We start from the raw sequence: 222,921 nt of genomic DNA, 5'->3' as shown, positions 1-222,921 counted from the left end.
GACCTGCCGCCGCCGCGCTGCCCGCGCTGTGCTGCACAGCTCGATGCCGGGCAGCCGGCGGAGCCGTCGCAGCAGGCGCATGACATGCGCGGCCCCGACGCCGCCGCGATCGACGCCGCGCGCAGCGGCGTGGCCGCGGCGATCGAGGATGCCTTCGGACCCGCGCGCGACGCGCACGCCGCCCTGCTCGCGCAGCCCGCGGTTTCGGTGGCCTCGTTGCTGCGCACCGGCAGCGATGTCGCAGCCGAGGGCGACGCGCCGCCACCTGACGCGGCAGCTCCGATAGCCGCCGACGCCGCGCCCCACCCCGCGGCCTCGTCCGAGGCCGCGGTCGCATCCGCAGCCGCGGACGCGCCCGCACGCTCCGATGCCGTGGAGTCACCGGCCGACCCGCCGCCACCGTCGCGCCGCGGCGGCAAGCCCGCGCCGAGCTTCGCGCGCGCCCGCCGCATCGCCGCCGATGCGCCAGCCGGACGCCGCTGGGTGATGCCGGCGGCCATCGTCGGCCTGGCCGTGCTGCTGGGCGTGCAGTGGCTTCTCGCCGATCGCGCACGCCTGGCCGCCGACCCGGCGTGGCGCCCGGTCGTGGCGCGCACCTGCGCGCTGCTGCGCTGTTCGCTGCCGCCGTGGCGCGAGCCCGCCGCCTTCGCGCTGCTGGAACGTGACGTGCGCCCGCATCCGCAGCGCGCCGACACGCTGCGCATCACCGCCAGTTTCCGCAACAACGCCACGTGGCCGCAGGCGTGGCCGGAGGTGGTGCTGACGCTGTCCGACGTCGATGGCCGGCCACTCGGCACGCGCGCGTTCGCACCCGCCGAATACCTCGGACAGGCGCCGGAGAACGCGCTGGTCGACAGCGGTGCCGGCGCGGTGATCCGCATGGACGTGCGCGAGCCGGGCCGCGGCGCGGTCGCCTTCATGTTCGACTTCCGCTGACGGCACGCCATTTGGCGTGCCCGCCGGGCGCGCGCTAGACTCGACGACGATCCGCGCCACCAGGGCGTGGTGCTTCCGGGGCCCTCTTGAACGCTGCCGACCATTCCGAGCCGCATGCGCGCGGCACGCCGCGTCCGCCGCTGCGCGAGCACGTCGCGAACGCGGTGCGCCGCTACATCCGCGACCTCGACGGCCGCGACGCCAAGAATCTCTACGAGATCGCCTTGCGCGAGCTCGAGATCCCGCTGTTCGTCGAGGTCCTGAACCACTGCGAGGGCAACCAGAGCCGCGCCGCGGCGATCCTCGGCATCCATCGCGCCACCCTGCGCCGCAAGCTGCGCGACTACGGCATCGTCTGACGCGGCTGCGAGGGCCGGTGCTTCGGGCCCGGCCGTATAATCGGCGTTTTCCCGCTGCGGTACGCACCCCATGACCATCGACCGCCTGCCCCTGCGCCGGGCCCTGTTGTCCGTGTCCGACAAGACCGGGCTGCTGGACCTCGCGCGCGCGCTCGCCGCACGCGGTGTCGAACTCCTTTCCACCGGCGGTACCGCGCGCACGCTGCGCGACGCCGGCCTGGCGGTGCGTGACGTCGCCGACGCCACCGGCTTCCCGGAAATGATGGATGGCCGCGTCAAGACCCTGCACCCGGTGGTGCACGGTGGCCTGCTCGGGCGCGCCGGCGTGGACGACGCGGTGATGGCCGAACACGGGATCGCCGCGATCGACCTGCTGGTGCTGAACCTGTACCCGTTCGAGCGGGTGTCGGCGGATCCGGCGAGCAGCCTGGATGACATCGTCGAGAACATCGACATCGGCGGCCCGGCGATGCTGCGCTCCGCGGCGAAGAACTTCGCGCGCGTCGCCGTGGCCACAGATCCCGCGCAGTACGCGGGCGTGCTCGCCGAACTCGACGCCCATGACGGCACGCTGTCGGCGAAGACGCGCTTCGCGCTGTCGGTGGCGGCGTTCAACCGCGTGGCGCAGTACGACGCCTGCATCAGCGACTACCTGTCCTCGATCGGCGACGACGGCGCGCGCAGCGCGTTTCCCGCGCAGGCCAACGGCAGCTTCGTGAAGGTGATGGACCTGCGCTATGGCGAGAACCCGCACCAGCGTGGCGCGTTCTACCGCGACCTGCATCCGGTGCCGGGCACGCTGGCGACATTCACGCAGCTGCAGGGCAAGGAGCTCAGCTACAACAACCTCGCCGATGCCGACGCCGCCTGGGAATGCGTGCGCCAGTTCGATGCGCCGGCCTGCGTGATCGTCAAGCACGCCAATCCCTGCGGCGTGGCCACCGGCGCCGGCTGCGGTGATGCCTACGAGCTCGCCTACGCCACCGACCCGACCTCGGCCTTCGGCGGCATCATCGCCTTCAACGGCACGCTCGACGCCGCGACGGCCAAGGCGATCCTCGACCGCCAGTTCGTCGAAGTGCTGATCGCACCGGACTACGACGCGGGCGCGCTGGATGTCGCGCGCCGCAAGGCCAACGTGCGCGTGCTGCGCATCGCGCACGGTGCGGGCCGCAACATGATGGACGTCAAGCGCGTCGGCTCGGGCCTGCTCATGCAGGACGCCGACAATCGCGAGGTCGCGCGCGAGGAGCTGCGCGTGGTCACGGCGCGCGCGCCGGACACCGCCGAGCTCGACAGCCTGCTGTTCGCCTGGCGCGTTGCGAAGTTCGTGAAGTCGAACGCGATCGTCTATGCCAGCGGCCAGTACACCGTCGGCATCGGCGCGGGGCAGATGAGCCGCGTGGTGAGCGCGAAGATCGCCAGCCTGAAAGCCGAAGAGGCCGGGCTGGTGGTGCCGGGTTCGGTCATGGCGTCGGACGCGTTCTTCCCGTTCCGCGACGGCATCGACGCCGCGGCCGCGGCCGGCATCCGCGCGGTGATCCAGCCGGGTGGGTCGATGCGCGACGCCGAGGTGATCGCCGCCGCCGACGAGCACGGCCTCGCCATGGTGTTCACCGGCGTGCGCCACTTCAGGCATTGATACCCCCATTCGCGCCTGCGGCGCGAATCGCCCCCTGACTCAGGGGGCTATGCTCAACCCAGTTGAACGGCGAGGTCGACACATGAAAGTCCTGGTCATCGGTTCCGGCGGCCGCGAGCACGCGCTGGCCTGGAAGCTCGCGCAGTCGCCGGACGTGCACGACGTCCTGGTCGCGCCCGGCAACGCCGGCACCGCCATCGAGGGCAAGTGCCGCAACGTCGCCATCGCCGTCAGCGAGCTGGACGCGCTGCTGCAGCTGGCGCAGGACGAAGCCGTCGCCTTCACCCTGGTCGGCCCCGAGGTGCCGCTGGTCGCCGGCATCGTCGACCGGTTCCGCGCCGCCGGGCTGCGCATCTTCGGGCCCACCGCGGCGGCCGCGCAGCTGGAAGGCAGCAAGGCGTTTGCCAAGGCGTTCCTCGAACGCCACGGCATTCCCACCGCGCACTACGCGGTGTTCACCGATGCGGGCGAGGCGGTCGCCCACGTGCGCGCGCATGGCGCGCCGATCGTGGTCAAGGCCGATGGCCTGGCCGCCGGCAAGGGCGTGATCGTGGCGATGACGCTGGCCGAGGCGGAAGCGGCGATCGACGACATGCTCGCCGGCGACGCCTTCGGCGACGCCGGCGCGCGCGTGGTGGTGGAGGAATTCCTCGAAGGCGAGGAAGCCAGCTTCATCGCCATCGTCGACGGCACCACCGCGCTGCCGATGGCCACCAGCCAGGACCACAAGCGCGTCGGCGACGGCGACACCGGGCCCAACACCGGCGGCATGGGCGCGTATTCGCCGGCACCCGTGGTCACGCCCGCGGTGCACGCGCGGGTGATGCGCGAGGTGATCGAACCGACCGTGCGCGGCATGGCCGCCGACGGCATCCCGTTCACCGGATTCCTTTACGCGGGGCTGATGATCGACGGCGACGGCATGCCGAAGGTCATCGAATTCAACGTGCGCTTCGGCGATCCCGAAACCCAGCCGGTGATGATGCGGCTGCAGTCGGACCTCGCGGCATTGATCCAGGCCGCCATCGACGGCCGCCTGGCCGGGATGGAGGCGCGCTGGGATCCGCGGCCCGCGCTCGGCGTGGTGATGGCGGCCGAAGGCTATCCGGGCACGCCGCGCACGGGGGACGTCATCAACGCCTGGGACGTTCCGGACCTCGACGACACCCGTGTGTTCCACGCCGGCACCCGCCTCGAGGACGGGCAGGCCGTCACCGCCGGTGGCCGCGTGCTGTGCGTGTGCGCGCTGGGCGACAGCGTCGCCGACGCGCAGCGGCGCGCCTATGCGGAGCTTGCCGGCATCTCCTGGCACGGCGAGTTCCACCGCCACGACATCGGCTGGCGCGCGATCGCGCGCGAACGCGGCTGACGCCGGGAGCGCGACGCGGTGGACTGGAACGAGGTGGTCCGCGCGCTCAGCGCCGCGCTCGGCATCGGCCTGCTGATCGGTGCGGTGCGCGAGCGTGCGCACGTCGACGGTTCGAGCGTCGCCGGCGTCCGTACCCATGCGCTGCTGGCGCTGCTGGGCGCGATCGCCTACGGCTTCGGCACCGCCGCGTATGTCGCAGTGCTGCTGGCGGTCGCCCTGCTGGCGCATGCCGCCTACGTGCGCACGCGTGACCAGGATCCGGGCCTCACCGGCGAGGTGGCGATGCTGCTCACCGTGGCGCTCGCCGGGCTGACGCGGGAATCGCCGTCACTCGCCGCCGGCCTCGGCGTGGTGGTGGCGGTGCTGCTCTGGGCCAAGGATCCGCTGCGGCGCCTGAGCCGCGAACTGATCAGCGAACGCGAGATGAAGGACGGCCTGCTGCTGGCGGCCGCCGCGCTGGTGGTGTTGCCGCTGCTTCCCGACGTACCACTCGATCCCTGGGGCGTGCTGCAGCCGGCGATGCTGTGGCGGATCGTGGTGCTGGTGCTGGCGGTGGGCATGGTCGGGCACGTCGCACTGCGCGCGGTCGGCGCACGCCGCGGACTGCCTGTTGCCGGTTTCTTCTCCGGATTCGCCTCCTCCACCGCGGCCGTTGCCAGCTACGGCCGCCTGGCGCGTGACCAGCCGCGCCTGGCGACGGAGGCCGCCGCCGCCGCGCTGCTCTCCAACCTGGCCTCGGTGCTGCTGCTGGCCGCGGTGATCGGCGCCGTGTCGCCGGGCTTCCTGCGCACGGCGGCGTGGCCGCTCGGTGGTGCCGCGATCGGCCTGCTGCTGGTCGCCGCCACCGGCCTGCATCGGACGCGCGGCGACTCGCCTGCCGCCGAGGCGCCACAGGCGCGGGCCTTCCGCCTCAGCCACGCGATCGGCATCGCGCTGCCGATTGCCGCGGTCATGCTCGCCGCCGAGGCCCTGCGGCGCAGCTTCGGCGATGCCGGCGCGCTGATCGGCGCGACGGTCGCCGCGCTGGCCGAACTGCAGGCCGCGGGGGCCACCATCGCGCGGTTGGCCGAGATCGGCGGACTGCCGCATGCGCAGGCGCGCTGGGGCGTGGCCGGCCTGCTCGCGGCGTCGGCGCTGACCAAGCTGGTGCTGGCCTTCGCCAGCGGCGGGGCGCGCTATGGCCGCATCACGGGCGGTGGGCTGGTGCTGATGGTGGTGCTGGCCGCCGCCGGCGCATGGCTGGCGCCCGCCTGACCGTGCGGCGCGATGTCGCGCCGGGCGTGGCTCACAGCAGCCGCGGGAGATCGGGCAGTTCGTTCTCGTCGATGTCCCCGGCCACGCGCGGGAAGTGTCGTGCGAGGAGGCCGGAGACCGCGCCGACGCCGGCGAGCGCGGCGGCTTCGTGTTCGCCGGCGCGGAGGCGTTCCTCCATCCGCGCGCATGCCTCGCGCCATTGGCCATCGGTGACCAGCCCGTCGAGGCCGCGATCGGCGACGATCTCGATCCGGTGGTCGGCCAGCAGCAGGTAGACCAGTACGCCGTTGTTGGCCTGCGTGTCCCACACGCGCAGCTCGGCGAAAACCTCGCTCGCGCGCGCGCGCGCGGTGACGCCTTGGACCACGCGCAACGCCGGCAGTGCAGGCTCCACCGCGAAACACACTTCGCCGCGATGGCGCCGTTCGCCCTCCGCCACGGCCTCCGCGATCCGTTGCAGGCTGTCGGCGGGAAACACGCCGTGGGCGGTCGGCGCGAACAGGTGCCGCAGCAGGCGCATCACGGTCGCCATCTCACCAGCTCCCCGAGGCACCACCGCCCCCGCTCATGCCGCCACCGCCGGACCAGCCACCGCCACCTCCACCGCCGAATCCGCCACCGCCGCCACCGAAACCGCCGCCACCCCAGCCACCGCCGCCAAACCCGCCCCAGCCGCCGTGGCGTACGTAACGGCCAGCGGACGCCTTCGACAGGCCGAACAGGAAGCCGATCACCGCCGCCACGCCACCCAGCCCCAGCGCGGCCGAAAGCAGCCAGGCCGCGGTGCCGGCGGCACCGCCGGTGAACAGGCCGCGCAGGACGGCCGGTGCGCGCCCGAACACGCCGCGCACGATGGTCGCGACCACGAACGCGGCGAACAGCGCGCCGAGCCAGCTGCCGCTGCCGCCACCACCACCGCCTTCGCGGTGGCTGGCGATCGGTTCCGGCAACGGCTCGCCATCGATCAGGCGCACCAGCACCGCGGTGGCATCGATGATCCCGCCGCCGTAATCGCCGGCGCGGAACCTGGGTGCCATGTATTCCTGGATGATCCGCCCGGCGGTGATATCGGGTATCGCACCCTCCAGGCCGTAGCCGGGCTGGATGCGTACGCGGCGATCATCCTTCGCCACCACCACCAGCACCGCGTCGTCGACGCCCTTGCGTCCCGGCCGCCATTGGTCGAACACGCGCTGCGTGTACTGCTCGATCGATTCCGGCTGCGTGCTGGCGACCACCAGCACCTGCAGCTGGCTGCCCTTGCGCTGCTGCAGCTCCAGCGCCTGGCGTTCCAGCTGCGCGCGCTGCGCGGCATCGAGGGTGCCGGTGGCGTCGACCACCGGCGAGTCCAGCGCCGGCACCGCGGCCAGTTCCTGCGCGCGCGCCTGCGGCAACGGCAGCCACGCCAGCGCGCAGGCCAGCACCAGCGCCGGCCACCACCGGCCCGTCAGCACGGCGCGCATGCGCATCCTGGCGCCCGGCGTCCGCTCAGGCCGCCAGCTGCAACATGGGCTGCGGCGCGCGGTCCGCCGCCGCGCCGAAGTCGACCGCCGGCGCGTCCTGGAGCTCGCGTTCGTTCTCGACCTCGAAGTTGGGGCGGACCTTGTGGCCGAACATCTTGGCGACCAGGTTCTGCGGGAACGAGCGGATGTAGGTGTTGTAGTCCTGCACCAGCTGGATGTAGCGGCCGCGGGCCACGGTGATCCGGTTCTCCGTGCCCTCCAGCTGCGTCTGCAGGTTGAGGAACCCCTGGTCGGCCTTGAGGTTGGGATAGTTCTCCACCACCACCATCAGCCGCGACAGTGCGCTCGACAGCTCACCCTGTGCCTGCTGGAACTGCTGCAGCGAAGCAGGATCGTCGGCATTGACGTTGACCTCGCCGACCTTGGCGCGCGCCTCGGTCACCGCGGTCAATACCTGCTGCTCGTGCGCGGCGTAGCCTTTCACCGTGGATACCAGGTTGGGCACCAGGTCCGCGCGCCGCTTGTACTGGTTGAGCACCTCCGACCAGCCGGCGTCGACCGCCTCGTCCTTCTGCTGGATCTGGTTGTAGCCGCAGCCGCTCAACATGACGGCCAGCACCATCAACAGGATGTAGCGCATTGCCCCGCTCCCATGGGTCTGTGGCGCGCATTCCAGCACCGGGCAGGGAAAGGCCCGATGAAGGCCGCCGCGATCGCCACCGCGGGATACCGGCGACATACCCTGGCCATACCGTCCCCATACCCCTTGCGTGGATATTTCCGGGTTTGTCGCTAAACTCGCGAATCCCCCGAACAAGGTATTGCCGGTGTCCAACCTCGCGTCGACCCTGAAGTCCGAAATCTCGCGCCTTGCCCGCAAGGAAATGAAGGCGCAGACCGATGCCCTGCGCAAGGCCAGCAGCGGCTACCGCCGCGACATCGCCGAACTCAAGCGCCAGGTGGCCGTGCTGTCGCGGCAGGTGAAAAAGGCGGGCGGCAGGCAGGCCGCGGATACCTCCGCTGGCGAGGATGACACCACCGCGTCGCGCTTCTCCGCCAAGGGCCTGAAGTCGCTGCGCGCGCGCCTGGACCTCTCCGCCGCGGACTTCGGCAAGCTGGCCGGCGCCAGTGCGCAGTCCGTCTACAACTGGGAAAACGGCAAGACCATTCCCCGCGCCACCCAGGTCGCGGGCATCGTGCCGCTGCGTTCGCTCGGCAAGCGCGAAGCGCAGGCGCGACTCGAGGCGCTGTCCACCGCGCCCAAGGCGAAGGCCAAGCCGCGCGCGAAGAAGGCCGCGAACGCCTGACATACCGGACGGCAGGTATCGCTGCCTGTCGTCCGCAGCCCGCAACCGGTCTGCTAGTCTCGCGGCCACTCGATCGGGGGCCGCATGCGCCACAGCCAGTTCGCACTGCTCACCCAGCGCCGCTTCCTGCCCTACTTCGGCGTGCAGGCGCTCGGCGCCTTCAACGACAACGTGTACCGGCAGGCGATCATCGGCCTGCTGTTCCATCTCGGCGTGGACAGCGACCAGCGCACGCTCTACACCAACCTCGCGCCGGCGCTGTTCATCGCGCCCTATTTCCTGTTTTCGGCGATCGCCGGGCAGTTCGCCGAGAAACTCGAAAAGCAGCGCCTGATCCGCATCACCACGGCGATGGAGATCGTGATCATGTCGCTGGCCGGCGTGGGCTTCCTGATGGGCAGCATGCCGCTGCTGCTGGTGGCGCTGTTCGCGACCGGCATGCAGTCGACGCTGTTCGGACCGGTGAAGTATTCGATCCTGCCGGCGGTGCTGAAACCCGAGGAACTCACCGGCGGCAACGGCCTGGTGGAGATGGGCACGTCGCTGTCGATCCTCGCCGGCATGATCTATGGCGGGCTGGTCTTCCAGGTGGCGGGCAGCTGGGGGCCGGAGGCCGCGGCCGCCTCGGTGGTCGCGCTGGCGGTCATCGGCAACCTGGTGGCGCGCATGATCCCGCGTGTCGACGCCGGCGCGCCTGACCTCCAGGTCAACTGGAACCCGGTGCCGGAATCGGTGCGCATCTGGAAGCTCACCCGGCGCACGCCGGCGGTGCGCAACGCGATCCTGGGCGTGTCCTGGTTCTGGTTCGTGGGCACGGTCCTGACCGCACAATTGCCCAACTATGCCGAACTGCACCTCGGCGCAGCCGAGCGCTCGACCAGCCTCTACATCTTCGGCCTGGCGCTGTTCTCGATCGGCGTCGGCACCGGCTCGCTGCTGTGCGAGAAGCTCTCCGCGCGCACCGTCGAGATCGGCCTGGTGCCGCTCGGTGCGCTGGGCATCAGTGCCTTCATGCTGGACCTGTACTTCGCGCGCAGCGGGCTGGCGCCGCAGGCCGGACTCGACATCGCCGGCTTCCTCGCCGGCGACAACGGCTGGCGCATCGCGTTCGACCTGACCGGCATCGGCTTCTCCTGCGGCCTGTTCATCGTGCCGCTGTTCGCGCTGGTGCAGAGCCGCACGCCCAATCACGAGATGGCACGCGTGTTCGCCGGGCTCAACATCCAGAACTCGGCCTTCATCGTCGCCGCGGCAGTCATTGGCCTGGCGCTGCAGCAGGTGCTCGGCTGGAGCATTCCGCAGGTGTTCCTGGCGCTGGCGATCGCCAACCTGGTGGTCGCCACGTGGATCTTCACCATCGTGCCCGAGTTCGCGATGCGCTTCGTCAGCTGGCTGCTGGTGCGCACGCTGTATCGGCTGGAGCTGCACGGCATCGAACGCCACGTGCCCGACGAGGGCCCGGCGCTGCTGGTGTGCAACCACGTCAGCTACATGGATGCGCTGATCCTGGCGGCGAGCATCCCGCGCCCGGTGCGGTTCGTCATGTACTACCGGATCTTCCAGATCCCTGTGATGCGCTGGATCTTCCGCGCCGCCGGCGCGATCCCGATCGCCAGCCCGCGCGAGGACCTGGCGATGATGGAACGCGCCTTCGACGCCATCGATGCGGCGCTGGCCGACGGCGAACTGGTGCTGATCTTCCCCGAGGGCCGCCTGACGCGGGATGGCGCCATCGCGCCGTTCAAGTCGGGCGTCGAGCGCATCCTGGCGCGGCGACCGGTGCCGGTGGTGCCGATGGCGCTGCGCGGCATGTGGGCCAGCATGTGGAGCCGCCGCGGCGCCGCGGCCGAGGGCGGCCTGCTGGACCGCATGCGCGTGCCGCGCCGCTTCCGCGCCCATGTCGCGGTGATGGCCCAGGCGCCGGTCGCGGGCCAGGACGCCACGGCGGCCTCGCTCGAGGCGCAGGTGCGCACGCTGCGCGGCGAAGCCGCCTAGTTCACCCAGCCGGCGACCACGAACAGCGCCAGCAGCGCCAGCCACGCGAGCAGGATGCGCCACACCAGCGACATCGCGTCGCGCAGCGCCTGTGGCAGCGCGGCGTCCTGCATGCCGTCTTCCTCCAGCTCGTGGCGCACGCTGGCGCGCCCCACGGCGGCGAGGAACCCGGCGTCCAGCGTGAACCGGGCACCGCCACCCGCCTTCCACGCGCCGACCACCACGTCGAAATTGCCGACCAGCGCCAGCGACAGCGCCATCAGCTGCGCCGCCGGCCAGTCCAGCAGCGCCAGCAGGCGGCGCGCGCCGTCGACGAAGCCGGCGGGCAGGTAGAGCGCGGGTTCGCCTTCGGCGGCGATCGCCGCCAGGCGGTACAGCAGCGCGCCTGCCGGCCCGAGCAGCAGGAACCAGAACAGCACCCCGAACCAGCGCCGCAGCGCGGCGGAGAACACCCGGCCCACCGGGTCGCCGGCATCGGCGGCGCCGGCCGCCGCCGGTGGCCGCAACAGCGCGAGCGCCGCGGAGCGGGCCGTGGGATCGGGGGCGTCGATGATCACGTCGACATCGCGATCCAGATCGCGCGGCCCCCAGGCGTAGAACAGCAGCGCCACGCCGAACAGCAGGGAGGGCAGCCCGAACACCACGTCGCGCAGCAGCAGCTGCAGCAACGCGACCACCAGCAGCGGCGGCAGCAGCGCGAGCAGCACGCCACCGGGGCCACGCCAGAAGCTGTCGCCCGGGAAACGGCCGTCCAGCCAGCGCAGCCACGCCTGGTACCAGCCGTCGTCACGCATGGCGGCGGCGAATGCGGGTGCTCCGTGGCCGATCGCCAGTGCGATCACGACGGCAAAGAGGGTGGAGAACATGCGCCGATTCTAGCTGCAGCCATGGCGGGCGCGCGTGGCCCGTCGCGTGGCTCAGCCGGTGCCGGCGTACCAGTCCTCGATCAGCCAGCGCGAGATCGAGATCGACGGCGACAGCAGCAGGCCGTCATCACCGGACTCGCCGCGCAGCGCGGCGCCGACCTCGTCGCGCCCGAACCAGCGGGCGTCCTCGAGCTCGTCGTTGCAGCGCGGAACGTCCGGCCCTGCGTCGGCCGCGAAGCCGAGCATCAGCGACGACGGGAACGGCCACGGCTGCGAGCCCAGGTAGCGGCAGGCGCGCACGCGCACCGCGCTCTCCTCGAAGACTTCGCGCACCACGGTCTGCTCCAGTGATTCGCCCGGCTCCACGAAGCCCGCCAGCACCGAATAGCGGCGCGGTGGCCAGCCCGGGCTGCGCCCGAGCAGCAGCCGCGCGCCATTGCTGACCGCCACGATCACTGCCGGATCGGTGCGCGGGTAATGTTCCAGCGCGCAGCCCGGGCAGCGGCCCAGCCAGCCGGCGCGGGCGAAGGCGAGCGTCGTGCCACAGGCGCCGCAATGGCGGTGGCGCGCGCGCCAGTGCAGCACCGCGCGCGCCTGCGCGAATGCGGTGGCTTCGAAGCCGGGCCACTGGCCGGCCGCGGTGCGCAGGTCGACGCCCGGCGGCTCGCCGGATTCCACCGCCGAGGTGGCCGGAAGGGCAAACCAGCCTTCCTCGCCACGCAGGCCGAGGAACAGCGCATCGGTAGGCATCGCGCCGAGGCTTGCGCACGGCGGCGCCAGCAGCTGCCCCTGGTCGTCCGACCAGGCGCGGCCCTCGGCGTCCACCACCAGCACGCGGCCATCCGCCCACAGGCGCGCGAGGGCGGCGGGATCGTCACGGAGGTGTTCGGCGCGGTCGAGCGGTGCGTCGATGAAGGCGAACGGCGCCCGGCGCCGCTCGGTCATGTCGTGAAGCTGCTGCCGCAGCCGCAGGTCGACTTGGCATTCGGATTGCGGATGGTGAACTGCGCGCCATGCAGGCTTTCGCTGTAATCCACCGCCGCGCCCATCAGGTACTGCAGGCTGAGCGGGTCGACCAGCAGGGTGACGCCGTCGGTGTCCACCGCCAGGTCGTCCTCGCCACGGGTCTCGTCGAACTCGAAGCCGTACTGGAAGCCGGAGCAGCCGCCGCCCTGGATATACACGCGCAGCTTCAGCGCCGGGTTGCCTTCTTCGCTGATCAGCTCGCGGACCTTGGCGGCAGCGGCGGGCGTGAAATCGAGCGGACGGTCCAGCCCCAGGTAATCGGGGGCGGCCAGATCGATGATGGTATCCATGCGGACAGGATGGGGGGCACGGCCCCCCGCTTCAAGCGTCGGGGCTGGAACGCGGTGCCACGTCGCCCGCCGCGTCCGCCCACGGGAAGGACCCGTCGACCGCCGGCGCCCCGACCGGCGCGAGGCGCACGTGCACGCGCAGCGGGGTGAACCCCTCGGGCAACAGGATGTCGCCCTCCAGCTGCTGGAAGTACTTGAATGAATACTCCGCGCCCATCGCATCGTCCTGCGGGCGCAGGTCGCTCCACTCGAGCCGCTCCAGGCTGCCGTTGCGCGAGCCTTCCACCGCGAGCGTCAGCCGCCCGCGGCTGACCGCGGCGCGGTTGAGGGTCTGGGTGAGGGTGGCGGTGAAGTGCCAGGCCCCCTCTCCCTGCGGCTGCAGGCGCAGGCCATGCACGGTCAGGCCGCGGCGCTGGCTGGTGGAACCGACCAGGCGCTCGTAGAAGGCGACGTCGGCGCGCAGCGCGGAGACCTCCTCGTCGCGCTCTGCGAGGGTGCCCTGCAGGTCCTGGTTGGCCTCGCGGCTGACCTGGTCGGAACGCGCCAGGGTGGCGACCTGCTGGCGCAGGCCATCGAGTTCCGAGCCGACCGTCGCCGCCTCGCCGCCGCGCGCGCCCACCACCGTCCACACGCCCCACAGGCCGAACAGCAGCGCCGCGGCCAGCAGGGCCAGCAGCGCGAGATGCGCGCGCGGGTGCGGATGTTCCGGGAGCTGCGAATCGGGCATCGGCGCATGGTAGCGCGGGTCCTCGGCCATGGCGCAAGGCCCCTATACTCCGCGGCGTACCACCCTCGGGGAGATGCGCGATGTCCGAAGCCCAGCTGTTCGCAATCGGCGTGCTGCTGGCCTGGCTTGCCGGCATCCGCGTGTACATGACGGTGTTCGGCGTGGGCGTGGCCGGCGCGCTCGGCTGGCTCGACCTGCCGCAGGCGCTCGAGGTCACCACCTCGCCGTGGGTGATGGGCATCTCCGGCGTGCTGGCGCTGGTCGAGTTCTTCGCCGACAAGATCCCCGGGGTGGACTCCGCATGGGACCTGCTGCAGACCCTCGCCCGCGTGCCGGCAGGCGCCTTCCTGGCGGCCGCCGCGCTGTCGCCTGACGGCGACCTGTCCACCGGCATGCTCGCCACCGGGGCCGGGGTCGCGCTTGGCAGCCACGTGCTGAAGGCCGGCAGCCGCGCACTGATCAATACATCGCCGGAACCGCTCAGCAACTGGGGCGCATCGGCCGCGGAGGACGTGGCGGTGGTCGGGCTGATGGGCCTTGCCCTCGCCTACCCGTGGCTGGCCCTGGGACTGGCGGGCCTGATCAGCGCGCTGCTGGCGCTGGCGCTGTGGTGGGTCTGGCGGCGCCTGTTCCGCCGCCGGCCACCGCACGCCACCCCGCCCGGCGCGTGACTGCGACGGCCCGCAGCGATCCGGGCACGCGTTCGTTGTAGGCTTGACGGCCGGGGGGCGCGAGGCGTCGACCCCGTTTGGGGGACCGAGCAACGTGGCGAACGCAGCACCCGGCATCGACAACAGCACGGCGCGCGACCTGGCGGCCCTGCCGCGCGCGCATGCGGCGGGGGTGCGCGCGGAGTTTCCGCCCGCGCAGTACTGGCGCCGCTGGTGTGGCGATGCCGGCGCGCCGCTCGCCGCCGCCGTCGACGCCCCGGCCGTCGAGCCGCTGCCCGCACCGCAGCCGAAAGTAGGCGCGGACGGCAGCGTCGAGGCGCCCTACCGCGTGCTCGTGGTCGAGGACGACATCAGCCAGGGCCTGTTCGCCGAGAGCGTGCTCGGCGGTGCCGGCATGGAGGCCACGGTGGTCTCGGTGGCCAGCGAGGTCATGGCGTCGCTGGAGAGCTTCCGCCCCGACCTGGTGCTGATGGACCTGCACATGCCCGGCATGGACGGCGTGGAACTCACCAACCTGATCCGCGGCCATGACGTGCACGGCCACGTGCCGATCGTGTTCCTCACCGGCGATCCCGACCCCGAACGCCAGTTCGAGGTGCTCGAGGTCGGTGCCGACGACTTCCTGACCAAGCCGGTGCGTCCGCGCCACCTGATCGCCGCGGTGCAGAGCCGGGTGCGGCGCGCGCGCATGCTGGCGCAGCAGCGCAACGGCGGTGCGCGCCACCCGGTGACCGGGCTGTTCACCCGCTCGCACATGTTGCAACTGCTGAATTCCGCGATCCCCGGTGATGGCCAGGGCGCGATCTTCATGCTCGAGGTCGCCGGCATCGGCGCGCTGCGCGACCGCTACGGGTACGCGGGCCTGGAACAGCTGCTGACCGATGCCGGCGGGCGCATCGCCCAGGCCACCAGCGGCAACGCCGTGTCGCGCCTCAGCGACAGCATCTACCTGATCCACGCCGCGGTCCTCCCCGCCGGGCAGCTGCCCGAGACCGCACGCATCCTGCGCGATGTGCTGGGTCGCCACCTGTTCCCGGTCGGCGAGGAAACGGTCCGGCTGCAGGCCTTCGTCGGCTACACCACGCTCTCGCACGCCTATGGCGACGCCAGCAGCGCGCTGGCCGCCGCCGAACGCGCGCTGCGCGAGGCCCGCGCACTGCCCGCCGCGATCGCCGGGTTCCAGCCGCCGCCGCAGCGGAACCACGACCAGGCCGTGGTGGAGTCGGTGCGCCAGGCCCTGCTCGACAACCGTTTCGAGCTGGCGTTCCAGCCGGTGGTCGCGGTGGCCGGCGGTGACGCTGCGCAGTACCAGACCCTGCTGCGCATGCGCGACGCCGATGGCCGGCTGCACGCCGCGGCGGAGTTCCTGCCCGCCGCCGACGCCGCCGACCTGATGCACGAGGTCGACCGCCGCGTGCTGGAGCTGGCCGTGGAGGTGCTGCACACGCGCAGCGCGATGAGCCGGCCGGTGCGACTGTTCGTCTCGCAATCGGCGCGCACGCTGGCGCGCGAACGCTATGCCGACCACGTCATCGAAAACCTGGCCGCGCACGGCGGCGGCGGCGGCAGCCTGGTGATCGACGTCCGCCAGGACGAGGCGCTGATCCACACCCTGGCGCTCAAGGAATTCTGCGCCGCCATGGTGCCGGCCGGCATCCAGCTCTGCCTGAGCCAGTACCACGCCAGCCGCGAGGCCGATGCGCTGCTCACCCAGCTGCCGCTGGGCTTCGTGCGCCTGGCGGCACGCTACTCGAGCCGCCTCGACGACACCGCCGTGCGCGACGAGATGCGCAACGCCATCGAACGCGCGCATCGCCTCGGTCTGCAGGTCATCGGCCCGCAGGTCGAGGACCCGCAGGCGGCCGCGACCCTGTGGATGAGCGGCGTGGACTACATCCAGGGCAACCTGGTGCAGCAGGCCGCGGACGGGATGGACTTCGACTTCCACCATTCGGTGCTCTGACATGATCCAACGCACGCGTCCTTCCGCCCTGATGATGCGCTGGCTCGCCCTGGGCGCCGCCGCGGGCGCGGCGTTGACGCTGGTGCTGGACATCATCGGCCTGGCCGGCCCGTGGCAGCACGCGGCGCTGGTGCTGGCCCTGCTGGCGGTGTTCGCGGTGATCGCCACCATCATCGTGCTGCGCAAACGCGACCAGGAGATCGAAGAGGTCGAGGAGCGTGCGCGGCGTGACGAGACCCTGCTCGCACAGCTGCAGGCCGAAGTCGAGCGCCACACGCAGCTCGAGCAGCAGCTGCGCCAGGCCAAGCAGGCGGCGGAATCGGCGGTGATGGCCAAGGGCGAGTTCCTGGCCACGATGAGCCACGAGATCCGCACCCCGCTCAACGGCATCGTGCCCATGCTCGACCTGCTGATGCACGCACAACTCGCGGCCGACCACGGCGAACTGGTGCGCACCGCCTACACCTCGTCGCAGCAGATGCTGCGCATCGTCGACGACATCCTCGACTACTCCAAGCTCGAGGCGGACAAGCTCGAGCTGGAGAGCACCGCCTTCAACCTGCGCGAACTGCTGGAAAGCGTCATGCAGCTGATGGAGCGCCCGGCGCTCGGCAAGGCGCTGCGCATGACGCTGCACATCGAGCCGGCGGTGCGCCTGGCGGTGCGCGGTGACCCGGTGCGCCTGCGCCAGGTACTGGGCAACCTGGTCAGCAACGCGGTGAAGTTCACCGAGCGCGGCTCGGTGTCGGTCACGGTGCGCCGCATCGGCGAGAGCGCCGCGCAACACCAGTTGCGTTTCGAAGTCCGCGACACCGGCATCGGCATCGCATCCGCCGCGCAGTCGCGGCTGTTCCAGGCATTCAACCAGGCCGACGCATCCACCACCCGCCTGTACGGCGGCACCGGCCTGGGGCTGGCGATCTCCAAGCGCATCGTCGACCTGATGGGCGGGCGCATAGGCGTCGAGTCCGAGACCGGCCAGGGCGCCACGTTCTGGTTCGAGATCCCGCTGCTCAAGGCGCAGGGCGACATGCCGTCGCTGGCGGAGGACACCTCCTCCGGCGGCCGCCTGCTGCTGCTCAGCGCCGACCCGCGCCTGCGCCTGCGCCTGTCCATGCTGCTGCCCAACTGGGGCCTGCGGGTGAGCTCGGTGGAAAACACCCAGGAAGCACTGGAACGGCTGCGCACCGCCGCCACGCAGGGTGCGCCCTGGGCGTACTCGCTGGTGCTGGCCGATCTCGCCGGCATGCGCAGCACCGCGGTGGCCCTGTACCGCAATCTCGGCCGCCAGGCGGTCTACGGCGACCTCAAGCTGGTGTGCCTGTACGGCGACGATGCCGTGCCCGACGAGCTGCAGCGCAGCGTCACCCTCCTCAGCCGGCAGGCCCCCGATGCCGATCTCCGCGCCGCCCTCATCGGCAGCCCGGTCACGCAGACATCGGTCATCGCCAGAGAGCCTGCCATGGACACCCGCGCCAGCCTGCAAACGCCCTCATTGCCCGTCCGCGCGGCACGCGTGCTGCTGGTCGAGGACAACCCGGTCAACCTGATGGTCGGCCAGCGCCTGCTGTCCGTGCTCGGCATCACCTGCGACACCGCCAGCAACGGCGAGGCGGCGCTGATGCGCATGTCGGCATCGCGCTACGACATCGTGCTGATGGACTGCCAGATGCCGGTGATGGACGGCTACACCGCCACGCGCCGCTGGCGCGAAGGCGAGGACGCCGTGAACGACGGGCGCCGCGTGCCGATCATCGCCATGACCGCCAACGCCATGGCCGGCGACCGGCAGAAGTGCCTGGACGCCGGCATGGACGACTACCTGGCCAAGCCGGTCACGCGCAGCGAGCTGGAGCGTGCGCTGCACCGCTGGTGGTCGCCGGAACAGGCGGCCGCGGCCGCGCCGCAGATGGCGTTCTACCAGGTGGACCCGCTGAGCGGCGAAGCCATCGGGCCGGCACCGGCCGCGGCGGCGGATCCTCCCGTCGAAGAGCTCGCGGTGGCGCCCGCCGCGCCCGCTGGGGGTGTTGCGGTGCCCCCGGCCGTGCCGCATGCCACGCCGCAACCGCCGGTCATCGACAACGAGATCCTCGAAGAGCTGCGCGCCATGCTGGGCAGCGAGGTGGAGCGCCTCATCGAGGTGTTCCTCGATGACACGCCCAGGCTGGTCGCCGCCATGGAAAACGCCGCCATCGGTCCCGACTATGACGGCCTGCGCGACGCCGCGCATTCCCTCAAGTCGTCCAGCGCCAACCTCGGCGCGATGTCGCTGTCGGCGGCCGCCAAGCGCGTGGAACTGGGTGCCCGCGAGCGCTCGCTGCAACGCCCGGCCGTAGCCGTGGCGCTGGTGGCCAACGAGTTCACGCGCGCGCGCATTGCGCTCAAGGCCTGGGCGCCGGCACAGGCCTGACGGCGTCGGATCCGATGGGCAGGCTCAGCCGCCCATCTTCGACTGCAGGTAGTTCTGCTCGCCGATGCGCTTGATCAGGTCGAGCTGGGTCTCGATCCAGTCGACATGCTCTTCCTCGGAATCGAGGATGTCCTTGAACAGGCGTCCGCTGGTGTAGTCCTTGATGCTCTCGCAGTACTCGATCGCGGTGCGCAGCAGCGGCAGGCCGTCGAGTTCGAGCGCGAGGTCGCATTCGAGGATCTCGCGCGGGTTCTCGCCGATGCGCAGCTTGCCTAGCGCCTGGAAATTGGGCAGGCCTTCGAGGAACAGGATGCGGTCCGCGAGGCGATCGGCGTGCTTCATCTCGTCGATCGATTCCTCGTACTCGTGCTTGGCGAGCTCCTGGATGCCCCAGTTCTTGAGCATCTTGGCGTGCAGGAAATACTGGTTGATCGCGGTCAGCTCGTTGAAGAGCGCCTCGTTCAGGTACTTGATGACCTGTGCGTCGCCTTGCATGGGATGTCTCCGGGAGTAATGAGTCACCGGGACTGTAGCGCCATCATCGCGTGCGTGGCGGAACGCGAATCGTGCTCATCCCGCCCGCAGGCGGGACGTATCAGGCGGCGTGGGCGAACGGCAGCGCGCGCGTGGCGTCGCGGGCGCGGGCTTCCTGATCGAGGAGACCGATCGCGGTGTCGACGCACGACCCGCAGCTCGCGCCGCAACCGGTGCGCATGGTGAGTTCGGTCATGCCGCTGCAGCCGGAAGCGGCCGCCTGGCGGATATCGTGGTCGGTCACGCCATTGCAGACACAGACGTACACGGCGGGCTCACTGGCAGATGGGACTGGTTCCCATTGTCTTTGCACATGAGAATGATTGTCAACACCGCTGGTCGCCGTGGCGCCAACGGGTTCAGCGAACGCCGCCGTCCGGTTCCTTCATGCCGTCCGCAGCCAGCCGCGCGGGGCCCGGTCGCGTGCGCTGCGGCCGCTGCCGCGCCCGGCTGCGCGTCGCCTCCAGACTGACGCTCGGTACCGCCTGCATGCCCGCGATCTGCCGTGCGAACGGTGCCAGGTGCTGCAGCGCGCGTTCGTAGACCCCGCGCTTGAAGTTGACCACGTGCTCCAGCGGGTACCAGAAATCGACCCAGCACCAGTGGTCGAACTCCGGCTTTTCGGTCAGGTCCAGTCGCAGGTCGGCCTCGCTGCCGGTGAAACGCAGCAGGTACCAGACCTGTTTCTGGCCGATGCACACCATACGGTCGTTGCGGCGGATCGCCCGCGGCGGCAGGCGATAGCGCAGCCAGCCCGGGGTCACGCCGGCCACGTCGACGTGGTCGGGCAAGAGCCCGGTTTCCTCGCGCAGCTCGCGGTACATGGCCTCGAGCGGCGTCTCGTCGGTGTTCATCCCGCCCTGCGGGAACTGCCAGCCGTCACGGCGCACGCGCCGCGCCCAGAACACGCGCCCGTCGGGGTGCATCAGGATGATGCCGACATTGGGCCGATAACCGTCCGGATCGATCACGATGCGGACTCCTGAAGGGGTCGACGCGAACCTGCGTCACTGCGACCGACTCTGCCACGGGTGGCCCGGAGGGACAAGCGCAGCGCCGGAAGATTTGACGGCGGACCGCCGGCCATGGACAATTCCCGGCTCGCCGCGCCCCGTGCGCGTGCCGAATGGCTATGTAGCTCAGCTGGTTAGAGCACAGCACTCATAATGCTGGGGTCGGTGGTTCGAGTCCACCCATAGCCACCACTGCAAGGCCCCGCCACCGCGGGGCCTTTTGCGTTCCGCTCAGCGCTCCCGCTTGCCCGCCGGAATGGTCAGCAGGATCGAGACGATGGCCACGGCGACCATCAGCAGGTTGAAGCCCAGCGCCACCATCGCGGCCTCGCGGATGGCGAGGTTGTCCTGGCGGCCCGCGAAGGTGATCACGCCCACCAGCCAGCGCACGCCGGCGTCGGTTGCGCCCAGCGCGGCGAAGATCGCGCCCGAGATCGCCACGCCCAGCGCGGCGCCCAGCGACGACGCCATCTTGTAGATACCCGACCCGGACCCGGACTGGTCCATGGGCAGGCTCGACAGCGCCGCGTCGGTCGACGGCGTGGCGTAGAACGCGAGCCCGAGGCCAAACAGCGTGTAGCCGACGATCGCGACGATGCGGTACTGGTCGAGCATGATCTGCGTGGGCATCAGGCAGGCGATCGCCACGCCGGTAATCAGGCAGCCCCAGACCATCGGCTTGCGCGGACCGAACCGCTGCAGCAGCTTCTCGCCGACGCGGATGAAACCGATGATCGCGATCGCGTAGCCCAGGGTCAGCATGCCCGCCTGCTGCGCGCTCATGCCGCCACCCATCTGCACCAGCTGCAGCGACACCAGCTGCATGCCCACCGTGGCGTTGATCAGGAAGTTGGAGATGGTGGCGCCGGTGTAGGTGCGGTTGCCGAACAGGCGGAAATCGACGAAGGCATGGTCGCTGCCGGACTCGATGCGGAAAAACGCGATGCCGGCGATGACCGTGACGGCGATGAGGCCCAGCACCAGCGGGCTGCCCCACCCCAGGGTGCTGCCCTGGGTCACCGCCACCTGCAGCGCGAGCATGGCCACGGCGAAGACCAGGATGCCGGCGAAATCGAAGCGGTACGCGCCGCCGCCAGCCGCCTTGCTCTCCGGCGTACCGCGCACCAGCCACAGCCCCAGCAGGGCGACGGCCACCGAGAAGAAGAAGATCCAGCGCCAGCCCAGCGTCTGTGCCATCAGGCCACCGAACAGCGAGCCCAGGCCCGCGCCGCCCCAGGAGCCGATCGACCACATGCTCACCGCGCGCTGGCGCTCGGCGCCATCCCAGTACGCCTTCACCAGGGCGAGGCTTGCCGGCATGATGCAGGCCGCCGACATGCCCTGCACGGCGCGCCCGCCCAGCAGCATCGGCGCGGCCAACGCCCCCGTCGGCGCCAGCCCGACCAGCAGCGAGCCGGCGATGCTGAGCACGAAGCCGACGCGCAGGATGCGCATGCGGCCGAGGCGGTCGGCCAGACCGCCCATCACCACGATCAGGATGCCGGAGAACAGCGCGGCCATCGCCACCGCGCCGTTCATGGTGCCCGCGGAGATACCGAGGTCGCGCTGCATGTCCGGCGCGATGTTGAGCGTGGACTGGGCGAACAGCCAGAAGGTCACGACGCCGAGGATCATTCCGAACAGCAGGCGGTCGTTGCCGCGGAACCCGGTTTCCGGGACGTGGACATTCCCCATGACGGCGCTCATGCGGTATCTCCCTTCGTGCTGGCCGTTGGACACAGCCACGCCGATGCCGCGCTCAGCATCGCCTGCAGCCCCGTCTCCAGGGTGGGGTCGAGCACCGGTGCGAACCGTGGCGAATGGTTGCTTGGAATCCTGTTGAGCGTGCCTTCCGCCTTCGCCTTCGCATGCACCTCTGGATCGGTGCCGCCGACGAACCAGAACACATACGGCACCCCCCAGGTGCGGCCGAACACGCTGAAGTCCTCGCTGGCGGCCATGCGCTTGCTCTGGAGCACCGCGTCGCCGAACTGCGCGCGGAACGCGTCGACGATGCGCGCCGTCGCGGCGTGGTCGTTGTCGGTCAGGGGATAGCTGCTGAGTGTCGTGAACTCCGGCGGCCGTGGCGCGTTGGAGGCATCGCACTCGGCGCAGCAGATGCGCCTGACCGCCTGCAACATGTGCTCGCGCACGCCTTCGTCGTAGGTGCGGATGTTGAGCTTGATGGTGGCGTCGTCAGGGATGATGTTTTCCTTTGTGCCGGCCTGCAGCGAGCCGATGGTCAGCACCGCGCTCTCCTGTGGCCCGATCTCGCGCGAGACGATGGTCTGCAGGCGCATCACGGTGGCGGCGGCCATCACCACCGGATCGATCGACGTCTGCGGTTGCGAGCCGTGCGAGCCGCGCCCGAACAGTTGCACCTTGAGGCTGTCGCCGGCGGACAGGATCACGCCTTCGCGCCAACTCACCGTGCCCGCCGCGCCCACCATCACGTGCTGGCCCAGCACCACGTCCGCGCGCGGCAACCCGGCAGCGTCCCAGTCCGCGATCATCGCGTTGGCACCTTCCGCGGTTTCCTCGCCGGGCTGGAACACGATCAACACGGTCCCTTGCCAGGCATCGCGATGCTCCGCCAGCACGCGCGCCGCGCCCAGCATCCAGGCCACGTGCAGGTCATGGCCGCAGGAATGCGCCACGCCCACGCTGCGACCCTCGGTGTCAGTCGCGGTGACGGTGCTCGCGTACGGCAGGCCGGTGTCCTCGGCTATCGGCAGCGCGTCCATGTCGGCGCGCAGCATCACGGTGGGCCCTTCGCCGTTGCGCAGCACGCCGACCACGCCGGTGACGCCGACGCCGCGGGTGACCGCGTAGCCAAGCTTGCCGATGTAGTCGGCGGCAATTCCCGCGGTGCGATGCTCCTGCATCGACAGCTCGGGGTTCCGGTGCAGGTCCTTGTAGATCTCCAGGAGTTCAGGCGCGATCTGCGCGTAGACGCGATCCAGCGCCGCCGTCAGGGAGTTCATGTCTGCCCTCCATCCTGGTTGTGCGCCGAGCGTACACCCGCCATGCGCGCCGCACACCTGCCCGGACAAGGGTCAGGGCGGGTCCGCAGCCCGCCCCGCCGCCGCCCGCCGCTCATCCGAAACCACCTGCCCATCGACCAGGGTGACCGTACGGTCGCAGGTCTCCGACAGGCGCGGATCGTGGGTCACCACCAGCACAGCGCAGCCGTACTGCGCGTTGAAGCGGCGCAGCAGCGTGAACACCTCGGCGGCGGTCTTCGTGTCGAGGTTGCCCGTTGGTTCGTCGGCGAGCAGCAATGCCGGGCGCGTCACCAGCGCGCGGGCGATCGCGACGCGCTGCTGCTGTCCGCCGGAGAGCTGGTCGGGATGGCGATCGGCGAACTTCTCCAGCCCCACGTCGGCCAGCAGGCAGCGGGCCATGTCGACCGTTTCCGGGCCGGGCTTGCCGTGGGCGACCATCCACGGCATCAGCACGTTGTCCAGCGCGGTGAACGCGCCGATCAGGTGGTGGAACTGGAACACGAAGCCGATGTGCCGGCCACGCTGCGCGGTGCGCGCCTCGTCGTCCATGGCGCGCGTGGCTTCCCCGCGCAGGTAGAGCTCGCCGGCGGTCGGCGAGTCGAGCAGGCCGATGAGGTTGAGCAGCGTGCTCTTGCCGGAGCCCGACGGCCCGACCAGCGCGGCAAAGTCGGCGCTGTCCAGGCGCAGGTCGATGCCGTGCAACACCTCGACTTCATTGGGCTTGCCGATGTTGTACGACTTGCGCAGTCCTTCCAGGCGCAGCACTTCGCGGGTGTCAGCCACGGATGGCCTCCACCGGGTCGAGCCGCGAGGCGCGCGAGGCCGGCACCAGGGCCGCGCCCACGCCGGCGATGGTCGCCAGCGCCATCGCCGCCGGCACCAGCACGGCCGGCATCGGGATGGTGAAGAGTTTCGGGCCGAAGGTGTTGAACGCAGCCACCAGGCCCCAGCCGGCGAGCGCGCCGAGTGCCGAGCCGACCAGCCCGAGCACCGCGCCCTGCACCAGGAACACCAGCAGCATCTGCCGCCGGCGCGTGCCCATCGCGCGCAGGATGCCGATCTCGCGCGTGCGCTGGGCCACGCTCACCGCCAGCACGCTGGCGATGCCGAGCGCCACCGACATCGCCACGAAGAAGCTGATCATGCGCGTCGACAGGCTCTGCGAGCTGAGCGCGTTCATCAGCTGCGCATTGGATTCCATCCAGCTCTCCGCCTGCAGCCCGGTCAGGCCGCGCACGCGCGCCGCCACCCGGTCGGCGCCGAACAGGTCGTCGACGGTCACGTCGATCACGGTCACGCCACCGGGCAGCGCCAGCAGCGACTGCGCCTGCTTCAGGTCGAGGTAGACATAGCGCGCGTCGAGCTCGCGCACCCCGAGCTCGAAGATGCCGGCCACGTTGACGATCGCCTCGCGGCCACCGCCGGCGTCGAGCCGGAGCTTGCCGCCCAGGCGCAGGCCAAGGTCTTCGGCGAGCTGGCGGCCGACCACGGCATTGCCGGAACCGACGTCGAGGCGCCCTTCCACCATGTTGTCGTCGAGCGGGATCACGCGCAGGTAGCGCGCCGGGTCGATGCCCACCAGCGCGACCGACTCCACCGCCTCGCCGCGACGCCCGAACGCAGGCCCCGACACCACCGGCGACACCGCCGCCACGCCGTCAAGGCCGTCGAGCACGTCGCGTGCCTCGAGCCAGTTGTCGATCGGACGCAGCGCCTGCGGGCGCGGATCCTCCAGCACCAGCTGCAGCGTGCCGGCCGGCGCCGGCGCGATGCGGTTGGCCTCGCGCGGCGCCTCCACGCGGATATGCGCCTGCGTGCCGAGCGTGCGCGCGACGATGTTGTCCTGCAGGCCGGCGATGAGTGCGGTCACGAACACGATCACCGCCACGCCCACCGCGATGCCAACCAGGATCAGCAGCGTCTGCGCCCTGCCCTGGCGCATGAAGCGGACGGCGATGGTGGATTCGATCCACATCGCTTCAGTCGAACTTCACCGGCAGCTCGCCGCGCGTGGCGTGTCCGCTGTCGGGCGGCGGCTGGCGGGCGACACGCACGCGGCTGCCATCGCCGGGCAGGTCCGCGGCATCGAGCGCAGCGGCGGCCAGCACGTGGTCGCCGGCGCGCAGCCCCTCGGTGACTTCGCTCATCGCCAACCCCCGCAGGCCGATGCGCACCGTGGTGCGCTGCACGCGGCCGTCGCGCACCAGCAGCACGCTGGCACGGTTCGAGCCGGCATCCGCGTCGAGCAGCGCGTCGTTGGGCACCGCCAACGCGTCCTCGCGGCTGCCGGTGCGGATGGTCGCGGTGACGGTCATGTCCTGGCGCACGAAGTCCGCGGCCGGGTCGATGCGCAGGCGCACGTCGACCGTGCCGCGCGAGGGGTCGATGCCCGGCGCCACGTGATGCACGGTGGCCGCGAACGGACGGTCGGGGAACGCATCGGCGATGCAGGTGGCGGGTTGTCCCAGCGCCAGGCGCGCGAGGTTTTTTTCATCAAGCGGCAGCAGGATCTCGCCGGGCCCGTCGCGGGCGATCTCGAGCAGCACATCGCCCGGGTTGACGGTGTCGCCGGCTTCCACGTCGCGCGTGAGCACGGTGCCGGACACGGTGGCCCGAATTACCGCGCGCGCCAGATCGGCGTCGGCCGCGCCAAGGCGCTCGCGCGCCTGCGCCTCGCGCGCGCCGCCGCTCAGCGCCGCGACCGCCACGCGCGCCTGCTCGACCGCCTCGCGTGCGCCGATCGCCGCCTGCGCGGCCTGCTCCACGCTCTCACGGGCGACCAACTGGCGCTCGCCGAGCTCGCGGCGACGCGCGAGTTCGCGCTCGGCCTGGGCAAGTCCGGCGCGCGCCTCGCGCAGGCGCGCCTCGGCATCGGGCCGGTCCGCCTGGCGCAGGGTGTCGAGGGAGGCGCTTGCTTCGGCGCGCCGCGCTTCAAGGTCACGCGCACGCAGCACCACCAGCACGTCACCGGGGGCGACGCGATCGCCTTCGATCACCCGGCGCTCGAGCACCAGGCCGGCGATCTCCGCACCGACCTGCACGCGCGACGGCGCCGCGACCCGCCCGGTGGCGACCACGCTCTGCACCAGCGGGCCGGTGACGACCTCGTAACCGGGCAGCTCCGGGCCACGCAGGCGCCCGAGGCCCCACAGGAGCACCAGCACGACGACCACGGCCGCGGCGACGAACAGCCATTTGTGCCGCGCACTGGTTCCGGTCATGGGCATCCCCGTGGGAAAACGTGATCTTCACCCGGGCCACACTGCAGGCGCCAGCAGCGGCCAGCGTGCAGCTCCGGCGACACGACTGCCCGGCACCGCGCCGGGGCCCGCCGCTCACGCGCGGTCGTGCTTGCTCCCGCCCCTGCATGCGGGCGAATCCGGTGCCGCGCCCTGCCGCGCCCACTCGCCCGGCGTGTAGGTGTGCAGCGCCAGCGCGTGGATCTCCGTCATCAGGCCACCCAGCGCCGCATACACTGCCTGGTGGCGGCGCACCGCGGCCAGGCCGGAAAACGCGTCGCTGGCCACGATCGCCTTGTAGTGCGTCTCCAGGCCGCGGCTGTGCATGTGGCTCTCGTCCAGCACCTCGAGATGCGTGGGCGACAGGGCGCCGAGCGCGGCGCGGATGCGGTCTGCCTTGGTGCTCATGCCACCATTATCGCGGAAAGCGCCTGCCGTGCCGCGTTTCACGTGGATTACCGGCACCCGCGATCATCCTGAATCCCATTGCAATGAACTGCCGGAGCACGCGTGCTGTCCATCATCATTCCCGCGCACGACGAGGCTCCGGTCATTGGCGCCACGCTCGACGCTGTCGCGGTTGCCACCCGCGCACTCGGCGCCAGGGTGGACGTGATCGTGGTGGATGATGCCTCGACCGACGCCACCGCGGCGATCGCGCGCGCTCGCGGGGCACGCGTGGTGCAGGTGGACGTGCGCCACATCGCAGCCGCGCGCAATGCCGGTGCAGCCGCCGCCCGTGGCGACCGGATGCTGTTCGTCGATGCCGACACCCTGGTGAACCGGCAGGCCATCGAGGCAGCGATGCAGTCGCTAGATGCCGGCGCCGTGGGCGGCGGCACCGCCGTGCGCTTCATGCGCCCGCTGCCGCTCTACATCCGCCTGCTCGAATCCGCGTCGATCGTGCTGTTCCGCATGTTCGGCGTCACTCCGGGCTGCTTCATCTTCTGCACCCGCGCCGCGTTCGAGGCCGCGGGTGGCTTCGACGAACGCCTGTTCGTGGCCGAGGACGTCGCGTTCGGGCGTGCGCTGGCCACGCAGGGGCGGGTGGCCATCCTGCGCGCTGCGGTGACCACCTCGGCGCGCAAGATGCACACGTACTCGATGGGCGAGAAGGTCCGCTTCACGCTGCGGTTCCTCGCATCGCCCAAGCGCGTCTCGCGCACACGGGATGCCCTGCATTTCTGGTACGGCCCGCGGCGGCACGCGCCGGCCGGCCAGCCACCAGAAACGAAACCGGACGCCTGAAAGCCGATCAGGACACTTTTTCCAGAATGATCCAGATGGCGGCCGCGAACGTCATCAGCGCAAACAGCACGCCGCCCCAGCCATTTATTGCCGAAGCCTCTTTCCGCAGCCCGAACCGCAGGAACCCCACCACGAGCGACGGCACCAGCAGCACGATCGCCACCAGCAACCAGCTGTATTCCGGCACGGCATCCTCCTTTCACCGGGCCGGAGCCGGCCCGTGCACCCAGCCTCTCCCATAGACGCGGAGTGGGCCTTGATCCAGGGCAAGACGCCGGGCGGCGATACAATGGCCGTTTCCCGTGAACTGCGCGCCGCCATGACCAACAGCCAGCACCGCAAGCCCCTCCCCGGCACCGATCTCGACTGGTTCGACGCGCGCGAAGCGGTGGACGCCATGCAGGCCGGCGCCTGGGATCGGCTGTCGTACACCGCGCGCGTGCATGCCGAGAACATCGTGCGCCGCGCCGATCCCGGGCGCGTCGACGACTACCTGCGCCAGCTGGTCGAGCACCGCCGCGACCTCGATTTCCCCTGGTTCCCGGCGCGCGTGGTCTGCCACGACATCCTCGGCCAGACCGCGCTGGTCGACCTGGCCGGATTGCGCGACGCCATCGCCGATGCCGGCGGCGATCCCGCGCAGGTCAATCCGGTGGTGCCGGTGCAGCTGATCGTCGACCACTCGCTGGCGGTGGAGTGCGGTGGCTTCGACCCGGATGCGTTCACCCGCAACCGCGAGATCGAGGACCGTCGCAACGCCGACCGCTTCCACTTCATCGACTGGACCAAGAAGGCGTTCAGGAACGTCGACGTGATCCCGCCGGGCAACGGGATCATGCACCAGATCAACCTGGAGAAGATGTCGCCGGTCGTGTACGTGCAGGACGGCGTGGCGTTCCCGGATACCTGCGTCGGCACCGACAGCCACACGCCACACGTCGACGCGCTGGGCGTGATCGCGGTGGGCGTGGGCGGGCTGGAAGCGGAGAACGTGATGCTGGGCCGCGCGTCGTGGATGCGCACGCCGGAGATCATCGCCGTGGAGCTGGTCGGCAGGCCCGCGCCCGGCATCACCGCCACCGACGTGGTGCTGGCGCTGACCGAGTTCCTGCGCCAGCAGAAGGTGGTGGGTGCATACCTCGAATTCCGCGGCGAAGGCGCCGCGGCGCTGACCATCGGCGACCGCGCCACGATCTCCAACATGGCGCCCGAGTACGGCGCCACCGCGGCGATGTTCTTCATCGACGACAACACGCTGGACTACCTGCGCCTCACCGGCCGCGAGGACGCGCAGGTGGCGCTGGTCGAAACCTACGCCAAGACCGCAGGCCTGTGGGTGTCGGATCTCGCCAATGCGCAGTACGAACGCACGCTGCATTTCGACCTGTCGACCGTCGTGCGCAACATGGCCGGCCCGTCCAATCCGCACCGCCGCCTGCCGGTCAGCGATCTCGCCGAGCGCGGCATCGCCGGCAACCTCGCCGGTGCGCACGCGCAGGAAGCCGAAGGCCTGTTGCCCGACGGCGCGGTGATCATCGCCGCCATCACCAGCTGCACCAACACCTCCAACCCGCGCAACGTGATCGCCGCCGCACTGCTGGCGCGCAACGCCAACGCGCGCGGGCTGGTGCGCAAGCCGTGGGTGAAGAGTTCGCTGGCGCCGGGCTCGCGCGCGGTGCAGCTGTACCTGGAAGAGGCGAACCTCCTCACCGAACTCGAGCAGCTCGGCTTCGGCATCGTCGGCTTCGCCTGCACCACCTGCAACGGCATGTCCGGCGCACTCGATCCGGTGATCCAGCAGGAAGTCATCGACCGCGACCTGTACGCGGTGGCGGTGCTGTCGGGCAACCGCAACTTCGACGGCCGCATCCATCCGTATGCCAAGCAGGCGTTCCTCGCCTCGCCGCCGCTGGTCATCGCCTATGCGATCGCCGGCACCATCCGCTTCGACATCGAGAAGGACGTGCTCGGCGTGGATGCCGACGGCCAGCCGGTGACGCTGAAGGACATCTGGCCCAGCGACGAGGAGATCGACGCGGTGGTCAAGGCCAGCGTCAAGCCCGAGCAGTTCCGCCGCGTGTACGAGCCGATGTTCCGCCTGGTGGTGGACGACGGCACGCGCGTGGATCCGCTGTACGACTGGCGCCCGATGAGCACCTACATCCGCCGCCCACCGTACTGGGAGGGCGCGCTGGCCGGCGCGCGCGCGATGACCGGCATGCGCCCGCTCGCGGTGCTCGGCGACAACATCACCACCGACCACCTGTCGCCGTCGAACGCGATCATGGCCTCGAGCGCCGCCGGCGAGTACCTGGCGAAGATGGGCGTGCCGGAAGAGGACTTCAATTCCTATGCCACCCACCGCGGCGACCATCTCACCGCGCAGCGCGCGACGTTCGCCAACCCCAAGCTCCTCAACGAAATGGTGCGCAACGAGGACGGCAGCGTGCGCCAGGGGTCACTGGCGCGCATCGAGCCCGAGGGCGAGGTGACGCGCATGTGGGAGGCGATCGAAACCTACATGCAGCGCAAGCAGCCGCTGGTCATCATCGCGGGTGCCGACTACGGCCAGGGCTCGAGCCGCGACTGGGCCGCGAAGGGTGTGCGCCTGGCTGGCGTGGAAGTGATCGTCGCCGAGGGCTTCGAACGCATCCACCGCACCAACCTGGTCGGCATGGGCGTGCTGCCGCTGCAGTTCCTGCCGGGCACGAACCGCAACACGCTGGCCATCGACGGCAGCGAGACCTTCGACGTCATCGGCGTGCCCACGCCGGGCGCGACGCTTACCCTGGTCATCCGCCGCCGCGGCGGCGAGGTGCTCGAGGTGCCGGTGACCTGCCGCATCGACTCCGACGAGGAGGCCTCGGTGTACGAGGCCGGTGGCGTGCTGCAGCGCTTCGCGCAGGATTTCCTCGCCTCCTCCAGGGTGGCCTGACATGTCGCACGCTCCCCAGGTCCGCATCCCCGCCACCTACATGCGCGGTGGCACCTCCAAGGGCGTGTTCTTCCGCCTCGAGGACCTCCCCGAAGCCGCGCGCGTGCCGGGCGACGCGCGCGACGCGCTGCTGCTGCGCGTGATCGGCTCGCCCGATCCCTACGGCAAGCACACCGACGGCATGGGCGGCGCGACCTCGTCGACCAGCAAGTGCGTGATCATCGGCCCAGCCACCCAGCCCGGCCACGACGTCGACTATCTCTACGGCCAGGTGTCCATCGACAGCGCCTTCGTCGACTGGTCCGGCAACTGCGGCAACCTCAGCACCGCGGTCGGTCCGTTCGCGATCGCCAACGGTTTCATCGACCGCGCGCGGCTGCCGGACAACGGCACGGTCGCGGTGCGCGTGTGGCAGGCCAACATCGGCAAGACCATCGTGGTGCACGTGCCGGTGGCCAATGGCGAGGTGCAGGAAACCGGCGACTTCGAGCTCGACGGCGTGACCTTCCCGGCTGCGGAAATCGTGCTCGAGTTCATCGACCCCTCCGACGACGGTGATGCGGGCGCGCAGCTCCAGAACGGGATGTTCCCCACCGGCAACCTGGTCGACGACCTGGACGTGCCCGGCGTGGGCACGCTCAAGGCCACGATGATCAACGTCGGCATCCCGACCGTCTTCGTCAATGCCGCCGACATCGGCTACACGGGCACGGAGCTCCAGGACGCGATCAACGGCGACGCGAAGGCGCTGGCCATGTTCGAGACCATCCGCGCGCACGCCGCCGTGCGCATGGGGCTGATCGACGACATCGCCGGCGCCGCCACGCGCCAGCACACGCCCAAGGTCGCCTTCGTGGCGCCGGCGGCGGACTACGTGGCGTCCAGCGGCAAGGCCATCACCGCGGGCGACATCGACCTCAACGTGCGCGCGCTGTCGATGGGCAAGCTGCACCACGCGATGATGGGCACCTGCGCCGTGGCCATCGGCACGGCCGCGGCCATTCCCGGCACGCTGGTGAACCTCGCTGCCGGTGGCGGCGCGCGCAGCGCGGTGCGCTTCGGCCACCCCTCGGGCACGCTGCGCGTGGGCGCCGAGGCGCGCGAGGTGGACGGCCGCTGGACGGTGACCAAGGCCGTCATGAGCCGCAGCGCGCGCGTGCTGATGGACGGCGCGGTGCGGGTGCCCGGGTAGAATCCGCGCCATGGACATCTTCAAGGTCTTCACCATCGAAGCCGCGCACCGGCTTCCCAATGTGCCCGAAGGCCACCAGTGCGCGCGCCTGCACGGGCACTCGTTCCGCATCGAGCTTTGTGTCAGCGGCGAGCCCGGCGACGACAGCGGCTGGATCATGGATTTCGCCGACATCAAGGCGGCCTTCAAGCCGATCCACGCGCAGCTCGACCACTACTACCTCAACGACATCCCAGGGCTGGAAAACCCCACCAGCGAGCGGCTCGCGGCGTGGATCTGGGACCGCCTGAAGCCGGCGCTGCCGCTGCTGAGCGAGGTGGTGGTGCACGAGACCTGCACCTCGGGATGCCGCTATCGTGGCCCCGCAAGTGATTGATATCCATAAGAACTGAACGAGAACCCACCGTTCGTCGGCGTAATGTTGCATCGCAACATAAGCTGGTCTATTGTGCACTGCACAAACCGGCAATCCCTGCCGGACATCAGCAGGAAACCCGCCATGTACCAGAACATCAACGAACAGTTCACCACCGCTGCCCGCCAGTTCGCCGACAGCACCTCGAAGATCAGCCGCCTGGCCCTCGAGAACACCCAGAAGGCGTTCGGCCTGCAGCTGGCCACCTTCGAGCAGAACGCCACCGCCGCGTTCTCGTTCTGGGGCGAGCTGGCCGAGGTGCGTGACGCCGATGGCCTGAAGGCCGCGTGGCCGAAGGGCGCGCAGATTGCCCGCGAGAGCATCGAGCGCTCGGTCAGCGCCAGCCAGGAAGTGTTCGGCCAGACCGTCGCCACCAATGAGGCGATCGCCCAGCTGGCCAAGGGCCAGGTCGAGGCCGCCGCCGCCAAGGCGCAGGAAACCGTGGAAGGCGCCGCCAAGGCCGCGTCGGGCAAGACCCGCAAGTAAGACGCCGACGGCCCCGGCGACAGGGCCAGGCACCGCGCGGCATTTCTCCCGCGTGCGACAGACCCGGCAGTGCGAACTGCCGGGTCTTTTTGTGCCCGCTCCCGCGGGGGCCGGCTCACTCCGCAGCGCGCGGATCCCCGGCGGCGCCTGCCGCGCGCAACAGCGGCAGCACGCGCTCCAGCGGCAGCGCCGGCACCGTGCCGCGATGTCCGCTCATCGTGTCCGCGCGGAACAGCGAGTTGATGATGGCCTCCTCGGTCGCCTCGGCCACGGCGTCGAACAGCGGGGTCATCAAGCCGTTGTCCAGCACCACCACGCGGTGGCGTTCCGTATCTTGCGTCCTGCGCGCCTCCAGCGCGGTGGAGAAGGCGATCACGTAGTCCCCGGAGCCGTTGCTCATCGACGATCCGGTGCGACCGACGCCCAGCAGCGCGCGCGTCGCCAGCCGCCGCAGCAGACGGGCATCCAGGGGCGCATCGGTGGCGACCACGATCATGATGCTGCCGTCGCCGGTGGCCGGCGGTGCATCACGTGTCTCCGGCGCCGGGGACGCGCCCGGCCGCAGCGCATCGAGCGCGACGCCACCAATGGTCAGGCGACCGCCGTAGTTGCTCTGCACGAGGACGCCGACTGTATGGCCGCCCGCCGCCTGCGGAAGCTTGCGCGAGCTGGTGCCGATGCCGCCCTTCCAGCCGAAGGCGACGGTTCCGGTTCCGGCACCGATCGCGCCTTCGTCGACGTTGTCCATGGAGGCCGCGTCCAGCGCGGCGTGCACGTGTCCGGGGCGGAGCGCGCGCAAGCGGATGTCGTTGAGGAAGCCGTCGTTGGTCTCGCCCACGACAGGGTTCAACGAGCGCACCTCCTCCATGCCCGGCTGCGCGAGCTGCCAGGCCACCAGGGCGTCCGCCGCGCGCCAGACGCCCAGCGTTCCGGTCAACAGGATCGGTGTTTCCAGCTCACCCAGCTCCTCGACCTGGGTGGCGCCAACCAGTTTGCCGTAGCCGTTGCCGACCACGATCGCGGCCGGTACGCGGTCGCGGTAGAGGTCACCGGCGTGCGGCAGGATGGCGCTGACGCCGGTGCGGATGCCGTCACCCTCGATGACCGTGGCATGTCCGACGGCCACGCCGTCGACGTCGACGATGGCGTTGCGGGGGCCTGTCGGCAGCAGCCCGATCACGACCCCCGCATCGCGTGCGCGCGGCCGCTCGGCGGCAGCAACCCCTGCGTCGCGCGGATGCGCCACGCCCGCCACCAGCACCAGCATCGCCGCGAACCCCGCCAGCCGCCGCGACCGCCCTCCCTCGATCATCGAAACACTCCTGGTTCGGCCCGTGGCCATTGTCGTGGGACGGAGTGCACCGCGCGAAGCCGCCGGACTCAGTCGAAGATGTTGATGAAGGTGGTGATGATCAGCGCGTTGCTGAAATCGATGAAGAACGCGCCGACCAGCGGCGCCACCAGGAAGGCGCGCGGCGCCGCGCCGTAGCGCTCCACCAGGGTGCGCATCACCGCCATGGCATTGGCGGTGGTGCCGAGCATGAAGCCGATGAAGCCGCCGCCCATGACCGCCGCGTCGTAGTCACGGCCCATCACCCGGAACACCACGCTGCAGAACGCGACCACCATCGCCAGCTGCAGCCCCAGGTTCACCAGCAGTGGCAGCGCCAGGCCCGCCAGCTCCCACAGCTTGAGGTTCATCAGCGCCACCGCCAGGAACAGCGACAGCGAGACGTTGCCGATGAGGTCGGTGGTCGGCACCGACAGGCCGATCCATCCGGTCGCATCGTCGAGGTTGCGGATCAGGGCGCCGACCAGCATCGCGCCGACGTAGGCGGGCAAGGTGATGCCGGTGGCCGAGATCCAGCCGCTGACCCATGCGCCGAGCCACATCGCCACCAGGATCACCACGATGCTCTTCAGCGCGCCGAACTCGCGCTGGGCTTCGGTCTGCGCCGGGCCGCTGGCTTCGTCAACCGGCGCGGCATGGTCGTGGGGCCGGCTGGACACGAGGCCGAAGCGGCGGATCAGCACGGTGATCACCGGGCCGCCAGCCAGACCGCCGAGCACGATGCCGCCCATCGCCGAGGCCACGGCGATGGATTCGGCACCCTGCACCCCGGCCTCCTCGAACAGCGGCGCGAATGCCAGGCCCGTGGCGGGGCCGCCGGTCAGCGTGGTCGAGCCGGCCAGCACGCCAAACAGCGGATCCAGGTCGAAGCCGACCGCCACCGCCATGCCCAGCAGGTTCTGCGCGACGGCGAACAGCGACGCCAGCAGCAGGAACACCACCACCTGCCGGCCGCTGATCTTGAGCAGGCGCAGGCTGGCATTGACGCCGACCGTGGTGAAGAACGCGATCATCAGCGGCGCCTGCAGCCCGGTGTCGAGTACGAACAGCGCTTCACCGCGGCCATGCGCGATCCAGGCGGCGATGGCGAACACCAGCCCGCCGATCACCGGCGGCGGCAGGTTGTAGCGCCCGAGCACGGGGATCCCGCGGCACAGCCCGTAGCCGAGGAACAGGGCGAGCCCGGCAAAGGCCAGGGTCTGGACGGCGTCGAGCTGCAGCATGGTGGCTCCTGGTCAGTGCGTTGCCGCGGGTCGGCGGGCAGCCAGCGGACGTCCGCCACCCCACAGCTGCGGCGATGCCGGCTGCAGCATGCCGTCGCGCATCGCCACCCCTCCGGCATGATCCTCGCGCAGCCACAGCGGTCCGTCGAGGTCGACGAACTCCGCGTGGCGTGCGACATGCCAGGCCGGAGCGATTGCCAGCGAGGAACTGATCATGCAGCCGACCATGATGCCGAAGCCGCCGGCCTGGGCGGCCTGCAGCAGGTCCAGTGCCGCGGTGAGTCCGCCGGTCTTGTCGAGCTTGATGTTGACGACCTGGTAGCGCGCGCGCAGGCGCGGCAGGTCGGCCGCGACGTGGCAGCTCTCGTCCGCGCACAGCCGCGAGACCGACGCGAAGCCCTGCAGTGCATCGTCGGCGGCGGCCGGCAACGGCTGTTCGACCAGGTCGACCCTGGCTTCGGCGAGCACCGGCTGCATCGCGCGCAGCAGCTCGATGTCCCAGCTCTCGTTGGGGTCCACGATCAGCCGCGCCGCGGGCAGCTCGGCGCGGACCGCGCGCACCAGGGCGGCGGGATCGTTGGCGTCCACCTTTACCTTGACCAGGTCCAGGTGGCGCAACCCGGCCGCCGCGCGCGCCATGTTCGCCGGCGTGTCCAGGCTGACGGTCTGCGCGCTGCACAGCGCCGGCAGGGCGTCCGGCTGGCCGAGCATCGCCGCCACCGACATGCCGCGGCGCCGTGCCTCGAGGTCCCAGAGCGCGCAGTCCAGCGCATTTCGCGCCGCACCCGGACCCAGCAGCGCGCACAGCCTGCGGCGGTCCATGCCCGCGGCGATCTCGGTGCGCAACGGTGCGGCCTGCGCGGCCACCGATGCCACGGTCTCGTCGTAGCGTGCATACGGCAGCGATTCGCCGCGGCCCACGTGACGGCCGTCGCTGGCGGTTGCAACAAGGACCTCGGTGGACGTGCGCACCCCGCGCGAGATGCGGAACGGCGCGGAAAGCGGATGGACGGCGGGTTCGAGCGTCAGTCCGGGAAGCATGCCTGCAGCCTGTCGATGATCCGACCGACACCATGGCGCACCGGGTCCTGCGCCGGAAGCCCGAGCTCGTCCTCGACGCGCCGGCAGATGCGCACGGCTTCGTCGTCGTCGAGCCTGGCCGTGTTCAGCGCCACGCCGACCGCCAGCACCGCGGGGTTGGTGAGCCGGGCATGGGCCAGGTTGGCGTCGAGCGTGTCGCGCAGCGACGGCATCGCGAAGTGCGGCAGGCCGCGCATGTGCGGGCGCCCGGGTTCGTCGCACAGCACCAGCGCGTCGGGCTGTGCGCCGTGCAGCAGGCCCATCGAGACGCCGGCGAACGAGGGGTGGAACAACGACCCCTGGCCTTCGATCAGGTCCCAGCCGTTGTCGTCGCGCGCGGGCGACAGCCACTCGATGCCACCGGAGATGAAGTCCGCGACCACCGCGTCGATCGGGATGCCACGGCCGGAAACAAAGATGCCGGTCTGGCCGGTGGCGCGGAAGTCGGCGGTGATGCCGCGCGCGCGCATTTCGGCTTCCAGCACCAGCGTGGTGTACATCTTGCCGCTCGAGCAGTCGGTGCCGACGGTCAGCAGTCGCCGGCCGGCCCGCTTGCGGCCGTTGCCGACCGGGGTCGGGGGTGGCGTGCGTGCGTCGAACACGTGGCGGCCATTGCGACGGGCGGCCTCGACGATCGGCGGATACGCGGCCAGCTTGTCATGCAGCCCGGAGGCGACGTTCATCCCGGCCTCCAGCGCCGCCACGACATGCTGGACCGCGGCGGGATCGAGGCTGCCGCCTGCGTTGGCCACGCCGACGATCATGGTGTTGGCGCCGGCGGCGCGGGCTTCCTCGAAGCCCATCACCGGCAGGTCGATGGTGGCCTTGCAGTCGGGTCCGCGGAACTGGCCCACGCACCACTGCGGGCGGAACTGCGCGAGGCCACGCGCGGTCTTGCCGGAGAGTTCGTCCGGGGCATTGCCCACGTACAGCAGATAAGGCGGCGGCCAGCCGGCGGCTTCGGGGGAAACGTCGGGCGCTGTGGTCGGCATGGTGTTGGGCCTGCGGGCGATGCCCTGCGGTGGGGTTGCCACCATGTTCGGTGCTGGCCGCGGGCGGCGCCACGGAAAACCCGACATGCACGCATAACCCGCGGTTATGGCGCCGGCAGCGCCGCACGCGATCGGCCATCATGGCGATCGCCACACGGGATCGGACCATGCGTTTCCGCCAGATCGAGGTCTTCCACGCCGTCTACACCACGGGCTCGATCAGCGCCGCGGCCAGGCTCCTGCACGTTTCGCAGCCCTCGGTCAGCAAGGTGCTGAACCACACCCAGCAGCAGCTGGGCCTGGAGCTGTTCCGCCTCGTGCGCGGCCGGCTGGTGGCCACCGACCAGGCGCATGCGCTGTTCGTCGAAGCGTCGGAGGTCTTCCAGCGCCTGACGTCGCTGCAGAAGGCGGTCGGCAACCTGAAGAATGTGTACGGTGGACGCATCCGCCTGGCAGTGGTGCCCTCGCTCGGCCTGCACCTCGCGCCCCTGGCCATCACGCGCTTCCGCAAGACGCACCCCGACGTGCTCTTCGACGTGCAGGCGCTGCACCACGACGAGCTGTTCGAGGCGCTCTACGAGCGCAGCTGCGACATCGCGATCGCCTACGACCCGCCCATGCACCCGCGCATGAAGCGTCGCGACATCGACACCGCGGAGCTGATGCTGCTGTTCGAGAAGGCCAGCCTGCCCGACGTCGGCGACAGTGTGCCGCTGCAACTGCTTGAAGGCCGGGACATGGTGGGCCTGACCATCGGCGGGCCGCTTGGCGAGCTGTTCAATCGCGAACTGCGCCGACTCGATGTCAACGTGCGCGAAGTGGTCTCCAACCAGTCGTTCTATATCGCCGCCGCGTTGACGCGCTGTGGCGCCGGCATGGCGGTGGTCGACGAATTCACCGCGCGCGCCAGCCGCGACGGGACCACCGGCTTCCGGCCGTTCTCGCCCTCGCTGCGGTTCAAGGTGCAGTCCGTGCACCTCGAGGACCGCCCCCCGTCGAAAGCGGCGGAACAGTTCCTCACGCTGTTCGCCAGGGTGCTGCGCGAGGCGCGCGCCTCCGGCTGAAGCCGGTGGCGTCAGCCTACTGCTGCTGCCGTTGTCCGAGCCCCGGCAGTGGCTCGTCCATCTTGTCGCCGAGCACGCGGCGCACGCTGACGAAGAACACCGGGATCAGCAGCAGCCCGAGGAAGGTCGCGAACAGCATGCCGCCGATGACGCCGGTGCCCAGCGCATGGCGCGCGTTGGCACCGGCACCGCTCGACAGCGCCAGCGGCGTCACGCCCATGATGAAGGCGAACGAGGTCATCAGGATCGGGCGGAAGCGCAGGCGCGCGGCTTCGACCACCGCATCGCGCAGCGTCTTGCCGGCGGCGCGCTCCAGCACCGCGAACTCGATGATCAGGATCGCGTTCTTCGCCGCCAGCCCGATCACCGTGACCATGCCGATCTTGAAGAAGATGTCGTTCGACAGCCCCGGGCGCAGCATGGTGAACACCACCGCGCCGAGGATGCCGAGCGGCACCACCAGCAGCACCGCCACCGGGATCGACCAGCTCTCGTAGAGTGCCGCCAGGCACAGGAACACCACCACCACCGACAGCACGAGCAGCAGGGTCGCGGTGTTGCCGGCGATGATCTCCTGGTAGGACATGCCCGCCCAGTCGTAGCCGAAGCCGGCAGGGAGCTCGGTGTCCACGAGGCCTTCCATGGTCGCCATCGCTTCGCCGGAGCTGTGGCCGGGCGCCTGCGAGCCGACGATGTTCACCGCCGAGTAGCCGTTGTAGCGGGTCAGCGACGGCGTGTTGGTGCCCCAGCTGGCGTCCACCACGTTGGACAGCGGGATCATCGTGCGCGTGCCGTCCGCCGTGGCGGGGCCGGGCGTGTAGAAGCGCGCGAGCGACGCGGGATCCTTTCGGTACTCGGCATCGGCACGCATGTTGACGCGCTTGATGCGGCCTTCGGAGAAGAAGTCGTTGACGTACACCGGCGCCAGCATCAGCTGGATCGCGCCGTAGATGTCGTTCACCGACAGGCCCATCGCCTGCGCCTGCACGCGGTCGACCGCAAGCTTCAGCTGCGGCGCGTCCTCGAGCGTGTTGGGGCGCACACCGACCAGCGCCGGGTTCTGCGCGGCAGCGCCAAGCAGCTGGTTGCGCGCCTGGGTGAGTGCCTCGCGCCCCATGCCGGCACGGTCCTGCAGGTACATGTCGAAGCCGCCGAACTGCCCGAGGCCCTGCACGGTAGGCAGGTTGACCACGAAGATGCCGGCATCGCGCACGCCGTACAGCGCGCCGTTGGCCGCCTGGATGAAATCCTGCACCGTGCCGTCGCGCTCGTCCCAGTCCTTGAGCTTGATGAAGGCCATGCCGACGTTCTCGCCCTGGCCGACGAAGCTGAAACCGGCGACCTGCATCATCGACTGGTAGCCATCCACCTGCTCCAGCGTGGTGCGCACCTGTTCGAACACCGCCTGCGTGCGCTGCAGCGTGGAACCGGGCGGCAGCTGCACGATGGCCAGCGCATAGCCCTGGTCCTCCTCGGGGAGGAAGCTGCCCGGAAGGCGCGTGAGCAGCAGGCCGCAGAGCACGGTCAAGGCCACGAACACGATCATCCAGCGCGGCGCATGGCGCACCGCGCCGCCGATGTGGCGCACGTAGGTGCCGCTGATGCGGTCGTAGTACTTGTTGAAGGTGCGGTACACGACGTTCTGGCGCTTGGGCGCGTCCGCGTCGTGCTGCTTGAGGAAGCTGGCGCATAGCGCCGGCGTGAAGCCCAGCGCCAGGAACGCCGAGAAGCCCATCGCCACCGCGATGGTGATCGCGAACTGCTTGTAGATCTCGCCCGACGCGCCGCCCTGCAGCGCGCTGGGGATGAACACCGCCGCCAGCACCACGGTGATCGCCACCACCGCGCCGGTGATCTGGTCCATGGCCTTGATGGTCGCCTCGCGCGGCGGCAGGTGCTCCTCGGCCATGATGCGTTCGACGTTCTCGATCACCACGATCGCGTCGTCCACCACGATGCCGATCGCCAGCACCATCGCGAACAGCGTCAGCTGGTTGATGGTGAAGCCGATCAGGCTCAGGCCCAGGAACGTGCCCAGCAGCGCCACCGGGATCACCAGCGTGGGGATGATGGTCGCGCGCAGGTTCTGCAGGAAGATCAGCATCACCAGGAACACCAGCACCATCGCCTCCATGAGGCTCTTCACCACTTCCTTGATGGAGATGGTGACGAAGGTGGTGCTGTCGAACGGGCTGAACCATTCCACGCCCTGCGGGAAGCTGGGCGCCAGCTGGTCCATGCGCGCGGTCACGGCTTCGGCCACGGTCAGCGCGTTGGCGCCGGGCAGCAGCTGGATCGCGAACGCGCCGGTCGGCTGGCCGTTGAAGCGGGTGTCGAAGCCGAAGCCGGCCGCACCGACCTCGATGCGCGCCACGTCCTTGAGGCGGACCGTGCCGCCGCCGGCGTCCGCGCGCAGGATGATGTCGCCGAACTGCTCGGGCGAACTGAAACGGCCTTCGGCCGACACCGTCGCGGTGAAGCCCTGGCCCGCGGGAGCGGGGTCGGAGCCGATCGAGCCTGCCGCGAACTGCACGTTCTGGCCGCGCACCGCCGCCAGCACCTGGCTGGCCGACAGTCCGTAGCCCTGCAGCTTGTCCGGATTGAGCCAGATGTTCATGGCGTACTCGGAGCCGAACTGCTGGGTGCTGCCGACGCCGGGCACGCGCGCGATCTGCTCCAGCACGCGCGAGCCGATCAGGTCGTTGAGCGCGTTGCGGTCGATCGACGGCGTCTGCGAGCGCAGGCCCACCACCATCAGGAACCCGGCATTCGCCTTGGCCACCACCACGCCCTGCTGGGTGACTTCGGTGGGCAGGCGCGGCGTGGCCAGCGACACCTTGTTCTGCACCTGCACCTGGGCGATGTCGGCGTCGGTGCCGGTCTGGAAGGTCAGCGTGACGCTGGCGCGGCCGGACGAACTCGAGCTCGAGCTGAAATACAGCAGGTTGTCGATGCCGGTCAGCTGCTGCTCGATCACCTGGGTGACCGCGCGCTCGGTGGTCTGCGCATCGGCACCGGGATAGCTGGCCGAGACGGTGACCTGCGGCGGCGCCACGTTCGGGTACGACTCGACGCCCATGTTGAGCAGCGCGATCACGCCGGACAGCGAGATCAGGATCGAGATGACCCAGGCGAAGACCGGATGGTCGATGAAGAAACGGGGCATCGGAGGTCAGCCTTCGTCGGCCGGGGGGGCCGCAGCGGCCGGCTCCGCGGGATCCGCGGCATCGCCGGCATCCGCGGGCGCGGCCGCATCGGCAGGCGCGGCGGCGGGTACTGCTCCCGGCGCTGCAGCCGGCGCTGCACCCGGCGCGGCGGCCGGCTGCCACGGCGTGGCCTTGGCCGGCTTGCCGGGGATCGCACGCTGCAGGCCCGACACCACCACGCGGTCACCCGCGGCCAGGCCGCTGCTGATGATCCAGCGGCCGGCATCGGCGCGGTCGGTCACGACTTCCTTGCGCGCCACCATGTCATCGGCACCCACGACCAGCACATAGGCGCCGGCGGCATCGCGCTGCACCGCGGCCTGCGGCACCGCGTACACGCTCTGCTGCACGCCCAGCGTCGCCACCAGGGTCACGTAGGAACCCGGCAGCAGGCGGCGGTCGGGATTGGGCAGCGTGGCACGCAGCGACACCGCGCCGGTCTGCGGATCGACCACGTCGCCGGAGAAATCGAGCTGGCCGGGATGGTCGTAGACCACGCCGTCGGCGAGCAGCACCTGCACCGACACCGGGCCGCTGCGGTCGAGCTGCATGCGGCGGACCTCGTCGAGCTCCGCCACGCCCATGGTGAAGTTGACGTACAGCGGGTCGACCTGGTCGACGGTGGTGAGCAGCGTGGCCGCGCCCTGCCCGACCAGCGCGCCTTCGGTGACCTGCTGCTTGCCGGCGCGGCCGGAGATCGGCGCGCGCACGGTGGCATAGCCGAGGTTGATGTTGGCGCTGTCCACCGCCGACTGCGCGGCCTGCACGGCGGCATTCGCGCTGCGCTCGGCGGCCTGCGCGTTGTCGAGGTCGGACTGCGAGATGAAGCGTTCCGGTGCCAGCCGGCGCGCGCGTGCGGCGGTGGCGCGCGCATTGGCCTGGCTGGCACGCGCCTGCGCCAGCGCGGCCTGTGCCTCGCCGGCCGCCGCACGCAGCGGCGCGGGGTCGATGACGAACAGCACGTCGCCTTCCGCCACGTCGCTGCCTTCTTCGTACACGCGCCGCTGCACCACGCCGGGCACGCGGGCACGCACGTCGGCACTGCGGAACGCGGCCAGGCGTCCGACCAGCTCCTTGCGCAGCGGCAGGTCTTCCGGCTGCACGGTCACCACGCCGAGCTCGGGCGGCGGCGGTGCCTGCTGCTGCTCCTCCCCTCCGCATGCCACCAATGCCGCGAGAAGGACCGGGATCAGGGCGATGCGACGCATGGGAGGTCCTTGGGCACGGGGGATTCTTGAACTGGCAAGTATGGCATCGGCGGTCCCGGCCAAAAACCGTGCCTGAAGTCAGGCCGGCCAGCCCCGATGCTGGCATGCGCAGGTGCAGGTGCAGGTACATGTCATGGCCGGGCGCCGGCGACGGCGACCGCCGCGGCGTGCAGGCTGCCCGCGAGCACGCCGGCATCCGGCATCGCGCCGGCATGCGGCAGCACGCCAAGGCAGGGGGCCGGCAGGGTGCCGCGCAGCAGCTCGAGATACTCGTCGCGGCGCGTGAACCGGTCGTCCAGCGCGCTGCCCACCCAGCCCAGCAGATCGCAGCCGTCGCCGATGATCGCGCGCGCACTGAGCCGGGCGTGGCTGAGGCAGCCCAGGCGCAGGCCGACCACCAGCAGCACCGGCAGCTGCAGCGCGCGCGCCAGGTCGGCATGTTCGATGCCGTCCGCCAGCGGCGAAAGCCAGCCGCCCGCGCCCTCCACCACCATCGCATCGGCCTCCGCGGCCAGCCGCGCGTAGGCCGCCACGACCGGCGGCAGTGCCACCACGATCCCGGCCGCGCGCGCGGCCAGCTGTGGCGCGGTCGGCTCGGGCAGTGCCCACGGGTTCACGTCGACGTAGTCGGCTGGCGGATCGCTGGCCGCCTGCAGCGCCAGCGCGTCCTCGTTGCGCAGGCCCAGCGACGTCGCATCGCAGCCGGCAGCCACCGGCTTCATGCCGCGCGCGCGCAGCCCGCGGGCGCGCAGCGCGTGCAGCAGTGCGACGCTGGCAACACTCTTTCCCACGCCGGTGTCGGTGCCGGTCACCAGCACCCCGCGCGCTACACTTGCGGTCATGTTCACCTCGCAGATTCTAAGCGGCGACAAGCCCGAGCAGTACGCGCAGCTGGTCGCCCAGGCACGCGCGCTGCTGGCCGGCGAACCGGACCGCATCGCCAACGCCGCCAACCTGTCGGCGCTGGTCTACCACGCGCTGCCGGACCTCAACTGGGTCGGGTTCTATTTCTTCGACGGCACCGAACTGGTGGTCGGCCCGTTCCAGGGGCAGCCGGCCTGCGTGCGCATCCCGCTCGACCGCGGCGTGTGCGGCGCGGCGGCGCGCACCGCGCAGACCCAGCGCGTCGACGACGTGGAGGCGTTCCCCGGCCACATCGCCTGCGACGCCGCATCGCGCTCGGAACTGGTGGTGCCGTTGTTCCACGCAGGCGCCCTGGTCGGCGTGTTCGACCTCGACAGTCCGGTTCCCGGTCGCTTCGACGTTGTTGACCAGACGGGACTCGAGGAGATCGCGGGCGTGTATCTGGAATCTTTAGGCCAATGAGCGCGCCACCGCCGCTCAAGATGCGCAACATCGGCCCCAAGTCGGCCGCGTGGCTGCGCCAGGTCGGGCTGCGCACCCCCGAGGACCTCATGGCCGCAGGGCCACTCGACGCCTTCATGCGCATCAAGCGCGCCGGCTTCAAGCCGAGCCTCAACCTGCTGTATTCGCTCGAGGGCGCGCTGTGCGACTGCCACTGGCAGGACGTGCCGGATGCGCGCCGCGTGGAACTGGTGGCGGCCGCCGAGGAGGCCATCGCCGGGTTGCCGCCGCCGCGCAACCGTCCGCCGGCAGGGCCGGTGACCACCACGATGATGCAGGACGACGACGGCGCGATGCCGTAGACTGCGCGCACTTTCTGGTGACCCGCGGGGCTTCCCCCAACGGTTGAAACGGGAAGCCGGTGACCTTCCGCCCGCCCTTGCGGCGAGCGAAGCACTCCGGCGCTGCCCCCGCAACGGTAAGCGTGGAACACCCCGGCAAACCGCCACTGTGCATCGCACGGGAAGGCGCCGGGGCTGGAGCGGCTGCATCGCTCCGCCCGCGAGCCCGGAGACCGGCCCGAAAGACGACTGGTTGTGACGCGGAGGGCGTTGCGGCGGCAGTGCGCCGTGTCTCCCCACGTCTCCTTCCGTCCCCGCTCCCTGCCCGCAACCTCCACGACACTGTCGCGCGGGCGTGCGCGACGCATGGAGACACGCATGAAGCCGCACCACCGGATCCTCACCCTTGCCGTTGCCCTGGCCCTGTCACCCGCGGCGTTCGCCGCCGGCGCCATCCAGTCCACCGACCTCGACACCATCGTGGTCACCGCCACCCGCACCGCGATCAACGCCGAGGACAGCAACGTCCCGGTGCAGGTGCTGGACCGCGCCGCCATCGAGCGCAGCCAGGCGACCTCGCTTCAGGAGCTGCTGCGCGGCCGCGCCGGCATCAACCTCGCCAACCAGGGTGGCCCCGGGAAGCTGTCGTCGCTGTTCCTGCGCGGCACCGAGTCCGACCACGTGCTGGTGCTGGTGGACGGCGTGCGCATCGGCTCGGCCTCCGCCGGCATGGCCTCGTTCCAGGACCTGCCGCTCGACCAGATCGACCGCGTCGAGATCGTGCGCGGCCCGCGCTCGAGCCTGTACGGCTCCGAGGCCATCGGCGGGGTGATCCAGGTGTTCACGCGGCGTGCCGGCGCGGGCACGCGCAGCAACCTCAGCCTCGGCATCGGCAGCCATCACCTGCGCCAGGCCAGCGCCGGCATCGGCCACACCGGCGAGCGCGGCTGGTTCCAGGCGCAGGGCGCCTGGCAGCGCACCGACGGCATCGACTCCTGCCGCGGCACCGCCGCCGGCTGGGGCGCGGGCTGCTACGCCGACGAGCCCGACCGCGACGGCTACCGCAATGCGTCGCTGAGCCTGCGTGGCGGCACCAGCTTCGGCGAAACCGTGGAGCTGGAAGGCCACGCGCTGGTCGCCGACGCCTTCAACGAATACGACGGCACCCTGTTCGGCGGCAACGAGGCCGACAACCGCCAGCAGGTGTTCGGCGCCCGCCTCGGCTGGCGCCCGGACGCGCGCACCGACGTCAACGTGCGCATCGGCCGCGCCGACGACCAGGCCGAGAGCCACTTCTTCGACCACGCCAGCGATAAGCGCAGCTTCGCCAGCACCTTCGACACCCGCCGCGACACCGCGTCGGTGCAGGGCGACTTCAGCCTGGCCGAAACGCACCTCCTCAGCGCCGGCGTCGACTGGATGCGCGACCGGGTGACCGGCAGCACCGGGTTCACCGTCGACAGCCGCGACAACGCCGGGCTGTTCCTGGCGTACCAGGGCGGCAGCGGCGCGCACAGCTACGAAGCCAGCCTGCGCCACGACGACAACCAGCAGTTCGGCGGCCACGCCACCGGCAGCGTCGGCTACGGCCTGAAGTTCGGCAACGGCATGCGCTTCACCGCCAGCGCCGGCACCGGCTTCAAGGTGCCGACCTTCAACGACCTCTACTACCCCGGCGGCTGGGGCAACCCGGACCTCGAGCCGGAGGAGTCGCAGACGGTGAACCTCGGGCTCGCGCAGTTCGGCACCGGCTGGAACTGGACCGCCAACGCGTTCCAGACCGACATCGACGAGCTCATCGGCTACGACATCGCGTTCGCACTGGTGAACGTGGACGAGGCCCGCATCCGCGGTGCCGAGCTGACCGGCTTCATGTCGCTGGCAGGCTGGGACCTCAACGCCGAGCTCAGCCACATCGACCCGCGCAACCGCAGCGCCGGCAGCAACCACGGCAACGTGCTGCCGCGGCGCTCGCGCAACACCGCGCGCGTCGACATCGACCGGGCGCTGGGCGCGTTCCGCATCGGCATGAGCGGCTTTGGCAACGGCGCGCGCCATGACGATGCGGCCAATACCGTGCGCCTCGCCGGCTACGGCACGCTCGACCTGCGCGTGGAGTACGCGATCGGCAGCGAGTGGACGCTGCAGGCGCGGGTGGCCAACGTGTTCGACCGTGAATACGAAACCATCGCCTGGTTCAACCAGCCGGGGCGCGAGTACGGGCTGACGTTGCGCTACCAGCAGCGGCTCTGACCGCGGGGTTGCGCGGGGTTGCCGTCAGCCGCGAAGCGCGAGCAACCCCTCCAGCCCGTCCAGCACCGCCACCGCGCCCGCGCGCTCCAGGTTGAAATCGCGCGGGTAGCCGTGGCGCAGCAGCACCAGGTCCATGCCGGCGGCGTGCGCGGCGCCGGCATCGGCCTCGGAGTCGCCGACCATCAGGCATTCGTCCACGCGCCGGCCGTGCTGCGCCGCCAGGTGCAGCAGCGGCATCGCATGCGGCTTGCGCTCGGGCAGCGTGTCGCCGCCGACGACGCCGTCGAAGCGGTGGGCGATGCCCATCGCCTCGAGCAGCGGGCGCACGTAGCGCTCGGGCTTGTTGGTGCAGATCGCCATCGCCACGCCATCGGCGTGCAGGGCATCCAGGGTCTCCACGGTGCGCGGATACAGGCGCGCCTGCAGCAGCAGGCAATCGCCGTAATGGCGCATCAGCCGCGGCAGCGCGGCGTCCACCGGCATGTCGCTGCCGACGTGCTGCAGCGCGCTGTCCATCAGCACGCGCGTGCCCAGGCCTATCCAGCTGCGCACCAGTGCTTCCGGTTGGCGCGGATGGCCCAGCTCATCGAGCGTGCGGTTCACCGCTTCGGCGATGTCGGCGGCGCTGTCGACCAGGGTGCCATCGAGGTCGAACAGCACCAGTGGCCAGGCGAATGGCATGTCGGGCACCTCGCCGGTTGGGGGGCCGACGCAGCACCGAAGCCTACACCGCGCCGGACGGGACCCGCGACGCGCCCAGGTCCAGGCGCGCGGTCGTGCCCTCGCCCGGGCGCGACTCGATCACCAGCCCCCAGCCCAGGTGCGCGCACAACCGGGTGATCAGGTCGAGGCCGATGCCGCCGCCATCGCGCCCGCCGCCGCGCGCGGCGCGCGCATAGACAGCGCTGATTTCCTCCGGCGACATGCCTTGCCCGGGATCGGCGATCTCGACCACCGCGCCCGGCAGCAGCCGCACGTGGATCACGCCGTCGCCGCTGTTCTCCACCGCGTTGCGCAGCAGGTTGCCGATCGCCGCCTGCACCACCGGCGCCGGCGCCAGCAGCTCGCATGGCCGTCCGACCGCGAGATCCAGCTGCAGCCCTTTGGCCCCGGCCATCGGCCGGTGATCCTCCACGATCTCCGGCATCAGCTCGCCAAGCGCGATGTGGTCGTTGGCGTGGGCCAGCCGCGCCGGCTCCTTGGCCAGCACCAGCAGCAGCGACACCAGCTGCTCCATGTCGCGCGTGGTGCGGTGGATGCGCTGCAGCTTTTCCAGCGCCTTGGCCGGCACGCCCGGCTGCGCCAACGCGAGTTCGGCCGCACCGCCGATCACCGAGATCGGCGTGCGCAGCTCGTGGCTGGCACTGTCGATGAACGCACGCTCGCGTTCGACGAACTCGGCGTTGCGGGCGAGGTAGCCGTTGACCGCCTCGGCGATCACCTCGATCTCGCTGGTCGCCGCATCCGGCACCGTGACGCGTGACTCGGCACGACCCGGGCGCAGCCGCGCGATCTGCCCGGCAACGTCCGCCAGCGGACCCACCAGCCGCCCCGCGCCCCAGGCCGCGAACAACCCGAGCAGCAGCGCCACCAGCAGCGCGGACGCCAGCATGCTCATGCCCAGCTCGCGTTCGCGTCGCTCCAGGTCGGTGATGTCCAGCGCCAGTGCCAGCCGCCGCCCGGCGAGGTCACGCACCATCAGCACGTGCTTGCCGCCTGCCAGGTCCACTTCGTCGTGCACGCCTGGCCCGAGCGCCGCCAGCTCTGGCGGCAGCGGCCTGGCCGGGGCTTCGTACAGCGCCAGCGTGTCGGTGTCGATCCAGCGGTAGCCCGGGTCCGCGCTGCGCGCCAGGAAATGGTCGAACTCGGCTTCCAGCAGGGATTTCCACACCAGCGCTTCGGCGTGTTCGTTGACCACCAGGCCATGCACCATGACCGCCAGCGACAGCAGCAGGCCGTAGGCGACCAGTGACCACGTCAGGCGACTGCGCAGGCTGCGGCGCACCGTCATCCCTCGCCACCCTCGGGGGCGAGCTCGGCGATGCGGTAGCCGACGCGCGGCAGGGTATGGATCAGCTTGCGCGCGAACGGTTCGTCGACGCTGCGCCGCAGCTCGTAGACATGCGAGCGCAGCATGTCGCCATCGGGCGGATCATCGCCCCAGAGCACATGTGCCAGGCGGTCGCGGGTCACCGCCGCGGGGCTGGCGCGCATCAGCTCTTCCAGCAGTTTGCGGCAGGCCGGATACAGGTGCAGCACGCGTCCGCCGCGGGTGGCCTCCAGCGTGGACAGGTCGAGCCTGAGGTCGGCGACCTCGAGCACGCGCTTGCGCCCGCGGCCGGTGGCGCGCGTCACCAGCGCCTCCAGGCGCACCTCGAGTTCGGGCAACGCGAACGGCTTGGTCAGGTAGTCATCGGCACCGGCGCGGAAGCCGATGATCTTGTCGGGCAGCTCGTCGCGCGCGGTCAGCATCAGCACCGGCACATCGCTGCCCGCCTCGCGCAGGCGGCGCAGCACCTCCGGGCCGTCCAGGCGCGGCAGCATCCAGTCCAGGACGATGGCGTCGTAGGCGTGGTGGCCGGCCAGGTGCAGCCCGGTGGGGCCGTCGGGCGCCGCGTCGAGCACGTGGCCGCGCGCTTCGAAATAATCGAAGAGGTTGGCGACCAGGGCGCGGTTGTCCTCCACGACCAGCAGGTGCATGCGGAGCTCCGGAAATCACGCGAGGCTGCGCGCCGCGACGTCGGAACGACGTCGGAACGCCGGGATTCCGACGATTCTCCCACGTGTCGGCGGTAGCATCCGCGCCATGCCGCCATTCCCTCCCGTCCCGAGTTCCACGCGCACCTGGCCGCTGGCGCTGCTGTTGTTGTTCGCGCTGGCCGCGGGTCTGGGCCTGCGTGACCCGTCGCCACCGGACGAGCCGAGGTTCGTGCTGGCGGCACGCGCCATGGTGGACAGCGGCGACTGGCTGGTGCCGCGCCGCGGCCGCGAGGCCTACGCCGAGAAGCCGCCGGTGTTCATGTGGATGCAGGCCGCGAGCTGGACGCTTGTGCGCGACTGGCGGGTGGCGTTCCTGCTGCCATCGTTGCTTGCGGCGCTGGCGACGCTGGTTCTGGTGCGCGACGCCGCCGCACGGCTGTGGTCGCGGCGGCAAGCGCCGTGGGCGGTGGGCGCGCTGTTCGTGTGCCTGCAGTTCGGCCTGCAGGCAAAGCGTGCGCAGATCGACATGGTGCTGGTGGCGCTGACCACGCTGTCGCTGTGCGCCCTGCTGCGCCACCTGCTGTACGGGCGCGAACGGCGCTGGCTCGCCGCAGGCATGTTCGCCGCGGGCCTGGGCACCGTGACCAAGGGCGTGGGCTTCCTGCCGCTGCTGGTGCTGCTGCCGTGGCTGTGGGTCCGGCGTGGCCAGCCTCGCCTGCCCGCCGCGCGCGTCGCGGGCGATTCCGCGCTCGCGGTCGCGGCCTTCGTGGCCGGCGTGGCGGTCTGGCTTGCGCCGCTCGGCCTGGCGTTGCTGCGCCACCCGGATCCGGCATTGCAGGCCTACGCGCACGAACTGCTCTTCCGCCAGACCGGCGAGCGCTACGTCAACGCCTGGCACCACGTGCAGCCGCCCTGGTACTACGCGCAGACCATCGCCACGCTGTGGCTGCCCGGCGCGCTGCTCCTGCCGTGGCTGCTGCCGGCGTGGTGGCGGCGGCTGCGCCGCGGCGATCCGCGCTACGTGCTGCTGCTGGGCTGGGCGGCGCTGGTGCTGCTGTTCTTCTCGCTCAGCCCCGGCAAGCGCGAGGTGTACGTGTTCCCGGCACTGCCGGCCCTGTGCCTGGCCGCGGCCCCGCTGCTGCCGGCGCTGCTGCGCCGCACCGGCGTGCGCCGGCTGCTGCGTGGCTGGCTGCTGCTGGTCGCGGCACTGTGCCTTGGCGCGGCGGCGAGCGGCCTGGCGGATGCCACGTGGGCCGCGCGCGTCGCCACGACGCGCGGCATCGCGGCGCCGGACATGCGCACGCTGCTGTGGGCGCTGGGGGTGCTCGGTGCCGGCGCCCTGCTGCTCGCCGCGGTGTTCCGCGGGCGCCGCATCGCGCTGGCACTCGTGCTGTTCACGGCGCTGCTGTGGACGACCTACGGACTGGTGCTGGCGCCGGCGCTGGATGCCTCGAGTTCCGGGCGCGCGCTGATGCGGCGGGTGGACGCGCACCTCGGCGCGGACGGCGAGCTCGGCGCAGTGGCGTGGCGCGAACAGCACCTGCTGCAGGCCGTGCGCCCCGTCGCCGAATTCGGCTATCGCCAGCCCTGGCACCTGCAGTGGCGCGAGGCCGCCGCGTGGATCGCCGGAGCGCCGGAGCGGCGCTGGCTGTGGCTGCCCGCCGATGCGCTCGGCCCCTGCGTGGACCGCAGCCGCGCCCTGCCGATGGGCCGCGCCAGCCGCCAGGACTGGTGGCTGGTGCCCGGCACCGCGATCACACCGCACTGCCAGGTGCCGCCGTTCTTCCGCGACGGCAATTAACAAAGCGCGAACACTGCTCCCACGCCTCTCCGACAAGCGCGCCACGATCATCGCCGCACCTCCACCCGGTCTCCGCGATGCGTCCCGAACTCTCCACCCTGTCCTTGCCGGCCGCCGGCGCGCGTGGCGCCTTCCGCGCATACAGCGGCTGGGCGCTCCTGCCGTGGGCGCTGCTGCCGGCGGTGCTTGCGATCGCCGCGCGGCAGACCGCGCTGGATACCGTGCTCGCCGATGCGCTGTTCGCGTGGGAGGGCCAGCGCTGGGCGCTGCGTGACGATGCCATCGCGCGCGGGCTGCTGCACGATGGCGGCGCGCTGGCGTGCAGGCTCGCGTGGGTGGCCGTGGTCGTGGCGTGGCTGGCGACGTACGCCGTGGCCGCGCTGCGGCCGCATCGCCAGCGCCTGGGGAGGCTCGCCTTGTCGGTGCTGGCAGCCGCGACGCTGCTGGCCACGCTGAAGCAGGTTACCGCCGTCCATTGTCCGTGGGACCTCGTGCGCTACGGCGGCGGCGCCCTCCCCGGCGACGGCGGCGGCGCCTGCTTCCCTGCCGGCCATGCCGGCGCCGGATACGCATGGCTCGCACTGGCGTTTTCGGCAACGACCCCGGCCGGCCGTCGCGCAGGGCTCGCCATCGGCGCGGTGGTCGGCCTGGTCTTCGGCGTCGACCAGCAGCTGCGCGGCGCGCACTTCCTGTCGCACGACCTGTGGGCGGCGGCGCTGTGCTGGGCGGTCGCCGTGGCGGTGGCCGCGTTGTGGCCCACGCCGGCGGAGCGCGCGGCGTGAGCGTTGCCGCACTGCCGCGTCGACACCCCATCGATCTGATTGGTCGGCTGGGCGCCTGGCGGCCGGCGATGACGGTGGAAACCCTGGCGCTGTGGGCCAGCCTGTACTTCGTGCTGGCCTGCAACGGGCCGTTCTGGCATGCGGTGTTCGCGACCGGGGCGCTGGCGGGCGCGTCCGGGGCGCTCGCGGCGGCCTGCCTGCTGGTGCTGGTGTTCGCGCTGCAGGCGTTCCTGTTCTGCGTGCTGCTGCATGGCCCTCTGGCGAAGCCGGTGCTGGCCCTGCTGCTCGTGGCGGGCGCCGCGGCCAACCACTACGCGCGCAACTACGGCACGTATTTCGACACCGACATGGTGCGCAACGTGCTGCAGACCGACGCGCGCGAGGCCGGCGAACTGCTGTCCTGGGGCCTGCTGCCTTCGCTGGTACTGCATGCCGGGCTGCCCATGCTGGTGCTGTCCCGCATCCGCCTGCGGCGGCGCACGCTGGCGCGCGCGGGCGTGGCCCGCCTGGGCTGGCTGCTGGCGCTGGCGGTGCTCGCCGCGGGCGCCGCCCTCGGCGGGTTCCAGGACCTGTCGGCACTGATGCGCAACAACCGCGAACTGCGGCACCTGATCACGCCCGGCAACCTGGTGGTCGCGGCGGCCACCATCGCCGGCGGCGATGGCGCCATGCACAGCCCGCGTCGCGTGCTTGGCGGCGATGCGACGCTCGCGGTGCGCCCGCCCGACGCGCGGTCACGCCTGCTGGTGCTGGTCATCGGCGAGACCGTGCGTGCACAGAACTGGGGATTGAACGGCTATGCGCGGCAGACCACGCCGAGGCTGGCTGCGTCCGACGCGATCAACTTCATCGACGTGACCGCCTGCGGCACCAGCACGGAGGTGTCTCTGCCATGCATGTTCTCGCCGGACGGCCGCGAGGGCTACGACAAGGCACGGCTGGCGAATTCCGAATCCCTGCTGCACGTGCTCGAGCACGCCGGCGTGCACACCATCTGGCGCGACAACCAGTCCGGCTGCAAGGGCGTGTGCACCGGCCTTGCGTACGAGGCGATGCAGGACACGTCCCCGGGGGGCTGCGGCGCGCACGAATGCCACGACGACATCCTGCTGTCCGGGCTTGATGCCGCCATCGACCGCTGGCCCGGCGACCAGGTGATCGTGCTGCACCAGGTCGGCACCCACGGTCCTGCCTACCACCGCCGCGTGCCGGAGCGGCTTCGCCGGTTCGTGCCGACCTGCGACAGCGACGACCTCGGCCACTGCAGCCGCGAGCAGGTGGTGAACAGCTACGACAACGCGGTGCTCGCCACCGACGACATGCTGGCCGATACCATCGCCCTGCTCGCGCGCCGTCACGACCGCGACAGCGCGTTGCTGTACATATCAGACCATGGCGAATCCCTGGGCGAGAACGGGCTGTACCTGCACGGCCTGCCCTACGCCATCGCCCCGGACACGCAGAAGAAGGTGCCCATGGTGGCCTGGCTGTCGCCGGGCATGGCGGCGGCGCGGCATTTCGACCGCGCATGCCTGGCCCGCCGGGCACGCGCACCGGCCAGCCACGACGACCTGTTCCATTCAGTCCTCGGCCTGCTCCAGGTACGCACCATGTCTTACGACCAGCGCCACGACGTCTTTGCGGAGTGCATCGCATGACCATGAACCTGCCGCCCACCCACGGCCCGTGGGCCCCCGAGCTCAGCGTGGTGGTACCGGCGTTCAATGAGGCCGCCAACCTGCCGGTGCTGCTCGACGAGATCGATGCGGCGCTTGCCGCGGCCGTCGACAGCTACGAGGTCATCTGCGTCGACGATGCCTCCGACGACGGCACCGACGCCGCGCTGGCACGATGCGCGGCCACGCGCCCGCACCTGCGCGTGCTGCGCCACCGCGTGCGCAGCGGCCAGAGCGCAGCGTTGCGCACCGGCGTGAGGGCGGCGCGCGCGCCGTGGGTGGCGACGCTCGACGGCGATGGCCAGAACGATCCCGCCGACCTGCCGCGCTTGCTGCAGGCGCGTGCCACCGCCGGCGACGACGTGCGCCTGTTCGCTGGCTGGCGCGTGAAGCGCGAGGATTCCACGAGCAAACGCGTGGCCTCGCGCATTGCCAACGCGATCCGCGCGCGGCTGCTGCACGACGCGACCCCGGACACCGGCTGCGGCATCAAGCTGTTCGCGCGCGATGCGTTCCTGGACCTGCCGGCGTTCGACCACATGCATCGCTACCTGCCGGCGCTGATGCAGCGGGCCGGCTGGCGCACCCTCAGCGTTCCGGTGGGCCACCGCCCGCGCCTGCACGGCAACAGCAAGTACGACAACCTCGGGCGCGCGCTGGTCGGCATCAGCGACCTGCGCGGGGTGCTCTGGCTGCTGCGGCGCGGCGCCTGCGCCGTGGCCGACGAACGCGCGACGCAGGACACGGGAGTGATGCCATGAACGAGACCATTGCCGCGCTGGCGTGGACCGGCGTCGTGGTGACGCCATGGAAGCTGATCGGCCTGGCCGGCGCCATGCTGTTCGGCGCGCGCTGGCTGGTGCAGTTCGCGGCCTCGCGGCAGGCCGGCCGCGCGGTCGTGCCGCGCAGCTTCTGGATCATCAGCCTGTGCGGCAGCGCGATGACGCTGTCGTACTTCCTGTTCTCCGAAAAGCAGGACGCGGTGGGCGTGCTGCAGAACCTCCTGCCGGCGCTGACCGCCGCCTACAGCCTGTGGCTGGACCTGCGCCCGCGGCCGCCGCGCGGCGAACTCAGCGCGGATTGAACAGGACCGCCTGCAGCGGCAGTTCCCCGGGTTCGCGGAATCCGCCGAGGCCTACGCCGACCAACCGGTAGCGTGTCGACCCGGGCAGGTCGACGCGCTCCCTCAGGGCAAGCGCGAACGCCGCGAATTCCGCCTCGGTGGCCGGGGGCGACTCCGGCGTGTAGCTGCGCGTCAGGATGCGGAACTGCGCGGTCTTGAGCTTCAGCACCACCGTGCGCCCCACGCGCTCCGTCTTGCGACTCGCCGCCCAGGCCTTCGCGGCCAGCGCGCGGATCGCGGGCTCGATCTCCGCCAACGGCAGGTCGGTGGCGAAGGTGTCTTCCGCGGAGATCGACTGCACCGGCTGGTTGGGCTCAACCGGACGCTCGTCGATGCCGTGCGCACGCCGGTGCAGGCTGGCGCCGAAGCTTCCGAAGCGCGCCTGCAACTCCTCGACCGCGAACCCGCGCAGGTCGCCCATCGTGGCCACGCCGATCGCGGCCAGCTTCGCCTCCATCACCTTGCCGACGCCAGGGATACGCCCCACCGGCAACGGAGCGAGGAACGCGTCGACCTGCGACGGCCGGATCACGAACTGGCCGTCGGGCTTGTTCCAGTCCGAGGCGATCTTGGCCAGGAACTTGTTGGGCGCGATGCCGGCCGACGCGGTGAGCGCGGTCTCGTCGCGGATCGCGGCGCGGATCATGCGCGCCGATTCGGTGGCGCTGGGCGAGGCGACCTTGGGCGCGGTCACGTCCAGGTAGGCCTCGTCCAGCGACAGCGGCTGCACGAGGTCGGTATGGCGCAGGAAGATCTCCCGCACCTGCCTTGAGACCGCCTTGTAGCGCGCGAAATCCGGTGGCACGAACACCGCGTCCGGGCACAGCCGCTCGGCGCGCACCGCGGGCATCGCCGAGCGCACGCCGAACACGCGCGCCTCGTACGACGCCGCGCACACCACCGAGCGCGCGCCGCGCCAGGCCACGACCACCGGGCGCCCGCGCAGGGCGGGATCGTCGCGCTGCTCCACCGACGCGTAGAACGCGTCCATGTCGATGTGCAGGATCTTGCGCATCACCCGGTCATCCACCTGGCGTCACGCGGGATGCACCCGCGCCCCGGCCGGGACCGGAAGCGTGACCAGCATGACCGTGGCGTCATCCGGATCCGGGACCACCTTGAAGCCGAGCTGGCGGCACATGCGCAGCATGGTGCTGTTGTCGCGCAGCACCTGGCCTTCGATGAGCTTCAGGCCCATCCAGCGCGCGACCTCCACCATCTCCTCCATCAGTCGCCAGCCCAGGCCGGCGCCCTTGAGGTCGGAGCGCACCATGATCCCGTACTCGCCGCGGTCGTAGTTGGCATCGGCCAGCAGGCGCACCGCGCCGAGCATCTCGCCGCTGTCGACGTCGATCGCGACCAGTGCCATCGAGCGCGCGTAGTCCAGCTGCACCAGGCGGGCGATGAAATCGTGGCTGAAATCGCGCACCGCGCGGAAGAAGCGCAGCCGCAGGTCCTCGGCGCTGACCTTGTCGAAGAAGCGGCGGAACATCGCATCGTCCTCGGGGCGCACCGGGCGCACGAACGCCTCGCGTCCGTCGCCGAGCGTCAGCGTGCGCTCCAGCTCCTTCGGGTACGGGAACACCGCGAAGCGCGGATGGCCGCGGCCCCTGTGCAACTGCCGCGACACCGAGACCGCCACGCGCGCATCCAGCACCAGCACGCCGTCGGCATCCACCAGCAGCGGATTGATGTCGACCTCGCGCACCGCGGGGATGTCGGCGGCCAGCTGCGCCAGCTTGACCAGCACCAGCGCCAGCGCGCGTTCGTCGGCGGCGGGCACGTCGCGGTAGGCCTTGAGGATGCGCGACACGCGCGTGCGGCCGATCATCTCGTGCGCCAGGCGCAGGTCGAGCGGCGGCAGGGCCAGCGTCTTGTCGTCGATCACCTCGACCGCGGTGCCGCCGCGGCCAAACACCACCACCGGCCCGAACACCGGATCGTCGGCGATCCCGGCGAGCACCTCGCGCGCCTTCGGGCGCAGCGCCATCGGCTGCACCAGCACGCCGTCGATGCGCGCCGCCGGCCGCCGCAGCGCGGCGCGGCGCATCACGTCCGCCGCTGCCTCGCGCACCGCCGCGTCGGTCGCCAGGTTCAGGCGCACGCCGTCGACATCCGACTTGTGCGCGATGTCCGGCGACAGCACCTTGACCGCCACCGTGCCGCCGGCGGCGAGCATCGGCGCGGCGATGCGCGCGGCGGCGTCGGCATCAGCCGCCGGCAGCGCGCGCGCGAAGGGAATGCCGTAGGCCTCGAGCAGGCCCGCCACCGCGTCGGGCGCGAGCCACTCTTCGCCCGCGGCCAGTGCGGCGCCGACCACCGCATCCGCGGCGACGCGGTCGACCACGAAGTCCTCGGGCAGGCTGGGAGGCGTTTCCATCAGCGCCTGCTGCGCTTCGCGATGGCGGACGAGATACATGAAGCCGCGCACGGCCTCGGCCTCACTCGCGTAGCTGGGAATCCCGGCCTCGCCGAGCTTCGCCATCGACGCCGGGTCGCCGCCCATCCACACCGCGAGCGTCGGCTTGCGCACCAGGCCGCGTGGGCGCGCGGCGAGCGTGCGCACCACGGCGTCGGCGGCCTCGGCGGGATCGGACAGCACGGTGGGCGCGTGCATCACCAGCACCGCGTCATTGCCGGGATCCGACAGCAGCGCATCCATCCCGGCCGCGTAGCGCTCGCCGTCGGCATCTCCCAGCATGTCCACCGGGTTCTCGCGCGACCAGCCGCGCGCATACGCGCGGTCGAGCTGCTGCGTGGTGTCGGGCGACAGCGTTGCAGGCCGGCCGCCCAGGTCGACCAGGCGGTCGAGGGCGAGCATGCCGGCGCCCGCGCCGTTGGTGAGCACCGCCAGGCGCTTGCCGGGCACGTCGCCGAGGTGCGACAGCGTCTCCACCGCGGCAAAGAGCTCGTCCAGCGCGTGCACGCGCAGCAGGCCGGCGCGGCGAAACGCAGCTTCGTACGCGGCGTCGGGCGTCGCCAGGCGCGCGGTGTGGGTCTGCGCATGCGCTGGTGCCGGCACGTGCCGGCCGGGACGCACCACCACCACGGGCTTTCCGCGCGCGGCGGCGCGCGCCGCGGTCAGGAACTTGCGCGCGTCGCGGACTTCCTCGAGGTACAGCAGGATGGCGCGGGTGTGGCGGTCGACCGCGAAATAGTCGAGCAGGTCGGCGAAGTCGACGTCGATGGCATCGCCCAGCGACGCCACCGCCGAGAAGCCGATGCCGCGGGGATGCGCCCACTCCAGCACGCCGGCGGCGACCGCGCCGGACTGCGACAGCAGCGCAAGGTCGCCGGCCAGCGGCCGGTGCGCGGCGAAGCTTGCGAACAGCCCCGCATGCGGCGCCACCACGCCCAGGCAGTTGGGGCCGACGATGCGCAGGCCGAGCGGGCGCGCCACCGACTCCAGCGCCGCGTTGTACGAGCCCGGGCCGCTGCCCATGCCGCGGGTGAGCACGATCGCCGCACGGGTGCCGCACGCAGCCGCGGCCGCCACCACCGCGGCGACCTCGCCGGGCGGCGTGGCGATCACCACCAGGTCGGGCTTGAAACCGAGGGCATCGATCGACGGCGCGGCTGCCATGCCCTCGATCTCGCGGTGGAAGGGGTTCACCAGCCCGACCGGCCCGGCAAACCCGCCCTCGCGCACCTGCTGCAGCACCAGGCGCCCAAGCGAGCGCGCGCGCGGACTGGCGCCGACCACGGCTACCGAGCGCGGCGCGAAGACCGCGTCCAGCGCGTACGTGCTCACGGAAACACGCCCGGCGTACCGCGCGAACCGCGGGTCTGGATGCCGATCGAACGTGACAGCAGCGTCAGCGCCGTGTCCTTGCGCGCGGGCGAGATCGCGGCCACGCAGTCCGAAGGCACCCACTGCGTGTACTCGCGCATGTGCGCGTCCTGCGCCGTCGCCAGCACGCAGGAGTCGGCCGCGATGCCCGCCAGCACCAGGCGACGCACGCCGAGCTGTGTCAGTAGCACGGGCAACGCCGTGGCCATGAACGCGGAGTGCCTGGGCTTGAGGATGTAGTAGTCGCTGGCGCGTGGCGCCAGGGCCGCGACGATCGCGGCGGGCGTTCCGCCTGCGGCCAGGCAGGCGGCAACGAGCTCCGGAAACCCGCCCTGCCAGTCGCTGAAGTTGTCGTTGGCGTAGATGACCGGCGCGTTGGCACGGTCGAAGCGGTCACGCAAGGCGGCGACGCGCGGCACCATCTCCAGTGCCGAGCGTGCCAGGGCAGTCCCGCCGGGGAAATCGAACAGGTTGAACAGGTCCACCAGCAGCAGGGCGGTGTCCGCCTTGGCGCGTGCAGCGGTCATCGGCCGTCGGCCTCCTTGGATCCGGGTCGCGCCATGATCGCGCAATCGGACGTGAAGGCGCGCGCCGGCACGGCCCGGGCGCGGCGACGGTGCCGCGCTCAGCAGGTGTCGAAGGTCACGGCCTGACGTCGGCGATGATCCCGATCGAGCGCTGGCGCAGCACCGGATCGAAGATGTCGGACACCACCATCAGCTCGTCGGCACCCGTGCGCTCGACGAACGCGCGCATCCCGGCGCGCACCGTGTCTGGGCCGCCGACGATGCTGCAGGCGAGCATCTGCGAGGCCTGCTGCTTCTCCTGCGGCGACCAGTACGACTCGATGTCCGCGATCGGCGGCTGGGTGAGGTTGCGCACGCCACGGAACATGTCGGCAAACGACATCTGCTGCGAGGTGGCCAGGAACCGCGCCTCCTCGTCGGTGGGCGCGGCGATGATGTTCACGCCGACCAGCGCGTAGGGCTTGTCCAGCTGCGCCGACGGCTTGAAGCGCTCGCGGTACACGCGCAGCGCCTGGTCCAGTGCCTGCGGCGCGAAGTGCGAGGCGAAGCCGTAGGGCAAGCCCAGCTCGGCCGCCAGCTGCGCGCCGAACAGGCTGGAGCCGAGGATCCACAGCGGCACCTCGGTACCGGAGCCCGGCACCGCTTCGATCCGCTGGCCTTCGCGCACCGGTCCCAGCCAGGCCTGCAGTTCCTGCACGTCCTGCGGGAAGTGCTCGCTGCTGGCGGGATCGCGGCGCAGCGCGCGCAGCGTCAGCTGGTCGGTGCCGGGCGCGCGGCCGAGGCCGAGATCGATGCGGTCCGGGAACAGCGTCGCCAGCGTGCCGAACTGCTCGGCGATGATGTATGGCGCGTGGTTGGGCAGCATGATGCCGCCGGCGCCGACGCGGATGGTGCTGGTGCCGGCCGCGACGTGGGCGATGACCAGCGACGTCGCCGCGGTGGTGACCGCGGGCATGTTGTGGTGTTCGGCGATCCAGAACCGCGTGTAGCCGAGGCCTTCGGCATGGCGCGCCAGGTCGCGTGCGCCGTCCAGCGCGCTGCGCCGGTCGGAGCCCTGGCGCACGCGTCCGAGTTCGAGGATGGACAGGGCGATGTTGCCGCCGGCGCTGGGCATGGGGGAGGCTCCGTGCGCAACGGCGTCAGCAACCGGTGTGCCGCTGCGTCCGCGCGCATCACGATGATACAAGCGGGTGCGCGCGACCCGCGGGCATGGCTGGCACGCTGTGTCCGACCGGGTCGCCGACCGGCTTCAGATCACGTAGAGATCGACGTATTCGTGCACCGGCAGGGCCTCCAGCGTCGCCTGGTCGAGGCTGGCGGCCAGGATCGCGCGCTGCTGCTGCTCCGGGAAGCGCCGCGCCAGGTTGGTGCGGAACTTGGCCTCCAGCAGCGGGATGCCCTCTTCGCGCCGCCGCGGGTGTCCGACCGGATATTCCACCGCGACTTCGGCAAGCCCGGTTCCGTCGCTGAACTCCACCGCCAGCGCATTGGCGATGCTGCGCTTGTCGGGGTCGTGGTAGTCGGCGGTGTAGCGCGGATCCTCGACGCAGGTGATCTTCGCCCGCAGGCGGTCGATGCGCGGATCGGCGGCCACATCGTCCTCGTAGTCGGCGGCGGTCAGGCGCCCGAACACCAGTGCCACCGCGACCATGTACTGGATGCAGTGGTCGCGGTCAGCCGGATTGTCCAGCGGGCCCTGCTTGTCGATGATGCGGATGCAGGCCTGTTGCGTGCGGATGGTGATCCCGGCGATGTCGTCGACACCCTTGCCGGCGGCCGCGAGCTGCCCATGCAGGAGCAGCGCCGCCTCGACCGCGGTCTGGCCGTGGAACTCGGCCGGGAAGCTGATCTTGAACAGCACGTTTTCCATCACGTAGCTGCCGTAGGGGCGCTGGAACCGGAAGGGCTCGCCCTTGAAGGAGACGTCGTAGAAGCCCCACGTGGGCGCGGTCAGTGCGCCGGGGTAGCCCATCTCCCCGGTCGCCGCGATCAGCGCCAGGCGCACGGCGCGGCTGGTGGCGTCGCCCGCGGCCCAGGATTTTCGGCTGCCGGTGTTGGGCGCGTGCCGGTAGGTGCGCAGGCTCTGCCCGTCCACCCACGCCAGCGACACCGCGTTGAGGATCTGCTCGCGCGACAGGCCCAGCAGCCAGGCGACCACCGCGGTGGATGCCACCTTCACCAGCACCACGTGGTCCAGGCCGACACGGTTGAAGCTGTTCTCCAGCGCGAAGCAGCCCTGGATCTCGTGCGCCTTGATCATCGCCGCCAGCACGTCCCGCATCGCCAGCGGCGGCCTTCCCGCGGTCACCGCGGTGCGGCTGAGCCAGTCGGCCACCGCGAGGATGCCGCCGAGGTTGTCGGACGGATGCCCCCACTCGGCGGCCAGCCAGGTGTCGTTGAAGTCCAGCCAGCGGACCATCGCGCCGATGTTGAAGGCCGCCTGCACCGGGTCGAGCTGGAACCGTGTGCCGGGCACCTTGGCGCCGTCCGGCACCACCGTGCCGGGCACCAGCGGGCCCAGCAGCCTGGTGCATGCCGGGTACTCCAGCGCCTCCAGGCCGCAGCCCAAGGTGTCGATCAGGCAGTTGCGCGCGGTCTCCCAGGCGAGAGGCGAGTCGATCACGTAGCCGGCGACATAGTCGACGATGTCGACCAGCACCTGGTCGGGTGCGGGACGGACGTTGCTGACGGGTGATGACATGGCGGCCCTCGCTTGCAGCACGCCTGGAACCTACTCCACCGTTACCGACTTCGCCAGGTTGCGCGGCTTGTCGACGTCGGTGCCGCGCGCCAGCGCCACGTGGTACGCCAGCATCTGTACGGGAATCGTGTGCACGATGGGGCTCAGCACCCCGACGTGGCGCGGAGTGCGGATCACGTGCACGCCTTCCGACTCGCTGAAGTTGCTGTCGGCGTCGGTGAACACGAACAGTTCGCCGCCGCGCGCGCGCACTTCCTGCATGTTGGACTTCACCTTTTCCAGCAGCGAGTCCTTCGGCGCGATCACCACCACCGGCATGTCCGCATCGACCAGCGCGAGCGGGCCGTGCTTGAGCTCGCCAGCCGGATACGCCTCGGCGTGGATGTAGGAGATTTCCTTGAGCTTGAGCGCGCCTTCGAGCGCGATCGGGTAGTGCACGCCGCGGCCAAGGAACAGCGCGTTGTCCTTGGGCGCGAAACGCTCGGCCCACAGCGCGATCTGCGGCTCCAGGTTGAGCGCGTGCTGCACGCTGCCGGGCAGGTGGCGCAGCGCCTCGATGTACTCGTCTTCCTTCTCTTCCGGCAAGCGGCCGTTGAGCTTGGCGAGCGTGGCCGCAAGCGCGAACAGGCCGACCAGCTGGGTGGTGAACGCCTTGGTGGAGGCGACGCCGATCTCGGCCCCGGCGCGGGTGTAGAACACCAGCTTGCTGGCGCGCGGGATGGCGCTCTCGGGCACGTTGCAGATCGACAGCGTGTGGTCGTGGCCCAGCGATTTGGCGTACTTCAGCGCCTCCATGGTGTCGAGCGTTTCGCCCGATTGCGAGATGGTGACGATCAGGTGCTTCGGGTTGGCGACCGCGGTGCGGTAGCGGTACTCGCTGGCGATCTCGACGCTGCACGGCAGGCCGCTGATCGCCTCGATCCAGTAGCGCGCCACCGAGCCCGCGTAGAAGCTGGTGCCGCAGGCGAGGATCTGCACGCCGTCCACGTCGCCCAGCACCGCGGCCGCGTCGGCGCCGAACAGTTCGGGCACGAACCGCCCGGCGTCGATGATCGCCTCCATCGTGTCGGCCAGCGCGCGCGGCTGCTCGTGGATCTCCTTCTGCATGTAGTGCCGGTACGGACCGAGCTCCAGCGATGCCAGCGAGACGTCGGACAGGTGCTCCTCGCGGGTGACCGGCTGGTCGTCGGCGCCGAACACGCGCACGCCCTCGCGGGTCACCTCGGCGGTGTCGCCCTCTTCCAGGAAGATCACCCGGCGCGTGGCCTGCAGGATCGCGGACACGTCGGAGGCGACGAAGTTCTCGCCTTCGCCCAGGCCCACCAGCAGCGGGCAGCCCATGCGCGCGCACACCAGGCGCCCCGGCTCCTTGCGGCTGACCACGGCCAGCGCATAGGCGCCGTCGAGTTCCTTCACCGCGCGTTGCAGCGCACCCAGCAGGTCGTCGCCATCCTTCAGGTAATGGTGGATCAGGTGCGCGATGACCTCGGTGTCGGTCTGCGATTCGAAGGTGTAGCCGAGATCCTTCAGGCGCTCGCGCTGCTCCTCGTGGTTCTCGATGATGCCGTTGTGCACCAGCGCCACGCCGTGGCTGACGTGCGGATGGGCGTTGCTTTCGGTCACGCCGCCATGGGTGGCCCAGCGGGTGTGGCCGATGCCGAGCTTGGCCTCGAAGCCTTCGCTGCCGGCGGCGGACTCCATCTCCGACACGCGCCCGGTGCGGCGTACGCGGCGTACGTCGTCGCCATCGACGACCGCGATGCCGGCCGAATCGTAGCCGCGATATTCAAGCCGCTTGAGTCCTTCGATCAGGACCGGAACCACATCGCGATCCGCGATCGCGCCGACGATGCCACACATGTGCTGGAACCCCTTCCTTTGGAACCACAAGTCTAACGGGGAAAGGCGTCCGGGCCGTCCGCGCGGACAGCCAGGCGTCCGCGCGGACGCCTGGACGCACTGATTAAATATCGTACTTTCAATGACTTGCAGTTGGCACGCAGCTTGCGTCAATCAAGTCGACCCGACCCCGAACACGACAGACCGCCCGCCATGGACCAACGCTCCCGCATCCGCGACACCGCCAGCCAGGACCAGGTGCTCGCCACGCCGCGCGGTGCCCTTGGTGGCCGCAAGCCATGGCTGGTCGGCGGCGCCGTGATGATCGCGCTGGTCGCGGCGATCGCCTGGCTCGCCAGCGGCTGGTCGGCGGGCGGTCGCTCCTATGACGCCTCACGCCTGCGCGTGGCCGAGGTCACCCGCGGCGAGCTGGTGCGCGACCTGTCCGCTGATGGCCGCGTGATCGCCGCCAACAGCCCCACGCTGTACGCGATCGCTGCCGGCACCGTGGCCCTCAAGGTGGTGGCCGGCGACGTGGTCAAGCAGGGCCAGGAGCTGGCGGTGATCGACAGCCCGGAACTGCGCAGCCGCCTGGTGCAGGAAGAATCCGCGCTGGCCGGCATGGAGGCCGAGGCCAGCCGCGCGCTGCTCGACGCGCGCCTGGCCAAGTCGGATGCGCGCAAGCAGCTCGACCAGGCCGGGATCGACCGCACCGCGGCCGAGCGCGACCTGCAACGCTACCAGCGCGGCTTCGATGGCGGCGCCGTGCCGCAGGTCGACGTGGCGCGCGCACAGGACGCGCTGAAGAAGGCCGACCTCGGCCTGTCCGCCGCGCGCCAGGAGTTCTCGCTGTCGGCGCAGGGCGCCGAACTCGACGCCCGCAACAAGCGCCTGATGGCCGACCGCCAGCGCGCCGTCGCCGGCGAACTCGCCCGCCAGGTCGATGCGCTCACCCTGCGCGCGCCGTTCGACGGCCAGGTCGGCCAGGTGCAGGTGCCGCAGGGCACCAGCGTCGCCGCCAACGGCCCGGTGCTCGGCGTGGTCGACCTGTCGGTGTTCGAACTCGAGATCAAGGTGCCGGAGAGCTTCGCGCGCGACCTTGCGATCGGCATGCCGGCGCAGGTGACCAGCACCGGCAAGACGTTTCCGGCCGAGGTCTCCGCGGTGTCGCCCGAAGTGGTCAATGGCGAAGTGAATGCACGCCTTCGCTTCGCGGAAAACAGCCAGCCTCCGGGCCTCCGGCAGAACCAGCGCCTGTCCGCGCGCATCGTGCTGGACACGCGGCCGGACACGCTGATGGTGGAGCGCGGCCCGTTCCTGGAACAGGACGGCGGCCGCTTCGCCTACGTGGTCCAGGACGGCAGCGCCGTGCGCCGTCCGATCCAGACCGGGGTCAGCAGCCTCGGTGCGGTTGAAATCCTCTCCGGCCTCGAGCCGGGCGAACGGGTCGTCGTGTCCGGAGCCGACCAGTTCGACAGTGCAGAACGCGTCCGGATCTCTGGAGACTGACATGGCCACCCCGAACTTCGCCTTCCACTTCCCCCAGGCCTGGGACGCCCAGGACCTTGCCGACGCCGTGCCGCTGCGCCTGTCCGAGCTGCCGTCGTTCGATGCGCTCGCCGACGGGCATGGCGGTGCCTCCGCCAACGGCATGGCGCATGCGTACCGCGCGACCCGCCAGGGGTACCTGCGCAACTCCGACCTCGCTCCCTTCCGCATCGGCTGAAGCCGGTACGCACCGACCATCCAAGGATCTCCCATGCTCAACATGCGCGGCGTCACCAAGGTCTACCGCACCCAGCTCGTCGAGACCCACGCCCTGCGTTCGCTCGACCTGCACGTCGGGGAAGGCGAGTTCGTCGCCGTCACCGGCCCGTCGGGCTCCGGCAAGACCACCTTCCTCAACATCGCCGGGCTGCTGGAGACCTTCACCGGCGGCGAGTTCAGCCTCGACGGCGAGAACGTCAAGGACCTCGACGACGATGCGCGCAGCAGGCTGCGCAACCAGAAGATCGGCTTCATCTTCCAGAGCTTCAACCTGATCCCCGACCTCAACCTGTTCGACAACTGCGACGTGCCGCTGCGTTACCGGCGCATGCCGGCCAGCGAGCGCCGGCTGCGCATCGAGGACGCGCTGGGCATGGTCGGGCTGGGCTCGCGCATGAAGCACTTCCCGGCGGAGCTGTCGGGTGGCCAGCAACAGCGCGCGGCGATCGCGCGTGCGCTGGCCGGCAGCCCGCGCCTGCTGCTGGCGGACGAACCCACCGGCAACCTCGACTCGCAGATGGCGCGCAGCGTCCTGGAGCTGCTCGAGGACATCAACCAGCAGGGCACCACCATCGTGATGGTGACCCACGACCCGGAGCTGGCTGCACGCGCGCAGCGCAACGTGCACATCGTCGACGGCATGGCCACCGACCTGTCGGTGGAGCCGAGCCTGGTGCGGATGGCGCAGTCCGCGCGCGGCATCGCTGAAACCAACACCTGAAGGACCCGCCATGTCCACGCTCACAGACCGGCTGTTCGGCGACAGCATGTTCGGCTACTACGCGAACCTCGCGCTGCGCAGCTTCCGCCGCAACCGCGTGCTCACCGCGCTGATGGTGCTGGCGATCGCGCTCGGCATCGGCGCCAGCATGACCACGCTCACCGTGTTCCACGTGCTCTCGGGCGATCCGATCCCGCAGAAGAGCGACAAGCTGTTCTACCCGCAGCTGGACCCGCGGTCGATGAACGACTACACCCCCGGCGAAGACCCGGAGGAACAGGTCACCCGGTTCGACGCCGAAACCATGCTGCGCGAGAAGCGGGGCGACCGGCAGACGATGACCACCGGCGGCAGCGCCAGCATCGAGCCCGAGGTGGAGGGTCTGGATCCGTTCCTGGTGGATGCGCGCTATGCGACCAGCGACTTCTTCCCGATGTTCGACCTGCCGTTCCTGCACGGCAGCGGCTGGCCGGCGAACGCGGACGACAACCGCGAGCGCGTGGCGGTGATCGCGAAGTCGCTCAACGACAAGGTGTTCGGCGGCGCCAACAGCGTCGGCAAGACGCTGCGCATCGACAAGGAAGCGTTCCGCATCGTCGGCGTGATCTCCGACTGGCGGCCGACGCCGAAGTTCTACGACATGAACAGTGATCGCTACGGCGAGCCGGAGCAGGTGTTCGTGCCGTTCTCGACCTCGCGCGACCTGAAGATGGGGCGCAACGGCAGCATGAACTGCTGGGGCGAGTCCGGCAGCGACCCCGAGGGCAGCACCGGCGTGAGCGCGCCCTGCGTGTGGATCCAGTACTGGGTGGAACTCGGCACGCCGGAGAAGGTGGCCGACTACCGCCAGTACCTCGCCAACTATTCGGCGCAGCAGCGCGCCGCCGGCCGCTTCGAGCGTCCCGACAACGTGCGCCTGAGCAGCGTCATGGAATGGCTGGATTTCAACCACGTGGTGCCGGGTGACGTACGCCTGCAGGTGTGGCTGGCGCTCGGCTTCCTGCTGGTGTGCCTGGTCAACACGGTGGGCCTGCTGCTGGCGAAGTTCCTGCGCCGCAGCAGCGAGATCGGCGTGCGCCGCGCGCTCGGCGCCTCGCGTTCGGCGATCTTCACCCAGTGCCTGGTGGAGGCCGGCGCGATCGGGCTGGCCGGCGGGGTGCTCGGGCTGGGCCTGGCGCAGCTCGGGCTGTGGGCCGTGCGCCAGCAGCCGGCGAGCTACGCCGAGCTCGCGCGCCTGGATCCGCTGATGCTGCTGGCGACGTTCGTCCTCGCCGTCGTCGCCAGCCTGCTGGCGGGCATCCTGCCCGCCTGGCGCGCGATGCAGGTCACCCCGGCGATCCAGCTCAAGACCCAGTAGCCCTTCGCCCGCCCACGCGGCGGGCACCCCGACTCCCGGAGCATCTCCATGGACATCCGTCCGATCCTCTCCACCCTGCTGCGCCACAAGACCGCCGCGGCGCTGATCGTGGTCGAGATCGCGCTCTCCTGCGCGATCATCTGCAACGCGCTGTTCCTGATCGGCAACCGCGTCGAGCGCATCAGCCTGCACAGCGGCATCGCCGACAACGAGCTCGTCCGCATCCAGATCACCGGCATCGGCGAGGACGAGAACGCCGCCGCGCTGACCCGCGCCGACATGACCGCGTTGCGCGGACTGCCGGGGGTCAAGGCCGCGGTCGCGACCAACCAGGTGCCGTTCTCCAACTCGTCCTGGAACACGTCGGTGAACCTGCAGCCCGACCAGCCGCGGCCCACCGCCGGACTCACGATGTACATGGGCGACGAGCATTTCCTGCCGACGTTCGGGCCGACGCTTGTCGAGGGCCGCAATTTCAACGCCGACGAGATCCAGGAGTGGGACGTGATCGACGCGCCAGGCGCCGATCTCGCGCCACCCGCGGTGATCATCACCCGCAAGGCCGCGGAGAAGCTGTTCCCGGGCGGGTCGGCACTCGGCAAGCAGGTGTACATCAGCCGCGACAAGCCGACGCCGGTGATCGGCGTGGTCGACCACCTGATCCGTCCCAGCGACCAGGGTGGCCCTGCGGAAAAGGAGTTCTCGATGATCCTGCCGGTGCGCCTGCCGTACACGGTCGGCAACAACATCATGCTGCGCACCACGCCGGAGCGCCGCGCGGAAGTGCTCGCGGCCGCGAAGGAAGTGCTGAAGGCAAACAGCCCCAACCGCATCATCCTTGAAGACAACACCAAGACCGTCGCGGAGCTGCGCCAGGAGTACTACCAGGCCGATCGCGCGATGGTCTGGCTGCTGGTGGCGGTGTGCATCGCGCTGCTGGTCGTCACCGCGCTCGGCATCGTCGGCCTCGCCAGCTTCTGGGTGCAGCAGCGCACCAAGCAGATCGGCGTGCGGCGCGCGCTCGGCGCCACGCGCGGACAGATCCTGCGCTATTTCCAGGTCGAGAACTTCCTGCTGGCGACCGTCGGCATCGTGATCGGCATGGTGATGGCGTATGCGATCAACCAGCTGCTGATGGGCCGCTATGAACTGCCGCGGCTGCCGCTGGCGTACCTGCCGATCGGCGCGCTGGCGCTGTGGTTCCTCGGCCAGCTCGCGGTCTACGGGCCGGCGCGCCGCGCGGCGATGGTGCCGCCGGCGGTCGCCACGCGCAGCGTATGATCGGCGCCCATGCCCACCGTCCTGGTCATCGATGACAACCCCGCGGTTGCCACCGCGCTCGAAGTGCTGTTTTCGCTGCACGACATCGACACGGTGGCCGCCGAATCGCCCGGCGACGGCCTGGCCCGGCTGGCCGCGGGTGGCATCGACCTGGTGATCCAGGACATGAACTTCCTCGCCGACACCACGTCGGGCGAGGAAGGCACCGCGCTGTTCCATGCCATCCGCGAACTGGAGCCTGACCTGCCGGTGGTCCTGCTGACGGCGTGGACGCACCTGGAGTCCGCGGTCGACCTGGTCAAGGCGGGCGCCGCCGATTACCTCGGCAAGCCCTGGGATGACCGCAAGCTGCTGGCCACCGTCAACAACCTGGTGGAACTGTCCGAGGCGCGCCGCGAGCTCGCCCGCCACCGCAGCGGCGAGCGCCGTCGGCGCGACGCGCTGGAACGCGACAACGACCTGCGCGGCATGGTCTATGCCGACCCGGCCAGCGAGCGCCTGCTGGCGCTGGCCTGCCAGGTGGCGCGCTCCGAGCTGCCGGTGCTGGTGACCGGCCCGAACGGCGCCGGCAAGGAGAAGATCGCCGAGATCGTGCACGCGAACTCGCCGGTCGGCGCAGGCCCGTTCGTCGCCCTCAACTGCGGCGCGCTGCCGGCCGAGCTGATCGAAGCCGAGCTGTTCGGCGCCGACGCGGGTGCCTACACCGGTGCCGGCAAGGCGCGCGAGGGCAAGTTCGAGGCCGCCGATGGCGGGACGCTGTTCCTCGACGAGATCGGCAACCTGCCGGCGGCCGGCCAGGTGAAGCTTTTGCGCGTGCTGGAGACCGGACGCTTCGCGCGCCTGGGCTCCAACCGTGAACGCCAGGTCCGGGTGCGCGTGGTCAGCGCCACCAACGCCGACCTCGCGGCGATGATCGCCGACGGGCGGTTCCGCGAAGACCTGTACTACCGGCTCAACGCGATCGAACTGAAGGTGCCGCCGCTGGCGGAGCGCCGCGACGACATCCTGCCGCTGGCGCGCCTGTTCCTGCCGGCCGGCCGCCAGCTCGGCGCCGACGCCGCGGCCGCGCTGCTGGCCCATGCCTGGCCGGGCAACGTGCGCGAGCTGCGCAACGTGGTGCAGCGCGCGGCGCTGCTGTCGCCGGGCGAGGTGATCGCCGCGCCGGCGCTGGGCCTGCCGAGCGCCGTCGCCGCCAGCCCGGCGGGTGCGCCTGCAGGCGGCGGCGACGAGCCCGACCGCGCGGCCATCGAGGCCGCACTGGCCCGCGCCCGGGGCGTGCTGGCGCAGGCCGCGGCCGAGCTGGGCATGTCGCGCCAGGCGCTGTACCGGCGCCTCGAACGCCTCGGCATCCGCCGCGACTGATGGCCCGCCGCCGGCCGCCGCTGTGGCTGGCGTTCACCGCGGTGGCGTGCGCCTACATGCTGCTGGCCGCGGCGCTTGCGCTCGCGCTGCACGATTGGCTGCAGCTCACGCCATGGCTGGCCATTCCGCTCGCGGCACTGCTGCCGCTGCCGCTGCTGGCCTACCACGCGCGCCGCCTGCTGCAGCCGGCGCGCGCGCTGTTCCGCGCGCTGTCAGGCAGCGTGGCCGCGTACCGCGACGGCGACTACAGCTTCGGCATCGCCTGGGATGGCAGCGGCGAGCTTGGTGACCTCGTTGCCAGCCACCGCGCGCTCGGCGACACGCTGCGCGAGCAGCGCCTGCGCCTGGTGCAGCGCGAACTGCTGCTCGACACCATGGTGCAGAACACGCCGGTGGCGATGGTGCTGGTCGATGCCGGCGGCCACGTGGTGCTCGGCAACCTGGCCGCGCGCAGGATGCTCGGGGGTGGCCGCAGGCTGGAAGGCATGCCGTTCGAGGCCGTGCTTGCACAGGGGCCCGCGGCGCTGCGCGAAGCCATCGAGCGTGGCGGCGACGGCATGTTCACCGTCGGCCGCGACGATGACGAGGACATCTACCACCTCTCGCGCCGCCTGTTCCGCCTCAACGGCCGTCGCCATGAGCTGGTGCTGCTGCGCCAGCTGACCGCCGAGCTGCGCCGCCAGGAAGTGCAGACCTGGAAGAAGGTGATCCGCGTGATCAGCCACGAGCTCAACAACTCGCTGGCGCCGATCGCATCCCTCGCCCACTCCGGGGCCGAACTGCTGCGCCGTGGCCAGCTCGAACGCCTGCCGGCGGCGCTGGCGACGATCGAGGAGCGCGCGCGCCACCTGGATGGCTTCCTGCGCGACTACGCGCGCTTCGCGAAGATGCCGGCGCCGCGCCTGGAAACGTTCGACTGGAGCGGGTTCGTCACCCGCCTGCACGGCCAGGTCGCGTTCGCCACCGAGGGCACGCCGGAAGGCCACGGCCGCGCGGACGTGCCGCAGCTCGAACAGTGCCTGCTCAACCTGCTGAAGAACGCGCATGAATCCGGTTCGCCCGACGACGAGGTGCGGCTGGCGTTGCGGCGCCTGCCCGACGCCTGGCGCATCGATGTGCTCGACCGCGGCACCGGCATGAACGAGTCGGTGCTGTCGAATGCGCTGCTGCCGTTCTATTCCACCAAGCGCCACGGCACCGGCCTGGGCCTGGCGCTGGCGCGCGAGATCGCCGAGGCACACGGCGGACGCATCGCACTGGTCAACCGTGACGGCGGTGGCCTGTGCGTAAGCATCCATTTGCCGGCCTGAGGTGCCGGCTTGCGCGGGTTCAGTCCTTGCGCACCTTCACCGGCCGCTGCCAGCCGTCGATGCTGACCTGGCGCGCGCGTGCCACCGTCAGCTTGCCCGCGGGCGCGTCGTTGCCGATCACCGATCCCGCGCCGATCGTGGCATCGCGGCCGATGGTCACTGGCGCGACCAGCGCGGCATTGGAGCCGATGAAGGCGCCGTCCTCGATGGTGGTGGTGGCCTTGTTGGCGCCGTCGTAGTTGCAGGTGATGGTGCCGGCACCGATGTTGACGCCGGCGCCGATGCGCGCGTCGCCGAGATAGCTCAGGTGGTTGGCCTTGCTGCCGACGCCGAGCTGCGCGTTCTTGGTTTCCACGAAGTTGCCGACGTGCACCCCGTCAGCCAGCACCGTGCCCGGGCGCAGGCGCGCGAACGGACCGACCTGCACCGCGCCTTCCGTCCGCGCGCCGTCGATGTCGCAATGGGCGCGCACTTCGGTGCCGGGGCCGAGCTCGGCGTCGCGGATGCGGCAGAACGGCCCGATGCGCACGCCGTCGCCCAGCACCACGCGGCCCTCGAACACCACGTCGACGTCGATCTCCACGTCGTGGCCCACCACCACTTCGCCGCGGATGTCGACGCGCGCGGGGTCTACGAAGCGCGCGCCCTGCTCGCACAGCGCGCGCACCAGGCGGCGCTGCATCGCGCGCTCCAGCTGCGACAGCTGCCAGGGATCGTTCGCCCCTTCGGTCTCGACCGGGTCGGCCACGGCCACCATCTCGGCGGCGCTGTACTCGGCGGCAGCCATCGCGAACACGTCGGTGAGGTAGTACTCGGCCTGCGCGTTGTCGGCCGACAGCCGCGCCAGCCAGCCCTTGAGCGCCGTCGACTCGGCCGCCAGCACGCCGGTGTTGACCGTGGCGATGCGGCGCTGGTCGGCGGTGGCGTCCTTGTGCTCGACGATGGCGCCGACGTTGCCTTCGGAGTCGCGCACCACGCGGCCGTAGCCGGTGGGGTCGTCGAGCTCGGCCACCAGCACCGCGAGCCTGCCACCCGCGGCGAGCAGGCGCTGCAGCGTGGCCGTGGTGATCAGCGGCACGTCGCCGTACAGCACCACCACCTGGGCACCATCCGGCACGCCGGGCATGGCTTCGCGCACCGCATGCCCGGTGCCGAGCTGGCGCGCCTGCTCCACCCAGCGCAGGTCGGGCTGGTCGGCGAACGCGGCCTGGACCTGGTCACCGCCATGGCCGTGCACGACATGGATGGCGGCGGGCGCGAGGCCGCGCGCCGCGGCGATGACATGCGCCAGCATCGGCCGCCCGGCGATCTTCTGCAGCACCTTGGGCAGGCGCGACTTCATGCGCTTGCCCTCGCCCGCGGCCAGGATCACCACGTGGATGTCGGGGGTCGGCTGGTCCTGGATCGGCATCATGCGTCCTGCTGTCGTAGTCGCGGCCATTCTAATCGGCGGGCTGATAGCATGCGCGCGATGTTGCGAGCCGTTCCGACGGGGCCGCCCCCGCAGACCCCGACGACGACGCACGCGCGCGCCAGCCGCTGGCGCGCGCTGCTGCTCTGGGCGGGGGCTGCGGCCTGCATCGCCGGCATCGTCGGACACGACCTGTTCGCCGAATGGGTGCCGTCGCGCACCACCGCGTTGCTGGTGATCGTGCTCGCCGCGCTCGCGCTCGCCGCCGTGTTGCGGCGTGTCGCCGGACTGGCCTGGGCGCACGGCCTGCTGCTTGCGTGGCTGCTTGCGCTGCTGCTGTTCGCCGGGCCGCTGCCGGTGCTGGCGACACTTGCCTGCGCCGCGGCCGCGATCGCGCTGGGCCGCGGCCTGCTTCCGGACGCGGGCGTGGCGGCGGCCTGCGCCATCGGCCTGGCGCTGGTGGCCGGCGTGCTCGGCTGGTTGCTGCCACTGCCGGTGCACGGGCGCTGGACGTACCTTGCCGCGATCGTCGTGGTGCTCGCACTGCGCGGCCGCGACCTCGCTGGCGCCATGCGGCAGGCGTGGCAGGGCTGGCACGTCGCTGTGGCCGGCGCACCAAGGGCCGCGGCCGCCGCGGTGCTGGTCGCCGGACTCGCCGGTACCGGCTGCTGGGTCCCCACCGTGCAGTACGACGACCTCGGCTACCACGCACTCTTGCCGTGGATGCTGCAGATCGACGGACGCCATGCGCTGGATCCCGATATGCACGCCTGGGCCGTGGCGCCGTGGGCGGCGGACGTGGTGCAGGCGCTGCCGCAGGTGCTGGCCGGCATGGAGGCACGCGGCGCGGTCAACGCGTTGTGGCTTGCCCTCACCGCGACCGCGCTGTGGCAGCTGTGCGCGGCGTTGGGCGGCGACGCGCGCCAGCGCTGGTGGACGGTGGCGCTGTACGCCAGCCTGCCGCTCACCGCGGTGCTGGCGATGGGCATGCAGACCGAACTGCAGACGGCGGCGTTGCTGGCCTGGGCTGCGGTGCTGGCGCTGCGCCCGCCGTCGGTGCGCACGCTGTGGGCGGCCTGCGCCCTGGTCGGCGCGCTGGTGGCGACCAAGCTCGCGGCCGCCGGATTTGCCGCGATGCTCCTGCCGTGGCTGCTGTGGCGGCAGCGGCAGGTGCTGGGCTGGCGCAGCCTGTCCGCCGGCCTGGCGCTCATCGCCGGCCTGGGCGGCAGCAGTTACGCCTACGCCGCCTGCGTCGCCGGGAATCCGGTGTTGCCGCTGCTCAACGGCGTGTTCGGCTCGCCGTACTTCGCCACGCAGGATTTCGACGACCCGCGCTGGCATGCGGGGGCCGGCCCGGACCTCGCCTGGCAGCTCACCTTCGATACCGGGCGCTACCTGGAGGCCTATGCCGGCGGCGGCGGCTTCGTGCTGGTGGCGCTGGCGGGTGCCTGGCTGCTGGCGCTGCTGGCGCCGCGCACGCGCGCGCTCGCGGCGCTGGCGCTGGCGATGGCGGTCGCGCCGCTGCTCGCCACGCAATACCTGCGCTATGCGCAGCCTGCGCTGGTGCTGGTGCTGCCGGCGCTGGTGGTGGCCGCCGCGGCCGCCGCCCCGCGCAGCGCGCATGTGCTGCTGGCGGCGACCTGCGTCGCCAACCTGCTGTTCCAGGCCAACGGCCACTGGATGCTGCGCACCGGCATCGTCAAGGAGACGGTGATGGCGGCCGGGCGCGACGCGCCGGTGTGGCTGGAGTACGCGCCGGAGCGCGTGCTGGCGCAGCAGGTGCATGCGCGCCGCGCCGCGGAAGGTGGACGCGGTACGGTGCTGTCGCTCGCGAGCGCGGCGCCGATGGCGGCGGAGTTCGGCGCCGCGGCGCGCACCATCGGCTGGTACGACCCGTCGCTGCAGGCGGCGGCGCAACGCGCCGACCAGGATGCCAGCGGCCGCGCCTGGGCAGGCCTGCTGCGCAGCGAACATGTCCGGGACGTGTTGCTGCGGCCTGGCGAACTGCACGCGGCGCGCGCGGCGGGGCTGCGGGCCGTTGGCGCGACGCGCGAGGCGGCCGCGGGAGCGGCGGAATGGTGGCGCGTGCCGCCGCGCGCCACGGTGGCCTCGCCATGAGCCTGATGCGGCAGGGGCCGCGCTTCGTCGTCATCGGCGGCATCCAGTGGCTGCTTGACTGGGGCGTGATGGTGGCGCTCAGCCACTTCGGGCTGCGCATCGGCCTGGCCAACGTGTCGGGGCGCGTGTGCGGCGCGCTCGTCGGCTTCTGGCTCAACGGCAAGATCACCTTCACCGGCGACGAGCATCGCATCGGGCGACGGGCGCTGCTGAGGTTCGTCGTCACCTGGCTGGTGATGACGCTGGTGAGCACCGTGGCGATCGAGGCCATCGATGACGACCTCGGGCGCAAGTGGGCGTGGCTGGCCAAGCCGCTGGTCGAGGCGGTGCTGGGCCTGTTCGGGTTCCTGGCCTCGCGGCACTGGATCTACCGCCGCTGAGTCCGTCCGGCGCCCGGCCCGCGCCGCCTGCAGTCACATGCAAAAAAGCCCCGCACATGGCGGGGCTTTCGCGTCCGGGCGGCGGCGGGAACGGCCCGTCGACCGTCGCGGTCAGTGCTTCAGGTTCTTGCGCAGGCGTTCGAGCGCCTGCAGCTGGGCGCTGACTTCGGCAAGCTTCTGCTGCGCCTCGGCGATGTCCATCGCCTCGCCGCGGCCGGCAAGCACGCGCTCGGCTTCTTCCTTGGCGGCACGCACGGCGGCTTCGTCGATCTCGTCGGCGCGCACCGCGGTGTCGGCGAGGATCGTCACCACCTGCGGCTGCACCTCGAGGATGCCGCCGCTGATGGCGAAGTCGAGCTTCTCGCCGTTGGCCAGGGTGACCACGACCTTGCCGGGCTTGAGGCGCGTGATCAGCGGTGCGTGGCGCGGCGCGATGCCGAGCTCGCCGATCTCGCCGGTGGCGACCACCATGGTGGCCTCGCCGCGGAAGATCTCCGCCTCGGCGCTCACGATGTCACAACGGATGGTCGGGGCCATGGCTGTTTCCTCAGGCCTTTTCGGCCATCTTCGCGGCCTTCTCGACCGCTTCGTCAATGCCGCCGACCATGTAGAAGGCCTGCTCCGGCAGGTGGTCGTACTCGCCGTCCACGATGCCCTTGAAGCCGCGGATGGTTTCCTTCAGCGGCACGTACTTGCCCGGCGAGCCGGTGAAGACTTCGGCCACGTGGAACGGCTGCGAGAAGAAGCGCTCGATCTTGCGCGCGCGCGACACGGCCTGCTTGTCCTCTTCGGACAGCTCGTCCATGCCGAGGATCGCGATGATGTCCTTCAGCTCCTTGTACTTCTGGAGCGTGGACTGCACGCGGCGCGCGGTGTCGTAGTGCTCGTTGCCGATCACGTTGGGATCGAGCTGGCGGCTGGTGGAGTCGAGCGGATCGACCGCCGGGTAGATGCCCAGCGAGGCGATGTTGCGGCTCAGCACGACGGTCGCGTCGAGGTGGGCGAAGGTGGTCGCCGGCGACGGGTCGGTCAGGTCATCTGCGGGCACGTACACGGCCTGGATGGAGGTGATCGAGCCCGAGCGCGTGGAGGTGATGCGCTCCTGCAGCACGCCCATTTCCTCGGCCAGCGTGGGCTGGTAGCCCACCGCCGACGGCATGCGGCCGAGCAGCGCCGACACTTCGGTACCGGCCAGCGTGTAGCGGTAGATGTTGTCGACGAACAGCAGCACGTCCTTGCCCTTGCCGCTCTCGTCCTTCTCGTCGCGGAAGTACTCGGCCATGGTCAGGCCGGTCAGCGCGACGCGCAGGCGGTTGCCCGGCGGCTCGTTCATCTGGCCGTACACCATCGCCACCTTGTCGAGGACGTTGGAGTCCTTCATCTCGTGGTAGAAGTCGTTGCCCTCGCGGGTACGCTCGCCCACGCCGGCGAACACCGAAAGGCCTTCGTGCGCCTTCGCGATGTTGTTGATGAGTTCCATCATGTTGACGGTCTTGCCGACGCCGGCGCCGCCGAACAGGCCGACCTTGCCGCCCTTGGCGAACGGGCACATCAGGTCGATGACCTTGATGCCGGTTTCCAGCAGCTCGTTGCCCGACGACTGTTCCTCGTACGACGGCGCCGCGCGGTGGATTTCCCAGTGCGCCGAGGCGTCGACCGGGCCGGCCTCGTCGATCGGGCGGCCCAGCACGTCCATGATGCGGCCCAGCGTGCCCACGCCGACCGGCACCGAGATGCCGCGGCCGGTGTTGGTGGCCAGCAGGTTGCGCTTCAGGCCGTCGGTGGAGCCGAGCGCGATGGTGCGCACCACGCCGTCACCGAGCTGCTGCTGCACTTCCAGCGTGATTTCGGTGCCTTCGACCTTCAGTGCGTCGTACACCTTCGGCACTTCGCTGCGCGGGAATTCCACGTCGACGACTGCGCCGATGATCTGAACGATCTTGCCCTGACTCATTGCCGTATTCCTCTGGAAGTATTTTTCTTGCCGCTCAGACGGCGGATGCGCCGCTGACGATCTCGGAGATTTCCTGCGTGATCGCAGCCTGGCGGGCCTTGTTGTAGACCAGGTTCAGGGTGTCGATCAGCTTGTTGGCGTTGTCGCTGGCGGACTTCATGGCCACCATGCGCGCCGCGTGCTCGGAGGCCACGTTTTCCATGACCGCCTGGTACACCAGCGATTCCACGTAGCGCGTCAGCACGTGCTCGAGCACGCTGGCCGCGTCGGGCTCGTACAGGTAGTCCCAGTCGTGCTTGACCAGGACCTCCTCCGACGCCGGCAGCGGCAGCAACTGGTCGAACGTGGCGCGCTGCGTCATGGTGTTGACGAAGTCGTTGTAGGCCAGGTAGACGCGGTCCAGCTTGCCTTCGGTGTAGCCATCCAGCATCACCTTGACGATGCCGATCAGCTGCTCCACCTCGGGCGCGTCGCCGAGGTGGCTGACGCTGGCGAGCATGTGCACCTTCAGGCGCCGGAAGAACACCGTGGCCTTCTGGCCGATGGTGACCACGTCGACCTCGACGCCCTTGTCCTGCCAGTCGCGGATCTCGCCGAGCAGCTTGCGGAACATGTTGTTGTTCAGGCCGCCGGCCAGGCCGCGGTCGGACGACACGATGATGTAGCCGACGCGCCTGGGGTCCGCGCGCTCCACCAGGAACGGGTGCTGGAACTCGGAGTTCGCCTGCGCCAAGTGGCCGATCATCTGCTTCATGGCGCGCGCGTACGGGCGCGACGCCTTCATCCGCTCCTGGGCCTTGCGGATCTTGGATGCCGAGACCATCTCGAGCGCGCGCGTCACCTTGCGGGTGTTCTGCACGCTCTTGATCTTGGTTTTGATTTCCCTGCCGCCTGCCATCTCTTTCTCCGTGGGCCCTGGTCCGTCAGCCGCGGTGCGCGGGCGCCTGCGCGCCCGTGTCCGCCGGCGTGCGGCTTACCAGCTGCCGGTCGCCTTGAAGTCGCCGATGCCCTGCTTGAACGCGGCTTCGATCTCGTCGTTCCACGCACCCGAGGCGTTCACCTTGGCGAGCAGCTCGCCGGCGGTGTTCTCGAAGTGGGCGTGCAGGCCTTCCTCGAAGGCGCCGATCTTGGCGACCGGCACGTCGTCGATGTAGCCCTCGCTGGCCGCGTAGATCGAGAGCGCCTGCAGCGCCACCGACATCGGCTCGTACTGCTTCTGCTTCATCAGTTCGGTAACGCGCTGGCCGCGCTCGAGCTGCTTGCGCGTGGCCTCGTCGAGGTCGGACGCGAACTGCGCGAATGCCGCCAGCTCGCGGTACTGCGCCAGCGCGATGCGGATGCCGCCGGACAGCTTCTTGATGATCTTGGTCTGCGCGGCGCCACCGACGCGCGACACCGAGATGCCGGCGTTCACGGCCGGGCGGATGCCGGCGTTGAACAGGTCGGTCTCGAGGAAGATCTGGCCGTCGGTGATCGAGATCACGTTGGTCGGCACGAACGCGGACACGTCGCCGGCCTGCGTCTCGATGATCGGCAGCGCCGTCAGCGAACCGGTCTTGCCCTTCACTTCGCCGTTGGTGAACTTCTCTACATAGTCCTCGGAGACGCGCGCGGCGCGCTCGAGCAGGCGGGAGTGCAGGTAGAACACGTCACCCGGGTAGGCTTCGCGGCCCGGCGGGCGGCGCAGCAGCAGCGAGATCTGGCGGTACGCCACGGCCTGCTTGGACAGGTCGTCGTACACGATCAGCGCGTCCTGGCCGCGGTCCATGAAGTACTCGCCCATGGTGCAGCCGGAATAGGGGCTGATGTACTGCATCGCCGCCGATTCCGACGCCGTCGCGGCAACCACGACCGTGTGCGCCAGCGCGCCGTTCTCTTCCAGCTTGCGCACGATGTTGGCGACGGTCGAGGCCTTCTGCCCGATCGCCACGTACACGCACTTGATGCCGGTGTCCTTCTGGTTGATCACCGCGTCGATCGCCAGCGCGGTCTTGCCGGTCTGGCGGTCACCGATGATCAGCTCGCGCTGGCCACGGCCGATGGGGATCATCGAGTCGACCGCCTTGTAGCCGGTCTGCACCGGCTGGTCGACCGACTTGCGCCAGATCACGCCGGGGGCGACGCGCTCCACCGGGGCGGTCTGCGCGGCGCCGATCGGGCCCTTGCCGTCGATCGGCTCGCCGAGCGCGTTGACCACGCGGCCGAGGAGTTCCGGGCCCACCGGCACTTCGAGGATGCGGCCGGTGGTCTTGGCCACGTCGCCCTCGCGCAGGTTCTGGTAGTCGCCCAGCACCACGGCGCCGACCGAGTCGCGCTCCAGGTTGAGCGCGAGCGCGAACGTGTCGTTCGGCAGCTCGATCATTTCGCCCTGCATCACGTCGGCCAGGCCGTAGATGCGCACGATGCCGTCGGACACGGATGTCACCGTGCCCTCGTTGCGCGCTTCGGCGGCCAGCTTGACCTTCTCGATGCGGCTCCTGATCAGTTCGCTGATTTCAGAGGGGTTGAGCTGGGTGCTTGCCATTTCCGGGATCCTCGGGCGCACCGGTTCGGGTGGTGCGCGATAAGTGGAGCTTTGTGGTGGTCGCGGCGCGCAGCGGTGGCTGCTGGCGGCTGCCGCGTCCGATGCTTACTGGCTGAGTGCCGACTGCAGGCGGGAGAGCTTGCCGCGCAGCGAGCCGTCGATGACCACGTCGCCGGCGCTGATCACCGCGCCGCCGATGAGCGCGGCGTCGACGGCGGTCTGCACCTCGACGTCGCGGCCGAAGCGGCGCTTGAGGGCACCGCGGATCGCGTCGAGTTCGGCGGCCGGCAGTTCCGTCGCCGAGGTCACCGTGGCGCGCACCACCTGCTCGGCGTCCGCACGCAGCTCTTCATAGAGCGCGGCGACCTCCGGCAGCAGCGCCAACCGGCCGTTGCCGGCCAGCAGCGCCAGGAACGCGGCGAAGTCGTGCGGCACGTTGTCGGGCGACAACAGTGCGACGGCTTCCGCGTCGGCGAACTCCGGGTGGCCCAGCAGCGGGCGCACGCGGGGATCGGCCGCCACGTGGGCGGAGAACGCCAACGCCTGCGACCACGGCACGAATGCGCCGGCGTCGCGGGCGATGCCGAATACGGCACGCGCGTAGGGGCGGGCGAGGGTGATCTCCTGGCTCATCGGCTTCAGATCTCCGCGGCGAGTTCGTCGAGCAGCGCCTTGTGGACGCCGGCGTCGATCTCGCGCTTCAACAGACGCTCGGCGCCGGTCACCGCCAGCGCGGACACCTGGCGACGCAGGTCCTCGCGGGCGCGGTTGGCGGACGCCTCGATCTCGGCCTCGAACACCGCCTTCTGGCGGATGGACTCGGTCTGGGCCTCGACGCGCGCGGCATCGACGATCTGGGTGGCGCGCTGGTGGGCCTGGTCGATGATCTCGTTGGCCTTGGCACGCGCCGCCTTGAGTTCCTGGTTCGCCGTGTCCTGGGCCTGCGCAAGCGCGCGCTGGCTGTTGTCCGCGGCGGCGAGGCCCTCGGCGATCTTCTGCTGGCGCTCTTCGATCGCCTTGAGCAACGGCGGCCAGACGAAGGTCGCGATCAGCCAGATGAGCGCCGCGAATGCGAGCGCCTGGGCGATCAGGGTGAGATTGATGTTCATGGCAATGCCTGTCCTGGTGGTCGGGGCATGCGGTGCATGCCGGCTCTCACGCCGTGGCGCGGACGGTCAAGCCGTCCGCACCCGGCGTGTCGACGCGATCAGGCGCCGGCCTGCGCCAGCAGCGGGCCCAGGAACGGGCTTGCGAAGGCGAACAGCAGGCCGACGGCGACGCTGATGATGAACGCGGCGTCGATCAGGCCGGCGGTGATGAACATGCGGACCTGCAGCACCGGGATCAGCTCGGGCTGGCGCGCGGCCGACTCGAGGAACTTGCCGGACATGATGGCGAGGCCGAGGCCGGCGCCGAGGGCGGCGAGGCCGATCATGATGCCGATGGCGAGGACCGTGGAGGCCTGGACCTGGGCGAGGGAGCTGATGACGATTTCCATGGTGTTCTCCGGAACGGACGTTGCGAGGGTTTATCGGAAGGGTGGAACAAAGCGGGGCGACGCGGGCCTCAGTGGCTGTCCTCGGACAGGCTGAGATAGACGATCGACAGCATCATGAAGATGAAGGCCTGCAGCGGCACGACCAGGATGTGGAAGATCATCCAGCCGAAGCCGAACACCGCGCTGCCGATGAGGCCGAGGATGCCGGCGCCGCCAAGCACCCAGATCAGCAGGAAGACGATCTCGCCGCCGAACATGTTGCCGAACAGTCGCATCGCCAGCGAAATGGGCTTCGACACCCACTCGACGATGTTGAGGATCAGGTTGAACGGCATCATCCACTTGCCGAACGGCGCCGTCAGGAATTCCTTGGTGAAGCCGCCGATGCCCTTGGCGCGCAGCGCGAAGAACAGCATCAGGAAGAACACGCTGATCGACATGCCGAGGGTGGCGTTGACGTCGGCGGTGGGCACCGGCTTCCAGTACTCCACGCCTACCCACGACAGCGGGATGGCGAAGAAGTCCGCGGGGATGAACTTCAGCATGTTCATCAGCAGGATCCAGAAGAACAGCGTGATCGCGATGGGCGTGACCAGCTTGCTGGAGCCGTGGTACGTGTCGCGCGCCTGGCGGTCGACGAACTCCAGCATCATTTCCACCACCGCCTGCCACTTGCCCGGAACGCCCGCCGTGGCCCGGCGCGTACCCAGCCAGAACAGGAAGGTGACCAGCAGGCCCATCGCCACCGAGCTCACCAGGGTGTCGACGTTGACGGTCATGAAGCCGCCCTCGCCAACCTGCGCGGTGAGGTTCTGCAGGTGGTGCTGGATGTAGCTGGTGGGGGTCAGATCCGACTCAGCCGCCATGTTCAATGCTTCCCGTATCGAGTAACGCCGGCCATCGCCAGCATCTGTACCACCAAGGCGACCACGACCCCGGCCAGCGCCGCGAGCGCGGGCAACCGCGCCACGCCGACCGCCAGGACCAATGCCACGACCACCACCAGCCACTTCACCGCCAGGCCCAGCACCATGCGCATCAGCGCACCGGTGGCGGGCCCCACTCCTCCGCCTAGCGCCAGGGCCCCGGACAGCGCGCCGCCGACGGCGATCGCCCCACCCCCGGCCAGCGCCGCAAGGCTCCAGGCCGCCCCCACGGGGGCGAAGGCCAGCGCGAGCACCGCGACCGCAACCACCTGCCAGATGAGTGCGCGCCGTACCAGCCGCCAGCCTGCGGCAACGGAAGTCAACACATGGGATCCTGTGGCCGTGGAGCGGGACCGCCAACACAATCGGCCCCATCTAGCCCCGAAAGTATACCAGCCCCGGTCATTCTGAGCACCACCACCCCGCTCCGGCGACGTGACCCCGGCCCGAAGACCCCCGTTCAGCAAATCAATGCCGGGAACCGCGGAACCTTGGCGGAAAACCGCGGTCCATCCTCCTGCGCGTGGCCTGTGCACTCCTCGTCGATCCGTACAGACCTCCGCCCGAAGCCCCGGCTGCTACCGGGGCTTCGCTTTTTTCATGCCGCGGACGCAACGAAGCCCCGGCGGGCGCCGGGGCTTCGCATTGCGGACTCAGTTGCGGGCCTGCACGTCGTCGATATACACGTTGAGGTCGTAGCTGGTGTTGGCGTGGTACAGCCAGATGGCGTCGAGCTGGACGCTGGCCGCGGTGATCGCACCGTTGGCGTTGCCCACCCACGCATCCCACTGCGCGGCGTCGGTCAGGCTCCACTGCACGTAGGTCCAGGTGTTGGCCGGCACGCTGCGGCTCACCGACCGCTCGGTGCCGTCGCTGTCATCGATGCCGACGCCGACGGTCAGCCCGCTGCCCGCCGAGAACACCCAGAACCCGACCGAACCGTTGGCGCGGGTGATCGCGGTGTTGCTGCCCGGGTTGCCGGAGCCGGACAGCAGGCGCACGGCCCAGCTTGCCGACGTCGCAGTGTTGTCCTTCAGCAGCACGCGCAGCGAGCAGCTGCCATTTTTACGGGTGGCGCAGTCGCGCGTGGCGGTGGATGCCGCCGAGATCCCCGTGGTGCTCCCGGAGTACGCAGGACCCGTGTTGAAGTGGCCGACGCTGCTCTCGAAGCTGTCGAGGATCCGCGTGCTGCCGCCGGAGCCGGGATTCAAACGCGTGTAGTAGCTCGCCCAGTTCCAGTTGATGCCCGGATCGGTATGGGTCTGCCCGGTGAAGTGCTGGTGGCCCTTGATCTTGACGCTGGTGGGCAGGACGTTGATGCCGCTGCTGGGCGCGCCGCGGTACGCGCTTGCGCAGCTGATCGCGCTGTACTTGGCGCAGAAGTCGCGCACCAGCGCCGCCGACGCGGCATACATCGCGCTCGTGTACCAGGCGCTGTTGTTGACATAGCCCTCGTGCTCGATGCCCAGCGTGTAGCTGTTCTGGTTGCGCACGTGCCAGGCGGTGTGCGCGTTGCGCACCATCTGCGTGACCTGGCCGTCGGAGCTGCGGATCACGTAGTGCGCGCTGACATTGGCGGTCGAGTTCTTGAACCACGAGATCGTGCCGGCGTAGCTGCCCTGCGCGGTATGCAGGGTGACGGCGCTGACCGCGGCTGCGCGCGAGGCGTTGTAGTTGGTCGAGTGCGCGGGGTTCCAGATCGCCGGGCCGTAGTCGGTGCTCGTGGCGCCCACGTCGCCGCGGGCGGCGGCGGCATCCTTGCGCACCAGCTGTTCGCTGACCGGATCGATCGCCCATGCGTCGGTCTCGATGCGGTCGTTCTCCACGTCCAGGCGCACGAACGGCGCGTTCAGGCGCGCCAGCTGGTCGGCCGGGAATGCACGCTCCCAGGCCACCGCGCGCTGCGGCACCACCATGCCCTTCTCGCTCACGCCGCGGTCGATCGCCAGCAGCACGTCGAACGCGAAGCTGGCGCGGGCGTAGTCGTCGATCGCGCCGCTGCCGGGCGCCTGCGCGAAGCCGGCGTAGGCGGCCAGTACCGGCGCCAGTGCTTCGGGCGCGCGCACGTCGTGGCCGCGCAGGACGCGGTCCAGCAGCACGGCGGCGGCCATGACGTTGGTCGCGGGATCGCGCTTCACGCGACCGGCGCTCACGCCGAGCAGTCCCGCAGCCTCGCCCACCTGGTCGGCGAAGCCGTTGCCGGCATACAGGCCCATCACGCCGTGGGCTTCGGGCATGTGGTGATCGGCCATGGCGGCATCGGCCGCCGGCTGCACGTTGTGCCAGCGGCTCTGCACGAAGGCGAGCGCCTCGAGCGTTCCGCGCGGGATCGCCGGATACGCGGCATAGGCGCGCGCGAAGTACCCCGGATAGGCGGCACGCTCCGCGCGCAGGCGGGTCTCCTCATGGCGCAGGCGTGCTTCGAGTGCGGCTTCCTCGCGCTGCGCGGCCGCGTCGGCCAGCGCGTCCGCGCCGGTCACCGGCGCGCGCGGCACGTCGCGGGCAGTCGCGGCGCCGGCGACCATGGCACAGCACAGGACCCCGGCCGACAGCGTGGCCGCGGACCGTGCCCGTTTGCTTCGAATGCTCATTCTTTCCACCCCTCGTGACTGCGCTTGCGCGCGTTGACCCCGTCCCCGATGCGGGAACCGCATGCAGGCGTCGCCGCCGGCGCACCGAGTGGGCGCGCTGGCGGCACGTGGCAACAGATGGGGCTGGCCCTAAGGCGGGTGGAACCGCGACGGCCGTCGCGTACCTGCGCACTGGCGGTCACGCAATGCGGTCCCGGCGGACGGCCGGGAACCGCGTCGGGAATGCGCGTCAGCGCTTCTTCGGCAGGTACAGGTCGGTGATGGTGCCTTCGAAGATCTCGGCGGCCATCGCCACCGACTCGCCGAGCGTGGGATGCGGATGGATGGTGTGGCCAATGTCGGCCGCCTCGGCGCCCATCTCGATCGCCAGCGCGACTTCCGAAATCAGGTCGCCGGCGCGCGGGCCGACGATCGCACCGCCGACGATGCGGCCGGTGGGTTCGTCGAACAGCAGCTTGGTGAAGCCCTCGCTGCGGCCGATGCCAACCGCGCGCGCGCTTGCCGCCCACGGAAACTTGCCCACGCCGACCTTCAGGCCCTTGGCCTTCGCCTCGGTCTCGGTCACGCCCACCCAGGCGATCTCCGGATCGGTGTAGGCGACCGACGGGATCACCCGCGCCACCCACTCGCGCTTCTCGCCGGCGGCGACTTCCGCCGCAAGCTTGCCTTCATGGCTCGCCTTGTGGGCGAGCATCGGCTGACCGACCAGGTCGCCGATGGCGAAGATGTGCGGCACGTTGGTGCGCATCTGCAGGTCGACGTCGATGAAGCCGCGCTCGCCGACGGCCACGCCGGCCTTGTCGGCGCCGAGCTTGCCGCCGTTGGCGCTGCGGCCCACCGCGACGAGCACGCGGTCGAACAGGTCGCCCGCGGGAATGCTCTCGCCTTCAAAGCTGCAGGAAATGCCCTGCTTCCCGGCCTTGGCCTCGACCACCTTCGTCTTCAGGTGAATGGCCACGCCCTGTTTCTTCAGGCGGTCTGCCAGCGGCTTCACCAGGTCCTTGTCGGCACCCGGCATCAGCTGGTCGGCCAGCTCGACCACGGTGACCTCGCTGCCCAGCGCGCGGTACACGGTGGCCATTTCCAGGCCGATGATGCCGCCGCCGACCACCAGCAGGCGCTGGGGCACGTCGGCCAGCTGCAGCGCGTCGGTGGAATCCATCACCCGCGGGTCGTCCCACGGGAAACCCGGGAGCTTCAGCGCCTGCGAGCCGGCGGCGATGATGCACTGGCCGAAGCGCAGCAGCTGCGCCTTGCCGTCCGCGTCGGTGACCTCGAGCTCGTTGCCGGACACGAACATGCCGCTGCCGGTCACCACGCGCACCTTGCGCTGCTTCGCCATGCCGGCGAGGCCCTTGTTGAACTGCGCGACCACGCGCTCCTTGTGCCCGCGCAGGCCGTCCAGGTCGATCTTCGGCGTGCCGAAGCTGATGCCGTAGTCGGCCGCGTGCGCAGCCTCGTCGATGACTTCGGCGGCGTGCAGCAGCGCCTTGGACGGGATGCAGCCGACGTTGAGGCACACGCCGCCGAGCTGTGTGTAACGTTCCACCAGCACCACGTCCATGCCGAGGTCGGCGGCGCGGAATGCGGCGGTATAGCCACCGGGGCCGGCGCCGAGCACCACCAGCGCGCACTCGATGTCGGCGGTGCGGCCACTGGCGGCGGCGGCCTGCGACGCCTGCGGTTCGGCGGGGGCGCGATGCGAGCGCGCGACTGGCGGCTTGCCGGGCCCGGCATCGGCTGCCATCACCGTCGGGGCGGATGCCGGCGCATCGCCAGCGGGGGCAGGCGCAGACGGGGCGACATCACCCGCGGCCTCGATCACCGCCACCACCCCGCCTTCGGAAATCGTGTCGCCCACCTTGACCTTCAGCTCCCGCACCACGCCGGCCACCGACGACGGCACTTCCATCGTCGCCTTGTCCGACTCCAGAGTGACCAGGCCCTGGTCCATGGCGACCGTGTCGCCGACCGCGACCAGCACCTCGATCACCGGCACATCGTCGTAGCCGCCGATGTCGGGGACCTTGACGTCGACCAGGCCGGTCACGGCGCTCACAGCAGCACCCGGCGCATGTCGCCGAGCACCTGCGCCAGGTACGCGGTGAAGCGCGCGGCGGCAGCGCCGTCGATCACGCGGTGGTCATAGGACAGCGACAGCGGCAGCACCAGCCGCGGCTGGAACGCCTGGCCATCCCAGACCGGCTTCATGGCCGCGCGCGACACGCCGAGGATGGCGACTTCCGGCGCGTTGACGATCGGCGTGAACGAGGTGCCGCCGATCCCGCCCAGCGAACTGATCGAAAAACAGCCGCCGCTCATCTGCGCGGGACCGAGCTTGCCGTCGCGTGCCTTCTTCGCCAGCTCGCCGGTCTCGGCGGCGATCTCCATCACGCCCTTGCGGTCGCAGTCGCGCACCACCGGCACCACCAGCCCATTGGGCGTGTCGGCGGCGAAGCCGACGTGGAAGTACTTCTTGAGCGTGAGGTTCTCGCCGGACGCGTCCAGCGAGGCGTTGAACTCGGGGAACTTCTTCAACGCCGCGACCGCGGCCTTCATGATGAAGGCGAGCATGGTCAGCTTGGCGCCGGACTTCTCGTTTTCCTTGTTGAGCGCGACACGCAGCGCCTCGAGGTCGGTGACGTCGGCATCGTCGTGCTGGGTGACATGCGGGATCATCGCCCAGTTGCGCGCGAGGTTGGCGCCGGAGATCTTCCTGATCTTCGACAGCGGCTGCACCTCGGTCTCGCCGAACTTGCTGAAGTCGACCTTCGGCCACGGCAGCAGGTCCAGCCCGCCGCCGGACGCGCCGGCCGCCGGGCCACGCTGCAGCGCGCCCTTGACGAACTGCTGCACGTCCTCGCGGACGATGCGCCCGCCGCGCGCGCTGCCGGTCACCTGCAACAGGTCGACGCCGAGCTCGCGCGCGAACAGGCGCACCGCCGGGCTCGCGTAGGGGAGCTTGCCGGGGATCAGCGCGTCGCCTTCGAAGCGCACCGCGGGCTGGCCGCTGACCGACGGCGTCTTCGCCGCCTGGCTGTCGATCGACGCCTGGGCGATGTTGTCGGGGGTGGCGGCGACCGCCACCGGCTCCACCTGGTGGCCGGTTTCAACCGCGGGCGTGGCGCCCGCGGCGGCGTCCGGCTGCGCGCGGCCGTTGTCGGCAGCGGCCGGACCAGCCTGCACGGCAGGCGCCTCGGCGCTCTTGCCGCCTTGCGGCGCGGCGTCGGCACCCGCGTCCGCCCCGGTCGGCTCGATCAGCGCCACCACTCCGCCTTCGGAAATGGTGTCGCCCAGCTTGACCCTGAGCTCGCGGATCACGCCGGCGAACGGCGCGGGCACTTCCATCGTGGCCTTGTCGGATTCCAGCGTGACCAGGCCCTGGTCGCGGGCGACCGTGTCACCCACGGCGACCAGGACCTCGATGACCGGCACGTCGTCATAGCCGCCGATGTCCGGCACGCGCGCTTCCTGGGGACTGGCCATCCGGCACTCCACGATCTGGGGACGGGCTATTGTGGCCCCGCTGCAGGAATGCGCCAACCTTGGCGGGCAGTTCCCGCGTCAACCACCCGCCGCGCGGGACCCGGTGTCCACCCGGTGCAGGTCGAGCGCGCGCCCATCCGGCAGCCGGTACTCGAGCGCATCGTCCAGCGCGTCCAGGGCTTCCATGCGCTTGCACAGCGCCTGGGCGTCGGCTTCCAGCGCGCGGGCACGCGGCTCCACCAAGGCCTCGATGTCGGCATCCAGGGATTCCAGGCGCTGCAGGCGGCTGGCATCGCCACTGAACGCGGCGCGCAGCGCGCCGCCGACGATATCGCCGACCAGGGTCGGCACCGCCTGCGCCACGGCCGTCCCGATGGCGTCGTTGAGCTGCTCACGGTTGAAGCGGCTCGGAGTCACCGACGCGGCGAGCGCGGCATCGAGCTCCTTGCGCACGCCTGCGAACTTGCGCCGCGCGGCGTCCGGGTCGCTGCCGAAGCCGGCCGCCACCTCGCCCAGCACCTCGAAGGCGATGCCGGCGGCCTGGCGCGCGACGGACGCGGCCAGCGGCATGGCGGCACGCGCCTCGCGCTCGTACTCCACCAGGCGTCGCGCGTCGGCCGCGGACACCTGCACCCAGCGGTCGTCGATGAACAGGCGGCCCTTGCGGACCAGCACGGTGTGCGGCGACGCACCCCTGTCGAGCAGGATCACGCTCTTCTCGCTCAGGTGGAAGTCGTAGTCGCTGTCGATGTCGCAGTCGACCTGGACATCGGCGGCAGCGGCGCCGCCACAGGCGAGCAGGAGGGAAAGGGCGATCGCGGTCGTGCGCATGCCAGCCTGGTCAGAGAGTGCGGAAGATGACTCTATCCAACGCACGTGCCATGCGGAACCTGCCATTGGGTGCCATGACCATCGACGCGCGCCGTTCACGTTGATGGTCGCCGCGTTCGCGATCTGAACGCGATGTGTGGAAGTTCCCGCAACAGGCGCGGTGCGACAAGTTCGATTCATGGGCGCGTCGCTAGGGTAGCTGCGCCCCACTCCCCGGGGCATACATGTCCTTAAAGAGGAGACCTCCCCCAATGTCCCCCAAGCAGACCATTTCCCGCATCACCAGGCTGGTGCTCCCCGCCGCCCTGGCCCTGGCCATCCTGCCGTCCGCCGCATTCGCCGCCGACGGCGCCGGCAAGCACGTGTCGGTCGTGGGCGGCTATTCCATGGTCGAACCCACGCGCAATCCGGAAATCGCCGGCGCGCGCACCGAATTCGCCGGTGAAGGCACCCCGACGCTCGGCGTCACCTGGCACGCCACCGACAACATCGGCATCGAAGCCTGGGGCGCCGACAGCTACGGTCAGCGCGTGACCTCCGGCGGCCAGAAGGTCGGCAGCGTCGACGCCCAGCCATATTCGCTGAGCGGCCAGTACCGGTTCGGCACGGTGGAAAGCACGGTCCGGCCGTTCGTGGGCCTCGGCTACCACCAGACCAACTACAACAACGAATCCGCCACCCTGGCCGGCGACCGCGTTGGCGTGGAAACCGCCGAAGGCGGCGTAGCCACGGTCGGCATGGACGTCAACATCAGCCCGACCTGGTTCGCACGTGCCGATGCACGCTATTTCCAGAGCGATTCCGAGGTGAAGATCGACGGCGTCAAGGCCGGGGACGCCAAGCTCGACCCGGTGGTCGTGGGCGTGGGTATCGGCGCACGCTTCTGAGCCTTCCGGCCACGGCCGGGTACACGATGGAAACGGAGCGGGCCCGCAAGGGCCCGTTCCGCGTTTCAGTCGCCGCTGCGCGGCAGCGGGGCGGCGCGCACCACGCGTTCGCGGCGCATCAGGTACAGGCCGCTGACCACGATGATCCCCGCGCCCAGCCAGGTCATGGCATCGGGCAGTACCTGCCACAGCACCACGTCCAGCAGCACCACCCACACCAGCGCGGTGTATTCCAGCGGCGCCACCAGTGACGCTTCGCCCAGCCGGAAGGCGTGGGTCAACGCCACCTGGCCGAGCGTGCCGAACAGCGCCACGCCACCCAGCAGCCAGCCGTCCGCCGCGCGCAGCGGCACCCACTGCGGCCAGGCCAGCAGCCCGGCGCCGATCGCCACCATCGCCAGGAACCAGAAGACCAGCGCCTGCGCGCTGTCGCGCTGCGCCAGCATGCGCACCGTGACCACCGAAGCCGCGTAGCAGACCGTGGCAGCGAGAACCAGCAGGCCCGCGCGCGTCATCACGCCCTCGCCGCCCGGGCGCAGCACCACCAGCACGCCCACCATGCCCACGGCGATCGCCGTCCAGCGCCGCGGCCCGACGTGTTCGCGCAGCAGCGGCACCGCCATGGCCGTCACCAGCAGCGGGCCGACGAAGCTGATCGCGTACGCGGTCGACATGGGCAGGTCGCGCAGCCCGGCCACGAAACACGACAGGAACACCACGCCCAGCACCCCGCGCAGCAGGTGCAGCGGCCAGTGCACGCGCAGCAGCGCGGGCAGGCCGATGCTCGCCGCGGCCCAGGCCAGCACCAGCGGCAAGCCGACCATGCCGCGCAGCGCCGCCACCTGCATCGGCGGGTAATGCCCGGCCAGCTGCTTCATGCACGCATCCATCGCGCACAGCACCAGCACCGCGAACAGCATCGCCAGCACGGCGCGGCGGTGCTGGCGGTCGCCGGCGGCCGCCGCGGCCGCGGCGGCAGCGCCGGGGTCGGGCGCGATCTCCACTGGCTGCTCAGGCGCCGCCGAAGCTGGCCGCGTCGATCACGAAGCGGTAGCGCACGTCGCTGCGCAGCATGCGTTCGTAGGCCTCGTTGATGTCGGCGATGTCGATCAGCTCGATGTCCGACACCACGCCGTTGGCCGCGCAGAAGTCCAGCATCTCCTGGGTCTCGCGGATGCCGCCGATCAGCGACCCCGCCAGGCGCCGGCGCGCCATCACCAGCGAACCCGCGCCGACCAGCGTCGGCTCCGGCATGCCCAGCAGCACCATGGTGCCGTCGACCTTCAGCATGCCGAGGTAGAGGTTGTAGTCGTGCGCGGCCGACGCGGTGTCGAGGATCATGTGGAAACGCCGCGCGAGCTTCTTTCCGGCCGCGGGATCCTTGCCGACCACCTCGAACGCGTGCGCGCCCAGCGCCAGCGCGTCCGCGCGCTTGCCCTCGGAGGTGCTGAGCACGGTCACGTTGGCGCCCAGCGCCACGCCCAGCTTCACCGCCATGTGCCCCAGCCCGCCGAGGCCGACCACCGCCAGTTCGTCGCCGGCCTTGAGGCCGAAATGCTTCAGCGGCGACCAGGTGGTGATGCCGGCGCACAGCAGCGGCGCCGCGCGGTCGAGCGGCAGGCCCTCGGGGATGCGCAGCACGTAGTCCTCGTGCACCGTGATGCGCGTGGAGTAGCCGCCCTGGGTGGGCTCGCCGGTGCTGCGGTCACGTCCCGCATAGGTGCCGACCATGCCCTCGGCGCAGTACTGCTCCTCGCCGGCCTTGCAGTGCTCGCAGGCACGGCAGGAATCGACGAAGCAGCCGACGCCGACCGCGTCGCCCACCTTGTAACGGCTGACGCCCTCGCCGACCGCGGCGACGTGGCCGACGATCTCGTGGCCGGGCACCAGCGGGTAGTCCATCGGGCCCCAGTCGCCCCGCACGGTGTGCAGGTCGGAATGGCAGACCCCGCAGTAGCGGATGTCGATCAGCACCTCGCCGGCGCGCGGGGCGCGGCGTTCCAGCGTCCACGGGGCGAGCGGCGACGTCGGCGACGTGGCGGCATAGGCGGCGGTCTTGTGCATGGGGCACCTCGGTCTGCGGGGGGAGACCGCCATGATGCCGCGCGCCGGGCCGGCGTGCGCGGTGCGGTACCCTGTGGCCCCCCGGAACCCGCCAGAAAACGCCATGCCCTCCTTCGATATCGTCTCCGAAGTCGACACCCACGAGCTGACCAACGCGGTCGACCAGGCCAACCGCGAGCTCGACACGCGCTTCGATTTCAAGGGCGTGGAGGCGACGTTCACGCGCGAGGACAACGTGATCTCGCAGTCGGCGCCCAGCGAGTTCCAGCTGCAGCAGATGACCGACATCCTGCGTGCCCGCCTGGCGGCGCGGAAGATCGACACCCGCTGCCTGGAATTCGGCGACGTCGACACCAACCTCGCCGGCGCGCGCCAGAAGATCACCGTCAAGCAGGGCATCGAGCGCGAGCTGGCGAAGAAGATCGGCAACGAGATCAAGGCCGCCAAGCTGAAGGTCGAGACCCAGATCAACGGCGACAAGCTGCGCGTGACGGGCAAGAAGCGCGACGACCTCCAGGCGGCCATGGCGCTGCTGCGCAGCAAGGAATTCGAACAGCCGATCCAGTTCGACAACTTCCGTGACTGAGCCCAGGCACGCGGGAATGGCGCCCGACTACCTCGGCCAAACCTCGCGCTGGCTCGAGCGCGCCGTGATCGGCCTCAACCTCTGCCCCTTCGCCAAGGCGGTGGTGGCCAAGGGCCAGGTGCGGATGGTGCTCAGCGAGGCGCGCGACGCCGCGGGCCTGCTGGAAACGCTGGGCGTGGAGCTGCTGCACCTGCGCGACACGCCGGCCGAGGCCACCGACACCACGCTGATCGTGCACCCGCACGTGCTGACGGATTTCCTCGACTACAACGACTTCCTGGAACACGCCGACGCGCTGGTCGGCGAACTCGACCTGGAAGGCGTGCTGCAGGTGGCGAGCTTCCACCCGCAGTACCAGTTCGCCGGCAGCGCGCCGGACGACATCGCCAACTTCACCAACCGCTCGCCGTGGCCGACCCTGCACCTGCTGCGCGAGGACAGCGTGTCGCGCGCGGTGGACGCGTTCCCGGATCCGGATGCGATCGTCGAGCGCAATATCCGCACGCTCGAGGACCTCGGCCACGCCGGCTGGCGCAAGCTGTTCGACTGATTACGGCGCTTGCGTCGCGCCGGCGTCGCCACCCGCGTACAGCTGCGCGCGGTCGCCGTCGTCGAGCAGGCGCCACGCGCCTTCCGGCAGGTCGCCGAGCGTCAGCCCGCCCACCTGCGGCCGGTGCAGCGCGACCACGTGGTTGCCGACCGCGGCGAACATGCGCCGCACCTGGTGGTAGCGGCCCTCATGCAAGGTGAGGCGCGCGTGCGTGGGCCCCAGCACGTCCAGGTCCGCGGGCAGCAGCGGGGTCTTCTCGGATTCGAGCATCAGCGTGCCGCTGGCGAAGATCGCCGCCTCGTCGCCGCGCAGCGGCTCGGCCAACGTGGCCTCGTAGACCTTTTGCAGCCCCGCCCTCGGCGAAATGATCCGGTGCAGCAGCTGGCCGTCGTCGGTCATCAGCAGCAGCCCGCTGGTCTCGCGGTCCAACCGGCCGACGGTGGACAGCGTGGGGGAGCGCAGCGCGAACCGCGGCGGCAGCAGGTCGTAGACCAGGCGCCCGCGATCCTTGGCCGAACAGGTGTGGCCGATCGGCTTGTGCAGCATCAACAGCATGCCCGGCGCCGGGTCGAGCCGCTCGCCGTCCACGCGCACGTTGTCGCGGTCAGGCTGGTCGTCGGCATACAGCACCTCGCCGGCGGCGTCGGTGACGCGGCCCTCGCGGAACATCGCGGCGACCTCCTTGCGGCTGCCGTGGCCGAGATTGGCCAGCATGCGCACCAGCTTCACCGCCAGCGCGCCTCGCGCTCGGGGCGCACCGGGCGCGCGGGGGGCTTGGGCAGGGACTTCACCGCCTCCACCACCTTGAAGCCGTCGTGTTGCGCGACCAGGCGCACCGTGCCGAAGCCGGCGCCCAGTGCCTCCTCGTAGGGAAGGTGGCGGTTGGCCACCAGCCACAGCCGGCCGCCCGGCTTCAGCGCCTGCGCGGCGCTGGCGATGAAGGCGCGGCCGATGTCGGGGCGCTCGGCGCCGCCGGGCACGTGGAACGGCGGGTTGCTCACGATCACGTCGTAGGTGCCGGGGACGCCGGCGGTGACGTCGTGCCAGTGGAAGCCCAGCGCCACCGCGTTTGCGAACCCGGCCAGGTTTTCGCGCGCCAGGGCCAGCGCGCGCGCCTCGGCCTCGAAGGCGTCGAGCGCGGTGATGCCCGGATTGCGCGACAGCAGCTCGCCGGCGAGGTAGCCCCAGCCCGCGCCGAAATCGGCGGCGCGACCGGCCAGGTCGGTGGGCAGGTGCTCGGCGAGCAGCTGCGATGCCTGATCGATGCGGTCCCAGGCGAACACGCCCGGACGGCTCAGGAAGCGGTTGCCGGCGATGCGCCGGGGCGCGTCCAGCGTGCGCCACTGCGCCGCCAGCGCGGCATCGCCCTGGCCATCGGCACGCGCATGGAAGACGCGGCACTTGTGCTTGCTGCGCGTCACCACGCTGCCGGCGATGCGCGCGAAATCGGCTTCCGCGGACTTCGCGCCGGCGTCATTGGCCACGCTGGCGATCACCGTGCCACCCGGCGCGACCCGCGCGAAGGCTTCGGCGAACAGCGCGCGTGCCTCGTCGCGCTGGCGCGGCGGGAGCAGCAGCACCAGCGGCCAGCGGCGACCGTCGTCGGGTGCGTCTGCCGGGTCGCGCACGTTGAACCCGGCGCTGGCCAGGGCTGCGGCATCCGGGCGATAGCCCTGTTCGCACACCAGCCCGGGCCGGTCCTGCGCCTGCAGGGCCGCGCCTGCGCGCGCGCGCAGGAACAGTGCGCCGTCGGCCGGCCAGGCGAGTTCGCCTTCGGCAAAGGGCAGCAGCAGCGCGTCGAGCGCGGGGTCGCCGTTGGGGCCTGGCATGGAGGTGGGTTCGCCGCGGGGAGGGACCGCGATTCTACGTGAGGGGCTCGGGCACGCCGGTTTCATCGCCGTTGAACGCCATGGCGGCGAGGATGGATGCAGACCCGAACACCCTGGAGGCAACATGCGCCTGCTTTTTGTCGGCGGTCCCGTGGACAACACCGAAATCGCCTATGACGGCGGCGAGCCGCCCGCCCATTACCCGCCCGATACCGGCAGCGGGCATTCGCGGTATCGCCTGCATCTGGTCGGCCGCACGGAAGGCGCACCGGTCTATGCCGTCTACGGCGCGCCGGATCTCGCCGCGAGCGAGGTGAACGGCACCTCGGCCGAACGCGACTACGCGCGCCGCTTCGGCGCCGACGAGGAACGCGCGCCCGCTTGACCGGGCTCAGGCAGCGGCGTGGCCGCCGCCGGGGTAGTCGGCGCCAGCCCGCACCCGGTCGATCCCCCAGGACACGACCGCGCAGGCAAGGGCCACCAGCAGCCAGCGCAGCGCGTCCTCGCCCAGCACGCCCGACGCCGCCTGCCACCAGCGCGCACCGAACAGCACCAGCACCGCGGCCAGCGCCACCGGCAGCAACGCCAGCAGGATGCGCAGCAGCACGCGTTCGAGACGGCCATCCGGCACCGCCCGCGCTTCACCGCCGACGAGCGCAGCGACCTGCGCCGCGAAATCCTCCGGCAGTTCGGGTGGCGACGCCGCGCGTGCCGCCGCGGCCACCTTGCGGTAGCCCGCCACCAGCGGATCCTCGTGGCCGCCCGGCGCGCTGCGGCGCATCGCGCGCTCCTGCGCCTGCCATTCGCGTTCATCGATCGGGGGATGCGGTTTCATGCGGCGACTCCGATGCGGCGTTCCAGCACGGCGCGCAGGGCCTTGCGGGTGCGGAACAGGTGGCTCTTGATGGTGCCCTCGGCGAGCCCGGTGATCGTGGCGATCTCCGCGATCGGCAGTTCTTCGAGGTGGTACAGGGTGAGCAGGGTGCGCTGCAGCGGCGGCAGCGCGTCGATCGCCGCGTGCAGGTGGCGCGCCTCGTCTGCTTCGGCGTGCGCCGCAGCGAGGTCGAACGCGTCGGCCACGCGCTCGGCCGGTGCCAGCGCGTCGCCGTCGATCGGCTCCGCCAGCGGAATCCTGCGGCGCTCCAGGTGGCGCCTGGCCACCGAGTACGCCACCTGCGCGATCCATGCCTTCAGCGGCGCGTCCGCGCGGTACTGCGGCAGGTAGCGGTGCACGCGCAGGAACACCTCCTGGCACAGTTCTCGGGTGTCCTCCGGGTGCCGCACCATGCGCTGCACCACGTGCCAGGCCAGGCGCTGGTAGTCCCGCACCAGCGCTTCGAAGGCCCCGGGCGTGCCGGCGAGCACGGCGGCGACGCGCGCGGCATCGTCGCCGTGCGCGTCATCGCGCAGCGCGTTGGCGCCGCCCGCATTGAAAACCTGATCCATGTGCACGGGATACGCCCGGCAGGGCCGCGGTTGCAAGCGATCGCACGCGCCCGCCGATGCAACCGGCGCCGCCGCCGCGGTATCCACTCCAGCAAGCCGCCAATCCGCGCGGCGCCACCACCTACCCAGGGACACCGCCATGGATTTCGAAGTCTTCATCCCGATCGTGCTGTTCGCGTGCATCTACCTGTCCATCAAGGCCGTCGTCGACGCCCGCACGCGCCGGCAGATGGTCGCCAGCAACGGCTCGGAAGCCATGGTGCGCTCGATCCTTGAAGGCGAGGAGGCGCGCCGCCGCCAGGCCTCGCTGCGCTGGGGCACGGTGCTGGTGCTGCTGGCGATCGGCTTTGCGGTGATCGAGGCGCTGGGCCTGCGTGAAGCGACGCCCGGTGCGTTCGCGGTGCTGCTCGGCGCCACCGGCCTCGGCAACCTGGCGGCGTATTTCATCGCCCGACGCGCAGGCTGAGCCCGCACGGGGCCGCGGTCGACTGGACCCGGCCCCGCGAGTTCAGCCCTGCAGCTCGCGCAGGGTCACCGCCGGGGGCGCATCCAGCACCCGGCGCGTGGCGAACAGCCCGGCCAGCAGCGCGGCCGCCACTCCGACCGCCGCGCCGATCGCGACCATCGCCAGGTCCGGCTGCCACGGCAGGTCGAACACGCGTTTGGCGATCACCCCGGCCAGCACCGAGGCGGCGATCGCCGCCACCACCCCGGAAATCAGGCCGATGGCGGCGAATTCAGAAGCCTGCGCCAGGCGCAGCTGCCAGCGGCTGGCGCCGAGCACGCGCATCACCCCGCCCTCGAGCAGGCGCTCGTCCTGGCTGGCGCTGATCGCGGCCAGCAGCACCAGCACGCCAGCTGCCAGGGCAAACCAGAACACCACCTCCACGACCGTCGACACCTGGTCGGCGGTGGCGCGCACTTGGTCGAGCACCGCGTCGACATCGATCACCGACACGTTGGGATAGCGGCCGACCAGCGCGCGGGTGAACGCGGTATCGCCGCGCGGCACGCCGACCGCGGTGATCCAGCTCGCCGGGTAGCCATCGAGCGCGCCCGGCGACGCAAGCACGAAGAAGTTCGGCTTGAAGCTCTCCCACTCCACGCTGCGCAGCGAGGTGACGGTGCCCTCCAGCGCGCGCCCGGCGATGTCGAAGGCGATGCGGTCGCCCAGCTTCCAGCCCAGCGACTCGGCAAAGCCTTCCTCCACAGACAGCTCGGGGGTGGCCGGCGGCGTCGCGCCCCAGAAGCGTCCTGCGGTGACGCGGTTGTCATCGCCCAGTGCGGTGGCGGTGGACAGGTTGAACTCGCGCTCGGCGCGGCGCTGCGCGCGGCGGCCGTCGTCGGCGTCGTCGGCGTCGTCGGCGGACGCCGCGATGCCGGCGGTGTCGACCGCCTCGCCGTTGCGCGTGGCCAGGCGGCCGCGGACCATCGGGTACAGCACCGGCTCGCCCAGGCCCTGTTCGGCCAGCAGCGCGCGCACGCCGGGCATCTGCTCCTGCTGCACGTTGATCACGAAGCGGTTGGGCGCGTCCTCGGCCAGCGACACGCGCCAGCGGTCGAGCAGGTCGGTGCGCACGAAGGTCAGCAGCAGCAGTGCCATCAGGCCAAGGCCGAGCGCCGAGACCTGCGCGATGCTGGTGCCGGCCCGGCGGCTGACGTTGGCCAGGCCATAGCGCAGGCTGCCGCGCAGCCGCGTGCGCAGCCGGCGCACGGCCAGGATCAACAGCCACGCCAACCCGGCCAGAACCAGCAGCGTCACGGCAATGCCCGCCAGCATCGCCAGGCCCAGCGTGGCCGAGCCAGCCTGCCACCACAGCAACGCCGCCATGCCGCCCAGCCCGGCCAGCGCCACCAGCCAGGCGCTGGGTTCGGCGGCATCCAGGTCGCGGCGCAGCACGCGCAGCGCGGGCACGCGGCGCAGGGCGAGCACGGGCGGCGCGGCGAACGCCAGCAGCACCACCATGCCCACGCCCATGCCCTGCAGCGCCGGCAGCGGACCGGCCGGCGGGATGCCGATGCCGAGCAGGTCCGCCAGCCATGCGCCGATCGCCCACTGCAGGCCATAGGCGATCGCGATCCCGACCGCGCAGGCCAGCAGCCCCAGCAGCACCAGTTCGCCGACATGGATCACCACCAGCGTGCGCTGGCTGGCGCCCAGGCAACGCATCACCGCCGCGCCCTGCAGGTGGCGTGCGCTGTGCCGGCGCGCGGCCATCGCCACCGCCACCGCCGCCAGCACCACCGACACCAGTGCGGCGAGCCCGAGGAAGCGTCCCGCACGGTCGAGCGCGGAGCGCACTTCCGGGCGCGCATCCGCGGCGGTTTCCAGGCGCTGGCCGCGCTCGAGGCCATCGCGCGCGGCGCGGGTGAAGCGGTCCACCGCCGCCGCGTCGCCCGCGACCACCAGCCGGTAACGGATGCGGCTGCCTTCCTGCACCAGCCCGGTGGCGTCGAGGTCGCCGAGGTTGAGGAACACCCGCGGCGCGACGTTGAAGTAGTCGAGCGCGGCATCGGGTTCCTGCGCCACGATCGCCGCCAGCCGCAGCCGCGATTCGCCGATGCCGACGGCGTCGCCGATGCGCGCGCCAAGCGTTTCGGCGCCGGCACGGCCCATCCACAGCGTGCCCGGCCCCGGCAGCCCGGTCGCCGCGCGCTCGATGCCGTCGGCACCCGCGATGCGGAAGCTGCCGCGCAGCGGGAAGCCCGCGCCCAGCGCGCGCAGCTCGCCGAGTTTCAGCTGCGCGGCTTCGCCCTCGCCGACGCGGATCATGGTGTCCAGCCCGACGGTGTCGGCATGGCGCAGCCCGGGCGCCTGCGCGGCTTCGCGCAGCGCACCGGTGATCGGCGCGTCGCCGCGCAGCACGGCGTCGCCGCCAAGCAGGCGGTTGGCCTCGATGGCCAGCGCACGCGCGGCGCGATCGGTGACAAAGCCGACCGCGGTCACCGCCACCACCGCCAGCACCAGCGCCGCCAGCAGGATGCGGATGTCGCCGGAGGCCAGGTCGCGGCGCAGCTGCCGCGCGGCGAGTGCGAGCGCCCTCATGCCGCGGCGCGCGCGTCGTCGGCGACCAGGCGGCCGCTGTCGAGGCGCAGCGTGCGCCGGCAGCGCTGCGCGAGGTGCTCGTCGTGGGTCACCAGCACCAGCGTGGTGCCGAGGTCGGCGTTGAGCGCGAACAGCAGCTCGATGATCGCCTGCCCGGTGCGCGTGTCGAGGTTGCCGGTGGGCTCGTCGGCAAACAGCAACGACGGCCGGGTGACGAACGCGCGCGCCACCGCCACGCGCTGCTGCTCGCCGCCCGACAGCTGCCGCGGGTAGTGGCCCAGGCGCTCGCCGAGGCCGACGCGCACCAGGATCTCGCGCGCGGGGCCTTCCACGTCGCCATCGCCGCGCAGCTCCAGCGGCAGCATCACGTTCTCCAGCGCGGTGAGCGATGGCAGCAGCTGGAAATTCTGGAACACGAAGCCGACCTTGGCGCCGCGAACCTTGGCGCGTCCGTCCTCGTCGAGCGTCGACAGCGGCGCGCCGTCCACCCGTACATCACCGCTGCTGGGCGTGTCGAGTCCCGCGAGCAGTGACAGCAGCGTGCTCTTGCCCGAACCCGACGCGCCCACGATCGCCACGCTGTCGCCGGCGGCGATCTCGAAGCCGACGCCGTCGAGGATCACCAGTTCGCCGGCGGGCAGCATGACGCGCTTGCCGAGACCGACAGCGGAGAGTGCGGGCGGCGCGGCGGACGGGGTTGCGGTGGAATCGGGCATGGGGGACCTTCGTGGGGGCATGATGTCCAGCCTGGCGCGTGGCGCGCCGCGGTCAGCCGGATCGGAGAAGTCGATGACAGGATATTGGGCGATATGCCGCCAGGTCCAAATGCTGCTGGGTTTGTGCATCCTGCTGCTGGCCGGTGTGGCCCAGGCGCAGGGCCGGCCCGCCGCCGCCGCACCCGACAACGCCCCGCCGCGCACCGTCCTGGTGATGGGCGATTCGCTGTCGGCCGCCTACGGCCTGCGTACCGACCAGGGCTGGGTGGACCTGCTGGCGCGGCGCATGGCCAGTGAACGCCCCGGCTGGCGGGTCGTCAACGCCAGCATCAGCGGCGAGACCAGCGCCGGGGGCTCGTCGCGGGTCGCACGCGAGGTGGTGCGCCACCAGCCGGCGGTGGTGGTGATCGCGCTCGGCGCCAACGACGCGCTGCGCGGCTTGCCGCTGGCCGAGCTGAAATACAACCTGGCGCGGATGATCGGCGCTTCGGAGCATGTCGGTGCGCGCGTGCTGCTGGTCGGCATGCGCATGCCGCCCAACCTCGGCGCGGAATATACCCGTGGCCTGGACCGCACCTACCGCGAACTCGCGTCCTTCTTCGATATTCCGCTGCTGCCGTTCCTGCTCGAACCCGTCGCCGCCGACCGCGGCAACTTCATGGACGACAACCTGCATCCGGTGGCCGAGGCGCAGCCCGCGATCGGCGACCATGTCTGGCCGGCGCTGGAACCGCTGCTGCGCTGACGATCGCGGCGACGACGCATCAGGGCGCCTTGCCGGTGAACAGCGGGAACGGGTCGATGGGGGTGCCCTTCCACCACTGCTTCTCCGGCCCCAGCACGAAGATCGCGAAGTGCAGGTGCGGGCCCGCCGGGTCCGCGTTGCCGGTGCTGCCGACGTAGCCGATCACCTGGCCCTGGCGCACCTGCTGCTTCTCGGCCAGCCCCGGCGCATAGCCGTCGAGATGCGCGTAGTAGTACGCGAAGCGCCCGCCCGGCTCGAACTGGTAGATCGTCAGTCCGCCCTGCGCGCTGTCGAACAGCTTTTCGACGTGGCCATCGGCCACCGCCAGCACCGGGGTCCCGGTGGGCGCCATGATGTCGATCGCCTCGTGCACCCGGCCTTCGCTGCGCGCGTCCTCGAAGGTCGGCGACAGCTGCGCGGGCACCACGCCCTGCACCGGCAGCACCAGTCCCGACGGCAGGGGCAGCGGCAAGGCAGTGCGTGGCCGGGTCGCGATGGCGACCGGCCGCCCGGGTGGCGACGGCGGCTGCGTGGTGTGGCGCCGCGTCGCCCGGCTGGGACCACGGTCGACGGGGCCCGCGCGATCCTCAGCCCCTGCCTCCGGTGCCGGCGTGATGCGAAGGATCCGCGCGCGCTCGGCGCGCGACATCCCCGCCAGGTGCACGACCGCCGCCAGCAGCAGGCCGGCGAGGACCATGGCGACGTACCGCATGGCCTATTCCTGCAGGATCGCCGGCAGGCCCGGCTTCACCGCGGCCGCCAGCATCAGCACGTTCCAGTTGCTCAATCGGATGCAACCGTGGGAATCGGTCTTGCCGACGTTGGCCGGCACCGGCGTGCCATGGATGCCGTAGTGCTCCTTCGACAGATCGACCCAGGCAAGCCCGACCGGGTTGTTGGGGCCGGGTTGCAGCGTCGCCTTGGCGTGCGACGGATCCGCATCCCAGAACAGCGCCGGGTTGTAGTGGAAGGTTGGGTCGCGCGCGACGCCCTTGATGGTCCACTCGCCGATCGGCAGCGGGTCGTGCTTGCTGCCGGTGGAGGCCGGGAACTGCGCCACCACCTTGCCGTCCGCGGTCACCAGTTGCACCACCGAATCCGACTTGTCCACGACCACCCGCGCGATCTCCGGGAGCGGTGTCGCGCCGGAGACATTCGGCACCACGATGCGGGTACCGGCCGCGGCGAGGTCCTTGCCCGCGTTGAGGCGCTGCAGCAGCTTGGGGCTGGCGTGGAACTTCTCGCCCAGCGCTTCGGCCGCACTCTCGAAACCGAGCTTGTCGAGCTTCGACTTCGCCATCATGTCGGTGGGCAGCTTGCGGAACGGACCCGCGACCTCGTCAGCCGCGATCGCATGTTCGACCAGCACCGGGGCGGTGTCGGCGTTCAGCGCCTGCCAGGTGGCGGCGTCGAGCTTGCCGCTCGCCGTCAGGTCGCGGCTGCGCTGGAAGGCGGCAATCGCGCGCCGGGTGTTGCTGCCACCACTGCCGTCGATCTCGCCCGGGGAGAAGTGTGCGCGGTCGAGCAGGATCTGCGCACGCAGCATCGCGCCATCACCGGACGTGGCCGTGGCGGCGTTGGCGGGATGGTCGGCCCCGGTCACCTCCACGCGGGGCGCGGGCCCGGTGTCCGCGGCTTGCACAGCGGGTACGACAGGCTTCGCCCCCGGTGGCAGGGCGGGTGCTTGCGCGGCGGCAAGCAGGGGCGCGCCGAACAGGATCGCGCTCAGCGCGAGGGCAAGCGGCTTGGCTGGAGTCATGCGGACAGTCCTTGGTGGCAGGTGCGGCGATGCTGCGTGAGCGCCTGGCGATGGCGCGTGAAATCAGCGCGCCGCGCGTGCCTTGCGTTCAGCCCGCGCGCAATGCAGGAAGCGGGAGCCGTTCAACCATGCCGCGTCGCGGGCGTACGCGAACAGCAACTGGCCGTCGCGCAGATTGTCGATCACCGCGCGTGCCACCCCCGCGCGCACCGCCGGGCAGCCCCAGCTGCGCCCCAGCCGGCCCTGCCGGCGCGCCTGCGCGGGATCGACGTAGTCGGCGCCGTGCATCACCACCAGCCGTTCGCGCGCCGCGTCGTTGACGCCGGGCTCCAGGCCATCCATGCGCAGTGAGTAGCCGTTCTCGCCGATGTAGGTCTCGGCGGTGGCGAACAGGCCCAGGCTCGACTGGAAGCTGCCTTCGACATTGGAGAAGCGCGCCGCGATGTTGTCGCCGCTGCCACGGCCGTGGGCCACGTGTTCGGCGTGCAGCAGGGTCGCCTTGCCGAGGTCGAACACCCACAGGCGCTTCTCGGTCGACGGCAGCGTGTAGTCGATCACCGCCAGTCGATCGGCACCGGCGCCGGCGACGTCCGCCGCGCGCGCACAGTCGCGCGCCTGCAGCGCGAGCGCGAGGACCGTGCGGTCGAGCGTGGGCGCCGCAGCGGACAGGCGCGCCAGCAGGTCCCGGGCATGGGCCGGCGGCGTGGCCGCGAGCAGCAGCACCGCGAGCAGCAGGCCCGGCAGGCGCGCCTGCGATGGATGGATGTGGCGGCGGGAACGGACTGCCATCTCGGCAAGATGCGGCCGCCTGCGTCGCTGCGCAAGGCGTGGCGTCGAACCGGCTGAATGCCTGCACGCGCGGCGCGTGCCCGCGTTTGCCGCCGCGATGGCACGCGCGCAGAATGGCTGCAGACATTCGACGGAGCCTGCCATGGCCACGTTCGCCAGGATCACCGTCCTCCTGCTCGCCGCGCTGTTCGCCGGCCACGCCCAAACCCGCCCGACCAACGTGACCGACGCCGACGCTCCGCGCGCCCTGGACGCGTACGGCCCGGTCGCCGTTTCCTGGACCGATCCGGAAACGTTCACCGAGATCCGCTACAGCCGCAGCCGCTTCGAAGCGGTCCGTGGTGACTGGGTCCGCGACCTCGCCGAACACCTGCGCACGGCATCCGCTGCTGCGCTCGCCGACGGCGAACGGCTCGATGTGGAGATCATCGACATCGACCGCGCCGGCGAGTACGAGCCCGCGACGCAGAGCCTGGGCGACGTGCGCGTGGTGCGCGACCTGTATCCGCCGAGCCTCGAGCTGCGTTTCACCCTGCGCGATGCCGGCGGCCAGGTGCTTGCCGAAGGCGAGCGTCGGCTGACCGACCTCGGATTCCTGACCTCGTCGGCCGGCATGGCGGCGCGCAGCGATCCGCTGCAGCACGAGAAGCGCCTCATCGATCGCTGGGTGCGCGACGAACTGCGCGCGCCGCGGCGCTGAGACGGCGCGCGGTGGCGGTGTACGTGGATGATGCGGTCACGCTCTGGCGTGGCCGGCGGTGGGCGCACCTGATGGCCGACACGCTTGCGGAGCTGCACGCGTTCGCGGATGGACTCGGCATCCCACGTCACGCATTCCAGGACAAGACCAGCGGCGCCCATTACGACGTCACCGCGGAACTGCGCGAACGCGCGATCGCGTGCGGTGCCGTGCCGATCTCACGCCACCACGATCGCGCGCGGCTGCGCGAGGTCATCGCCAACGCGCGTGCGCAGGGCCGGCGCATCCCCGATTGAACGCACACCATCCCCCGGAGCAGCCCATGACCAGGTTCGACCTCACCCCGCCCAGCGACGACGCACGCAGTGCCATCAGCCAGACGCTCGACGACGACGCCCGCCGCGTGATGCTGGCGCACGGCACCGAAGCGCCGTTCTGCGGCGCGTTCCTCGACAACAAGCGCGACGGCACGTACTGCTGCGGCTTCTGCGGCCTGCCGCTGTTCCGCTCCGACGCGAAGTTCGACTCCGGCACGGGCTGGCCCAGCTTCTTCGCCCCTTACGACCCGAGCCACATCCGCTACATCCGCGACAGCAGCCACGGCATGGTGCGCATCGAGGAGGTCTGCGCGCGTTGCGGCAGCCACCTCGGCCACGTCTTCCCGGACGGCCCCCCGCCGACGGGCGAGCGGCACTGCCTGAATTCGGTGTCCCTGCAGTTCACGCCGCGCGGCGAGCTGCTCCCGGACATCCTTGGCCGCGACGAGCGCATCGTCGCCGACTGAACGCGCCGGCCGGCTGCAGGGCCCGCCCGCCGCGCGTATCCTTTGCCGCCGCGCGGCCTTCCCGCGCGCACCATCGCGACCAGGACCGCCACGCCATGACCGACACCCCGCCGGACCGCCTCAGCAACGACCCGCGCAGCGCGCACCACGACGATGCCGCCATGCAGCGCGGCGTGGGCATCCGCTTCAATGGCCAGGAGCGCACCAACGTCGAGGAATACTGCGTCAGCGAGGGCTGGATCCGCGTTGCCGTAGGCCGCGCGCTGGACCGCCGCGGCAATCCGATGACCATGAAGATCAACGGCCAGGTCGAGCCCTACTTCCGCGACGAGGCCTGACACGGCCGTCGCGGCCGGGGACCGGGTGGCCGGCAACGCTGCATTCCGCCAGCGCCCGGGGCCACTAGGGCGTCGCCGGTAGAATGGGACTCGCGCGGTGCGCGCGCAGACAGGAGCCCCACCGCCGTGACCGACCGCATCCTCAATCCCGTGCTCCGTGACCGCCTGAAGTCGGCCGACGAGGCGGCGGCCATGATCGGGCCGGGCATGACCGTGGCGATGAGCGGGTTCACCGGCGCGGGCTATCCCAAGGTCGTTCCGCTCGCCCTGGCCAGCCGCATCGAGCGCGCCAACGCCGCCGGCGGGCGCTTCCAGATCAAGGTCCTGACCGGCGCGTCGACCGCGCCGGAACTCGACGGCGCGCTCGCCAAGGTCGACGGCATCGAGATGCGCCTGCCCTTCCAGTCCGACCCCGTGGTGCGCGGACAGATCAACGACGGCAGCCTCGACTACCTCGACATCCATCTGAGCCACGTCGCCCAGTTCGCCTGGTTCGGATTCTTCGGCGACATCGACATCGCCGTGATCGAGGTCACCGCCATCAACGCGGACGGCACCCTGGTGCCCTCGTCATCGGTCGGCAACAACAAGACCTGGCTCGACCTCGCCGACAAGGTGATCATCGAGGTGAACCGCTGGCAGCCGTCGGAGATGGACGGCATGCACGACATCTACTACGGCACGGCGCTGCCACCCCATCGCAAGCCGATCCCGCTGCTGGCGCCCGCCGACCGCATCGGCGAGCCGCACCTGCGCGTCGACCTGGACAAGGTCGTGGCCGTGGTGGAAACCGACGCTCCGGACCGCATCGGCGCCTTCGCGCCACCGGACGCGGCATCGGAGCAGATCGCCGGCCACCTGCTGGAGTTCTTCGCCCACGAGATCGAGCGGGGTCGCCTGACCAGCCAGCTGCTGCCGCTGCAGTCGGGCATCGGCAACGTCACCAACGCGGTGCTCTCCGCGCTCGCCAAGGGCGGCTACAAGGGCCTGTCGGCGTTTACGGAGGTGGTGCAGGACGGCATGCTCGAGCTCGTCAGCGAAGGCGTGCTGTCGATGGTGTCGGCGACCTCGTTCTCGCTCAGCCCGGCGGGCACCGCGGAGTTCAAGCGCAATGTCGATTTCTACCGCAAGCACATCGTGCTGCGGCCGCAGGAAATGTCCAACCACCCGGAACTGATCCGGCGGCTCGGCTGCATCGCCATGAACGGCATGCTCGAAGCCGACCTGTACGGCAACGTCAACTCCACGCATGTCGCCGGCACCAGCATCATGAACGGCATCGGTGGCAGCGGCGACTTCGCGCGCAACGCCTACCTGTCGGTCTTCATGTCGGCGAGCACCGCCAAGGGGGGGCGCATCTCCAGCATCGTGCCGATGGCCAGCCACGTCGACCACACCGAGCACGACACCATGGTGGTGGTCACCGAGCAGGGCCTGGCCGACCTGCGCGGGCTGTCGCCCAAGCAGCGCGCGCGGCTGGTGATCGAGCGCTGCGCACACCCGGACTACCGGCCGATGCTGCAGGACTACTTCGACCGCGCCTGCCGCGACAGCCACGGCAAGCACACCCCGCACCTGCTGGGCGAGGCGCTGTCGTGGCACCAGCGGCTGGTCGAAACCGGCAGCATGCGGCGCACCGACGCCTGAGCGCGCATCGCCGGCAGCGCGGGCCGCCGGCGGACTTCCGTAACGCAGCCAGAGAACGGCGATGCGCTCGTCGGAGAACACGCGCGCCTCGAATCCGGCCTGCGTGGCAGACAGTTCGCGGTGCTCGACCTGTTCCAGGCCAGACCTCCCATCAACTGAGCAGCTGGTCACACTTGGCATGCGAATTGCTTCCCGGTTTGGCGATGCGTCGGGCGGGGGCCCGGGGCGCGATGACGACAGGGGAGCAGCTTGATGAACATCATTGGAAACCGGAAGGCGCTGGCAGCGGCCGTCACCTTCGCCTTGGCCTCGACCGCCGCACTGGCGCAGGACCCGCGGATCGTATCCGTGGTGGTGATGGACGACCTGGACGCCTTCGTCGTCCTGGGCGAGAACCTTCAGCAGTCGGTGGCGCGTTCGCGCATCACCCTCGGCGACGTGGGCGACATCACCCGCCACTGCATGCGCTCGCGCGGGCCGGACGGGCTGACGATGATGACCTGCACCCTGCCCGGTGGCCTGCCGCCCGCGGGCGACTACATGCTGACCATCGAGCACTTCACCAACAACGGTGTCACCCAGTCCGACTACGGCCTGACCATCGGCGCGGTCGGCCCGCGGGGCGCGACCGGCCAGGACGGCGCACGCGGTCCGGCCGGCGCCCAGGGCACTGCCGGCGCCGCGGGCGCGACGGGCCCGCAGGGCCCGCAGGGTGCGGCCGGCGACGCAGGTGCGCCGGGACAGCCCGGACTTCCCGGCCAGGACGGTGCAACGGGCCCGGCGGGTGCGCAGGGCGAACGCGGCTTGTCCGGCCCGCAGGGCGAAACGGGTGCCCAGGGTGTCGCAGGCATCGCAGGTCCCCAGGGCGAGCGCGGCGTGGACGGCGCGACGGGTGCAACCGGTGCGACTGGCCAGCAGGGTGATGCCGGGCCGGCCGGTGCGCAAGGTGAGCGGGGCCTTGACGGAGCGACAGGCGCGACGGGCGCGCAGGGCGAGCGCGGCTCCGATGGCGCCACCGGCGCGACCGGTGCGCAGGGCGAACGCGGCGTGGACGGCGCGACCGGGCCGCAGGGTGTCGCCGGCATCGCCGGGCCGCAGGGCGAACGCGGGCTGCCCGGCCAGAACGGCCAGGACGGCGCAACCGGTCCGCAAGGTGTCGCAGGTGCGCCGGGTGTGCAGGGACTTCCGGGCACCATCGGCGCCACGGGCGCAACGGGTCCGGCTGGTCCGGTTGGGCCGATGGGCCCGCAGGGTCCGGTCGGTGCCGCCGGCCTGTCGAACATGCGCTTCGTCACCAGCACCATCACTATCCCGGCACGCGAGCTGCGCCGCGGCGTTGCACAGTGCGCCAGCAACGAGATCGCCTTCAATGGCGGCATGTATGTCGCCAACCACGGGGGCTCGAGCTTCGACCTCTCGAACGTCGACGGCATCTACGTCAACACCAGCGGCGTCGGCGGCACTGCGCGCGATTGGGTGGTGATCGCCACCAATGTCCGCAACTTCTCGTCGCAGAACGTCACATTCTGGATGGCCTGCGCGCAGAACGGCACCGCGCCAGCCGCGGCGTCCGCCAACCAGGCCGTGACGAGGTGGAACGTGGACGGGGCCAAGCTGGCGGAATAACCGACTGCCAGGTAAAGACAGGAAGGCGCGCCCAGGCGCGCCTTCCTGTTTCTGGAACCGGCCAGTCGCCCCGTAACGGCGGACGTGCCGGCAGCGCGGGCCGTCAGGCCAGCAGCGGGTTCGGTGTGTCCACGGCGATCTTGTACTGCTTGATCGCGCGTGAGACGTCCTTCGGGGTCATCTTGCCGTCCGCCGCCAGCGCCGCGATCGCGGCGTGGGCGATGTGGAAGCGGTCGACCTCGAAATGCCGGCGCAGGTTGGCGCGCGTGTCGGAGCGGCCGAAGCCGTCGGTGCCGAGCACCGTGTAGTGCATCGGCACGAAGGCGCGGATCTGGTCGGGGAACGCACGCACGTAGTCGGTCGCGGCGATCGCCGGGCCCTGTCGGCCCTCGAGCAGCGTGGTGACGTACGCCTTGCGCGGCGCCTTGGCCTCGGGATTGAGCCGGTTCCAGCGCTCGACGTCGAACCCGTCGCGGCGCAGCTCGGTGAAGCTCGGGCACGACCAGATGTCGGCGGTGACGCCGAAGTCCTTGTCCAGCAGCTCCGCCGCCGCGATTGCCTCGCGCAGGATGGTCCCCGAACCCAGCAGCTGCACGCGCAGCTCGCCCTTCTTCGCCTTGCCGGCGTCCTTGAGCAGGTACATGCCCCGGATCACGCCCTCCGCCGCGCCCTCGGGCAGCGCCGGATGGACGTAGTTCTCGTTCATCAGCGTGAGGTACCAGTACTCGTCCTGCTGCTCGTCGAGCATGCGCTGCATGCCACGCTGCAGGATCACCGCCACCTCGCCGGCGAACGTGGGGTCGTAGGCGCGGCAGTTGGGGATGGCACCCGCCAGCAGGTGGCTGTGGCCGTCCTCGTGCTGCAGGCCTTCGCCGTTGAGCGTGGTGCGCCCCGCGGTGGCGCCGAGCAGGAAGCCGCGCGCACGCATGTCCGCCGCCTGCCACGCCGCATCGCCGATGCGCTGGAAGCCGAACATCGAGTAGTAGATGTAGAACGGCAGCATCGGCAGGTCGTTGGTGCTGTAGCTGGTCGCCGAGGCCATCCACGAGGCGAACGCGCCGGCCTCGGAGATGCCTTCCTGCAGCACCTGGCCGGTGGCGTCCTCGCGGTAGTACATCAGCTGGTCACGATCCACCGGCTTGTACTTCTGGCCATCCGGCGCGTAGATGCCGATCTGGCGGAACAGGCCTTCCATGCCGAAGGTGCGCGCCTCGTCGCAGACGATCGGCACGACGCGCGGGCCGACCTCCTTGTCGCGCAGGATGATGGCCAGCGACTGCACGAACGCCATGGTGGTGCTGATCTCGCGTTCGCCGGTGTCCTTGAGCAGGCGCTCGAACACCTCGACCTTCGGCGCAACCAGCGTCTGCGTGCTCTTGCGGCGGCGCTGCGGCAGGTGGCCACCGAGCGCGGCGCGGCGCTCGAGCATGTACTGCACTTCGTCGGACTTCTCGCCCGGGTGGTAGAACGGCACCGCGCCGTCCTTCAGCTGGTCGTCGCCCACCGGGATCTTGAAGCGGTCGCGGAACGCGCGCACGGCGTCGTCGTCGAGCTTCTTGGTCTGGTGCGTGGGATTGAGCGCCTCGCCGGCGCTGCCCATGCCGTAGCCCTTGACCGTCTTGGCCAGGATCACCGTGGGCAGTCCCTTGGTTTCCATGGCGTTGCGGTACGCGGCATACACCTTGTGCGGGTCGTGGCCGCCGCGGTTGAGGCGCCAGATGTCGTCGTCGGACAGGCTGGCCACCATCGCCGCCGTTTCCGGATACTTGCCGAAGAAGTTGTCGCGCGTGTACTTGCCGCCGAAGGCCTTGCAGTTCTGGTACTCGCCGTCGACGGTTTCCATCATCAGCTTGCGCAGCGTGCCCTGGCCGTCGCGCGCGAGGAGCGGATCCCAGTAGCTGCCCCAGATCGCCTTGACCACGTTCCAGCCGGCGCCGCGGAAGTTGCCTTCCAGCTCCTGGATGATCTTGCCGTTGCCGCGTACCGGGCCGTCCAGGCGCTGCAGGTTGCAGTTGACCACGAACACCAGGTTGTCGAGGCCCTCGCGGCCGGCGATCGAGATCGCGCCCAGGCTTTCCGGCTCGTCGGTCTCGCCGTCGCCGAGGAAGCACCAGACCTTGCGGTCGGACTTCGGCATCAGGCCGCGCGCTTCCAGGTACTTCCAGTTGCGCGCCTGGTAGATGGCGGCGATCGGACCCAGGCCCATCGACACCGTCGGCGTCTGCCAGAAGTCGGGCATCAGCCACGGGTGCGGGTAGGACGAGATGCCGCGCCCGTCGACCTCCATGCGGAAGTTGTCCAGCTGCGACTCGCTGATCCGGCCCTCGAGGAACGCGCGCGCATACACGCCCGGCGAACTGTGGCCCTGGATGTAGAGCAGGTCGCCCGGATGGTCGGCCGAGGGCGCGCGCCAGAAATGGTTGAAGCCGACGTCGTACAGCGTGGCGCCGGAGGCGAAGCTGGCGATGTGGCCGCCGAGGTCGCCGGGCTTGCGGTTGGCGCGCACCACCATCGCCATCGCGTTCCAGCGCACGATCGAGCGGATCCGCCATTCCAGCGTCTGGTCGCCGGGGATCTGCGGCTCGAGGTGCGGCGGGATGGTGTTGATGTACTCGGTGGTCGGCGAGAACGGCAGGTGGCTGCCGGCGCGGCGCGTGAGCTCGACCATGCCTTCCAGGAGCTGGTGCGCGCGCCCCGGGCCGTCCGCGTCGATCACCGCCTTGAGCGACTCCATCCACTCGCGTGCTTCCGCGGGATCGGGATCGTTGTGCAGGACGTCGTTGAGCCAGTTCATTGTGTGCTCCGCCACGGCGCGTCGGCCATGCTGGTTCGAGGGTCGAGAGTGGTCGATTCTACCAGCCGCCCCCGGGGGCGGCTGTTTGCCAGCACCGCCGCCATCCAGCATCATCCGCCGCGATGCCAGACTCCCTGCCGCAACGCGAACACGCGCGCTGGCGCCTGCCGTTGCTGGCGCTGGTCGTGCTCCTGATCGTACTCGTGCCCTTCCTGCTGCAGCGGGTGGCCGACCGGCGCGTGGGCGAGGCCGCGGCGATGGTGGCGCATACCCTCGAGGTGGAGAACACGCTGCAGATGCTGTCGGCGGCGATCCGCAACCTCGAGGGCGCGGGGCTCGCCAGGGCCGCGGGCGTCGACGCGCCGATCCTCGACGAGCGGGTCGCCTACAGCGAAGCCCTGATCAAGCCCCTCCTCGACCACGCCGAGGAGCTGACCCGCGACAACCCGCGCCAGCAGGTGCGCATGGGCGCGCTGCGCACCAGCCTGGAAGAGCGCATCGTCCAGATCGACCGCGTGCTCGCCGCCGCCACGGAGGAGCGCCAGGCGGAAATCCGGCGCCTGGTCGAGAACTTCCCGGTGCAGGCGCCGATCTCCGCCCTGATCCAGACCGAGCGCGACATCCTCGCCGTGCGCAACGCCGACGCCGCGCGCGTCCAGCGCCAGGCCCGGGTGCTCGCGTGGGGGTCGCTGGGCGCCCAGGTGCTGCTGATCCTCGGCCTGGCGGCCCTGGCCATGCGCGACGCCGGGCGTCGCACCGCGGCCGAGGGGATGTCGCGACGCGCGGATGCCCGCGCCGGCGTGGTCCTCGACACCGTGCGCGAGCCGATCGTGCTGATCGACGCCGGCCTGCGCGTGGTGATGCACAACGCCGCGTTCGCAGAACTGTTCGGCATCGAGGGCGACATCCGCGGCACGCCGCTGGCCGATGCCGGCGACGCCTGGCGCGACGAGGAAACGCTGCGACGCCTGCGCGACGTGCTGCTGCGCGGCCGCGAACTGTGGGACTTCGAGCGCCAGCAGCGCACCGTGGATGGCGTCGACCGGGTGATGCTGGTCAACGCGCGCAGCATGGCGCTGCCCGACCGCGACGACCTGGTGGCGCTGGTCACGGCCAGCGACATCAGCGCGCAGAAGGCCAGCGAGACCCACATCCGCGAGCTGAACCGCCAGCTCGAAGGCAAGGTGGACCAGGTCTCCGACGTCAACCGCGAGCTCGAGGCGTTCAGCTACTCGGTGTCGCATGACCTGCGCGCGCCGCTGCGCCACATCGCCGGCTTCGCCGACAAGCTCGGCCGCCACCTCGGCGACGGCCTCGACGACAAGGGTCGCCATTACCTCGACGTCATCGGCGGCTCGGCCAAGCGCATGTCGGCGCTGATCGACGACCTGCTGGTGTACTCGCGCCTCGGGCGCAGCGCACTGCGCCTGCAGACGGTCGACATGCAGTCGCTGGTCGAGGAGACCCGCGCGATGCTGGATGCCAACAACAGCATCGACAACCCCGGCCACCACGTCGAGTGGCGCATCGCGCACATGCCGGTCGTGGTCGGCGACGACAACATGCTGCGCCAGCTGTGGACCAACCTGCTCGGCAACGCGGTCAAGTACAGCACCGGCAGCGAGCCGGCGGTGATCGACGTCGACCACCGCGCGGGCGACGACGGCCTGCACCACTTCTCGGTGCGCGACAACGGCGCCGGCTTCGACATGGCCTATGCGGGCAAGCTGTTCGGCGTGTTCCAGCGGCTGCATGCCGCGAGCGAGTTCAGCGGCACGGGCATCGGCCTGGCCAGCGTCAAACGGGTCGTGACCCGGCACAATGGCCAGGTCTGGGCGGAATCCGCGCCCGGCGAAGGCGCCACCTTCCACTTCACCCTGCCCGCCAACCCGGACGCCCGCCAAGGAACCCCGCGCACATGACCGCGATCCGCACCATCCTGCTTGCCGAAGACAGCCCGCACGACGCCGAGATGGCCATCGATGCGCTGCGCGATGCGCACCTGGTCAATCCCATCGTCCATGTCGAGGATGGCGTGGAGGCACTGGACTACCTGTTCCGCCGCGGCAAGTACGCCAACCGCCCCGAAGGCGACCCCGCGGTGCTGCTGCTCGACATCAAGATGCCGCGCATGGACGGCCTGGAAGTGCTCAACCAGCTGCGCGAACACGAAACGCTCAAGCGCCTGCCGGTGGTGATCCTGTCGTCGTCGCGCGAGGAAAACGACCTCGCCCGCAGCTGGGACCTGGGCGTCAACGCCTACGTGGTCAAGCCGGTCGACGTGGACCAGTTCTTCGAGGCGGTGAAGACGCTCGGGCGATTCTGGGCCGTCCTCAACGAGGCTCCGACCGACCCTTGAGCGCCATGGCCGTGATCCGCGTGCTGATTGTCGACGACTGCCACGACGACGCCGAGCTCACCGAGCTGACGCTGCGCGAGGCGGGCATCCTGGTGGAGTGCTGCCGGCTGTACCGCGAGGATGCGCTGCGCGAGGCGCTGGCCGGCTTCGACCCGCACCTGGTGGTCTGCGACGTCAACCTGCCCGGCTATTCCGGCCGCGAGGCGCGCGCGCTGGTGCTGGCGCACGCGCCACAGGCCCGCTTCGTGTTCATGACCGGCGCGCTGGCCGGCGACGAGGTGCTTCCCGTCGCCGACGGCGTCCTGCTCAAGGACGACCTGGCGCGCCTGCCGGCGCTGGTGCGCGAACTGCTGCCGCACTGACCGCCGCGGCGGTCAGTCGTCCGCGCCGGCGCGCTGCAGCGCGCGGATCTGTGCCTCGACCGCGGTGATCGCGGTCATGTTGACCAGGCGCCGCGGCGTACTGGTGGAGGTGAGCACGTGCGCCGGGTGGTCCACGCCCATCAGGATCGGACCGATCGCCACGCCGTCGGTCATCACCCGCACCAGGTTGTAGGCGATGCTGGCGGCGTCGATGTTGGGCAGCACGAACAGGTTGGCGCGGCCCTTGAGCGTGGTGTTGGGGAACAGGCGCTCGCGCAGCAGGCTGTCCCAGGCGGTATCGGCCTGCATCTCGCCGTCGATGTTCAGCCGCGGCGCGCGGCGCGCGAGGATCTCGCGCACGCGGCGCATCTTGGCCGCGCTCGGGTTGTCGTGGCTGCCGTAGTTGGAATGCGACAGCAGCGCGATGCTCGGCTCGATGCCGAACAGCTTCAGGCGGTAGGCGCCCTGCAGCGTCGCTTCGGCGATCTGCTCGGCGGTGGGGTCGACCTGCACGTGGGTGTCGAGGAAGAACCACACGCCGGCATCGTTGATCACGCCGGTCATCGCCGAAGTGCTGCTGACGCCCGGATCCAGGCCGAACACGCTGCGGATGTACCCGAGTTTCTTGTGGTAACGGCCGACCAGGCCGGAAATCAGCCCGTCCGCCTCGCCACGCTGCACCATCAGCGCGGCAATCAGGGTCGGCCGCGAGCGCACCAGGTTCTTGGCCGCGTCCGGGGTCACGCCGCGGCGCTCGGTGAGCGCGTGGTACTGGCGCCAGTAGTCGCCGAAGCGCGGGTCGTCGTTGATGTTGGTGAGGTCGAAATCCACCCCGACGCGCAGGCGCAGGCCGAGGCGCTTGATGCGGGTGTCGATCACGTCCGGCCGGCCGATCAGGATCGGCCGCGCCAGCCCCTCGTCGACCACGGTCTGCACCGCGCGCAGCACGGTTTCCTCTTCGCCCTCGGCGTAGACGATGCGCTGCAGGTTGGCACGGGCGCGCTCGTACACCGGCTTCATCATCAGCCCGGAGCGGTGGATGAACTGCCCCAGCTTCTCGCGGTAGGCGTCCATGTCCTCGATCGGGCGGGTGGCCACGCCGGAGTCCATCGCGGCCTTCGCAACGCACGGCGCCAGCATGGTCAGCAGGCGCGGGTCGAACGGCCGCGGGATGATGTACTCCTCGCCGAACACCGGCATCTCGCCGCCGTAGGCCGCGCCGAGGTCGGAGGATTCCATCTTCGCCAGCTGCGCGATCGCGCGCACGCAGGCCAGCTTCATCTCTTCGTTGATGCCGGTGGCGCCCACGTCGAGCGCGCCGCGGAAGATGTACGGGAAGCAGAGTGCGTTGTTGACCTGGTTCGGGTAGTCGGAGCGGCCGGTGGCGATGATGCAATCCGGACGCACGGCCTTCGCGGCTTCCGGCAGGATCTCCGGGTAGGGGTTGGCCAGCGCGAGGATGATCGGGCGCGGGGCCATCTTCGCCACCATCCCGGGCTTGAGCACGCCGCCGGCGGACAGGCCGAGGAAGATGTCGACGCCTTCGATGATGTCGTCGAGCGAACGCTTGTCGGTGTCGCGCGCGTAGCGCTGCTTGTCCGGGTCCATGTTGCCGCGCCCGGTATACAGCACCCCGTCGCGGTCCACGGCCAGGATGTTTTCCGGCTTCATGCCCAGCGCGACCAGCATGTCCAGGCAGGCGATGCCCGCGGCGCCGGCGCCGGCGGTCGCCAGGCGGACGTCCTCGATGCGCTTGCCGGCCACTTCCAGCGCGTTGGTGACCGCGGCGCCGACGATGATCGCGGTGCCATGCTGGTCGTCGTGGAACACCGGGATCTTCATCCGCTCGCGCAGCTTGCGCTCCACGATGAAGCACTCCGGCGCCTTGATGTCCTCGAGGTTGATGCCGCCGAACGTCGGCTCCATCGCCGCGATGATCTCGACCAGCTTGTCGGGGTCGCGCTCGTCGAGTTCGATGTCGAACACGTCGATGCCGGCGAACTTCTGGAACAGCACGCCCTTGCCTTCCATCACCGGCTTGCCGGCCAGCGGGCCGATGTCGCCGAGCCCCAGCACCGCGGTGCCGTTGGTGATCACCGCCACCAGGTTGCCGCGCGCGGTCAGCGTGCTGGCTTCGCGCGGGTCGGCGACGATCGCCTCGCAGGCATGCGCCACGCCCGGCGAGTACGCCAGCGCCAGGTCGCGCTGGGTGACCATGGGCTTGGTGGCGACCACCTTGATCTTGCCGGCGGGCAGCACGCGGTGGTAGTCGAGTGCCGCCTGCTCGAAGCTGCCGCTGTGGTCGGACAGGCTCAGGGGCGCGGGATCGACGGGCTTGTCGGACATCGGTTCACGGTCGGCGGGGCGGGCCATCGATTCTAGCCGCTTCGGCCAGGGGCGTCGGCCGCGCCACCGCAACGCAGCGGTCGCGCCTCAGCCGTGCCTGCCGGTGCCCACCTTGTCGAGGCGGATCCGGTTGGCGAACACCGAGAATGCCAGCGTCCCCGCCAGGCCGTTGGCGCGCGACACCCAGCGCGGCAGCCAGTACGGCGGCAGCAGCGTGCCGTCGTCGAACAGCGGCTCGAACGCCACCACGTCGTCGAGCGTCATCTTGCCGGCGAACAGCAGGCGACACAGGCGCAGGCGCCCGCCGGCCAGCGCCTGGCGGAAGAACGTGTGCACGCCGACCAGGCCGCGCAGGTACACCGTGTCCTTGGTGAACGCCGCGCCGCCGCAGGTGGGCACGCCGCGGAACACGCGCTGCGCCGAGGAGAAGCTGTCCACCTCGCCCTGGCCGGCCGCCAGGAACCAGCGGAACACGTCGATGAAGTCGGCGCCGTCGATCGCCATCGCGATCGCCTCGGTGCGCAGCGACACGCGCTTCATGCGTTCGATGTCGATGCTGCCGGTGGCCAGCTCGGCAAACGTGGCCAGGCCTTCCTGGGTTTCGGTGCTGCGCGGCGACGACAGGGCCAGGCTGCCCAGCAGCGGCTGGCGCCGGCCGTTGAGCGCGCTCAGCGAATGCACGAACGCCTCGTGCTGCAGCAGCTGGCCGCGGTCGTAGTCGCTGAACGACGCACCCGCGCGCAGGCGGATGCGGGTGGCGCCGGCGGCGGCCTTGGCGATCAGGTCCGGGTCGAGCACCACCTCGACCACGCGCGCGTCGAAGAACGCGTCGAGGTCGGCCTGCAGCTGCAGCTGCAGCGCGGTGGCGGAGACCTGCACCTGCTCCTCGGGCGCCAGCAGCTCGCGGTCGAGCTCGTCGGCGATGGCGATGAAATGCCGCGCGGCATCGCGCGTGGTGGCCTCGCTGCCCGGCAAGGGCGCGTCCGGGCGCCCGAACAGCCGTTCCGAATGCAGGCCGGCGGCCGCCGTGCCCAGCGCCTCCAGCAGCTCCGCGGCAACGCCCCAGTTGCGCGCGGAATCGGCAATGTAGGCGCCCAGCGGATGCTGCGGGTCCGCGGCCACCGCGATCGCCGCGAGCTCGCGGCGTGCGTCGCCGAAGTCATGGCGCGGATAGGCGTACTGCGGCGGGCGCGCGTCACCGCTGGCCCAGCGCGCCAGGAACGCGTGCTGCACCGATGCCGGCCAGCTCGCCAGGGTCAGCAGGCGGATGCCGCGCGCGGCCTGGACCATGCGCGCATCGAGCGTGGCGTGGTGGGCGATGTCGGCGTTGGCGTGCATGGCGGCGGATCTCCCCGTGGCGCGCCGGTCGCGCTCAGCGACGGCCCGGCTTCGCCTGCGCCTGCGCCAGGCGGCTGGCGAGCACGCTGGCGGCACCGGCCACCTCGTCGCGCAGCTTGATGTAGTGCGCGAAGCGGGCCGCGTCCAGCGTTCCGGCCTCGATCGCCGCGCGCACCGCGCAGCCGGGTTCGCGATCATGCTTGCAGTCGCGGAAGCGGCAGGCGTCGGCCAGCGCCTCGACTTCGGCAAACCCGCCCTCGGCGATGTCCTCCTCGCCGGTGGGCTTGAGCTCGCGCATGCCCGGGGTGTCGATCAGGCAGGCACCCGAGGCCAGCGGCACCAGCGCACGGTGGGTGGTGGTGTGGCGGCCGCGCGCATCGTTTTCGCGCACCGCGCCGGTGCGCATGCGCTCGTGGCCGACCAGCGAATTGGTCAGCGTGGACTTGCCCGCGCCGGAACTGCCCACCAGCACCGCGGTGCGGCCCGGGCCGAGCCAGGGGTCCAGCGCCGCGACGCTGGCCGGGTCGCGGGCATTGACCACCACCACCGCCAGGCCGGCGCGGATGCTGTCTTCCAGCTCGGCCATCGCGCCGTCGATGTCGACGCCGGGCTGGTCCGCCTTGGTGAGCACCAGCACCGGCTCCACGCCGCCGCCCTGCACCAGCAGCAGGTAGCGCTCGATGCGCCGCGGGTTGAAATCGCCGTCCAGGCCGCAGACCACGAACGCGGTGTCGATGTTGGTCGCGATGATCTGCTGCTTGTAATGCTCGCCGGCGGCCGCGCGCTTGACCACGCTGCGCCGCGGCAGCAGCAGGGCGACCACCTGGCGGCCCTCGACCAGCAGCCAGTCACCGACGGCGGCGCGCTGCTCCGGCGGGCACTTCGGACGCTGCCATTCCGGCAGCGACTCCACGGCGAATCCATCGCCGGGACCCACCGCGACCACGTATTTGGTGCGGTGCTGCTCGACCACCCGCACCGGCTGCGCCATGGGGTGCGCGGCCATCACCTCCGCCCAGCCGCCCGAGGCCGGCAGGCCCTCGTACGGCCAGCCGATCGCCCGCAGGGCGAGGATCTCGGGACTCAAGCGCGGGGGTCGGTGTTGGGCATGCGCGGATTCTATCCCCCAGTCGCGCCGCGCCGGCGGCCAGGCGGCAATTCCGCTAGGCTTTGCGGCCACCCCCGCACGCCCCGCACCGATGTCCGAGCCCCGCCTGAAGACGCGCGAGCGCCTGTCCGAAGTCCGCTACGAGATCCGTGGCGAACTTGCCCGCCGCGCCCGCGACCTCGAGGCGCAGGGCCACACCCTGATCAAGCTCAACATCGGCAATCCCGGCGCCTTCGGATTCCGCGCGCCGGAGCACCTGCAGCGCGCGATCGCCGACCACATCGCCGGCACCGATCCGTACACGCACCAGCAGGGCCTGCCCGCCGCGCGCGAGGCGGTGGCCGCCCAGCACGCCGCGCGTGGCGTCACCGGCGCCTCGGCCAACGACGTGTTCATCGGCAACGGCGTGAGCGAGCTGATCGACATCGCCCTGCGCGCCCTGCTCAACCCCGGCGACGAAGTGCTGTTGCCCTCGCCCGACTACCCGCTGTGGTCGGCGGCCACCATCCTCAACGACGGCCGCCCGGTGTACTACCGCTGCAAGGAAGGCAACGCCTTCCTGCCGGATCCGGACGAGCTCGAAGCGCTGGTGTCGTCGCGCACCCGCGCCATCGTGCTGATCAACCCCAACAATCCGACCGGCGCGACCTACCCGCGCGCGCTGCTCGAGCGCATCGTCGACATCGCCGCGCGCCGCGGCCTGTTGCTGATGTCCGACGAGATCTACGACGGCATCCTCTACGACAGCGCCACGTTCGAGCCGCTGGCGCCGCTGGCCGGCGACGTGCCGTGCCTGTCGTTCGGCGGCCTGTCCAAGGTGCACCGCGCCTGCGGCTGGCGCGTGGGCTGGGCGATGCTGTCCGGCGACGAAGCCGCCACCCGCGACTACCGCCACGCCATGGACCTGCTCGGCGCGCTGCGCCTGTGCGCCAACGTGCCGGGCCAGTTCGCGGTGCCGGCAGCGCTGTCGGGGCCCGACACCATCGGCCCGCTGTGCGCGCCCGGCGGCCGACTGCACGAAGCGCGCCGTGCGGTGATCGAAAGCTGCGCCGCCAGCGCGCACCTCAAGCTGCACGCACCGGCCGGCGCGCTGTATGCGTTCCCGGGCGTCACCGGTCCGGCCGCGCAGGGCTTCGACGACCACGATTTCGCGCTCGAGCTGATGGAGACCGAGCACGTCCTGGTGGTGCCGGGCTCGAGCTTCAACGTGCCCTACCGCAACCATTTCCGCGTGACGCTGCTGCCCGAGCCGGACCAGCTGCGCGAAGTGTTCCGGCGCATCGAACGCGTGCTCGACCGACGCGCCGAAGCCGCCGGCAAGGTGGTGCCGATCACCGCCGCGCGCGCGGCCACGGCCTGACCGCGGCGTGGCGCTCCGCTACCTCGCGCTCGGCGACTCGTACACGATCGGCGAAGGCGTCGCCCCCCACGCGCGCTGGACGCATGGCCTGGCCCGGGTGCTGCGCGCGGACGGCATCGCGATCGACGACCCGCTCACCATCGCCGCCACCGGCTGGACCACCGACGAACTCGCCACTGCGATCGACGCCGCCCAGCCACGGGGTCCGTTCGATTTCGCCAGCCTGCTGATCGGCGTCAACGACCAGTACCGCGGCCGCGATGTCGCCGGGTACCGCGACGGGTTCAGCGCACTGCTGGACCGCGCCATCGCCTTTGTCGACGGCCGCACCGACCGCGTGCTGGTGCTGTCCATCCCCGACTGGGGCGTCACCCCGTTCGCCGCCGAAAGTGGACGGGACCTGGCCGGGATCGCACGCGAGCTGGATGTCTACAACACAGCCGCACGCGCGATCTGCGACGCGCGTGGCGTCGCTTTCGTCGACATCTGCCCCATCAGTCGCGAACGCGGCGCCGAGCCGGCCATGCTGGCTGACGACGGCCTGCACCCCGCCGCCCCCATGCACGCCGAATGGACGCGCCTGGCCTTGCCGGCCGCCCGCCACCTGCTGCAGCGCCACGCAAGGACGCCATGACCCGTTCCGCCACCGCCCCGTTCCCGCCCCACGAAGCCCGCGCCATCGCGCGCGCGTTCCTGCCCGCCCACGTGCTCGGCAACCGCTACGACTATTTCTACACGCTGTCCAAGCTGCGCAGCGACCCGCTCTACCCGGGCGTCCTGGACGCGCTGCGCGGCACCAGCGCGCCGGTGCTCGACCTCGGCTGCGGGCTGGGCCTGCTGCTGCATGCGCTGCGCCTCGACGGCCAGGCCATGCCCTACCACGGCGTCGACATCGATGCCGACAAGATCCGCCGCGGCACGCGCATCGCGGCGCAGTGCGGGTTCGAAGATGACGCGCGCTTCGCGGTCGTCGACCTCGCCGATGGCTGGCCGCCGCACGCCGGCAGCGTCGCCATCCTCGACGTGCTGCAGTACCTCGACGCCGAAGCGCAGCGCGCGCTGCTCGCCGACGCGATCGCCATGCTCACCCCCGGGGCGAAGCTCGTGATCCGCAGCGGCCTGGGCGACGACAGCCGGCGCGGCCGCACCACCCGCATCACCGACCGCCTGGCGCACCTGTTCGGCTGGATGCAGGAAGTCCCGAAGTGCTACCCCACGCGCGAAGGCCTGCAATCGCAGCTCGCCGCCGCGGGCCTGCACGTCGACTTCCGCCCCCTCTACGGCAACACGCCCTTCAACAACTGGCTGATCGTGGCGGGTTGATTTTTCGCTAGGCCACACTCCGGCCAGATCCGTACGCCCGCAAGCTTCGCTGGCGTTCCGAGGCGTGCGCTTGCGGGCGTACGGCCCTGGCCTCCTCGTGATCCTGCTGCAGTGGGGAGAGCGGCTAGGACGGGACAGCGCTCTTGACGTGATGGAGTGCGGCGTTTCGCGGCGCCACACTTCTCCATAAGCCTGTACGTCGCCGGCAAGTTGCGACGGCGCTGCAAGGGCTGTCCGCGCATGTCGGCGCTCGCACGCCTCGGAACGCCAGCGAAGAGCGTCGGCGTGCGCGGACAGCCGCCGCGAAGACCCACGGCGCTTGCCAGCGACCCGCCGCAGCCCAACACCGGCTGGCCGTGCATGCCGGCATTCGCACGCCTCGGAACGCCAGCGAAGAATGTCGGCATGTGCGGTCAGCCGCCGCGCGATCAGCCAGCAGCGACGATGTTCACACTTACCCCCACGGCGGATCCCCTGTGGTCGCCATCAACTCCCACACGTTTCCGTCCGGATCACGGAAGGCGGACTGGTACATCCACCCGTGGTCTGCCGGCTCCCGATGCGACGCGCCGCCGGACGATGACGCCCGCGCCACCATCGCGTCCACCTCGTCCCGCGCCCCCAGGTGCAGGCAGGTCAGCACCGCCGTGGACGCGGCGGGATCGCCGACCGGCCGGGTGCAGAAGCCCGCGAAGAAATCGCGCGCCAGCAGCATCGCGTACATGTTGTCGCCGAGCACCACGCAGGTCGCGTTGGCATCGGAGAATTGCGGATTGATGGCGAATCCGAGCCCTTCGAAGAACGACCGCGAGCGCCCCGGATCCGCGACCGGCAGGTTGATGTAGATCGCGCTGCAGGCACTCACGCGCCTGCCTCCCCCGCCAGCGCCGCGCCCATCGTGACCACCGGCGAAAAGCCGCCGAAGATCATCCGCTTGCCGTCGAACGGCATCGGGTTCTTCGCCGGATCCGCGCGCGGGTCGTCCATCATGTCCTTCATCGCCGCATCGCGCGTCGCCTTGTCGGGCCACTCGATCCACGAGAACACCACCGACTCGTCGTCCCTGGCCTGCACCGCACGGCGGAAGTCGGTGACCTTGCCGTCGGGCACGTCGTCGGCCCAGCACTCGAGCACGCGCAGCGCGCCACGGTCCATGAACATCGGATCACCCTCGTTGGCGTGGTCGATGAACTCCTGCTTGCGCGCGGTGGGCACCGCGAGCACGAAACCGTCGATGTAGCTCATGTCATCCTCCAGTGAATGGTGGGAGGCACCCGGTGGGTGTCGTCCGGGGTGTCAGGCCATCGAATGCAGGCCGACGTGGTTGCCGTCGGGATCGGCGACGACCGCGCAGAAGCCGTAGGGCCCGATGGATTCCTTGCCCGACACCTCGCGGCCGCCCGCGGCCAGCGCGCGGGCCAGCGGCGCCGCGCAGTCATCGCTGCCGAAGTACACCATCAGGCCGCCCGCGGACGGCTGCGCATCGGGCGCGTGCACCAGCGCGCCGCCGGCGCCGAAGCCCTGCGGATCGGCCGGGAACGCGAACATCGCCACGGTCCCTTCCGCGGTTGGATCGGCCAGGGGTTCGAGCGTGGTGTCGAGCATCGCCTCGTAGAAGGCCTTCGCCTTCGCGAGGTCGCGGGCGTGGATCTCGAACCAGACCACCGGATTGCCCTTCGCGCATCCTTCCATCGTGTCCTCCGGACCGTCGTGCGGCGCTCAATGTGAACACCGTTCACTTGTGTTCGCGGAAGCTAAACTGGACACTGTCCACATGTCAATCCGCACCGCACCAGCGCCGCGTCCGCGCAAGACCTACCGCCATGGCAACCTGCGCAACGCACTGGTCGACGCCGCGGTAGCGCTTGCGCGTGAAGGCGGCCCCGACGCGATCGTCCTGCGCGAGGCCACGCGCCGCGCCGGCGTGGCGCCGAATGCCGCGTACCGCCACTTCAGCGGCCATGGCGAACTGTTCGCCGCGGTGCGCGCCGTGGCGCTGGCCGAGACCGCGCGCGCGATGGAGGACGAGATCGCGCATGCCGAAGCGCTGCGGACGGCAAAGCCCCGCGCGCGCGCCATGCTGGCTGCGGTCGGACGCGCCTACGTGGCCTATGCGCAGCGCGAAACCGGCATGTTCCGCACCGCCTTCGCGTCCGGCACCACCGGCGACCCGCTGCCTGCGGAGCCGGCCGCCGCCGGTGCACGCGGGCTGGGCCCGTTCGGCATGCTCGGCCTGGCGCTGGACGCGATGGCCGGCGCGGGCCTGTTGCCCGCCGCGCAACGCCCCCAAGCGGAGTTCCTGGCCTGGTCGGCGGTGCACGGCCTGGCGCTGTTCATGCTTGAAGGACCGCTGCGTGGCACCGATCCGGCGCAGCGCGCGGCACTGACCGAACGCCTCCTGGCGATGGTCGAGTACGGACTGCAGGCCGCCCCGCCGCCTCAGTCGGGCGGCAAGGCCGCGCGGTAGCCCGCGGCCTCCACCGCGCGCAGCACCTCCGCCACCGCCTCGACGCTGCGCCCGTGCGGCGCACCCTCATGCAGAAGCACGATGGCGCCGGGCGCAAGGCCGCGCGCCACGCGTTGCGCGATGCGTACCGGATCGGATTCCACGGCGTCATAGCCGCGAGCGCTCCATGCCACCCGCGCCAGCCCGGCCTCGCGCAGCGGCGCATGCACGAACGGATTGGCGTGGCCCACCACCGCCCGGAACCAGCGCGGCGCGCGCCCGGTGATGCGTGCCAGCGTCGCCTGGCACTCGAGGATCTCGCGGCGCATCGCCGCCGGCCCGAGGGCCCAGAAGCGCGCCTGCGGATGGCGCTGGCTGTGGTTGCCGATGCCATGCCCGCGCGCCGCGATCTCGCGCACCAGCGCGGGCCGCGCCTCGGCACGCGCACCGACCAGGAAGAACGTCGCCCGCGCCGCGTGCGCGTCCAGCAGATCGAGGATGGCCGGCGTGTCGTCGGAGGGCCCGTCGTCGATCGTCAGCCAGACCTCGGGTGAGCCCGCGGGCAGGCGCCGCAGCACCGGTCCGAACAGCCGCGATCCGGGCCGCAGCGTGCCCCACACGAACGCCAGGTGCAGCCCCACCAGCGCCGCCAGCCCCCATGTCCAGCCCGCGCGCCACCACAGCCACGCCACCAGTCCGTGCGCCACCAGCGCCGCCAACAACCACGCATGCGGGCGGCGCGGAACACGATGCAACGGGGGCGGAGGCGGCGCAGGCATCGCCGCATGATGACATGCGTCAAGGCCGCCGCCGGAGGCGAAGGGGTACCCTAGACGGCCCCTCTCCATGCGGTTGCCGCCATGTCCCTCGACCCCCAGCTCCGCCAGCGCATCGAAGACCTCCTGCAGGCCAACCGCATCGTGCTGTTCATGAAGGGCGACCCGCGCGCCCCGCAGTGCGGCTTTTCCGCCAAGGCCGTCGCCGCCCTGACTGCGCTTGAAACTCCCTACGCGCACATCAACGTGCTGGCCGACCCCGAGATCCGCGAAGGCATCAAGGCCTACGGCGACTGGCCCACCATTCCGCAGCTGTACATCGACGGCGAACTGGTCGGCGGCAGCGACATCATCGAACAGATGTCCAACTCCGGCGAACTGCACAGCGCCCTCGGCCTGCCCGCCCCCGACCGCACACCGCCCACCGTCACCGTCACCCCGGCCGCGCACGCCGTGCTGCGCAAGGCAATCGACGACGCCGGCGGCGACCTCGTGGTCAAGCTCGACATCGACCCCAACTACCGCACCCGCCTCGCCCTCGCCCAGCCGGAAGCCGCCGCCATCACCGTCGAATGCGACGGCGTGCGCGTCCAGGTCGACGCCCCCGCCGCGCGTCGCGCCGACGGCGTCACCATCGACTGGGCCGACGACACCCGCGGCCGCGGCCTGGTGGTCGACAACCCCAACGCCATCCCCCCGGTACGACCCATGTCCCCGGTCGACGCCCAGGCCCGCACCAGCGATGGCACCGTCCGCCTGGTCGACGTGCGCCCGGCCGACGAACGCGCGCAAGCCGCCGTCACCGCCCCCTTCATGACCCTCGACGACGGCCCCGCCGCGCTCGAAGCACTCCCGAAAGACACCCCGCTCGCCTTCCTCTGCCACCACGGCGGCCGCAGCGGCCAGGCCGCCGAACGCTTCCGCCAGCTCGGCTTCCGCGAGGTCTACAACATCGAAGGCGGCATCGACGCCTGGAGCCAGCACGTCGACAGCACCATCCCCCGCTACTGAGGGGTGCTTTCGCCTGGCCCAAGTTCCGGCCAAGGCCGCACGCCCACAAGCTTCGCTGGCGTTCCGAGGCGTGCGCTTGCGGGCGTGCGGCCTTGGCCTCCTCGTGATCCTGCTGCAGTGGGAGAGGGCAGGGACGGGACGGTGCTCTTGCCTGGATGAGTGGGACGTCCGGCGATTCCACACATTGCTGTGACGCCGCACATCGCCACAACCCGCGACAGCCCACCGCCGGCTGACCGCGCATGTCGGTGCTCGCACGCCTCGGAACGCAAGCGAAGAGCGCCGGCATGCGTGGGCAGCCCCGCCATAAACCAGGACGTCGCCAGCATCCGCGACGGCCCACCAAAGGCTGACCGCGCATGTCGGTGCGCGCACGCCTCGGAACGCCAGCGAAGCGTGCCGGCGTGCGTGGTCAGCCCCGCCGGACCCCAACAAATCTAGAAGCCCCCGCCAGCCTCCAGCCACGCCGCCTCGGCGGCCGTACTCTCCCGCCCCAAGGCCCGGTTGCGATGCGGGAACCGCCCGAACACCGCGATCACGTCCCGATGCTCCACCGCATAGCGCAGGAACTCCGGATCCAGCCCGCGCACCAGCGCCACGCAGCGCTCCTGGTCGGCCAGGTCCTCCGAGTGCTCGAACGGCAGATAGCAGAACACCCGCAGCGCCGGATCGACCTCGAGATCGAGCCCCGCGTCCAGCATCCGCACTGCGTAATGCCGCGCCAGCGAATCGCACGCGTACGCATGCCCACTGTCACGAAAGATGTTGCGCGGCACCTGGTCGAGCAGGAGCAACAGCGCCAGCGCACCCTCCGCCGACGCCATCCAGTGCTCGAGCCCCCGCCGCCCCGCCGCGAAGTGAGCCGCCTCGAAGCGTCCGCGCAGCTGCGCATCGAACCCGTCGTCGCGCGCGAACCACTTCGCAGGCCCCGCCTCGCGCCAGAACGCAACGACCTCGCCCGGCGCCGGCATCGTCACTCGTCGAACCTCATGTGGCGCACCGACTTGCCATGGCGGCGGATCAACCGCAGTGCCTCGATGCCGACCTGGATGTGGCTCTCCACGTACTCGATGCTCACCCGCGCGTCCGACGCCTCGGTCTTCACCCCTTCCGGGATCATCGGCTGGTCGCTGACCAGCAGCAGCGCCCCGCACGGAATGCGGTTGGCGAAGCCCGCCGCAAAGATGGTTGCCGTCTCCATGTCGATCGCCATGCAGCGCATCGCCCGCAGCCGCTCCTTGAACGCCTCGTCGTGCTCCCACACCCGCCGGTTGGTGGTGTAGACCGTGCCGGTCCAGTAATCGAGGCCCAGGTCGCGGATCATCGTGGACACCGCGCGCTGCAGCGCGAACGCCGGCAGCGCCGGGACCTGCGGCGGCAGGTAGTCGTCGCTGGTGCCCTCGCCGCGGATCGCCGCGATCGGCAGGATCAGGTCGCCGAGCTGGTTCTTGCGCTTCAGCCCGCCGCACTTGCCGAGGAACAGCACCGACTTCGGCTTGATCGCCGACAGCAGGTCCATCATGGTCGCCGCGTTCGGGCTGCCCATGCCGAAGTTGATCATGGTGATGCCGTCCGCCGTGGCGCTCGGCATCGGCCGGTCCATGCCGACCACCTCGGCGCCGGTCATGCGGCTGAAGTGCCCCAGGTAACCGCCGAAGTTGGTCAGCAGGATGTGCTCGCCAAATCCGTCAAGCGGAACGCCGGTGTAGCGCGGCAGCCAGTTGTTGACGATCTCGTCCTTCTCTTTCATCCCATGCTCCTTTTTTGCGGAACATTCTTGCACGCGCGGCGAAGGCGGACGGCGGCCCCCACCTTCCGCACATTGCGGCCCGACGCACGGGCCGGCTAGGGTGGGCGACCATTCGGGGGAACGCACCATGAAGCATCCGATGCACGCCGCGCTGGCCGCGGCGCTGGCCACCGCGCTGGCCGCGGGCTGCGCCAGCACCAGCGCCGCAGGCCCGCGCGACGCCGGCGCGAAGCCTGGCGCCAGCAGCACCGGCGACGCCTATCCCAGCACCTACCGCGCAATCGCCAGCGCGCCGGTGCTGGTCACCGGCGCCACCGTGCTCACCGGCACCGGCGAACGCCTCGACGGCGCCGACGTGCTGATGCGCGACGGCCGCATCGTCGCCGTGGGCCGCGGGATCGACGCGCCCGCCGACGCGGTGCGCGTGGACGGCAGCGGCAAGTGGGTCACGCCCGGCATCATCGACGTGCACTCCCACCTCGGCGTCTACCCGAGCCCGGGCACGCGCTCGCACAGCGACGGCAACGAGGCGACCTCGCCGGTCACCGCCGCGGTGTGGGCCGAGCACTCGGTGTGGCCCCAGGATCCCGGCTTCCACGCCGCGCTCGCCGGCGGTGTGACCAGCCTGCAGATCCTGCCCGGCTCGGCCAACCTGGTCGGCGGCCGCGGCGTGACCCTGCGCAACGTGCCGGCCACCAGCTACCAGGGCATGAAATTCCCGGATGCGCCGCACGGGCTGAAGATGGCCTGCGGCGAGAACCCCAAGCGCGTCTATGGCCAGAAGGGCGGCCCCGCGACGCGCATGGGCAACGTGGCCGGCTACCGCGCCGCGTTCATCGATGCCGCCGACTACCGCGCCAAGCGCAGTGCCGGCGGCGACAAGGCCGGCAAGCGCGACCTGAAGCTGGAGACCCTGGCCGCGGCGATGGACGGCGAGATCCTGGTGCACATCCACTGCTACCGCGCCGACGAGATGGTCACCATGCTCGACCTCGCCGACGAGTTCGGCTTCAAGGTGGCGGCGTTCCACCATGGCGTGGAGGCCTACAAGATCGCCGACCGGCTCGGCGCCGACGGCGTCTGCGGCGCGCTCTGGGCCGACTGGTGGGGCTTCAAGATGGAGGCCTTCGACGGCATCCAGGAGAACGTGGCGATCGTCGACCGCGCAGTGAACGGCTGCGCCATCGTGCACTCGGATTCCGAGGAGGGCATCCAGCGCCTCAACCAGGAGTCGGCCAAGGTGATGGCCAGCGCGCGCCGCGCCGGCATCGACATCGCGCCGGAACGCGCGATCCGCTGGATCACGCGCAACCCGGCGCAGTCGATGGGCATCCTCGACCAGACCGGCACGCTCGAGGCCGGCAAGCGCGCCGACGTGGTGCTGTGGAACGGCAACCCCTTCAGCTCCTACGCGCTCGCCGAGCAGGTGTGGATCGACGGCGCGCGCATGTATGACCGCCACGACCCGTCGCGCCAGCCGCGCTCGGACTTCATGCTTGGCCGGGGCGCGGCTGCCGGAGGTGGCCGATGAGCGCCGTGCGCGGCACGCGCCGCTTCGCGCCGCTCGCGGCCCTCGCGCTGCTTGTGGCCACCATGCCCGCGCTGGCGCAGGACCTGCTGATCCGCAACGCCACCGTGCACACCGCCACCGCGCGCGGCACGCTGCAGGGCGCGGACGTGCTGGTGCGCAACGGCCGCATCGCCGCGGTCGGCACCGGGCTGGATGCGGCCGGCGCCACGGTGGTCGAGGCCAACGGCAAGCCGGTCACCCCGGCGCTGTTCGCCGGCATCACCGCGATCGGCATCGACGAGGTGTCCGGCGAGGATGCCACCACCGATACCACGCTCGCCCTCGGGGCGGCGTCCAAGGAGATGGTGGTGCGGCCGGAGTTCGACGTCACGCTCGCCTACAACGCGGACTCGCTGCTGGTCCCGGTGGCGCGCGTGGAAGGGCTTGGCTTCACCCTGCTCGCGGCCGGCACCGGCGAGGGCGGCTCGATCATCGGCGGCCAGGGCGCGGTGATGCGCCTGGATGGCAGCGACCAGCCGGCGGGCCCGAAGCTGTTGTTCGTGCAGCTCGGCGGCGGCCGTGCCGCGGGCCTCGCCGGCGGCTCGCGCGCGGCGCAGTGGATGCTGCTCGACCAGCTGGTGGATGAAGTGCGCGGTCGGATCCCGGCGGGCTCCAACGCGGCGCTGCTCACGCCGGCCGGCCGCGACACGCTGAAGCGCTATTTCGACGGCGGTGGGCGCCTGGTGGTGGGCGTGGACCGCGCCGCCGACATCCGCGAGCTGCTGCGCTGGTCGAAGCGCCACGGCGTGCAGGTCGCGATCCGCGGCGGTGGCGAGGCCTGGCGCGTGGCGCCGGAACTGGCCGCGGCCAGGGTGCCGGTGTTCGTCGACCCGCTCGACAACCTGCCGTCCAACTTCGACCGCATCCACGCGGCGCTGGAAAACGCCGCGCGGCTGCGCGCGGCCGGCGCGACCGTCGGCTTCAGCCAGGCCGGCGACAGTTCGCACAACGCGCGCAAGATCCGCCAGCTGGCCGGCAACGCGGTCGCCCACGGCCTGCCATGGGAAGACGGCCTGGCGGGCCTGACCCGCGTGCCCGCCGAAGCGTTCGGCGTCGGCGGCGAGCTGGGCGGCATCGCGCCAGGCATGCGCGCCGACCTGGTGCTGTGGGACGGCGACCCGCTCGACGTCGCCAGCGTCGCCCGCCAGGTGTGGTTCGACGGCCGCGCGATCCAGATGCACTCGCGGCAGACCGAGTTGCGCGACCGCTACCTGCGGCCCGCGCCGGACGCCACGCGCGGTGACCTGCCGCGCGCGTACCCCACGCCGGCGCGCTGATGGCAGCAGGCGCGGCCCCGGGGGCGGCGCCCGGCTACCGCGCGGACGTCGATGGCCTGCGCGCCATCGCCGTACTCGCGGTGGTCGCGTACCACGCGTTCCCGCGCCTCGTGCCGGGGGGCTTCGTCGGCGTCGACGTGTTTTTCGTCATCTCCGGGTTCCTGATCACCGGCATCCTGCGCGACGGCCTGGCCGCCGGCACGTTCGGGTTCGGCGGGTTCTACGTGCGCCGCATCCGGCGGCTGTTCCCGGCGCTGGTGGTCGTGCTGGCGGCGTGCCTGGTGGCCGGCTGGTGGCTGCTGGTGCCGGCCGACTATGCCGCGCTCGGCCGCCATGCCGCGACCAGCGCCGGTTTCGTCGCCAACCTCGCGTTCTGGCACGACACCGATTATTTCGCCGCGGCGGCCGAGACCCTGCCGCTGCTGCACCTGTGGTCGCTCGGCGTGGAAGAGCAGTTCTACCTGCTGTGGCCGCCGCTGCTGGTGCTGGCATCCATGCGCGGGGTCGACACGCGCCGCCTGGTGCTGGTGGCCGGGCTGCTGTCGCTGGCGTATTGCCTGTGGCTGAGTCCGCGCGATGCGAGCGCCGCGTTCTACCTGCCCTTCACCCGCTTCTGGGAGCTGCTGGCCGGCGCGTGGCTGGCGCACCGCCTGGGCGGCACCGCAGCCACCGCGGTGCCGCAACGCCCGCGATTGGTCGCCGAACTGGCGGCGTTTGCCGGACTCGCGCTGATCATCGCCGCCTGCGTCGGCCTCAGCGACCAGTCGACGTTCCCGGGCTGGCGCGCGCTGCTGCCGGTGGCCGGTGCCACGCTGCTGATCGCCGCGGTGCCCGCCACGCGCTTGGCGCAGCGGCTGCTGTCGCTGCGCGCGCTGGTGTGGATCGGGCTGGTCAGTTATCCGCTCTACCTGTGGCACTGGCCGCTGCTGTCGTTCGCGCGCATCCATGCCACCGGCGAAGTGGCACCGGGCCTGCGCTTGGCGCTGGTGGCGCTGGCCGTGTTGCTGGCGGGGCTGACCTGGTGGCTGGTGGAACGCCCGCTGCGGCACCGCATGCGCGCGCGCCGCGCGCTGGGGCTGCTGCTGCCGGCGATGGCGATGGTGCTGGTGGCTGGCCTCGCGCTGTGGGCGCTGCAGGGCGTTGCGTCGCGCGCCGGCGAACCGGTGCGGCAGTACGCCAACTACGGCTACGACTGGCGCGCGCCATCGCGCGAGGGGACGTGTTCGCTGGTCGGCGCGCCCGGCGAGCCGGCGGAATTCCCGGACGAATGCGTCGACGCCCCGACCTCGCCGCCACGCCCGCTGCTGGTGCTGTGGGGCGATTCGCATTCCGCGCTGCTGTACCCGGGCATGCGCGAGGTGGCGGACGGCCGCCTGCGCCTGGCGCAGTTCACGCGCAGCGGCTGCCGGCCCTATGTCGATCCCCGCAAGGAGCCGTGCCGGAGCGACAACGCGCGCGTGCTGCAGCGGATCGCTGCGCTGCGCCCGGACTACGTGCTGCTGTTCGCCTACTGGAACGGGCGCGAATACCGGGACCCGGCGCAGGTGCTGGCGGACCTCGAGCCCGGCATCGCAGCGCTGCACGCCTCCGGCGTGGGCCAGGTGGTGGTGCTGGGGCCGGCGCCGCGCTGGCGCGCGTGGCTGCCGGCGCTGCTCGTGCAGCGCCATGCGCGGGAGCCGTTCCTGCAGGTGCCGCAGCGGCTGCGCGGCGAGACCGTTCCCGAGGTGCATGCGCTGGACGCCGCGCTGCGCACCGCATTCAGCGGTCGCGACGACGTCACCTATGTCTCGGCACTGGCCACGCTGTGCGACCTGCGCGGCTGCCTGACCTACATCGACACGCCCGCCGAGCTCACCACCTGGGACTACGGCCATCTTGGCCCACGCGCATCCGCGCTGGTGGCATCGGCCGTGGTCGAAGCGCTCGAGGCACCGCGCAGACCTTGATCGCGGTCAACACCCGCCGGCCTGCAACGGCCGATGATCCGGATACACAGAGGGAGGGACTGCCATGCATCCTGTTTTCGTCGAGCTGTTCGCCCGGCCGGTCGGCTGGCTCACGATCGGTGGCGCGCTGATCATGTTCGGAATCACCATCGGCGTGCCGCTTTTCATCCGCAGCCGCGAGCGCGCCGAGGCGCGTGAAGCGGAACGCAAGCGCCTGGGCACGCCGTGACTGCGTGATGGCGTGACGCCGCCGTGCCGGGGGTGGGCACGCCGGACTCACGCCGCCGCCGGCTAAGCTGGGGCCAACGCAGCCTTGGAGACGCCCATGTCCACGCGCTACCTCATTGCCCTGCCCGACCCGGAACGCACCCGCGCCGCGGGCGAGTTCGCCTTCATTGCCCAGGGTGCCGACGCCTTTGCCCGCGAGCTGCAGGACGCGCTGCGCGGCGACGGCCTGTTCCAGCGCTGGCGCGCCACGCAGGACGAACCGGACGAAGTGGATCCCGCGCTTGGCGTGATCGATTCATCCGCCACCGTCACCGGCACCCAGCGCGAGACGCGCGTGGAACTGGTCGCCGACACCGTCCTGCCGGGCGCGGTCTTCAAGCACCGCATGCGCCTGCTGGCCGGCAGCGCCTGGGAACTGCGCGACGTGCGCGCCGGCTGAACGGCGTGGCGCCGCGGCCCGTCGCACTGCTGGCCTGGAGCGGCGGCAAGGACGCGGCCTGGGCGCTGCAGGCCCTGCGCCAGCGCGGCGAGGTCGACGTGGTCGGCCTGCTGTCCACCATCAGCGCGGGCGAGGAGCGCGCATCGCTGCAGCACGTGCGCGCCGACGTGCTGCACGCGCAGGCCGCGGCTACCCGGCTGCCGCTGCTGGAAATGCGCATACCGGACGGCTGCGACAACGCCTGCTACGCAGCCGCCTTCGCCGCCACGCTCGCCGAAGCGCGGGCGCGCTGGCCCGGCATCACCCGCATCGCCTTCGGCGACCTGCTGCTGGCCGACATCCGCGGCTGGCGCGAAGCCCTGTGCGCGCGGCTGGGCTGGAGCGCGCTGTTCCCGCTGTTCGGCGCCGACAGCGCGGCGCTTGCGCGCGACATGCTCGCCGGCGGGTTGCGCGCGCAGCTGTGCTGCGTCGACACCACGCAGCTCGATGCCGCCTTCAGCGGCCGCGATTTCGACGCCGACTTGCTGGATACGCTACCCGCGGCCGTCGACCCCTGCGGCGAGAACGGCGAATTCCACACCTGCGTGAGCGACGGCCCGATGTTCACCGCGCCGCTGCAACTGGTGCGCGGCGCCACGGCCCTGCGCGACGGCCGCTTCGCCGTGACCGATTACACGGTGGGGGTTGGGCGACGGCAGAGCGATACCACGGATCAGCGCAGGACCCCGCGCGCGGCCATGTAGCGCGCGAACCACCACAGGCCGAGCGCGATCGCCACCAGGAGCACCGGGAAACCGAGGCTTGAGACACCCCCCGTGGTCCACGCCGGCGTGACCGCGAAGCTGGCGAGCACCTGCACCACCAGGGCCACCAGCGCCAGCAGGTACACAGGCACCGCCCAGCGCCTGCGCAGCAGCAGGCCGATGGACCCGAGCACACCGCCAATGGTCGCCAGGCCGTAGAAGAGATACAGCCAGGCAGGCGTGGCCTCGTAGATCGCGCGCTGGTCGGCGGGCATCGCCGCGAGCGCCTGCTCCGGCATCGCCACCTGCATGGTGAACGCCGCCACTCCGATCAGGTTCCACAGCAGCGCCAGCACGCCGACGATCCAGATACTCGTCGGCACCTTCATCGAACCTGTTTCCATGATCGCTCTCCCCTGCGCTTCGACAGGCTCGAAGCTTGAACCCGAGCGGATCAGCGGACAAGCGGCTTACGCGGAGCGCAGCGCCCTGGCGTGGTGCGCGATGTGCTCGCCGATGAAGCTGGCGATGAAGTAGTAGCTGTGGTCGTAGCCCGGCTGCATGCGCAGCTGCAGCGGATGGTCCGCCGCTGCGCAGGCGGCCTGCAGCAGCTCGGGGCGCAGCTGGGTGGCGAGGAATTCGTCGGCATCGCCCTGGTCGACCAGCAGCGGCAGCTTTTCCTTTGCCGACTTCACCAGTTCGACCGCGTCGTGCCGCTTCCACGCTGCGCGGTCGTCGCCGAGGTAGGCAGCGAACGCCTTCTCGCCCCACGGCACCTGGCTCGGCGCCACGATCGGCGAGAACGCCGACACGCTGCGGTAGCGGCCCGGGTTCTTCAGGGCGATGGTCAGCGCGCCGTGGCCGCCCATGGAATGGCCGCTGATCGCGCGCGCGTCGCTGGCCGACGGATCGGCTTCCACCCACGCCGGCAGCTCGTCGACGATGTAGTCGTACATGCGGTAGTGCGCCGCCCACGGCGCCTGCGTGGCGTTGACGTAGAAACCCGCGCCCTTGCCGATGTCGTAGCCCTCGGCGTCGTGCACGTCGTTGCCGCGCGGGCTGGTGTCCGGCGCGACGATGATGATCCCGTGCTCGGCGGCATGGCGCTGCGCGCCGGCCTTGGTGATGAAGTTCTGCTCGTTGCAGGTCAGGCCCGAGAGCCAGTACAGCACCGGGCAGGGGCCGTCGGCGGCCTGCGGCGGGAAGTACACGCCGACGGTCATGTCGCAGCCGAGTACCTCGGAGCGGTGCCGGTAGACGTCCTGCCAGCCACCGAAGCTGGCGCGGTGTTCAATGCGTTCCATGGCAGACCTCAGTAGTGGATGACGGTGCGGATCGACTTGCCTTCGTGCATCAGGTCGAAGGCCTCGTTGATGCGCTCCAGCGGCAGCGTATGCGTCACGAACGGCGCCAGCTGGATGTCGCCGCGCATCGCGTCCTCGACCATGCCCGGAAGCTGCGTGCGTCCCTTCACCCCGCCGAACGCGGTGCCCAGCCACTTGCGGCCGGTGACCAGCTGGAACGGGCGCGTGCTGATCTCCTGCCCCGCGCCCGCCACGCCGATGATCACGCTCTGGCCCCAGCCGCGGTGCGCGCACTCGAGTGCGGCGCGCATCACGTTGACGTTGCCGATGCACTCGAAGCTGTGGTCCACGCCCCAGCCGGTCATCTCCACGACCACCTGCTGCACCGGCCTGTCGTGGTCCTTCGGGTTGACGCAGTCGGTGGCGCCCATCTCGGTGGCCAGCGCGAACTTGGACGGGTTGGTGTCGATGGCGATGATGCGCCCGGCCTTGGCCTGCACCGCGCCCTGGATCACCGCAAGTCCAATGGCGCCGAGGCCGAACACCGCCACCGTGTCGCCTTCCTGCACCTTGGCGGTGTTGTGCACCGCGCCGATGCCGGTCGTCACGCCGCAGCCGAGCAGGCAGGTGTGCTCGGGGTTCGCGTCCGGGTTCACCTTGGCCAGCGAAACCTCGGCGACCACCGTGTATTCGCTGAAGGTCGAGCAGCCCATGTAGTGGTAGACCGGCTCGCCGTTGTAGCTGAAGCGGGTCGTGCCGTCGGGCATCACGCCCTTGCCCTGCGTTGCGCGCACGGCGACGCACAGGTTGGTCTTGCCCGACTTGCAGAACAGGCATTCGCCGCACTCGGCGGTATACAGCGGAATCACGTGATCGCCGGGCTGCACGCTGGTCACGCCCTCGCCGACCTCGACCACGATGCCCGCGCCCTCATGTCCGAGCACCGCCGGGAACACGCCTTCCGGATCGTCGCCGGACAGGGTGAAGGCGTCGGTGTGGCAGAGCGCGGTGTGGGTGATCTTCACCAGCACTTCGCCCTTCTGCGGCGGGGCGACGTCGAGCTCGACGATCTGCAGCGGCTGGCCTGCGGCAAAGGCGACGGCGGCACGGGATTTCATGGTTTCAACTCCTGCAATGCAATGGCGTGGTCGGCGGCCGCGGCGCGGAGGTGCCGTGGCGGCTTGATATGGGTCATTTCAGATAGGAACGGATCAGGCCGGTCATTTCGGCGACGCGCGCGTCGCGGTCGGACGCGTCGGCCGCCGGCTGCCCGAACTGCTCGCGCAGGTGAGACTCGAGCACTTCGCTCATCAACCCGTTGACCGCGCCGCGGATGGCCGCGATCTGCTGCAGCACCGGCGCGCAGTCGGCGCCGGCCCCAAGCGCGCGGTCGAGCGCGTCGCACTGGCCGCGGATTCGGCGCACGCGGGCGAGGACCTTCTTCTTTTCCTCTGGCGAATGCGGCACTGCGGGCGGCCCGGTTGATAGTGGGGGGGAGTATACCAGCCGACACTTGACCGGGAGCGCGGCCAAGGAAGACGATGCATGCACCATCCACCCATCGCCCCAGGGCAACAACCGATCCCCGCATGGCCACCGACCCGCACTTCCTCGCCTACATCGCCGAACAGGCCGCGCTTGGCGAGCGCCTGACCCACAGGAAGCTGTTCGGCGAGTACGCGGTCTACGTGGACGGCAAGGTCGTGGCTTTCGCCTGCGACAACAGCCTGTTCGTGAAACCCTCCGCCGCAGTGGCGCGCCTGGCACCGGGCCTGCCACTGCGGCCTCCGTATCCCGGCGCGAAGGACTATCCCGTCGCCGATGAACTGCTGGACGATGCCGAAGCGCTGAAGCAGCTCCTGCTCGACACTGCCGCGCTGATGCCGGAGCCGAAACCGAAGGCCAAGCCGAAACCGCGGCGGCTGCCCGAAAAGCCGGGCTAGCCGCGCGCGGGCATCAGCGCATTGTCCAGCGCCTGCGCCCGCTGGTAGGCCGGCCGCGCGCGCAGGCGTTCGGCCCAGGCGGTGAACGCCGGGCGCTCCGGGATCGACTTGAATCCCAGGCCGAAGTCGACCTGGCCACCGACGTAGACATCGGCCGCGCTGAAGCGCTCGCCCAACAGCCACGGCGATGCCGCCGCGGCCGCCTGCTCCAGCGCATCAACGGTGTGCTCGTAGCTGCCGTAGCCGACCATGCCGGCCTTTTCGGCGGGCGCCAGCAACCCCATCGCGCGCGCGCTGACGGCGGCCTCCACCGGGCCGGCGGCGAAGAACATCCAGCGCAGGTAGGTCCCGCGCGCCGGGTCGTCCAGCGCCGGGGCCAGGCCGGCCTGCGGGAAGGCGTCGGCAAGATAGGCGCAGATCGCCGCGGCTTCGGTGACCACCACGCCGCGGTGCTGCAGCGCCGGCACCTTGCCCATCGGGTTGATGGCCAGGTACTCGGCCGACTTCATGCTGCCGCCGTACTCCTGCACCACCGTGCGGTATTCGACGCCCAGCTCTTCGAGCATCCAGCGCACGATGCGGCCGCGCGACATGGGGTGGGTGTGGAAGACGAGTTCTTCGCGCGGTGCGGACATGGCGGCGGTTCCGTGGTCGGGTCCGCGAAGTCTAGCGCCGCTCAGCCGGTGTTCTGCACCCCGGCCGCGATGCCGTTGACGGTCGCGAACAGCGCGCGCAGGGTCGCGTCATCCGCGCTGCCGCCCGCGCGCCAGCGGCGCAGCAGCTCCACCTGCAGCAGGCTGATCGGGTCGACGTAGGGATTGCGCAGGCGGATCGACAGGCGCAGGCGGTAATCGCCCGCCAGCAGCCTGTCGGCGCCCTTGATGGCCAGGATGCTGTCGCGGGTGCGCGCGAACTCCGCGGCGATGCCCGGGAAAAACACGTCATGGGCGTCACCGGCCAGGCGCGAGTAGCGCTCGAAGATGGCGAGGTCGGATTTGGCCAGCAGCATTTCCACGTCGTCGAGCATGGCGGCGAAGAAATGCCAGTCGCGCGCGAGCTCGGCCATGGCGTCGAGGCCGTGCTCGTCGATGCCGCGTTGCAGCGCATGGCCCACGCCATACCAGCCGGTCAGCCCGGAGCGGTTCTGCGACCAGGCGAACACCCAGGGAATGGCGCGCAGGTTGGCGATGCCGCCATCGCGGCGCCGCGATGGCCGCGAGCCGATCTGCAGGCGCTCGATCACGTCCACCGGCGTCGCCGCGCGGAAGTAGGCGTTGAAGCCGGGATCCTCGTGCACCAGCGCGCGGTAGCAGGCGCGCGAGTCCGCGGACAGGCGATCGGCGATCGCACGCCAGGCCTGCACGCGCGGCTCCGGCGAACGCGGCCGCAGGCTGGCGCGCAGCACCGCGCCGGTCATCTGCTCGAGGTTGCGCAGCGCGAGTGCACGGATGCCGTACTTGCGGTGGATCACCTCGCCCTGCTCGGTGACGCGCAGGCGGCCGTCGACGGTGCCGCGCGGCGCGGCGATGATCGCGCGTTCGGTCTTGCCGCCGCCGCGGCTTACCGAGCCGCCGCGGCCGTGGAAGAACACCAGGCGCACGCCGGCCTCGCGCGCCAGCCGCATCAGGTCGACCTGCGCACGCTGCAGCGCCCAGCGCGAAGCCAGCAGGCCGCTGTCCTTGGCGCTGTCGGAATAACCGAGCATCACGATCTGGCGATCGCCGCGGGCGCGCACGTGGCGGCGGTACACCGGGTCGTCGAACAGTGCGTGCATCACGCCGGCGGCGGCATCGAGGTCGTCGACGGTCTCGAACAACGGCGCGACATCCAGCGGCACTTCGCCTGCGCCGTCGCCCTCGACGCAGCCGGCGATGCGCGCCAGCGCCAGCACCGCGAGTGCATCGGCGGCACTGCGGCTCATGCTGACGATATAGGGGCCGAAGGCGGCGTCGCCGTAGCGCGCGCGCGCGGTGGTCACCGCACGGAACACGTCGAGCGCGGCCTTGGCGGCGTCGGCGGCCGGCACGCGCGGCTGCGGCGCATCGATCAGCGCATGCAGGCGCGCGAGGCGCGCGTCGAGCGGCTGCGTGGCCCAGTCGTCGTCACCTTCCAGCGCGGCGAGCGCGGCATCGTGCGCGGCCGAGTCCTGGCGCAGGTCGAGTGCGGCGAGGTGGAAGCCGAAGCTGCGCACGCGCCGCAACAGGCGCCGCAGCGCGAACAGGCCCGCGTGCTGGCCGCGATGGTGCGCAAGGCTGGCGTCGATGAGCCCGAGGTCGTCGAGGAAGTCGTCCACGCCGGCATATGCCGCGCCGGCCGGCGCGCCCTCGTCGGCTGCGGTCGCCGCCAGCCGCGCCGACATCAGCTCCATCAGCTGCCGATAGGGCATGTCCGCCTGGCGCGCGCGCAGGCGCGCCGCGGCCTTTGGCATCAGCGCCTTGTACGCGGCGAGCCGTGCGTCCACCGCGTCGTCCACGCCGGCGCGGCCGCGGCTCTGGGTAAGCACCTGGCCCAGCGCCGCCAGCTCCGCGCGGTACTGGCCCAGCACCTGCGCGCGCTGCGCGGCCAGCGCGGCCTCGATGGTGTCGGCGCCCACGTTGGGGTTGCCGTCCATGTCGCCGCCCACCCAGGTGCCGAAGCGCAACACGTTGGGCAGCGCGATGCGCTCGCCCCAGATGGCGTCCACGGCATCGGCGAACACTTCGTAGAACGCCGGCAGCACCCGAAACAGCACGCCGAGGTAGTGGCCGATGTGTTCGACCTCGTCGGTCACGGTGGGCTTCAGCGGTGGCGCTTCCGAGGTCTGCCAGGTGGTGGCCAGCGCCTGGCGGATGCGCGACTCGTCGCTGCGGCGCTCGTCCGGCGTGCGCGTGCGGTCGATGTCGGCCACCAGCCGCTCCACGATCACCGACTCCTTGGCCAGCAGCGCGCGGCGCACGGCCTCGGTGGGATGCGCGGTGAACACCGGCTCCACCCACAGCGCGGGCAGCAGTGCCTGCAGCTCGCCGAGCGTCACGCCATCGGCATGCAGCGCGCCGAGCACCGCCTCCAGCCCGCCCGGCTGCGGCCCCTCGTCGCTGCGCTGGTGGTCGCGACGGCGGCGGATGCGGTGCACCCGCTCGGCCAGGTTGATCGCGCTGAACCACGCCGAGAACGCACGCACCAGCGCATCGGCGTCGTCCAGCGACACGGCGGCCAGGTGCCCGGCCAGCTCATCGATCGGCGCCCCGCTCTCGCGCCGCGCGATCGCCGCCCGCCGCACCGTCTCCACCTGCGCCAGCAACGCCGGCGATACCTGTTCGGACAGCATCTCGCCGACCATCCCGCCCAGCCGGCGCACGTCATCGCGCAGCAACGTATCGGTCCCGGCAAAGTCGAGCTGCTCACGCAGCGGCGCGTCGAGGTCCTGGGATTCCGGAGAGTGCTTGCTCATGCCTTGCAGGCTACCGATCTCAGTACGCAAACTCGCGGAAGACGCGATCGATGTTTCCGGCCCATTCGCCGTGGTACAGCGCGAGCTTGCGTTCGGCGGGGGTTTCGTTGGCCATCACGTATTCGACCAGAGGCTCGAGGAAGCGGGTCTCGTCCTGGCCTTCGTCGTTGCGGCGCGCGCGGCGCGCGAGGCCGGCGGAGGCGATCTCCAGCGCGCGCTGCGCCAGGTCGCGCACGGTGCCGTCGCGGAACTTCAGCTTGAAGGCGTGCTTCGGAACGCCGTCGCGCAGCGCGTGGCGTTCGTCGCGGCTGAAATCCTTCACCAGGTCCCAGGCGGCATCCAGCGCGGCATCGTCGTACAGCAGGCCGACCCAGAAGGCCGGCAGCGCGCACAGCCGGTTCCACGGCCCGCCATCGGCGCCGCGCATTTCCAGGAACTTCTTCATGCGTACTTCCGGGAACGCGGTGGTCATGTGGTCGGACCAGTCGGTCATGGTCGGCAACGCGCCCGGCAGCACCGGCAGGCGGCCTTGCATGAAGTCGCGGAAGCTCTGGCCGCTGGCGTCGTGATAGATGCCGTCGCGGTAGCTGAAGTACATCGGCACGTCGAGCAGGTAGTCGACGTAGCGCTCGTAGCCGAAGCCGTCCTCGAACACGAAATCGAGCATGCCGGTGCGGTCGGGGTCGGTGTCGGTCCAGATGTGCGAGCGCCAGCTGAGGTAGCCGTTGGGCTGGCCCTCGGTGAACGGCGAGTCCGCGAACAGCGCGGTGGCGATCGGCTGCAGCGCCAGCGCCACGCGGAACTTCTTGACCATGTCGGCTTCGCTGGCGAAATCGAGGTTCACCTGCACCGTGCAGGTGCGGGTCATCATGTCCAGGCCGAGGTCGCCGACCTTGGGCATGTACGACTTCATGATGCGGTAGCGGTCCTTGGGCATCCACGGCATGTCGGCGCGCGCCCACTTGGGCTGGAAGCCCATGCCGAGGAAGCCGAGGCCGAGTTCGTCGGCCACGGCCTTGACCTCGCGCAGGTGGCTGCCCACTTCGCGGCAGGTCTCGTGGATGGTGGTCAACTGCGCGCCGGAGAGTTCCAGCTGGCCGGCCGGCTCCAGGGTGACCGACGCGCCATCCTTCAGCAGCGCGATCACCTGGCCGTGCTCGGTCACCCGCTCCCAGCCGAAGCGGCACAGGCCGTCGAGCAGCGCGCCGATGCCCTGCGGGCCCTCGAAGGTCGGCGGGCGCAGGTCGTCGAGGCGGAAGCCGAACTTCTCGTGCTCGGTGCCGATGCGCCAATCGTCGGGCACGCGCGCGCCGCCGGCGATATAGGCGACCAGCTCGTCGCGCGAGCGAATGGGGGGGTTGGCACTTTCACTGGGGCTGGACACGGTGGCGGGCTCGTCGACGCTTGTTGGCAAGGCCAACGGTCGCGGCCCGGCGCAGGAAGCGGCCACTATATCCTGTGGCCTCCGCACGACCGGCCCCACCACCGGATTGCAGCGTCGCCGCCATCCCCGCAATCGGGACGCGCCGGCGGCCGCTGGCGCATCAGCTGCAGGGCAGCTCCAGCCAGCCGCAGATCACCTTGCGCGCTTCGTCCACGCCGAGCTTGGACTCGCCGGAGAAGGTCTGCACGCCCACCGTGTCGCCGTAGGTCGCGGCCAGGTCACGGCGCACCGTCAGCAACGTCGCGCCGGCGTTGCCCTTCGAGAGCTTGTCGGCCTTGGTCAGCAGCACGTGCGCCGGCAGGCCGCGGTTGGCGGCGTAGCCGAGCATGTGCCGGTCGTAGTCCTTCAGCGGGTGGCGGATGTCCATCACCACCACCAGCCCGCGCAGCGCCTGGCGCGCCTGGAAGTAGCGGTCGAGGAATGCCTGCCAGTGCGCCTGCAGCTCGCGCGGCACCTTGGCGTAGCCGTAGCCCGGCAGGTCCACCAGGTAGCGCAGGGTGTTCGGCGGAAGGTCGAAGAACACCAGCTGCTGGGTGCGGCCCGGGGTCTTGGACACCCGCGCCAGCGCATTCTGCTGGCAGAGCGCGTTCAGCGCGCTGGACTTGCCGGCGTTGGAACGGCCGGCAAACGCGACCTCGAAGCCGTCATCGGGCGGGAGCTGACGCGGGTTGTGCGCCGCCAGCAGGTACTGGGCGCGTGCAAGGGGATTGGCCATGCGCACAGGATCGCATGGGCGGGTGCGCCACGGGCCGCCCGACCGGTTTGACCGTTCCAAGCTGCGCCCTAGATAATGGCAGGCCTTGCGGGCGCCTTCCGGCGCCAGCGCGGCGCGGGCGCACAACGCCCCGCCTGACCGATCCACGGAGCCCAGCAAGATGCGCCACGCCCGCAGCTACGCCCTCGTCGGCCTCACCGCCCTGGTGATCGGCGCCGTCGCCTTCGCCCAGACCACGGTGGCACCGCTGGAAGAAGCCGAGCCGGTGGAGACCCTGCCGCTGGAGTCCGTCGACGCGCTGGCCGAACTGGCCAAGACCGTGCCGGGCAACGCCCAGAACGGCGCCACCCTGGCCGGCACCTGCGCCGCCTGCCACGGCCTGGATGGCAAGAGCACCATCCCCGAGGTCTACCCCAACATCGGCGGCCAGAGCGAACGCTACCTCGCCGAGCAACTCGCACTGTTCAAGAGCGGCGAGCGGCAGAACGCGATCATGCAGCCGTTCGCGTCGATGCTGTCCGCGCAGGACATGCGCGACGTCGGCGCGCACTTCGCCCACCAGCCGTCGTCGGCCGGCATCGCCGACGACACCGAGGTCGCCGAAGGCACCTACGCCGGCATGAAGTTCTACGAGATCGGCGAGCAGCTGTTCCGCCGCGGCGACTTCGCCCGCGAAATCCCGGCCTGCATGGCCTGCCACGGCCCGACCGGCGCCGGCAACCCCGGCCCCGCGTACCCGCACGTCGGCGGCCAGCAGTCCTGGTACACCGCGCGCCGCCTGCAGGAATACCGCACCGGAACCACCACCGCGCGCGACACCGCCAACTTCGACGTCATGGCCAGCATCGCCCGCCAGCTGACCGACGAAGAGATCGGCGCGCTGTCGAGCTACATGCAGGGCCTGCACACGCGTCCCGACGCCGCCATGCTGGCCGCGATCGCCAAGATGCCGCCGGCCCCGCCGGCTCCCGCCGCACCTGCGCCCGCGCCGGTCGACGCCGCGCCGGAAGGTGCTGCGCCGGAAGGCGAGGCACCGGTGGAAGACGTGCCCGCCGCCGCGCCGGAAGCGGACGCCCAGCAGGCTTCGTGAACTTGCGCCGACCGCCGCGGTCGGAGTCTTCACAACGCCTGAATCGCAGCGCCGGCCAGACTCCTGTGCCGGCGCTTTGCTGTCCGCCCCCGCCAACGAGCCCAAGTCGATGACCCTGCGCCTCCCGCACCTGCTTCTCCCGCTGCTGTTCGCCCTGTGCGCGGCCGCACCCGCGCTGGCCCAGCAGGGCGACGGCCTGGTCGAAGGCCGCGACTACGTGGTCATCGCCGGCGGCGCGCCGCTGCAGGTGACCAAGGGCAAGATCGAAGTGGTCGAGGTGTTCGCCTACTGGTGCCACGTCTGCAACGACTTCCAGCCGCTGGTCGATACCTGGACGAAGGCGCTGCCGCGCGACGTCGCCTTCCGCTACCTGCCGGCGGCGTTCGATCCCAACGACCGCCTGGCGCGCGCCTATTTCGCCTCCGAGTCGATGGGCAAGCTGGCGCGCACCCACCACGCGACCTTCCGCGCCATCCATGTGGAGCAGAGCCTGCCGGCGCGCGGCGCCACGGCGGCCGAGATCGGCACCCTGTACGCCACGCTCGGCATCGATGCCAAGCGCCTGGCCACCGCCATGCAGTCCAAGGCGACCGATGCGCGCATGCATACCGCGCGCGAGTTCATGATCGGCGCCGGCGTGGAGGGCACGCCCACCATGATCGTCAACGGCAAGTACCGCGTGAAAGGCCGCAGCCTGGCCGACATGCTCCGCCACACCGACCTGCTGGTCGCGCGCGAGCGCGCCTCCGCCCAGGCGCGCTGACCCCCTTTTTTCCGTTCGCATCGAGTCCATGCCATGAACAAGCTGCTCTTCGCCCCCCTGCTGCTGACCGTGCTGCTGGCTGCCTGCAGCCGCGACGAGGCCCCGGCCACCGACACCGCCGCTGCCCCCGCCACCACCGAAGCCGCCAGCCCGGCCGCGATCCCGGACGAGCCCGCGCTGGACCCGTCCGCGCCTGCCGCCGCGGCCACTGACGACGTCGCGGCCACCGCGCCGGCTGCCACCGACCCCGCCGCCGATGCCGCCGTCGCCGCCGCCTCGCAGGCCGCGCTGCAGGGTCCCGGCCCCGTGGCCGGCACCGACTACGTCGAGATCACCGGTGGCCAGCCGTTCGCGCCGCTCGCCGGCAAGATCGAAGTGGTCGAGGTGTTCGCCTACTCCTGCGGCCATTGCGCCGCCTTCGACCCGCTGATCACCGCGTGGAAGAACAAGCTGCCCGGCGACGTGCGCTTCAACTACCTGCCGGCGGTTTTCTCCGACCAGGACAACTTCCCCAAGGCGTTCTTCGCCGCCGAGGCCATCGGCGCGCTGGACAAGGTGCATGCCAATACCTTCAAGGCCATGCACATCGAGCGCAGCCTGCGCCCGAACGCCAGCAGCGACGACATCATCAAGTTCATGGCCAAGCAGGGCGTCGACGGCGCGCAGCTCAAGGGCACCATGGACAGCTTCGCGGTGAACGCCAAGGTGGGCCGCGCCAAGCAGTTCGCCGTGCGCAGCGGCATCGACTCCACGCCCACCGTGGTGGTCAACGGCAAGTACCGCGTGCGCGGGCGCTCGCTGGAAGACGTGCTGCGCATCACCGACCAGCTGATCGCGCGCGAGCGCGCCACCATGCAGGCCGGTGGCGGCAACTGACGCCATCCTTCCTGGCGCGGCGCCCGACGAGGCGCCGCGCGAGGAACTGCGCGTGCAGCGGCTGAAGCTGCTGAGCGCCAACATCCAGGCGGGCTCCAGCACCCGCCGCTACAGCGACTACGCCACCCGCAGCTGGTCGCACGTGCTGCCCGCCGGCAACAAGCTCGGCATGCTGGACACCATCGCCAAGCTCGCAGGCCGCCACGACATCGTGGGCCTGCAGGAAGCCGACCCCGGCAGCTGGCGCTCCGGCTTCACCAACCAGACCCACTACCTGGCCGAACGCGGCGGCTTCGACTACTGGACGCACCAGCCCAACCGCCGCATGGGGCAGTTCGCCTCCAGCGCCAACGGCCTGCTCAGCAAGTTCGAACCGACCTCGATCAGCGACTACCCGCTGCCCGGCCGCATCACCGGCCGCGGCGTGCTGCTGGCGCGCTTTGGCGAAGGCGACGAAGGCCTGACCATTGCCGTCGCCCACCTCTCGCTTGGCGCGCAATCGCGCGCGTCGCAGCTGTCGTTCATTGCAGAACTGCTGGCCGACCAGCCGCACGTGGTGTTGATGGGCGACTTCAACTGCACCATCGACCGCCCGGAAATGGCCGCCCTGTTCCGGCAGACCCGCCTGCAGCCGCCGGCGTGCATGGTGCACACCTTCCCGAGCTGGAAGCCGCAGCGGGCGATCGACCACATCCTGGTGAGCGACAAGCTTGCATGCCGCGACCTGCAGGCATTCCCGGCGGCGTTTTCGGACCACCTGGCGCTGTCGGTGGATCTGGACGTGCCGGATGTGGCGCTGAGGCGCTAGGGCTTTCGGACGCGCCCAAGGGCGAAGTTCGATGGATGTGCATTGAGCGGAGAGCTCGGTACATACCGGCGAAATCGAAGCGGTACTCGCTACCGCCCTAAAGATGGGCTCTAATCCGGCATTACCGCCCCGTTGATGGGGTGTAATTAGTTGTTAGGCCGCTGGTGATGTCAACCATGGTTGACACATAGACAGCCATGGTTTACTCTCTCTGCCATGGTCGAGATCCTCAAGAGTGACACCTTCGATGCATGGTTACGCGCCTTGCGCGACCGTCAAGCAAAGGCTCGCATAGAGGTGCGTATCCGGCGGTTGTCGCTGGAGAACCCAGGGCAGCACCGAGCGCTCAAGGGTGGGATCTGCGAGCTAAAAATAGATCACGGCCCCGGGTATCGGGTTTACTACACATTTCGTAATCAAACACTTGTGCTACTGCTCTGCGGCGGCACCAAATCCACCCAAAGCCAAGACATCAAGCTGGCGCAGGGCATTGCCAAGCAATGGGAGGACTAGCCATGACCAAAGCTAAAGAGAAGTTCAGCCGCTACGACACCGCAGATTATCTGGAAACGGAAGCGGACATTGCTGCTTATTTGACCGCATGCGCGGAAGAAGATGATCCCGCGCTGCTGGTGGCTGCGCTCGGAGATGTGGCTCGAGCTCGCAACATGACCCAGCTCGCCGAGAAAACCGGCATGACCCGAATGGGCTTGTACAAGGCTCTTTCCGGGCAAGGAAACCCAAGCTTCGCTACGGTATCCAAGGTCGCGCATGCGCTTGGCCTAAAGATCACGGTGGCAGCGGCCTAACAATGCGTTCAAGCCGACACCGCATCGGGGCGCAAACCACATGGCAGGTACAGCTTGCCATGTGCTTCACGCCCCGCTGCGGCGCGGCTTAACTTAGGTGTTAGGCCGCAAGTCGAGCGCGTCGCGATCCGGTGGTACGCTTCAACCACTCTCACGGCTATAGGGGACAGCCATGAACCTCAAGTTCATCCGCCTTGCATTTTCAATAGCTAGCTCGTTGCTGCTTGTAAGCTGCGCGAGCGGTTATAGCTCCTTCTACACGCCAGCTACCGGCGCGACACCCGACGCAATTGCTTCTTATCGAGCGGCTCCGCCACCCGCCATGCCTCTTCTGGAGCGTTCTTCGCCAGGTGACCCTGAAGCGATACTTGCGGCTTACGCGAAGCGCGGCTATGTGATGATTGGACACTCAATGTTCAATAGCGGGACAAACGAGTCGGAATCCTCCGCGCTTAAGCAGGGAAAGTCTGTCGGAGCCGACTTGGTGCTGGTGCTTAATCCTCAGTACACCGGTTCAATTTCTTCAAGCATCCCTTTGACCACTCCAACAACGACCACTTCTTACACCACGGGAACTGCTACTGCTTACGGTTCAGGCGGCACCGTGAACGCATACGGTAATTCCACAACCACGACCCACGGCAGTAAGACAACCTACATTCCAATGACCGTCCATAGGTCAGACTACGGTGCCGTTTACTTCATAAAACAGCGATTCAACTTTGGTGCCTTCGTGCGCGACCTGAATGACGCAGAGCGTCAAGCGCTGGAAACCAATCAGGGCGTTGTTGTTCTTACCATCGTGGACGATACCCCGGCCTTCAGAGCAGACATCCTTCCCGGCGATGTAATTATTGCGTTCGATGGGGCAAGAGTGCCCAATCAAGATGGGTTCGGAAAGATGACCGAGGAACGCAAGGGCAAGCTCGTAACCGTGGCGCTCGTTCGGAACGGGCAGCGGCTTGAGAAAGCAGTGCAAGTGAATAACTGAGTTGCGGCCTAACAATGCGTTCAAGCCGACACCGCATCGGGGCGCAAACCACATGGCAGATACAGCTTGCCATGTGCTTCACGCCCCGCTGCGGCGCGGCTTAACTTAAGTGTTAGGCCGCACTCGTGACCACTCCGCAATTGACAACATTGGAAGCTGATGGCTGGATGATCGACGACGGCGAGATAGCCCATGCCGAGAATCCAGACAATTTCTGGATTCCTCCGCTCAACGACCGCCAGTCGCTTGAGCCTGGGTCAATCGTCAAGATCCGTTTCTACATCCGTGCACCTAATGACTCAGGTGACCTCGTGGATCACGGGGAGCGCATGTGGGTCCAAGTCAAAGAGCGACATGGTGAGTGGTACCTTGGAACACTGGACAATGACCCGTACTGCACAGACGCCATCCAAGCGGGCATGCCTCTTTGGTTCCAGCCTCGCCATGTCATAGACATTGATCGGGGCTGACTTGTGCAGGTGCGCCCTAACAGTTCATTCAAGCCGATGCCGCTTCGCGGCACGGCTTAATTCTGGCGTTAGGCGTCACTGGGCAAGCCCGCTCGCACATCGCGGGTTGCTCTTCGGACAGTCCTGGCCAGCTCGCAGGGTCGCTTCGTTGAGAATCGCCCAGGCCGGCAACCGGCTCCGCGCCAACATCGTGCCCATGAGTATTCGTGGCTGCCGAGCAGCCTCAGCTTCGGCAACAGTCGCTCGTCCCAGCGGTTCGCACGCCTGCCGCAGACCACATCGCGAAACGACCGAGCGGCACGGCCAGATCGGCTCAAGGTGTTGTAGTGTTCGGCTCAGGGGTTGGGCTGCAGGGTGTCGGGTCGGTGAGTGCACCATCCGGGCCAGCTGCCGCCTAACAAGTCGTTCAAGCCGAAGCCGCTTCGTTACGCAAACCACATGGCAGGTAAAGCTTGCCATGTGCTTCGCTCCACTGCGCGTCTCGGCTTAACTCTGGCGTTAGGCGCGCTATCGCACCGCATGGAGGCATGAAGTGAAACTAACGGCATCCGAAGTCCGTCATTTCAAGAACGTGCTGTGGGGAACTCGCTTCTGGGTGTGGTTTCGCTGGGTGCTCTTGTTGGTCCTTGGCTACACCGCCGCAGCACACTTCACTGGCTGGAAGCCTTTGGCCCGAACTGACTGGCTGGCTGCAGGCGCGGTCTACCTGCTGGTCGCTTGGCCAGGCTTGTGCCGCACATACGTGTTTCATACGCTTCACCGTGTGGTGGCGGAGGATCCGGAGGCACGGGCACAGCTCGCTGCTGCTGGTGTGAAAGAGTTCGCGTCTGACACGTCCGGCGGGCGCACCTAACAATGCGTTCAAGCCGACACCGCATCGGGGCGCAAACCACATGGCAGGTACAGCTTGCCATGTGCTTCACGCCCCGCTGCGGCGCGGCTTAACTTAGGTGTTAGGTGCCACTGGAACCATTCGGAGACCGTGCATGAAAATGCTGACGCTGGTGCTCGTTGCGATTCCATTCGCTACTTACGGACACGACGATAAGCGACATGGAGAATCCAATCCTACATCTACAGATCCTTCGAGCGATTACGTAGTCAAGCTCGAGGAGATGACGATCATTGAGGCCGGAAAGGGCGAGAAGATTCATCTCTTGAAGGGAAATGAGCACGGCTTCAAGGGGCTTTCCTTCATTCTCACCGAGACCTCACCTGGTGGAGGACCTCCACTGCACACTCACGAGAGTGAGGAGGCGCACGTTCTCACTTCGGGAACGATGTCGTATGTGATTGGCGATGAGACGTTTGTTGTGTCCGCCCCATACATTCTTCGTGTTCCGGCAAACACGCCTCACACGTTCATCAATGCTGGGTCGACACCCTTATCGCTCACGGCAGTATTTGATAGTGCTAATTACACCTTCAAGCCAGTTGCAGCCAACCCGCTCCAGACAGCAGAGAGCAGTACGCCATGACGCCAGTGGCAGGTGAATTAACACGCGAAGTGCAACAACCCGCGTAGCTCTTCGAGCCGCTCAATCTCGCGTCAATTTCTTTGTCTGAATACGACCATTGCTTTGGGATGACCATGGGGAAATCTGTTACATGGATGGTTATTCCGGTGTTGCTGCTTGCCGGATACCTTGCACTGAGCGTGCTGTCGTACCTCATGTACCGCTCGGACAAGCTGGCGGCCAGGCGCGATGCGCAACGCACGCCCGAAGCCACGCTGCACCTCGTTGACCTCCTTGGCGGTTGGCCGGGAGCGTTGATCGCCCAGCAACGGTATCGCCACAAGACCGCCAAGCAATCCTTCCAGCTCACCTTCTGGGCGACGGTCGTCTTCAACCTGGCCGGCGCGGCCTGGCTCTTGGGCTGAGCTGCGTACCGCATCCACATGGCCCACCGCGCCCCCGTTGTCATCGCCGCCTACAACGACCAGTGGCCGGTCAGGTTCCATGAGGAGTCGAAGGCCCTGGCATCGGTGCTGCCACGGCACTTCGTGCTCGAGCACATCGGCAGCACCGCGGTTCCGGGACTGTCCGCAAAACCCGTCATCGACATGATGCTGGGTGCGGACTCCCTCGCCGACATCGAGCGCCTGATACCGGCGCTGGAGCGTGTTGGCTACGAATATGTCGCCCGGCACGAAGCCGAGATCCCGGACCGTCGCTTCCTTGCCAAGCCTGTCATGCGGCCGCGTCATTTCCATCTGCATGGTGTCGTCATGGGCGGCACCATCTGGCGCGAGCAGCTGCGGTTTCGCGACCTCCTCCGCAGCGATGCAGCGCTTGCCGGGCGCTACGCTGCGTTGAAGCAGCACCTGGCCGGGGTGTTCGGTGATGACCGTGCGGGTTACACCGACGCGAAGCGCGATTTCATCCATGCCGCGGTGCGAGGCACCATCGCGCGACGGACGGAATGACACCTCCGGTACCTCCAACGGCGGGTGCGCAGCTCCTGCCATTGGGTCCGGAGGTCCGGCACAGGACGCGGTCAACACCGGCTGACCTGTTCGATGGGGCGGGCCTGAAGCCGGTGCGGGTTCCAGTCCAATTGCGGGCGTCGGAAGAAGGCGGGTACGGTGGGGCGCTCGCGCATGTCGAGGCCATCCGGAGACCACGCTGACGCCTCGACTGCTTCGCGACACCGCTTGAGCCGGGCGATAAACTCCGTCAACCCTTTGGATCGCGGAGTCAATGGAATGCGCTCAATCGTCGGATTTTCGGTCGCCCTCTCGCTGGTCGCCGCGATGCTGCTCCCCGGAGCCGCCAACGCGGGCATCTACAGCGATGACCTCTCCAGATGCCTGGTCACGAAGACAAGCGACGCCGACAAGATCGAGTTGGCGAAGTGGATCTTCTCGGTGATGTCGGTCCACCCGAGCGCAGCTGCGATCGCAACGATTAGCGATTCAGACAGGGCAAACGTATCGGAGGCGGCGGCGGGCGTTTTTGAGATGCTGCTTACGGATTCGTGCAGGGACGAAACGGCCAAGGCCGTGAAGTACGAGGGTACGGCGGCGATAGGCAACAGCTTCAAGGTGCTCGGTGAGATCGCCATGACCACCCTGCTCGCCGATCCCAAAGTCGAGGCGGAGTCGCAGAACTTCATCAAGTACGTTGACGAGGCAAAGATGAAGTCGGTGTTCGCCGAGTAGGAACGAGCGACTGGAAATGGCTTGGCGCGGCTGCTGCGTCAGCGCTGTGCCGTGTGGATCAGGCGCGACGTGTCGTAGCCCATGGCGTTCGCCTTTGCGACCAGCGCATCCAGCGCATCCTGTGCGATGACCTGTTCACGCGTCAGGAACCACAGGTACTTCCGGTCCGGGGTGCCGACGATGGCCCACTGGTACTCCGGGTCCAGGCCGATGACCCAGTAATCGCCCCAGACCGCGGGCAGGAACGACAGGAACGCCGGCGCAAACCGCACCTGGAGCTTCGAGGTGCTGCCGTCCACTTTCCGGGCGATGCCGCGCGCCTCGGTGCGCTTGCCCCTGGCGTCGTCGCACTGGTTGACGACATCGATGCGCCCGTCGTCGCGCAGGGTGTAGTTGGCCGTGGTGTTGGCCACGCAGTTGCGCTGGAAGAACAGCGGCAGGTGTGCCTGCTCGTACCAGGTGCCGGCATAGCGCGCGAGGTCCACCGACGGCACGGCCTCGACCGGCTGCGCGCGCGCCGTGCCGGAGACGCCCGCCGACAGGGCAAGCGCGGTGAGGATGAGGGCTGCATGTCGCATGGGGCGGAATCCTTGACCAAGGGGCAGGGTGAAATCGCATAGCCGCCGTGTCGATGGCATGAAGTGGCCGCTGCCACGGCGGCCGCCAGGCGACATACTTGGCGTTCGCAACGGTACGCAAAGGGAGATCCACGATGCGCAGGGCACTCCATCTCATCGCGGCAACGGTCATCGGCCTGGTCGTGGGCAGCGTGGTCAACATGGGCCTGATCAGCCTGGGCGCCAGCGTCATGCCGCTGCCCGGCGGCGCCGACACCACCACCGCCGAGGGCCTCAGGGCGTCGCTGCCGCTGTTCGAGCCGCGCCACTTCACCTTCCCGTTCCTGGCGCATGCGCTCGGCACGCTGGCGGGGGCAATGGTGGCCACCCTGCTTGCACCTGCCCGCACGTCCGGCCCCGCGTGGGCGGTGGGCGTGGCGTTCCTGCTGGGCGGTATTGCGAGCGTGGTGATGCTGCCGGCACCGGTGTGGTTCAGCGCGCTCGACCTTGTCGTGGCCTACCTGCCGATGGCCTGGCTGGGGCATCGCATCGTCGCCGCGCTGGTTCCGCAGCGGCGGCGCGCAGCGGTCTGATCCACACCCGAAGGCCCCGACGCGACGCGATGGCCGACCCCCTGCCCCGCATGGCCGGCGACGCGATGCTCCGCAGGCTGGCGCCTTCCGACCTCCGCGCCTTCCAGGCCTATCGCCAGGACGCGGAACTCGGCCGCTTCCAGGGCTGGGCGCCCACGCCGGACGATGACGCCCGCGAGTTCCTGCGCCACATGGGCGCGGCGGACCTGCTGCGGCCCGGGGTGTGGTGCCAGATCGGCATTGCGCAGGCCAGCGACCAGGCGCTGATCGGTGACATCGGCCTGTTGCTCTCCAGCGACGCCACCAGGCTGGAGATCGGATTCACGCTCAGCCGCGCGGCGCAGGGGCGTGGGCTGGCGACGGCGGCGGTCAGGGAGGCGATCGCGATGGTCTTCGCGCACACGCCCGCGCAACGGGTGGTCGGGATTGCCGATGTGCGCAACCTGGCGTCGATCCGCCTGCTGGAACGGGTGGGCATGGAAAAGGTGGAAACGCGCAACGTGGTGTCCGCGGGCGAGCCGTGCACGGAGCATGTCTACGCGGTCTGCCGGCCAGCGTGACGCGACCGGCCTGACCGCCCACCATTCACGCCGGATGATCTTTCCGTTGGTCATCATCGCCATGCCGGTTCGCCGCGGGCGGCTGCGGAGCCTGGCCATGGAGCGCGCGCATGCCGACCGAGCCACCCGGGAACGAGCCCTTTGACGCCGGCCAGCCGGGGAAGCCGCCACCGCTGGAGCGCAGCCGCTTCGGTGGCAGCGAGCGCCGGCCCGAACGCCCGCACGACGACGACGCGCCGGTGTCGCGCAGCGACCTCAGCAAGGGGCCGCAGGAACTGCTGGACACCAGCACGGCCAGCATCAACTGGCCGGTGCTGCTGATCTCCTCGGCGGTGATCCTCGCCTTTTCGGCGTGGACCATCCTGGTGCCGGCGCATGCGCGCACGTCCATGCTGGCCGCCGTCAACTGGATCGCCTCCAGCCTCGGCTGGTACTACGTGCTGACGATGACGCTGGTGATCGGCTTCGTCCTGTGGGTGGCGTTTTCCAAGGAAGGCGATGTGCGGCTCGGCCCCGATCATTCGCGGCCGCAGTACAAGCTCGGCACCTGGGTGGCGATGCTGTTTGCCGCGGGCGTCGGCATCGACATGCTGTTCTATTCGGTGACCGGGCCGGTGGTGCAGTACCTGTATCCGCCATCGGGTGACGGCTCTTCGGCCGCGGCGATGCAGGATGCGGTGGTCTGGACGATGTTCCACTACGGCATTGCCGGCTGGGCGATGTACGCGCTGCTGGGCATGGCGATGGGCTACTTCGCCTACCGCTGGGGCATGCCGCTGTCGATCCGCGCCGCGCTCTATCCGCTGCTCGGCAAGCGCGTGCGCGGCCCGCTGGGCGACGGCATCAGCATCATCGCGCTGATCGGCACGGTGATGGGCGTGGCCACGTCGATGGGCATCGGCGTGGTGCTGTTGAACGTCGGCTTTGCGCTGATCTTCGGGCTTGAGCAGGGTTTGCCGCTGCAGATCTCACTTGTCATCGGCGCGGTGGTGCTGACCATCGCCGCAACCACGTCGGGCGTGGACCGCGGCATCCGCGTGATCTCCGAGCTGAACCTGTGGAGCGCGCTGGCCATGATGGTGTACATCCTGGTCACCGGGCAGACGGCATTCCTGTTGAACGCGCTGGTGGAGAACATCGGCCGCTTCATCGTGACCTTCCCGGCGCGCACGCTGCAGACCTTCGCCTACGAGCCCGGCGGCGCCGACTGGATGGGCGGCTGGACGCTGTTCTTCTGGGCGTTCTGGCTGGCGTGGGGGCCGTTCGTGGGCGTGTTCCTCGCACGCATCTCGCGCGGGCGCACGCTGCGCGAGTTCGTGATCGCGGCGATCACCGCGCCGGTGCTGTGCGACTTCATCATCGTCTCGCTGTTTGGAAATTCGGCGCTGTTCCAGGTGCTGCAGGGCAATACGGACTTCGCCGCACTCGCGGTCGCGAGCCCCGAGCAGGGCTGGTATGCGCTGCTGCAGATGTTCCCGGGGCCGATGTTCCTGGTCGGCCTGGCCACGCTGTCGGGGCTGCTGTTCTACCTCACCAGCGCCAACTCCGGCGCGATGGTGATGTCCAACTTCTCCGCATCCATCCCGGATCCCTCGCACGACGGCCCGAAGTGGCTGCGCATCTTCTGGGCCGTGCTGACCGCCGTGCTCACGGTGGCGATGCTGCTGGCTGGCGGCGTGACCACGATGGAATACGCGACGCTGATCTTCGCGCTGCCGGTGACGATCATCGCGTATCTGGTGATGGCGTCGTTCCACAAGGTGCTGCGCATGGAGCGCGCCGAGCGCGAGGGCCAGGTGCTGCGCCGGCCGTCGATGGCCTCGACCGGTGGCCACGTGCCGGAGCGCTCGTGGAAGCAGCGGCTGGAACAGATGCGCGCGTTTCCGTCGCTGCGCCAGGTCGCGCAGTTCCTCGAGCGCACCGTGCGCCCGGCGCTGGACGACGTCGCCGCGGAGTTCGCACGACAGGGATACCAGGTGGAACGCAGCACCTTGGCCAACACGCACGGCATCGACGAGCCGGTGCTGCGGGTGTCGATGGATGCATTCCGCGACTTCCACTACCAGGCCGCCATCGTCGAAGCGCCGGTGCCGATGTTCGGTGGCCGCATGTCGCGCGAGACCGATGTCTACTACCGGCTCGAGGTGTTCACCCAGACCGGCTCGGGCGGCTACGATCTGATGGGCCTGACCAGGCAGCAGGTGATCGACGACGTGCTGGAGCGCTACGAGGCGCATCTCGCGTTCCTCACCTTCTCGTCGGAGACCGCGACCCCTTCGGTGCTGACCCCGGCGATCCTGCCCAGGGACGAGGCACCCGGGACTCCGGACGACCCGCAATAACCACAGGAGATGACGATGGCGAAGGTGACCGGGATCGGTGGCGTGTTCTTCAAGGGCAGGGGCGACGGCGAGGCGCTGGCCGCGTGGCACCGGCAACGCATGGATCCGGATGGCAACAAGGTCGAGCTCTGCGAGCCCAAGCCTTGGGCCGCCAGGGATGCGGGCGGAGCATTGCAGCCATGACCGGGACCACGCCACTGCATGGCCTGGAGCTGCGCTCGCTGGCGACCGGCGACGGCCAGCTGCGCCTGAGCCTGGAGGACGTCACGCCCGGTGAGCCGGGCCCCGACGAACTGCTGGTGCGGGTGGAAGCCGCGCCCATCAACCCCTCCGACCTCGGCCTGCTGATCGGCCCGGCCGACATGGCGACCGCGCGCAGCGAAGGCACGCCGGAGCGTCCGGTGGTGCTGGTCGACATTCCCGGCCAGCGCCTGGGCGCGATCCAGGCGCGCCTTGGCCAGTCGCTTGCAGTCGGCAACGAGGGTGCGGGCACCGTGGTCAAGGCCGGCGGGAACGTGCGCAAGTTCCTCGGCCGCAAGGTCGGCATGCTCGGCGGCGGCATGTACGCGCAGCTGCGCAGGCTGCCGGCGCGCGACTGCATCCTGCTGCCGGAATTCGCCAACGCGTCCGACGGCGCGTCGATGTTCGTCAACCCGCTGACCGCGCTCGGCTTCACCGAGACCATGAAGGCCGAGGGCCATCGCGCGATCGTGCACACCGCCGCGGCATCCAACCTCGGACAGATGCTCAACCGCATCTGCCTGAAGGACGGCATTCCACTGGTCAACATCGTGCGCAGCGAGGCGCAGGCTGAGCTCCTGCGCGGCATGGGTGCGCGGCATGTGGTCGACAGCACGTCGCCCGGATTCCAGGCCGAACTCACGCAGGCCATCCGCGATACCGGCGCCACCATCGCCTTCGACGCGATCGGCGGCGGCACGCTGGCCGGGCAGATCCTGCAGGCAATGGAAGCCTGCGCCGATCGCAGTGGCGCCGGCTACAGCCCCTACGGCTCCAACGCGCCCAAGCAGGTCTACATCTACGGCAGCCTGGACATGGGACCGACGGTGCTCAACCGCACGTTCGGCTTCACCTGGAGCGTCGGCGGGTGGCTGCTGTTCCCGTTCCTGCAGAAGGCCGGACGCGAGGTCGTGGCGCGGATGCGCCAGCGCGTGGCGGACGAACTCACCACCACCTTTGCCAGCCGCTACACGCGCACCATCAGCCTGCGCGATGCACTCAGCCTGGACATCCTGCGCGAGTACGAACGCAAGGCCACCGGCGGAAAGTACCTGATCGATCCATCCCTGTAGCGCAAGGCGACGGGCCAGCCGGCACGCATGCCGGCTGGCCGTCCCGCATCAGAAATCCACGCCCAGGCGCGCGTACCAGAACCGCCCCGGCAGGTCGTAGGTCGCCGCGTCATAGCCGTTGAGCGAGCAGCTCAGGCAGATCGGCGGGTCCTTGTCGGTGACGTTGTTGACGCCCAGCACCACGCGCACGCCGCGCAGCCACGCGTCGTTGTTCCACGCCAGCTGCAGGTCGTGGTACGTGGTGGCGCCGAGGCGGTTGAGGTCGTTGTCGCTGTCATCGCAGATCGGGAAGCCGTTGGCGCCGCCGCAGGACTCGGTCAGCTCGCTGATGTAGCGCATCGCCCACGTCGCCGCCCACGGCCCGCGGCTCCATTCGCTGGTCAGGCTGGACGTCCATTCCGGGATGGAGCTGTCGTTGACCTCCACGCCCGGCCCGCGCGGTTCCGGCTGGCCGGACTCGTTGACCAGCTCGTAGTGGCCGACCTTGGTGGCCTTGGCGTCGAAGCGCAGCTGGCCCCAGCCCTGCTCCGGCAGCAGCCAGCCCACGCTGAAATCCCAGCCGTCGGTCTTGATGGTGCCGAGGTTGTCGAGGATGTCGTCGAAGCGCACGATCTGGCCGCGCGCGCTGCGCTCGTAGGAGGCGCAGGCAATGGGATCGGCGTCGAACACGCAGCGCTCGAGGATGGACTGCGCGTCCGGTGCCTGGATGGCGTCCTCGATGGTGTGCTTGTAGAAGGTCACGCCCAGGTCCAGGCGCTCCGACCACGCGGTGTTGGCCGCCAGCGACGGGCTCCACACCGCGCCCAGCATCAGGCTGCGGCTGGTTTCCGGCTGCAGGGCGGCGTTGCCGGAGGTCACCACCGAGATCTGCGGGTTGGTCTGCTCGTAGTCCGGTGGCACGCCCTGCGCCACGCACTCCGGCGTGACCGCGCCGGCGGCGCCGGAACAGGGATCGACCAAGGTGGCGTCGAAGCGCGACAGCGTGCCGTACAGCTCGCCGATCGACGGTGCGCGGAAGCCCTGCGCGAACGAACCACGGAACACCAGTTCATCGACCAGCTGCCAGCGCAGGCCGAGCTTGCCGGTGCTCTCGCCGCCGAAGGTCGAGTAGTCGGAATAGCGGCCGGCGATGCTCAGGTCGAGCGACTTGCCGAATGCGGTGTCCTTCATCAGCGGCACCGCGAATTCGACGTAGGCCTCGTTGACGTCGTAGCCGCCCGACGTGGGCCCGGACGGCACGCCGTTGTACTCGCCGGCGACGGTGATCGGGTCGGGCTGGTAGCTGCCTTCGTACTTGCGGTATTCGTAGCCGGCCGCGAACGCGAGCGGGCCGGCCGGCATCTCGAACAGCGCGCCGGTGACGTTGGCCGACGCGAGGGTCAGCGAGTTCTCGCTGCGGTCGCGCACCACCGGCTGGATGAACGCCAGCATCGCCGGGGTGATGGAGCCCAGGCCGCCGAAGATGTTCAGCGGCACGCAGCCGCTGATCGCCGCGCAGGCCGCGGGATTGCCCAGCGATTCGTTGATGCGGCGCAGGTTGTAGCTGCCGGTGTTGGTCTGGTCGGCCTGGCTTTCGCTGCGCACCAGGTTGACGTCCCAGTTCCAGGCGCGCTCGCCGACGTTGAACGCACCTTCAAGCCCCGCCGCCACGTACCAGGTCTCGACATCCTGCTGGTAGCGGCGCGGCCCGCCCTCGACCGGGCGGCGGCCGAGCAGGAACAGGTTGGCATCCGCGCCCACCGTGGTCAGGTCGAAACCGAACGGGTTGTACGGATTGAGCGCCGAGATCACCAGGGTGCGTTCGGCGTAGTCGTTGTAGACACCGGCGTCGGTGCCGAGGAAGAACGGCTCGGGCGCCGCCTGGTTGGCGGACGTGCGCTCGTTGTACAGCGCGCGCACGTAGCCGCCGAAGGTCGGCGTGAACGCGAAGCGCGCCTGGCCGAACACCGTCTTGCGCTCCGATGGCGTGAGCAGCAGGTTGTAGGGCGCGAAGTTGAAGCGGTCGGCGGTGGTGAAGCAGTGGAAGTCGTCGGTGCGCACGCAGCCGGTCTGCGCGGGGTCGAACACCGGGCTGGAGACGCCCGTGTTGGGCGTGATGCTGTAGGTCGCGCCGGTGTTGGGGTCGCTGAACACGAAGCGCCCCTGCGGCGTGGCCGAGCTGCCGTTGGACAGCCCGGTGCCGGGCACGGGCAGGCTGGCCGGCCCGTATTCGCCCGACGCGATCTCGTCCTGGCGGAAGTACGACGCGCCGAGGAACCATTGCACGCGCTCGCTGGCACCACCGAACGACAGGTCGGCGCCCCAGGTGTCGCCGCCGTACTGCTCGCGCGTGCCGTAATGCACTTCGACGCTGCCGCCCTCGCCGCCGCGGCGGGTGATGATGTTGACCACGCCGGCGATCGCATCGGAGCCGTAGATCGACGAGGCGCCGTCTTCCAGCACCTCGATCCGGTCCACCAGCGCCAGCGGAATGGTGTTGAGGTCGACCGCCGAGCCCACGCCCGAACCGGACGATTCATTGACCCAGCGGATGCCGTCGACCAGCACCAGCACGCGCTTGGGGCCGAGGTGGCGCAGGTCGACCGTGGCTGCACCCGCGCCAACGCCGCCACCGTCCGGCGGGAAGCCGAAGTTGCCGCTGGAATTGAACTTGGTGTTGAGCCCGGCGCCGCTGGCGGTCAGGTTCTGGACGATGTCCGACACCGACTTGAAGCCGCTGCGGTCGATGTCCTCGCGGGTCAGGACCTGCACCGGCACATGCGTCTCCAACTCGGCCTGCTTGATGCGCGAGCCGGTGACGGTGACGGTGTCGAGGGTGGTGGCCGGATCGGGGGCGTCCTGCGCGAGGACGAGTCCGGGAAGTGCGAAGAGCAGCAACGCCGACTGGATGGCAGCCGACAGCGTGCGCGGGGCGGGCATGGGCATGGATCTCTCCTGGGAGGGATGGTGCCGACGTTGCCCCCGGGCCGCTCGACGGCCTTTTGTAAACAAAACGTAAAACCACCGCAAGCCCCCCGGGTTTCCCGCGGTCCCGGCCCCGCCTACAGCACCAGGCTGAGGCCGACGGCCACCAGGAACGCCGCGAAGATCCGGCGCAGCGCGGGCCCGCTGATGGCGTGCGCGATGCGCGTGCCGAACGGCGCCGCGATGATCGAGGTCAGCGCCACCCCGATCGCCGCGGGCAGGTAGACGTAGCCCACCGCGCCCTGTGGCAACGCGCTGCCTTCCGGCGCATTCAGCGCATAGCCGAGCACGCTGCCGACGGCGATGGCGAACCCGCAGGCCGAGGACGTACCCACCGCGCGCACGGCGCGCACGCCGCGCCACACCAGCAGCGGCACGGTGATGCTGCCGCCGCCGATGCCCACCACCGCCGACAGCGCGCCGATGCCGAGCCCCGCCGTGGTCATGGCCGGGCCGGTGGGCACCACGCTGGCGGCACCCGCGTCGTCACCGCGCGCGCGGCCGAAGGCCATCTGCGCGCCGGCCAGCAGGCAGTAGCACGCCACGATCCAGCGCAGCACGTCGCCTTCCAGGCTGACGGCAAAGCGGCTGCCCAGCCAGCCACCGGCCAGCAGGCCGGGCACCATCCAATGCACGGTGGGCCACAGCACGCCGCCGCGGCGGTGGTGCGACCACGCCGACGACAGCGACGTCATCACGATGCTCGCCATCGAACTCGCCAGCGCCGCATGCATCGCCAGATCCGCGGGCACGCCCTGCAGCGGCAGCAGCCAGGCCAGCGCGGCGACCAGCACCAGGCCACCGCCGATGCCGAGCAGGCCCGCCATGACGCCCGCCACGATGCCCAGCAACGGGAAGATCCACAGGCCTTCGATCACGCACGCGACGCCAAGAGTCGTACAGAAACCATCCGTTATAGTCCCGCCATGCCAGACAACAAGACGCCCATCGTACTGGTCGCCGCGCTGCTGCTGGTGGCCGCGACCACCGCGTGCGCCCAGGCGCAACCCGACGACGACCTTGCACGGCGCGCGCTCTCCGCCGCCGAAATCGGCCTGCCCGCGCCCACGCCCGCGCTGCGCAACGACCATCCGCTGCAGGGCTGGATCGAATTCGCGCGCCTGCGCCGCGACATCGACACGCTGCCGGCCGCGCAGGCGCAGGCCTTCGTCGCGCGTCAGGCCGGACAGCCGGTGGAACTGGCGTTCCGCGAGGCCTGGCTTGCGTCTCTGGCCAAGCGCGACGACTGGACCGGCTTCCGCGCGGCGTGGTCGCCGCGGATTTCGTCGACCGCGCTGCGCTGCCACGAACTCGAGGCGCGCGCGCAGACCGGTGCGGTCGATGCGAAATGGACCAGCGAGGTGCAGGCGCTGTGGCGCGGCGCGGCGAAGTCGCTGCCCGACGCCTGCGATACGCCGATCGCCGCGCTGGAACGCAGCGGCGGGCTCGCGCCGGCGCTGCGCTGGGAGCGCATCGACAAGGCGATCGCAGCCGGGCAACCGGGCGTGGTGCGTGCCGCGGCGCGCGGATTCAGCGGTGACGAACGCACGCTGGCCGAGACCTATGCCGCCTACCTCGACAAGGCCGACGATCGCGCACTGCAGTGGCCGAAGACCGCGCGCAGCCGCCTGGTGGCATCACACGGGCTGGCGCGCCTGGCCAAGGCCGACCCCGGCGCGGCCGAGGCGCTGCTGCCGCGCGTCGCACAGGCGTTGGCATTCGGCGACGCCGAGCGCAACCGCGTGCTGTACGACATCGCGCTGTGGACCGTGGCCTCGTACGACCCGGGCGCCACGCGCCGCCTGGCCACGGTGCCCGAAGCCGCCTACGACGAGCGCCTGCACGAATGGCGCGTGCGCGAGGCGATGGCACGCACCGACTGGCGCGCGGCGCTGGCCGCGATCGCGCGCATGGGCGACACGCAGCGCAAGGATTCGCGCTGGAGCTACTTCGCCGCGCGCCTGCGCGAACTGACCGGCGACCGCGCCGGCGCGCAGCCCCTGTATGCCGCCGCCGCGCGTGCGCCCGAATTCCACGGCTTCCTGGCCGCCGACCGCGGCAAGCTGCCGTATGCGCTGTGTCCGCTCGAGCATGCCTCCACGCCGGCGGCCAAGGCGGCGGTGGCCGCCGATCCGTCGCTGCGGCGCGCGATGGCGCTGTACCGCGTCGAGCGCGGGGCGTGGGCCGAGCGCGAATGGCGCGCCGCGCTGGCGCGCTTCAACGACGACCAGCGCCGGCTGGCGGTGGAGGTCGCACAGGACAACGGCTGGTTCGACCGCGGCGTGTTCGGCCTGGTCAATGCCGGCGGCGAACGCAAGCCGGACGAACTGCGCCTGTACGCGCTGCGCTTCCCCCTGCACCACGACGCGCTGATCCGCGCCGAATCCGCGCGCAACAACCTGGACCCGGCCTGGGTGGCGGCCGAGATCCGCGCCGAGAGCGTGTTCAATCCCAAGGCCCGTTCCGGCGCCAACGCGCGCGGCCTGATGCAGGTGCTGCCGGAGACCGCGGCCGGCGTGGCCGCGCGCCTGGGCCTGCCCTGGTCCGGCGCGGAGAGCCTGTACGACCCGGCCACCAACATCCGCATCGGCACCGCCTACCTGCGCGAGATGAAGGACAAGTACGCGCTGCCCTACGTGGCGATCGCCGCCTACAACGCCGGCCCAACGCCCACCGCGCGCTGGCAGGCGCAGCGCCCCGGCATGGATGCCGATTTCTGGATCGAGACGATCACCTACAAGGAAACCCGCGACTACGTGGCGCGCGTGCTCGCCTTCAGCGTGATCTACGACTGGCGCCTGGACGGCAAGGCGGTCGCGGTCAGCGACCGCATGCACGGCCGCAGCGGCGGCGCGCGCAAGCCCTTCGCCTGCCCCGCGGCCTGATGGAGACCTGGCTGGTCGGCGGTGCCGTGCGCGACCGGCTGCTGGGCCTGCCGGCGGGTGACCGCGACTTCGTGGTGGTGGGTTCCACGCCCGAGGCCATGCTCGCGGCCGGCTTCAGGCCGGTGGGGCGTGATTTCCCGGTGTTCCTGCACCCCGCGACTGGCGAGGAGCACGCGCTCGCGCGCACCGAGCGCAAGTCGGCGCGCGGACACCGCGGCTTCGTGGTCGACGCCGATCCGTCGGTGACGCTGGAGGAGGATCTCGGCCGCCGCGACTTCACCATCAACGCGATCGCCGAAGGCACCGATGGCCGGCTGGTCGATCCATACGGTGGCCAGGGCGATATCGAAGCGCGCGTGCTGCGCCACGTGGGACCGGCGTTCGCCGAGGATCCGCTGCGCGTGCTGCGCGCGGCACGCTTCATGGCGCGCTTCGCCTCGCTCGGCTTCCACGTGGCCGACGACACCATGGCGCTGATGCGCGAGATGGTGGCCGGTGGCGAGCTGGCGGACCTGGTGCCCGAACGCGTCTGGCAGGAACTCGTGCGCGCGCTGCGCTCGGCAACGCCATCGGCGTTCGTGCGCACGCTGCGCGACTGCGGCGCGCTGGCCGTGGTGCTGCCCGAGGTGGACGCGCTGTACGGCGTACCGCAGCGCGCCGAGTACCACCCCGAAATCGACACCGGCGTGCACGTCGAGATGGTGTGCGACATGGCCGCGCGGCTGGCGCCGGGCGATGACGAGGTGGGCTTTGCCGCGCTGGTGCACGACCTGGGCAAGGCGCTCACGCCCGCGGCGAAGCTCCCGGCGCACGTGATGCACGAGCAGCGCGGACTGGCGCCGGTGCGCACGCTGTGCGCGCGCCTGCGCGTGCCCGCCGCGCACCGCGACCTGGCGCTGCTCGCCTGCCGCGAACACCTCAACGTGCATCGCCTGGCGGAGCTGCGCGACCAGACCGTGCATGACCTGCTGGCGCGCTGCGACGGCTTCCGCAAGCCCGAGCGCATCCACCGCCTGGCAACCGTGTGCGAAGCCGACAAGCGCGGCCGCGGCGGTGCGTCCGAGGACGCATATCCGCAGGCCGCCGAGCTGGTGCGGCTGCGCGATGCCGCTGCCGCGATCAGCGGCGCCGACGTGGCGGCGAAGGACCTCGACGGTCCGGCCTTCGGGGCGGCGCTGCGCGACGCACGGGTCGCCGCGCTCGCCGCGGCACGCACGCTGCGCGCCAGGGCCTGAGCCGCGCCGTCAGGCGTTCGCGCGCCCGCGGGTATCCCAACGCAGCAGCACGTCCTTCATCGGCGTGAGGCGCGTCAACAGGCCGGCGATCACGCCCAGGGTGTTGGCCAGCGCATCCCAGCGGTCGGCGATGCGGGTGCCGGTCAGCACTTCCTGGCCGTGCTCGAGGCCGACGCCGAGCAGCACCAGCCCCAGGCCCGCGCCGAACAGCGCCGGCCAGCGCGCGAACAGCTGCACCGCGCTGGCGGCGAGCGCGAAGTAGGCAATGAAGTGGTGCAGCTTGTCGCTGCCCGGCGCGTCGGGGAGATCCGGCGCGGGCAGCAGCGAGAACACCACCACCGCCGCGATCGCCAGGCACCACAGCGTGGTCCACGCCAGCGGGTGCGCCAGCGGCTTGAGCGAACGCCCGAAGCGGCGGCCGCTCACAGCCGGAAGCTCAGGTCCCCGGCCAGGAACGCGGCCTCGAACGCCACGCCGTGCTCGAAGCCCATCGCCTGGAAGCGTTCGCCCATCGCGCCGGGCATGGTCAGCTGCTGCACCTGCTGGCGCAGCGAGAAGCGCGCGCGGTCGCCGGGCGCGTCCGCCTCGTGCGCGGCCAGCCGCTGCTCGAGGCCATTGCCCAGCAGGAACGCCGCCTGCGAGCAGTAGCCCGCGAACTCGAAGCCGGCGCCGGTACCGGCTTCGGCCAGCGCGGTGAAGTCCACCGAGGCGGTGATGTCCTGCAGGCCAACGCGCGCGAACACGTCCTGCACCACGTGGTGGCGGTAGAACGCGCGCAACGTGCCGTCGGGGCGGGTATCCGCGTAGTACTCGCGGCGCGGGTGGCCGTAGTCGATGAAGAGCATGGCGCCGGCCTGCATGGCGCCCATCACCGCCTGGATCCAGTACGGCAGCTGCGGCAGCAGTTCGGAACGGTAGCCCTCGCGAAACGCGCCGTCGCCGCGCTGCTGCTCGACATGCCGCACCGCCGCGGTCATCAGGGCATCGGCCGGCACCTCGACCAGGCGGAAACCGCCACCGGATGCGCTGGCCACGCCTTCTTCCATGACCCCGCCGTTGCGGATCACGAAGCGCGGCGTGGGCAGCGCGTCGATCACCTCGTTGGCGAACAGCACGCCCTGCCACGCCTCCTCGCGCGGGCGGTCCAGCCATTCCACGCGCTCGAACACGGCCGCCGGCAGGCGCTGTTCGAGCCGCGTGCGCTGGCGCTCGCGCAGGTCGGCGCTGGGCTCCAGGATCGCGTAGCGCGCGGGCAGCGCGTCGAGCGCGGCGAGGTGGCCGAGCGCGACCTCGGCGAACGCGCCGCTGCCGCCGCCGATCTCGACGAAGTCGGCGCCCTCGCCCAGCTGGCGCAGTACCGGTGCCAGCGCCTCGACCACGCATTCGGCGAACAGTGGGCCGAGTTCGGGCGCGGTGACGAAATCGCCGGCGCGGCCGAACTTGGTGCTGCCGGCGCTGTAATAGCCCAGGCCCGGCGCGTACAGCGCCAGCTCCATGAAGCGCGAGAACGGCACGGCACCGCCGGAAGCGGCGATGTCGGCGTGGATGACCGCGCGCAGGCGATCGCTGTGCGCCTGCGCATCGGGGTCTGGCGAGGGGATGGGCATGGGGGTTTCCGCTGCGGACCTGCACAGGATACGGAACTGTCCACGTCGGAGGGACAGCGCCAGCTGAAGGCGTGCAGTGCGCGACGCGCTATCGTGAATGCCCCACAGCCCGGAGCCCCGCATGGCCGGACAACGCCCCGTCGCCCTCGTCACCGGTGCCGCACGCCGCCTTGGCGCGGCCATCGCGCGCCGCCTGCACGCCGAAGGCCACGACCTCGCGCTGCACTGGCGCAGCTCCGGCGCCGAAGCGCATGCGCTCGCCGCCGAGCTCGAAGCGCTGCGGCCCGACAGCGTGCTGCTGCTGCAGGCCGACCTCGCCGAGTTCGACCGCCTGCCCGAGATGGTCGCGCGCACCATCGGCCGCTTCGGCCGCCTGGACGCGCTGGTCAACAACGCCTCCGCGTTCAGCCCCACCGTGCTCGGCAGCACCACGCCGGCGCAGTGGGATGAGCTGTTCGCATCCAACGCGCGCGCGCCGTTCTTCTTGGCCCAGGCCGCGGCGCCGCACCTCGCCGCGCGTGGCGGCGCGATCGTCAACATGGTGGACGTGTATGCCGAGCGCCCGCTGCGCGGGCACGCGGTGTATTCAATGGCCAAGGCCGCACTGGTGATGGCCACGCGCGCACTTGCGCTGGAACTCGCGCCGAAGGTGCGCGTGAACGCCATCGCACCCGGCGCGATCCTGTGGCCCGACGACGGCGAGCCCGACATCGAGCGCCAGCGCGCGCTGCTGGCGCGCACGCCGCTGGCGCGCACGGGCACGCCGGAAGAAGTCGCAGAAGCCGTGCACTGGCTGATCGCGCATGCCGGCTACACCACCGGCCAGGTGCTGCGCCTGGACGGCGGCCGCCTCCTCGAGGACTGAGGCGGCCGCGACCGTGCTCAACGCTTCGGCGCGAACACCGTGGCCAGCTGCGCGCCCTGGAAGGCCGCCGGGATTTCGTGCGCCACCGCATAGCGGTACAGGACCGCCGAATAGATCCCGGTCAGCGCCGCCTGGTAGATCGCCAGCACGATGACGCCGACGGCGCAGATCACGCCCACCGCCACGGCAAGCACCACCGACGCCTGCGCGGCCAGCACCACCAGCGCCAGCGACAGCAGCACCGCACCGCCGGTCAGCAGCCCGAACGCGGCGCCGATGCCGACCTGGCCCACCGCGTTCTCGCCCCAGGTGCGCTTGAGCAGCGCCAGGCTGTCCTTGAGCGCGTCGACCGGGCCGACATTGCGGCTCACCAGCACCGGCACCACCAGGAACGCGGCCAGCGTCCACGCCGCGCCCAGGCCGCTGCCCAGCAGCCGCACCAGGAACCCGTTGTCCTTGTTCTTCATGCCCTGCAGCAGCACGCCGACGGTGGCGGCGATCGCCGCGTAGCCGAAGATGGCACCGAGCCGGCCGCGCGCCGCAGCGAAGCCATCGGCAAGCGTGGGGTCGCCGCCGTCCAGGCGGATCATCGCCGCGCCCACCAGCGCGCAGTTGAAGAAGATCACCACGCTGTAGGTGCAGAAGTAGAAGACGAAGCCGCCAATGACCGCGCCGATGCCGAAGCCGCCGCTGAACATGCGCAGCGCGAGCGCAGGGACCAGGAACGTCGCCAGCACCGCCAGCGTGGCCAGGCCCGAGAGGATCGGGAACAGCATCAGCTCCTTGTCGGAACGCAGCACCGCCGCGCTTGCCTTGACCATCTCCCAGCTGCGCGAAACCTTCTCGAACATCGTAGCGACCTCCCCGTAAGGCGCCGACCGCGGCCGGCGGCCGCGGCGTCGAACGCCATGTGCTGCTAGACCGCGGCAGCCGGCGGAGTGTGACCGTCCCCGGCTGCAGCCTGCAATGCGGGCAGTGCAACCGGGTGCATGGCCACGTCGCGCTCCGGCGACGCCGCCCACAGCGCGGCGAGCGTCAGCCCGGCGACCGGCTCCACGACATCCGGCGCGATTTCCGCCAGCGGCCGCAGCACGAAGGCGTGGCGCAGTTCGCCACGCGGCAGGCGCAGGTTGCCCGGCCCGCTGCATACCAGGTCGTCGAACAGCACGATGTCGATGTCGAGCGTCCGGTCACCGTAGCGCGGGCCGCTGCGGTCGCGCCCGTGGGCATCCTCAAGCGCATGCAGCCAGAGGTTGAGCGCGTGCACGTCGAGGTCGGTTTCAATCACCGCCGCGGCGTTGACGAAGTCCGGGCCCTCGAAGCCGATCGCAGGCGTGCGGTAGGCGCGCGAGGCGAGGATGTCGCCGAAGCGCGCGCGCAGCGCGTCGAACGCAAGCGCGACGTGCCGCTCGGGATCGACGTTGCTGCCCAGGCTCAGGCAGGCACGGCTCATGCGCCGGCGTTCGCCGGGGTGTCGCCGCCCGCGTCGCCCGCAGCGTCGGCGTCGTGCGGGCGCTGGGCGAGCAACGGTTGCGCAGCGTGCAGACGCACGTCCACCGGCGCGTCGCTGTGCGCCTGGAACACGCGCAGGCCGAACTCCGGCAGGATCGCCAGCAGGTGGTCGAAGATGTCGGCCTGGATGCCCTCGTACATCGCCCAGCGCACGTCGTTGCTGAAGCAGTAGATCTCCAGCGGCAGGCCGGCGTCGGTCGGCTGCAGCTGGCGCACCATCAGCGACATGCCCTGGTGCACGCCCGGGTGGTTGCGCAGGTACTGCTCGACGTAGGCGCGGAAGGTGCCGAGGTTGGTGACGCGGCGGCGGTTGACCGGCTCGGCGCCGTGGCCGGCGAGCTTGTCGTTCCAGCTGCGGATTTCGCTCGACTTGCCGTCGAGGTAGGCATCCAGCAGGCGGAAGCGGCGGAAGCGCGCCACCTCGTCCGGCTCCAGGAAGCGCGTGCTGTGCTGGTCCAGGTAGATCGCGCGCTTGATGCGGCGCCCGCCCGACTCGCTCATCCCGCGCCAGTTCTTGAACGAGTCGCTGATCAGCTTCTTGGTCGGGATGGTGGTGATGGTCTTGTCGAAGTTCTGCACGGTGACCGTGTGCAGGGCGATGTCGATGACGTCGCCGTCGGCGTTCTGGCTGGGCATCTCGATCCAGTCGCCGATGCGCACGCGCCCGTCGCCGCTGATCTGCAGGCTGGCCGCGAACGACAGGATGGTGTCCTGGAAGATCAGCATCAGCACCGCGCTGGCGGCGCCCAGGCCGGTCAGCACGTGCAGCAGCTTGACCCCGGCCAGGATGGCGATCGCCGACAGCACCGCGAGCGCGAACAGCACGATCTTGGCGACCTGCAGGTAGCCCTTGATGGGCTTGTCGCGCGCGTCCGGGCGGCGCTCGTAGATCTCGTTGGCGTGGTCGAAGGCGTGGCCGATGGCCAGCACCACGGTGAACACGATGAACACGTTGCAGAGGTTGCGCACGAACTGCGCGATCTCGCCCGGCAGGCCAGGCACCAGGGTGATGCCGGCGGCGATCACCAGCGCCGGCACCACGTTGGCCAGGCGCGGCACCACGCGCAGGCGGATCCCGGGGTTGGCCTCGCCGCCGCGCAGCGCCGGCAGCATGCCGAGTATCCGCCGCACGCCGCGCAGCAGCACTTTCTTCGTGATCAGGTTGGCCAGCCACGCCAGCAGCAGCAGGGCGGCCAGCATCACCAGCGTGTAGGCCCAGGGCCAGGGGGACAGCGCGTCCTGCAGCGCCTGCAGCATCTCTTGCATGTCGGATCCGGTTGCGGGGGAATCAGCCGCGCGTGCGCTCGATGCACACGCCCACCGCGCGCGCGCCGCGCACCGCGCCGGGCTTGCTGAGCTTCAAGCGTAACCAATCGACCTTGAACTCTTCGATGACGATTGCCGCGCAGCGCTCGGCCAGCGTCTCCACCAGGCCGAAGCCCGACTGCGAGACGTATTCCACCAGGCGCACGCTGACCGCCTTGTAGTTGAGGGTATCGGCGATGTCGTCGCTGGCCGCGGGCACGCGGTTGTCGAAGCCCATCTCCAGGTCGAACACCAGGGTCTGGCGGATGCGCCGCTCCCAGTCGTAGATGCCGATCAGCGCCTCGATCTCGAGGCCCTCGATGAACACCTTGTCCATGGCGGTACTCACAGCGCGGGCAGTCCGGCCATGTCCCAGCGCGGCACGACGTGCACCGCGGCCGGCTCGCGCTGGCCGGCCTCGAGGCGCAGCGCGCCGGCGAAGGCGATCATCGCGCCGTTGTCGGTGCACAGCTCCGGGCGCGGATAGCAGGCACGGCCGCCGCGCTTGGCGGCCATGGCCTGCAGGCGCGCACGCAGGCGCGTGTTGGCGCCCACGCCGCCGGCCACCACCAGCACGTCGCAGCCGGCGTCATCCAGCGCGCGTTCGCACTTGATGGCCAGGGTGTCGACCACCGCGTCCTCGAAGCCGCGGGCGATGTCGGCACGGGTGGCGTCGGTCTGGTCGCTGTTGCGCCAGGCCAGCATCACCTGCGTCTTCAGGCCGCTGAAGCTGAAGTCCAACCCGGGGCGGTCGGTCATCGGCCGCGAGAAGCGGAACCGCCCGGGCGCGCCCTGCTCGGCCAGCCGCGCCAGCTGTGGGCCACCGGGATACGGCAGCCCCATCAGCTTGGCGGTCTTGTCGAAGGCCTCGCCGGCGGCGTCATCCAGGGTTTCGCCAAGCAGGCGGTACTGCCCGATCGCCTCCACCGCGACCAGCTGGGTGTGGCCGCCGGAGACCAGCAGGGCCACGAATGGCGGCTTCGGCGGGTCGTCTTCCATCAAGGGGGCCAGCAGGTGGCCCTCCATGTGGTGCACGCCGACCGCGGGCAGTTCCAGCGCCCAGGCCAGCGAACGCGCCACCCCGGCGCCGACCAGCAGCGCCCCCACCAGGCCGGGGCCGGCCGTATAGGCCACGCCGTCGAGGTCGCCGACGCCCAGGCCGGCCTCGGCCAGGGTCTGGCGGACCAGCGGCAGCAGCTTGCGCACGTGGTCGCGGCTGGCCAGTTCCGGCACCACCCCGCCATACTCGGCGTGCAGGGCGATCTGGCTGTAGACGGCGTGGGCGAGCAGCCCGGCCGATCCCGCCCGCGCCGTGTCGTACACGGCCACGCCGGTTTCGTCGCAGCTGGTTTCGATTCCGAGGACTTTCATGGGCTTGCGGGCTCCTGGCCGGGGCCATTTGCGCGCACCCGAACCTTGCCGCTATCATACGCGGCTCGCCGGACGGAATCCGGTGTTCAGACATCCCAGAGATCCCATATGCCCAGCGTCAAAGTCCGCGAAAACGAGCCTTTCGAGTTTGCCCTCCGCCGCTTCAAGCGCACCTGCGAAAAGGCCGGCGTGCTTGCCGAGACCCGCAAGCGCGAGTTCTACGAGAAGCCGACGCAGGAGCGCAAGCGCAAGGCCGCGGCTGCCGTGAAGCGCCAGTCGCGTCGCACCTCGCGCGACGTCACCAAGCGCCAGCGCCTGTACTGAGCCCGGTCCTGCCGGCGCGCCCTGCGCCCGGTGACTGACTGCGGCACCACTGAAGCCGGCACGCGCAAGCGTCGCCGGCTTTACGTGTTCCCCGAACCGGAGAATCCAACGATGAGCCTCAAGCAGCGCCTCACCGATGACATGAAGACGGCCATGAAGGCCGGCGACAAGGCCAACCTGGGCGTGATCCGCCTGATGCTCGCCGCGATCAAGCAGCGCGAGGTCGACGACCGCGTCGAGCTCGACGACGCCAGCGTGCTCGCCACGCTCGAGAAGATGCTCAAGCAGCGCAAGGACTCGGTGTCGCAGTTCGAGGCCGCCAGCCGCGAGGACCTGGCCGCCATCGAGCGCGCCGAGATCGAAGTCATCCAGCGCTACCTGCCGGACAAGCTGGGCGAGGCCGAGGTGATCTTCGAGATCGACGCCGCCATTTCCGAGTCCGGCGCCGCGGGCCCCGCGGACATGGGCAAGGTGATGGGCCTGCTGAAGCCGCGCCTGGCCGGCAAGGCCGACATGGGCCAGGTCTCGGCGCTGCTGAAGGGCCGCCTGGCCGGCTGAGCGACAGCGCGGTCGCCGCCCACGGCGACATCGCGTGCACGGCGCCTGCCTATGCTGGCGCCATGCCCCGATTCATCACGTCCCGCCTCAAGTCCGGTTTCGAGCGCCTGCAGCAGTCGCTGCCCTATGCCATCGCGCAGCGCTTCGTCGAAATCGACATCCTCACCCATGCGGCGTCGCTGACGTTCTTCGCGCTGCTGTCGCTGGCGCCGCTGCTGGTGCTGCTGCTGTGGCTGACGGCGTCGCTGTATCCCGCGGCGCAGGACGCGCTGCTCACGCAGATCCAGGGGATCGCGGGCAGCGGCGCCGGCGAGGTCGCCAGCACCGTGCTGGAGAACGCGCGCACCGAGCCCGATGTCGGCTCACTGGCGGGCACGTGGAGCACGCTGTTGCTGCTGTTCGGCGCCACCGCGGTGTTCGCGCGGCTGCAGGGCACGCTCAACGCGATCTTCCACACCGCCGGCGACAAGCTGCGTGGCGGCCTGCGCGCCTGGCTGCGCAAGCGCGTGTTCTCGTTCGGCGTGGTGATCGCGCTGGGCTTCCTGCTGCTGGTGTCGGCCGCGCTGACCACGGTGCTGGAGATCGCCTTCGGCGGCTCGCCCACGCTGCCGGTGCTCGGCAACCTGGCGGCGCTGGCCCTTTACACGGTCGCGTTCGCGCTGATGTACCACTACCTGCCCGACCGGCGCGTGCGCTGGCGCCAGGCGCTGCTCGGCGGCCTGCTGACCGCGGTGCTGTTCGTGCTCGGCCGCTGGGGCATCGGCCTGTACATCGCCGAGGCGGCGCCAGGCAGTGCCTATGGCGCGATGGGCACGCTCGTGGTGCTGCTGGTGTGGCTGTACTACGCGGCGGTGGTGTTCTTCGTCGGCGCGATGATCACCGCGGTGATCGACGAGCGCTGGCGCTTCGGCGACGTGCAGCGGCGCCTGGATGAGCGCGCGGCGCGGCGTGGCCTGCCGCCCGTTGCCGAAACGCCGTCCACCACGGCCGCAGCGTCCGCCAAGCCGGCCACGCGCGAGCCGGAACGCGCGGCCGGCTAGCGGCACGCGTGCGATCATGGCGGCAGCCATGGCACGCCTTTCCGACGCCTTCATCGACGACCTGCTCGCCCGGACGGACATCGTCGAGGTGATCGCCGCGCGCGTGCCGCTGAAGCGCCAGGGGCGCGAATATTCGGCGCGCTGCCCGTTCCACGACGAACGCTCGCCATCGTTCACGGTGTCGCCGACCAAGCAGTTCTACCACTGCTTCGGCTGTGGCGCGCACGGCACCGCGATCTCGTTCCTGATGAACTACGACCGCCTCGAGTTCCTCGACGCGGTGGACGAACTCGCGCGCCGCGCCGGCATCGAGATCCCGCGCGAAACGCGGCAGCACAACGAGAACCCCGATACCCGCGACCTGTTCGCGATCCTCGACGAGGCTGCGCGCTTCTTCCGCGGCGAGCTGGCCGGCAACGCCGAGGCGAGCGCCTACCTCGATCGCCGCGGCGTGGATGCCGCGGTGCGCGAGCAGTTCGCCATCGGCCATGCGCCGGGCGGCTTTTCGGCGCTGAAGGACGCGCTGGGCAGCGACCCGCGGCGGCTGTCGCTGCTCGAGCGTGCCGGCCTGCTGTCGAAGAACGAGCGCGGCCACAGCTACGACAAGTTCCGCGACCGGGTGATGTTCCCGATCCACGACCGCCGCGGGCGGGTGATCGCGTTCGGCGGCCGCGTGCTGAAGGCCGACGACTCGCCGAAATACCTCAACTCGCCGGAGACGCCGCTGTTCCACAAGGGCCGCGAGCTCTACGGCCTGTGGCAGGTGCGCCAGGCCAACCAGAAGATCGCGCGGCTGATCGTGGTCGAGGGCTACATGGACGTGGTGGCGCTGTTCCAGCACGGCATCAGCCAGGCGGTGGCCACGCTGGGCACGGCCACCACCCCCGACCACGCGGAGCTGCTGTTCCGCAACGCGCCCGACGTCTACTTCTGCTTCGACGGCGATGCCGCCGGCCGCCGTGCCGCCACGCGCGCGATGGAATCGGTCCTGCCGCGGATGAAGGACGGCCGCCAGGCGTTCTTCCTGTTCCTGCCCGAGGGCGAGGATCCGGACACCATCGTGCGCAACGAGGGCGCGGCCGGGTTCGACGCGCGCCTGGTGGACGCCACGCCGCTGTCGCAGTTCCTGTTCGACAGCCTGGCCGAGGACGGCATCAACCTCGCCACGCTGGACGGCAAGGCGCGGCTGGCCGAACGCGCCAGGCCGATGCTGGCGCAGCTGCCCGACGGCGCGTTCGCCGACCTCATGCAGCAGCGCCTGACCGAACTCACCGGCGTCGGCGCGCGCAACAGCGCGCCGCACGTGCACGTGCCCACCCAGCGCGCGCACCGCGCGCCGGCCAGCACCGCGCCGCGCCGCAGCCTGGTGCGCAGCGCCATCGCGCTGCTGCTGCAGAAGCCGGCGCTCGCGCTCGACATCACCCCGCCCTACCGCTTTGTCGCGCTGCGCCAGCCCGGCGTACCGCTTCTGACCGAACTGATCGCGATTGTCAGCGCGCGCCCGGACATCGGCACCGGCGCCCTGCTCGCGCAGTTCGAAGGCCGCGAGGAAGCGGCGGCGCTGCAGAAGCTGGCCAGCCAGACCATGCCCGGCGAAGAGGCCGGCTGGCACCTCGAATTCCTCGACGTGATCGGCCAGCTCGACCGCCAGACGCTGATGCAGCGCACCGACGAACTGCAGGCCAAGCAGCGCGAGGAGGGCCTGGACGCCGTGGACAAGGCGGAGCTGCGCGAGCTGCTGCTGGCCCGAGGGCGCAACGTCGGCTGATCGCGCGCCGCGCGCTGCTTCGATACGGTCATCGAACGCAGGGGTTTTCCCCAATGGTGGCGCGGGCGCGCGCCGCGTAACGTCGTCGCGACGGTGGACGCCACCGCCTGCGCAGCACGCCATGTCGTTCGAGACCCAACACCTTCTGGCTCCCCTCCCGCCGCCACCCTGGCGCGGCCTGGAAGCGTTCCTCTTCGGCGCACACGCCGGCAAGCCCGCCGCGCTGGACCCGGCACTGCTCGATGCACCACCCGGCGACGTCCGCTTCGACCTCGACGCCGGCAGCGTGCGCATCAGCGACGCGAAGGCCGGCCAGCACAGCACCACCTACACCGCCTGCGGCGACATGACCGTGCGCGGCCGCGACGGCGCCGGTACCGACGTGCCGCTGCGCTACGAGGCCAGCCTGCGCAACGCCGATGCCACGCCCGCCGCGATGCAGGCGCTCAACCCCTTCGACCCGGCCACCATCCCGCCGCGCGCGCGTATCGAAGTGCATGGCGCCGATTACGCCGGCACCGCCCTTGAACCCGCGTTCCGCACCCTGGCCGATGCCAATGGCCTCGCCTCCATCGACGACCTGCGGCTGTCGCTGGAGATGACGGAGAAGGGCCAGCTGCGGGTGATGACCGGCTCCGGACAGCTGTTCGACGCGCCGCGCGACGGCGGCCCCGGCTCCGATGCACTCGACCGCGAGGATTTCACCCGCCACACCACCATGCTGTCGGAGCCGGCCGGCGCCGACCGTGCCGCGTACACCCGCATGCTGCTCACCGGCGAGGTGCCCGACAGCACCGTGGTGCTGGCCGAGGACGTGGAGCCCGGCGAAGTGCGCGGCACCGTCACCGAAGCCGGCTCGGGCGAAGTGAACGACATCACCTGGTCGCTCGATGCCGAAGGCCGGCCGACCGGCGCCGAAGCGGTGCTGACCTGGGAGCCGTCCAGCAAGGGCCGTGACTCCGACCGCATCGAGACCAGCGCGCAGAGCCGGTTCCGCACCGACAACGGCATGAAGGGCACGCCCGACGACGTCGGCCACGTGTTCGCCTACCGCTTCGCCAACGGCCACGGCGAAGTGAACATGTTCCCGCAGTTCGGCCTGTTCAACCGCGGCGCCTACGCCAAGATGGAGCAGGAGTGGAGCGACTGGCTGGGCACCGGCATGGAGGTGCGGATCGACATCGACCTGGTGCGCAACGGCGGGCACCGCCCGGAAGAAGTGCACGTCGATTACGAAGTGATCGATCCGGCCACCGGCGCCGTGGTCTACGACCCCACGCTGATCGCGTTCGCCAACGCGGAAGGCCAGTCATTCGACGCCATCGCGTCGAAGCAGATGCCCGGCATGATCGACAGGGCCAGTGCCTGACGGCAGACTGGCCACGGACTTGCGCGTGGAGCCGCTGCTGGACAGGAATGCACTGATCGCCAGGATCGGCCAACTGCTGGTCGCCGACCCGGCGGTATCCGACGGCCTCTGGCACGGCTACGCGCTGATCGTGCGCTACGGCGACGGCGCGATCGCGCGCCGGCTCAGCGGCTTCCGCTACGACTCCGCAGGCGAACACCAGGCCGCGACGCCTGTCGACGACGCCCTCGGCCCCGCCTTCGACGACCTGCGCGAGGCGACCCGCGTGCCCGGCAAGGCCCCCTGGGGCGCCTGCGTGCTGCGCCTGTGGCGCGACAGCGGACGCATGACGGTGGAGTTCGAGTACGACACGCCGGAGCAGTGGGATGTCACGCCGGCAACGTTGTCCCACGTGGCGCAGCAGGCAAGGCCTGAGGACGCGGACCGCACTGCTTGAAGTTCCGCTGCTCGCCCTTGCGCCTGCGCGGACTCGGCGATACCGTGCCGCACAATGGTGCAAGGGGAGTACAGGGAATGTTCCGTTTCGTTCTGGCCGCCATGCTGGCCTTGTTCGCAGTATCGGGGCCCGCACAGGGCGCCCAGAAGAGGAGCGCCGGGTTCGAAGTCTCGATGCTCATCACCGGCGACCTCGACATCGAGATCGATGGTTCGGTGTCCAGGCACACCATTGATGACGGCGATGCGATTCCTCCCTACGCCGTCAACATCATCGAGCGAGCCATCACCCACTGGCGCTTCGAGCCTGTCCTGGTGGACGGGAAACCCGTCCCCGCGCGGGCGCGCATGACACTGCGGTTGCTCGGCACCCCGATGGAAGACGGCGGCCTCGCGGTCAGGCTGGCTTCTGCCACGTTTGGCGAGTGCGGCGAACCCGGGAGCGACCATGTCTCTTCGATCAAGATGACGCCCCCATCGTATCCGCGGGCCGCGCTCCACATGGGCGCAACCGGGACGGCCTATCTGATACTGAAGATCGGCGCCGACGGCCGCGTCTCCGATGCGGTTGCGGAGCAGGTGAACCTGCGATTCATCGCCCCTGCCACGACGATGAAGGCTGCGAGGAAGGAGTTTTCGGCAGCGGCCATCAGCGCGGCTCGGCGCTGGATTTTCGCGCCGCCCACGACGGGGGACGACGTCAATGCCCCCTTCTGGTCAGTACGTGTGCCGGTCACTTTCGCCATCAACTCGGAAGCAACCGAGGAGGGCACGCATGGCAAATGGGTGGCCTACATCCCCGGCCCCCGTCAGTCAGCGCCTTGGAGGGAGGACGAATCGGAGGGCAACGACGCCATCGCCGACGGAGCCTTCCATCAGGCCGGTACCGGCTATCGCCTGCTGACGCCGCTGCAGTCGGAGAGTTGAACCTCCGCCACGGGATCGCTACCCCACCCGCTGCAGCTCGAACAGGGGCAGCGGCTGCAGCCAGGGCAGCAGCCAGTGGTCGACGAGCAGGAACGCGAACAGCGCCATCAGGTACACGACCGAGTAGTTGAAGACCCGCATCGGGAAGAAGTCGTCCGGCGGGTCCATCAGCCGCCACGCGTACCAGAGGAACACCAGGCCCAGCACCAGCGCGCCGCCGAGGTAGAACAGGCCGCTCATGCCCACCGCCCACGGCAGCACGCTCACCACCAGCAGCAGCACGGTGTACAGCAGGATCTGCCAGCGCGTGTACTGCACGCCGTGCGTCACCGGCAGCATCGGCACCAGCGCGCGCGCGTAGTCCTCGCGGCGGAAGATCGCCAGCGCCCAGAAGTGCGGCGGCGTCCACACGAACACGATCAGCACCGGCAGCAGCGCGTGCGCCCAGTCCCACTCGTTCTGCATGCCGGTCACCGCCGCCCAGCCGAGCAGCGGCGGCGCCGCGCCGGCGATGCCACCGATCACGATGTTCTGCGGCGTGGCGCGCTTGAGGAAGCCGGTGTAGACCACCGCATAGCCGATCAGCGAGGCGAAGGTGAGCGCCGCGGTCAGCGGATTGACCAACGCGATCAGGATCGCCATCGACAGCGCGCCAAGACCGACCGCGAACGCCAGCACCTGCGCCGGGGTGAGCGCGCCCGTCGCCAGCGGGCGCTGCGCGGTGCGCACCATCAGCCGGTCGATGCGCTGGTCGATGAGGTGGTTGATGGCCGCCGCCGACGCCGCCGCCAGCCAGATGCCGAGCAGGCCGAAGATCGCCTGCCGCGCGGGTGGCAGGCCGGGCACCGCGAGGAACATGCCCACTAGCGCGGTGAACACGATCAGCGCGACCACGCGCGGCTTGGTCAGCTGCCAGTACTGGTCGAAGGGTGCGCGCATGTCAGTCCACCGCGCGCAGGCGCGCGAGCAGCGAGACCAGCACGAACAGCAGCAGCACCGCGCCGGCGTTGTGCATCACCGCCACCGAAAGCGGCAGCGCCAGCTTGACGTTGAGGATGCCCAGGCTGACCTGGGCGACGGTCAGCGCCGCCAGGGTGCTGCCCCATCCGCGCAGGCCGGGCGTGCGCAGTGCGCGCACCGCCGCCCACAGCAGCGCGGCGGCCGCGACCACCGCCATCATCCGGTGCGCCAGCTGGATCGCGATGCGCGCCGCGCCGTCGAGCACGCCGCCCTCGTAGTCCACGCCGATCCCGCGCCAGAGCACGAAGCCCTCGGCGAAGTCGGTTGGCGGCACCCACAGGCCCACGCACTTCGGGAAGTTGTCGGCCGACCAGCTGCCGGCACCGCACGACAGCGCGGCGTAGTTGGCGCTCACCCAGCCGCCGAGCGCGACCTGCACACCGAGCGCCGCGAGGGCGACCCAGAGCACGCGCCGCAGCGCCTGCGCGTCGGCCAGCACGATCGGCCGGTCGGTGGCACGCCACGCCATCCAGACCAGCAGGGACAGCGTCAGCAGCCCGCCCAGCAGATGGCCCATGACCACCAGCGGTTTCAGCAGCCAGGTGACCGTCCACATGCCGAGCAGTGCCTGGAAGATGATCACCGCCAGCGTGATCGCGGACGTCCGCGCGAGGTCGCTGCCGATGCGGCGCAGCGCCGCGGACAGCAGGATCGCCTCGCCGAGGATGGCCAGCGCCGACGCCGCGACGTGCTGCCCCTGCATGTACAGCGGGATCGCCAGCGCCACCAGCGCCGCGGCCAGCACGATGCGGGCGATGCCCCGGGGCTGGCGGCGCGCGGCCAGCAGCGCCAGCACCAGCACCAGCACGCCCAGCGCCGCGGCGAGGTGGCGGTGCAGCTGTTCGCGCCAGGCCTTGTGGGTTTCGAAGGGGCGGATCGCGGAGGCCGCGTGGTCGGCCACCTGGTGCGCGGCCTGCGGCCACGCGGCGCGGCCATAGCAGGTCGGCCAGTCCGGGCAGCTCAGCCCGGCATTGGACAGGCGCACGAACGCGCCGAACACGATCACGCACAGCGCCAGCCCGACGGCCAGCCAGGCAATGCGATGGAAATGGCGGGGGACGGAGCGCGGGCCTGTGCGCGCGGGTTGCGTGGCGGTCATTACTTCAGCTTGAGGAGGCGCGCCATGTCCTGGCGCAGGTGGCCGGCATCGAAGCCGGGCGCGTAGCGCAGGATCACGAAGCCGTTGGGGTCGACAACATACACCGGCACGCCCTGCGCGCCGCCGGCGTCCACGCCGGGCAGCGCGGCCGAGAGCTGCGGCGAGGGCTGCAGCACGCGCCATGCGCGGTTGCGCTCCACGCCGTCGGGCGGCGTGCCGACCCACAGCACGTGCACGTGGTCGGCTTCGCGGCCGAACAGGCGCCAGACCGTGTCCAGGTCGCGCGACAGCGTGACGCAGGCGTCGGTGCAGCTCGCCGGCGGGGCGACCAGGATGCGCCAGGTGCGTTCCACCGGGTTCCAGGTGTATTCACCGCCGTCGACAAGGAACGGCGCCGCGCCGCGCAGGTCGCCAGGCGGCTGCAGCAGTTCGCCGTGGTTCTTCATGCCGGCGGGGCGCCAGCCCGAAAAGCGCAGTGCACCGGCGGCAAGCACGCTGCCGAGGAAGATCACCACGATCGCCACCAGCATGGTGCGGTTGCGCCTGCGGGTGGGCACGAAATCCGGATGGTCGGGGGCGGGCATGTTCATCGGCGGGTCCTGCGGAAACTGAGGATGAGCGCGATGACGAGCATCGCGGCGGCCAACGCGAACCACTGCACCGCGTAGCCGAGATGGCGTTCGGGCGGCAGCGTGTTGGCGAGCATGTCGAGGTCGCGGGCGTAGCCCAGCGGGAGGTCCGGATCGAGGCGCAGCACGCGCGCCGCGAGGCGCGGCTGGCCCATGGCGGCGGCGAGTTCGGATGGCACAAGGCCGATCGCCAGCAGGGCACCGGAATCGCCCGGCGCGGCTGCCAGACCCGTGCCACCGATGCCGCGCGACGGCGGCGGCGCCAGCATGCCGGCGACCTCGAACTCGCCCCGTGGCCGCGGCACGTCCGGCATGCGGCGGTCGCCGGGCACCGGCAGCCAGCCGAGTTCGACCAGCAGCGGGGTCCCGGATTGGGGAATGAACACGCGGTAGGCGCGCACGCCGCTGCGTCCACCGCGCTGCTGGTTGTCGAGCAGCAGCGCCGGCGCCTCGGCGAAATGGCCGCGTCCGCTGGCCCAGTCATAGCCCTGCGCGCGTTCCGTGTCGGCCGCGACCGACAGCGGCCGTGCCGCGCGCGCGGCCAGCGTGGCCGCCACCGCGTCAAGCGTCGCCTGCTTGTCGTGCTGGCGGCCCAGCTGCCAGCTGCCGAGCATGGTGAATGCAGCGATCACCAGGATCGCGAGCAGCCAGCCGACCACCGCCCATGTGGCGCGACGGCTCACCGCGGCGCGCCCACCGGCTGCGATAATGGCGGCGACCACCCCGGCCCGCTGGAGGCCAGCATGAGCGATTCCCTCAAAACCCTGCTGATCATCGCGTTCCTGATCCTGATCCTGTGGAACCTCGGTGCCGGCCTGTACTACATGCTGGTCGACCGCGGCACCACCAAGCGTACGGTGAACGCGCTGACCAGGCGCATCGCGCTGTCGGTCGCCCTGATCCTGCTGGTCGTCCTCGCCATCTGGATGGGCTGGATCACGCCTCACGGCATCAACGGCTGAACCGCTGCGCGCGGCCCTGGCCGCGAGATGAAAAAGCGACGGCATGCCGTCGCTTTCTTTGTTGCGGCGGCCCGCGTCCGGGCGCGGCCCGGTGCGCGCGGTGACCGGGTCAGAGCACGTAGACGAACAGGAACAGGCCCAGCCACACCACGTCGACGAAATGCCAGTACCAGGCGACGGCCTCGAACGCGAAATGGTCGTCCTTGCTGAAGTGACCCTTGGCGCAGCGCAGCCAGATGATCGCCAGCATCAGCGTGCCGAGCGTGACGTGCGCGCCGTGGAAGCCGGTCAGCATGAAGAACGTGGAGCCGTAGATGCCCGAGCCCAGCGTGAGGTTGAGCTCGCGGTAGGCGTGGATGTACTCCTCCACCTGGAAGAACAGGAACAGGCAGCCGAGCAGCACGGTGATGCCGAGGAACCACATCAGCGGCTTGCGGTGGCCGGCCTTCAGCGCATGGTGCGCGATCGTCAGCGTGACGCCCGACGACAGCAGGATCAGCGTGTTGAGCAGCGGCAGGCCCCACGCCGGGATGGTCTGGAACACGCCGCCCACGTTGCCAGGGCCGGCCGACGGCCACGCCGGGGTGTAGCCCTCCCACAGCAGCACGTTGGTCATCATGCCGTCGCCGGCGCCACCCAGCCACGGCTGCACCAGCATGCGCGCGTAGAACAGCGCGCCGAAGAAGGCGCCGAAGAACATCACTTCGGAGAAGATGAACCACACCATCCCCATCCGGAACGAGCCGTCGACCTGCTTGTTGTAGAAGCCCGACACCGACTCGAGGATCACGTCGGCGAACCACTTGAACAGGATCGCCGCCAGGCCCGCGATGCCGACGAAGAACACGCTGCGGCCCCAGTCGACCTCGTTGAACCAGGTCGCCAGGCCGAACATGGTGACGAACAACGCCATCGACGCGAACAGCGGCCACTTGCTGTGGTGCGGGACGAAGTAGGCGGTGGGGTCGTGCTGCTCGGCGTGGGCCTGTGCCATGTCGGTTTCCGTTGTTGCCTGATCAGGGTGCCGCGCGCGGCACGTGGGCCGACGCCGGACCCGCGGCTTGCTCGCGCGCGGTCAGGACGTCGTTCTTGAAGAAGGTATAGGACAGCGTGATCGTCTTGACGTCCTTGGGCAGCGACGGGTCGATGATGAAGCGTACCGGCATGTCGCGCGTCTCGCCGGCGTGCAGCGTCTGCGCGGTGAAGCAGAAGCACTCGGTCTTGGCGAAGTAGCCCGAGGCGCGCGCCGGCGCGACCGACGGCGTGGCGCTGCCCACGACCGTGCGGTCGCTGTTGTTGTGCGCGTAGTAGGTGGTCTCGTACTGCTCGCCCACGCGCACCTGCATGGTGAACTGGTTGGGACGGAACGACCACGGCAGCTTGGAATTCACGCCGCCATCGAACTCCACGGTCACCACGCGCGCCTCCGCGTCCGCACCGCGGGTGGCATAGGCGCCGGCATCGACCGCGGTGTTGTCCAGGCGGATGCCGAACACCTTCTCGCAGGCGATGCGGTACAGCGGCACCAGCGAGAACGTGAACGCGAACGCCGCCAGCGAGGCCAGCAGCATCTTGGCGATGCCGGAGGTCTTCCTGCTCATCGCCCGATCACCCCGGACAGGATGAAGCCCACGTACACCAGCGCCGCGACCAGCGCGAGCGCGAGCGCGGTGCGCATCGCGCGGCGGCGCTGCGCCACCACGCGCGGATCCCCCGGCGGCTGGTCACGCTTCGCGGACATTGCTCTGCCGGGCCGTGTCGGCATGGGCGCTGGCATCGTCGTAATCGAGGTGCTCGAAATCGCCGTGGGCCAGGTCGCCCGGGCGGATCACCGGCGGGGTCTGGAAGGTGTGGTGCGGGGCCGGCGACGGCACCGTCCATTCCAGGCCGAGCGCGCCTTCCCAGGCACGGGCCGGGGCGGGTGCGCCGCGCTTGAGCGAGTGGAACAGGATGCCGAACATCAGGAACGGCGTGATGAACATGCCGAACGCGCCGATCGAGCTGACCAGGTTCCAGTCCGCGAACACCACGTTGTAGTCCGGGATGCGGCGCGGCATGCCGGCCAGGCCCAGGAAGTGCTGCGGGAAGAACAGCACGTTGGCGAACACCACGCTCCACCAGAAGTGGAACTTGGCCAGCGGCTGGCTGTACATGCGCCCGGTCCACTTCGGCCACCAGTAGTAGACGGCGGCGATGATGCCGAACAGCGCGCCGGTCACCAGCACGTAGTGGAAGTGCGCGACCACGAAATAGGTGTCGTGGTACTGGAAGTCGGCCGGGACGATGGCCAGCATCAGGCCGGAGAAGCCGCCGATGGTGAACAGCACCACGAACGCGATCGCCCACAGCATGGGCGCCTCGAACGTCAGCGAGCCCTTCCACATCGTGCTCGCCCAGTTGAAGACCTTCACGCCCGTGGGCACGGAGATCAGCATGGTCGCGAACATGAAGTAGATCTCGCCACCCAGCGGCATGCCCACGGTGAACATGTGGTGCGCCCAGACGATGAACGACAGGAACGCGATCGCGGCGGTGGCGTACACCATGGCCTGGTAGCCGAACAGCGGCTTGCGGCTGAAGCTGGGGATGATCTCCGAGACCACGCCGAACGCCGGCAGGATCATGATGTAGACCTCGGGATGCCCGAAGAACCAGAAGATGTGCTGGTACATCACCGGGTCGCCGCCGCCGGCGGCGTTGAAGAAGCTGGTGCCGAAGAACTTGTCGGTCAGCAGCATCGTCACCGCGCCCGCCAGCACCGGCATGACCGCGATCAGCAGGAACGCGGTGATCAGCCAGGTCCACGAGAAGATCGGCATCTTCAGCAGGTCGACGCCCGGCGCGCGCATGTTGAGCACGGTGGCGATGACGTTGATCGCGCCCATGATCGAGCTGATGCCCATCATGTGGATGGCGAAGATGGTGAACGCCATGTTGGAGCCGCCCTGCAGCGACAGCGGCGGGTACAGCGTCCAGCCACCGGCGGGGCCGCCGCCCGGCAGGAACAGCGTCATCAGCAGCATCGCGAATGCGAACGGCAGGATCCAGAACGACCAGTTGTTCATGCGCGGCAGCGCCATGTCCGGCGCGCCGATCTGCAGCGGGATCATCCAGTTCGCCAGGCCCACGAACGCCGGCATGATGCCGCCGAAGATCATCACCAGCGCGTGCATCGACGTCATCTGGTTGAAGAAGTGCGGGTTGACGTGCTGCAGCCCGGGCACTGCCAGCTCGAGGCGGATCACCACGCTCATGGCCGCACCGATGATGAACATCATGAAGCTGAAGAGCAGGTAGAGCGTGCCGATGTCCTTGTGGTTCGTGGAGAAGAACCAGCGCTCGACGAAGCCCTGCTTGTGGTCGTGGTGGTCGCCGTGGACGGCGACGGTTGCGGTATCGGTGGCCATGGACTGCCTTGCCTCGTGAAGTCGTTCGATCAGCCGGCCGCGGGTGCGGCAACGGCCGAAGTGGTCAGGGCGGTGGCCGGCGCGGCGTCTTCAGCGGCGGGCTCCGGGGCGACTTCGGGCACGGGCACCGGTGCTGCCACCGGCGCCGGCGCGGCCTTGGCCTTCTCGGCCGCCAGCCAGTCCTGGTACTCGGCCTTGGGCACCGCGCGCACCACGATCGGCATGAAGCCGTGGTCCTTGCCGCACAGCTCGGCGCACTGGCCGCGGTACACGCCCGGCTCGGCGATCTGCGTCCAGGCCTCGTTGACGATGCCCGGGATGGCGTCCTGCTTCCAGCCCAGCGCCGGCACCCACCAGGAGTGGATCACGTCGTCGGCGGTGATCACGAAGCGGATCTTGGTGTCCACCGGCACCACCAGCGCGTTGTCGACTTCGAGCAGGTAGTAGGGATTGGCCACCGGGTCCGGGCGCGCGCCGCTCTGGCGGATGCGGTCGTGCTCGCGGTCCAGGCGGCTGGTGATCGAGACATCCTCGCCGAGGTAGTCGTACTTCCACATCCACTGGTAGCCGGTGACCTTGACGGTCATCTCGGACGCGCGCGTGTCGTACATCGCGATCAGCTTGGTGGTGGCGGGCCACACCATGATCACCAGCAGGATCACCGGGATCACCGTCCAGACGACCTCGGCGGTGGTGTTGTGGCTGAACTGCGACGCCACCGCGCCCTTCGACTTGCGGAACGCGAAGATCGAGTAGGCCATGGCGGCGAACACGATCACGCCGATCACCACGCACACCCACAGCGCGAACATGTGCGCGTCGTAGGCGTTGTTGGACGTGGCGGTCACGCCGCGGCCCATGTTGAGCTGCCAGGGCTTCGCGTCGCCCGCCTGCGCCAGCGCCATCATCGGCGCCGAAGCCAAGGCCGCCATACCCCACCGCAAGAATCGCGCCTGCATCATGCGTGCAACCCCAAATGTCGTCGATCTGCGGCCGTATGCCGCCAGCTGGAACGGTTGATCGGAGATCGATGTTCCAGGGAACAAGGACCGGCCACGCCCGGTGGCCGGGCGGGCAATCATGCAGATGGTAGCCGTCGCCAACCTTGACCGGCAAGCTGAAGTGTCGCGAGGGCTCCGTGGCGGGCACGCGAAGCGGCACGGCCCGCTAGAATCCGCGGTTCCCGCCGTTGACGACCGACCCGCCGTGACCGACCTGCCCCTGGGCGCCCTGCCGCCGCCGCCCGCACCGCTGCGCGCGGCCATCACCGCCCATTGGCTTGCCGACGAGAGCGATCGCGTCCGCGCGTTGCTCGATGCCGCGCGCCAATCGCCCGAGGCCAACGTGGCGATCGCCGCGACCGCCACCGACCTGGTGCGGCGCGTGCGCCGCCGCGCCGGCGACCAGGGCGTGATCGAGGCCTTCATGCGCCAGTACGACCTCGGCAGCGAGGAGGGCGTGCTGCTGATGTGCGTGGCCGAGGCGCTGCTGCGCATCCCCGACGAGGACACCGCCGACGCGCTGATCCGCGACAAGCTGGGCGAGGCCGACTGGAAGCGCCATGTCGGCCAGTCGGATTCGGTGCTGGTCAACGCCTCCACCTGGGGCCTGATGCTCACCGGCCACCTGGTGGACCTGGCCGACCACACCCGGCGCGACGTGCATGGCGCCTTCAAGCGCCTGGTGGGCCGCGTCGGCGAGCCGGTGATCCGGCTGGCGGTGCGCCAGGCGATGAAGATCATGGGGCACCAGTTCGTGATGGGGCGCACGATCGGCGAGGCGCTGTCGCGCGCGCGCAAGGGCCGCAATGCCGCCTACCGCTATTCCTTCGACATGCTCGGCGAAGCCGCGCTGACGCAGCGCGACGCCGACCGCTACCTGGAGGCCTACCGCAGCGCGATCGACGCCATCGGCCGCGATGCCGGCCGCCCGGCGGATGCCATCGTCGCGCCGTCGATCTCGGTGAAGCTCTCCGCGCTGCATCCGCGCTACGAGCACGCCAAGCGCGCGCGGGTGCTGGCCGAGCTCGCGCCGCGCCTGCTCGACCTCGCGCAGCGCGCGCGCGGCCACGGCATCGGCCTGACCATCGACGCCGAGGAGGCCGACCGCCTGGAGCTGTCGCTCGATGTCATCGAGGCCGCCTGGCGGGATCCGTCACTGGCCGGCTGGACGGGCTTCGGCATCGTGGTGCAGGCGTACCAGAAGCGCGCGCCGTTCGTGATCGACTGGATCGCCGCGCTCGCCCGCGGCGGCGGGCGCTGCATCCCGGTGCGCCTGGTCAAGGGCGCGTACTGGGACGCCGAGGTCAAGCGCGCGCAGGTCGACGGCCAGGCCGGCTACCCGGTGTTCACGCGCAAGCCGAACACCGACGTCAGCTACCTGGCCAATGCGCGCCGCCTGTTCGACGCCGGCGACGCGGTCTACCCGATGTTCGCCACCCACAATGCGCAGACCATCGCCGCCGTGCACCAGCTGGCCGCCGGGCGTCCGTTCGAGTTCCAGAAGCTGCACGGCATGGGCGACGACCTCTATGACGAGGTGATCCCCGCCGACCGCCTGGGCGTGCCCTGCCGCGTGTACGCGCCCGTCGGCAGCCACGAGGACCTGCTGCCGTACCTGGTGCGGCGCCTGCTGGAGAACGGCGCCAACTCCAGCTTCGTCAACCGCATCACCGACGAGTCCGTCGCCATCGAAGACCTGGTCCGCGACCCGGTGGACGTGGTCGCCGGCTCCGACGTCATCCCGCATCCACGCATCCCGCTGCCGGCCGACCTGTACCGCAGCCACGGCATCGAAAGGACCAACTCCATGGGCATCAACCTCGCAGACGACCACCAGTTGCGCGCGCTCGCCACCGCGGTCCAGGCCGCGACCGCCGACTGGCAGGCCGCGCCGCTGGTACCCGGCGCCACCCCGGGTGGCGCCTGGATCACGGTCAGCAATCCCGCCGACCGTCGCGAACGCGTCGGCCGCTGGCAGGCGGCGGACACGGACACGGTGCAGCGCGCGCTGGCCAATGCCGTTGCCGCGCAGGCGGACTGGAACGCCACGCCGGCGGCATCGCGCGCCGCGATCCTCGAGCACGCCGCCGACCTGCTCGAGCAGCGCATGCCGCAGTTCATCGCCCTGTGCACGCGCGAAGCCGGCAAGACCATCCCCGACGGCGTGGCCGAGGTCCGCGAGGCGGTCGACTTCCTGCGCTACTACGCGGGCGAGGCACGCAAGCTGTTCGCACCCGAAGCGCTGCCCGGCCCCACCGGCGAGAGCAACACCCTGCAACTTGAAGGCCGTGGCGTGTTCGTCTGCATCAGCCCCTGGAACTTCCCGCTGGCCATCTTCGCCGGCCAGGTGGCCGCGGCGCTGGCCGCCGGCAACAGCGTGATCGCCAAGCCGGCCGAACAGACCAACCTGATCGCGCACGCCGCGGTCGGGCTGCTGCACGAGGCGGGTGTTCCGCCTGCGGTGCTGCAGCTGGTGCCGGGCGACGGCGCCACCGTCGGCGCGGCACTGACCGCCGACCCGCGCGTCGCCGGCGTGGCGTTCACCGGCTCCACCGCCACCGCGCGCGCGATCAACCGCGCGCTGGCGGCGCGCGACGCCGCGATCGGCGTGCTGATCGCCGAAACCGGTGGCCAGAACGCGCTGATCGCCGACTCGTCGGCCCTGCCGGAGCAGCTGGTCAAGGACGCGATCGGTTCGGCGTTCACCTCCGCCGGCCAGCGCTGCTCGGCGGCGCGCGTGTTGCTGGTGCAGGCCGACATCGCCGACAAGGTGGTGGACATGCTGGCCGGCGCGATGGCCGAACTGGTGGTCGGCGACCCGGGGCTGCTGACCACCGACGTCGGCCCGGTGATCGACGCCGACGCGCGTGCGCTGCTCGACGCGCATGCCGCGGAGATGCGCGGCGCGCGCCTGATCGCCGAGGCGCAGCTGCCCGCGGCCACCGCGCACGGCACCTTCTTCGCGCCGCGTGCCTGGGAAATCGGCGCGCTCAGCGACCTCACCGCCGAGAACTTCGGCCCGGCGCTGCACGTGCTGCGCTGGAACGCCGGTGATCTCGACGCGGTGGTGGATGCCATCAACGCCACCGGCTACGGCCTGACGCTCGGCATCCATTCGCGCATCGACGAGACCATCGACCGCATCGTGGCGCGTGCCCGGGTGGGCAACATCTACGTCAACCGCAACCAGATCGGTGCGGTGGTGGGCGTGCAGCCCTTCGGCGGCCAGGGCCTGTCCGGCACCGGCCCGAAGGCCGGCGGCCCGCACTACCTGCCGCGCTTCGCCACCGAGAAGACGGTGACCGTCAACACCACCGCCGCGGGTGGCAACGCCTCGCTGCTGACGCTGGGGGACTAGGGCCACGGACCAGGCCCGCCGGGCGCCAGGTGCCACCCGGTACGCCGCAGTACGCGGTGGTTCGAGCAGTACGAAAAAGCCCCGCTTTCGCGGGGCTTTTTCTTCAGCATGGCACCGCGATCAGAAGCGGTACTGCGCCGACACGCCGAACAGGTTGGCGTCGCCGGCGTAGGGGCCGGTGATGGTGCTGCCGCCCGAGCTGTAGTCGACCTTCGGATCCTTCGGCTTCAGGTGGGTGAACGCGAAGTCCACGTCCATCGCATCGCTGACCTTCCAGGTGGCGCCGATCGAATACCAGTTGCGGTTGGCATCGGGCAGGCGCGGGGTGCGGTGCTCGATGCTGGTCGGGGTTTCGTCGTACGCCACGCCGCCACGCAGGGTCCAGGCGTCGGTGACCTTGTATTCGGCACCGACCGACGCGAACTGGGTGTCCTCCCACTCGAAGGGCTCGACCGAATCCGGATCCGGGCGATCGAACTCGACGCGCACCTCGCGCAGCGACGACCAGCCGGTCTGCGTCCAGTTGGCCATCATCGCGAAGCGGTCGGTGAAGTCGTAGCGCGCGACGAGCGCGACGGTGGACGGCGTGGTCAGCTTGGCGCCGGCGCCACCGTCCAGGAACAGCTGGCCGGTCACGGGATTGCTGTTGAACACGGTGCGCACGTCGCCCGGCACGGTCCAGTCGGCGGTGCCGCGCAGCTCGTAGTCGATCTCGGACTGGTAGCTCAGGCCGAGCGACAGGCGGTCGGTCGGGCGCACGGTGATGCCGGCAAGCCAGCCGAAGCCGATGTCGTCACCCTCGATTTCCGCGTGGCCGTCGCGGGCCTGCGGCAGCGCGAACGGCAGCGTGCGGGTGGCCGGGTTGGAAAACAGCAGCGTGCCGAAGTCGACCGCCTTGGACAGCGTCACCTCGGCCTTGGAATAGACCGCGCCCACGCCGACCGAGACATGCTCGTTGACGTCCAGCGCCGCCGACAGGGTCAGGTTGACGATCTTGACGTCGGACGTGTCGGCGAAATAGCGGCCCTGCCAGTCGCTGTCGTATTCGGTCTTCAGGCCGAACGGAGCGCTGACCATGGCGCCGAACGCCAGGCCGTTGTCGAGCTTGTGGATCACCGAGAACGCGGGGATCGGGGTCACGTCGCCGGCCTCGCCGCCGTCGCCGCCGGTCAACGGGCGTCCGAGCGCGTCGGTGCCCGAGCCTTCGAAGCGGTAGCTGAGATCGATGACCGACAGGTCGGCCTGCACCGTGGTGCCTTCGAAGCGCGTCATCGAGGCCGGGTTGTTGACCACGACCGAGGCGTCGCCTTCATTGACGCCGGAGCCCGCGAACGCGGCGCCGAGGCCCTTGACGCTGTTTTCCTTGAGCTGGAAGCCGGATGCCTGCGCGGGCGCGAACGCCAGCGCGCCGAGGACGCCCAGCGCGAGGGCCGAGAAACGGACGGTGTGGGGGATTGCCATTGCCTGAAATACTCCTGACGGATGATTGCGATGCCGGGCCCGCTGCGAACACGACGCGGCGCACTATACCGTGGCGTGTGGTTGGCGGTCCGGCATCGGCATCACGTGCCTGAACCGGTATCGTGGCGCGGCCCCCGACACGGATCCCGCGGCGCACATGTTCGTATCCATCCCGACGCGCTCGCGTCCGTCCCCGCGCTGGGCCACGACGCTGCTGTGCGCGGTGCTGTGGGCGGTCTACCTGTGGGCAAGCACGCGCCCGGAGGCGTTCGAGCAGCAGCTGATGGCGCGCTGGGGGGCCCTCAGCGGCGGCCTGGCGCCGGCCGACCTGCTCGCGTCCTGGTCCGACGGCAAGCGCTGGCTGCGCCTGCTCAGCGCGCTGTTCGTCCACGCCGACTGGGCGCACCTGCTGGGCAACCTGGTGTTCCTGCTGATCTTCGGGCTGCCGGCGGAACGGGTGATGGGGCCCTGGCGCTTCCTGCTGCTGTTCCTGGTGGGCGGCGCGTTCGCCAACCTGGTCACGGTGCTGGCGATCGGTGCGCCCGACCAGCTGGTGATCGGTGCCAGCGGCGCGGTCTCGGCCCTGATCGGCGCCTACCTGGCGCTGTTTCCGCGCGCGCACCTGGGCGTGGTGCTGCCGCTCGGGCTGTTCCTGGAGTTCGTGCGCGCGCCGGCCCCGCTGCTGATCGGCATCTGGGCGCTGCTGCAGGTGGTGTTCGCCTACATCGGCCCGGCGTTCGGAACCGTGGCGTGGTCGGCGCACATTGCCGGGTTCGCGTTCGGCGTGGTGTTCGCGCTGTTCTCGCGGCGCGCGATCGCGCGCCGGCTAAGGCGGCGCAAGGGCTACTGAGGCGGCGCGGCGCAGGTGCCGCCGGCCACGATCGCGCGCAGGATGGCGAACGCCGAGGTCACCGGCGCTTCGCCCTCGAGCACGTCGCCGGCGCGGCTGCCGGCGGCGCCCTCGTCGTCCGCGGCGAGGTGCCCGGGCAGCAGCGCCTCCACGAAGCCGCCGCGCGTGGCGCCGCCTTCGGGCTGCAGCACGACGTCGGGTTCGATGCCGCGCGCCTGGATCGACGTGCCGCTGGGCGTGTAATAGCGCGCGGTGGTCAGCTTGACCGCATCGCCGTTGGACAGCGGCAGCACGGTCTGCACCGAACCCTTGCCGAAGCTGCGGCTGCCGACGACGCAGGCGCGCGCGTTGTCCTGCAGTGCGCCGGCCAGGACTTCCGACGCGCTCGCCGAGCCGGCGTCCATCAGCACAACGACCGGCCGATCGCGCATGCGGTCGCCGGCCGTGGCGTTGAACGCGGTGTCGCCGGCGGCGGTGCGCCCGCGGGTGCTGACGATGCCGCCGCGCTCGAGCAGTTCGTCGGCGATCTGCACGGCCGAGGTCAGCAGGCCGCCGGGATTGCTGCGCAGGTCGATCACCAGGCCGCGCAAGCCCTGGGTGCCGGCTTCGGCGTGCAGGCGGTCGAGGGTGTCCGCGAACGAGGCCGCGGTATCGGCCTGGAACACGGCGACGCGCAGGTAGCCGAGGCCAGGTTCGCGGATGCTGCCGCGCACGCTGGCGGTGCGGATGGTCTCGCGGCGCAGGGTGATCTCCAGCGGCTCCGCTTCGCCTTCGCGCAGCAGGGTGATGCCGACCTCGGTGCCTGGCGGTCCGCGCAGCGGGCCGCGCTGGTCGTGGCTGGACGGCGTCAGCGGCACGCCGTCGACGGCGGTGATCACGTCACCCGATCGGATCCCGGCGCGCTGCGCGGGCGTGTCGTCCATCGGCGCCACCACCCGCATGCTGCCGTCTGGCAGCTGCATGACCTCCACGCCGATGCCCTCGTAGGCGCCGGTGGTGTTCTCGTCGAAGGCCTCGGCATCGCTGCGCTCGAGGTAGGCGCTGTGCGGGTCCAGGTCGAGCAGCAGGCCGCGGATCGCGGACTGCATCAGTTCGCGGTCATCGACCGGGTCGACATAGCCGCTGCGCACGGCGTTGAACACCAGCACGTAGCGGCTGATCTCGGCCAGCGGCACCGCGCTGGCCGGCGCCTCCTCCTGCGCGGCCGGTGCCGCGGCCTGCGGCGGCTCCTGGTCCTGCGCGTGCACGGGCAGGGCCAGCAGGCTGGCGATGGCGAGCGTCAACAGGCAAGCGCGCATGCGCGACTCCATGGGGATTCGGGAATGGGACCACGCGCAGCGTCGCAGGTTCGCGACGATCATGCGCCCACCCGCGCGCCGGCGTTCAGCGCTTCTGCAGCCAGCTGGTCGGATCGACCGGCTTGCCGTCGCGGCGCAGCTCGAAGTACAGCGCCGGCTGGCCCTGGCCGCCGGAGGTGCCGACGGTGGCGACCGCGTCGCCGCGCTTGACCCGGTCGCCGGGGCCCTTCAACAGCGCGTCGTTGTGCGCGTACAGGCTCATGTAGCCGTTGCCGTGGTCGACGATCAGGATCATCCCGTAGCCGGTCATCCATTCGGAAAACACCACGGTGCCGTCGGCCACCGCGGTCACCGGCCGGCCGGCGGCGGCGGCGATCAGCACGCCCGAGCTGCTGCGGCCATCGGGCATGCGCCCGCCGTAGCCGGCCAGCAGGCTGCCCGACAGCGGCCAACCCAGGCCGCCCACGGTTACCGGCGCGGCGCGGGCCACGCTGACCTTCGGCGCGGACGGCACCGGGCTGCGGGTCGAACCGGCAGGAGCCGGCGTGGTGCTTGACGCGCGGGCACGGGCCGCCGCGGCGGCGGCGGCGCGCCGCTCGGCCTCGGCGCGGCGCGCGGCTTGGCGCAGCCGGGACAGCAGGCGTTCCAGCGACTTGGCGTCGGCGCCGAGCGCCTTCTCCCGGGCGCTGCGGTCGCGGTAGCGCGTGTCCAGCGTGGCCACCGATTCGGCACGGTTGGCGCGCTCGCGCTCCAGCGCCGCCACCTGCGCGCGCTGTGCGGCGTGGCTGGCATCCAGTGCGGTGCGTTCGCTGGCGATCGCGCGCTCCACCGCGTCCAGGCCGGCCAGTTCCTCCGACAGCGCGGCAATGCGCGCGCTGCGGCCGCGCTGCAGGTAACCGTGATAGGCGAGGCTGCGGCTGGCGGCGGCCACGTCGTCCTGCGCCAGCAGCAGCTTGAGCGGCGCATGCTGCTCCACGGTGTAGGCCGCGCGCAGCAGCCCGGCAAGCTCCTTGCGCTGTGCCGACAGCGTGCCGGCCAGTGCGTCGCGCCTTGCGACCAGCGTGGCCAGCGCGGCTTCCTGCCGCGCAAGCGCGGCTTCGGTCTCGCGCAGTTCGCGGCCCACGCGCGCCACGCGTTCATCGGCGCTGCGCAGTTCGCGGCTGGCGGCACCGCGCTGGCCTTCGAGCCGGCGGCGCTCGCTGGCCACGTCGCGCAGTTCGCGCTTGATGGTTTCCAGCCGGCGCTGGGCGTCACGGCTGTCCTGCGCCGCGGCCGGCGCTGCGGCTGCGAGCACCAGCAGCAGCAGGGCCAGCAGGGCCGAGGCCGGCCGCAGGCGGATGGCCGCGATGTGCATCACGCCAGCAGGCTGCTGCCGGTCATCTCCGCCGGCTTCGCCACGCCCAGCAGGTCGAGCATGGTTGGCGCCAAGTCGCGCAGCGCGCCGCCGGAGCGCAGCTGCGCCGCGGCTCGATTGCCGACGTACAGCAGGTCGACCGGGCCCACGGTGTGCGAGGTGTGCGGCTGCCCGGTCTCCGGGTCGCGCATCATCTCGACGTTGCCGTGGTCGGCGGTGACCAGCAGGTCGCCGCCCTGCGCGGCAACCGCCGCCACCACTTCACCGAGTGCCAGGTCCACCGCCTCGACCGCCTTGATCGCCGCCGCCAGGTCGCCGGTGTGGCCGACCATGTCCGGGTTGGCGAAGTTGCACACCACCGCGTCGAAGCGGCCCGCCGCGATGGCGTCGACCAGGCGCGCGGTGACTTCCGGACAGCTCATCTCCGGCTGCAGGTCATAGGTCGCGACCCGCGGGCTGGGCACGAGGATGCGCTCCTCGCCCGGGAACGGCGCCTCGCGGCCACCGTTGAAGAAGAAGGTGACGTGCGCGTACTTCTCGGTCTCGGCGATGCGCAGCTGGGTGCGGCCGTGGTCGGCCAGCACCTGGCCCAGCGTGTTGGCGAGATCGTCCGGGGCGAACGCCAGCGGCGCGGGCAGGTTGGCGTCGTATTCCGTCAGGCAGGTGAAGCGCGCCAGCGCCGGGCGCCGCGCGTGGAAACCTTCGAACGCCGGCGCCACGAACGCCGCCGTGAGCTGCCGCGCACGGTCGGCGCGGAAGTTCATGAACACCACCGCGTCGCCGTCGCGCATCGGCGCGGCGCCGTCGATCACCGTGGGCAGCACGAACTCGTCGTTTTCGCCGCGCGCGTAGGCGGCGGCCAGCGCGGCCACGACATCGGGTGCGCGATGCACGGCGCTGGCCTCGACGATCGCATCCCAGGCCTGGCGCACGCGCTTCCAGCGCTGGTCGCGGTCCATCGCGAAATAGCGGCCGCTGACACTGGCGACATGGGCATTGCCGTGCCGCGCGCAGGCGGCCTGGAGCGCGCGCAGGCTTGGTTCCGCCGAACGCGGCGGCATGTCGCGGCCGTCGGTGAACGCATGCACCGCGACGCGGGCCACGCCGGCGCGCGCGGCAAGCTCGAGCATCGCGAGGATGTGCTGCTCGTGGCTGTGCACGCCGCCCGGCGACAGCAGGCCCAGGACGTGCAGCGTGCCGCCGGGCGCGACCGTGGCACACGCGGCGCGCAACCCGGCGTTGTCGAAGAAGCTGCCATCGGCGATCGCGGCATCGACCCGGGTCAGGTCCTGGTAGACCACCCGCCCGGCGCCGATGTTCATGTGCCCGACCTCGGAATTGCCCATCTGGCCATCCGGCAGCCCGACGTGGCGGCCTTCGGTATGCACCAGCGTGCGCGGCCCGGCCGCGTACAGGCGGCGCCAGTTGGGGACGTCGGCGAGGGCCACGGCGTTGTCGCGCGGGTCGTCGCGATGGCCCCATCCGTCGAGGATCAGCAGCACGACGGGCTTGCGGCGGGCGGGCATTGCGGGTTCAGGCACGACGATCGGCCCCGTGACGTTGGACAGATGCGATTGTAGCGCCGCATCCGCCAGACTCGCCTCGCAGTGTCCGGCCGCGCATGGCGCCGTCGCGGCACCGCACCCGCCCCGTCATCGAGCCCCGCCATGCGCCTGCATCGACACGCCACCGTCCTCGCCTCCATCCTCGCCCTCTCCTTCGCCGCGGGTGCCGCCCATGCGCGCCAGGACGTCGACAAGGTCAACGGCTCGATCTCGGTCGCAGCCGGCGAGGTCCGCGGCAACCTGGAAACCGTCAACGGCAGCATCCGCATTGGCGAGAACGCGCAGGCTGGCGCCGCCGGCACCGTCAACGGCAGCGTCCACGTCGGCAACGATGGCAGCGCGCGCAGCCTGGAGACGGTCAACGGCAGCATCCGCCTCGGCGAGCGCGTGCGCATCGAAGGCGACGTGGAAACCGTCAACGGCAGTGTCTTCGCCGGACGCGGCAGCCGGATCGGCGGCAACGTCGAAAACGTCAACGGCGCGCTCGGCCTGGTGCAGACCGAGGTGGCCGGCAACGTGGAGACCGTCAACGGTGACGTCACCGTCGGCGTCGGCTCGCACGTCCGCGGCCAGCTGCGCGTGCACAAGCCCACCGCCAACTGGATGCCGGTGCGGGTGCGCCAGCGCGCGCAACGCATCGTCATCGGCCCGGGCGTGGTGATCGATGGCGACCTGGTCTTCGAGCGCGAGGTGCAGCTGTACGTGCACGACACCGCGCGCATCGGCACGATCACCGGTGCCACCGCGATCCCGTTCTCCACGCCCACGGCGCCGGCGCGCCAGCCCGACTGAGCCGCGGCGCGGGCCCCCGAATGGGGCGGAACGCATAGAATCGGGAGTCAACTCCCGCAGGAACCCGATGATGCGAACCAGACCCCTCGTGCTTTGCCTTGCCATCGCGGCCGCGCTCGCGGCCTGCGACCGCGCCCCGGCACCCGCCGCCGGCACCGGTGCCGCCGTGCCCGCCACGGCCGCTGCCACGCATGCCTTCAGCGGTGAGCTGAGCAAGGACGATTTCGCCGAAATGGTGAAGACGATGGCCTCCGACGCATTCGAGGGCCGCGCCCCGGGCTCGCCCGGCGGCGAGATGACCGTCGAGTACATCAAGGCACAGTACGAGCGCATCGGCCTCGAGCCGGGCGGCGACAACGGCAGCTTCTTCCAGACCGTGCCGATGGTGGAAACCACCGCCGACGAATCCACCGTGCTGCGCATGGACGTGGCCGGAAAGCCCTCCGAGCTCACGTTCGGCACCGACATGGTGATCGGCACCCGCACCGGCGAGCCGAAGGTCTCGGTCAGCAACAGCGACCTGGTGTTCGTGGGTTACGGCGTGGATGCGCCGGAACTCGGCTGGAACGATTACGCCGGCCTCGACGTCAAGGGCAAGACGGTGGTCATCCTGGTCAACGACCCGGGCTTCCACGCCAAGGACGCGGCGCTGTTCGAAGGCGAGCGCATGACCTATTACGGGCGCTGGACCTACAAGTTCGAGGAAGCCGCGCGCAAGGGCGCCGCCGCCGCGCTGATCATCCACGACACCGCCGGCGCGTCCTACGGCTGGGACGTGGTGAAGAACTCCTGGTCCGGCCCGCAGTTCGACCTGCGTGCGTCGGACGATCCGGAGCCGCGCCTGCCGGCGCAGGGCTGGCTGAGCGCCGAAGCCGCGACCACGCTGTTCGCCGACGCCGGCCAGGACCTCAAGGCGCTGTATGCCGCGGCCAGCAAGCCGGGCTTCAAGGCGGTGCCGCTCGATGCGCGCGTGTCGTTCGACCTGGCCAGCACCTCCAGCGAGAAGTCGTCGCGCAACGTGGTGGGCATCCTGCGCGGCAGCGAAAAGCCGGACGAGGCGATCGCCTACATCGCCCACTGGGACCACCTCGGCAAGCACGAGGGCGAGGGCGACCAGATCTACAACGGTGCCGTCGACAACGCCACGGGCGTGGCCGGCATCATCGAGATCGCGGAGAAGTTCAAGGCCGACGGCCAGCCGAAGCGCTCGGTGGCCTTCATCGCCGTGACGCTGGAGGAATCGGGCCTGCTGGGTTCCAAGTACCAGGTCGCGCACCCGGTGTTCCCGCTGGCCAAGACCGTGGGCGTGATCAACCTCGATGCCATGAGCGTGGCCGGCCCGGCGCACGACATGGTGGTGGTGGGCAAAGGCAGCTCGCAGCTGGAAGACGTGCTGAAGACCTACACCGATGCGCAGCAGCGCACCCAGGTGCTCGAGGGCAACCCGGCCGGCGGTTTCTACTTCCGCTCCGATCATTTCAACTACGCCAAGGCCGGCGTGCCGGCGCTGTACGCCAAGGGTGGCGACGACCTGGTGCAGGGCGGCAAGGACGCCGGCGCGGCGCTTGCCAAGACCTACAACGAAGTCGCGTACCACAAGCCCGGCGATGAATTCGATCCGGGCTGGAACCTCGACGGCGTGATCCAGGACCTTGAGGCGCTGTACGGCGTTGGCCGCACCCTGGCCGACGACGGCAGCTGGCCGGCCTGGTACGAAGGCAACGCGTTCAAGGCCGCGCGCGATGCGATGCGCGCCGACTGACGCCACGCACAGGCGTTGAATGCACGACGGCGCCCTCGGGCGCCGTCGTCATTTGCGGGTGTGCGCCGCGGCGGGCGAAGCGCCGCGGCCGCGTCGGCTCAGCCGGCCACCACCAGCCGCACCCGCGCGAAGTTGCGCTTGCCGACCTGCAGAACGCCCTCGAAGCCGGGCCGGAAGCTGGCGCCGGCATCCTCCACCACCGCACCGTCCACCTTCACCGCGCGCTCCTTGAGCTTGCGGCTGGCCTCGGAATTGCTGGCGGTGATGCCCGCGGCGGTGAGCAGCGCGGCGATGCGCAAGCCCTCGGCCGGCACCGCGACGTGCTGCAGCGGCAGCAGCGAGGTGTCGCCCTGGCCGGTCACCGCGGCGTGCCAGCCGGCGATCGCGGTCTCGGCCGCGGCGGCATCGTGGAAACGCGTGGCCAGCTCGCGCGCGAGGCGCAGCTTGACGTCGCGCGGGTTGAGCGCGCCGCCTTCGACGTCAGCGCGCAGCACGGTGGCTTCCGCCGCGCCGATATCGAACGACAGCAGCTCGATCCACTTCCACATCAGCGCGTCGCCGACCTTCATGGTCTTGTTGACGATGTCGATCGCCGGCTCGGCGATGCCGATGTAGTTGCCCAGCGACTTGGACATCTTGTTGACGCCGTCCAGGCCCTCGAGCAGTGGCATGGTCAGCACCACCTGCGGCGCCTGCCCGAAATGCTCCTGCAGCCCGCGGCCCATCAGCAGGTTGAACTTCTGGTCGGTGCCGCCCAGCTCCACGTCGGCCTTCAGCGCCACCGAGTCGTAGCCCTGCACCAGCGGGTAGAGGAACTCGTGGATCGCGATCGGCTGCTGCGCGCCATAGCGCTTGGCGAAGTCGTCGCGCTCCAGCATGCGCGCCACCGTCAGCTGCCCGGCCAGGCGGATCATGTCGGCCGCGCCCATTTCACCGAACCATTCGCTGTTGAAGCGCAGCTCGGTGCGCTCGCGGTCGAGCACCTTGAACACCTGGTCGGCGTAGGTGCGCGCGTTGGCCTCCACGTCCTCGCGGGTCAGCGGCCTGCGCGTGGCGCTCTTGCCCGACGGGTCGCCGATCATCCCGGTGAAGTCGCCGATCAGGAAAATCACGGTGTGCCCGAGGTCCTGGAACTGGCGCATCTTGTTGAGCAGCACGGTGTGGCCGATGTGCAGGTCGGGCGCGGTCGGGTCGAAGCCGGCCTTGATGCGCAGCGGCCGCCCCAGCGCGAGGCGCGCGGCGAGTTCGTCGTGCTTGAGCACCTCGTCGGCGCCGCGGGTGATGAGGTCTAGGGCCTGCTGCTGGGGGGTCTGGGGCACGGTATCTGGTCCATTCAGGGCGTCGCGCATTCAAAAACGTGACGCCGTATGTGAAAACTTGTTAACGCTCGGTTAAATCATACGCTGACGGAAAGTCCTGATGCATCAAGCATTTGACGCATCCTCTTCGCGTGATTATCTTGCCCCGGTGACGCGTTCGTCACGCGGGCCGGGAGTCCGATTCGATGACATTGCCCGAATCCTCCGATTCACGGCAGCACCACCGCCGTGTCCGTCTCGGCAACCTGCGCGAAGTAGCGCGCCAGGCGATCGCCTCGTCCGCTGCCGGACTTTCAGGCCCCGCCGACAATGCCGGAAACCGCCGCTGGACGCGCCGCCAGTGGGCGCATTCCAGCCTTCTGGCCACCGCGGGCGCGCTCATGATCGCGCTGGTGCCGGGCATCTCGACTGCGTTGAATGCGCCCAGTGCCACGTCCCTGACCACCATGTCACTGTCGCTTCCGGTGCTGGCCAGGCCGGTGCAGCCGCAGGCGGCCACGTCGGACTGGCAGCTGGCCGTGGTCGGCAAGGGTGAAACGCTGGGCGCGATCTTCGAGCGCATGGGCGTGCCCGCCTCCGCCATGCACCGCCTGCTGGAACACCCGGGCGCGCGCCAGGCGCTGACGCGCCTAAAGCCGGGCATGGAACTCGGGTTCGAATTCGCGCCGGCCGATGCCGACGGCAAGCCGTCCAGCCTGCGCACGCTGCGCTACGACCGCGGCGAGACCCAGCGCATCGAACTGGCGCTGGCCGGTGACAAGGTGGTCGAGAAGGTCATCGAGCGTCCGGTCGAGATCCGCACCGCGGTGATCAGCGGCAAGGTCGGCAAGTCGCTGTTCCATTCGGCGCGCAAGCTCGGCCTGTCGGGCGCCAGCATCAACAAGCTGACCGACGACGTCTTCAAGTACGACATCGACTTCACCTCCGACGTCACGCAGAACGACCGCTTCAGCGTGGTCGTCGAGCAGGTCTACCGTGACGGCGAGCTGATCCGCACCGGCGACGTGCAGGCCGCGGTGTTCACCGCCAAGGGCAAGACGTTCACCGCCTTCCGCTTCGAACAGGGCGGCAAGGTCGACTACTACAACGGCGAAGGCCGGCCGCTGAAGAAGAGCTTCATCCGCATGCCCATCGCGTATGCGCGGCTGACCTCGAAGTTCGGCTCGCGCCGCCACCCGATCGCCGGCAAGGTCCGCCAGCACAAGGGCGTCGACTACGCGGCCAGCACCGGCACCCCGATCATGGCCGCCGGCGACGCCCGCGTGCAGTCGATGGGCTGGCAGGGCGGCTACGGACGCACCGTGGTGCTCGACCATGGCCGCGGCTACACCACGCTGTATGCGCACATGTCGTCGTTCGGCAACATCAAGAAGGGCCAGCGCGTCAGCCAGGGCACGGTGATCGGCCGCGTCGGCAGCACCGGCCTGTCCACCGGGCCGCACCTGCACTACGAATTCCGCATCAACGGCGTGCACCGCAACCCGCTGCAGCACACGATGCCCGAGCCGGAGCCGCTCAAGGGGTCCGCGCTGGTCGCCTTCCGGGCCCAGACCGGTCCCGCCCTGGCGCGCATCCGCACGGTCGAGGACATCATCTACGCGCAGGTCCCGGCCACCGCCGACGACCAGCACCTGGCCGCCCACGCCACGCCCGCCATCGCGGGCCGGGGCAAGGGCTGAGCCCTGCCACCCGGCCCGCCGTCCGGCGGGCCCGCCACGCATGTCGACCCCCCGCTGCCACCTTGGCCTGATCTCGGGCACCAGTGCCGACGGCATCGACGCGGCGCTGGTCGATTTCGCCGACGACACCGCCGCGGCACCGCCGCGACTGCGCTTCGCCCGCACCTACGCCTGGGAGCCCGCGCTGCGCGCGCGCCTGGTCGCGCTGGGCCAGCAGGACGCGCTGCTGTCGCTCGACGCCATCGGCGAACTCGACACCGCCATCGGCCAGGCGTTCGCCACCGCCGCGCTGCAGGCGCTGGCCGATGCCGGCATCGACCACGCCGAAGTCGCCGCGATCGGTTCGCATGGCCAGACCCTGCGCCACCGCCCGCACGGCGCACTGCCCTTCACCCTGCAACTGGGCTGCGCGGCCACGATCGCCGAACGCACCGGCATTACCACGGTCGCCGATTTCCGCCGCCGCGACGTGGCGGCGGGCGGCCATGGCGCGCCGCTGGTGCCGGCACTCCACGCGGCGCTGCTGCACTCGGCCGACGAGTCGCGCGCGGTGCTCAACCTGGGCGGCATCGCCAACCTCACGCTGCTGCCGGCCAGCGGCGCGGTGCGCGGCTTCGACACCGGCCCGGCCAACGGCCTGATGGACGCCTGGTGCCTGCGCCACCGCAGTGAGGCCTACGACCGCGACGGCGCGTTCGCCGCCAGCGGCCGCGTCGACGACGCGCTGCTTGCGCGGCTGCTGGCCGAGCCGTGGTTCGCGCTGGCGCCGCCCAAGTCAACCGGGCGCGACCAGTTCCATCTCGGCTGGGTCGAGGCACGACTCGCGACAGGCACCGCGCCGGCCGACGTGCAGGCCACCCTGCTCGCGCTGACCGCGCGCACCGTGGCCGACGCCCTGCGCAGCCAGCAGCCCGGCACCGCGCGCGTGATCGCCTGCGGCGGCGGCGTGCACAACGCGGCGCTGATGGCCGCGCTGGCGGCGGCGCTGCCCGACATGCGCGTGGAAACCACCGCGGCGTACGGGCTGGACCCGGACGCCATCGAAGCCATGGCCTTCGCCTGGCTGGCGCGCGAGACGCTCGCCGGGCGCCCCGGCAACCTCGCCAGCGTCACCGGCGCGGCGGGGCCGCGGATCCTCGGCGCGATCCACCGCGCCTGAGCGCAGGCTGCGTCGGCGACACGCGGCTAAGCCGCTGTTTCGGCGACCGGCAACGCCGCGCCGCTGGCCGGGTCCCCGCCGACGGCCGGCGATGCCATCACCCGGTCCTTGCCTTCGCGCTTGCCCTCGAACAACGCGGTATCCGCCGCCTTGATGCAGTCGTCGAGCGGGGTTCCGGGGCGGTACTCGCTGTAGCCCATGGTGAGCGTGATCGAGACCGGCGTGCCCTGCGGGCCGACCAGGATCGGCTCCGACGACACGCGCCGGCGGAGCTTGTCCGCCAATGATGCCGCGCCAGCCGCGCGCGATGCCGGCAACAGCAGCAGGAACTCCTCGCCGCCCCAGCGCGCCACCGAGTCCTGCTTGCGGACCGCGTCGCGCAGCCTGCGCGCGACCTCGCGCAGCACCGTATCGCCGGCGTCATGGCCGTGGCGGTCGTTGATGGCCTTGAAGTCGTCGAGGTCGGCCATCACCAGGCAGAACGTGCTGCCTCCGCGCTCCACCCGGTGCACCTCGAGCTGCATCAGCTCCAGCAGGTGGCGACGGTTCGGCAATGCCGTCAGGTGGTCGGTGCGCGCGGCGACCGAGAGCTTGCGTGCACTGGAGATGCCGATCCGCAACCGGCTCCACAACACCAGCAACAGCCCCGTCGCGAGCACGGCGGCCAGGATGCCGAGGTGGCTCACCTGGCGCTGGCGGCGCAGCTGGAGCGCGGACACCTCGGCAGCGCTGCGCAGGGATTCGATTTCGCGCGCCGCCTGGGCGCCGTCGAAACGGTCCTGCAATGCAGCGATGGCGCTGCGCTGGTCGGCGTCGGCTGCGAGCGCGGCCAGGCGGCTGTACTCACGCTGCGCCGCCAGGGCAGCGCGATAGTCGCCGCGCGCTTCGGTGAGCAGGACACGCTGCGCGGCGACGTCCTGCTTCAGGTTGAAGGCGTCCCCGGGGATCAGCGCTTCGACCTCGTCGAGCGTGGCAGCCGCCGCGTCGCCGCGACCGAGGTGGGCCTGCGCCGACGCGATGCTGAGCAGCGAATTGATGGTGCCGTACAGGTCTCCCAGCTTGCGGCGTGCCGCGAGCGAATCGCTGTGGTGGGACAAGGCGGCCTTCGGCTGGCCAAGCCGGTCGAGCGCAAGGCCGATGTTGCTGTCCGCGTACGCCACCCCGCGCAGGTTTCCCAGCTCGGCGAAGATCCCGCGCGCGCGCTCGTTGTAGCCGCGCAGCAGCAGGTGCTGCTCGCGGGCGCTGTCCGCGGCGTTCGCCTCCAGCGCCTTCTGCCCCGCCTTGGCCGCAACCGACCCGAGGTTGACCAGGGCGCCGGCGATCCCCGGCTTGAAGCCGGTGGACTCGAATCCAGCCAGCGATCGGCCGTGGTAATCGCGCGCCAGCTCCAGCTCGCCAATGCTGTTGTAGAGGTTGCCGATGTTGCCGGCGGTCTTGGCCGAGCCGACCGTGTCGCCTGCGCCGTCGCTGGCTCCGAGCGCGATCAGGGCATGCTCGAGCGCCGGCTCGTAGGACTCCAGTTCCACCAGCGCCACGGCAAGCCCGCGATGCAGGAACGCAACCTGCGCCGGCGTCCCGCTGCCAAGCAGCGCGATCGCCTGCCCGTAGTCGCGGACGGCGTCGTGGTTGCGCCCGAGGATGTGCAGGTTGCTCGCGATGCCGCCGAGCAGCATGGCCTCGCCGGCGGGACACGGCGGCGACATGGCGCGCGCGTCGGCCAGCAGCGCCTGGCCGCGTGCGACACCCTGCGCGGGATCGGAGTCACGGGCTTCCGCCACCACCAGCGCCTCGGCCTCGATGTCGGCGCAGGTCGACGCGGACGCTCCGGCCGACACCGCTGCCAGGAGACACCCAAGGAGCACGCGCATGCCGTGTTGCCGGAATCCACGCGGGACGCGGCGCGCCCCCTGCCTGACAGTCGCCATTCGCGTTCCCCGGCGGGGCATGCCGCCGGCACCTGCGGGTGCAGGACCGTCGCGCCATCCCCTGTGCAGCGAGTGTAGCGAAGCGCCCCGCGCGTGCCGCCCGGTTCCGGAAGGCCGTGCGCCCCGGCTAGCCGCCCCGCCCCGGGTCCGGCACCTGCCCGCCGCCGTCCGCCGGCAGCTGCCCGATCAGCGAATACACCCCGTCGGGCACGCCCTCGAGCGCGGCGATCGCCTCCTGCAGCACGTCGGCCTCGGAGTTGTCGAAGGACAGCTTGCCGTCGCCTTCGATCGCGAACAGCCCCTGCTCCAGCAGGTGCAGCAGGGTGCGCGACAGGGTCCAGCCACGGCGGTCGGCGACGCGGCCGATCCGGTCGAGGAGGATCTCGTCGATGTCCTTGAGCACGATGTCGTTCATGGCCTGGGTCCTGCGGCCTGCGCCCGTGCGCGGCGCCCCTGTGATACGCGCTTGCGCCGACCGCCGCAAGCGGCGGCCACGCGGCGGCTCACGGCGCAGCGGCGTCGGCTGCGGCCGGGTCGTCAGCCGCCGCCAGCGGCACGCGCCGGCGCAGCCAGAAGAACAGCCCCACCGCCGGCAGCGCCAGCACCGCCGACAGCACGAAGTACGCGCCATAGCCGTCGCTGGCCTCGACGATCGCGCCCGAATAGAAGCCCAGCACCTTGCCGGGCAGCATGATCAACGACGAGAACAGCGCGTACTGGGTGGCGGTGTAGCGCTGGTTGACCAGCGCCGACAGGTACGCCACCGCCGCGGTGCCCAGGAAACCCTGCGCCAGGTTCTCGCCGGAGATCACCAGGGTGAGCAGGCCGATGTCGCCGTTGGCGCCGATCAGTGCCAGGTACAGCAGGTTGCTGGCCGCGCCGAGCACAATCGCCACCAGCAGCGGCCACTGCACGCCCCAGCGCGCCACGGCCACGCCACCGAGGAACACGCCGACGATGCCGATCCAGATGCCGTAGACCTTGGTGACCGCGGCGATCTCGGTCTTGCTGAAGCCCTGGTCGAGGTAGAACGGCCCAATGATGCCGCCGATCAGCGCCTGGTCGGAGATCTTCATCGACAGGATGAAGAGCAGCAGCACCACGCCGATGCGGCCGCCGAAGCGGCGGAAGAAATCCGCGAACGGCTCCACCACGCCCTCGCGCAGGCCCGCGGCCCAGCCACGCGTGCGTGCACGCAGCACTTCGGGTTCGGGCGCGAGCAGGCAGGCCACCACCGGCAGCAGCATGCAGGCGGCCATCGCGCGGTACACGTTGGGCCAGATGGTATGGTCGGCCAGCACCAGCGCCAGCGCACCGGTGACGATCAGCGCGATCCGGTAGCCGAGCGAATAGGTCGCCACCAGCGCGCCCTGCTGCGACGGCGGCGCGATCTCGACGCGATAGGCGTCCACCGCGATGTCGAGCGTGGCGCCCGCCACCGCCACCGCAAGGGTCAGCGCCACGAACGGCGCGAGGCGCTCGGGGGTGAACACCGACATCGCCACCAGGCCCACCATCACCAGCAGCATCGCCAGCAGCAGCCAGCCGCGGCGCTGGCCCAGGCGGCCAAGCAGCGGCAGCCGCCAGCGGTCGACCAGCGGCGCCCACAGGAACTTGAACGAGTACGCCATGCCGGCGCTGGCGATCATGGTGATCTCGCGCAGTTCGATGCCGCCTTCGCGCAACCAGTACGCGAGCGTGCCGGCCACCAGCAGGAACGGCAGTCCCGAGGCGAAGCCGAAGAAGAACAGCGTCCACGCCGACGGCTGCGCGAACGCGCGCCAGATCGACGGCTTGGCCGGACGCCCGGCCGGGGTTTCCGCGGCGGCGGTGCTCATGCGCGGTAGTCCACGATCAGTGGTGCATGATCGGAGAAGCGCGGCTCGGGGTGCACGCTGCAGGCGAGCACGCGCTCGGCCAGTGCTGGCGTGACGAACTGGTAGTCGATGCGCCAGCCGACATTGTTGGCGCGCGCGGCGCCGCGGTTGCTCCACCAGGTGTATTCGGCGTCAGCCGGGCGCAACACGCGCAGCGCATCGCGCCAGCCGTCCACCGGTGCCTCGCACAGGCCGTCGCCGCAGGCGTCGGCAACCAGTCCGTTGAGCCAGGCACGCTCCGGCGGCGTGCATCCGGAGTTCTTCTGGTTGCTGGTCCAGTTCCTGATGTCGTTGCGGCTGCGCACGATGTTCCAGTCGCCGCACAGCACGTAGTCGCGGCCACTGGCCAGCCAGCCGTCGAGGATCGGCTTGAGCCAGTCCATGACCTCGAACTTGAAGCCCTGGCGCAGCTCACCCGACGACCCCGACGGGATGTAGAACGACACCACGCTGAGGTTGCCGAAGCGCGCCTCGATGTAGCGGCCTTCGTCGTCGAACGGCGCCCAGCCCAGCGCGGTGCGCACCTCGTCGGGCTCCTGGCGGCTGTAGATGGCCACGCCGCTGTAGCCCTTCTTCGTGGTCGCGTCGCGGAACCAGGCCTTGTAGCCGGGCGGCAGGAACTCCGGCCCGGCGAGCTGGTGCTCCTGGGCCTTGGTCTCCTGCACGCAGAGGACGTCGGCGTCCTGTGCGGCGAACCAGTCGAAGAAGCCTTTCCTGGCGGCCGAACGCAGGCCGTTGGCGTTGAAACTGATGATGCGCATGGAGTGCCGGTGCGGATGACGGATGCGGCGGGACCAGGCCCGCCGCCGCGCAAGGTTAGCGCACCGTCGGCCGCGTCGTCGGCGCGGTGCGGGTTGTTACCATGGCGGTCCTGTCGCGATCGCAGCCGCCACGCCATGTCAGACCACCGCTCCCGGTTCCTGCAGCTGGCGCTCGACGCCGAAGCGCTCCGCTTCGGCGGGTTCACGCTGAAGTCGGGGCGGACAAGCCCGTATTTCTTCAACGCCGGGCGCTTTGACAGCGGCGCGGCGCTGGCGACGCTGGCCGGCTGCTACGCCGATGCCATCGACGCCGCGGGGATCGACTTCGACCTGCTGTTTGGCCCGGCGTACAAGGGCATCCCGCTGGCCACCGCGCTGGCGTGCGAGTACGCGCGCCGCGGCCGCGACCTGCCGCTGGCCTACAACCGCAAGGAAGCCAAGGACCACGGCGAAGGCGGCACCCTGGTCGGCGCGGCGCTCGATGGAAGGCGCGTGCTGGTGGTCGACGACGTACTCACCGCGGGTACCGCGGTGCGCGAGGCGCTGGCGCTGATCCGCGCCGGTGGCGGCACGCCGGTGGGCGTGGCCATCGCGCTGGACCGCCAGGAAGTGCTGGACGAATCCGGCGACCGGCGTTCGGCGGCGGAGCTGGTCGCCGCCAACGAAAGTGTGCCCGTGGTCGCCATCGCCGGCTTCGCCGACCTGCTTGCGTTCACCGGCGAAAACGCGAAACTGTCAGCCGAACGCGGGCGCCTGCTGGCCTACCGCGCGCGCTACGGCAGCGCGACCACCTGATTCGGCCGACCGGGGGGACGGACACGATGAAGACCACGACGACATGCCTTGCCGCCGCGCTGCTCGCGCTGCTGCCGCTGGCGGCTGCCGCGCAGAAGGCGGCGCCCACGGGCACCGACAAGAAGCTCTACTGCTGGGACGAAGGCGGCGTGCAGGTCTGCGGCGACACGCTGCCGGCCAGCGCCGTCGACCGCGCCCGCACCGAGATCAATGCCCGCAGCGGCCTGCGCACCGGCGCCGTGCCGCGTGCGCTCGAACCCGACGAACGCGCCGCCGCCGCCGCCGCTGCCCGCCAGGCGGCCGATGACGCCGAGGCCGAGGCCGCGCGCCAGCGTCGCGACCTCGCCATGGTGGAGTCCTACGCCACCGAAGACGACCTGCGCCGCGCCTACGGCGAGCGCATCATCCTGGTGGAGGAGGCGCTGAAGACCTCGCAGCTGGGCATGACCAACCTGCGCCAGAGCCTGCTCAACCTGCTCCGCCAGGCCGCCGAACTCGAGCTGCACGCCAAGCCCGTGGGCAAGGTGCTGGCCGACAGCATCCAGACCCAGCACGCCGACCTGCTGCGCCAGCAGGCCACCCAGGTGAAGCAGCTGGCCGACCGCGCGTCGCTGGGCAGCGACCTCGACGACGCGCTCGGCCGCTACCGGGCGATGAAGGGCGGTTGATCAGAACGGAAGCGGCAGGTCCGGGTCGATCGCCAGCAGCTGCGCACGGAAGTCCTCGCGGATGCGGTGCAGGGCCTCCTCGCTGTCGGCGTCGAAGCGCAGCACCAGCACCGGCGTGGTGTTGGAGGCGCGCACCAGGCCCCAGCCGTCCGCCCAGTCGACGCGCAGGCCGTCGATGGTCGAGGGCCGCGCCCCGCCCTCGAACCGCGCCTCGGCCACGAAGCGCTCGACGAACGCGTGCGGATCGCCATTCGGCGCGTCGACCTTGATCTCGGCCGTGGCGATGCCGGTCGGCAGCGCGTTGAGCACCTCGCTCGGCGACTCCGGGCGCGCGGCCAGGATCTCGAGCAGGCGCGCGGCGGCGTAGATGCCGTCGTCGAAGCCGTACCAGCGCTCGCCGAAGAAGAAGTGCCCGCTCATCTCGCCGGCAAGCTCGGCCTCGGTCTCGCGCATTTTCGCCTTGATCAGCGAATGCCCGGTCTTCCACATCAGCGGGCTGCCGCCGTGGCGCAGGATGTGGCTCTGCAGGCGGCCCGTGCACTTCACGTCGTACACGATCACCGCGCCCGGGTTGCGCTCCAGCACGTCGGCGGCGAACAGCATCAGCAGGCGGTCGGCGAAGATGTTGTCGCCCTCGCGCGTCACCACGCCCAGGCGGTCGCCGTCGCCGTCGAAGGCGATGCCGAGGTCCGCGTCGAAGCGCTTCACCATGTCGATCAGGTCGACCAGGTTGTGCGGCTCGCTCGGATCCGGATGGTGGTTGGGGAAGGTGCCGTCGATCTCGCAGTACAGCGGCTCGACCGTGGCGCCGATCGCCTCGAGCACGCGCGGGCCGATCTCGCCGGCCACGCCGTTGCCGGCATCTACCACCACCTTGATCGGGCGGTCCACCTGCACGTCGGACGCGATGCGCTCGACGTAGTCGTCGGCGATGTCGCGCTCGGTCACGCCGCCGGGCTGCGCCGCGGTGTGCAGGCGGTCGTCGGCGATGCGCGCATGGAGGTCGGTGATGGCGTCGCCGTACAGGGTCTCGCCGCCGATCACGATCTTGAAGCCGTTGTAGTCCGGCGGGTTGTGGCTGCCGGTGACCGACACGCAGCACCCCGTGCGCAGGTGGTAGGCGCCGAAGTACACCACCGGCGTCGGCGCCATGCCGATGTCGATCACCTCGCGGCCCGCCTTGCGCAATCCGGCGGTCAGGCCGGCGACCATGTCGGGCCCGGACAGGCGGCCGTCACGGCCGATCACGATGTCCTTCAGGCCCTTGTCGTGCATCAGGGAACCGATCGAATGGCCGATTAGCTCGGCCACGCCGACATCCAGCGACTGGCCGACGATGCCGCGGATGTCGTAGGCGCGGAAGATGCCCGGGTCGATCATCACCGGCGCCGGCTTCGGCGCGTCGCGCACCGCAATGCGTACGCCGTCCGCGCCGTGGCCCTCGCCATCGACGCTGCCCGGTTCGGCCACCAGCGCCTGCTCCAGCGTCGGCGCATCGCCATGGTCGACCACGCGCGGATCGCCGATGCGCGCCGGCAGGCGCCAGGTCAGGTAGGCCAGCAGCAGCATCAACGTGGCGACCACGAACGCCGGGATCGCCGACAGGCCGAACGGCGTGGTCGCCGGTGGCGGCAGCCCGGCCGCGATGCGCAGGCCGGTGCCGGGCACGGGGACCGCCATGCGTTCGGCGGCGTCCGCATAGGCGGCATCGCCACGCTCGACCAGGTTGAAGCCGCCCTGGCGCAGGGCCAGGTACGTCGACGACGGCACCTCCACCGACTCCAGGCCGGCGGTGGCACGCGCCAGCGGCAGCCGCACGTAGGCCACGCCGACCACGTCATCGCCGACACGCGCCGGCGCGCCGAGCGCCACGCGGGCGGCGTCGCCGTCGCGCACGATCCACAACACCGACGCGCCTTCGGTCAGCGCCGCCTCGGCCACCGCGACGCGACCGTACCCACCCTGCGCCAGTCCGGCATAGGGTTCGACGAGATCGGTTGGCAGCACTTCGGCATGTTCGACATGCGGCCAGTCGCGACCAAGCGCGGTACCGGCCGCGCGCAGGTCACCGGCGGCCAGCGCCGCCTGCACGGGCGCCGAGGCCATGCGTTCGTCCAACCGTTCCAGCTCGCCCTTGAGCGTGCGTGCGGTGAGCTGCACCGCGGTGTCGCGGTTGCTGGACAGCGCGCTGCGGCGACCATCGTCCACCGTCTGCCGCCAGCCCGCCCACGCCAGCCACAGCGCGACCAGCACCAGCACAACGGCGGCCGCCGGCAGCCACGGCCTGGAGTGCGCCAGCAGCACGCGCGCCTTGTTCGGTTCGTTCTCGGACATCGTTTCCCTTCCCCGGTCAGCGCGTGCCGGTGTGGCCGAAGCCGCCGGCGCCACGCACGCTGTGTTCGAAAGTATCCACCACTTGCAGCTGCACACGCACCACCGGCACCAGCACCAGCTGCGCGATGCGGTCGCCGGGCTGCACCGTGTAGGCATCACCGGAGCGGTTCCACAGGCTGACCATCAGCGGCCCCTGGTAATCGGCGTCGATCAGGCCGGTGCCGTTGCCCAGCACCAGCCCGTGCTTGTGGCCCAGCCCCGAGCGCGGCAACACCATGGCACACAGCTGCGGGTCGGCGATGTGGATGGCGATCCCGCTCGGCACCAGCGCGCTCGCCCCGGGGGCCAGCAGCAGAGGCGCACCAATGACCGCGCGCAGGTCCATGCCGGCGCTGCCGTCGGTGGCATATGCCGGCAGCGGCCAGGCATCGCCGATGCGCGGGTCGAGGATCTTCACTTCAAGCGTCTGCTGCATGGCGTCCGGTCGGCGGCGGGGGCGGGGCGGGCTGGTCAGCCGAGCCGCTCGACGATCACGTCGAGCAGGGCGGCGGCGAGGTCGTGTTTCGGAGCCGGCCCCAGCGTGCGCTCGCCGCCGGGCCAGTAGAGGTGCAGGGTGTTGTCGTCGGCGTCGAAGCCGCTGCCCGGCACGCCGACGCGGTTGCCGGCGATGAGGTCGACGCGCTTGCGGACAAGCTTGTCGCGCGCGTTGCGCTCGACGTCATCGGTCTCGGCGGCGAAGCCGACCACCAGCCGCGGCCGCGCGGCATGCGCGGCGATGTCGGCGAGGATGTCGGCGGTGCGCACCAGCTCCAGCACCAGGCCGTCGTGGCCGGGCTGCTTCTTGATCTTGCCGGCGGCCACGTGCGCGGGAGTGAAATCCGCCACCGCAGCGGCGCCGATGTACACGTCGGCCGGCAGCGCGGCCATCACCGCGGCATGCATCTGCGCGGCCGAACGCACGTCCTGGCGCGTCACGTCATCGGGTGTCGCCAGCGTGCCCGGGCCGGCCACCAGCACGACATCGGCACCCCGGCGCGCGGCCTCGGCAGCGATCGCGAAGCCGGTCTTGCCGCTGCTGCGGTTGCCGATGAAGCGCACCGGGTCGAAGTCCTCGTACGTCGGGCCGGCGCTGACCACGATGCGCAGGCCGCGGAGCGACACCGCGCTCACGCGTCGGCCGCCGCCAGCGCGGCGACGATCTCCAGCGGCTCGCTCATCCGCCCGGGGCCGGATTCGCCTTCGGCCAGCGGCCCGTCGGCGGGGCCGACGACCTGCGCGCCGCGTTCCCGCAGCAGCGCCATGTTCGCCTGCGTGGCCGGGTGCAGCCACATGCGGTGGTTCATGGCCGGCGCCAGCGTCAGCGGCGCGGCGGTGGCCAGGCACAGCGTGGTCACCAGATCGTCGGCAAAGCCGTGTGCCAGCTTCGCCAGGGTGTTGGCAGTGGCGGGTGCGACCAGCACGCGGGTCGCCCAGCGCGCGAGTTCGATGTGCCCCATCGCCGCTTCCGCCGCCGGATCCCAGAGCGACGTGCGCACGGTCTCGCCGGACAGCGCCTGGAAGGTGGTGGCGCCGACGAAGTGCGCGGCGTTCCCGGTCATCGCCACGCGCACGGTGGCGCCGGCGTCGCGCAGGCGGCGCACGAGGTCGGCGGCCTTGTAGGCGGCGATCCCGCCGCAGACGCACAGCAGGATGCGCTGGTCGTGGAGAGTGGCGTGCTCGGTGCTCATGCGGCCTTCGGAGTGTCCTGACGCGGCAGCGGTCGCTCAGCTTACCCGAAGGGCCAGCGCCGCCCGGCGGCGGCAGGCGGCGCGATGGCGTGCAATGGCTCCACGTCGGCCGTCGGCACGGACCCCCCGGTCACTGTCCGCCGCGGTCCACCCCTGCCGCGCCCGCGCCGGCGGCCGACGACCCTTTCCGAGGCGACGCCCATGCACATCCGCGACTGGCCCAGCGGCGAACGCCCGCGCGAGAAACTGCTGGCCCGCGGCGCGCCGGTACTCTCCGACGCCGAACTGCTGGCGCTGTTCCTCGGCTCCGGCGTGCGCGGCATGGACGCGGTCGCCACGGCACGCCAGCTGCTGGCAGGCCACGGGCCGCTGCGTCGGCTGCTCGAGCGTCCGGCCGCCGAGCTGGTCAAGCTGCCCGGCCTGGGCCCCGCCAGCGCCTGCCAGCTCGCCGCGGCGCTCGAGCTCTGCGGGCGCTACCTGGCGGCGGGCCTGGAGCGCGGCGAGGCGCTCACCGATCCACAGGCCGCCGGCCGCTACTTCGCGCAGCGCCTGCGCGGGCATGCCAGCGAAGTATTCGCCGCGCTGTTCCTGGACACACGGCACCGCGCGCTGGCGTTCGAGGAGCTGTTCCGCGGCACCGTCGACGGCGCCGAGGTCCACCCGCGCGAGGTCGTGCGCCGCGCGCTGGCGCACAACGCGGCGGCGGTGATCGTGGGCCACAACCATCCCAGCGGCAGCGCCGAGCCCAGCGCCGCCGACCGCGCGGTCACCGCCCAGCTCAAGCAGGCCCTGCGCCTGGTCGACGTGCGCCTGCTCGACCATTTCGTGATCGGTGACGGCGCGCCGGTGTCGCTGGCGGCGCGCGGCTGGGTCTGAGCACCGGCTGCAGCCATGTCGCGTCGCGCGGGCAGGCCCGGCCGCGCCGGGGCGCTCGCGTACAATGGCCGGCCGCTTGCCCTGCTGCCCGCCCCCCGTGAAATCCAAGCTCCAGGCCCTGGTAGACCAGGGCATCGCCATCCTCCGCGAACGCGGCACCCTGCCTGCCGACCTGGCCACGCCCGCATTCGTCATCGAGCGGCCCAAGGACCGCACGCACGGCGACTTCTCGAGCAACGCGGCGATGGTGCTGGCCAAGCCCGCGCGCAGCAACCCGCGCGCGATCGCACAGGCGCTGGCCGAGGCCATCCCCACCGGCGGCGACATCGCCGCGGTCGAGATCGCCGGCCCCGGCTTCCTCAACTTCCGCCTGGCGCGCGGCGCCTGGCAGCGCCAGCTGCGCGAGGTGCATGCGCAGGGCGCCGCCTACGGGCGCAATGACAGCGGCGCGGGCCGCGTGGCCGGCGTGGAATACGTCTCGGCCAATCCCACCGGCCCGCTGCACGTCGGCCACGGCCGCGCGGCGGTGATCGGCGACTGCATCGCGCGCGTGCTCGACGCCAACGGCTGGAAGGTCGCGCGCGAGTACTACTACAACGATGCCGGCGTGCAGATCGAGAACCTCGCGCACTCGGTGCAGGCGCGCGCCAGGGGCCTCACGCCTGATGACGCGGGCTGGCCCGAAGCCGGCTACCGCGGCGACTACATCGCCGACGTCGCGCGCGCGTTCCTCGATGGCGCCAGCGTCGACGTCGAAGGCCACGTGGTCACCGGCAGCGGCGACGCCGACGACTTCGACGCCATCCGCCGCTTCGCCGTGGCCTGGCTGCGCAAGGAGCAGCACGGCGACCTCGCCGCGTTCGGCGTCGACTTCGACGTGTATTTCCTGGAGTCGTCGCTGTATGCCGACGGCAAGGTGGAGGAGACCGTGGCCGCGCTGGTGGCCGCAGGCCACACCTATGAAGAGGGTGGCGCTCTTTGGCTGCGCAGCACCACCTTCGGTGACGACAAGGACCGCGTGATGCGCAAGTCCGACGGCACCTACACCTACTTCGTGCCCGACGTCGCCTACCACCTCGGCAAGTGGCAGCGCGGCTACGAGCGCGCCATTACCGAGCTCGGCGCCGACCACCACGGCTCGCTGGCGCGGGTGAAGGCCGGCCTGCAGGCGCTCGATGCCGGCATCCCGCAGGGCTATCCGGAATACGTGCTGCACCAGATGGTCACGGTGATGCGCGGCGGCGAGGAAGTGAAGCTCAGCAAGCGCGCCGGCAGCTACCTGACGCTGCGCGACCTGATCGACGAGGCCGGCCGCGATGCCACGCGCTGGTTCCTGGTGGCACGCAAGCCCGATTCGCAGCTGGTGTTCGACATCGACCTGGCGCGCAGCCAGTCGCTCGACAACCCGGTGTACTACGTGCAGCTTTCGCACGCGCGCATCTGCGGCCTGCTGCGCCAGCTCGACGAGCGCGGCCTGGCGTTCAACCTCGACAACGGCCTGGCGCAGCCGCTGGATCTCGACAGCCCCGCCACCCACGCGCTCATCACCGCGATCTCGCGCTGGCCGGAACTGCTGGCCGTGGCCGGGCAGCTGCTCGAGCCGCACCTGGTGGCGCAGTACCTGCTCGAGCTGGCACAGGCGTTCCAGACGTATTACAACGACCATCAGTTCCTGGTCGACGACGGCGACCTGCGCGACGGCCGCCTGGCCCTCGCGCTGGCGACCCGACAGGTGCTGGCGAACGGACTCGATGTGCTGGGCGTGCAGGCCCCGGAGGCGATGTAAGTGGCAGTCAAGCGTGGCAAGTCCCAGGCCCGGCGCAGCGGGGGCGGCAACGCGTCGCTCCCCGGCTGGGCGTGGATGATCATCGGCGTGCTGCTGACCATCGTGGTGGTGGTGGCGGCGCCCAAGCTGCTGCGCTCCGACGGCGAGGACGGCTTCTTCCGACCGCGGCCCAACCCCGACGCGCGGCCCGCGCCGGCGACCTCGGGTGCCGACGACAGCGTGGCCGCCGAGACCCCGGCGCCGGCGGTCAGGCCTGCCGCGCCCGCGGCAGAGCCCGAGGCCGCCGAGACGACCTACGACTTCTACACGCTGCTGCCCGGCCAGGAAGTCGCCATGACCGACGCCGAGCTGGCCGCCAGCGCACGCGCAGAACAGCAGCGCCAGCAGGTGCTGCTCGACCAGGCGCGCAAGGCCGGCCAGCAGCCGGAACCGGTCGCCACGCCCAATCCCGATGCCGCCGATCCCGCGCCGGTGGCCGAGGCGCAGCCGAAGCCCGCCGCCACCCCGGCGGCCCCCGCCGCGCGCAGCCCCGCCGCCCCGGCGGTGGCCGCCGACGGCGCCCGCTACATCCTCCAGGCCGGTTCCTTCGGCAGCAGCAGCGATGCCGACGCCCTGAAGGCGCGCATCGCCCTGCTCGGCCTCAGTGCGCGCGTCGAGCCCGCGCAGATCGACGGCCGCACCATGTACCGCGTGCGCATGGGCCCCTACGCCACCGCGTCCGAACTCGCCGAGGCCAAGCAGAAGCTCGGCAACGGCGGCCTGCCGGCGCTCGCCATCCGCGCGCAATAACCGGCGATCGCGGCGGCTGAGACCGGCAGGGCGCACGCTGTGCAGGCCCTGGAGGACCCGCGATGCCGATCGAAGCCGCACTCATCAAGCCCGTGGTCGATGCGCTGCTGGCGCTGTTCCGCCAGGGCAGCGACATCCAGCTCAAGCGCAACGCCGAGGCCGCGCTCCGCGAGGCGATCCGCGAACTGCTGATGGCCAATCCCGACGAGAACCGCGCCGAGGCGCGGATCGCGATTGCGCGCGCCGCCGGGATCCTCACCGAAGACATCGTGCTTGCCGAGGACATGCTGAAGAAGCATCGCGCCACCAAGGCGCGCACCGCCGGCAAGTCGGCCACCGGGCGCAGGCGCAAGCCGGCGGCGGCCGCCGCGGATGTGCCAGCCAAGCCTGCGCCCGCGCGCAAGGCAGCAGCGGCCAAGGCGCCTGCGAAAGCGACCGGCGCCACCACGAAGGGCGATGCGGCGGCCAAGCCCGCGGCCCGGTCGTCGAGCCGCGAAAAACCGGCCACGCCCGACGCACCTCCCAGACCAGGCAAGCCAGCCAGGCCGGCGCCAAAGGGCTGAGGCTTACAATCGGCCGATGGACAGAACCCTGCTGGTCACCGGCGCCACCGCCGGCTTCGGCGCCGCGATCGTCGACCGCTTCGTCAGCGCCGGCTGGCGCGCGATCGCCACCGGCCGCCGCGCCGACCGCCTGCAGGCGCTGGTCGACCGCCATGGCGCCGAGCGCATCCACGCCGCGGCCTTCGACATCCGCGACCTGGACGCGATGCAGGCGGAACTCGCCGCCATCCCTGCACCGTTCCGGGACATCGACCTGCTGGTCAACAACGCCGGCCTTGCGCTCGGTACCGCGCCCGCGCAGTCGAGCGACCTCGGCCAGTGGCGGCAGATGATCGACACCAACGTCACCGCGCTGGTCGCCATGACCCACCACCTGCTGCCGACGCTGGTGGCGCGGCGCGGCGCGGTCGTCAACATCGGTTCGATCGCCGGCCTGTACGCGTATCCCGGCGGCAACGTCTATGGCGCCACCAAGGCCTTCGTCGACCAGTTCTCGCTCAACCTCCGCTCCGACCTGCACGGCACCGGCGTGCGCGTCACCGTGGTCGAGCCGGGCCTGGCGGAAACCGAGTTCACACTCGTGCGCACCGGCGGCGACCGCGCGGCATCGGACACGCTCTACGCCGGCACGCAGCCGATCACCGCGGCCGACATCGCCGAACAGGTCTGGTGGGTGGCCAACCTGCCGCCGCACCTCAACCTCAACCGCCTCGAACTGATGCCGGTGAGCCAGTCGCTGGCCGGCCTGCAGATCCATCGCGGCCCCGCGCCTTGAATACCTGGCTGGCGATGCTGGCCATCGTCCTGGTCGGCGCGATCCTCCCGCTGCAGGGACTGATCAACGCGCGCCTGTCGGTGGCCCTGCACGGCGTGGTGGCCACGGCGTTCGTGTCGTTCCTGGTCGGCGTGGTGCTGCTGGCGGCGTGGCTGCTGGTCACGCGCACGCCGCTCGGCCCGGTGCCCGGCGCGCGCTTCCCGCCGTGGATCTGGCTGGGCGGCATCCTCGGCGCGATCTACGTGGTGGTGTTCACGCTGCTGATCGGCCGCGTGGGTGCCGCGGCCGCGATCTGCCTGGCGGTGCTGGGACAGGTGCTCGCGTCGCTCGCACTCGACCACTTCGGCGTACTGCAGGCGGCCCGCCCGGCGGACTGGACGCGCATCGCCGGCGCCACCCTGGTGCTGGCCGGCGTGCTGCTGGTCGCGGCGCCGTGGCGGGCGCCGGCCTAGGGCCCCGCGCTCAGCCCTGCGGGGTGTCGTCGAGGTAGGTGTAGCCGGTAAGGCCGGCTTCCAGGTCCGCGGCCAGGCGCGCGGCCTCGTCGGCGGGCAGGCCCGCGGCGGCGACCTTGTCGGCATAGCTTCGGCGCAGGTCGTCGAGCTGGTAGCCCACGTAGTCGAGCATCACGTCGGTCGTGTCGCCGCGGCGCTGCTGGGTGATCGCGTACGCGTCGCCGTCCACCTTGACCGCGATGACGTCGGTGTCGCCGAACAGGTTGTGGATGTCGCCCAGGATCTCCTGGTACGCACCCACCAGGAAGAAGCCGAGCCGGTACGACTCGCCCGCGCGCAGCTCGTGCAGCGGCAGCGAGGTGTCGAGGTCCTCGTTCTGCACGTAGGTGTCGATCTTGCCGTCGGAGTCGCAGGTCAGGTCGGCGATGATGCCGCGCCGCGTGGGGCGTTCGTGCAGGCGCTCGATCGGCACGATCGGGAACACCTGGTCGATCGCCCACACGTCGGGCATCGACTCGAACACGCTGAAGTTGACGAAGTACTTGTCCACCAGGCGCTCGCTCAGCTCGTCGAGGAACGGGCGGTGGCTCTTCTCGTCGTACGTCAGGCGCGCCTTGACCGCGTGCGCGATGGCGTAGAACAGGTCGTCGATGCGCGCGCGGTGCACCAGGTCGAGCTGGCCCAGCGCGTACAGCGACAGGCCCTCGGCGTGGAAATGCTGCGCCTCCTGCAGCAATTCGATCGCCGGGCGCTGGTCGAGCTCGGCGTGGATCTCGCGCAGGTGGCGGATGACCATCGGCTCGTCGTCGTGGGCGTCGGGCACGCGGCCTTCCGGCGCGGCTTCCACCTCCGACACGTTGGCCACCAGCACCGCGTGGTGCGCGGTCATGGCGCGGCCGCATTCGGTCACGATGCGCGGCGGCTTGAGCCCGGCTTCGGCGCAGGCGTCGGCCAGCGGCTGCACGATGTTGGACGCGTACTGCGCCACGCCGTAGTTGACCGAGTTGTAGCTGCGCGAGCGCGTGCCCTCGTAGTCGATGCCGAGGCCGCCGCCGACGTCGACGTAGTCGATCACCGCCCCCAGCTGCGACAGCTCCACGAAGTAGCGCGTCGCCTCGCGCATGCCGCGCGCGATGTCGCGCACGTTGGAGATCTGCGAGCCCATGTGGAAGTGCAGCAGCTTCAGCGCGTTGCCGTGGCCGGCGTCGCGCAGCGTCTTCCACAGGTCGAGCAGCTGCCGCGGGCTGAGGCCGAACTTGGCCTTGTCGCCGCCGGAGTTCTGCCACTTGCCCGCGCCCAGCGAAGCCAGGCGCATGCGCACGCCGAGCACCGGCGCGACGCCCAGCGCCCTGGATTCCTCCATCACCAGGCGCAGCTCGGAGGGCTTCTCCACCACGATGAAGGTGTTGATGCCGAGCTTGCGGCCGATCAGCGCCAGGCGGATGTATTCGCGGTCCTTGTAGCCATTGCAGATCACCAGGCCACCCGTGCGCGACAGCGCCAGCACCGCCATCAGCTCGGGCTTGCTGCCCGCTTCCAGGCCGAAGCCCTCGCCGGCGTGCGACGCCAGCGTGCCGGCCACGCCCTGGTGCTGGTTGACCTTGATCGGATAGACCGCGGTGTAGCCGCCGTCGTATTCCCAGTCGACCTGCGCCTGCGCGAACGCCGCCTGCAGCTTGCCGAGCCGGTCGCCAAGCACGTCGGGAAAGCGCACCAGCATCGGCAGGTTGGCGCCCTGGGCGAGTGCGGCGTCGATGACGTCGGGCAGCACCACGGTGGGGCCACCCGCGCCGCGCGGACGCACCACCACGCGGCCCGCGTCGTCGGCGTCGAAGTAGCCCGAGGACCAGTGCGGTATCGAATAGGTCTTGCGGGCTTGGTCGATGGACCAGGCGGTCATGGGCGCAATCCGGAAACGTGGCGGAGGCGCGCATTCTAGCGCCCCGCGGCCGCGCGCCCCGTCGACGTGGCAGCACGGGGTGCGTGGTCGGCGAGGGTCGGGCCGGGCGCGGTTGCTACAATGCGCGGCTTCACGCCCCCGCATCCCGGACGTCCCATGAGCGCCCCGCACTGGTTGTACGAGAACTTCGAACCCGCCGGCTCCGCCATCGGCTACCGCGTCACGCGCAAGCTCGACGAGGTGCAGTCGCCGTTCCAGAAGATCGAGATCTTCGAGTCGACCGACTGGGGCAACGTCATGCTGATCGACGGCGCGATGATGGTCACCACGCGCGACAACTTCCTCTACCACGAGATGATGACGCACCCGGCGCTGTATACCCACGCCGACCCGAAGCAGGTGGTGATCATCGGCGGCGGCGACTGCGGCACGCTGCGCGAGGTGTTGAAGCACCCGGGCGTCGAGAAGGCCGTGCAGTGCGACATCGACGAGCAGGTCACGCGGATGGCCGAGAAGTACTTCCCCGAGCTGTGCGAATCCAACGGCGACCCGCGCGCCGAAGTGATGTTCGACGACGGCATCGCGTACATGGCGAACTGCGCGCCGGGCAGCCTGGACGTGGTGATCGTGGATTCGACCGACCCGGTTGGCCCCGCCGAGGGGCTGTTCAACAAGAGCTTCTTCGAGAGCTGCTTCCGCGCGCTCAAGGACGACGGCATCCTGGTGCAGCAGTCGGAGTCCCCATTGGTGCTGCTGGAACTGATCCAGGCCATGCGCGCGGAGATGGGCAAGGCCGGCTTCGACAGCTTCCAGACCCTGCCGTTCCCGCAGCCGTGCTATCCGACCGGCTGGTGGAGCTGCACGCTGGCGCGCAAGGGCGGCCGCGGCTTCGATTTCCGCGAGGCGGACGCGCGCGCCAAGGCGTTCGCCACGAAGTACTACAGCGCCGACATCCACAAGGCCGCACAGGTGCTGCCGCCGTTCGTGGCCGAAGCGCTGGGCTGAGCGTCCGCGGCGCGGCGTGATGCGGCTTCGCGCCTAGAGCGCGTCGCCGTCGATCTCGCCGGTGCGGATGCGGACCACGCGCTCCAGGTCGTACACGAACACCTTGCCGTCGCCGATCTTGCCGGTGCCGGCGGCTTTCAGGATCGCCTCGGTGACAAGCTCCGCCTGCTCGTCGCTCACCGCGACCTCGAGCTTGATCTTGGGCAGGAAGTCGACCACGTACTCGGCGCCGCGGTACAGCTCGGTGTGGCCCTTCTGGCGTCCGAAGCCTTTCACCTCGGTCACCGTGATGCCGGCCACGCCGGCCTCCGACAGCGCCTCGCGCACGTCGTCGAGCTTGAACGGCTTGATGATCGCCATGACCATCTTCATCACGCACTCTCCCCTTTCGCTGCGCGCAGCATAACGCGACCGGGGATTCACCCACCCACCCGCGCGGCCCGGGCCGACTGCGCGCCGCCGGCGGCCGGAGCAGGATGCAGGCACCACCGGAGACCACCATGATCGACCTCAGCCACATCGACGACCTCGCCCGCCGCCTTGGCAGCCTGGTGCCCCCGGGCCTGCGCGAGGGCCGCGAGGAAATGCAGGAGAACTTCAAGTCGGTGCTGCAGGCCGGGCTGTCGCGGCTGGAGCTGGTGACCCGCGAGGAGTTCGAGGTGCAGCGCGCGGTGCTGCTGCGCACGCGCGAGAAGCTCGACGCGCTGCAGGCCCAGGTCGCGCGCCTGGAAGCCGAGGCCGCACAGTCCCCGCCGGGCGGCCCGCTGCCCGGCACCCACGTCCCGCACTGAGCCGTCCGCCATGGCCGGGCTCGCCATCGTGCACGGGCGTGCACGCGCCGGCGTGCGCGCGCCGGAAGTCACCATCGAGGTGTACATGAGCGGTGGCCTGCCGCGCATGAGCATGGTCGGCCTGCCACAGGCCACGGTGCGCGAATCCAAGGACCGCGTGCGCGCCGCCATCCGCTGCGCGCAGTACGAGTTCCCGCCGCGGGTCACCACCGTCAACCTCGCCCCGGCCGACCTGCCCAAGGGCGGCGGCCGCTTCGACCTGCCGATCGCGCTCGGCATCCTCGCCGCCAGCGACCAGCTGCCACGCACCGCGCTGGCCGGGCACGAGTTCCTCGGCGAACTCGGCCTCAGCGGCGAGTTGCGCGCGATCGACGGCGTGCTGCCCGCCGCACTCGCCTGCGGCGAGGCCGGGCGCGTGCTGGTGGTGCCGGCCGACAATGGCGCCGAGGCCGCGCTGGCGCGCAACGTGGACGTGCGCGTGGCGCGCACCCTGTCCGAAGTCTGCGCGCACCTCACTGGCGAGCGGTCGCTGCCGCGTGCCTGCGCCGCGCCGGTGGTCGCAGCCATGCCGCCAGACCTCGCCGATGTGCGCGGCCAGCTGCACGCGCGGCGCGCACTCGAGGTCGCCGCGGCCGGTGGTCATCACCTCCTGCTGGTGGGAAGCCCCGGATGTGGCAAGACCCTGCTGGCCTCGCGCCTGCCCGGGCTGCTGCCCGAGGCCAGCGAAGCCGAAGCGCTCGAGGCCGCGGCCATCGCCTCGGTCAGCGGGCGCGGCATCGATCCCGCGCGCTGGCGGCAGCGCCCGTTCCGCGCGCCGCACCACACCGCCAGCGCGGTCGCGCTGGTCGGCGGCGGCAGCGAACCGCGGCCGGGCGAGATCTCGCTGGCCCACCACGGCGTGCTGTTCCTGGACGAACTGCCCGAATGGAGCCGCCAGGCGCTGGAGGTCCTGCGCGAGCCGCTGGAATCGGGAACGGTCACCGTGTCGCGCGCCGCGCGGAAGAGCGATTTCCCGGCGCGCTTCCAGCTGGTCGCGGCCATGAACCCCTGCCCCTGCGGCTGGGCCGGCGATGTCTCCGGCCGCTGCCTGTGCACGGCGGATATCGTGCAGCGCTACCGCATGCGTATTTCCGGCCCGCTGCTCGACCGCATCGACCTGCATGTCGACGTACCCCGCGTCGCACCCGCGGAACTGCGTCCCGACGCGGCCGGAGGCGAGTGCAGCGCCGCGGTCCGTGACCGGGTATGTGCCGCGCGTGACCTGCAGCTCGAGCGCGCCGGTTGCCTCAACGCCCACCTCGACCAGGCCGGCACCGCCGCGCACTGCCGGCTGGCACCGCGCGACCAGGCGCTGCTGGAGCGGGCAATCGACGCGCTGCAGCTGTCGGCGCGCGCCATGCACCGCATCCTGCGCGTGGCGCGCACCATCGCCGACCTCGCCGGGAGCGCTGCCATCGCCAGCGAACACCTGGCCGAAGCGCTCGGCTACCGGCGCGTGGATCGCGGCGTGGCCCGGGCCGCGTGATGTCGCGACCCGGGCCGGCGGTGCGGCCTCAGGCCGCGACCACCTCCTGCTGGAACTGCTCTTCCTCGGTCGAGCCGCTGAGCGCGGTGGTCGACGACTGGCCCTGCTGGATCGCCTGGGTGACCGCGTCGAAGTAGCCGGTGCCGACCTCGCGCTGGTGCTTGACCGCGGTGAAGCCGCGGTCGGCGGCGGCGAACTCGGCTTCCTGCAGCTCCACGAATGCGCTCATGTTGCGCCGCGCATAGCCGTGCGCGAGGTTGAACATCGAGTAGTTCAGCGCGTGGAAGCCGGCCAGGGTGATGAACTGGAACCTGTAGCCAAGCCGCGCGAGCTCGTGCTGGAACGTGGCGATGGTGGCGTCGTCGAGGTTCTTCTTCCAGTTGAAGCTCGGCGAGCAGTTGTAGGCGAGCAGCTTGCCGGGGTACTTCGCGTGGATCGCCTCGGCGAACCTGCGCGCGAACTCGAGGTCCGGCTTGCCGGTCTCGCACCACACCAGGTCCGCGTAGGGTGCGTAGGCCAGGCCGCGGCTGATCGCCTGGTCCAGGCCCTTGCGCGTCTTGTAGAAGCCTTCCACGGTGCGTTCGCCGGTGGTGAACGGCACATCGTTGTCGTCGATGTCGGAGGTGACCAGGTCGGCGGCTTCGGCATCGGTGCGCGCCACGATCAGGGTCGGCACGCCCATGACGTCGGCGGCCAGGCGCGCGGCGTTGAGTTTTTCCACCGCCTCGCGCGTGGGCACCAGCACCTTGCCGCCCATGTGCCCGCACTTCTTCACCGAGGCCAGCTGGTCCTCGAAGTGCACGCCGGCG

General features: G+C 70.7%; 212 protein-coding genes, 1 tRNA gene, 4 pseudogenes and 1 riboswitch (2 of these 218 running past the window's edge). Of the genes and pseudogenes, 107 read left to right on the top strand and 110 right to left on the bottom strand.

Annotated elements, in window-relative coordinates:
- From IDM46_RS02115 to IDM46_RS02095, 5 genes are all read left to right on the top strand, one after another.
- Positions 1-936: the 3' portion of a DUF3426 domain-containing protein gene (locus IDM46_RS02115; protein ID WP_185114683.1), read on the top strand. The gene continues 54 nt to the left of window position 1, outside the view; the window shows 936 of its 990 coding nt (coding positions 55-990); its start codon lies off the left edge, out of view; its stop codon occupies positions 934-936.
- A gap of 86 nt (positions 937-1,022) precedes the next feature.
- Positions 1,023-1,295 carry a DNA-binding transcriptional regulator Fis gene (gene fis / locus IDM46_RS02110; RefSeq protein ID WP_182822996.1) on the top strand — a complete coding sequence of 91 codons (273 nt, stop codon included), beginning with the start codon at positions 1,023-1,025 and terminating at the stop codon, positions 1,293-1,295.
- 70 nt (positions 1,296-1,365) lie between these two features.
- On the top strand, positions 1,366-2,937 hold the full coding sequence (gene purH, locus IDM46_RS02105) for a bifunctional phosphoribosylaminoimidazolecarboxamide formyltransferase/IMP cyclohydrolase (RefSeq protein WP_182822998.1): 1,572 nt from the start codon (positions 1,366-1,368) through the stop codon (positions 2,935-2,937).
- Between the two features lie 82 nt (positions 2,938-3,019).
- Complete coding sequence (purD, locus tag IDM46_RS02100) at positions 3,020-4,306, top strand: phosphoribosylamine--glycine ligase (RefSeq protein ID WP_182823000.1); 1,287 nt, start codon at positions 3,020-3,022, stop codon at positions 4,304-4,306.
- An 18-nt stretch (positions 4,307-4,324) separates the two neighbouring features.
- Positions 4,325-5,560: a DUF4010 domain-containing protein gene (locus IDM46_RS02095; protein WP_185114682.1), complete on the top strand. Its 1,236-nt coding sequence runs from the start codon at positions 4,325-4,327 to the stop codon at positions 5,558-5,560.
- A 31-nt stretch (positions 5,561-5,591) separates the two neighbouring features.
- Here IDM46_RS02095 and IDM46_RS02090 read toward each other — a convergent pair whose 3' ends face one another.
- Genes IDM46_RS02090 through IDM46_RS02080 form a run of 3 tightly spaced genes read right to left on the bottom strand, consistent with a single transcriptional unit; the run spans position 5,592 to position 7,663 of the window.
- Positions 5,592-6,080, bottom strand: coding sequence for a TPM domain-containing protein (locus IDM46_RS02090; RefSeq protein ID WP_182823884.1), 489 nt, complete (start codon positions 6,078-6,080; stop codon positions 5,592-5,594).
- Positions 6,081-6,093: 13 nt separating this feature from the next.
- On the bottom strand, positions 6,094-7,029 hold the full coding sequence (locus IDM46_RS02085; RefSeq protein ID WP_182823005.1) for a TPM domain-containing protein: 936 nt from the start codon (positions 7,027-7,029) through the stop codon (positions 6,094-6,096).
- A gap of 19 nt (positions 7,030-7,048) precedes the next feature.
- A complete protein-coding gene (locus IDM46_RS02080; RefSeq protein ID WP_182823007.1) occupies positions 7,049-7,663 on the bottom strand; it encodes a LemA family protein in 615 nt (204 codons plus the stop codon).
- 187 nt (positions 7,664-7,850) lie between these two features.
- On the opposite strand from IDM46_RS02080, the gene IDM46_RS02075 reads away from it, so the two are divergent.
- Both IDM46_RS02075 and IDM46_RS02070 read left to right on the top strand, forming a co-directional pair.
- On the top strand, positions 7,851-8,330 hold the full coding sequence (locus tag IDM46_RS02075; protein WP_185114681.1) for a helix-turn-helix domain-containing protein: 480 nt from the start codon (positions 7,851-7,853) through the stop codon (positions 8,328-8,330).
- 84 nt (positions 8,331-8,414) lie between these two features.
- The gene (locus IDM46_RS02070; protein WP_185114680.1) at positions 8,415-10,325 is read left to right on the top strand and encodes an MFS transporter; all 1,911 of its coding nucleotides are present in this window, start codon (positions 8,415-8,417) and stop codon (positions 10,323-10,325) included.
- On the opposite strand, the gene IDM46_RS02065 is transcribed toward IDM46_RS02070, so the two are convergent.
- Genes IDM46_RS02065 through IDM46_RS02050 form a run of 4 tightly spaced genes read right to left on the bottom strand, consistent with a single transcriptional unit; the run spans position 10,322 to position 13,234 of the window.
- Positions 10,322-11,191, bottom strand: coding sequence for a hypothetical protein (locus IDM46_RS02065; RefSeq protein ID WP_185114679.1), 870 nt, complete (start codon positions 11,189-11,191; stop codon positions 10,322-10,324). The genes IDM46_RS02070 and IDM46_RS02065 overlap by 4 nt on opposite strands.
- 51 nt (positions 11,192-11,242) lie before the next feature.
- The gene (gene nudC, locus IDM46_RS02060) at positions 11,243-12,136 is read right to left on the bottom strand and encodes an NAD(+) diphosphatase (protein ID WP_185114678.1); all 894 of its coding nucleotides are present in this window, start codon (positions 12,134-12,136) and stop codon (positions 11,243-11,245) included.
- Positions 12,133-12,507, bottom strand: coding sequence for an iron-sulfur cluster insertion protein ErpA (gene erpA / locus IDM46_RS02055; protein ID WP_185114677.1), 375 nt, complete (start codon positions 12,505-12,507; stop codon positions 12,133-12,135). The genes nudC and erpA overlap by 4 nt, the downstream gene beginning before the upstream one ends.
- A 31-nt stretch (positions 12,508-12,538) precedes the next feature.
- Positions 12,539-13,234, bottom strand: a complete 696-nt coding sequence (locus tag IDM46_RS02050; protein WP_221441763.1) for a DUF6776 family protein — start codon at positions 13,232-13,234, stop codon at positions 12,539-12,541.
- Between the two features lie 80 nt (positions 13,235-13,314).
- Here IDM46_RS02050 and IDM46_RS02045 point away from each other — a divergent pair, with 80 nt between their 5' ends.
- The 3 genes from IDM46_RS02045 to IDM46_RS02035 all read left to right on the top strand — a co-directional run bounded on the left by IDM46_RS02045 (position 13,315) and on the right by IDM46_RS02035 (position 18,278).
- Positions 13,315-13,905: a DUF4126 domain-containing protein gene (locus tag IDM46_RS02045; RefSeq protein WP_182823022.1), complete on the top strand. Its 591-nt coding sequence runs from the start codon at positions 13,315-13,317 to the stop codon at positions 13,903-13,905.
- A gap of 94 nt (positions 13,906-13,999) precedes the next feature.
- Positions 14,000-15,868: an EAL domain-containing response regulator gene (locus IDM46_RS02040; RefSeq protein WP_223878002.1), complete on the top strand. Its 1,869-nt coding sequence runs from the start codon at positions 14,000-14,002 to the stop codon at positions 15,866-15,868.
- 1 nt (position 15,869) lies between these two features.
- Positions 15,870-18,278: a hybrid sensor histidine kinase/response regulator gene (locus tag IDM46_RS02035; protein WP_223878001.1), complete on the top strand. Its 2,409-nt coding sequence runs from the start codon at positions 15,870-15,872 to the stop codon at positions 18,276-18,278.
- Between the two features lie 24 nt (positions 18,279-18,302).
- Here the strand turns inward: IDM46_RS02035 and bfr are convergent, their stop codons facing one another.
- The 3 genes from bfr to IDM46_RS02020 all read right to left on the bottom strand — a co-directional run bounded on the left by bfr (position 18,303) and on the right by IDM46_RS02020 (position 19,783).
- The gene (gene bfr, locus IDM46_RS02030) at positions 18,303-18,773 is read right to left on the bottom strand and encodes a bacterioferritin (RefSeq protein ID WP_182823023.1); all 471 of its coding nucleotides are present in this window, start codon (positions 18,771-18,773) and stop codon (positions 18,303-18,305) included.
- 100 nt (positions 18,774-18,873) lie between these two features.
- Positions 18,874-19,080: a (2Fe-2S)-binding protein gene (locus IDM46_RS02025; protein ID WP_185114675.1), complete on the bottom strand. Its 207-nt coding sequence runs from the start codon at positions 19,078-19,080 to the stop codon at positions 18,874-18,876.
- A 91-nt stretch (positions 19,081-19,171) separates the two neighbouring features.
- On the bottom strand, positions 19,172-19,783 hold the full coding sequence (locus tag IDM46_RS02020; protein WP_185114674.1) for an RNA pyrophosphohydrolase: 612 nt from the start codon (positions 19,781-19,783) through the stop codon (positions 19,172-19,174).
- A 157-nt stretch (positions 19,784-19,940) separates the two neighbouring features.
- On the opposite strand from IDM46_RS02020, the gene IDM46_RS02015 reads away from it, so the two are divergent.
- Positions 19,941-20,017 (top strand) — tRNA-Met (locus tag IDM46_RS02015).
- Between the two features lie 39 nt (positions 20,018-20,056).
- Here IDM46_RS02015 and IDM46_RS02010 read toward each other — a convergent pair.
- The 6 genes from IDM46_RS02010 to IDM46_RS01985 all read right to left on the bottom strand — a co-directional run bounded on the left by IDM46_RS02010 (position 20,057) and on the right by IDM46_RS01985 (position 26,477).
- Complete coding sequence (locus IDM46_RS02010) at positions 20,057-21,532, bottom strand: MFS transporter (RefSeq protein ID WP_185114673.1); 1,476 nt, start codon at positions 21,530-21,532, stop codon at positions 20,057-20,059.
- Positions 21,529-22,809 (bottom strand): amidohydrolase, encoded by a 1,281-nt coding sequence (locus IDM46_RS02005; protein ID WP_185114672.1) that lies wholly within the window; start codon positions 22,807-22,809, stop codon positions 21,529-21,531. The genes IDM46_RS02010 and IDM46_RS02005 overlap by 4 nt, the downstream gene beginning before the upstream one ends.
- Before the next feature lie 72 nt (positions 22,810-22,881).
- Positions 22,882-23,613: an ABC transporter ATP-binding protein gene (locus IDM46_RS02000; RefSeq protein ID WP_185114671.1), complete on the bottom strand. Its 732-nt coding sequence runs from the start codon at positions 23,611-23,613 to the stop codon at positions 22,882-22,884.
- Positions 23,606-24,805 (bottom strand): ABC transporter permease, encoded by a 1,200-nt coding sequence (locus tag IDM46_RS01995; protein WP_185114670.1) that lies wholly within the window; start codon positions 24,803-24,805, stop codon positions 23,606-23,608. The genes IDM46_RS02000 and IDM46_RS01995 overlap by 8 nt, the downstream gene beginning before the upstream one ends.
- 4 nt (positions 24,806-24,809) lie before the next feature.
- A complete protein-coding gene (locus IDM46_RS01990; RefSeq protein ID WP_221441762.1) occupies positions 24,810-26,051 on the bottom strand; it encodes an efflux RND transporter periplasmic adaptor subunit in 1,242 nt (413 codons plus the stop codon).
- 114 nt (positions 26,052-26,165) lie between these two features.
- On the bottom strand, positions 26,166-26,477 hold the full coding sequence (locus tag IDM46_RS01985; RefSeq protein WP_185114668.1) for a BolA family protein: 312 nt from the start codon (positions 26,475-26,477) through the stop codon (positions 26,166-26,168).
- A gap of 102 nt (positions 26,478-26,579) precedes the next feature.
- Here IDM46_RS01985 and IDM46_RS01980 point away from each other — a divergent pair, with 102 nt between their 5' ends.
- The gene (locus IDM46_RS01980) at positions 26,580-27,317 is read left to right on the top strand and encodes a glycosyltransferase (protein WP_185114667.1); all 738 of its coding nucleotides are present in this window, start codon (positions 26,580-26,582) and stop codon (positions 27,315-27,317) included.
- A gap of 7 nt (positions 27,318-27,324) precedes the next feature.
- On the opposite strand, the gene IDM46_RS01975 is transcribed toward IDM46_RS01980, so the two are convergent.
- The gene (locus IDM46_RS01975) at positions 27,325-27,504 is read right to left on the bottom strand and encodes a hypothetical protein (RefSeq protein ID WP_182823044.1); all 180 of its coding nucleotides are present in this window, start codon (positions 27,502-27,504) and stop codon (positions 27,325-27,327) included.
- Between the two features lie 102 nt (positions 27,505-27,606).
- On the opposite strand from IDM46_RS01975, the gene acnD reads away from it, so the two are divergent.
- The 4 genes from acnD (at position 27,607) to IDM46_RS01955 (ending at position 32,345) form a co-directional block, all read left to right on the top strand.
- Positions 27,607-30,252, top strand: a complete 2,646-nt coding sequence (acnD, locus tag IDM46_RS01970) for a Fe/S-dependent 2-methylisocitrate dehydratase AcnD (RefSeq protein WP_223878000.1) — start codon at positions 27,607-27,609, stop codon at positions 30,250-30,252.
- Between the two features lies 1 nt (position 30,253).
- The gene (gene prpF / locus IDM46_RS01965; protein ID WP_185114666.1) at positions 30,254-31,444 is read left to right on the top strand and encodes a 2-methylaconitate cis-trans isomerase PrpF; all 1,191 of its coding nucleotides are present in this window, start codon (positions 30,254-30,256) and stop codon (positions 31,442-31,444) included.
- Positions 31,445-31,454: 10 nt separating this feature from the next.
- Positions 31,455-31,820, top strand: coding sequence for a 6-carboxytetrahydropterin synthase QueD (gene queD / locus IDM46_RS01960; RefSeq protein WP_182823048.1), 366 nt, complete (start codon positions 31,455-31,457; stop codon positions 31,818-31,820).
- 123 nt (positions 31,821-31,943) lie between these two features.
- Positions 31,944-32,345, top strand: a complete 402-nt coding sequence (locus tag IDM46_RS01955; protein ID WP_185114665.1) for a phasin family protein — start codon at positions 31,944-31,946, stop codon at positions 32,343-32,345.
- Positions 32,346-32,460: 115 nt separating this feature from the next.
- Here the strand turns inward: IDM46_RS01955 and IDM46_RS01950 are convergent, their stop codons facing one another.
- The 4 genes from IDM46_RS01950 to dgcN form a co-directional block, all read right to left on the bottom strand.
- Positions 32,461-33,657 carry a P1 family peptidase gene (locus tag IDM46_RS01950; RefSeq protein ID WP_221441761.1) on the bottom strand — a complete coding sequence of 399 codons (1,197 nt, stop codon included), beginning with the start codon at positions 33,655-33,657 and terminating at the stop codon, positions 32,461-32,463.
- Between the two features lie 68 nt (positions 33,658-33,725).
- Positions 33,726-34,919: a sodium/glutamate symporter gene (gene gltS / locus IDM46_RS01945; protein ID WP_185114664.1), complete on the bottom strand. Its 1,194-nt coding sequence runs from the start codon at positions 34,917-34,919 to the stop codon at positions 33,726-33,728.
- Between the two features lie 12 nt (positions 34,920-34,931).
- Positions 34,932-35,960 carry an N-acetyl-D-Glu racemase DgcA gene (dgcA, locus tag IDM46_RS01940; RefSeq protein ID WP_185114663.1) on the bottom strand — a complete coding sequence of 343 codons (1,029 nt, stop codon included), beginning with the start codon at positions 35,958-35,960 and terminating at the stop codon, positions 34,932-34,934.
- A complete protein-coding gene (gene dgcN, locus IDM46_RS01935; RefSeq protein WP_185115229.1) occupies positions 35,945-36,991 on the bottom strand; it encodes an N-acetyltransferase DgcN in 1,047 nt (348 codons plus the stop codon). Before dgcN ends, dgcA begins: the two co-directional genes overlap by 16 nt.
- Before the next feature lie 167 nt (positions 36,992-37,158).
- Here dgcN and IDM46_RS01930 point away from each other — a divergent pair, with 167 nt between their 5' ends.
- Positions 37,159-38,055, top strand: a complete 897-nt coding sequence (locus tag IDM46_RS01930) for a LysR family transcriptional regulator (protein WP_185114662.1) — start codon at positions 37,159-37,161, stop codon at positions 38,053-38,055.
- A 16-nt stretch (positions 38,056-38,071) separates the two neighbouring features.
- Here IDM46_RS01930 and IDM46_RS01925 read toward each other — a convergent pair whose 3' ends face one another.
- The 3 genes from IDM46_RS01925 to bioD all read right to left on the bottom strand — a co-directional run bounded on the left by IDM46_RS01925 (position 38,072) and on the right by bioD (position 43,317).
- A complete protein-coding gene (locus IDM46_RS01925; protein WP_185114661.1) occupies positions 38,072-41,221 on the bottom strand; it encodes a multidrug efflux RND transporter permease subunit in 3,150 nt (1,049 codons plus the stop codon).
- 6 nt (positions 41,222-41,227) lie between these two features.
- On the bottom strand, positions 41,228-42,469 hold the full coding sequence (locus IDM46_RS01920; RefSeq protein WP_185114660.1) for an efflux RND transporter periplasmic adaptor subunit: 1,242 nt from the start codon (positions 42,467-42,469) through the stop codon (positions 41,228-41,230).
- A 131-nt stretch (positions 42,470-42,600) separates the two neighbouring features.
- Positions 42,601-43,317, bottom strand: coding sequence for a dethiobiotin synthase (gene bioD, locus IDM46_RS01915; RefSeq protein WP_182823063.1), 717 nt, complete (start codon positions 43,315-43,317; stop codon positions 42,601-42,603).
- Between bioD and IDM46_RS01910 the strand changes: the two genes are divergently transcribed.
- The 3 genes from IDM46_RS01910 (at position 43,310) to btuB (ending at position 46,368) form a co-directional block, all read left to right on the top strand.
- Complete coding sequence (locus tag IDM46_RS01910) at positions 43,310-43,795, top strand: GAF domain-containing protein (protein WP_185114659.1); 486 nt, start codon at positions 43,310-43,312, stop codon at positions 43,793-43,795. The genes bioD and IDM46_RS01910 overlap by 8 nt on opposite strands.
- Positions 43,792-44,136, top strand: coding sequence for a TfoX/Sxy family protein (locus tag IDM46_RS01905; protein WP_185114658.1), 345 nt, complete (start codon positions 43,792-43,794; stop codon positions 44,134-44,136). Before IDM46_RS01910 ends, IDM46_RS01905 begins: the two co-directional genes overlap by 4 nt.
- A riboswitch (cobalamin riboswitch) is annotated at positions 44,135-44,372 on the top strand. Its footprint overlaps the gene before it by 2 nt.
- A 121-nt stretch (positions 44,373-44,493) precedes the next feature.
- The gene (btuB, locus tag IDM46_RS01900) at positions 44,494-46,368 is read left to right on the top strand and encodes a TonB-dependent vitamin B12 receptor (protein ID WP_185114657.1); all 1,875 of its coding nucleotides are present in this window, start codon (positions 44,494-44,496) and stop codon (positions 46,366-46,368) included.
- A gap of 24 nt (positions 46,369-46,392) precedes the next feature.
- Here btuB and gph read toward each other — a convergent pair whose 3' ends face one another.
- From gph to IDM46_RS01885, 3 genes are read right to left on the bottom strand one after another with little or no spacing between them, the layout of a single operon-like run.
- Positions 46,393-47,049, bottom strand: a complete 657-nt coding sequence (gene gph / locus IDM46_RS01895; protein ID WP_185114656.1) for a phosphoglycolate phosphatase — start codon at positions 47,047-47,049, stop codon at positions 46,393-46,395.
- Between the two features lie 43 nt (positions 47,050-47,092).
- The gene (locus tag IDM46_RS01890) at positions 47,093-48,379 is read right to left on the bottom strand and encodes a HAMP domain-containing sensor histidine kinase (protein WP_185114655.1); all 1,287 of its coding nucleotides are present in this window, start codon (positions 48,377-48,379) and stop codon (positions 47,093-47,095) included.
- Positions 48,376-49,068 carry a response regulator transcription factor gene (locus IDM46_RS01885; protein ID WP_182823075.1) on the bottom strand — a complete coding sequence of 231 codons (693 nt, stop codon included), beginning with the start codon at positions 49,066-49,068 and terminating at the stop codon, positions 48,376-48,378. The genes IDM46_RS01890 and IDM46_RS01885 overlap by 4 nt, the downstream gene beginning before the upstream one ends.
- Positions 49,069-49,174: 106 nt before the next feature.
- Here IDM46_RS01885 and IDM46_RS01880 point away from each other — a divergent pair, with 106 nt between their 5' ends.
- The 5 genes from IDM46_RS01880 to IDM46_RS01860 all read left to right on the top strand — a co-directional run bounded on the left by IDM46_RS01880 (position 49,175) and on the right by IDM46_RS01860 (position 54,411).
- Positions 49,175-50,869, top strand: coding sequence for a glycosyltransferase family 39 protein (locus IDM46_RS01880; protein ID WP_182823077.1), 1,695 nt, complete (start codon positions 49,175-49,177; stop codon positions 50,867-50,869).
- 77 nt (positions 50,870-50,946) lie between these two features.
- Complete coding sequence (locus tag IDM46_RS01875; RefSeq protein WP_185114654.1) at positions 50,947-51,651, top strand: phosphatase PAP2 family protein; 705 nt, start codon at positions 50,947-50,949, stop codon at positions 51,649-51,651.
- Positions 51,648-53,309 carry a phosphoethanolamine--lipid A transferase gene (locus tag IDM46_RS01870; RefSeq protein ID WP_343203848.1) on the top strand — a complete coding sequence of 554 codons (1,662 nt, stop codon included), beginning with the start codon at positions 51,648-51,650 and terminating at the stop codon, positions 53,307-53,309. The genes IDM46_RS01875 and IDM46_RS01870 overlap by 4 nt, the downstream gene beginning before the upstream one ends.
- A 2-nt stretch (positions 53,310-53,311) precedes the next feature.
- Positions 53,312-54,088 carry a glycosyltransferase family 2 protein gene (locus IDM46_RS01865; RefSeq protein ID WP_182823902.1) on the top strand — a complete coding sequence of 259 codons (777 nt, stop codon included), beginning with the start codon at positions 53,312-53,314 and terminating at the stop codon, positions 54,086-54,088.
- Complete coding sequence (locus tag IDM46_RS01860; RefSeq protein WP_182823081.1) at positions 54,085-54,411, top strand: lipid-A-disaccharide synthase N-terminal domain-containing protein; 327 nt, start codon at positions 54,085-54,087, stop codon at positions 54,409-54,411. The genes IDM46_RS01865 and IDM46_RS01860 overlap by 4 nt, the downstream gene beginning before the upstream one ends.
- On the opposite strand, the gene dinB is transcribed toward IDM46_RS01860, so the two are convergent.
- From dinB to glmS, 6 genes are all read right to left on the bottom strand, one after another.
- Entirely contained in the window at positions 54,398-55,465 is a 1,068-nt protein-coding gene (dinB, locus tag IDM46_RS01855) for a DNA polymerase IV (RefSeq protein ID WP_182823083.1), read from the bottom strand. The genes IDM46_RS01860 and dinB overlap by 14 nt on opposite strands.
- Positions 55,466-55,486: 21 nt before the next feature.
- Positions 55,487-58,201, bottom strand: coding sequence for a bifunctional acetate--CoA ligase family protein/GNAT family N-acetyltransferase (locus tag IDM46_RS01850; RefSeq protein ID WP_185114653.1), 2,715 nt, complete (start codon positions 58,199-58,201; stop codon positions 55,487-55,489).
- Entirely contained in the window at positions 58,198-58,767 is a 570-nt protein-coding gene (locus IDM46_RS01845) for an isochorismatase family cysteine hydrolase (RefSeq protein ID WP_182823087.1), read from the bottom strand. Before IDM46_RS01845 ends, IDM46_RS01850 begins: the two co-directional genes overlap by 4 nt.
- Before the next feature lie 115 nt (positions 58,768-58,882).
- Positions 58,883-59,881, bottom strand: coding sequence for an LLM class flavin-dependent oxidoreductase (locus IDM46_RS01840; RefSeq protein WP_185114652.1), 999 nt, complete (start codon positions 59,879-59,881; stop codon positions 58,883-58,885).
- Between the two features lie 135 nt (positions 59,882-60,016).
- On the bottom strand, positions 60,017-61,468 hold the full coding sequence (locus IDM46_RS01835; RefSeq protein ID WP_182823091.1) for a bifunctional 2-methylcitrate dehydratase/aconitate hydratase: 1,452 nt from the start codon (positions 61,466-61,468) through the stop codon (positions 60,017-60,019).
- Positions 61,469-61,498: 30 nt separating this feature from the next.
- The gene (glmS, locus tag IDM46_RS01830) at positions 61,499-63,328 is read right to left on the bottom strand and encodes a glutamine--fructose-6-phosphate transaminase (isomerizing) (protein WP_182823093.1); all 1,830 of its coding nucleotides are present in this window, start codon (positions 63,326-63,328) and stop codon (positions 61,499-61,501) included.
- A gap of 192 nt (positions 63,329-63,520) precedes the next feature.
- On the opposite strand from glmS, the gene IDM46_RS01825 reads away from it, so the two are divergent.
- Genes IDM46_RS01825 through IDM46_RS01795 form a run of 7 tightly spaced genes read left to right on the top strand, consistent with a single transcriptional unit; the run spans position 63,521 to position 71,105 of the window.
- A complete protein-coding gene (locus IDM46_RS01825) occupies positions 63,521-64,816 on the top strand; it encodes an efflux RND transporter periplasmic adaptor subunit (RefSeq protein WP_182823095.1) in 1,296 nt (431 codons plus the stop codon).
- 1 nt (position 64,817) lies between these two features.
- Positions 64,818-65,033, top strand: coding sequence for a hypothetical protein (locus IDM46_RS01820; RefSeq protein ID WP_182823097.1), 216 nt, complete (start codon positions 64,818-64,820; stop codon positions 65,031-65,033).
- Positions 65,034-65,066: 33 nt separating this feature from the next.
- Positions 65,067-65,795, top strand: a complete 729-nt coding sequence (locus IDM46_RS01815; RefSeq protein ID WP_182823099.1) for an ABC transporter ATP-binding protein — start codon at positions 65,067-65,069, stop codon at positions 65,793-65,795.
- Positions 65,796-65,841: 46 nt separating this feature from the next.
- Entirely contained in the window at positions 65,842-67,152 is a 1,311-nt protein-coding gene (locus IDM46_RS01810; protein ID WP_185115228.1) for an ABC transporter permease, read from the top strand.
- Between the two features lie 48 nt (positions 67,153-67,200).
- Positions 67,201-68,433: an ABC transporter permease gene (locus tag IDM46_RS01805; protein ID WP_185114651.1), complete on the top strand. Its 1,233-nt coding sequence runs from the start codon at positions 67,201-67,203 to the stop codon at positions 68,431-68,433.
- Between the two features lie 9 nt (positions 68,434-68,442).
- Positions 68,443-69,795 (top strand): sigma-54 dependent transcriptional regulator, encoded by a 1,353-nt coding sequence (locus tag IDM46_RS01800; RefSeq protein WP_182823103.1) that lies wholly within the window; start codon positions 68,443-68,445, stop codon positions 69,793-69,795.
- On the top strand, positions 69,795-71,105 hold the full coding sequence (locus tag IDM46_RS01795) for a PAS domain-containing sensor histidine kinase (RefSeq protein ID WP_223877999.1): 1,311 nt from the start codon (positions 69,795-69,797) through the stop codon (positions 71,103-71,105). Before IDM46_RS01800 ends, IDM46_RS01795 begins: the two co-directional genes overlap by 1 nt.
- Positions 71,106-71,124: 19 nt before the next feature.
- Here the strand turns inward: IDM46_RS01795 and glmU are convergent, their stop codons facing one another.
- On the bottom strand, positions 71,125-72,516 hold the full coding sequence (glmU, locus tag IDM46_RS01790; protein ID WP_185115227.1) for a bifunctional UDP-N-acetylglucosamine diphosphorylase/glucosamine-1-phosphate N-acetyltransferase GlmU: 1,392 nt from the start codon (positions 72,514-72,516) through the stop codon (positions 71,125-71,127).
- 60 nt (positions 72,517-72,576) lie between these two features.
- Between glmU and IDM46_RS01785 the strand changes: the two genes are divergently transcribed.
- Positions 72,577-74,634 (top strand): hypothetical protein, encoded by a 2,058-nt coding sequence (locus IDM46_RS01785; RefSeq protein ID WP_185114650.1) that lies wholly within the window; start codon positions 72,577-72,579, stop codon positions 74,632-74,634.
- Positions 74,631-75,014: a GtrA family protein gene (locus IDM46_RS01780; protein ID WP_182823107.1), complete on the top strand. Its 384-nt coding sequence runs from the start codon at positions 74,631-74,633 to the stop codon at positions 75,012-75,014. Before IDM46_RS01785 ends, IDM46_RS01780 begins: the two co-directional genes overlap by 4 nt.
- Before the next feature lie 111 nt (positions 75,015-75,125).
- On the opposite strand, the gene IDM46_RS01775 is transcribed toward IDM46_RS01780, so the two are convergent.
- The 13 genes from IDM46_RS01775 to IDM46_RS01715 form a co-directional block, all read right to left on the bottom strand.
- On the bottom strand, positions 75,126-75,551 hold the full coding sequence (locus IDM46_RS01775; protein ID WP_182823109.1) for a F0F1 ATP synthase subunit epsilon: 426 nt from the start codon (positions 75,549-75,551) through the stop codon (positions 75,126-75,128).
- 10 nt (positions 75,552-75,561) lie between these two features.
- A complete protein-coding gene (gene atpD / locus IDM46_RS01770) occupies positions 75,562-76,968 on the bottom strand; it encodes a F0F1 ATP synthase subunit beta (protein WP_185114649.1) in 1,407 nt (468 codons plus the stop codon).
- A 34-nt stretch (positions 76,969-77,002) separates the two neighbouring features.
- Positions 77,003-77,866, bottom strand: a complete 864-nt coding sequence (gene atpG / locus IDM46_RS01765; RefSeq protein ID WP_185114648.1) for a F0F1 ATP synthase subunit gamma — start codon at positions 77,864-77,866, stop codon at positions 77,003-77,005.
- Positions 77,867-77,941: 75 nt separating this feature from the next.
- The gene (gene atpA / locus IDM46_RS01760) at positions 77,942-79,492 is read right to left on the bottom strand and encodes a F0F1 ATP synthase subunit alpha (protein WP_182823115.1); all 1,551 of its coding nucleotides are present in this window, start codon (positions 79,490-79,492) and stop codon (positions 77,942-77,944) included.
- Between the two features lie 105 nt (positions 79,493-79,597).
- Positions 79,598-80,125 (bottom strand): F0F1 ATP synthase subunit delta, encoded by a 528-nt coding sequence (locus tag IDM46_RS01755; RefSeq protein ID WP_185114647.1) that lies wholly within the window; start codon positions 80,123-80,125, stop codon positions 79,598-79,600.
- Positions 80,126-80,130: 5 nt separating this feature from the next.
- Entirely contained in the window at positions 80,131-80,601 is a 471-nt protein-coding gene (locus IDM46_RS01750) for a F0F1 ATP synthase subunit B (protein WP_182823120.1), read from the bottom strand.
- Positions 80,602-80,699: 98 nt separating this feature from the next.
- Complete coding sequence (atpE, locus tag IDM46_RS01745; RefSeq protein WP_182823122.1) at positions 80,700-80,990, bottom strand: F0F1 ATP synthase subunit C; 291 nt, start codon at positions 80,988-80,990, stop codon at positions 80,700-80,702.
- Positions 80,991-81,058: 68 nt separating this feature from the next.
- A complete protein-coding gene (gene atpB / locus IDM46_RS01740) occupies positions 81,059-81,856 on the bottom strand; it encodes a F0F1 ATP synthase subunit A (protein WP_185114646.1) in 798 nt (265 codons plus the stop codon).
- A 2-nt stretch (positions 81,857-81,858) separates the two neighbouring features.
- Complete coding sequence (locus tag IDM46_RS01735) at positions 81,859-82,239, bottom strand: hypothetical protein (RefSeq protein ID WP_185114645.1); 381 nt, start codon at positions 82,237-82,239, stop codon at positions 81,859-81,861.
- A 330-nt stretch (positions 82,240-82,569) separates the two neighbouring features.
- A complete protein-coding gene (locus IDM46_RS01730) occupies positions 82,570-84,507 on the bottom strand; it encodes a peptidoglycan recognition family protein (RefSeq protein ID WP_221441760.1) in 1,938 nt (645 codons plus the stop codon).
- A 229-nt stretch (positions 84,508-84,736) separates the two neighbouring features.
- Positions 84,737-86,557: a dihydrolipoyl dehydrogenase gene (gene lpdA / locus IDM46_RS01725; protein WP_223878093.1), complete on the bottom strand. Its 1,821-nt coding sequence runs from the start codon at positions 86,555-86,557 to the stop codon at positions 84,737-84,739.
- 5 nt (positions 86,558-86,562) lie between these two features.
- Complete coding sequence (locus IDM46_RS01720; protein WP_185114643.1) at positions 86,563-87,993, bottom strand: dihydrolipoyllysine-residue acetyltransferase; 1,431 nt, start codon at positions 87,991-87,993, stop codon at positions 86,563-86,565.
- A 78-nt stretch (positions 87,994-88,071) separates the two neighbouring features.
- On the bottom strand, positions 88,072-88,824 hold the full coding sequence (locus IDM46_RS01715; protein WP_185114642.1) for a DUF2884 family protein: 753 nt from the start codon (positions 88,822-88,824) through the stop codon (positions 88,072-88,074).
- Positions 88,825-89,075: 251 nt separating this feature from the next.
- Between IDM46_RS01715 and IDM46_RS01710 the strand changes: the two genes are divergently transcribed.
- Complete coding sequence (locus IDM46_RS01710; protein ID WP_185114641.1) at positions 89,076-89,711, top strand: OmpW family outer membrane protein; 636 nt, start codon at positions 89,076-89,078, stop codon at positions 89,709-89,711.
- Between the two features lie 65 nt (positions 89,712-89,776).
- Here IDM46_RS01710 and IDM46_RS01705 read toward each other — a convergent pair whose 3' ends face one another.
- Positions 89,777-90,631 carry a DMT family transporter gene (locus tag IDM46_RS01705; protein WP_185115225.1) on the bottom strand — a complete coding sequence of 285 codons (855 nt, stop codon included), beginning with the start codon at positions 90,629-90,631 and terminating at the stop codon, positions 89,777-89,779.
- 91 nt (positions 90,632-90,722) lie between these two features.
- Positions 90,723-91,775, bottom strand: coding sequence for an NAD(P)-dependent alcohol dehydrogenase (locus tag IDM46_RS01700; RefSeq protein ID WP_185114640.1), 1,053 nt, complete (start codon positions 91,773-91,775; stop codon positions 90,723-90,725).
- A gap of 103 nt (positions 91,776-91,878) precedes the next feature.
- Here IDM46_RS01700 and IDM46_RS01695 point away from each other — a divergent pair, with 103 nt between their 5' ends.
- Both IDM46_RS01695 and IDM46_RS01690 read left to right on the top strand, forming a co-directional pair.
- Positions 91,879-92,361 carry a YajQ family cyclic di-GMP-binding protein gene (locus IDM46_RS01695; protein ID WP_185114639.1) on the top strand — a complete coding sequence of 161 codons (483 nt, stop codon included), beginning with the start codon at positions 91,879-91,881 and terminating at the stop codon, positions 92,359-92,361.
- A 16-nt stretch (positions 92,362-92,377) separates the two neighbouring features.
- Entirely contained in the window at positions 92,378-92,911 is a 534-nt protein-coding gene (locus tag IDM46_RS01690) for a DUF1415 domain-containing protein (protein ID WP_185115224.1), read from the top strand.
- Here IDM46_RS01690 and IDM46_RS01685 read toward each other — a convergent pair whose 3' ends face one another.
- Together IDM46_RS01685 and IDM46_RS01680 are read right to left on the bottom strand one after the other, a co-directional pair.
- Positions 92,912-93,640, bottom strand: a complete 729-nt coding sequence (locus IDM46_RS01685) for a pseudouridine synthase (RefSeq protein ID WP_185114638.1) — start codon at positions 93,638-93,640, stop codon at positions 92,912-92,914.
- On the bottom strand, positions 93,637-94,740 hold the full coding sequence (locus IDM46_RS01680; RefSeq protein ID WP_182823145.1) for a class I SAM-dependent methyltransferase: 1,104 nt from the start codon (positions 94,738-94,740) through the stop codon (positions 93,637-93,639). The genes IDM46_RS01685 and IDM46_RS01680 overlap by 4 nt, the downstream gene beginning before the upstream one ends.
- Positions 94,741-94,864: 124 nt before the next feature.
- Between IDM46_RS01680 and IDM46_RS01675 the strand changes: the two genes are divergently transcribed.
- The gene (locus tag IDM46_RS01675; RefSeq protein ID WP_182823147.1) at positions 94,865-95,125 is read left to right on the top strand and encodes a hypothetical protein; all 261 of its coding nucleotides are present in this window, start codon (positions 94,865-94,867) and stop codon (positions 95,123-95,125) included.
- Between the two features lie 6 nt (positions 95,126-95,131).
- Here IDM46_RS01675 and IDM46_RS01670 read toward each other — a convergent pair whose 3' ends face one another.
- Both IDM46_RS01670 and IDM46_RS01665 read right to left on the bottom strand, forming a co-directional pair.
- Positions 95,132-95,575: a hypothetical protein gene (locus IDM46_RS01670; protein WP_182823149.1), complete on the bottom strand. Its 444-nt coding sequence runs from the start codon at positions 95,573-95,575 to the stop codon at positions 95,132-95,134.
- A complete protein-coding gene (locus IDM46_RS01665; RefSeq protein ID WP_185114637.1) occupies positions 95,572-96,186 on the bottom strand; it encodes an RNA polymerase sigma factor in 615 nt (204 codons plus the stop codon). Before IDM46_RS01665 ends, IDM46_RS01670 begins: the two co-directional genes overlap by 4 nt.
- Before the next feature lie 139 nt (positions 96,187-96,325).
- Here IDM46_RS01665 and IDM46_RS01660 point away from each other — a divergent pair, with 139 nt between their 5' ends.
- Positions 96,326-96,652, top strand: coding sequence for a hypothetical protein (locus IDM46_RS01660; RefSeq protein WP_182823152.1), 327 nt, complete (start codon positions 96,326-96,328; stop codon positions 96,650-96,652).
- Between the two features lie 42 nt (positions 96,653-96,694).
- Here IDM46_RS01660 and IDM46_RS01655 read toward each other — a convergent pair whose 3' ends face one another.
- Together IDM46_RS01655 and IDM46_RS01650 are read right to left on the bottom strand one after the other, a co-directional pair.
- Positions 96,695-99,232: an FtsX-like permease family protein gene (locus IDM46_RS01655; protein ID WP_185114636.1), complete on the bottom strand. Its 2,538-nt coding sequence runs from the start codon at positions 99,230-99,232 to the stop codon at positions 96,695-96,697.
- Positions 99,229-99,876 (bottom strand): ABC transporter ATP-binding protein, encoded by a 648-nt coding sequence (locus IDM46_RS01650; protein ID WP_305067738.1) that lies wholly within the window; start codon positions 99,874-99,876, stop codon positions 99,229-99,231. Before IDM46_RS01650 ends, IDM46_RS01655 begins: the two co-directional genes overlap by 4 nt.
- A 181-nt stretch (positions 99,877-100,057) precedes the next feature.
- On the opposite strand from IDM46_RS01650, the gene IDM46_RS01645 reads away from it, so the two are divergent.
- Positions 100,058-100,693, top strand: a complete 636-nt coding sequence (locus tag IDM46_RS01645; RefSeq protein WP_223877998.1) for an arylesterase — start codon at positions 100,058-100,060, stop codon at positions 100,691-100,693.
- 19 nt (positions 100,694-100,712) lie between these two features.
- Here the strand turns inward: IDM46_RS01645 and IDM46_RS01640 are convergent, their stop codons facing one another.
- The 3 genes from IDM46_RS01640 to IDM46_RS01630 form a co-directional block, all read right to left on the bottom strand.
- Positions 100,713-101,405: a M23 family metallopeptidase gene (locus IDM46_RS01640; protein WP_182823159.1), complete on the bottom strand. Its 693-nt coding sequence runs from the start codon at positions 101,403-101,405 to the stop codon at positions 100,713-100,715.
- Positions 101,406-101,408: 3 nt separating this feature from the next.
- Complete coding sequence (locus tag IDM46_RS01635; RefSeq protein WP_182823161.1) at positions 101,409-102,452, bottom strand: L,D-transpeptidase; 1,044 nt, start codon at positions 102,450-102,452, stop codon at positions 101,409-101,411.
- A 63-nt stretch (positions 102,453-102,515) separates the two neighbouring features.
- A complete protein-coding gene (locus IDM46_RS01630; protein WP_182823163.1) occupies positions 102,516-103,241 on the bottom strand; it encodes a murein L,D-transpeptidase catalytic domain family protein in 726 nt (241 codons plus the stop codon).
- Positions 103,242-103,383: 142 nt separating this feature from the next.
- On the opposite strand from IDM46_RS01630, the gene IDM46_RS01625 reads away from it, so the two are divergent.
- From IDM46_RS01625 to IDM46_RS01600, 6 genes are all read left to right on the top strand, one after another.
- On the top strand, positions 103,384-103,941 hold the full coding sequence (locus IDM46_RS01625) for a DUF3016 domain-containing protein (RefSeq protein WP_182823165.1): 558 nt from the start codon (positions 103,384-103,386) through the stop codon (positions 103,939-103,941).
- Between the two features lie 11 nt (positions 103,942-103,952).
- Positions 103,953-104,237, top strand: coding sequence for a DUF4031 domain-containing protein (locus tag IDM46_RS01620; RefSeq protein ID WP_182823167.1), 285 nt, complete (start codon positions 103,953-103,955; stop codon positions 104,235-104,237).
- Positions 104,238-104,263: 26 nt separating this feature from the next.
- A complete protein-coding gene (msrB, locus tag IDM46_RS01615; RefSeq protein WP_182823170.1) occupies positions 104,264-104,725 on the top strand; it encodes a peptide-methionine (R)-S-oxide reductase MsrB in 462 nt (153 codons plus the stop codon).
- A gap of 95 nt (positions 104,726-104,820) precedes the next feature.
- Positions 104,821-105,063 (top strand): DUF3297 family protein, encoded by a 243-nt coding sequence (locus IDM46_RS01610; RefSeq protein WP_182823172.1) that lies wholly within the window; start codon positions 104,821-104,823, stop codon positions 105,061-105,063.
- Positions 105,064-105,189: 126 nt separating this feature from the next.
- Entirely contained in the window at positions 105,190-106,710 is a 1,521-nt protein-coding gene (locus IDM46_RS01605; protein WP_185114635.1) for an acetyl-CoA hydrolase/transferase family protein, read from the top strand.
- 252 nt (positions 106,711-106,962) lie between these two features.
- Positions 106,963-108,336, top strand: a complete 1,374-nt coding sequence (locus IDM46_RS01600; RefSeq protein ID WP_182823176.1) for a collagen-like protein — start codon at positions 106,963-106,965, stop codon at positions 108,334-108,336.
- A gap of 103 nt (positions 108,337-108,439) precedes the next feature.
- Here the strand turns inward: IDM46_RS01600 and aceE are convergent, their stop codons facing one another.
- The gene (gene aceE, locus IDM46_RS01595) at positions 108,440-111,130 is read right to left on the bottom strand and encodes a pyruvate dehydrogenase (acetyl-transferring), homodimeric type (RefSeq protein ID WP_185114634.1); all 2,691 of its coding nucleotides are present in this window, start codon (positions 111,128-111,130) and stop codon (positions 108,440-108,442) included.
- A gap of 122 nt (positions 111,131-111,252) precedes the next feature.
- On the opposite strand from aceE, the gene IDM46_RS01590 reads away from it, so the two are divergent.
- The 3 genes from IDM46_RS01590 to IDM46_RS01580 are packed head-to-tail and all read left to right on the top strand — an operon-like array spanning position 111,253 to position 113,851.
- Positions 111,253-113,052 carry an ATP-binding protein gene (locus tag IDM46_RS01590; protein WP_185114633.1) on the top strand — a complete coding sequence of 600 codons (1,800 nt, stop codon included), beginning with the start codon at positions 111,253-111,255 and terminating at the stop codon, positions 113,050-113,052.
- Positions 113,049-113,489: a response regulator gene (locus tag IDM46_RS01585; RefSeq protein WP_182823182.1), complete on the top strand. Its 441-nt coding sequence runs from the start codon at positions 113,049-113,051 to the stop codon at positions 113,487-113,489. The genes IDM46_RS01590 and IDM46_RS01585 overlap by 4 nt, the downstream gene beginning before the upstream one ends.
- A gap of 5 nt (positions 113,490-113,494) precedes the next feature.
- Complete coding sequence (locus IDM46_RS01580; protein ID WP_223877997.1) at positions 113,495-113,851, top strand: response regulator; 357 nt, start codon at positions 113,495-113,497, stop codon at positions 113,849-113,851.
- A gap of 12 nt (positions 113,852-113,863) precedes the next feature.
- Here the strand turns inward: IDM46_RS01580 and IDM46_RS01575 are convergent, their stop codons facing one another.
- From IDM46_RS01575 to rsgA, 3 genes are all read right to left on the bottom strand, one after another.
- A complete protein-coding gene (locus IDM46_RS01575; RefSeq protein WP_182823187.1) occupies positions 113,864-116,197 on the bottom strand; it encodes an NADP-dependent malic enzyme in 2,334 nt (777 codons plus the stop codon).
- A gap of 87 nt (positions 116,198-116,284) precedes the next feature.
- On the bottom strand, positions 116,285-117,535 hold the full coding sequence (locus IDM46_RS01570) for a flavohemoglobin expression-modulating QEGLA motif protein (protein WP_182823189.1): 1,251 nt from the start codon (positions 117,533-117,535) through the stop codon (positions 116,285-116,287).
- Between the two features lie 34 nt (positions 117,536-117,569).
- A complete protein-coding gene (gene rsgA, locus IDM46_RS01565; protein WP_223877996.1) occupies positions 117,570-118,622 on the bottom strand; it encodes a ribosome small subunit-dependent GTPase A in 1,053 nt (350 codons plus the stop codon).
- Between the two features lie 112 nt (positions 118,623-118,734).
- Between rsgA and IDM46_RS01560 the strand changes: the two genes are divergently transcribed.
- From IDM46_RS01560 to IDM46_RS01550, 3 genes are read left to right on the top strand one after another with little or no spacing between them, the layout of a single operon-like run.
- On the top strand, positions 118,735-120,003 hold the full coding sequence (locus IDM46_RS01560) for an aminotransferase class I/II-fold pyridoxal phosphate-dependent enzyme (RefSeq protein ID WP_182823191.1): 1,269 nt from the start codon (positions 118,735-118,737) through the stop codon (positions 120,001-120,003).
- Positions 120,004-120,010: 7 nt separating this feature from the next.
- Entirely contained in the window at positions 120,011-120,637 is a 627-nt protein-coding gene (locus IDM46_RS01555) for an SGNH/GDSL hydrolase family protein (protein WP_182823193.1), read from the top strand.
- Positions 120,634-121,326: a methyltransferase domain-containing protein gene (locus IDM46_RS01550; RefSeq protein WP_185114631.1), complete on the top strand. Its 693-nt coding sequence runs from the start codon at positions 120,634-120,636 to the stop codon at positions 121,324-121,326. The genes IDM46_RS01555 and IDM46_RS01550 overlap by 4 nt, the downstream gene beginning before the upstream one ends.
- A 454-nt stretch (positions 121,327-121,780) precedes the next feature.
- Here IDM46_RS01550 and IDM46_RS01545 read toward each other — a convergent pair whose 3' ends face one another.
- Genes IDM46_RS01545 through IDM46_RS01535 form a run of 3 tightly spaced genes read right to left on the bottom strand, consistent with a single transcriptional unit; the run spans position 121,781 to position 123,018 of the window.
- Complete coding sequence (locus IDM46_RS01545) at positions 121,781-122,191, bottom strand: VOC family protein (RefSeq protein WP_185114630.1); 411 nt, start codon at positions 122,189-122,191, stop codon at positions 121,781-121,783.
- Positions 122,188-122,571 (bottom strand): DUF1428 domain-containing protein, encoded by a 384-nt coding sequence (locus tag IDM46_RS01540; RefSeq protein WP_185114629.1) that lies wholly within the window; start codon positions 122,569-122,571, stop codon positions 122,188-122,190. Before IDM46_RS01540 ends, IDM46_RS01545 begins: the two co-directional genes overlap by 4 nt.
- Before the next feature lie 51 nt (positions 122,572-122,622).
- Entirely contained in the window at positions 122,623-123,018 is a 396-nt protein-coding gene (locus IDM46_RS01535) for a VOC family protein (RefSeq protein WP_185114628.1), read from the bottom strand.
- An 82-nt stretch (positions 123,019-123,100) separates the two neighbouring features.
- Between IDM46_RS01535 and IDM46_RS01530 the strand changes: the two genes are divergently transcribed.
- Entirely contained in the window at positions 123,101-123,793 is a 693-nt protein-coding gene (locus IDM46_RS01530) for a TetR-like C-terminal domain-containing protein (RefSeq protein WP_185114627.1), read from the top strand.
- On the opposite strand, the gene IDM46_RS01525 is transcribed toward IDM46_RS01530, so the two are convergent.
- Entirely contained in the window at positions 123,766-124,551 is a 786-nt protein-coding gene (locus IDM46_RS01525) for a polysaccharide deacetylase family protein (protein ID WP_185114626.1), read from the bottom strand. The two genes, IDM46_RS01530 and IDM46_RS01525, sit on opposite strands and share 28 nt — an antisense overlap.
- 81 nt (positions 124,552-124,632) lie before the next feature.
- Here IDM46_RS01525 and grxD point away from each other — a divergent pair, with 81 nt between their 5' ends.
- Positions 124,633-125,559 (top strand): Grx4 family monothiol glutaredoxin, encoded by a 927-nt coding sequence (gene grxD, locus IDM46_RS01520; RefSeq protein ID WP_185114625.1) that lies wholly within the window; start codon positions 124,633-124,635, stop codon positions 125,557-125,559.
- Positions 125,560-125,996: 437 nt separating this feature from the next.
- Here the strand turns inward: grxD and IDM46_RS01515 are convergent, their stop codons facing one another.
- Complete coding sequence (locus tag IDM46_RS01515) at positions 125,997-126,530, bottom strand: DUF924 family protein (protein WP_185115222.1); 534 nt, start codon at positions 126,528-126,530, stop codon at positions 125,997-125,999.
- Between the two features lie 2 nt (positions 126,531-126,532).
- The gene (locus IDM46_RS01510; protein ID WP_182823209.1) at positions 126,533-127,309 is read right to left on the bottom strand and encodes an AMP nucleosidase; all 777 of its coding nucleotides are present in this window, start codon (positions 127,307-127,309) and stop codon (positions 126,533-126,535) included.
- 139 nt (positions 127,310-127,448) lie between these two features.
- Between IDM46_RS01510 and IDM46_RS01505 the strand changes: the two genes are divergently transcribed.
- The 6 genes from IDM46_RS01505 (at position 127,449) to IDM46_RS01480 (ending at position 133,512) form a co-directional block, all read left to right on the top strand.
- A complete protein-coding gene (locus tag IDM46_RS01505; RefSeq protein WP_185115221.1) occupies positions 127,449-128,840 on the top strand; it encodes an amidohydrolase in 1,392 nt (463 codons plus the stop codon).
- Positions 128,837-130,156: an amidohydrolase family protein gene (locus IDM46_RS01500; RefSeq protein ID WP_185114624.1), complete on the top strand. Its 1,320-nt coding sequence runs from the start codon at positions 128,837-128,839 to the stop codon at positions 130,154-130,156. Before IDM46_RS01505 ends, IDM46_RS01500 begins: the two co-directional genes overlap by 4 nt.
- The gene (locus IDM46_RS01495) at positions 130,156-132,102 is read left to right on the top strand and encodes an acyltransferase family protein (protein ID WP_185114623.1); all 1,947 of its coding nucleotides are present in this window, start codon (positions 130,156-130,158) and stop codon (positions 132,100-132,102) included. The genes IDM46_RS01500 and IDM46_RS01495 overlap by 1 nt, the downstream gene beginning before the upstream one ends.
- A 64-nt stretch (positions 132,103-132,166) precedes the next feature.
- Positions 132,167-132,331, top strand: coding sequence for a hypothetical protein (locus IDM46_RS01490; RefSeq protein WP_182823215.1), 165 nt, complete (start codon positions 132,167-132,169; stop codon positions 132,329-132,331).
- Between the two features lie 96 nt (positions 132,332-132,427).
- A complete protein-coding gene (locus IDM46_RS01485) occupies positions 132,428-132,769 on the top strand; it encodes a hypothetical protein (RefSeq protein ID WP_182823217.1) in 342 nt (113 codons plus the stop codon).
- A gap of 5 nt (positions 132,770-132,774) precedes the next feature.
- Entirely contained in the window at positions 132,775-133,512 is a 738-nt protein-coding gene (locus tag IDM46_RS01480; protein WP_185114622.1) for an ATP-binding protein, read from the top strand.
- Here IDM46_RS01480 and IDM46_RS01475 read toward each other — a convergent pair.
- The 4 genes from IDM46_RS01475 to frmR form a co-directional block, all read right to left on the bottom strand.
- Complete coding sequence (locus IDM46_RS01475) at positions 133,482-133,916, bottom strand: sugar transporter (protein WP_185114621.1); 435 nt, start codon at positions 133,914-133,916, stop codon at positions 133,482-133,484. The two genes, IDM46_RS01480 and IDM46_RS01475, sit on opposite strands and share 31 nt — an antisense overlap.
- A 66-nt stretch (positions 133,917-133,982) precedes the next feature.
- Positions 133,983-134,816 (bottom strand): S-formylglutathione hydrolase, encoded by an 834-nt coding sequence (gene fghA, locus IDM46_RS01470; RefSeq protein ID WP_185114620.1) that lies wholly within the window; start codon positions 134,814-134,816, stop codon positions 133,983-133,985.
- Between the two features lie 8 nt (positions 134,817-134,824).
- Positions 134,825-135,934 (bottom strand): S-(hydroxymethyl)glutathione dehydrogenase/class III alcohol dehydrogenase, encoded by a 1,110-nt coding sequence (locus tag IDM46_RS01465; RefSeq protein WP_185114619.1) that lies wholly within the window; start codon positions 135,932-135,934, stop codon positions 134,825-134,827.
- A gap of 73 nt (positions 135,935-136,007) precedes the next feature.
- Entirely contained in the window at positions 136,008-136,283 is a 276-nt protein-coding gene (gene frmR / locus IDM46_RS01460) for a formaldehyde-responsive transcriptional repressor FrmR (protein WP_182823227.1), read from the bottom strand.
- Positions 136,284-136,405: 122 nt separating this feature from the next.
- On the opposite strand from frmR, the gene IDM46_RS01455 reads away from it, so the two are divergent.
- Positions 136,406-136,759, top strand: coding sequence for a TfoX/Sxy family protein (locus IDM46_RS01455; protein ID WP_185114618.1), 354 nt, complete (start codon positions 136,406-136,408; stop codon positions 136,757-136,759).
- On the opposite strand, the gene IDM46_RS01450 is transcribed toward IDM46_RS01455, so the two are convergent.
- The 4 genes from IDM46_RS01450 to yihA all read right to left on the bottom strand — a co-directional run bounded on the left by IDM46_RS01450 (position 136,756) and on the right by yihA (position 142,348).
- Entirely contained in the window at positions 136,756-137,394 is a 639-nt protein-coding gene (locus tag IDM46_RS01450; RefSeq protein WP_182823231.1) for a glutathione S-transferase family protein, read from the bottom strand. The two genes, IDM46_RS01455 and IDM46_RS01450, sit on opposite strands and share 4 nt — an antisense overlap.
- A gap of 41 nt (positions 137,395-137,435) precedes the next feature.
- Complete coding sequence (gene ppc, locus IDM46_RS01445; protein WP_185114617.1) at positions 137,436-140,189, bottom strand: phosphoenolpyruvate carboxylase; 2,754 nt, start codon at positions 140,187-140,189, stop codon at positions 137,436-137,438.
- Positions 140,190-140,208: 19 nt separating this feature from the next.
- A complete protein-coding gene (locus IDM46_RS01440; RefSeq protein WP_185114616.1) occupies positions 140,209-141,573 on the bottom strand; it encodes a glutamate--cysteine ligase in 1,365 nt (454 codons plus the stop codon).
- Positions 141,574-141,733: 160 nt separating this feature from the next.
- Complete coding sequence (yihA, locus tag IDM46_RS01435; protein ID WP_185114615.1) at positions 141,734-142,348, bottom strand: ribosome biogenesis GTP-binding protein YihA/YsxC; 615 nt, start codon at positions 142,346-142,348, stop codon at positions 141,734-141,736.
- A 160-nt stretch (positions 142,349-142,508) separates the two neighbouring features.
- On the opposite strand from yihA, the pseudogene IDM46_RS01430 reads away from it, so the two are divergent.
- The 13 genes and pseudogenes from IDM46_RS01430 to IDM46_RS01375 form a co-directional block, all read left to right on the top strand.
- Positions 142,509-143,267 (top strand): annotated as a pseudogene (locus IDM46_RS01430) (c-type cytochrome); the annotation flags it as partial.
- A 280-nt stretch (positions 143,268-143,547) separates the two neighbouring features.
- The gene (locus IDM46_RS01425; RefSeq protein ID WP_185114613.1) at positions 143,548-144,201 is read left to right on the top strand and encodes a thiol:disulfide interchange protein DsbA/DsbL; all 654 of its coding nucleotides are present in this window, start codon (positions 143,548-143,550) and stop codon (positions 144,199-144,201) included.
- Between the two features lie 33 nt (positions 144,202-144,234).
- On the top strand, positions 144,235-145,077 hold the full coding sequence (locus IDM46_RS01420) for a thiol:disulfide interchange protein DsbA/DsbL (protein WP_185114612.1): 843 nt from the start codon (positions 144,235-144,237) through the stop codon (positions 145,075-145,077).
- Between the two features lie 46 nt (positions 145,078-145,123).
- A complete protein-coding gene (locus IDM46_RS01415; protein WP_223878092.1) occupies positions 145,124-145,885 on the top strand; it encodes an endonuclease/exonuclease/phosphatase family protein in 762 nt (253 codons plus the stop codon).
- A gap of 216 nt (positions 145,886-146,101) precedes the next feature.
- A complete protein-coding gene (locus tag IDM46_RS01410; protein ID WP_185114611.1) occupies positions 146,102-146,398 on the top strand; it encodes a type II toxin-antitoxin system RelE/ParE family toxin in 297 nt (98 codons plus the stop codon).
- 2 nt (positions 146,399-146,400) lie between these two features.
- Positions 146,401-146,694: an addiction module antidote protein gene (locus IDM46_RS01405; RefSeq protein ID WP_185114610.1), complete on the top strand. Its 294-nt coding sequence runs from the start codon at positions 146,401-146,403 to the stop codon at positions 146,692-146,694.
- A gap of 172 nt (positions 146,695-146,866) precedes the next feature.
- Positions 146,867-147,685 (top strand): PDZ domain-containing protein, encoded by an 819-nt coding sequence (locus IDM46_RS01400; RefSeq protein WP_185114609.1) that lies wholly within the window; start codon positions 146,867-146,869, stop codon positions 147,683-147,685.
- 125 nt (positions 147,686-147,810) lie between these two features.
- Positions 147,811-148,155 (top strand): DUF2314 domain-containing protein, encoded by a 345-nt coding sequence (locus tag IDM46_RS01395; RefSeq protein WP_221441759.1) that lies wholly within the window; start codon positions 147,811-147,813, stop codon positions 148,153-148,155.
- 532 nt (positions 148,156-148,687) lie between these two features.
- Positions 148,688-149,008 (top strand): hypothetical protein, encoded by a 321-nt coding sequence (locus tag IDM46_RS13560; RefSeq protein WP_221441758.1) that lies wholly within the window; start codon positions 148,688-148,690, stop codon positions 149,006-149,008.
- 133 nt (positions 149,009-149,141) lie between these two features.
- Positions 149,142-149,633 carry a cupin domain-containing protein gene (locus tag IDM46_RS01390; RefSeq protein WP_185114608.1) on the top strand — a complete coding sequence of 164 codons (492 nt, stop codon included), beginning with the start codon at positions 149,142-149,144 and terminating at the stop codon, positions 149,631-149,633.
- A 107-nt stretch (positions 149,634-149,740) separates the two neighbouring features.
- Complete coding sequence (locus IDM46_RS01385; RefSeq protein WP_185114607.1) at positions 149,741-150,037, top strand: DUF1294 domain-containing protein; 297 nt, start codon at positions 149,741-149,743, stop codon at positions 150,035-150,037.
- 18 nt (positions 150,038-150,055) lie between these two features.
- A complete protein-coding gene (locus IDM46_RS01380; protein WP_185114606.1) occupies positions 150,056-150,583 on the top strand; it encodes a GrpB family protein in 528 nt (175 codons plus the stop codon).
- Positions 150,584-150,862: 279 nt separating this feature from the next.
- Complete coding sequence (locus IDM46_RS01375; RefSeq protein WP_185114605.1) at positions 150,863-151,318, top strand: hypothetical protein; 456 nt, start codon at positions 150,863-150,865, stop codon at positions 151,316-151,318.
- A 38-nt stretch (positions 151,319-151,356) separates the two neighbouring features.
- Here the strand turns inward: IDM46_RS01375 and IDM46_RS01370 are convergent, their stop codons facing one another.
- Positions 151,357-151,896 (bottom strand): lipocalin family protein, encoded by a 540-nt coding sequence (locus tag IDM46_RS01370; RefSeq protein WP_185114604.1) that lies wholly within the window; start codon positions 151,894-151,896, stop codon positions 151,357-151,359.
- A 134-nt stretch (positions 151,897-152,030) separates the two neighbouring features.
- On the opposite strand from IDM46_RS01370, the gene IDM46_RS01365 reads away from it, so the two are divergent.
- The 5 genes from IDM46_RS01365 to IDM46_RS01345 all read left to right on the top strand — a co-directional run bounded on the left by IDM46_RS01365 (position 152,031) and on the right by IDM46_RS01345 (position 156,683).
- Positions 152,031-152,468: a hypothetical protein gene (locus IDM46_RS01365; protein WP_182823255.1), complete on the top strand. Its 438-nt coding sequence runs from the start codon at positions 152,031-152,033 to the stop codon at positions 152,466-152,468.
- Between the two features lie 29 nt (positions 152,469-152,497).
- Positions 152,498-153,028, top strand: a complete 531-nt coding sequence (locus IDM46_RS01360) for a GNAT family N-acetyltransferase (RefSeq protein ID WP_185114603.1) — start codon at positions 152,498-152,500, stop codon at positions 153,026-153,028.
- A gap of 110 nt (positions 153,029-153,138) precedes the next feature.
- Positions 153,139-155,370, top strand: a complete 2,232-nt coding sequence (gene betT / locus IDM46_RS01355; protein ID WP_185114602.1) for a choline BCCT transporter BetT — start codon at positions 153,139-153,141, stop codon at positions 155,368-155,370.
- 15 nt (positions 155,371-155,385) lie between these two features.
- Positions 155,386-155,553 carry a hypothetical protein gene (locus tag IDM46_RS01350; RefSeq protein WP_185114601.1) on the top strand — a complete coding sequence of 56 codons (168 nt, stop codon included), beginning with the start codon at positions 155,386-155,388 and terminating at the stop codon, positions 155,551-155,553.
- A complete protein-coding gene (locus IDM46_RS01345) occupies positions 155,550-156,683 on the top strand; it encodes a zinc-binding dehydrogenase (RefSeq protein WP_185114600.1) in 1,134 nt (377 codons plus the stop codon). The genes IDM46_RS01350 and IDM46_RS01345 overlap by 4 nt, the downstream gene beginning before the upstream one ends.
- A gap of 48 nt (positions 156,684-156,731) precedes the next feature.
- On the opposite strand, the gene IDM46_RS01340 is transcribed toward IDM46_RS01345, so the two are convergent.
- Positions 156,732-159,608, bottom strand: coding sequence for a TonB-dependent receptor (locus IDM46_RS01340; protein ID WP_185114599.1), 2,877 nt, complete (start codon positions 159,606-159,608; stop codon positions 156,732-156,734).
- A gap of 116 nt (positions 159,609-159,724) precedes the next feature.
- Complete coding sequence (locus IDM46_RS01335; RefSeq protein ID WP_223877995.1) at positions 159,725-160,525, bottom strand: sulfite exporter TauE/SafE family protein; 801 nt, start codon at positions 160,523-160,525, stop codon at positions 159,725-159,727.
- A 48-nt stretch (positions 160,526-160,573) separates the two neighbouring features.
- Here IDM46_RS01335 and IDM46_RS01330 point away from each other — a divergent pair, with 48 nt between their 5' ends.
- A complete protein-coding gene (locus tag IDM46_RS01330; RefSeq protein ID WP_185114598.1) occupies positions 160,574-162,532 on the top strand; it encodes a lytic transglycosylase domain-containing protein in 1,959 nt (652 codons plus the stop codon).
- Positions 162,532-163,767: a multifunctional CCA addition/repair protein gene (locus IDM46_RS01325; RefSeq protein ID WP_185114597.1), complete on the top strand. Its 1,236-nt coding sequence runs from the start codon at positions 162,532-162,534 to the stop codon at positions 163,765-163,767. The genes IDM46_RS01330 and IDM46_RS01325 overlap by 1 nt, the downstream gene beginning before the upstream one ends.
- A 9-nt stretch (positions 163,768-163,776) precedes the next feature.
- Here the strand turns inward: IDM46_RS01325 and IDM46_RS01320 are convergent, their stop codons facing one another.
- Complete coding sequence (locus IDM46_RS01320) at positions 163,777-164,193, bottom strand: VanZ family protein (protein ID WP_223877994.1); 417 nt, start codon at positions 164,191-164,193, stop codon at positions 163,777-163,779.
- Positions 164,190-165,374 (bottom strand): SAM-dependent methyltransferase, encoded by a 1,185-nt coding sequence (locus IDM46_RS01315; RefSeq protein WP_182823270.1) that lies wholly within the window; start codon positions 165,372-165,374, stop codon positions 164,190-164,192. Before IDM46_RS01315 ends, IDM46_RS01320 begins: the two co-directional genes overlap by 4 nt.
- Before the next feature lie 121 nt (positions 165,375-165,495).
- On the opposite strand from IDM46_RS01315, the gene IDM46_RS01310 reads away from it, so the two are divergent.
- Positions 165,496-166,239 carry a pteridine reductase gene (locus IDM46_RS01310; RefSeq protein WP_185114596.1) on the top strand — a complete coding sequence of 248 codons (744 nt, stop codon included), beginning with the start codon at positions 165,496-165,498 and terminating at the stop codon, positions 166,237-166,239.
- Positions 166,240-166,256: 17 nt separating this feature from the next.
- Here the strand turns inward: IDM46_RS01310 and IDM46_RS01305 are convergent, their stop codons facing one another.
- The 5 genes from IDM46_RS01305 to tsaD all read right to left on the bottom strand — a co-directional run bounded on the left by IDM46_RS01305 (position 166,257) and on the right by tsaD (position 170,427).
- Positions 166,257-167,090: a DUF6159 family protein gene (locus tag IDM46_RS01305; RefSeq protein WP_182823275.1), complete on the bottom strand. Its 834-nt coding sequence runs from the start codon at positions 167,088-167,090 to the stop codon at positions 166,257-166,259.
- A 65-nt stretch (positions 167,091-167,155) separates the two neighbouring features.
- Complete coding sequence (gene folK / locus IDM46_RS01300) at positions 167,156-167,692, bottom strand: 2-amino-4-hydroxy-6-hydroxymethyldihydropteridine diphosphokinase (RefSeq protein ID WP_185114595.1); 537 nt, start codon at positions 167,690-167,692, stop codon at positions 167,156-167,158.
- Entirely contained in the window at positions 167,689-169,017 is a 1,329-nt protein-coding gene (locus IDM46_RS01295) for a mechanosensitive ion channel domain-containing protein (protein ID WP_185114594.1), read from the bottom strand. The genes folK and IDM46_RS01295 overlap by 4 nt, the downstream gene beginning before the upstream one ends.
- A 22-nt stretch (positions 169,018-169,039) precedes the next feature.
- On the bottom strand, positions 169,040-169,393 hold the full coding sequence (folB, locus tag IDM46_RS01290; RefSeq protein ID WP_182823281.1) for a dihydroneopterin aldolase: 354 nt from the start codon (positions 169,391-169,393) through the stop codon (positions 169,040-169,042).
- 8 nt (positions 169,394-169,401) lie between these two features.
- On the bottom strand, positions 169,402-170,427 hold the full coding sequence (gene tsaD / locus IDM46_RS01285; RefSeq protein ID WP_185114593.1) for a tRNA (adenosine(37)-N6)-threonylcarbamoyltransferase complex transferase subunit TsaD: 1,026 nt from the start codon (positions 170,425-170,427) through the stop codon (positions 169,402-169,404).
- A 108-nt stretch (positions 170,428-170,535) separates the two neighbouring features.
- Here tsaD and rpsU point away from each other — a divergent pair, with 108 nt between their 5' ends.
- From rpsU to IDM46_RS01250, 7 genes are all read left to right on the top strand, one after another.
- Positions 170,536-170,751, top strand: coding sequence for a 30S ribosomal protein S21 (gene rpsU, locus IDM46_RS01280; RefSeq protein WP_182823286.1), 216 nt, complete (start codon positions 170,536-170,538; stop codon positions 170,749-170,751).
- Positions 170,752-170,862: 111 nt separating this feature from the next.
- A complete protein-coding gene (locus IDM46_RS01275) occupies positions 170,863-171,309 on the top strand; it encodes a GatB/YqeY domain-containing protein (protein ID WP_182823288.1) in 447 nt (148 codons plus the stop codon).
- A 62-nt stretch (positions 171,310-171,371) separates the two neighbouring features.
- Positions 171,372-172,349 carry a YihY/virulence factor BrkB family protein gene (locus tag IDM46_RS01270; protein WP_185114592.1) on the top strand — a complete coding sequence of 326 codons (978 nt, stop codon included), beginning with the start codon at positions 171,372-171,374 and terminating at the stop codon, positions 172,347-172,349.
- 28 nt (positions 172,350-172,377) lie between these two features.
- Positions 172,378-174,117, top strand: coding sequence for a DNA primase (gene dnaG / locus IDM46_RS01265; RefSeq protein ID WP_185114591.1), 1,740 nt, complete (start codon positions 172,378-172,380; stop codon positions 174,115-174,117).
- 121 nt (positions 174,118-174,238) lie between these two features.
- The gene (locus tag IDM46_RS01260; protein WP_185114590.1) at positions 174,239-175,486 is read left to right on the top strand and encodes a DNA/RNA non-specific endonuclease; all 1,248 of its coding nucleotides are present in this window, start codon (positions 174,239-174,241) and stop codon (positions 175,484-175,486) included.
- Positions 175,479-175,922, top strand: coding sequence for a hypothetical protein (locus IDM46_RS01255; protein WP_221441757.1), 444 nt, complete (start codon positions 175,479-175,481; stop codon positions 175,920-175,922). The genes IDM46_RS01260 and IDM46_RS01255 overlap by 8 nt, the downstream gene beginning before the upstream one ends.
- Positions 175,923-175,999: 77 nt before the next feature.
- Entirely contained in the window at positions 176,000-176,848 is an 849-nt protein-coding gene (locus IDM46_RS01250) for a protein tonB (RefSeq protein ID WP_182823298.1), read from the top strand.
- 18 nt (positions 176,849-176,866) lie between these two features.
- Here IDM46_RS01250 and cyoE read toward each other — a convergent pair whose 3' ends face one another.
- Genes cyoE through IDM46_RS01230 form a run of 4 tightly spaced genes read right to left on the bottom strand, consistent with a single transcriptional unit; the run spans position 176,867 to position 180,279 of the window.
- Positions 176,867-177,787, bottom strand: a complete 921-nt coding sequence (gene cyoE / locus IDM46_RS01245; RefSeq protein ID WP_185114588.1) for a heme o synthase — start codon at positions 177,785-177,787, stop codon at positions 176,867-176,869.
- 1 nt (position 177,788) lies between these two features.
- Entirely contained in the window at positions 177,789-178,967 is a 1,179-nt protein-coding gene (locus tag IDM46_RS01240) for a COX15/CtaA family protein (RefSeq protein WP_185114587.1), read from the bottom strand.
- A complete protein-coding gene (locus IDM46_RS01235) occupies positions 178,967-179,551 on the bottom strand; it encodes a hypothetical protein (RefSeq protein WP_182823929.1) in 585 nt (194 codons plus the stop codon). Before IDM46_RS01235 ends, IDM46_RS01240 begins: the two co-directional genes overlap by 1 nt.
- Positions 179,552-179,553: 2 nt before the next feature.
- Entirely contained in the window at positions 179,554-180,279 is a 726-nt protein-coding gene (locus tag IDM46_RS01230; RefSeq protein ID WP_223877993.1) for an SURF1 family protein, read from the bottom strand.
- A gap of 60 nt (positions 180,280-180,339) precedes the next feature.
- Between IDM46_RS01230 and IDM46_RS01225 the strand changes: the two genes are divergently transcribed.
- On the top strand, positions 180,340-180,558 hold the full coding sequence (locus IDM46_RS01225; RefSeq protein ID WP_182823304.1) for a twin transmembrane helix small protein: 219 nt from the start codon (positions 180,340-180,342) through the stop codon (positions 180,556-180,558).
- Between the two features lie 109 nt (positions 180,559-180,667).
- Here IDM46_RS01225 and IDM46_RS01220 read toward each other — a convergent pair whose 3' ends face one another.
- From IDM46_RS01220 to coxB, 5 genes and pseudogenes are all read right to left on the bottom strand, one after another.
- Positions 180,668-181,552, bottom strand: coding sequence for a cytochrome c oxidase subunit 3 (locus tag IDM46_RS01220; RefSeq protein ID WP_182823306.1), 885 nt, complete (start codon positions 181,550-181,552; stop codon positions 180,668-180,670).
- Between the two features lie 22 nt (positions 181,553-181,574).
- Complete coding sequence (locus IDM46_RS01215; RefSeq protein ID WP_182823308.1) at positions 181,575-182,159, bottom strand: cytochrome c oxidase assembly protein; 585 nt, start codon at positions 182,157-182,159, stop codon at positions 181,575-181,577.
- On the bottom strand, positions 182,156-182,299 hold the full coding sequence (locus IDM46_RS01210) for a hypothetical protein (protein WP_182823310.1): 144 nt from the start codon (positions 182,297-182,299) through the stop codon (positions 182,156-182,158). Before IDM46_RS01210 ends, IDM46_RS01215 begins: the two co-directional genes overlap by 4 nt.
- Before the next feature lie 49 nt (positions 182,300-182,348).
- Positions 182,349-183,965 (bottom strand): annotated as a pseudogene (gene ctaD, locus IDM46_RS01205) (cytochrome c oxidase subunit I); the annotation flags it as partial.
- Between the two features lie 29 nt (positions 183,966-183,994).
- Positions 183,995-184,927, bottom strand: a complete 933-nt coding sequence (gene coxB / locus IDM46_RS01200) for a cytochrome c oxidase subunit II (RefSeq protein ID WP_223877992.1) — start codon at positions 184,925-184,927, stop codon at positions 183,995-183,997.
- A gap of 124 nt (positions 184,928-185,051) precedes the next feature.
- Between coxB and putA the strand changes: the two genes are divergently transcribed.
- On the top strand, positions 185,052-188,324 hold the full coding sequence (gene putA, locus IDM46_RS01195; protein WP_185115217.1) for a bifunctional proline dehydrogenase/L-glutamate gamma-semialdehyde dehydrogenase PutA: 3,273 nt from the start codon (positions 185,052-185,054) through the stop codon (positions 188,322-188,324).
- A gap of 120 nt (positions 188,325-188,444) precedes the next feature.
- Here putA and IDM46_RS01190 read toward each other — a convergent pair whose 3' ends face one another.
- Positions 188,445-189,785 (bottom strand): porin, encoded by a 1,341-nt coding sequence (locus IDM46_RS01190; protein ID WP_182823315.1) that lies wholly within the window; start codon positions 189,783-189,785, stop codon positions 188,445-188,447.
- Positions 189,786-189,942: 157 nt separating this feature from the next.
- On the opposite strand from IDM46_RS01190, the gene IDM46_RS01185 reads away from it, so the two are divergent.
- Positions 189,943-190,635, top strand: coding sequence for a rhomboid family intramembrane serine protease (locus IDM46_RS01185; RefSeq protein ID WP_182823317.1), 693 nt, complete (start codon positions 189,943-189,945; stop codon positions 190,633-190,635).
- Here IDM46_RS01185 and IDM46_RS01180 read toward each other — a convergent pair.
- The 3 genes from IDM46_RS01180 to gpmI form a co-directional block, all read right to left on the bottom strand.
- Entirely contained in the window at positions 190,629-191,933 is a 1,305-nt protein-coding gene (locus tag IDM46_RS01180) for a S41 family peptidase (protein ID WP_185114585.1), read from the bottom strand. The two genes, IDM46_RS01185 and IDM46_RS01180, sit on opposite strands and share 7 nt — an antisense overlap.
- 85 nt (positions 191,934-192,018) lie before the next feature.
- Positions 192,019-193,287: a peptidoglycan DD-metalloendopeptidase family protein gene (locus IDM46_RS01175; RefSeq protein WP_185115216.1), complete on the bottom strand. Its 1,269-nt coding sequence runs from the start codon at positions 193,285-193,287 to the stop codon at positions 192,019-192,021.
- Positions 193,287-194,813 (bottom strand): 2,3-bisphosphoglycerate-independent phosphoglycerate mutase, encoded by a 1,527-nt coding sequence (gene gpmI / locus IDM46_RS01170; RefSeq protein ID WP_185114584.1) that lies wholly within the window; start codon positions 194,811-194,813, stop codon positions 193,287-193,289. The genes IDM46_RS01175 and gpmI overlap by 1 nt, the downstream gene beginning before the upstream one ends.
- 141 nt (positions 194,814-194,954) lie before the next feature.
- Between gpmI and IDM46_RS01165 the strand changes: the two genes are divergently transcribed.
- Positions 194,955-195,644 carry a hypothetical protein gene (locus IDM46_RS01165; RefSeq protein ID WP_185114583.1) on the top strand — a complete coding sequence of 230 codons (690 nt, stop codon included), beginning with the start codon at positions 194,955-194,957 and terminating at the stop codon, positions 195,642-195,644.
- Between the two features lie 70 nt (positions 195,645-195,714).
- The gene (locus IDM46_RS01160) at positions 195,715-197,406 is read left to right on the top strand and encodes a M28 family metallopeptidase (protein ID WP_182823325.1); all 1,692 of its coding nucleotides are present in this window, start codon (positions 195,715-195,717) and stop codon (positions 197,404-197,406) included.
- 98 nt (positions 197,407-197,504) lie between these two features.
- Here the strand turns inward: IDM46_RS01160 and tyrS are convergent, their stop codons facing one another.
- Positions 197,505-198,725 (bottom strand): tyrosine--tRNA ligase, encoded by a 1,221-nt coding sequence (tyrS, locus tag IDM46_RS01155; protein WP_223877991.1) that lies wholly within the window; start codon positions 198,723-198,725, stop codon positions 197,505-197,507.
- 185 nt (positions 198,726-198,910) lie between these two features.
- Between tyrS and IDM46_RS01150 the strand changes: the two genes are divergently transcribed.
- Complete coding sequence (locus IDM46_RS01150; RefSeq protein WP_182823329.1) at positions 198,911-200,404, top strand: peptidoglycan DD-metalloendopeptidase family protein; 1,494 nt, start codon at positions 198,911-198,913, stop codon at positions 200,402-200,404.
- A gap of 40 nt (positions 200,405-200,444) precedes the next feature.
- Entirely contained in the window at positions 200,445-201,563 is a 1,119-nt protein-coding gene (locus IDM46_RS01145) for an anhydro-N-acetylmuramic acid kinase (RefSeq protein WP_182823331.1), read from the top strand.
- 26 nt (positions 201,564-201,589) lie between these two features.
- Here the strand turns inward: IDM46_RS01145 and IDM46_RS01140 are convergent, their stop codons facing one another.
- From IDM46_RS01140 to IDM46_RS01125, 4 genes and pseudogenes are all read right to left on the bottom strand, one after another.
- A complete protein-coding gene (locus tag IDM46_RS01140; RefSeq protein WP_185114582.1) occupies positions 201,590-203,431 on the bottom strand; it encodes a GGDEF domain-containing protein in 1,842 nt (613 codons plus the stop codon).
- 256 nt (positions 203,432-203,687) lie between these two features.
- Positions 203,688-203,903, bottom strand: a pseudogene (locus IDM46_RS01135) (hypothetical protein); the annotation flags it as partial.
- Between the two features lie 88 nt (positions 203,904-203,991).
- Entirely contained in the window at positions 203,992-205,326 is a 1,335-nt protein-coding gene (locus IDM46_RS01130) for an MFS transporter (RefSeq protein WP_223877990.1), read from the bottom strand.
- Complete coding sequence (locus tag IDM46_RS01125) at positions 205,323-206,126, bottom strand: exodeoxyribonuclease III (protein ID WP_182823335.1); 804 nt, start codon at positions 206,124-206,126, stop codon at positions 205,323-205,325. Before IDM46_RS01125 ends, IDM46_RS01130 begins: the two co-directional genes overlap by 4 nt.
- 135 nt (positions 206,127-206,261) lie before the next feature.
- On the opposite strand from IDM46_RS01125, the gene pyrE reads away from it, so the two are divergent.
- Together pyrE and IDM46_RS01115 are read left to right on the top strand one after the other, a co-directional pair.
- Positions 206,262-206,921 carry an orotate phosphoribosyltransferase gene (pyrE, locus tag IDM46_RS01120; protein ID WP_182823337.1) on the top strand — a complete coding sequence of 220 codons (660 nt, stop codon included), beginning with the start codon at positions 206,262-206,264 and terminating at the stop codon, positions 206,919-206,921.
- A gap of 26 nt (positions 206,922-206,947) precedes the next feature.
- Positions 206,948-207,589, top strand: a complete 642-nt coding sequence (locus tag IDM46_RS01115) for a hypothetical protein (RefSeq protein ID WP_185114581.1) — start codon at positions 206,948-206,950, stop codon at positions 207,587-207,589.
- On the opposite strand, the gene IDM46_RS01110 is transcribed toward IDM46_RS01115, so the two are convergent.
- From IDM46_RS01110 to coaBC, 3 genes and pseudogenes are all read right to left on the bottom strand, one after another.
- Positions 207,590-209,923 carry a phosphomannomutase/phosphoglucomutase gene (locus IDM46_RS01110; RefSeq protein ID WP_185114580.1) on the bottom strand — a complete coding sequence of 778 codons (2,334 nt, stop codon included), beginning with the start codon at positions 209,921-209,923 and terminating at the stop codon, positions 207,590-207,592.
- A gap of 16 nt (positions 209,924-209,939) precedes the next feature.
- Positions 209,940-210,398, bottom strand: a complete 459-nt coding sequence (gene dut / locus IDM46_RS01105; RefSeq protein WP_185114579.1) for a dUTP diphosphatase — start codon at positions 210,396-210,398, stop codon at positions 209,940-209,942.
- Between the two features lie 35 nt (positions 210,399-210,433).
- A pseudogene (coaBC, locus tag IDM46_RS01100) lies at positions 210,434-211,650 on the bottom strand (bifunctional phosphopantothenoylcysteine decarboxylase/phosphopantothenate--cysteine ligase CoaBC).
- A gap of 201 nt (positions 211,651-211,851) precedes the next feature.
- Here coaBC and radC point away from each other — a divergent pair.
- The 6 genes from radC to IDM46_RS01070 all read left to right on the top strand — a co-directional run bounded on the left by radC (position 211,852) and on the right by IDM46_RS01070 (position 216,891).
- Positions 211,852-212,526, top strand: coding sequence for a DNA repair protein RadC (radC, locus tag IDM46_RS01095; protein WP_182823345.1), 675 nt, complete (start codon positions 211,852-211,854; stop codon positions 212,524-212,526).
- A 97-nt stretch (positions 212,527-212,623) separates the two neighbouring features.
- Entirely contained in the window at positions 212,624-214,312 is a 1,689-nt protein-coding gene (argS, locus tag IDM46_RS01090; RefSeq protein ID WP_185114578.1) for an arginine--tRNA ligase, read from the top strand.
- Positions 214,313-215,101, top strand: a complete 789-nt coding sequence (locus IDM46_RS01085) for an SPOR domain-containing protein (RefSeq protein WP_182823350.1) — start codon at positions 214,313-214,315, stop codon at positions 215,099-215,101.
- 62 nt (positions 215,102-215,163) lie between these two features.
- Positions 215,164-215,664 (top strand): hypothetical protein, encoded by a 501-nt coding sequence (locus IDM46_RS01080; RefSeq protein WP_185114577.1) that lies wholly within the window; start codon positions 215,164-215,166, stop codon positions 215,662-215,664.
- A gap of 16 nt (positions 215,665-215,680) precedes the next feature.
- Positions 215,681-216,439: an SDR family NAD(P)-dependent oxidoreductase gene (locus tag IDM46_RS01075; protein WP_185114576.1), complete on the top strand. Its 759-nt coding sequence runs from the start codon at positions 215,681-215,683 to the stop codon at positions 216,437-216,439.
- Complete coding sequence (locus IDM46_RS01070; RefSeq protein WP_182823356.1) at positions 216,436-216,891, top strand: DMT family transporter; 456 nt, start codon at positions 216,436-216,438, stop codon at positions 216,889-216,891. Before IDM46_RS01075 ends, IDM46_RS01070 begins: the two co-directional genes overlap by 4 nt.
- Before the next feature lie 10 nt (positions 216,892-216,901).
- On the opposite strand, the gene speA is transcribed toward IDM46_RS01070, so the two are convergent.
- Positions 216,902-218,791 (bottom strand): arginine decarboxylase, encoded by a 1,890-nt coding sequence (gene speA / locus IDM46_RS01065; protein ID WP_182823358.1) that lies wholly within the window; start codon positions 218,789-218,791, stop codon positions 216,902-216,904.
- Positions 218,792-218,947: 156 nt separating this feature from the next.
- On the opposite strand from speA, the gene speE reads away from it, so the two are divergent.
- Complete coding sequence (speE, locus tag IDM46_RS01060) at positions 218,948-219,796, top strand: polyamine aminopropyltransferase (protein WP_185114575.1); 849 nt, start codon at positions 218,948-218,950, stop codon at positions 219,794-219,796.
- Positions 219,797-219,829: 33 nt separating this feature from the next.
- On the opposite strand, the gene IDM46_RS01055 is transcribed toward speE, so the two are convergent.
- On the bottom strand, positions 219,830-220,168 hold the full coding sequence (locus IDM46_RS01055; RefSeq protein ID WP_182823362.1) for a P-II family nitrogen regulator: 339 nt from the start codon (positions 220,166-220,168) through the stop codon (positions 219,830-219,832).
- A gap of 128 nt (positions 220,169-220,296) precedes the next feature.
- Here IDM46_RS01055 and IDM46_RS01050 point away from each other — a divergent pair, with 128 nt between their 5' ends.
- Both IDM46_RS01050 and IDM46_RS01045 read left to right on the top strand, forming a co-directional pair.
- On the top strand, positions 220,297-220,587 hold the full coding sequence (locus tag IDM46_RS01050; protein ID WP_182823364.1) for an accessory factor UbiK family protein: 291 nt from the start codon (positions 220,297-220,299) through the stop codon (positions 220,585-220,587).
- Positions 220,588-220,597: 10 nt separating this feature from the next.
- Positions 220,598-222,112 (top strand): YifB family Mg chelatase-like AAA ATPase, encoded by a 1,515-nt coding sequence (locus tag IDM46_RS01045; RefSeq protein ID WP_182823366.1) that lies wholly within the window; start codon positions 220,598-220,600, stop codon positions 222,110-222,112.
- Between the two features lie 28 nt (positions 222,113-222,140).
- Here the strand turns inward: IDM46_RS01045 and aceA are convergent, their stop codons facing one another.
- Positions 222,141-222,921, bottom strand: the 3' portion of a protein-coding gene (aceA, locus tag IDM46_RS01040) for an isocitrate lyase (protein WP_182823368.1). Its footprint extends 515 nt past the window's final position; only the last 781 of its 1,296 coding nucleotides appear in the window; its start codon lies beyond the right edge, outside the window; the stop codon is at positions 222,141-222,143.

It is taken from the genome of Luteimonas sp. MC1825, from assembly GCF_014764385.1.
GTDB lineage: Bacteria > Pseudomonadota > Gammaproteobacteria > Xanthomonadales > Xanthomonadaceae > Luteimonas.
This window is presented reverse-complemented; position numbering and strand designations above follow the sequence as displayed.

What these genes read in the sequence shown, in the direction of transcription:
- msrB (WP_182823170.1), top strand. Translation starts at nt 104,264, where the DNA reads ATGACCAGGTTCGACCTCACCCCGCCCAGCGACGACGCACGCAGTGCC.
- radC (WP_182823345.1), top strand. Translation starts at nt 211,852, where the DNA reads ATGCACATCCGCGACTGGCCCAGCGGCGAACGCCCGCGCGAGAAACTG.
- IDM46_RS01540 (WP_185114629.1), bottom strand. Translation starts at nt 122,571, where the DNA reads ATGAGCTACATCGACGGTTTCGTGCTCGCGGTGCCCACCGCGCGCAAG.
- IDM46_RS01475 (WP_185114621.1), bottom strand. Translation starts at nt 133,916, where the DNA reads ATGGAAACAGGTTCGATGAAGGTGCCGACGAGTATCTGGATCGTCGGC.
- IDM46_RS01530 (WP_185114627.1), top strand. Translation starts at nt 123,101, where the DNA reads ATGTCAATCCGCACCGCACCAGCGCCGCGTCCGCGCAAGACCTACCGC.
- IDM46_RS01645 (WP_223877998.1), top strand. Translation starts at nt 100,058, where the DNA reads ATGCTGCTGGGTTTGTGCATCCTGCTGCTGGCCGGTGTGGCCCAGGCG.
- rpsU (WP_182823286.1), top strand. Translation starts at nt 170,536, where the DNA reads ATGCCCAGCGTCAAAGTCCGCGAAAACGAGCCTTTCGAGTTTGCCCTC.
- IDM46_RS01420 (WP_185114612.1), top strand. Translation starts at nt 144,235, where the DNA reads ATGAACAAGCTGCTCTTCGCCCCCCTGCTGCTGACCGTGCTGCTGGCT.
- IDM46_RS01275 (WP_182823288.1), top strand. Translation starts at nt 170,863, where the DNA reads ATGAGCCTCAAGCAGCGCCTCACCGATGACATGAAGACGGCCATGAAG.
- IDM46_RS01110 (WP_185114580.1), bottom strand. Translation starts at nt 209,923, where the DNA reads ATGTCCGAGAACGAACCGAACAAGGCGCGCGTGCTGCTGGCGCACTCC.
- IDM46_RS01600 (WP_182823176.1), top strand. Translation starts at nt 106,963, where the DNA reads ATGAACATCATTGGAAACCGGAAGGCGCTGGCAGCGGCCGTCACCTTC.
- IDM46_RS02070 (WP_185114680.1), top strand. Translation starts at nt 8,415, where the DNA reads ATGCGCCACAGCCAGTTCGCACTGCTCACCCAGCGCCGCTTCCTGCCC.
- IDM46_RS01500 (WP_185114624.1), top strand. Translation starts at nt 128,837, where the DNA reads ATGAGCGCCGTGCGCGGCACGCGCCGCTTCGCGCCGCTCGCGGCCCTC.
- aceE (WP_185114634.1), bottom strand. Translation starts at nt 111,130, where the DNA reads ATGAACTGGCTCAACGACGTCCTGCACAACGATCCCGATCCCGCGGAA.
- gpmI (WP_185114584.1), bottom strand. Translation starts at nt 194,813, where the DNA reads ATGCCCGCCCGCCGCAAGCCCGTCGTGCTGCTGATCCTCGACGGATGG.
- IDM46_RS01690 (WP_185115224.1), top strand. Translation starts at nt 92,378, where the DNA reads ATGGCGCCCGACTACCTCGGCCAAACCTCGCGCTGGCTCGAGCGCGCC.
- acnD (WP_223878000.1), top strand. Translation starts at nt 27,607, where the DNA reads ATGGCCGTTTCCCGTGAACTGCGCGCCGCCATGACCAACAGCCAGCAC.
- atpE (WP_182823122.1), bottom strand. Translation starts at nt 80,990, where the DNA reads ATGGAAATCGTCATCAGCTCCCTCGCCCAGGTCCAGGCCTCCACGGTC.
- IDM46_RS01610 (WP_182823172.1), top strand. Translation starts at nt 104,821, where the DNA reads ATGACCGACACCCCGCCGGACCGCCTCAGCAACGACCCGCGCAGCGCG.
- IDM46_RS01345 (WP_185114600.1), top strand. Translation starts at nt 155,550, where the DNA reads ATGACCGGGACCACGCCACTGCATGGCCTGGAGCTGCGCTCGCTGGCG.
- IDM46_RS01890 (WP_185114655.1), bottom strand. Translation starts at nt 48,379, where the DNA reads ATGACGGTGCGCCGCAGCCTGCGCAGTCGCCTGACGTGGTCACTGGTC.
- gph (WP_185114656.1), bottom strand. Translation starts at nt 47,049, where the DNA reads ATGCCATTCGCCTGGCCACTGGTGCTGTTCGACCTCGATGGCACCCTG.
- ppc (WP_185114617.1), bottom strand. Translation starts at nt 140,189, where the DNA reads ATGAGCAAGCACTCTCCGGAATCCCAGGACCTCGACGCGCCGCTGCGT.
- IDM46_RS01845 (WP_182823087.1), bottom strand. Translation starts at nt 58,767, where the DNA reads ATGACCGCTGCACGCGCCAAGGCGGACACCGCCCTGCTGCTGGTGGAC.
- IDM46_RS02045 (WP_182823022.1), top strand. Translation starts at nt 13,315, where the DNA reads ATGTCCGAAGCCCAGCTGTTCGCAATCGGCGTGCTGCTGGCCTGGCTT.
- IDM46_RS01455 (WP_185114618.1), top strand. Translation starts at nt 136,406, where the DNA reads ATGGCCACCGACCCGCACTTCCTCGCCTACATCGCCGAACAGGCCGCG.
- IDM46_RS01680 (WP_182823145.1), bottom strand. Translation starts at nt 94,740, where the DNA reads ATGCCAGGCCCCAACGGCGACCCCGCGCTCGACGCGCTGCTGCTGCCC.
- IDM46_RS01510 (WP_182823209.1), bottom strand. Translation starts at nt 127,309, where the DNA reads ATGAAAGAGAAGGACGAGATCGTCAACAACTGGCTGCCGCGCTACACC.
- IDM46_RS01675 (WP_182823147.1), top strand. Translation starts at nt 94,865, where the DNA reads ATGCGCCTGCTTTTTGTCGGCGGTCCCGTGGACAACACCGAAATCGCC.
- IDM46_RS01720 (WP_185114643.1), bottom strand. Translation starts at nt 87,993, where the DNA reads ATGGCCAGTCCCCAGGAAGCGCGCGTGCCGGACATCGGCGGCTATGAC.
- IDM46_RS02005 (WP_185114672.1), bottom strand. Translation starts at nt 22,809, where the DNA reads ATGAACTCCCTGACGGCGGCGCTGGATCGCGTCTACGCGCAGATCGCG.
- IDM46_RS01270 (WP_185114592.1), top strand. Translation starts at nt 171,372, where the DNA reads ATGCCCCGATTCATCACGTCCCGCCTCAAGTCCGGTTTCGAGCGCCTG.
- IDM46_RS01220 (WP_182823306.1), bottom strand. Translation starts at nt 181,552, where the DNA reads ATGGCACAGGCCCACGCCGAGCAGCACGACCCCACCGCCTACTTCGTC.
- IDM46_RS01080 (WP_185114577.1), top strand. Translation starts at nt 215,164, where the DNA reads ATGCCGATCGAAGCCGCACTCATCAAGCCCGTGGTCGATGCGCTGCTG.
- IDM46_RS01925 (WP_185114661.1), bottom strand. Translation starts at nt 41,221, where the DNA reads ATGCCCCGTTTCTTCATCGACCATCCGGTCTTCGCCTGGGTCATCTCG.
- purD (WP_182823000.1), top strand. Translation starts at nt 3,020, where the DNA reads ATGAAAGTCCTGGTCATCGGTTCCGGCGGCCGCGAGCACGCGCTGGCC.
- btuB (WP_185114657.1), top strand. Translation starts at nt 44,494, where the DNA reads ATGAAGCCGCACCACCGGATCCTCACCCTTGCCGTTGCCCTGGCCCTG.
- IDM46_RS01815 (WP_182823099.1), top strand. Translation starts at nt 65,067, where the DNA reads ATGCTCAACATGCGCGGCGTCACCAAGGTCTACCGCACCCAGCTCGTC.
- glmS (WP_182823093.1), bottom strand. Translation starts at nt 63,328, where the DNA reads ATGTGTGGCATCGTCGGCGCGATCGCGGATCGCGATGTGGTTCCGGTC.
- folB (WP_182823281.1), bottom strand. Translation starts at nt 169,393, where the DNA reads ATGGACAAGGTGTTCATCGAGGGCCTCGAGATCGAGGCGCTGATCGGC.
- IDM46_RS01550 (WP_185114631.1), top strand. Translation starts at nt 120,634, where the DNA reads ATGACCCGTTCCGCCACCGCCCCGTTCCCGCCCCACGAAGCCCGCGCC.
- speE (WP_185114575.1), top strand. Translation starts at nt 218,948, where the DNA reads ATGAGCGCCCCGCACTGGTTGTACGAGAACTTCGAACCCGCCGGCTCC.
- dgcN (WP_185115229.1), bottom strand. Translation starts at nt 36,991, where the DNA reads ATGCCGACCACAGCGCCCGACGTTTCCCCCGAAGCCGCCGGCTGGCCG.
- IDM46_RS01715 (WP_185114642.1), bottom strand. Translation starts at nt 88,824, where the DNA reads ATGCGCACGACCGCGATCGCCCTTTCCCTCCTGCTCGCCTGTGGCGGC.
- IDM46_RS01385 (WP_185114607.1), top strand. Translation starts at nt 149,741, where the DNA reads ATGACCATGGGGAAATCTGTTACATGGATGGTTATTCCGGTGTTGCTG.
- IDM46_RS01140 (WP_185114582.1), bottom strand. Translation starts at nt 203,431, where the DNA reads ATGCGCGTGCTCCTTGGGTGTCTCCTGGCAGCGGTGTCGGCCGGAGCG.
- IDM46_RS02065 (WP_185114679.1), bottom strand. Translation starts at nt 11,191, where the DNA reads ATGTTCTCCACCCTCTTTGCCGTCGTGATCGCACTGGCGATCGGCCAC.
- IDM46_RS01055 (WP_182823362.1), bottom strand. Translation starts at nt 220,168, where the DNA reads ATGAAGATGGTCATGGCGATCATCAAGCCGTTCAAGCTCGACGACGTG.
- tsaD (WP_185114593.1), bottom strand. Translation starts at nt 170,427, where the DNA reads ATGAAAGTCCTCGGAATCGAAACCAGCTGCGACGAAACCGGCGTGGCC.
- IDM46_RS01950 (WP_221441761.1), bottom strand. Translation starts at nt 33,657, where the DNA reads ATGATCGAGGGAGGGCGGTCGCGGCGGCTGGCGGGGTTCGCGGCGATG.
- IDM46_RS01535 (WP_185114628.1), bottom strand. Translation starts at nt 123,018, where the DNA reads ATGGAAGGATGCGCGAAGGGCAATCCGGTGGTCTGGTTCGAGATCCAC.
- speA (WP_182823358.1), bottom strand. Translation starts at nt 218,791, where the DNA reads ATGACCGCCTGGTCCATCGACCAAGCCCGCAAGACCTATTCGATACCG.
- IDM46_RS01215 (WP_182823308.1), bottom strand. Translation starts at nt 182,159, where the DNA reads ATGAGCAGGAAGACCTCCGGCATCGCCAAGATGCTGCTGGCCTCGCTG.
- IDM46_RS01525 (WP_185114626.1), bottom strand. Translation starts at nt 124,551, where the DNA reads ATGCCTGCGCCGCCTCCGCCCCCGTTGCATCGTGTTCCGCGCCGCCCG.
- IDM46_RS01360 (WP_185114603.1), top strand. Translation starts at nt 152,498, where the DNA reads ATGGCCGACCCCCTGCCCCGCATGGCCGGCGACGCGATGCTCCGCAGG.
- IDM46_RS01380 (WP_185114606.1), top strand. Translation starts at nt 150,056, where the DNA reads ATGGCCCACCGCGCCCCCGTTGTCATCGCCGCCTACAACGACCAGTGG.
- IDM46_RS01575 (WP_182823187.1), bottom strand. Translation starts at nt 116,197, where the DNA reads ATGTCCGACAAGCCCGTCGATCCCGCGCCCCTGAGCCTGTCCGACCAC.
- IDM46_RS01185 (WP_182823317.1), top strand. Translation starts at nt 189,943, where the DNA reads ATGTTCGTATCCATCCCGACGCGCTCGCGTCCGTCCCCGCGCTGGGCC.
- IDM46_RS01985 (WP_185114668.1), bottom strand. Translation starts at nt 26,477, where the DNA reads ATGAGCACCAAGGCAGACCGCATCCGCGCCGCGCTCGGCGCCCTGTCG.
- IDM46_RS01750 (WP_182823120.1), bottom strand. Translation starts at nt 80,601, where the DNA reads ATGAACATCAATCTCACCCTGATCGCCCAGGCGCTCGCATTCGCGGCG.
- IDM46_RS01860 (WP_182823081.1), top strand. Translation starts at nt 54,085, where the DNA reads ATGAACGAGACCATTGCCGCGCTGGCGTGGACCGGCGTCGTGGTGACG.
- IDM46_RS01785 (WP_185114650.1), top strand. Translation starts at nt 72,577, where the DNA reads ATGTTGCGAGCCGTTCCGACGGGGCCGCCCCCGCAGACCCCGACGACG.
- IDM46_RS01235 (WP_182823929.1), bottom strand. Translation starts at nt 179,551, where the DNA reads ATGCCCGCCCCCGACCATCCGGATTTCGTGCCCACCCGCAGGCGCAAC.
- IDM46_RS01410 (WP_185114611.1), top strand. Translation starts at nt 146,102, where the DNA reads ATGGTCGAGATCCTCAAGAGTGACACCTTCGATGCATGGTTACGCGCC.
- IDM46_RS01775 (WP_182823109.1), bottom strand. Translation starts at nt 75,551, where the DNA reads ATGGCCCCGACCATCCGTTGTGACATCGTGAGCGCCGAGGCGGAGATC.
- IDM46_RS01835 (WP_182823091.1), bottom strand. Translation starts at nt 61,468, where the DNA reads ATGTCATCACCCGTCAGCAACGTCCGTCCCGCACCCGACCAGGTGCTG.
- IDM46_RS01400 (WP_185114609.1), top strand. Translation starts at nt 146,867, where the DNA reads ATGAACCTCAAGTTCATCCGCCTTGCATTTTCAATAGCTAGCTCGTTG.
- IDM46_RS01370 (WP_185114604.1), bottom strand. Translation starts at nt 151,896, where the DNA reads ATGCGACATGCAGCCCTCATCCTCACCGCGCTTGCCCTGTCGGCGGGC.
- IDM46_RS01810 (WP_185115228.1), top strand. Translation starts at nt 65,842, where the DNA reads ATGTTCGGCTACTACGCGAACCTCGCGCTGCGCAGCTTCCGCCGCAAC.
- queD (WP_182823048.1), top strand. Translation starts at nt 31,455, where the DNA reads ATGGACATCTTCAAGGTCTTCACCATCGAAGCCGCGCACCGGCTTCCC.
- IDM46_RS02085 (WP_182823005.1), bottom strand. Translation starts at nt 7,029, where the DNA reads ATGCGCATGCGCGCCGTGCTGACGGGCCGGTGGTGGCCGGCGCTGGTG.
- IDM46_RS01820 (WP_182823097.1), top strand. Translation starts at nt 64,818, where the DNA reads ATGGCCACCCCGAACTTCGCCTTCCACTTCCCCCAGGCCTGGGACGCC.
- IDM46_RS01625 (WP_182823165.1), top strand. Translation starts at nt 103,384, where the DNA reads ATGGCCACGTTCGCCAGGATCACCGTCCTCCTGCTCGCCGCGCTGTTC.
- IDM46_RS02090 (WP_182823884.1), bottom strand. Translation starts at nt 6,080, where the DNA reads ATGCGCCTGCTGCGGCACCTGTTCGCGCCGACCGCCCACGGCGTGTTT.
- IDM46_RS01570 (WP_182823189.1), bottom strand. Translation starts at nt 117,535, where the DNA reads ATGCACGCCAACGCCGACATCGCCCACCACGCCACGCTCGATGCGCGC.
- IDM46_RS01150 (WP_182823329.1), top strand. Translation starts at nt 198,911, where the DNA reads ATGACATTGCCCGAATCCTCCGATTCACGGCAGCACCACCGCCGTGTC.
- IDM46_RS01795 (WP_223877999.1), top strand. Translation starts at nt 69,795, where the DNA reads ATGGCCCGCCGCCGGCCGCCGCTGTGGCTGGCGTTCACCGCGGTGGCG.
- IDM46_RS01655 (WP_185114636.1), bottom strand. Translation starts at nt 99,232, where the DNA reads ATGAGGGCGCTCGCACTCGCCGCGCGGCAGCTGCGCCGCGACCTGGCC.
- IDM46_RS01635 (WP_182823161.1), bottom strand. Translation starts at nt 102,452, where the DNA reads ATGACTCCAGCCAAGCCGCTTGCCCTCGCGCTGAGCGCGATCCTGTTC.
- erpA (WP_185114677.1), bottom strand. Translation starts at nt 12,507, where the DNA reads ATGGATACCATCATCGATCTGGCCGCCCCCGATTACCTGGGGCTGGAC.
- IDM46_RS01990 (WP_221441762.1), bottom strand. Translation starts at nt 26,051, where the DNA reads ATGACCGGAACCAGTGCGCGGCACAAATGGCTGTTCGTCGCCGCGGCC.
- IDM46_RS01730 (WP_221441760.1), bottom strand. Translation starts at nt 84,507, where the DNA reads ATGAGCATTCGAAGCAAACGGGCACGGTCCGCGGCCACGCTGTCGGCC.
- fghA (WP_185114620.1), bottom strand. Translation starts at nt 134,816, where the DNA reads ATGGAACGCATTGAACACCGCGCCAGCTTCGGTGGCTGGCAGGACGTC.
- IDM46_RS01885 (WP_182823075.1), bottom strand. Translation starts at nt 49,068, where the DNA reads ATGCACCTGCTGGTCGTGGAGGACAACCGCGCCCTGGTCGCCAACCTC.
- pyrE (WP_182823337.1), top strand. Translation starts at nt 206,262, where the DNA reads ATGTCAGACCACCGCTCCCGGTTCCTGCAGCTGGCGCTCGACGCCGAA.
- IDM46_RS01800 (WP_182823103.1), top strand. Translation starts at nt 68,443, where the DNA reads ATGCCCACCGTCCTGGTCATCGATGACAACCCCGCGGTTGCCACCGCG.
- yihA (WP_185114615.1), bottom strand. Translation starts at nt 142,348, where the DNA reads ATGGCCAATCCCCTTGCACGCGCCCAGTACCTGCTGGCGGCGCACAAC.
- IDM46_RS01495 (WP_185114623.1), top strand. Translation starts at nt 130,156, where the DNA reads ATGGCAGCAGGCGCGGCCCCGGGGGCGGCGCCCGGCTACCGCGCGGAC.
- IDM46_RS01670 (WP_182823149.1), bottom strand. Translation starts at nt 95,575, where the DNA reads ATGAAACCGCATCCCCCGATCGATGAACGCGAATGGCAGGCGCAGGAG.
- IDM46_RS01325 (WP_185114597.1), top strand. Translation starts at nt 162,532, where the DNA reads ATGGAGACCTGGCTGGTCGGCGGTGCCGTGCGCGACCGGCTGCTGGGC.
- IDM46_RS01225 (WP_182823304.1), top strand. Translation starts at nt 180,340, where the DNA reads ATGAGCGATTCCCTCAAAACCCTGCTGATCATCGCGTTCCTGATCCTG.
- IDM46_RS01705 (WP_185115225.1), bottom strand. Translation starts at nt 90,631, where the DNA reads ATGCTGTTCGCGGTGCTGGTGCTGTGCGCGATGGATGCGTGCATGAAG.
- IDM46_RS01880 (WP_182823077.1), top strand. Translation starts at nt 49,175, where the DNA reads ATGCCGCCATTCCCTCCCGTCCCGAGTTCCACGCGCACCTGGCCGCTG.
- IDM46_RS01590 (WP_185114633.1), top strand. Translation starts at nt 111,253, where the DNA reads ATGCCAGACTCCCTGCCGCAACGCGAACACGCGCGCTGGCGCCTGCCG.
- IDM46_RS01465 (WP_185114619.1), bottom strand. Translation starts at nt 135,934, where the DNA reads ATGAAATCCCGTGCCGCCGTCGCCTTTGCCGCAGGCCAGCCGCTGCAG.
- IDM46_RS01045 (WP_182823366.1), top strand. Translation starts at nt 220,598, where the DNA reads ATGGCCGGGCTCGCCATCGTGCACGGGCGTGCACGCGCCGGCGTGCGC.
- IDM46_RS01390 (WP_185114608.1), top strand. Translation starts at nt 149,142, where the DNA reads ATGAAAATGCTGACGCTGGTGCTCGTTGCGATTCCATTCGCTACTTAC.
- IDM46_RS01930 (WP_185114662.1), top strand. Translation starts at nt 37,159, where the DNA reads ATGCGTTTCCGCCAGATCGAGGTCTTCCACGCCGTCTACACCACGGGC.
- IDM46_RS01375 (WP_185114605.1), top strand. Translation starts at nt 150,863, where the DNA reads ATGCGCTCAATCGTCGGATTTTCGGTCGCCCTCTCGCTGGTCGCCGCG.
- atpA (WP_182823115.1), bottom strand. Translation starts at nt 79,492, where the DNA reads ATGGCAAGCACCCAGCTCAACCCCTCTGAAATCAGCGAACTGATCAGG.
- IDM46_RS02080 (WP_182823007.1), bottom strand. Translation starts at nt 7,663, where the DNA reads ATGCGCTACATCCTGTTGATGGTGCTGGCCGTCATGTTGAGCGGCTGC.
- IDM46_RS01050 (WP_182823364.1), top strand. Translation starts at nt 220,297, where the DNA reads ATGATCGACCTCAGCCACATCGACGACCTCGCCCGCCGCCTTGGCAGC.
- IDM46_RS01560 (WP_182823191.1), top strand. Translation starts at nt 118,735, where the DNA reads ATGTCCGAGCCCCGCCTGAAGACGCGCGAGCGCCTGTCCGAAGTCCGC.
- IDM46_RS01405 (WP_185114610.1), top strand. Translation starts at nt 146,401, where the DNA reads ATGACCAAAGCTAAAGAGAAGTTCAGCCGCTACGACACCGCAGATTAT.
- grxD (WP_185114625.1), top strand. Translation starts at nt 124,633, where the DNA reads ATGTCCCTCGACCCCCAGCTCCGCCAGCGCATCGAAGACCTCCTGCAG.
- IDM46_RS01710 (WP_185114641.1), top strand. Translation starts at nt 89,076, where the DNA reads ATGTCCCCCAAGCAGACCATTTCCCGCATCACCAGGCTGGTGCTCCCC.
- IDM46_RS01190 (WP_182823315.1), bottom strand. Translation starts at nt 189,785, where the DNA reads ATGGCAATCCCCCACACCGTCCGTTTCTCGGCCCTCGCGCTGGGCGTC.
- cyoE (WP_185114588.1), bottom strand. Translation starts at nt 177,787, where the DNA reads ATGCGCGCACCCTTCGACCAGTACTGGCAGCTGACCAAGCCGCGCGTG.
- IDM46_RS02035 (WP_223878001.1), top strand. Translation starts at nt 15,870, where the DNA reads ATGATCCAACGCACGCGTCCTTCCGCCCTGATGATGCGCTGGCTCGCC.
- folK (WP_185114595.1), bottom strand. Translation starts at nt 167,692, where the DNA reads ATGAGCCGTGCCTGCCTGAGCCTGGGCAGCAACGTCGATCCCGAGCGG.
- IDM46_RS01805 (WP_185114651.1), top strand. Translation starts at nt 67,201, where the DNA reads ATGGACATCCGTCCGATCCTCTCCACCCTGCTGCGCCACAAGACCGCC.
- IDM46_RS01210 (WP_182823310.1), bottom strand. Translation starts at nt 182,299, where the DNA reads ATGTCCGCGAAGCGTGACCAGCCGCCGGGGGATCCGCGCGTGGTGGCG.
- IDM46_RS01160 (WP_182823325.1), top strand. Translation starts at nt 195,715, where the DNA reads ATGCGAACCAGACCCCTCGTGCTTTGCCTTGCCATCGCGGCCGCGCTC.
- IDM46_RS01630 (WP_182823163.1), bottom strand. Translation starts at nt 103,241, where the DNA reads ATGGCAGTCCGTTCCCGCCGCCACATCCATCCATCGCAGGCGCGCCTG.
- IDM46_RS01920 (WP_185114660.1), bottom strand. Translation starts at nt 42,469, where the DNA reads ATGCGTCGCATCGCCCTGATCCCGGTCCTTCTCGCGGCATTGGTGGCA.
- IDM46_RS02050 (WP_221441763.1), bottom strand. Translation starts at nt 13,234, where the DNA reads ATGCCCGATTCGCAGCTCCCGGAACATCCGCACCCGCGCGCGCATCTC.
- IDM46_RS01450 (WP_182823231.1), bottom strand. Translation starts at nt 137,394, where the DNA reads ATGTCCGCACCGCGCGAAGAACTCGTCTTCCACACCCACCCCATGTCG.
- IDM46_RS01955 (WP_185114665.1), top strand. Translation starts at nt 31,944, where the DNA reads ATGTACCAGAACATCAACGAACAGTTCACCACCGCTGCCCGCCAGTTC.
- IDM46_RS01350 (WP_185114601.1), top strand. Translation starts at nt 155,386, where the DNA reads ATGGCGAAGGTGACCGGGATCGGTGGCGTGTTCTTCAAGGGCAGGGGC.
- nudC (WP_185114678.1), bottom strand. Translation starts at nt 12,136, where the DNA reads ATGACCGAGCGGCGCCGGGCGCCGTTCGCCTTCATCGACGCACCGCTC.
- IDM46_RS01780 (WP_182823107.1), top strand. Translation starts at nt 74,631, where the DNA reads ATGAGCCTGATGCGGCAGGGGCCGCGCTTCGTCGTCATCGGCGGCATC.
- IDM46_RS01840 (WP_185114652.1), bottom strand. Translation starts at nt 59,881, where the DNA reads ATGCCCAGCGCCGGCGGCAACATCGCCCTGTCCATCCTCGAACTCGGA.
- IDM46_RS01755 (WP_185114647.1), bottom strand. Translation starts at nt 80,125, where the DNA reads ATGAGCCAGGAGATCACCCTCGCCCGCCCCTACGCGCGTGCCGTATTC.
- IDM46_RS01425 (WP_185114613.1), top strand. Translation starts at nt 143,548, where the DNA reads ATGACCCTGCGCCTCCCGCACCTGCTTCTCCCGCTGCTGTTCGCCCTG.
- IDM46_RS01075 (WP_185114576.1), top strand. Translation starts at nt 215,681, where the DNA reads ATGGACAGAACCCTGCTGGTCACCGGCGCCACCGCCGGCTTCGGCGCC.
- IDM46_RS01125 (WP_182823335.1), bottom strand. Translation starts at nt 206,126, where the DNA reads ATGCGCATCATCAGTTTCAACGCCAACGGCCTGCGTTCGGCCGCCAGG.
- atpD (WP_185114649.1), bottom strand. Translation starts at nt 76,968, where the DNA reads ATGAGTCAGGGCAAGATCGTTCAGATCATCGGCGCAGTCGTCGACGTG.
- IDM46_RS01660 (WP_182823152.1), top strand. Translation starts at nt 96,326, where the DNA reads ATGGATTTCGAAGTCTTCATCCCGATCGTGCTGTTCGCGTGCATCTAC.
- IDM46_RS01700 (WP_185114640.1), bottom strand. Translation starts at nt 91,775, where the DNA reads ATGCACAAGACCGCCGCCTATGCCGCCACGTCGCCGACGTCGCCGCTC.
- IDM46_RS01995 (WP_185114670.1), bottom strand. Translation starts at nt 24,805, where the DNA reads ATGTGGATCGAATCCACCATCGCCGTCCGCTTCATGCGCCAGGGCAGG.
- IDM46_RS01585 (WP_182823182.1), top strand. Translation starts at nt 113,049, where the DNA reads ATGACCGCGATCCGCACCATCCTGCTTGCCGAAGACAGCCCGCACGAC.
- IDM46_RS01115 (WP_185114581.1), top strand. Translation starts at nt 206,948, where the DNA reads ATGAAGACCACGACGACATGCCTTGCCGCCGCGCTGCTCGCGCTGCTG.
- IDM46_RS01515 (WP_185115222.1), bottom strand. Translation starts at nt 126,530, where the DNA reads ATGCCGGCGCCGGGCGAGGTCGTTGCGTTCTGGCGCGAGGCGGGGCCT.
- IDM46_RS01315 (WP_182823270.1), bottom strand. Translation starts at nt 165,374, where the DNA reads ATGCCCATCCCCTCGCCAGACCCCGATGCGCAGGCGCACAGCGATCGC.
- dgcA (WP_185114663.1), bottom strand. Translation starts at nt 35,960, where the DNA reads ATGCTTCCCGGACTGACGCTCGAACCCGCCGTCCATCCGCTTTCCGCG.
- IDM46_RS01485 (WP_182823217.1), top strand. Translation starts at nt 132,428, where the DNA reads ATGTCCACGCGCTACCTCATTGCCCTGCCCGACCCGGAACGCACCCGC.
- putA (WP_185115217.1), top strand. Translation starts at nt 185,052, where the DNA reads ATGGTAGCCGTCGCCAACCTTGACCGGCAAGCTGAAGTGTCGCGAGGG.
- IDM46_RS01295 (WP_185114594.1), bottom strand. Translation starts at nt 169,017, where the DNA reads ATGCAAGAGATGCTGCAGGCGCTGCAGGACGCGCTGTCCCCCTGGCCC.
- IDM46_RS01490 (WP_182823215.1), top strand. Translation starts at nt 132,167, where the DNA reads ATGCATCCTGTTTTCGTCGAGCTGTTCGCCCGGCCGGTCGGCTGGCTC.
- IDM46_RS01910 (WP_185114659.1), top strand. Translation starts at nt 43,310, where the DNA reads ATGTTCACCTCGCAGATTCTAAGCGGCGACAAGCCCGAGCAGTACGCG.
- IDM46_RS01650 (WP_305067738.1), bottom strand. Translation starts at nt 99,876, where the DNA reads ATGCTGCCCGCCGGCGAACTGGTGATCCTCGACGGCGTCGGCTTCGAG.
- IDM46_RS01180 (WP_185114585.1), bottom strand. Translation starts at nt 191,933, where the DNA reads ATGCGCGCTTGCCTGTTGACGCTCGCCATCGCCAGCCTGCTGGCCCTG.
- IDM46_RS01310 (WP_185114596.1), top strand. Translation starts at nt 165,496, where the DNA reads ATGGCCGGACAACGCCCCGTCGCCCTCGTCACCGGTGCCGCACGCCGC.
- IDM46_RS01340 (WP_185114599.1), bottom strand. Translation starts at nt 159,608, where the DNA reads ATGCCCATGCCCGCCCCGCGCACGCTGTCGGCTGCCATCCAGTCGGCG.
- IDM46_RS01640 (WP_182823159.1), bottom strand. Translation starts at nt 101,405, where the DNA reads ATGCGGTACGTCGCCATGGTCCTCGCCGGCCTGCTGCTGGCGGCGGTC.
- IDM46_RS02010 (WP_185114673.1), bottom strand. Translation starts at nt 21,532, where the DNA reads ATGAGCGCCGTCATGGGGAATGTCCACGTCCCGGAAACCGGGTTCCGC.
- bfr (WP_182823023.1), bottom strand. Translation starts at nt 18,773, where the DNA reads ATGCAAGGCGACGCACAGGTCATCAAGTACCTGAACGAGGCGCTCTTC.
- IDM46_RS01305 (WP_182823275.1), bottom strand. Translation starts at nt 167,090, where the DNA reads ATGTTCGAGAAGGTTTCGCGCAGCTGGGAGATGGTCAAGGCAAGCGCG.
- IDM46_RS01365 (WP_182823255.1), top strand. Translation starts at nt 152,031, where the DNA reads ATGCGCAGGGCACTCCATCTCATCGCGGCAACGGTCATCGGCCTGGTC.
- IDM46_RS01250 (WP_182823298.1), top strand. Translation starts at nt 176,000, where the DNA reads ATGTTCCGTTTCGTTCTGGCCGCCATGCTGGCCTTGTTCGCAGTATCG.
- coxB (WP_223877992.1), bottom strand. Translation starts at nt 184,927, where the DNA reads ATGATGCAGGCGCGATTCTTGCGGTGGGGTATGGCGGCCTTGGCTTCG.
- IDM46_RS01825 (WP_182823095.1), top strand. Translation starts at nt 63,521, where the DNA reads ATGGACCAACGCTCCCGCATCCGCGACACCGCCAGCCAGGACCAGGTG.
- dut (WP_185114579.1), bottom strand. Translation starts at nt 210,398, where the DNA reads ATGCAGCAGACGCTTGAAGTGAAGATCCTCGACCCGCGCATCGGCGAT.
- IDM46_RS01240 (WP_185114587.1), bottom strand. Translation starts at nt 178,967, where the DNA reads ATGACCGCCACGCAACCCGCGCGCACAGGCCCGCGCTCCGTCCCCCGC.
- IDM46_RS01865 (WP_182823902.1), top strand. Translation starts at nt 53,312, where the DNA reads ATGAACCTGCCGCCCACCCACGGCCCGTGGGCCCCCGAGCTCAGCGTG.
- IDM46_RS01165 (WP_185114583.1), top strand. Translation starts at nt 194,955, where the DNA reads ATGCGCCTGCATCGACACGCCACCGTCCTCGCCTCCATCCTCGCCCTC.
- IDM46_RS01175 (WP_185115216.1), bottom strand. Translation starts at nt 193,287, where the DNA reads ATGCACATCGCGGCCATCCGCCTGCGGCCGGCCTCGGCCCTGCTGGCC.
- IDM46_RS01130 (WP_223877990.1), bottom strand. Translation starts at nt 205,326, where the DNA reads ATGAGCACCGCCGCCGCGGAAACCCCGGCCGGGCGTCCGGCCAAGCCG.
- IDM46_RS01580 (WP_223877997.1), top strand. Translation starts at nt 113,495, where the DNA reads ATGGCCGTGATCCGCGTGCTGATTGTCGACGACTGCCACGACGACGCC.
- prpF (WP_185114666.1), top strand. Translation starts at nt 30,254, where the DNA reads ATGTCGCACGCTCCCCAGGTCCGCATCCCCGCCACCTACATGCGCGGT.
- atpB (WP_185114646.1), bottom strand. Translation starts at nt 81,856, where the DNA reads ATGGCGGCTGAGTCGGATCTGACCCCCACCAGCTACATCCAGCACCAC.
- dnaG (WP_185114591.1), top strand. Translation starts at nt 172,378, where the DNA reads ATGGCACGCCTTTCCGACGCCTTCATCGACGACCTGCTCGCCCGGACG.
- IDM46_RS01145 (WP_182823331.1), top strand. Translation starts at nt 200,445, where the DNA reads ATGTCGACCCCCCGCTGCCACCTTGGCCTGATCTCGGGCACCAGTGCC.
- dinB (WP_182823083.1), bottom strand. Translation starts at nt 55,465, where the DNA reads ATGCGCAAGATCCTGCACATCGACATGGACGCGTTCTACGCGTCGGTG.
- betT (WP_185114602.1), top strand. Translation starts at nt 153,139, where the DNA reads ATGCCGACCGAGCCACCCGGGAACGAGCCCTTTGACGCCGGCCAGCCG.
- purH (WP_182822998.1), top strand. Translation starts at nt 1,366, where the DNA reads ATGACCATCGACCGCCTGCCCCTGCGCCGGGCCCTGTTGTCCGTGTCC.
- glmU (WP_185115227.1), bottom strand. Translation starts at nt 72,516, where the DNA reads ATGCCGATCCAGGACCAGCCGACCCCCGACATCCACGTGGTGATCCTG.
- IDM46_RS01875 (WP_185114654.1), top strand. Translation starts at nt 50,947, where the DNA reads ATGCGTCCCGAACTCTCCACCCTGTCCTTGCCGGCCGCCGGCGCGCGT.
- IDM46_RS01695 (WP_185114639.1), top strand. Translation starts at nt 91,879, where the DNA reads ATGCCCTCCTTCGATATCGTCTCCGAAGTCGACACCCACGAGCTGACC.
- IDM46_RS01505 (WP_185115221.1), top strand. Translation starts at nt 127,449, where the DNA reads ATGCACGCCGCGCTGGCCGCGGCGCTGGCCACCGCGCTGGCCGCGGGC.
- atpG (WP_185114648.1), bottom strand. Translation starts at nt 77,866, where the DNA reads ATGGCAGGCGGCAGGGAAATCAAAACCAAGATCAAGAGCGTGCAGAAC.
- IDM46_RS01330 (WP_185114598.1), top strand. Translation starts at nt 160,574, where the DNA reads ATGCCAGACAACAAGACGCCCATCGTACTGGTCGCCGCGCTGCTGCTG.
- IDM46_RS01260 (WP_185114590.1), top strand. Translation starts at nt 174,239, where the DNA reads ATGTCGTTCGAGACCCAACACCTTCTGGCTCCCCTCCCGCCGCCACCC.
- IDM46_RS01665 (WP_185114637.1), bottom strand. Translation starts at nt 96,186, where the DNA reads ATGGATCAGGTTTTCAATGCGGGCGGCGCCAACGCGCTGCGCGATGAC.
- IDM46_RS01905 (WP_185114658.1), top strand. Translation starts at nt 43,792, where the DNA reads ATGAGCGCGCCACCGCCGCTCAAGATGCGCAACATCGGCCCCAAGTCG.
- gltS (WP_185114664.1), bottom strand. Translation starts at nt 34,919, where the DNA reads ATGCTGCAGCTCGACGCCGTCCAGACCCTGGCCTTTGCCGGGCTCGCC.